Below are 228,324 nucleotides of genomic sequence, written 5' to 3'. Positions count from 1 at the left end.
CGACGCAGCCCTTCGAAGCGGCCGCGCTCGATGGCGTGCCGCGAAGCTTCGTCTTCTTCCGCATCACACTGCCGATGCTGACGCCCTACATCCTGACGGCGACTTTGTTCCGGCTGCTCGATTCCATCCAGCAGTTCGATATCATCTATGCGATGACACAAGGCGGGCCGGGCGACACGCTGACCGTCTTCCAGGTCGAGGCCTATCTCAACTTCTTCCAGTCGACCAATGTCGGCCGCTCTGCGGCGCTGATGATCATCCTGTGGGCGATCACCTATTTCCTCTCCAACATCTTCATCAAGAACTGGCTCAGGCTGCGCGAACGCGCCCGTGGCCAGGCATAGGAGGCCGGGATGGAACACACCTCGCTTCTCGAGCGCATCCTGCGCGGCATAGCCCTGACGCTGGTCGTGATCTTCTTCATGTTCCCGATCGTCTGGATCTTCATGATGTCGTTCCAGACCAACGAGACGATCCTGCGCATCCCGCCGCAGCTGATCTTCGAGCCGACGCTCGCCAACTACACCGCGCTGGTCACCGGCAAGCTGATGACCGCCGCCGGCACGCTCGACATCGCCTTCATGCGCAACCTCTGGAATTCGGTGTTCCTGTCGGTGACCTCGGTCGCGGTCTCGCTGCTTCTCGGCGTGCCGGCGGCCTATGCCTTCGCGCGCCACAAATTCCGAGGCTCGGAGGACATCGCCTTCACACTGCTGTCGTTCAAATTCGCGCCGGCGCTGCTGGTGCTGCTGCCGCTCACCCTCTATTTCCAGAAGCTCGGGCTCGCCAACACCTATGTCGGCCTGATCTGGGTCTACCAGCTGATCTGCCTGCCGCTAATCCTGTGGATCGTGCGCGGCTATTTCGAGGATATTCCGGCCGACATCGAATATGCCTACCGCATCGGCGGCCATTCCTGGTTCGCCACCTTCCGCAAGATCGCGCTGCCGCTCGCCGGTCCCGGCATCGCCGCCGCCGGCCTGCTCGCCTTCATCTTCGCCTGGAACAATTTCGTCTTCGCGCTGGTGCTGGCCTCGGCCGACAAGCAGCCGGTGACGGTCGGCGCGCTTGCCTTCATCACCTCCTCCGGCATCCAGTACGGCCAGATCTCGGCGGCCATCGTGCTCTCGATCACACCGACGCTGGCGCTCGCCCTCTATGCGCAGCGCTATCTCGTCGAAGGCCTCTCGCTTGGCGCGGTGAAAGGATAGACATGGCCAGCCTCGAACTCAAAAACATCGTCAAGCGCTACAAGAGCCAGACCGTCCTCGACAATCTGTCGCTGACGGTTGCCGACGGCGAGACCCTTGTCCTGTTCGGCCCGTCCGGCGCCGGCAAGACGGTGCTGCTGCGCCTGGTCGCCGGCGTCATCGATCCGGATGAGGGCAAGATCTTCATCGGCGGCGACGACATGACCGATGTCGACGCGGAATTCCGTGGCGTCGGCATGGCGTTCCAGAATTTCGCGCTGTTTCCGCATATGAGTGCGTTCGACAACATCGCAACGCCTCTGGAGGCCAAGCGGTCCTCGCCAGGCGCCATAAAGGCCGGCGTCGAAAGCGTCGCCAAGCTGTTGAAGATCGCCCATGTGCTCTCGCACAAGCCGCGCGCGCTCTCCAATGGCCAGAAGCAGCGCACGGCACTTGCCCGCGCTTTGGTCGGTTCGCCGCCGCTGCTGTTGCTCGACGACCCCTTGCGCAATGTCGACGCCAAGCTGCGTTTCGAGATGCGGCTCGAACTGCCGCGCCTGCTTGCCGATCGCGGCGCCACCGTCGTCTACGTCACCCAGGATTACAAGGAAGCCATGGCACTCGGCGATCGCATTGCCGTCATGTCACAGGGCGTCATCCGGCAGCTCGGCACGCCCGAGCAGATCTATCGCGAACCGGCCAATATCGAGATCGCGCGGCTGTTCGGCGACCCCACCATCAATCTGCTCGACGTGAAGCCCGCGCGGGATACCAGGGGGATCTATGTCGGCCTGTCCAACGTCCAGGTCCATCTGGCCGGCGCTTACGACGCGGCGGTCGGCCGCGATTGCGTCATCGGTTTGCGGCCGGAAGCGCTGAGCTTCGTCGAGGAGGGTATCCCGGGCGCCATCCCGGTGACGGTCGAGGCCGAGACGCCGCTCAACGAAAAGATCGTCACGCTTGTGCGCACCGTGCGCGGCCGCGAGATCCTGGTCTCGCGCCCGGCCGGAACGCCGGGCCGCAGCGAGGGCAAGGTCCATATCGCCGTCGACGGCAAGAGCGCCTTGCTGTTCGATCACGCCAGCGGCGACCGCCTCGGTTCGAAGAACGTCGTCACCTTGCGCAATGGAGAAGCCGCATGAGCCAGAGCGCGCTCACCATTTCAGGTGTCGACAAATTTTACGGCCCGATCGATCGCGGCGTGCATGCGGTCAAGAACCTGACGATGGAAATCGGCAAGGGCGAGATCGTCGCCCTGCTTGGCTCGTCCGGCTGCGGCAAGACGTCGACGCTGCGCATGATTGCCGGTTTCGAGGAGGTGTCGCGCGGCGCCATCTCGGTCGGTGGCCGTCGGGTGCACACCTTGCCGCCGGTCAGGCGCAATGTGGCGATGGCCTTCGAAGGCTATTCGCTCTATCCGCCGCTGACCGTGCGCGAGAATATGGCCTTTGCGCTCAAGGCTGCCCGGCTGCCGAAAAGCGAGGTCGACGCTAAGGTCGCCAGCATCGCCAAATTGCTCGAGATCGAGGACATATTGGAGCGCTATCCGAGTTCGATTTCCGGCGGCCAGCAGCAACGCGCCAGCCTTGGACGGGCACTGATCCGCGAGGCCGACCTGCATCTGCTGGACGAGCCGATGGGACAGCTCGAACCGCAGCTTCGCGCCGTGCTGCGCGGCCGTATCAAGCACTTCATCAAGGAGCGCGGCCTGACCGCGATCCTGGTCACTCACGATCAGACCGAAGCCAATGCGCTTGCCGACCGCATCGCGGTGATGGAAGGCGGCGTGCTGCAGCAGTTCGACACGCCGGACCAGATCAAGGAACGCCCGGCGAACCTGTTCACCGGCACCTTCGTCGGCGAGCCGCCGATGAACGTCTTCGAGGCCTATGTCGCAACCGCCGCCGGCCGCATCAATCTCAAGCTGCCCGACGGCCTGTCGCTCGACTACGACAAGGACGCCTTCAGCGCTCCGGTTCGCGATCAATTGCTCAGTCGCGAGCGGGTGGTTATCGGCATCAGGCCTTACGCGGTCCGACGCTCGAAGGAGGGTGTTCCCGCCAGGGTCTCGGCCAACCAATGGCTCGGCGACCAGACCCACATCGCCGCCGACTTCGCCGGCGGTTCGCTGGTCCTGGTCGAACACGACCGCACCCGCCTCGATCTGGGTGCGCCGATCAATGTCACCATCGATCCGAAAAACCTGCATGTCTTCGACCAGGCGAGCGGCAAGGCGATCTCGCACGGCATGGAGCTTGCCTGATGCGCGACATCCTGATCGGCATCGACGCCGGCACCTCCGTCATCAAATCCATCGCCTTCGACACGTCGGGCCGGCAGATTGCCGCCGCCGCGTTGCCCAACCACTATGAAACGCTGCCGGGCGGCGGCGCCGAACAGGATCTGGCGCGCACATGGAGCGATGCCGCCACGACCTTGCGCCAGCTCGCCGACAAAGTGCCCAATCTGGCCAACCGGACGGTGGCGATAGCAGTCACTGGACAGGGCGACGGCACCTGGCTGATCGACGACAAGGGCGAGCCGGTCGCCAAAGGCTGGCTCTGGCTCGACGCGCGCGCCGCGGCCATCGTCGAGGAAATCCGCGCGCGGCCCGAGGACCGGCTTCGCTTCGAGAAGACCGGCAGCGGGCTCGCCGCCTGCCAGCAGGGTTCGCAATTCGTCTTCATGAAGCGCGCCATGCCCGAAATGCTTGGTAAGGCGGCAACGGCATTCCATTGCAAGGACTGGCTCTATTTCAAGCTGACCGGTGAACGCGCCACCGATCCGTCCGAGGGCACCTTCACTTTCGGCGATTTCCACACCCGCGACTACAGCGACGATGTGCTCGACGTGCTCGGCGTCACCGATCTGAGACATCTGCTGCCGCCGATCGTCGATGGCACCAGGCACAGCACCGCTCTGTCGCAGGCAGCAGCCGATGCCACCGGCATGCTGGCTGGCACGCCGGTCGTGCTCGGCTATGTCGACGTCGTCTGCACCGCGCTCGGCGCCGGCCTGCTCGACCGCGAGCGCAAGCCCGGCTGCTCGATCATCGGTTCCACCGGCATGCATATGCGGCTGGCCGCAACCCCTGACGACGTGCAACTGAACGAAGCGGCGACCGGTTATACGATGGCGATGCCGGCGCCCGGCGTGTTCGCGCAGATGCAATCCAACATGGCGGCGACGCTCAACATCGATTGGGTGCTTGGGCTCGCCTCGGGCATTCTCGCCTCGCAAGGCATTTCGCGCAGCAATGGCGAGATGATCGCGCTGGTCGATGCCTGGATCGCGGCCGCGCAGCCGGCCTCGCTGCTCTATCAGCCCTATGTGTCGGAAGCCGGTGAGCGGGGGCCATTCGTCGATGCCAATGCCAGGGCCGGCTTCGTCGGCATTTCCTCGCGGCACGGCTATGCCGACCTTGTCCGCGCCGTCTTCGAGGGCTTGGCGTTCGCGGCACGCGACTGCTACGCGGCCATGGGGCCGCTGCCGCGCGAAGTCCGCCTCACCGGCGGCGCCGCCAGAAGCCCGGCGCTGCGCAAGATCCTGGGGGCGGCGGTGGGGGCCGATATCCGCACCAGCGCGCGCGAGGAGGCGGGCGCCGCGGGCGCGGCGATGATCGCCGCGGTCTGCGTCGGTCTCTACCCGTCCATGGACGCGTGCGTCGGCGAATGGGTGACGCCGCTGCTTGGCGAGGCCGAGCCGAGCGACCGGAACCTTGCCGCGATCTACGACAAGATGACCCCGTCCTACATGTTGGCGCATCAGGCGTTGCGGCCTGTCTGGCGCGCGATGGCTTCAGTGCAGGCAAATTGAGAAGTCGAGTATGCGTAAGAAAATAGCGATCATTGGCGACAACTTCATGCTTCCGCAGGTGTTTCGCGCCGAAATCGAGAAGGTCGCGCGTGGCGACCTGGATATCAGGACATTGCAGACGGCCTGGCCCGATGAACCGATGGAATTCGGCGATCCGACGCTCGGCCTCGACAAGGTCAAGGAGTATTTCGGCCATCCCGACGAGGTCGTTGATTTCATCGGCGATGCCGAGATCCTCGTCACCCAGCTGGCGCCCCTGTCGGAGGCCATGATGCGGCGCTTGCCGACGCTTAGACTGGTCGCGGTCTCGCGCGGCGGACCGATCAACATCGACATGGCGGCGGCCAAGGCGCAAGGCATCACCGTGGTCAATGTGCCCGGCCGCAACGCGAGTGCCGTGGCCGAGTTCACCCTTGGCGCCATCCTGGCCGAGACACGGCTGATCCGGGTCGGCCACGAGGCCTTGCGCAAGGGCGAATGGCGCGGCGACCTATACCGCGCCGACCGCACCGGCCGCGAGCTCAGTGAGATGACCGTCGGCGTCATCGGCTACGGCAACATCGGCACCAAGGTCGTTCGGCTGCTGCGCGCCTTCGGCTGCCGCGTCCTGGTTTGCGACCCCTATGTGCAGTTGAGCGCCGACGACCGCAATGCCGGTGTCGAACTCGTCGCTCTGGACAATCTGCTCGTCCGCTCCGACGTGGTCACGCTGCATCCCCGGGTGACCGAGGAGACGCGCGGCCTCATCGGCAAGGACACCATCGCGCTGATGAAACCGGGCGTGATTCTCATCAACACCGCGCGCGGGCCGCTGGTCGACTATGACGCGCTCTACGAGGCGCTGGTTTCAGGGCAGATCGCCAGCGCCATGCTGGAGACGTTCGCCGTCGAGCCGGTGCCGTCGGACTGGCCCTTGCTGCTGCTTCCCAACGTGACGCTGACGCCGCACATCGCCGGCGCTTCGGTGCGCACCGTCACCTATGCCGCCGAACAGGCCGCCGAAGAGGTGCGCCGCTACCTCGCCGGCCTGCCTCCGGTCAATCCGTGCTGAGGCAGTGGCCATGACGCATGAAACCGGCATCGAGGCTACGGCGACATGAACGGCGGCCTTGAAATCGTCGACCTCTTCGTTGTCGGCGGCGGCGTCAATGGCGCCGGCATCGCCCGCGACGCAGCGGGCCGCGGCCTTTCCGTCATCCTGTGCGAAAAGGACGATCTCGCCGAAGGCACCAGTTCGCGCTCGGGCAAGCTCGTCCATGGCGGCCTGCGCTATCTCGAATATTACGAGTTCCGCCTGGTGCGGGAGGCGCTGATCGAGCGTGAGGTGCTGCTGGAATCGGCGCCGCACATCATCTGGCCGATGCGCTTCGTGCTGCCGCACAGCCCCGACGACAGGCCGGCCTGGCTGGTGCGGCTCGGCCTGTTTCTCTACGACCATCTCGGCGGCCGCAAGCGGCTGCCGGCGACTCGAACGCTCAACCTGCGCACGGCACCCGAGGGCGCGCCGATCAAGGATGCCTTCCGGCGCGGCTTCGAATATTCTGACTGCTGGGTCGATGATGCCCGCCTCGTCGTCATCAATGCGCTCGACGCCGCGGAGCGGGGCGCCAGGGTTTTCACGCGCACCGCCTGCACCGCCGCCCGCCGCGAGAACGGCCTGTGGGTTGTCGAGATGCAGGAGGGCAGGACGGGTATCAGGACGGTGGTTCGGGCGCGCGCGCTGATCAATGCCGCCGGCCCCTGGGTCAACGACATCGTCAACCGCGTTGCCGGCCAGAACTCCAGGCGCAACGTACGCCTGGTCAAGGGCAGCCACATCGTCGTGCCGAAATTCTGGGAGGGGCGGCAAGCCTATCTCATCCAGAACAGCGACAAGCGCGTGATCTTCATCAACCCCTATCAGAACGATCTCGCTCTGATCGGCACCACCGACATTCCTTATGAGGGCCGGCCCGAGGACGTGGCGGCGGATGAGAGCGAGATCGATTACCTGATCAAGGTGGTCAACCGCTATTTCAAGCGCGGCCTTGGGCGCGGCGATGTCGTCTATTCGTTCTCCGGCGTCAGGCCGCTTTATGACGACAATGCCGACAACCCAAGTGCCGTGACCCGCGACTATATTTTCGAGCTCGACGCGCCGGACGCACAGGCGCCGCTGCTCTCCGTCTTCGGCGGCAAGATCACCACCTTCCGCAAACTGGCCGAGCATGCGCTGGACAGGATCGCGCCGTTCTTTCCCAAAATGGGCAAGCCCTGGACCGCGAAGGCGCATCTGCCCGGCGGCGATATCGCCAATGCCGATTTCGAACAGTTCCTCGGCGATCTCGGAGGCGAATATCCCTGGATGCCGGCATCTCTGCTGAAGCATTACGGCCGGCTCTACGGCACCAGGACACGGGCTTTGGTTGGCGCGGCGCGTTCGCTCGATGAGCTTGGGCGCTGCTTCGGCAAGGATTTCTTCGAGCGCGAGGCCGCCTATCTCTTCGACCGGGAATGGGCCGTGACGTCAGCCGATATTCTCGAGCGTCGCACCAAGCACGGCCTGCATCTGTCCGCCGAGGAAAGGGTGGCCTTCGAGCATTGGTGCGCGAACCGGCTGGCGAGGACAGGCTGATGGTCCATTCCGTCGATACTGGCACCACGGAATTCCGCATGCTGCGCTCCTTGTCGGCCAGCATCGGCGCCGACCCGTTGCTGGTTCAGGGTGCCGGCGGCAACACCTCCATCAAGCAGGCCGGTGTGCTGTGGATAAAGGCGTCGGGCACGTGGCTGAAGAACGCGCGCGACGACGAGATCATGGTGCCGGTCGCGCTGGCGCCGTTGCTCGATGCCGTGGCGCATCGCAGCCCGGCGGCGGAGACCGCGGGGCAGTTCACGCTGGCGGACCTCAACCCTCGTCAGCTGCGGCCCTCCATCGAGACGACGGTGCATGCGCTGCTGCCGCAGAAGATCGTGGTCCACGTCCATTGCGTCGAGACGATCTCGATCGCCGTGCAGGCCAATGCCGAAGCCTTGCTGGAGGGGCGCCTGCGCGGCCTCGACTGGGCCTTCGTGCCCTATCGCCGACCCGGCCTGCCGCTGGCGCAGGCGATCGCCGAGCGGCTGAAGCCCGCGGCCAACGTGCTCGTGCTTGGCAATCACGGCCTGGTGGTCGCTGCCGATACGGTCGCCGAGGCAGCCTTGCTGCTGCAACGGGTGACCGGGCTGCTCGCACGGCAGCCGCGCCCGGCTCCGCCCCCCGATCTCGATGCGCTGCTGAGGCTCGCCGCAGGCAGCGACTACCGGCTGCCGGCCTCGACCGCCGCGCATGCCGTTGCGACCGACCTCGCCAGTTGCCGCATCGCCGCCTCCGGCAGCCTCTACCCGGATCATGTGATCTTCCTTGGCGTCGGCTCGGTGATCGCCGGCCCTGGCGAGGACGCGGCGGCGGTCGTTGCCCGCACTGCAGCCGCGCCGACATCCATCCTCTTTCCCGGCAAGGGTGTGCTCATGCGCCGGGATGCCAATGCCGGCGCCGAAGCGATGGCGCGTTGCCTGGCCGACGTCGTCGCGCGCGTCGATGGCGCTGCGCGCGTCAACTATCTCAGTCCGAAGGAGAACGCCGAACTGCTGAACTGGGACGCCGAGAAATACCGCCAGCAACTCAACCGCGAAGGGGTGACGCTGCAATGACGGCATTCCGCTCCAATGTCTTGCTTTGCGTCGGGGAGGGATAGCGACCTTGGCCTTCACGCTCTCCCTCAACACCAATCCGCTGGTCAATCGCTTCGCCGATCCGGACGACCTGATCGACACCATCGCCTATGACATCGGCATAAGGGACGTGCAGCTCACGCATGAATTCATCAATCCCGGCTGGCCCGCCGCGACGATCGTCAAATTCGTCCGCCTGTTTCGCGGCGCACTCGCCCGCACCGGCGTGCGTGTCACGTCCGGCATGACCGGTCCTTACGGCAGGCTCAATCATTTCGGTCACCCCGACGCCGATGTGCGCCGCTACTATGTTGACTGGTTCAAGACCTTTGCCGACCTCTCGGCCGAGCTTGGCGCCGGTGGCATGGGCACGCAATTCGCCATCTTCACCCATCGCGACTTTGACGACCCCCAGCGCCGCGTGCGGTTGTTCGACATCGCGCTGGACTGCTGGCGCGAGGTCGCCGAGCACGCCCGTGCGGCCGGCCTGACCTATCTGTTCTGGGAACCGATGTCGGTTGGCCGCGAGTTCGGCCACACCATCGAGAATTGCCGGCTGCTGCAGCGTACGATCGACGCCGCAGGTATGGCGATCCCGCTGGAGATGATGGTCGACATCGACCATGGCGACGTCACCTCGAGCAATCCGGCTGACATCGATCCGTACGCCTGGGCCGAAGCCTTTCCCACGAAATCGCCGATCATCCACATCAAACAGTCGTCGATGAACAAGGGCGGCCATTGGCCGTTCACATCAGCCTACAACAGGGACGGCCGCATCACGCCTGAAAAACTGCTGCAGACGGTGCGGCGCGGCGGCGGCACCGACAACGAGATCTGCCTCGAACTGTCGTTTCGTGAGCGCGAGCCGGTCGACCATCAGGTGGTCGCCATGATCCGCGAGTCCGTCGACTACTGGGCGCCGTTCATCGAGACAGGCAGGTCCGATCTTCTGCCAAAGGCCGGTTAGAAAACGGGCAGGGGCCGATGCGGCTCCTGCCCGTTGAATTCAGCAGATAATCGCCCGGAACTCAGCCGAATTTGGGGTCGAGGCTGCCCGACTTGTAGCGCTTGGCCATTTCCGAGACCGGCAGCGGCTTGATCTTCGGTGCGTTGCCGGCGGTGCCGAACTGCTCGAAGCGCTCCTTGCAGAGCTTGCGCATCGCGGCCATTGCCGGCGTCAGATATTTGCGCGGATCGAACTCGCTGGGGTTTTCCGTCAGCACCTTGCGGATCGCTCCGGTCAGCGCCATGCGGTTGTCGGTGTCGATGTTGATCTTGCGCACGCCATGCTTGATGCCGCGCTGGATTTCCTCCACCGGCACGCCCCAGGTCGGCTTCATCTGGCCGCCATATTTGTTGATGATCTCCTGCAGGTCCTCCGGTACCGAAGACGAACCGTGCATGACCAGATGCATGTTCGGCAGGCGGCGATGGATCTCCTCGATGACGTTCATCGCCAGCACCGCGCCGTCCGGCTTGCGCGAGAATTTGTAGGCGCCGTGGCTGGTGCCCATGGCAACCGCCAGCGCGTCGACATGGGTGTCGCGCACGAACTGTTCGGCCTGCACCGGATCGGTGAGCAATTGGTCGTGGCTGATCGCGCCTTCGACGCCGTGGCCGTCTTCCTGCTCGCCGCCGCCGCTCTCCAGCGATCCCAGCACGCCGATCTCGCCTTCGACAGACACGCCACCCCAGTGCGCCATGTCGACGACGCGCTTGGTGATGCCGGAATTATAGGCGTAGTCGGCCGGCGACTTGCCGTCTTCCTTGAGCGAACCGTCCATCATCACCGAGGTGAAGCCGTACTGGATCGCGGTGACGCAGGTGGCTTCGTTGTTGCCGTGGTCGAGATGCATGCAGACCGGGATATCGGGATGGATCTCGACCAGCGCGTCGATCAGCTTGGCCAGCACCACGTCATTGGCATAGGCACGCGCACCGCGGCTTGCTTGCAGGATGACAGGCGATTTGGTCTCTTCCGCCGCCTCCATGATGGCGAGGCCCTGTTCCATGTTGTTCATGTTGAAGGCCGGCACGCCATAGCCGTATTCGGCGGCGTGATCGAGCAATTGTCTCAGTGTGATGCGAGCCAACGAATAGTCTCCCGTATCTGGTTTCAAACCTGGTGGTTGCGGACTGTCCGCGCATCGTCCAGCCCACCGATGCTTCTGGCCGGATTTCCGCGCAACCGCAACCGTCACCGGCCGTCCCGGCAGCAATTCTTGTTACAGCGCCGCGATTGGGGCAAGCGGAATATCCCAAGAATTTACCTCATTATCACAAAATATTTGGTACTTTTGCGACGATAGCCGTTATAGTTCTGAACTCCGATCAAGCAGCCGCGCTTCGGCGTTGGCGGTCAGCGGCAATGAAGAGCGACATCAGACGGCAAGGCATTATGGAGTTTCTGATGGACGCCGGTCAGGCCGGCGTTGACGATCTCGCCTTGCGCTTTGGCGTCTCGAGGATGACCGTGCACCGCGACCTCGACGAGCTCGAGGAAAGCGGTTTCCTGCGCAAGGTGCGCGGCGGCGCTTCGATCCAGCCGAGCAGCCTGTTCGAAAGCGACTTCCGCTACCGGCAGAAGCAGGCGACCGAGGAAAAGCAGCGTCTGGCCGCGGCTGCCGTGGCCATGATCGAACCTGGCCAGACGGTGATCATCGATGACGGCTCGACGGCGGGCGGCATTGCGCGCCATCTCACCGATCTGCGGCCTCTGACGGTGATCTCCAACAATCTGGCCGTTATCCAGGAACTGGCCGGCGCCGGGGGGATCAACCTGATCGCGCTCGGCGGCCAATACAGCAAGAAGTTCCACGGCTTCTTCGGCCTGCTGGCCGAGGCTTCGCTCAAATCGCTGCGCGCCGACGTCGCCTTCCTGTCGTCTTCGGCCATCCATGGCGCTTCCGCCTTCCACCAGGATCAGGAGGTGGTGCAGGCCAAGCGGCTGATGATGGCGGCGGCGACCCGCAAATATCTGCTGGTCGACCACGGCAAGTTCGGCCGCACGGCGCTGCATTTCCTGACTGATCTCAGCGCATTCGACGCGGTCTTCACCGGCCGCGCGCCGGAGCCGGGCGTGCGCGCGGTGCTGGATGCCGGCGGCGTCTCGCTGACGGTCATCGACAAGGGATCATGATCCCGGCATCGGGAGATCGTGATCAGCAAAATTAAGGAGCAGTACGCGTGGTCTACTGGGTCGGTACAAGCTGGAAGATGAACAAAACGCTCGCCGAGGCGCTGGATTTCGCGCAGCGCCTGGCCGGCTTCATTCCCGGTTTCGATGACCGCATCCAGCCCTTCGTCATACCGCCCTTCACGGCGGTGCGCGGGGTCAAGCAGGCGCTGTCGTCGACGCATATCAAGGTCGGTGCCCAGAATATGCATTGGGCCGACGCCGGCGCCTGGACCGGCGAGATCTCGCCGCTGATGCTGAGGGATTGCGGGCTCGATCTGGTCGAACTCGGCCATAGCGAACGGCGCGAGCATTTTGGCGAGACCGATCGCACGGTTGGCCTGAAAACGGCGGCGGCTGTGAAGCACGGGTTGATCCCGTTGATCTGTGTCGGCGAGACGCTGGCCGAGCGCGAAAGCGGGCAGGCCGATGCCGTGCTGGGCGCCCAGGTCGAGGGCGCGCTGCAATTCCTTGAAGGCGAGGCGAAGGGCGCGAAAATCCTCTTCGCCTACGAGCCGGTCTGGGCGATCGGCGACAAGGGCATTCCGGCCGGCGCGGACTATGCCGACAAGCAGCAGGCATTGATCAAGACAGTGGCCGGCGCCGTGCTGCCGTCGGTGCCGCCGGTGCTTTATGGCGGCAGCGTCAATCCCGGCAATGCCGCCGAGCTGGTCGGCCAGCCCAATATAGACGGCCTCTTCATCGGCCGCTCCGCCTGGCAGGCGGACGGTTACATCGACATTCTCGGCCGCGCCTCGGCGGCGATCTGAAACCATCCGAACCGCAAAGGGAAAACCATGAAAATAGCCATTGGAGCCGACAGCGCCGGCAAACCGCTGCTCGACGTCATCGCCGCCCACCTTGCCACCAAATCCGGCCTGACGGTCAGCGATCTCAGCCAGGCCGGCTACTATGCCGACCTGTCGCAAAAACTCGCCCAGACCATCGTCGACGGCGAGAACGATCGCGGCATCCTGTTCTGCGGCACCGGCATCGGCGTCTCCATCTCGGCCAACAAGGTGCCGGGCATCCGCGCCGCGCTCACCCACGACACCTATTCGGCCGAGCGCGCGGCGAAATCCAACAACGCGCAGATCATCACCATGGGCGCCCGCGTCATCGGCCCCGAACTGGCCAAGGCGATCGTCGATATGTGGCTCGCCTCCGAGTTCGACGAACAAGGTCCCTCGGCCGGCAATGTCCAGGCGATCGACAGGCTCGATGCGGCGAAGCGCTAGCTCAAGCTCTTGCGCATCGCGCCGATCACGGTGACGGCCGACGCCGCGCCGGGGTCGATATGCCCGAGCGATCGCTCGCCGAGCCGCGAGGAGCGGCCCTTGGCGGCAATCATGTCCTTGGTTGCTTCCGCCCCACGCGCGGCGGCGGCAAGGGCCGCCTCGAGACACTGAGCCAACGTCTTGCCGGCTACACTGGCCGCGGCGGCCGCTTCGGCCGCCGGTTGCCAGGCATCGACCATCGTCTTTTCGCCCGGTTCGGCCTTGCCGCGATCCTTGATGCCTTGTGCCATGGCCTGGAACAGGGCGGTGAAGTCCGCGTCCGCCAGCGCCGCGTTGCCCTTGACGGCAGCACCGGCGCGCATGAAGGCCGTCGCATAGAGCGGGCCAGAGGACGCGCCGACGGCGTTGAGGAACGATTTCGCCGCCGTGTTGAGCAACGCCGTCGGCTCGGTCGCCGCGAGGTCGAGCGAGGCCAGCGCATCGCGCACGGCATTGAAGCCGAGCGCCATGGCAATGCCGTGATCGGCGTCGCCAATGACGCCGTCGAGCTGGCAGAGCCGGTCCTTGTCGGCCTCGATCGCCACCGCGATCGTATCGAACATTCTTTTCAGATCAGCGGTGTCGATGGTCACGGGAACGCTCTTTCGTCAGCCGGCACGGAACATGGCGCAGTCGCAGGGGTGGTCGAGCATGGTCTGCAAATCCTCGTCGAGATGAAAAAGCGTCACCGAGGCGCCGGCCATTTCCAGTGACGTGCAGTAATTGCCGACCCAGGTCGCGTAGATGGAAACGCCGATGTCGTCGAGCCGCTGCTTGACCCGCCGGTTCATGATGTAGAGCTCCATCAGCGGCGTCGAGCCGAGCGAATTGACCAGCACCGCGACCTTGTCGCCGCGCTTCGGCGCCATCTCGGCGAAAATCTTGTCCAGCATCTCGTCGGTGATCGCGTCGGCGGTCCCGAGCTTGCCGCGGGCGATGCCGGGTTCGCCATGGATGCCCATGCCGATCTCCATTTCGTCCGCGCCGATCTCGAAATTCGGCCGCCTTGTCTGCGGCAGCGAGCAGGGCGACAGCGCCACGCCCATGGTGAAGGTGTGGTCGTTGGCCTTGCGGGCAATGCGCTCCACCTCGTCCAGGGAGAGCATCCGGTCGCAGGCCGCACCTGCCGCCTTGAAGATGAAGAAATTGCCGGCGACGCCGCGGCGCTTCTGCCGCTGGTCGCGCGGCGCCGAGGCGACGTCATCGGTAGTCAGCACGGTACGCACCTCGATGTCGTCCATCGCTGTCATCTCGGCCGCCATGTCGAAATTCATCACGTCGCCGGCATAGTTGCCATACATGAACAAGACGCCGGCGCCGCCGCTGACCGCCTTGGCGCATTCGAGGATCGGATCGGGCGGCGGCGAGGCAAAGACATTGCCGATGGCCGCCGCATCCGCCAGTCCCTTGCCGACAAAGCCGAGAAAGGTCGGCTCATGGCCGGAACCGCCGCCGATCACCAGCCCGACCTTGCCGGGCCGTGGCCCGTCGCGGGCGATGATCGAGCGCGGGCTGCCGTCCGCGCTCCTGAGGTGGCGAGGATGCGCGGCGAGGATTCCTTCGAGCATTTCGTCGACGGCGCGGTTGCCGTCATTGATGATCTTCTTGGTCTGCACCGGCATCCTCCCGAACTCGGTATTTCGCAAATACTACCGGGTGTTATCGCGATTTCCACCCGGCCGGGAAGATTTCATGCCGCGATCTTTTCCCGCGCGGCGAGAATTTCCACGCAGGCCCTGGCCGCTTCCTTGCCCTTGACGGTGAAGTGCTCGAAGAAGAAGCGATGGTGGTCGGCGCTGTCGTGATAATTGTGCGGCGTCAGCACCGCCGAAAGCACCGGAACGCCGGCTGACAGCTGCACGTTCATCATGCCGTCGATAACGGCGCTGGCGACGAACTCATGCCTGTAGATGCCGCCATTGACGACGAAAGCCGTGCCGAGGATCACGCCATAGCGGCCGGTCTCAGCCAAGGTCTTGGCGTGCAGCGGGATTTCGTAGGCGCCGGGCACATCGAAGACATCGACGGCGAACCGGTCGCCTCCGATGCCGGCCAGTTCCGCTACGAAGGCGTTGACGCACTGATCGACGATATCCGCATGCCAGCGCGCGCGGATGACGGCGATGCGAACAGTTTCATAGTCTTTGTGGGAATGCTGATTCATGGGTCCATCCTTCCGTTTCGAACCAGAATCAGGACGCACGATACGCAATCCGGCCCGCCGGAGCGGTCCGTTTTCCGTTTCGTTCTCTTTCATCCGGACTGTAACCGTCGGCTCCGGAATCACACCGGATCTGCTGACCTTTCCGATTTCGGAAAGCGCTCGCGGGCTTTGGCCGAAACCATTACCGCCGGTGGGGATTTTCACCCCGCCCTGAGAACATTAACGCCTCTGTATGGAAGGGCAGCGGTGCCGCTGTCAACCAGGCGACAGGCCGGTGGCCAATCACGTTCTGTCGACTGGCGCAATTCTGTGAAGAGCCGCTCTATCGCGTGCGCCACGCCGCAGCCGCTGCTGCAACCAGCATCAGCAGCGCCGCAACCATCGCGCAGACGGCAAAGCCGAAGCTGGAATAGATCGGCCCGAAGCCGGTGGTGCCGATAAAGACCGCGAGATAGGTCACGGCGCTGTTCAGGCCCATAATCGTACCGCGCTGTGAGGGATCGAGCGCCGCCAGCCGCATCACCAGAACATTCAATCCGAAATGATTGGCAAGCCCCCAGATAGCCACCAAGGCGAGCGTCAGGCCGAAACTGTTGCTCGTCGCGGCAATGGCGACATAGACGGCCGCGACAAGAAGATAGGCGAACGGCATGACGCGGCGGGCGCCCAGGCGATCGATCGCGCCATCGAGGAGGGCAGCCGTGCCGAAGCCAATGCCGTAAGCGAGCGCGGCCCAGCCATTGGCGCTCACCGGCTTGCCCAGTCCGCTGTGCAGGTGGTCGCCGAGATAGCCATAGACACCGTAGAAGGCGGTCATGAAGGCTGCGCAGGCGATGAGAAGCGGCACAATGCCGGGAATGCCGAGCGCCGCCAGCGGCGTTGGTGCCGGGCCGCTCTTCCTGATGTCGCTCAGCGACGTCATGCTGAGGCTGGTCAGCGCCAGCACTGCCAGCACCGCGACGGCGGCGAACACGGCGCGCCAATGCACGAGATCAGCAAGCACGGCCGAGAGCGAAACGCCGGCCACCATGCTGAGCGTCCATCCGGTCAGCACCACGCCGATGGTGCCGCTTTCGCGGCCGGGCGGCGCGATCGCCGCCGAACTCGCATAGATCGCCGGCATGGCGACGCCGGCGGCGATGCCGGCGATGAATTGCGCCGCGACAAGCATGATCAGTACCGGTGCGGCCGCGCTGGCGACGAGAGCAATGGCCAGCAACAGCAATGCCCCTTGCAGCATCCGGCGGGCGCCGAGCCGGTCGATGTAACGGGCGAGGAACAGGGCGCTCGCCGAGGTGCCGAGGCCAAAGGCGGCCGCCGCGATCATCACGGTCGGGACGCTGCTCGAGAAGGACGATGCCACGGCCGGGGCTATGGGCCCCAGGACCAGCGAATTCGAGCCGATCACGGCGATGCATCCGGTCAACAGATAGGCGAGGGCCGGGATCGCCGGCCTGGCGTCTGCTGCTAGGGCGGTGGCTTGATTGCTGTTCGACATATCATCATAATGGCCGTATTAAATTCCGTGGCAATCAGGATTATCGACATGGATGAAGAAACAGATGGCGTTCTGCAGAACAGGTCGGCGCCCCGCGATATCGATGCGATTGACCGAAAAATATTAGGTGTTCTCGTCGACGACGCCACGGTCAGCTACGCGGAACTCGGCGATCGGGTCGGGCTTTCGCCGCCAGCCGCGCATGAACGGGTCAAACGCCTTCGTCGCAGCGCAGCCATTCGCGGCACGGCTGTTATCATCGACCCCAAAGCGGTGAAGAAGCCGCTGCTCGCCTTCGTGCATATCGACACCAGGGGCTGGGGCAAGACCCCGGAGCTGATGGCGGTTTCGCAATATCCGGAAGTCGAGGAGATCCATACCGTCGCAGGCGATACCTGCATGCTGCTGAAGGTCCGCACGGAAGACACGAGGGCGCTGGAAGGGCTGCTTGCTCGCCTCTACGAAACGCCCGGCGTTACCTCGACGCGCAGCTATGTGGTGCTGTCGACCTATCTCGAGCGTCCGGTGCAGCCCGGCATCACCGACACGTGGCCGACGCCGGGGCACATGAGCAAGCCGTTGTACTAGCCGGCATCGGTGCTATGCCCGTTCGGGGAACATCGCCTTCAGGCCGTCGCGCGAGGCCTTGGCGATGCCGCGTTCGGTGATCAGCCCGGTCACAAGCCGTGCAGGCGTCACGTCGAAGGCCGGGTTCCTCGCCGGCGTCGCTTCGGGCGACACGCGCACCTGGGCGATCTCGCCCTTGGCGGTCTTGCCCCAGACCAGCGACACCTCGTCGCCGGAGCGTTCCTCGATCGGGATTTCGGCAAGGCCGTCACGCACCGTCCAGTCGATGGTCGGCGAGGGCAGCGCGACATAGAACGGTACGTCATTGTCGGCGGCGGCGAGCGCCTTCAGATAGGTGCCGATCTTGTTGCAGACATCGCCATCGGCGGTGGTGCGGTCGGTGCCGACGATGACCATGTCGATCGCGCCGCGCTGCATCAGATGGCCGCCGGCATTGTCGACGATCAGCGTGTGCGGCACGCCGTGGCCGGCCATCTCCCAGGCGGTGAGCTGGGCGCCCTGGTTGCGCGGTCGCGTTTCGTCGACATAGACATGGACCGAGATGCCGGCTTCGGTTGCCAGATAGATCGGCGCGGTGGCGGTGCCGTAGTCGACGGTCGCCAGCCAGCCGGCATTGCAATGGGTCAGGATATTGACCGTCTCGCCCGGCTGCTTGCGCGCCGCGATCGCCTGGATGACGGCAAGTCCGTTCTCGCCAATGGCGCGGTTCAGTCCGACATCCTCGTCGGCGATCTCGGCGGCGCGACGATAGGCGGCTGCGGCGCGTTGTTCCGTCGGCAGCGGCTTGAGGAAGCGCCGCATCTCGTCCAGCGCCCAGCGCAAATTGATCGCCGTCGGGCGCGTCTCGTGCAGCGTCTCCCACACGGCATCGAGCGCTGCGTCGGACGGATCATCCGCCATCTGCATGGCGACGCCGTAGGCCGCGGTGACGCCGATCAGCGGCGCGCCGCGCACCCACATGTCGCGGATGGCGGTGGCGATGCCGGCAACCGTGCCGATCGTTTCGATGCGGAAATCATGCGGCAGCCAGCGCTGGTCGATGATCTCGACCGAACGCCCGTCATCGCTCAGCCAGATGGTGCGGTAGTGGCGGTCGCCGACGTTCAAATGCTGCTCTCCTGTTCGATCAGCGCGGCCAGGGTGTTGACCTCGTCGATGCTGTGTATCTGGCGCCGGTTGACGGCGATGTGACGGCCGAATTTTAGCGCCTTTGCCTCACAACTGGCGCGAAGCTCTTCATCGGCAATGGTCTCGAAATCGGCATTGTGGGCGAGGCCGAGGATACGCCTGTGCACCTCGATGCCGGCAAAGCCGAGCAGGTCGGTCCAGATCTGGTGCAGCACATGGTCGAGCGCCTGTTCCGCACCCAGCCTGTCGCCCTGATCCTCGAACAGGCTTTTTTGATAGAGCATGCCGCTGCGTTCGCTGCGCCACAGATGCGAGAATTCGGCGCGGAACACCGCCCATGTCTCTGCGGTAACCCCGAGCAGATAGGCGCGCATGGCATCGCGCTTGCCCTTCTCCTCATGTCCACGCTGCGAGAAGAAAGACATCCAGAAATTGGCGAGCAGCATGCCGACATCGAAGGCCATTGGTCCGTAGAAGGCGAACTCCGGATCGATCATCCGGGTCTCCGTGTCGGTGACCATGATCGAGCCGGAATGCAGATCGCCATGCAGCAATGTCTCGGCATTGGCGGCGAAAATGTGCTTCAGCCGCTGCGCCTCGACCTTCAGGTCGCGATCGGCGCGCAGTTCGGCAACGACTCCGTCGAGCTGCGGCGTATGCCGATTCATCTTGGCGTCGAAATAGGGATCGGAGAACACCAAGTTCTCGGTGATGTCGCAGAGCTCGACATTGTCGGCGAACAGCGCCAGATCGGCCTTGCGATCCTTGGCCACCATCGACAGGTCGGAACCACGAAACAGCGTGCGGGCCATGAACAGGCCGATATCCCTGGCAATGTTGGGAAGCTGGCGCCCGTCGATCAGGGCACGCCTGAGAATGACGTGTGGCGGCGCCAGATACTCCATGATGATCAGCGCCTGGCCTTCATCGAAATGATAGATCGCCGGCACCGAGCCCGGCGCGCGCGCCTCTTGCCTTGTCAGCGCGTGATACTCGAAGAAGGAACGTTTCAGCGGCAGCGGCCAGCTATCGCCGACCAGGCGGACATAGGGCAGGGCCTGCTTGACCACGGCCGCGCCGCCGGCGCCCTCGACGATGAAGACGAGGTTGAGATTGCCGTCGCCGACCTCGCGTACCTTCCAGTGTATCGTGTCCCTGCCGATCTTGGCGCACAGCGCCGCGTTCGTGCCGAGGCGCGTTGCAAGCGTCTCCACCGACAGTGCTTCGAACGGCAATTTCCCGGTCATTCGCGTCCCTCCCGCATGTGCGCTCCGATCATAAGGGAGCCTTGACGGCGGGGCCAAGCTAGGAAGCGATCTGGCAATTGTCAATCGTGTTGACAATTGCCGATGTAGCCCATAGCGTCATGGTCAGGGAGGAACGCATGGTCGGCAATGCCGTGTTCCGTGTAGAGGGACTGAGGAAATCCTTTGGCCGCAACGAGGTGCTTGGCGGCATCTCGCTCGAGCTGCATTCCGGTGAAGTCACCGTGCTGATGGGCGCCAATGGCGCCGGCAAATCCACCCTCGTCAAGATCATAAGCGGCGTCTACGAGCGCGGCGGCGGCACGATGACCCTGGCGGACCAGGATTTTGCGCCGAACACGCCGGCGGAGGCGATCCGCGCCGGCGTCGTCACCGTGCACCAGAACATCAATGACGGTGTGGTCGCCGACCTCGACGTCGCCACAAACCTCACACTCGACAGGTTGAGCGGCAGGGGCGTGCCGACGCTGTTCAATCCGACCCGCGTGCGCCGCGAGGCCAAGGCCGTCGCTGACCGCATGGGGTTGGCCATCGATCTCAAGGCCCGCGTCAACGACCTTTCGCTGGCCGATCGCCAGATGGTGGCGATCGCGCGCGCCTTGGCACATCAGCCGAAGGTGCTGATCCTCGACGAGCCGACGTCCTCGCTCTCCAGCGCCGAGGCCGACCGGCTGTTCGCGCTGGTCGACAGGCTGCGCGAGCAAGGCGTGGCGATCCTCTATATCTCGCACCGCATGTCCGACATCAGGCGGCTTGCCGATCGCATCGTCTCGATGCGTGACGGCATTATTTCGGGTGTCTTTGACACCAAGCCGCTCGACTATGAAGGCGCGGTCAATGCCATGCTCGGCCGCAAGATCCATCTCGACCAGATCGTTGCCAGGAGTTCCGCCAAACCGGTCCTGACGGTCGAAGGCCTGCGCTTCGGGCATGGGGCCAGGCCGATTTCACTGACGCTTGGCGATGGCGAGGTCGTTGCCATCACCGGCCTCGTCGGCGTCGGCAAGACCGCGCTTGCCGAGACGCTGTTCGGCGTGCGCAAGCCGCTGGCCGGCACGATGACGATGAACGGCAAGCCCTATGCGCCGCGATCGGCCGGCGATGCGATCGCCGCCGGCGTCTTCCTCGTCGCCAAGGATCGCGCGACCAGCGGCATCGTCGGCGGCTTCAACATCGAGCGCAATGTCAGCCTGCCGTTCCTCAAGCGCATGTCGAATCTTGGTGTGCTCAAGCGCCGCCTCGAACGCGCCACCGCGCGCCGGCAGATCGAGGAACTCAGCATCGTCTGCCGCTCCGAGAAGGACGAGATGTCGGCATTGTCCGGCGGTAACCAGCAGAAGGTCATGGTCGCCCGCTGGATGGCGCAGAATGCAGCGCTGTTCATCCTCGACGAGCCCTTTCAGGGCGTCGACATCTCGGCCAGGCGCGACATCGCCGCCAAACTGAGGGCAAGCGCCAATGGCCGCGCGACGCTGTTGTTCGTCACCGAACTCGACGAGGCGCTGGAGACGGTCGACCGCATCCTGGTGATGTCGGAACACACGATCGTCGGTGAACACCGCAACGCCGAGGTCGATCTCGATCGCCTGCTGGCCGAGGTCGCCGGCGGGCCGCTGCATAGCGCCGCCTAAGCCGCGCGGCGGGTAGAATTGGAATGGAGAGACTATGGGTCCGAGTTGGATAAGAATGGCTGCGTCGCGCGGATGGGCTGAATGACGCTGCGCGACCACGCCATCCGCTATGGGTTCATCGTCCTCTTGTTCGGGCTGGTCGCCTATTTCGCGATCGCCGCCGACGGGTTCGTCTCGCCGCAAAGTGCCGTCTTCATCTTCCAGTCGGTGGCCATCACCGGCGTGCTGGCGCTCGGCGTCACCGCCACGCTGGTCGTCGGCGGCTTCGACCTGTCGATCGGTTCGGTCGCCACATCGGCCATGATGGCGGCTGCCTATGTCATGGTGGTGCTCGAGCAGAACGCTGTCGTGGCGGTCGTCGTCTGCCTGCTGATCGGCGCCATTGTCGGTCTGATCAATGGCTGGCTGATCGTCTATATGCGCGTGCCCGATCTCTTGGCGACGCTCGGCATGATGTTCCTGCTGGTCGGCCTACAGCGCATCCCGACCGAAGGCCGCTCGATCGCCACCGGCATGACCATGCCAGACGGTTCGGTAGCCAATGGCAAGTTCGGCGACGCCTTCCTGGCGCTCGGCCGCCACCGCTTCGATTTCTTTATCCCGAACCTCATTCCGGTGTCGGTGGTGGTGCTGCTGGTTCTGGCCGTGCTGATCTGGTTCTTCCTCGAATACACCCGCTTCGGCCGCATGATGTATGCGGTCGGCTCCAATGAGCGCGCGGCCGAACTCGCTGGTGCGCCTGTCAAGGCATACAAGATCTGGGCCTACGTTATTTCAGGAGTTTTTGCCTCGATCGGCGGCATTTTGCTCGCCGCACGGCTTGGACGCGGCGACATCGCCTCGGGTAATAATCTGCTGCTCGATGCGGTTGCCGCGGCGCTGATCGGCTACGCGGTGCTCGGTGCCGCCAAGCCGAACGCCTTCGGCACCGCCGTCGGTGCGCTGTTCGTCGGCATCTTGCTGCAAGGCCTGACGATGATGAACGCGCCTTACTACACGCAGGATTTCGTCAAGGGCGTGGTTCTGGTCGTCGCCCTTGTCTTCACCTTTGCCCTTTCGGGCAGGGGCAGGGGGTAGTCTCGACCGGACAGGATTTTTGGGTTCAACAAGAGTGGAGGAAAACAAGGTGAACATCACGAGAAGACTTCTGGGGAAGGTGGCGCTCGGGCTGGCAGGCGCAACCATGCTGATGCAGGTCCCGGCTTTTGCCGCGGACAAGCCGGCCCCGTTCGACAAGCCCGGCGTCAAGATCGCGCTGGTGCGCTATCTCTCGACCGGTGACTTCTTCCAGGCCTATCTCTCGGGCGTCGAGGCGCAGTCCAAGGCGCTCGGCATCGACCTGCGCGTGCTCGACAGTCGCCAGGATGCCGCCCTTCAGTCCGACATGGTCGACCAGGCCATCGCGCTCGGCGTGCAGGGCATCATCATCCAGCACGGCCTGACGGAATCGATGAAGGATGCGGCCCAGCGCGCGGTCGACGCCGGCATCAAGGTCGTGGCCTTCGACGTCAATGTCGAAAACCCCAAGATCCCGCAGATCGAGCAGTCGGACAGAGACCTTGCCCGCCTCGCGCTCGAACAGGCGGTGAAGGACAATGGTGAGGGCTGGAATGCCGGCTATGTCTACGTCGCCGGTATCGCGCCGCTCGACCGCCGCAACGAGACCTGGGTCGACGTCAAGAAGAAATATGCCGGCATCAAGGAAGTCGCGATGTTCGGCACGCTCGACAACCCGATCGCCAACTCGGTCGCCAACCAGGCGCGTTCGGTGCTGTCGGCCCATCCCGACATCAAGGTGATGTTCGCCCCCTATGACGAATTCGCGAAGGGCGTGAAGATCGCCGTCGACGAAGCCGGCCTGAACAAGGGCATCAAGATCTATTCGGCCGACATCTCGACATCGGACATATCAGCGATGCGCGAGCCCGACAGCGCCTGGGCGGCGACCGCCGCCACCAACCCAGCCGTCGTCGGCCAAGTCTCGGTGCGCGCTCTGGCGCAGCTGCTCGCCGGTGAAGACCCTGGCCACAACGTCATCGTGCCGCCGACGCTGATCACCCAGAAAGAGCTGATCGACAAGGACATCAAGAACATGGAAGACCTGTCGGCCAAGCTGCCGCAGTTCGCCCATGCAGATGTCGCTATGCCGGCCTGGATGCCGAACCCGAACGCGAAGTAGGGGTCGTCGTAGCACATATGAAAAGGGCGGCCTGCGAGCCGCCCTTTTTGTTATCTGCCGGAAACCCTACCGCAGCGCCGCCGCGATGTTGCCCCCATCCACCGTCGTCACGTCGGCGGTGGTGCGTTCGGCCAGCGCGTGATGCAGGAAGGCCTGCGCCACATCCTGCGCCGTCACTTCCTGGCCAAGCAGATTGCCGGACATGTATTCCTTTTCCGATACGCCGCGCGCGCCGGAGCGGCTGGCGATCATGGCGTCGGTCAAAAGGCCGGAGCGGATGCGGTCGGCGTTGACGGCGTTCGAGCGGATGCCATGGGCGCCGTAGTCGAGCGCATATTGCCTGGACAGGAACAAAGTCGCCGCCTTCGGCACGCCATAGGCGCCGAATTTCGGACCGGGATTGACCGCCTGCTTGGAGGTGTTGAACAACAGCACACCGCCGGTGCCCTGTTCCAGCATGATGCGCACGGCGTTCTGCGCCACCGACTGGTGGGCGAAGAAATTGAGCTCGAAGCTCTTGCGCAGCAGCGCATCGTCGAGCTCGCCGATCCGGCCTTCCCAGGCCGTGCCCGCGTTGGAGACAAGGATGTCGACGCCGCCGAACACGGCTAAAGCTTTGTCGAACGCCGCGCGCACCTGGGCCGGGTCGGTGATGTCGGCGGCGACGCCGATCGAATTGTTGCCGGCTTTCTTGGCGGCATCGGCGGCCTTCTCGGCATCGAGATCGACGACGACGGCATGGGCGCCATTGTCGGCGAACAGCTTTGCCGTTGCAGCCCCGATCGCGCCAGCGCCGCCGGTGATCAGCACCACCTGGCCGGTCAGCGGCTTCGGCTTGTTGGAGGCAAGCTTGGCCTGTTCGAGCGACCAGTATTCGAGCGGGAACAAATCGGCCTTGGACAGCGGATGGAAACGGCCGACGGCTTCGGCGCCGCGCACCGCCTCGATCCACATCTCGCCGACATCGGAGGCGATCCTGGCATCCTTCAGCGTGCGGCCGTGGCCGAACATGCCGAGCCCCGGCACCAGCGTCAGCCGCGGCATCGGGTCGAGCATGGTGCGCTTGACGTCGTCGAGTGCGTCATTGGTCTCGAAATAGGCCCGGTACTCCTTGGCGAAGGCGTCGACATGGTTCTTGATGACGGCCTTGTAGTCGCCGACCTTGTCGGCATCGGGCGCCGGCACCGCCATCGGCCCGGTCTTGATGCGGATCGACAGATCCGGTGTCGACACGCCGCGTCCGGCATAGTCGGCGATGGCGGCCGAATTGATGAAATCGACGATCGCGTCGGAGGTGCGGAAGTCAGAGATCATGCGGTCGAAGCGGCCTTCGCCGCGCGCCACCGCAACGGCGCCGCGCAGCATCGGCGCGATGGACGCCGGCGTCGCGAGCCTTGCCGGCAACGCCGCCTTGGCAGCCTTCGGCTTGGCGTTCCTGGCGACGTACTCCTCGGCGACGTTCACATAGTGGATCATCCGGTCATAGGCCTGTTTGGCATCGTTACCAAAGGTGAAGATGCCGTGCTTGTCGAGGATCAGTCCTTCCACCGTCGGGTCGGCATCGAAGACGTCGGCCGCCGCCTTGGCAAGGTCGAAGCCCGGCATGATGTAGGGCACGTAGCCCATCTTCTCGCCGAAGACCGTCTTTACCAGCGGCTTCGAGTCTTCCTGGTCGACGATGGCCAGGATAGCGGTCGAATGGGTGTGGTCGACGAATTTATGCGGCAGGAAGGCATGCAGCAGCGTCTCGACCGAGGGATTGGGCGAGGACGGATCGATGAGGTTTGCCCGCTGCAGCGCCACCATGTCCTCGTCCGCGAGCTTGTCCAGCGCGCGCGCCTTGAGCAGGGCGCCCATCTTGACCGCCGGCAGTCCCTGCGGCTCGATGACGGCCATGTCCCAGCCGCTGCCCTTGACGCACAGCACATCCCATTCATCGCCGACGAGGTCGGTCGCCTTGATCTTGCAGGACGTGTTGCCGCCGCCATGCAGGACCAGCTGCGGCACGCCGCCCAGCAGCCGCGTCGTGTAGACGCGCAGCGCGAGGTCGCGGCCGACGCCCTTCTTGGCATAGTCGGCGACGAGTTTCTCGGCCGTGTCGTCGTTCCACAAATTCTTCATGTTCGCTTCGTCCAGTTGCTGTCTTGGGTGGTGAAACAGGAATGCCGCGACGCCTTGATGACAATGCGCCGGCGAAGGGTGCCTTTTTCAGGATGCTTTATGTGGTGTCGCTCCGGCATGATCGAGCAGCCGTTGCGCCATATGCGCGCCGACCACGAGATGCGTGCAAAGCCCGCCCGCGAGCGCCGCGAGCAATGGCTCGAACTTGCTGTCCTCCTGCACCACCATCAAGCGTTTTTCGATGGCGCGCAGCGAGCCGAGTTCAGCCGAAATGACCCGGCGGTTGTAGCTGCAGTCGAGTGCCTCGCCCCTGGCGTCGATGATCTGTCCGGCAATCACCCCGGCGGCGCCGATGCCGCGCAGCGCGGCCATTTCGTCCGGGTTGAGCGCGCCGCATTTGACGACATGGCTGTCTGCATCGACGGTGCCGACGGAGAAAAGCGCGAGATTGCAATCGCTGATGCCGGCCAGCTGTTCGCGGATCACCGGCTCGGCGCGCAACGCACGCGCCAGCTCTTCCGTCGACAGCACCAGCGGCGCATAGAAATTAAGCCCCTTGGCGTTGAGCCGGCGCGCGATTTCCATGGTGCACTGGTCGGGCCGATAGGAGTAGGGCGCGCCGAGATTGCCGCAGAGCTGCACCACCGTGACATCCTGCAGGTCGGCATAGGACATGATGTCGGCGATTGTATAGACAGTGCGGCCCCAGGCGACGCCGATACGGTCGCCCTTCTTGACCAGTTCGAGAAAGACGCTCGCCGCCAGCACGGCGATATCCGTAGACGGGTCCGGGATATAGCCGTTCTCCGGTGCGATCCAGACCGCGTCGAGCTTCAAGGCATCCTCGAGCCTGCGCGCCATCACGTCATCGGTGAACAGCTGCGTCGAGGTCGAGATGTTGACGATGCCGGTCTCGCGCGCCTTGCGCAGATACATGGCCACCGAAGCACGCGAAATGTTAAGCTGGCTCGCAACCTGGTCCTGCCGCAGGCCATGCGCATAGTAGAGCCAGGCGGCTTTGTGAATGAGTTGTTCTGCCGGTCGGATCGCCATGCCGTCTCCTCGGCTGACATTAGTCACGGCTCTCGACAAAAGTCAAATTGGCATGCGTGAGTGCGATCGCCTCTAAACAAAACGCATCCGGGATGGTCGTTCTACAAAGTCCGGACAGCATAGCATTTTCGACCATTCAGGGGGATGGCCTGACGAGAGCCCTAAGGTTAGAAAGCTCGAAAAGGACTTGGGGAGGACGGGATGGGCAATTCCTACCAACAGGATCTGGACAGGAACGCGGCCAACCACCAGCCTCTGACGCCGCTCACCTATCTGGAGCGCGCGGCAAAGACCTATCCCGACCACATCGCCATCATCCACGGCCGCCAGCGCATCAGCTACCGCGATTTCTGGCACCGCTCGCTGAAGCTCGCATCGGCGCTGCAAAAGCGCGGCATCGGCAAGGGCGACACGGTCACCGTGATGCTGTCCAACACGCCGCCGATGCTGGAGGCGCATTTCGGCGTGCCGATGACCAAGGCGGTGCTGCATTCGCTCAACACCCGCCTCGACGCCGCGGTCATCGCCTTCCAGCTCGACCATGCCGAGACCAAGGTGCTCATCGTCGACCGCGAATTCTCCGGCGTCGTCCGGCAGGCGCTCGATCTGGCCAAGGTCAAGCCGCTGGTCATCGACTATGACGATCCCGACTACGCCGCCGACGCCCCCTATCCGAAGGGCGAACGGATTGGCGGGCTCGACTATGAGGATTTTGTCACCGGCGGCGACGAGGATTTCGCCTGGTCGATGCCCGACGATGAATGGGACGCCATCTCGCTCAACTACACCTCGGGCACGACAGGCAATCCGAAGGGCGTCGTCTATCACCATCGCGGTGCCGCCCTGATGGCCTACACCAACACCATCCATGCCGGCATGGCCAAGCACGCCGTCTATCTCTGGACGCTGCCGATGTTCCACTGCAATGGCTGGTGCTTTCCGTGGACTCTGGCCGTCCAGGCCGGCACCCATGTCTGCCTGCGCTGGGTGCGGCCGAAGCCGATCTACGACGCCATCGCCGATCACGGCGTCACCCATCTCTGCGGCGCGCCGGTCGTCATGTCGGTGCTGATCAACGCCCGGGATGAGGACAAGCGCACGTTCGCGCAGACGGTGACCTTCAACACCGCGGCCGCGCCGCCGCCGGAAGCCGTGCTGTCGGGGATGGCCGATGCCGGCTTTGCCGTCACCCATCTCTATGGCCTGACCGAGACCTATGGCCCGGCCGTGGTCAACGAATGGCACGGCGAATGGGACGATCTCGCAAAGGGCGAGCGCAGCGCCAAGAAGGCAAGGCAGGGCGTGCGCTACGCCGCGCTCGAAGGCCTGACCGTCATGGACCCCGAAACGATGCAGGCGACGCCGGCCGACGGCGAGACCATCGGCGAGGTCATGTTCCGTGGCAACATCGTCATGAAGGGCTATCTCAAGAACCGCAAGGCCAGCGACGAATCCTTCGCCGGCGGCTGGTTCCATTCCGGCGATCTCGGCGTCATGCATCCCGATGGCTACATCCAGCTCAAGGACCGCTCCAAGGACATCATCATCTCGGGCGGCGAGAACATTTCCTCGATCGAGGTCGAGGATGCGCTCTACAAACACCCGTCCGTCGCCTCCTGCGGCGTTGTGGCGCGCCATGACGACAAATGGGGCGAGGTGCCGGTCGCCTATGTCGAGCTGAAGCCCGGCAAGACGGCGAGCGAGGCCGAGATCATTGAGCACTGCCGTGCGCTGCTTGCCCGCTTCAAAGTGCCGAAAGCCGTGATTTTCGCCGAGATTCCAAAGACCTCGACCGGCAAGATCCAGAAATTCCGGCTCCGGGAAATGGCCAAACTCGCCTGAAAAGCGACTGCCTCTCAAAAAATATTTCGAGTTGCCCGCATCCTTGGGCCGCTTGGTGACGTCTGTTGGATGTCACCATCTGTCACGATCTTGAACGCGTACGTCGATTTCGCGTTGACATCCCACCTCCTTCAATTTACGACTGACGAAAATTGAAATTCGTCACTTGTCAAACGAAAGAACCATGTCCGAAGCCGCCAACATCATGGTCGATACCGCCAGACAGGAGAATGTGACCCGCATTCTCGACTGCGCCGAGCGCCTGTTCCGGCACTATGGCTACGGCAAGACCAATGTAGCCGACATTGCCCGCGAGCTCGGCATGTCGCCGGCCAACATCTACCGTTTCTTTGCCTCCAAGGTCGAAATCCACCAGGCGGTGTGCGGCCGGATGCTCGGCGCCAGCTACAAGATGGCTTACGAGATCATGCACCTGCCGATCGGCGCCGAGGAGCGGCTGCGGCGCTACATTCACGCCCAGTACAAGATGACGCTGGAGACCATGCTCGATGCGCAGAAGGTCCATGAGATGGTCATCGTCGCGCTTGAGCGCGATTGGGGCGTCATCGACAAGCACGTCGACAGCATCCACGATCTCTTCGCGGAAGTGATCCGCGAGGGTATCGAGGCCGGCGAGTTCGCCAAGCAGGACCCGGTGACCGCGTCACGCTGCTTCGGCGCCGCTACAATCATCCTTTGCCACCCGCAGATGGTGGCGCAGTGCCTTGCCAAGACCAACCGGGCAATGCCCGACGAACTTATCGACTACGCCATCAGAGCCTTGAAATAGCCGCCGGCGCCGGTGTCGGCAGTCCGCCTCCAGTCGGGAGTATTACTATGTCTTTGTCCAATTCCATCATCCGCGGGTTGCCGGTCGCGGGCCTGGTAGTCGCGGCGCTCGCGCTTGCCGGCTGCAGCCAGGAGAAGGCCGAGGTCAAGGAGATCATCCGCCCGGTCAAGGTCGTCGAGATCGCCCAGGCGCATGACTCCCGCACGCTCTCCTATTCGGGGTCGGTGCGGGCCCGCACCGAAAGCGCCCTGGCTTTCCGCGTCAACGGCAAGATCACCGAACGTCTGGTCGACATCGGCCAGCATGTGGTGCCGGGCGATGTGCTCGCCCGCATCGATCCCACCGACTACGATCTGTCGGTCAAGAGCGCGCAGGCAGCGCTCGATGCCGCCGAACGGCAGGTCGAGACGACAGAGCTTGCGCGCAAGCGCGCCGAGCAGCTTTTCGCCAAAAACTTCGCGCCGAAATCGCAGCTCGAACAGGCGACGCTGACCCATGACCAGGCGGTCGCCACGCGCGACTCCGCCCGTTCCTCGCTTGACCAGGCCAAGAACCAGGTCGGCTATACCGACCTCAAGGCCGACAGGGACGGCATCGTCACGGCTGTCAACGCCGATGTCGGCCAGGTGGTCGGCTCCGGCACGCCTGTGGTCACTGTCGCGGTCGACGGCGAAAAGGAAGTTCTGATCGCGGTGCCGGAAATGGAGATCGCCGAGTTCAAGCCCGGCAAGTCGGTCAAGGCCGGGTTCTGGTCCGACAGCGCGCTGGCGCTCGACGGCAAGGTCCGCGAGGTTGCCGGCAGCGCAGATCCACAGTCGCGCACTTTCGCCGTCCGTGTCAGCCTGCCCAATGATCCACGTGTGCTTCTCGGCATGACCGCCAATATCGAGGCCTCGGCCGCCAACGAAAAGCAGCTGGTTTCGATCCCCTTGAGCGCCTTGGCGGAGAAAGACAGCCAGTCGATCGTCTGGACCGTCGATCGTGACGCCGACACCGTTCATGCCCGTCCGGTGAAGGTTGCCAAGTTCGCCGCCGATGGCGTGCGTGTGGCCGAAGGATTGAAACCCGGCGATGTCGTGGTCGCCGCCGGCACCCAGTTCATGACCGAGAATCTGAAGGTCAAGCTCGCCGGCGGCGTGGCGCAGCAATCCGCGTCCGCCGAGGGCGACGACGCCAGCCGGCTGCGCTGAGGACAGATAGGTCGGCCGCGCGTTGCCGCGGCCGCAGGTTTCCGGGCGGCGTGCGCCCGAAGGTTGAGACGTCACGGCCGATGTACCCCCGCATCGACCTAGCGTCCCACCGCGATGAGTGTCTCTCCGCTCGGAAAGCCTCGCCGCCCGGAAGCCAGATCGAACACGGATGATTTCGTTTCGCGCGCCCTGCTTCTTCGAAGCGCCAGGCGCCGGCAAACAAGCAAAGTGGACCTGCAACGATGACGACCTCCACTGAAGAAAAGCGGCCCTTCAACCTGTCGCGCTGGGCCATCGGTCATCCCTCCATCGCGCGCTTCCTGTTCGGGCTGATCATCATCGCCGGTGCGCTCGGCCTGATGCGCATGGGCCAGAAGGAAGACCCCGATTTCACCTTCCGGGTGATGGTCGTCCAGGCGATCTGGCCGGGTTCCTCTATCCAGGAGATGGAGGACCAGGTCGTCAACAAGATCGAGCGCAAGCTGCAGGAAACGCCGCATCTCGACTTCGTGCGCTCCTTCACGCGCGCCGGCAGCGCCATCATCACCGTGCAGATCAAGGGCGACACCAACGCCGCCGAGGTGACGGACGCCTTCTATCAGGTGCGCAAGAAGGTCGGCGACATTTCCGGCGACCTGCCGCAAGGCCTGCTCGGCCCCTATTTCAACGACGAGTTCGGCGACACCTTCATCACCCTGCATTCGATCAGCGGTGACGGCTTCTCCTATCCAGAGTTGAAGAAGTTCGCCATCCAGGCGCGCGACATGCTGTTGACCACGCCAGGCGTCGAGAAGGCCGTCATCATCGGCGACCAGCCGGAAAAGCTCTATATCGATGTCTCGTCCAAGGCGCTGGCCGAGCGCGGCCTGACGCTGACCGACCTGCAGAACGCCATCAAGGGCCAGAACAATGTCGATCCGGCCGGTGCCGTCGACACCGGCGTCAATTCGGTGCGCATCTCCGTCGAAGGCGACGTCACCAAGGCCGCCGACATCAGGGAATTGCGCCTGCGTGCCGGTGGGCAGGTAACCCGTCTCGGCGACATCGCCACCGTGACCTCCGGGCTCGAGGATCCCTTCCAGCGCAAATACCGCTTCAACGGTCATGACAGCGTGCAGCTTGGTGTCGTCATGGCGAAGGGTTTCAAGGTCACCGATGTCGGCAAGGACGTCGAGGCGACCTACAAGCGCTTTGAAGAAGCGCTGCCTTATGGCGTGTCGGTCGACCAGATTTCCGACCAGCCGGGCGTCGTCACCGATGCAGTGGCCGAATTCATGCATGCGCTCGGCGAGGCGCTGCTGATCGTGCTTGTCGTCTCGTTCCTGTCGATCGGCTGGCGTTCAGGGCTGGTCGTCGCCATCGCCATCCCGCTGGTTCTGGCCGCTACCTTCGCCATCATGTACGAGCTCGGCATCGACCTGCAGCGCATTTCGCTGGGCGCCCTGATCATCGCGCTCGGCCTGCTCGTCGACGACGCCATGATCGTCGTCGAGATGATGGAGCGCAAGCTTGAGGAGGGGCTGGTCAAGATCGAGGCGGCTAGCTTCGCCTATACGTCGACCGCTTTCCCGATGCTGACCGGCACGCTCATCACCACCGCCGGCTTCATCCCGGTCGGCTTCGCCGCTTCCACGGCTGGCGAATATGTGCGCACGCTGTTTTATGTCGTCGGCATCGCGCTGATCGTCTCGTGGTTCGTCGCGGTCTATTTCACGCCGTGGCTCGGCAACATGATCCTCAAGCAGCGCAAGCATGCCGGCAGCCATCACGATGTCTTCGACACGCGCTTCTACCGCCGGCTGCGCTCTACCGTCGGCTGGGCCGTGCGCCACCGCATCATCGTTCTCGTCATGACGCTGGTGACTTTCGGCACCAGCCTGTGGGCGTTCCAGTTCATCCCGCAGAACTTCTTCCCGCAATCGTCGCGGCCGGAAATCCTCGTCGACCTCTGGCTGCCGGAAGGCACCAGCATCAAGGAGGTCGAGACGCAGGCCAAGGCGCTGGAAGCCAAGATGATGGACGACAAGGACAAGCGCTTCATCGCCACCTATATCGGCGAGGGCGCGCCGCGCTTCTTCCTGCCGCTCGACCAGCAGCTGCGCAACCCGAACTTCGCCCAGATGCTTGTCATGGCCAATGACGAGCCTGCGCGCGAGCGGCTGATCGTCAAGCTGCGCACGGTTCTGGCCGAGGATTTCCCCTCGATCCGCGCCAAGGTCGATCGCCTGTTCCTCGGACCGCCGACCGGCTGGCCGGTGCAGATGCGCGTCATGGGTCCCGATCGCCAGGAGGTGCGCCGCATCGCCGACCAGGTGAAGGCGAAATTCCGCGAGGATCCGCTGCTGGGCGCGGTGCATGACGATTGGCTCGAGCCGGTGCCGGCAATGAAGCTGGTCATCGACCAGGATCGTGCCCGGGCGCTCGGCGTTACCTCGCAGCGCATCCGCCAGATGCTGCAGGCGACCATGGCCGGTGCGCCGCTCGACGACTTCCGCGACGGCGAGGAGACGGTCTCCATCGTTGCCCGCGAGCCGGATGCCAGCCGCAGCCTGCTGTCCTCGGTCGATTCGGTCTACATCCCGACCGATTTCGGCGGTTTCGTGCCGCTGTCGCAGGTGGCCAAGGTGGTGCCGGTGCTGGAGCAAGGCATCGAGTGGCGCCGCGACCGCCTGCCGACGATCAGCGTGCGTGCAACGCTTCCCGATGGCGTGCAGTCCAACGACGTCGTCACCAAGATGTACAAGGACATGCAGGGCCTGCGCGACGGCCTGGCGCCCGGCTACAAGATCGAGATCCAGGGCGGTGCCGAGGATTCGGCCGAAAGCCAGGCGTCGATCGCCGCCAAGGCGCCGGTCATGCTGGCCATCATCGTCGTGCTCCTGATGATCCAGCTGCAGAACTTCGGCAAGGCGATGCTGGTGCTGGCCACCGGTCCGCTCGGCATCATCGGGGCTGCCGCCGCGCTTTTGATCAGCGGCGCGCCGTTCGGCTTCGTCGCCATTCTCGGCGTCATCGCGCTGCTCGGCATCATCATGCGCAACTCGATCATCCTGGTCGACCAGATCGACCAGGACATCGCCAGAGGCATGGAACGTTCGGAGGCCATCATCGGCTCGGCCGTGCGTCGTTTCCGGCCGATCGTGCTGACGGCGATGACGGCGGTGCTGGCGCTCATCCCGATCTCGCGCGCCGTGTTCTGGGGGCCGCTCGCCTACGCCATGATGGGCGGCATCGTGGTTGCCACCGTGCTGACCATCCTGGTGCTGCCGGCTGGCTACGCCCTGTTCTTTGGCCGCGAGCCGAAGAAGGTGGTGAACAATGAGCAGGCGCCCGAGCCAGAGTTGGCGACCGAGCGGCCGCAACTGGCCCTGGCCGCGGAATAAGGAGGTTTCATCGCATCATCCGCCGTCAGCTATGGCGGATGATGCGGTGTGACGGCTGGTCCGTCGCACCGATGAAAATGCTCCCCGCTGCCGATTTTGCAAAACAGAATTCCTTCCCAGGGCCGCAATGCGGTTCCATGTTGAGCGACACCGGAGCGGCAACGCTCGTCCTCATCAGGATGTCTTCCCATGGCAGAAAAACGGCAATTGCGGCTTGGCGCCTTCATGCGCCCGGTCAGCTTGCACACCGGCGCCTGGCGCTATCCCGGCGCCTATCCTGACGCCAATTTCAACTTCGCGCATCTGAAGCGCTTCGCCCAGACGCTGGAGGCGGCGAAGTTCGACGCCTTCTTCATGGCCGACCATCTGGCCGTGCTCAACATGCCGATCGAGGCGCTGCGCCGCAGCCACACCGTGACCTCGTTCGAGCCGTTCACGCTGTTGTCGGCGCTGGCCGCCGTCACCGATCACATCGGGCTGGTCGCCACTGCGTCGACGACCTTCGACACGCCCTATCACATTGCTAGGCGCTTCGCGTCGCTCGACCATATCAGCGGCGGACGCGCCGGCTGGAACATCGTCACCACGTCCAACCCCGATGCGGCGCTCAACTTCGGGCTGGACGAACATGTCGAGCATGACGAGCGCTATCACCGGGCGCGGGAATTCTACGATGTCGTGACCGGCCTGTGGGACAGTTTTGCCGACGACGCCTTCATCCGCGACGCCGAAAGCGGGCTCTATTTCGATCCCGCCAAATTGCACGTGCTGGACCATAAGAGCGAACACCTCTCCGTGCGTGGCCCGCTCAACATTGCGCGGCCGGTGCAGGGCTGGCCGGTCATCGTCCAGGCCGGCGCCTCGGAAGCCGGGCGGCAACTGGCCGCCGAGACGGCCGAGGTGATTTTCGCCGCCCATGGCGATCTTGCCGCCGGGCAGCGCTTTTTTGCCGACGTCAAGGGCAGGGCACAGAAGTTCGGCCGCTCCCGCGACGACATCAAGATCCTGCCTGGCGCATTCGTCATCGTCGGCGACAGCGTCGAGGATGCGCGGGCCAAGCGGGCGAAGCTCGACAGCCTGGTCTATTACGAGAGCGGCATTGCCTCACTGTCGATCGCGCTTGGGCATGACGCGTCGGCCTTTGATCCCGATGCAACGCTGCCGGACATACCCGAGACCAATGCCTCGAAGAGCAGCCGCGAGCGCGTCATCGAGCTTGCCCGGAACGAAAACCTGACCATTCGCCAGCTTGCCCAGCGGCTGGGCGGTTATTCCGGGCTCGCCTTCGTCGGCACGCCGCAAACCATTGCCGACGAGATGGAGGAATGGCTGATCACCGAGGGATCGGACGGCTTCAACATCATGTTTCCCTATCTGCCCGCCGGGCTCGACGATTTCGTCGAGAAGGTGGTGCCCGAGCTGCAGCGGCGCGGCATCTTCAGGCGGCAGTATGAGGGCTCCACGCTGCGCGAGAATCTCGGCCTGAAGCGGCCGCCCAACCGGTTCTTCGAGAAGACGACGATCCGCAAGGCCGGTTGACGAAAAGCATCGGGCGCGCCGAAGCGCGCCCGATGCTTCATAAGTCGGCCTGTCAGATGACGAATACCCAGTTTGCGATCAGCATCACCGCCACACCGGCGATCAGCGTCAGATAGGGCAGCATGCCCGCTTTCTTAACCGCGAGGTCAGCTCCCGTCATGCCGAGATCGGCCAGCATGTGGTCGGGGAATTTGCCCTTGTCCTGGATGTAGTGGCGGTAGCAGAACACCGGGATAATCAGTGCCGCGGTGATCAGCCCGGCCCACAGCGCCATCGGGTTCCATACCTTGGCGCCGGCGCCCATGAAGATCGCGTTGACATAGGCGAAGATCGCCCCGATCCCGAGAAGCCAGGTCGGCGCTTTCCACGGCCGCGCGATATGGCCGTTGTCGATGCGATGGATCCAGCCGGCATTGAGGTTGAGGAAGTTGAAGATGATGTAGCCGCAATTCGACACGGCGAGGATGAAGAAGAAGCTCGTCGCGTCGGCCGAGGCGATGGCCAGCACGATCAGGTTGAAGCAGAGGTCGGTCCACATCGCGCGCGTCGGCGCGCCATGTTCGTTGACGTGGCTGAGATAGCGCGGCAGCCAGCCGTCGACCGAGCCCTGGTAGAGTGTGCGCGAGGAGCCGGCCATCGCCGTCATGATGCACAGCACCAGCGCCAGGATCATCAGCATCACCAGCAGGCTGTGGATAATCTTGCCGCCGCCGACCATGCCGGCCAGCGCATCCGCCACACCCGAGCCGTCGACGATCGGTGTCGCCAGCATGCCGTTCAAGCCCAGCACACCCTGGAAGGTGAAGGGCACCAGGATGAACAGAAGCATGCAGAGCAGGCCGGAATAGAAGATGGCCTTGAACGTGTCGGTGCCGGGGTTCTTGAACTCGGAGGTGTAGCAGACGGCGGTTTCAAAACCGTAGGTCGACCAGGCGGCGATGAACATGCCACCGAGCACCAGCGTCCAGCCGGCGATGTTCCAGGCGCCCGGGTCCGGCGCATAGGCGGCCGCCAGCGGCACCAGCGGCGAGAAATTGGCCCAGTTGATCTGTCCGGTGAAGATCGGCACGACGCCGACGATCAGCATCGGGATGATGACCAGCAGGCCAATATATTTCTGCACATTGGCCGTGCCGAGGATGCCGCGATGCTGGATCGAGAAGATGATCAGCATCAGCACCGCGCCGATGAAGAAGGTGGCGTTGAGCGTGAAGGAGACCGGACCCAGCGTGTGGCTGTACAGCGTCCAGTTGCGGATCGCCGGTGTCGCGGCCGCGGTCACCGCCGTGATGGCGTCCGCGGGCGCCGTTCCGGCATGCGCCGCTATATAGGCGACGACATCAGGCGAGGTCTCGGTGAACAGCGGCACCGGCGCCAGCGCGTTGAGGATATAGGCGGCGGCGATCGAGCAGCCGAGAGACAGCACCGGCGACCAGGCGAACCAGTTGCACCACACCGACAGCGGCGCGATGAACTTGGAATAGCGCAGCCAGGCGGTGGCGCCGTAGATAGAAGCGCCGCCAGACTTGTTTGGGAACAGGCCGGCGATCTCGGCATAGGTGAAGGATTGCAGGAAGCCCATGATCATGGACACCGTCCAGATCAGGAAGGCCAGCGTCCCGGTCGTGCCGGCGATGCCGCCGATCGAAAACAGGACCAGTGCCGGAACGCCGCTCGCCACCCAGAAGGCGCCGCGCCAGTCGATATGCCTGAGCAGCTTGCTTTCGGCAGGCTGCTCGAGGGCCGTGCTTATGGTGCTCATGTCAGTGACTTCCCCTTTTTCTCGTGTTCCCCGCCAGCGATGCCTCGGCTTTGCGAAGCTTGCTCCCCGGCACATGACCTGACGACTCCGGTGTTTCCACTCAGTCGTATTTTTTTCTTAGGAGTGAAGATTGATCCAGCGCGCTTTCACGTCAAGCGTTTTGTGACTCCGTGCACATCACGCTTGCGCGCGCAGGCGGCGATACGTCTCGCGGCACCTCTGACGCGCGCGGTTTTGCCTGTCCGGAGGGCAGCAATCAGGAGCGCGGCCGGGTCTTCTGCGGATCGTAATGGGCGAAGGCGACGACACGCGCCGGCAGCCGTTTGGCGTGGCCGTCGAGCTTGCCGATCTCGACCTCGGTACCAACAGCCGCGTGGGTGACGTCGAGCTTGGCCAGCGCGATGTTCTTGCCAAGCACCGGCGACCGCATGCCCGAGGTGACGACGCCGATCTGGGCGCGGCCGACATGCACGCAATCGCCATGGCCGACCGCGACATTGCTGTCGATGTCGAGCCCGACCAGTTTGTTCTGCGGGTTCTCTTTGCGGCGGATCAGCGCCTCGCGGCCGATGAAATCGTCGGTCTTGCTTTTCAGCGGCACGGTGAAGCCGATGCCGGCCTCGAACGGATCGGTCTGGTCGGAGAATTCGTAGCCCGCGAAGATCAGCCCGGCCTCGATGCGCACCATGTCGAGCGCTTGCAGGCCCATCGGCTTCAGCCCATGCGGCTGGCCGGCTTCCCAGATGGCGTCGAACACTTTTTCGGCGTCGCGCGGATGGCACCAGATCTCATAGCCGAGCTCACCGGTATAGCCGGTGCGCGAGACGACGACCGGAATGCCGTTGCCGCCGCCGATGCGGGCGACCGCGAAGCGGAACCATTCGAGCTCGTCGAGCGAAGGCTGCAGCGGCGAAGTCCAGATCACTTCTCTGAGGATATCGCGGCTTTTTGGGCCCTGTACGGCGACATTGTGCATCTGGTCCGTGGAGGAGCGCACCAGGACATTAAGCCCAAGCTTCTTGGCGGTCTCTCGCAGCCATTCGCCGGACAGATCGTCGCCGCCGACCCAGCGGAAATTATCCTTGCCGAGCCGCAGCAGCGTGCCGTCGTCGATCATGCCGCCATGCTCGTAGCACATGGCGGAGTAGACGACCTGGCCGACGCCGAGTTTTTTCACGTCGCGGGTCAGCGTGTATTGCAGCAGCGCTTCGGAATCCGGGCCGGTGACCTCGAATTTTCTGAGCGGCGACAGGTCCATGATCACGGCGTCCTGCCGGCAGGCCCAGTACTCGGCGATAGGCCCCTCCTTGGCGAAGGAGTTGGCCAGCCAGTAGCCCCTGTATTCCGAGAAATTGCGGGTGTGCTTGGCAAAGGACGAATGGAAGGAGGTCTCGCGGGTCATTTTCGGTTCCGAATCGGGCGTCATGCGTCTGGCGATCGCTCGCGAGAATTTGTGCTGGCCGGAATAGGTCCGCACATGGATGTCGGTGAGATCCCAGCCATTGGCCGGCGTCGTGTCGTCGGGGCAGGCGGAGGAGACGCAGACGATGTCGGTCAGCGCCCTGAGCAGCACATAGTCGCCCGGCCGCGACCATGGTTCGTCGGACACCATCACGCCATGCGCGTCGATGGCGGTGTTGAAGAAGAAGTTGATCGCCATCCACCCGGTGCGGGGATTGATGCCCTTGCCGGCCAGGGCGCCATTGAAATTCTCCGAGCAGTTGGTGTGGCCGGGATAGCCGATGTCGTCGTAATATTTCGCAGCACAGGCCAGCGCGAAGGCATCATGCCGGCCGCATGTGTCCTGCACCACCTCGACCAGCGGCTCCATGTCCTGGTCGTAATATTTGGAATGCAGGCCAGGCATCGGATAACTCGACCCCATCAGCGTGCGCGTCGTCGTCACGTCGAGAGGATGGTCGAGGCCCTTGTCCAGCTTGCGCGCCGAAAAGCACTGGAAGTCGGTGCATTGCCGGCCGTCGACATCGATGATCTGCAGATAGTCGCCGGCCTTGACGAAATAGGATTCCGCCGTTGCTGAATGGACGCGCAGGTCAAGCACCGGATCGGCGAGGGGATCGGCCACCTGCGATTTTGTTTTCAGGCGGATCGTGGCGCGGCGCACGATGACGGTGAGCGGCGTCGCCGTGTCATGGCTGTCGACCAGCATCGGTCCGCCGGGCGCGGCGATGACCATCGAGCCGTCGCGCGTGACGGTGAAAGCCTGTTCGGTCCCGGCGGGCGTTGTGCTGCCGAACACGCGCAGCGCCTTTGCCTGATCGAGCACCACTTGCCGGCGCGCCAGCCCGCGGCGTAGGGACGCGAGACTGTCATCGCCCTCGGCGAGGAGCGCCTTGATGCCGGCGGCATTGCTGTTGGATTTTTCGCCGAAGATGCCGGGATCGGTGGTGCCTGTGGTGTCCCAGGCCAGAACTTCGCAGGCCTGGCCGCCTTCGACATTGCGTACGGTGATGATATCGCCGGCCTCGACCTCGATCAGCAAAGCCCCGTTGCCTTGGATCGTGTGGCGCTCCATGCCTGGCGGCAGCGCGATCTGACCGGGCCTCAGGATGAGGCTCGGGCGCGGCGGTCCGGCTGTGACTGTTGGGTAGGGCGACTGGCTCATCTCAGCCTTGCGGTTCGAGAAACAAGTTTGCCTGTGTGTGAAATTATTTTAGCAGCAAGAATAGCAGCGCGGTTGCGTTTGGCAAGGCAGACCACCCCTTCTTCCTTCTCCCCTTGTGGGAGAAGGTGGATCGGCGCGCAGCGCCGAGACGGTTGAGGGGTGGGTGACGGAGTGCCGCCGGTGCCAAGCTGGAGCACCCCTCATCCGACCTCGCTTCGCGAGGCCACCTTCTCCCGCAAGGGAAGAAGGGAAAAGCGCGCAAGGGCTACGCCAGTTGCTCTGAATGCGCGATCGCCAGGCCGTACTCCGCAGCCGAGTCCAGCATCGTGTGCCAAAGGCTCTCGGCGAAGGTCGCGAACACCAGAATGTTGAACACCGCCAGCCCATCCGCCAGGTCATTCCCACGCCAGAGCGTGACGCTGGTGTGATCCATCGACGTGGCCGCCGCCGCGCCGACGGCGAACACACCCGAATGCAGATCGATCGACGACAGCTTGGCCAACATCGCCCGCGCCTTGACGCCAGAAACGCTGATCAGCACACGGGCATGCGACTGGTCGGAGAGCGAAGCCGATTGCGCGAACGCTTGGCCAAGCGCCCCAATCGCGTGCTTGCCGCCCTTCGACAGGACAAAAAACTGATCAGGTCCCGACCAGATCAGCGTGGCATCCGAGCCTTGCACCGCCTGCGGTGTTTTCGGAGCCGCACTGCCGAAGCGTGCCTTCGCGGCCTTGGCCATCTCCGCCGCCTTGCCGCGCCGCGCCATCACCTGGACGAGGTCGAAATTGCGGATCTCGGTCAGCGTCACGCAGGCATCGCCACGCGCACCATACCGCCCCACCGCGAGCGCGCGATCGAGCGGACTGCGAACGTCCCAGGAAAACTCAGCCACGCTGGCGCCCTCCATCTGGATCATAGAAGACGGGATTGCAGAGCTCGACGTCATAGTCCTCGCCGCGTATCGGGTCATGCGCATGGACGATCTCGCCGATGCGCTCGCGTCCGCGCTCGACAAGCGCGAGCCCAATCCACTGGTCTGATGTCGGCGAGAAGCAGACCGAGGTGACATAGCCCTGGTCGTTGCCTGGCCCGGGCGTCTGCCCCTTCGGGATGATGTGCGCGCCCGAGCGCAGGCGGCGCGCTCTGTCCGTCGGCTTGATGCCGACGACGACCTGCCGGTCAGGCGCGACAAGCGCCTCGCGGCCGGCCATGACGCGGCCGATGAAATCTTTCTTGGTCGACGTCATCTTGCCGAGGCCAAGATCGGCCGCCGTCGTCGTACCGTTCAGTTCCGGTCCGGCTACGTGGCCCTTTTCGATGCGCATCACGCCGAGCGCCTCGGTGCCGTAAGGCGTGACGCCGAACGGCTCGCCGGCCAGCATCAGATTGCGCGCCATCGCCTCGCCGTAGCGTGCCGGCACGGAAATCTCGAACGCCATCTCACCGGAGAAGGAGATGCGGAACAGCCTTGCCTTGATGCCGCCGCGCAATGCGACTTCCCGCGCGCCCATGAAGGGAAAACCTTCATTGGAAAGGTCCTCCGCCGGGTCGACGATCTCCTTCAGCAGGCCGCGGGTTTTAGGGCCGGCGATCGAGAATTGCGCCCACTGGTCGGAGACGGAGGTCAGCTGCACGTCGAGTTCGGGAAACAGCACCTGCCGGCAGAATTCGAGGTGCTGCATCACCAAACCGGCCTTGGCGGTCGTGGTGGTCAGGAAATAGTGGTCCTCGGCCAGCCGCGACGTCGTGCCGTCATCATAGACGATGCCATCCTCGCGCAGCATCAGCCCGTAGCGCGCCTTGCCGACGGCGAGGTTGGAGAAGGTGTTGATGTAAACGCGGTCGAGGAAGGCGCCGGCATCGAGACCGTGCACGTCGATCTTGCCGAGCGTCGAGACATCGCAGAAGCCGACGCCGCTTCGCACGGCCTTGACCTCGCGGGTCACCGATTCCAGCCAGTCCTTCTCGCCAGCGCGCGGATACCATTGCGCGCGTTTCCATAGGCCGGTGTCGACGAAGACAGCACCCTGTTCGGCGGCCCAGTGATGCGACGGCGTCAGCCGCGTCGCGTGGAACGTCTCGTCGCGATGATGGCCGGCAAAGGCGCCGATGGCGACCGGCACGTAAGGCGGCCGGTAGATGGTCGTGCCAGTCTCTGGAATGGATTTTCCGGTCACCGCTGCCATGATGGCTAGGCCGGCGACATTGGACGTCTTGCCCTGGTCGGTCGCCATGCCGAGCGTCGTATAACGCTTCAGATGCTCGACCGATTCAAAACCCTCGCGCTGCGCCAGTTCGATGTCGGAGGCGGTGACATCGTGCTGGTAGTCGACGAAGGCCTTGCCCTTGCCGGCGACGTGCCAGAGCGGCGTCAGCGAGAATGCCTCGTCGTTGGCAACAGGCGCGGTGCCTGCCTTGCCACTATGTCCGGCACCATGTGCCGCTGCCACGCCGGCGGCAAACCCTTTGGCGAGGCAGGCGCCAAGTCCGAAGTCGCCGTTGGCCGCACCGGCTGCGACCATGCCGGGAGGCGCGCCGTCGGGCACGAAGGCAGCAATGTCGTCGCGCCATTTCGGTCGGCCGCGATGATAGGAGGTGAGCCCGACCGCCGGATTCCAGCCGCCGGAAACCGCGAGCCCGTCGGCCTCGACTTCGGCGCGCGCGCCGCCGGTGAGCGACACTGCGATTTTCCGAACACCGTCCTTGCCGCCGTCAACGCCGCTGACGGAGCCGTGCAGCACCGTGAAGCCATTCCTGGAGGCCAGCGATCGATGTGACGGCGAAACGTCCGGCCGCGCGTCGATCACCGCCGCGATCTGCAGCCCGGCACCAAGCGCGGTCTCGACCGTGCGCCAGCCATCCTCATTGTTGGTGAACAGCGCGGTGCGCTTTGCTGGAACAGCGGCATAGCGTCCGACATAGGTTCGCATCGCCGAAGCCATCATCACGCCGGGCGTGTCGTTGCCGGCGAAAACGATCGGCCGCTCAAGGGCGCCGGCCGCGACCACACAGCGCTTGGCCACGATGCGCCACATCCGCTGGCGCACCTGATGTTCGGGCGGCGAGGGCATATGGTCGTTGACCCGCTCCAGCGCGCCGTAGGTGCCGCCGTCATAGACGCCGAACAGCGTCGTGCGGGTCAGGATGCGGACATCGGGCATTGCCGCCAGTTCGGCCAGCGCCCGCGACAACCATTCGGCGGCCGGCAGGCCGTCGATCGTGCCGCCATCCGACAGCAACCGGCCGCCGAACGCAAAATCCTCTTCGCACAGGATGACGCGGGCGCCGCTGCGGCCGGCGGCCAATGCTGCCGCCAGACCGGCCGGACCGGAGCCGGCGATCAGCACATCGCAATGCGCCCAGGCCTTGTCGTAGTGGTCCGGGTCGGCAACACCGGCGGCACGGCCAAGACCGGCGGCGCGGCGGATCGCCGGCTCGTAGATGGCTTCCCAGAATTTCGCCGGCCACATGAAGGTCTTGTAGTAGAAGCCGGCGACGAAGATCGGCGAGAAGAGCTGGTTCACCGACATCACGTCGAAGCGCAGCGACGGCCAGCGATTCTGGCTGGCGGCCTCAAGGCCTTCGTAAAGCTCGGCCGTCGTCGCCTTGGTGTTCGGCTCGCGCCGGGCACCGGTGCGCAGTTCGACCAGCGCGTTGGGTTCTTCCGAGCCCGCGGTCAGGATGCCGCGCGGGCGATGATACTTGAACGAGCGCCCGACTAGCTTGACGCCATTGGCAACCAGCGCCGACGCCAGCGTGTCGCCCTCGAAGCCGGAAAAGCTCTTGCCGTCGAAGCGGAAGTTCAGCGGCGCCGAGCGGTCGATGAGGCCGCCATTGTTCAGCCGGTTTGTCTGCCCACCGGCCATCACGCGCCAACCTTCGCCCCACCGGCACCCGCTGCCGGTTCGATCGCCGAAATCTCATGCGTCAGCGTGTTGCGGGTGACCTTCAGCCACGCCCGGCAGCCGCCGCCGTGATACCAGTTCTCGCTCATCACGCCGGCGATGTTGTCGCGCAGATAAACATAATCGTAGACAGCATCTTCACCGGCACCCGCCGCCGGCCGCACCGGTTTGGCGTCGCCGAGATAGGTGAACTCGCCGAGTTCACGTTCGCCGCAGAAGGGACAGACAATGCGCATGATTTTCCGGCCGTCCTCAGTGCAGGTTCGGTTGGGCGCCCTGGCCCTTTTCGTCGATCATGGCGCCAGTCCGGAACCGGTCGAGGCGGAACCGTGCAGCTTCCTCGTGCGGCGTGTCGCGGGCCAGCAGGTGGGCGAAGACGAAGCCTGAGCCGGGCGTCGCCTTGAAGCCGCCATAGCACCAGCCCGCGTTGAGATAGAGGCCGTCGACCGGCGTCTTGTCGATGATCGGCGAGCCGTCCATCGACATGTCCATGATGCCGCCCCACTGGCGCAAAAGCCGCACGCGGCCGATCATCGGCATCAGCGCCATGCCGCCCTCGCAGACATCCTCCATCACAGGCAGATTGCCGCGCTGGGCGTAGGAATTGTAGCCGTCAATGTCGCCGCCGAAGACAAGGCCGCCCTTGTCCGACTGGCTGACATAGAAATGGCCGGCGCCGAAGGTCATGACATTGGGGATCAACGGCTTGATCGCCTCGGAGACGAAGGCCTGCAGCACATGGCTTTCGATCGGCAGGCGCAGGCCCGCCATTTCAGCGACGCGCGACGAGGAGCCGGCGACCGCCATGCCGACCTTGCCGGCGCCGATCCTGCCGCGCGAAGTTTCGACACCGGTCACCTTGCCGTTGGCGTCCCTGACAAAGCCGGTCACCTCGCAATTCTGGATGATGTCGACGCCAAGCCCGCTCGCCGCATGGGCATAACCCCAGACCACGGCATCGTGCCGCGCCGTGCCGCCGCGCCGCTGCAGCAATCCGCCTTGCACGGGAAAGCGCGCATTGTCGAAGTTCAGGAACGGCATCATCTTCTTGACCGCAGCGAGGTCGAGCAGTTCGGCGTCGATGCCGTTGATGCGCATGGTGTTGCCGCGCCGCGCATAGGCGTCGCGCTGCGCGTCGGAATGGTAGAGGTTGATGACGCCGCGCTGGCTGACCATCGCATTGTAGTTGAGGTCCTGCTCCATCCGCTCCCACAGCTTCATCGACAATTCGTAGAAGCCGGTGTTGCCGGGCAGGCCGTAATTGGAGCGGATGATGGTGGTGTTGCGGCCGGCATTGCCCGAACCGATCCAGCCTTTTTCCAGGACCGCGACGTTCTTGATGCCGTATTCGCTGGCGAGGAACCAGGCGGTGGCCAGGCCATGGCCGCCACCGCCGATGATCACCACGTCGTAGCGATCCTTCGGCGTGGCGTCGCGCCAGGTGCGCTGCCAGTTCTTGTGGTCGGAAAGGGCGGCACGGGCGAGCGAGAAGATCGAGTATTTCATACGTTCATTCCGAGGTCGCTCGCACCGGCAGGACGGCTATATGTCCAGCGTGTGGTCGCGCTCCCATTGCGTGAAGTGCGAAGCATAAGAATTCCATTCCTGGTGCTTCAGCTTTAGGTATGCCGACGAGAATTCCTCACCCAGCGCCGCCTTGAGTGATTTGTCCTTGTCGAACTCGCGCAGTGCGTCGAGCAGGTTCAGCGGCAGTTTCGGAGCGCCCTTCACCGTGTGGCCGTGCTGGTACATGTCGATGTCGTAGCGCTTGCCGGGATCGGCCTTCGAGCGGATGCCGTCGAGGCCAGCGGCAATGATCACAGCCTGCAAGAGATAGGGGTTTGCAGCACCGTCGGGCAGGCGCAGTTCGAAGCGGCCGGGGCCCGGCACGCGCACCATGTGGGTGCGATTGTTGCCGGTCCAGGTCACCGTGTTCGGCGCCCAGGTCGCGCCCGAAATCGTGCGCGGGGCGTTGATGCGCTTGTAGGAATTGACCGTCGGGTTGGTGATCGCGGCAAGCGCGGAGGCATGCTTCATGATGCCGCCGAGGAAGTTCTTGCCCTTGGCCGACAGGCCAAGCTCCATCGAATTGTCGGCGAAGACATTGGTCTTGCCCGCCTTGTCCCACACCGAGATGTGGGCATGGCAGCCATTGCCGGTCAGGCCCTGGAAGGGTTTCGGCATGAAGGTGGCCCGCAGGCCGTGCTTCTCGGCCACCGACCTGACCATGAACTTGAAGAAGGAGTGCTTGTCGGCGGTGGCGAGCACGTCGTCGAAGGCCCAGTTCATCTCGAACTGGCCGTTCGCGTCCTCATGGTCGTTCTGGTAGGGCCCCCAGCCGAGCGCCAGCATGTGATCGCAGATCTCCGCGATGACGTCGTAGCGGCGCATCACCGCCTGCTGGTCGTAGCAGGGCTTTGAGGCCGTGTCGTATTGGTCAGAGATGACGCCGCCGTCCGGCGAGATCAGGAAGAACTCGGCCTCGACGCCGGTCTTGACATGCATGCCGTCGCCGGCGGCCTCCGCGATCAGCCGCCTCAACGTATTGCGCGGCGTCTGGTCGACCTCCTTGTCGTCCATGACGCAATTGGCGGCGACCCAGGCCACCTCCTTTTTCCACGGCAACTGGATGACCGAGTCTGGATCCGGCACCGCCAGCATGTCGGGATGCGCCGGCGTCAGGTCCAGCCAGGTGGCGAAACCGGCAAAGCCGGCGCCATCCTTCTGCATGTCTGATATCGCCTGCGCCGGCACCAGCTTGGCGCGCTGGCCACCGAACAGGTCGGTGTAGGAAATCATGAAATATTTGACGTTTTTCGCCCTTGCGAATTCTGCAAGATCAGCTGTCACGGAAGTTCCCCATTTTTTTGTCGATCGTTGCCCCAGAGCGTGCGGGCTTCGGCCCTTCGTTGATCAGAAGCCGTTCTTCCCCGGTATCCAGTTGGTGCCGGCGAGCGGCACGCCGGCCATCGCGGCTGCCTCGATCGTCAATGCGACGAGGTCCTCGGGTTCGAGATTGTGCAGGCTGTTCTTGCCGCAGGCGCGGGCGATCGTCTGCGCCTCCAGCGTCATCACCTTCAGATAGTTGGCCAGCCGCCGTCCAGCAGCCACAGGATCGACCCGCTTCATCAGCTCCGGGTCCTGTGTGGTGATGCCGGCAGGGTCGCGGCCTTCATGCCAGTCATCATAGGCGCCTGATGTGGTGCCGAGCTCGTTATACTCCGCCTCCCAGCGGGGATCATTGTCGCCGAGCGCGACCAGCGCCGCCGTGCCGATGGAGACCGCGTCGACGCCGAGCGCCAGCGCCTTGGCGACATCGGCGCCATTGCGGATGCCGCCCGAGACGATCAGCTGCACCTTGCGGTGCATGCCGAGATCCTGCAATGCCTGCACTGCCGGCCGGATGCAGGCGAGCGTCGGCTGGCCGACATTTTCGATGAACACTTCCTGCGTGGCGGCCGTGCCGCCCTGCATGCCGTCGACGACGACGACATCGGCGCCGGCCTTCACAGCAAGCGCGGTATCGTAATAGGGGCGCGCGCCGCCGACCTTGACGTAGATCGGCTTTTCCCAGTCGGTGATCTCGCGCAGCTCGAGGATCTTGATCTCGAGATCGTCCGGGCCGGTCCAGTCGGGATGGCGCGAGGCGGAGCGCTGGTCGATGCCTTTCGGCAGGGTACGCATCTCGGCGACGCGGTCGGAAATCTTCTGGCCAAGCAGCATGCCGCCGCCACCCGGCTTGGCGCCCTGGCCGACGACGACTTCGATGGCATCGGCACGGCGCAGGTCGCGCAAATTCATGCCGTAGCGCGACGGCAGATATTGATAGACCAGTTGCTTGGAATGGCCGCGCTCTTCCTCGGTCATGCCGCCATCGCCCGTCGTGGTCGACGTGCCCGACAGCGTCGCGCCACGACCGAGCGCCTCCTTGGCCGGACCGGAGAGCGAACCGAAGCTCATGCCGGCAATGGTGATCGGGATCTTCAGCTCTATCGGCTTCTTGGCATGGCGCGAGCCGAGCACGACACTGGTGTCGCAGCGTTCGCGATAGCCTTCGAGCGGATAGCGCGAGATCGAGGCGCCGAGGAACAAAAGGTCGTCGAAATGCGGCAGCTTGCGCTTGGCGCCGGCGCCCCTGATGTCATAGATGCCGGTGGCCGCGGCACGGCGGATTTCGGAAAGCGTATAGTCGTCGAAGGTCGCGGATTTGCGCGGCGTCGTCGGCGGGTTGCGATAGGTCATGCTGCCTCAATACGCGTCGGCGTTGTCGATATTGAAATTGTAGAGGGTGCGCGCCGAGCCGTAGCGCTTGAACTCCGATGGCTTGACGCCGGTGACGCCGGCGCGGTCGAGCAGGCCCTGCAGCAGTTCCAGATGCTCGGGCCGCATCTCCTTGGCGATGCAGTCGGCGCCGAGGCTGTCGACCTTGCCGCGCACGAACAGCCGCGCCTCGTAGATGGAATCGCCCAGCGCATCGCCGGCATCGCCCAGCACCACCAGATTGCCGGACTGCGCCATGAAGGCCGACATGTGGCCGATATTGCCGTGCACGACGATGTCGATGCCTTTCATCGAGATGCCGCAGCGCGACGACGCATTGCCTTCGATGACCAGCAGGCCGCCCTTGCCGGTGGCGCCGGCATATTGGCTGGCATCGCCTTTCACGATGATCGAGCCCGACATCATATTCTCGCCGACGCCGGGACCGGCCGAGCCATGCACGGTGATGGTGCTGCCGGAATTCATGCCGCCGCAATAATAGCCGACGCTGCCGCGCACATCGATGGTCACGGGCTGGTCGACGCCGACGGCGACCGAATGACTGCCCTTCGGGTGCAGCACTTCCCACGCCGTTTCGTTCGAACCGGGCGTCAGATTGTGCAGCGCCTGGTTGAGCTCGCGCAGCGACGACATATCGAGATCGAAGATCCGCGAGGCGTGGTCGTGGGCCGCCGCCTTTGAAAGTTTGGTTGCCGTCATGAACTCAATGCTCCCAGAAATAGACGGTTGCGGGTTCCGGTTCCCAGACCCTCGCATTGTCTATGCCGGGCAGTTTGGTCAGCGCGCGATATTCCGAGCCGAAGGCGACATACTGGTCGGTTTCGGCCATGACGGCGGGCTTGCAGGCGATCGGGTCGCGCACCACGCCAAAACCGTTCTTGGTGCCGACGACGAAGGTGAAGAAGCCGTCGAGATCCGAGAGCGTGCCTTCCAGGGCTTCGCCGAGGTTCTTGCCATGCGCCATCTGGGACGAGAGATAGGCGGCGGCGACCTCGGTATCGTTCTCGGTCTCGAATTTCATGCCTTCGCGGATCAGCTCACGGCGGACATTGTTGTGGTTCGACAGCGAGCCGTTGTGCACCAGGCACTGGTCGGCGCCGGTCGAGAAGGGATGAGCGCCCATCGTCGTCACCGCCGATTCCGTTGCCATGCGGGTGTGCCCGATGCCATGCGTGCCGGCCATCTTGCGGACGTCGAAGCGATCGACCACCGCTTCCGGCAGGCCGACTTCCTTGTAGATCTCGACGACGTCGCCGGCGCCCATGATGCGGATGTCGGGGCGAAGTGCCTGGATGGCCTCGCGCGCTTCGTCAATCTTGGCCGGCGTCGTCCGCACGACGGCGTGCGTCGACTTGACCGAAATGCTCACCGGCGCACCGATGGCCTTGGCAAGCTCGGTATCGAGGTCGCGAAAATCGCGCGCGGGCTTCGCCGACTGGATGGTGATCTTGGCTTCATTCCTGGAAGGCGCGCCATAGATGGCAATGCCTGCGCTGTCGGGCCCGCGATCGCTGAGCGATACCAGCATCTCCGACAGCATCGCGCCGAGCTTCGGCTCCAGCGACTTGTCTTTCAAAAACAGTCCGACAATTCCACACATGTCAGCCTCCCGGCGTTTGTAGCTAGAAGATGATGTATCGAATGAGTCCCGCAAATTCAATCATATGAAAAAAATTTTCCTCTAGTTACGTATGGGGCGTAATGCCGCCATGCGAGTTATCGCTGCCCTGCGTAGCATTGTGAACCCACGTGGCATGGCGGATACGGGCGAGCTTGTAGGCGTCCAGGATGGATAGCGCATAGATCAGGAAGCCGCCGGCGTGACGGCCGATGAAGCTGGCGTCGGGCGGCGCGATCTTGGCGGTCACCCATGCCAGGATAACCATGAAGAAAAGGAACTGCAGCCCGCGCACCGGAACGCCCAGAATGACATGGCCGCTCGCCGGCAGCACGATTGACGCGCCGAGGACGAGATAAGGGCTCACCGGCGCCGGCTGCGTGTTCGAACCGGTCATGCGGCTTGCCGTTCGCTTCGGTTGATGGCGTCGCGCAGCGCCGAGAGCGAGGTGAGCAGCCGCTCGATCAGCGCCGGATCGATCTGTGCCCCACCGAACGCGGCCTGCCGGAAAACGCCGTAGCGCGCCCGTTCGGCCTCGGCCAGCAGCCACACGATGCGCACCCCGTTTGGCGTGATCAGCAGCTCCTTGGCGCGCCCTTCCGAAAAGGGTTGCAGATGATCGGCAATGATGCCTTGCGGGAACCGCGTGCCGCGGCGGTCGGTCCGCAGCACCGCCTCGAGGGGAAATCCCGGAGCCTTCGGCAGCGTATGCTGTAGATGGTCGAAATTGGAGAAGGTCGTCGGCGAGCCCGGCCGCATCATCATGTCGAAGGTCGCTGGGACGGCGACCTTTTCGGTGATCGAAACGCTGAGCCAGCGTGCCGGCAGTTTTCGTGTCGCCAGCGTGTCGACGATGGTGCGCAACTGAACGCGCCGGCCGTTCCACGACCCTTCCCAGGTGACAACACCGGCGGTGCCGTCCGAAACATCAGCGGCGTCGGCGACAATGGTGCGTATGCGTGCTTCGTCGGCGGCGAGCGCCGCCAATGCCCTGTTGCGGCTGCGCCGTGCCAGCCACGCAAGATGGAGAGCGAGAACCAGGACAATGGCCCCGGCGAACAGTGCTGATGTCACGTCGGACATTTTGTCATGTCCGGCCCGCCAAGGATCGGGGCGGGCCGTCTCCCATCAATAGCCCTGCGGTTTCGGCCACGGCATGGTGAACTGGTCGCCGCGCCGTACGAATTTGTAACGGTAGAAATGGAACCACAGCGAGATCAGGAAATAGAAGATGGTCATCGCGATCAGCTGTGAGCCGAACCCGAGGAAGATGGCGAAGAAGGTCACCACGCAAAGGCAGAACAACACGATCGCCGGCAGCGGATGGAAGGGATGCGTGTAGCCGCGGCGGATCGTGCCGAGCGGCCACTTCTTGCGGAACATCATGATGTTGATGCTCATGAAGGTGTATTGCAGCACGCCCGACAGGATCGAGAACGTGATCGCCTGGTTGAGGTCGGCAATGAAGGCGAAGGCGAGCGCGATCGGCAGCAGGAACAGGATCGAGCGGTAGGGCGTGCGATATTTCGGGTGCACGGCCGAGAACCAGCTCGGCAGATAACGGTCGCGGCCGAGCGAGAACCATGCGCGCGCCGCATCGTTGATGCAGCCATTGGCGGAAGCCAGCGCAGCCAGCAGCGTCGCGATGAACAAGAGGTTTTCCAGCAGCGGACTGCCGGTGAGCTTGCCGGCGTCCCACAGCGGATAATAGGTGATGCCGAGATATTCCCAAGGCATCAGCGAGGCGCAGACATACCAGGTCATGGCGGCGGCGATCAAAAGCGTGATCATGCCGGCCATCGTGCCGTAGGGCAGCGAGCGGGCCGGCGAACGCACTTCCTCGGCCGCCTGCGTGGTGCCTTCGATGCCGAGATAATACCAGATGCCAAACTGGAAGGCGGCGATGACGCCGATCCAGCCATAGGGCAGCGCATTGCCCGGCGTCACCAGCTCGTTGAGCTTCAGCACCGCGCCTTGCGTCCACGGGCTGACCGAGAAGAACAGGATGACGATCGAGATATAGGCAATTGCGGTGATGACGAAGTTGACGTTGAGCGTCATCAGCACGCCGCGATAGTTGAGCCAGGCCAGCACGACGATGGTGGCGGCGATGAATGAATTGTGGGTGAGCCCTTCGACGCCGGCCTTGGCGACGATGGTGTCGCCGAGCAGGATGGCGTCGGAGACCTCCAGCATCGTGTACGCGAAGACCAGGAACAGCGCGACGTTGAAGGCCATCAGCGGCCCGACAATATGCTTGGCCTGCGCATACTGGCCGCCGGCAGCCGCCACCGTCGACGTCACTTCGGAATCGATCATGGCGACCGAGGTATAGAGCAGCCCGACGATCCAGCAGACGATCAGCGCGGCGAGCGCGCCGCCCTTGTCGGCCGAAAAATTCCAGCCGGTGAATTCACCGACCAGAACGATGCCGACGCCGAGTGCCCAGACATGGGCCGGGCCGAGCACCCGCAGCAGTGAAACCCTGTCGCCGTGAATTGCCGGTTCAAGTACGGTCGTCGTCATTGTTCGTCCCCACTCAAATCCGGTGTTTCTCGGAAACGGCTTCAAGCTCGCCTTCGCGTGACGAGGTCAGAACGTCTTCGGAATAGGTCGTGTCGACCTTGAACCAGTCGTAGAGCATCCACAGGGCGAGCACGATCGAGATGCCCCAGCATGCGTAAGAGAGTGAAATCCACATGGTGCGTCCCCGATTGCTTGTCTTCGGAACTCTTACTTGTCGTTGAATTTTTCGTTGATGACGTCGCGATATTCGCGGTCGGAGGCTCGGAACAGGAAGACGAAATAACCGATCAGCACCGCCGCCATGATGATCAGCGTCGGCCAGTCGATGACATAGTGGAAGCGGTTCTGGATGATGTCATGCGCAGTCTCGGGTGTGTAGCCGAGCTTCTCCCAGATGGCTGCCATGGTCGGGTTCTGGCCAAGCGCTTCCCAGGTCTTGGCATCGAGCGCGTCGATGGATTTGGCGGCTCCGGCAAGGCCGAGCTTCAGCGGCAGCCACAACGCCACGAAGATGGCGACAACCACGACGACGATATCGAAAACCTGGCCGGCCTTGCTCTGCTCCGGCGGCGTATAGCGGGACATTTCTTGTACCCCTCAGGACTGGCGGTTGCGGGATGCGTCGGCGTTCTTGATGTCGAGGCCGTAGATGAAGTCCTTGTCTTCCTTGTAGTGTTTGACCATCGCCAGGATCGCGGCCGTGTTGAAGATCAGCACGGCGGCGGCGGCAATCGCGACGACGGCCTTGATGCCGGCGTGCGGGATGTACGGCCATGTCATGAACAGGACGAAGAGGATCGTCGCCCACAGGCAGACGATCAGCAACGCGGATCCGCGCAAATCGGAACGGTACAGCGCCTCGATGCGCTGCTGCAGGTCTGACATCGGTTTGTCCCCTTTTTTCGACGCCCCGGTTCCGAATCCACCTTGCGTCGCTCTCTTTCAAGAGAGTGAAATTTTTTTCATAAATTCAGACCGTTTACCGCAATTGTCAAGACGAATTTACGCTGAGTTAACTGTTTGCTTGGGGCGGTCAATTTTGCCTGACAATGAAATTATTTGCTTTCAGGGGATTGCGGCTCTCCCGCGTTTGCGGTCAATATTCGCTCCAAAGCTCCGGCCACCGCGCCAAGGAGCGGGGAACAGTGGATTTTTGAACGGAGGACGAGCGGATGACGGCATCCTGGAGATTTTCGACCCTGGCGGATCGCCATCGCGCGCTGGGTTCGAAGCTCGAAGACTGGAGCGGCATGGGCACCGCCTGGACCTACGACAAGGATGCCGACGAGGAGTACATCGCCATCCGCACCAAGGCCGGGCTGATGGATGTGTCGGGCCTGAAGAAGGTGCACATCACAGGGCCGCACGCCTCGCATCTCATCGATCTCGCGACCACCCGCGACGTGGAAAAGATCTACCCCGGCAAATCGGCCTATGCCTGCATGCTGAACGAGGCGGGAAAATTCACCGACGACTGCATCCTCTACCGCACTGGCCCGAACAGCTGGATGGTCGTGCATGGCTCGGGCACCGGCCATGAGGAATTGCAGCGCGCCGCGATGGGCCGCGATGTCTCGCTACGCTTCGACGACAATCTGCACGATCTGTCGCTGCAGGGACCGACCGCGGTCGACTATCTGGCCAAGCATGTGCCGGGGATTCGCGACCTGAACTATTTCCATCACATGCAGACGCAGCTGTTCGGCTTGCCCGTCATGATCTCGCGCACCGGCTACACCGGCGAGCGCGGCTACGAGATCTTCTGCCGTGGCCAGGATGCTGGCACGATCTGGGACAGGATCCTCGAAGAGGGCAAGAGCGCCGGCATCATTCCGTGCCGTTTCACCACGCTCGACATGCTGCGGGTCGAAAGTTATCTGCTGTTCTATCCCTACGACAATTCGCAAAAATATCCGTTCGAGAATGAAGGCCCCGGCGACACATTGTGGGAACTCGGCCTCGACTTTACCGTCAGTCCCGGCAAGACCGGCTTTCGCGGAGCCGAGGAACACTACCGTTTGAAGGGCAAGGAGCGCTTCAAGATTTTTGGCGTGCTGCTCGACGGCAAGGAGCCGGCCGACGAAGGCGCGCCGGTCTATCGCGACGGCAAGAAGGTCGGCGTGGTGACCTGCGCCATGTATTCGCCGCTGGTCAAGAAATCGATGGGTATCGCCCGCCTCGACGTCGACTGCGCGGTCAAGGACACCAAGCTCGAAATCCGCAACAAGAGCGGGTCGATCAAGGCGACGGCGCAGCCATTGCCGTTCGACGATCCCAAGAAGACCAAGCGCACGGCGAAAGGCTGAGGCATAATCAACAGCGAGGGGTTCGAGGCACGAAGATTTAAATGGCAGCAAAAAGCATCATCAGCCGGCCGGTCTACGGAACGCTCTCTCCGCAGCCCGGCAAACACCATCTTTTCATCGCCGATGCCGAAGGTGCGCTCGCTATTTCAGACATGGCCACAAAAGCGCCTGCCGGGTTCTTCGATGGCGCCGAAATCGACTTTATCCCAGGGCCGGACAACAAACACGTCGCCGCCCTCGAAGCGCTGAGGCCGGCGCAGTTTCATCAGGCGCCATCCTTCGCCAGCCTGCTGCCGAGGCTGAAGCAGACGCTGGGCAATGCCCATATGGGCTTGCGCCTCTACCTCGCCGGCACCGAGGGACTGATCGGCCAGGCCATGCAGGTGGCGCTCGAAGCCGGCATCGACCACACCTCCATGCAGACGGAGCATCGTGGCTCGCTGGCCAGGCGCATGCAGTGCGTTCACTGCAAGGGCATCACCGAGAACGTCACGACACAGCCATCGACCTGTTCGCATTGCGGCTTGCTGCTTCTGGTGCGCGATCACTATTCGCGGCGCCTCGCCGCTTTCCAGGGCGTCTGCATCAATGCCGAGGATCGCTCGGAGATTCCTCCAATGGAGGAGGCCTTCCCATGAGCACCGGCACCACAAAACTCGATGTCGTCGTCAGCGACGTCGTTCCGGTCAACGAACTGGTCACCCGCTTCCATTTCCGCAGGCGCGACGGCGAGCTGTTGCCGACCTTTTCCGGCGGCGCCCATGTCGTGGTCGAGATGCGCGACGGCGACCGCACCCGGCTCAATCCCTATTCGCTGATGGGTTCGCCGCTCGACACGCGCGAATACACGATCTCGGTGCGCCGCGACGATGTCGGGCGTGGCGGCTCGCTGTTCATGCACCGGTCCGTCAAGCCGGGCCTGGAGATGGTGATCAGCTATCCCGTCAATCTGTTCTCGCTCGACTTGCGTGCCAAGAAACACCTGATGCTGGCCGGCGGCATCGGCATCACGCCCTTCATGGCGCAGACAGCGCAACTGGCGGGCGAGGGCGGCAATTTCGAACTGCACTACACCTGCCGGACCGCCTCTCTGGGTACCTATGCCGACGTACTGCGAGAGCGCTACGACAGGCGCATCCGGCTCTACCATGACGACCGCGACGAGCGCATCGATCTCGACCGGCTGCTGTCGACGCAGCCGCTCGGCACGCATCTCTATGTCTGCGGCCCGGCCGGCATGATCAACTGGGTGCGCGACCGCGCGGCCGCCTTGGGCTGGCCGTCCGAGGCCGTGCATTTCGAGCATTTCGCGGCACCCCAGCCCGGCCTGCCTTTCGATGTGACGCTGGCCGTCAGCGGCAAGTCGATCCGCGTCGATGAACAGCAGAGCCTGCTGGAAGCGATCGAGGCGGCCGGGGTCGACCCGCCCTATCTCTGCCGCGGCGGCGTCTGTGGCCAGTGCGAGACCAACGTGATCTCCTACGATGGCAAGTTCATCCACAACGACCACTGGCTGAGCGAGGACGACCATCGCTCCGGCTGCAAGATCATGCCGTGCGTGTCGCGCTTCGAGGGCCGGTCGCTGGTGCTGGAAAGATAGGAGGCGAGCTTGGGCATCACCTTTCGCAAGGAAACCTTCCGCGACGACTTCACCTTCAGGAACAGCCCGGAGCACATCAGGCGGTTCCCGTTCCCGTTCCATGAAGACGCCTACATGTATGCGGTCAACATCGAGCCGCATGTCGTCGGGCCGAAGGGCAGCGTGCTGGAGAACCTGATCGATGTCGACGAGCACTACGTCGCCGAGATGCAGGACCGCGCTTTGGTGCTGGCCGAGGATCCGCTGCGCTGCCAGTCGCTGCCGCATATGACGCTGGCCGGCTGGGATCTGCTCGAACTGCTGATGGAACAGCAAGCCCTTGGCTATCCCGAACATTTCACGCTGACGCAGGACGGCGACCGCTGGCGCTGGATCAACCGGCCGCTCGGCATCGACGACACCTTCACCTTCGGCGACACCTCGACCCTGCCTTACGGTCCGATGGAATACATCACCCGCCAGAGCCAGGGCGATTTCTGCATCCTCGACCAGCGCGACGGCAATCTGTGGATGGATGCCGGCATGGTCACCACCCAGGCCGATTGGTCGCTCGATTTCGACATCGGCATGAATTTTTTCGAGTGGCACGCACCGGTGCCGCTGGCGCATGAGAAGGGCATTTTCACCAGGGCGCTGAAATTCCTCACCAACATCCAGCAGGGTAAGCCGGCGCGGCGCCTCAACTGGACTATGACCATCAATCCGCGCCTCGATACCAGCCCGGAAAATTACCACAAATGGGGTCCGGACCGGACAACCGTGACGCCCGAAAATGTCGGCGACAAGGTGCATCTGCGCGTCGAGCTGCAAAGCTTCTGGCGGCTGCCGCGCTCCAACGGCATCGTCTTCCCGATCCGCTGCTACCTGATCAAGATGGACGAACTCGTGACGCAGCCGAAATGGGCGCGACGCCTGCACCGCGTCATTCGCGATCTGCCCGAGGAACTCGCCACCTACAAGGGGCTCACACGCTATCGGCCAACCTTGGTGGAATGGCTGTCGAAGTTGGATGACGGGAGTGCGACGTCACTGGGGTTTGGACCTGATTGAAATCTGCCTGCTGCTATTCCAACGGGGACCTGATTTTCTTTCTCCGCTTGGATAATGTGACACGATGACCGAAAATCCCGAATATACCTTCCGATACATGCGGAAGGATCATACTGGCCAACTTCACAATGGCATTGTGTTGGTTGAGAGATACCTTGATGCGGCGGTGAGGCAACACGCTTTGATGATGGAAGCGTGGCAGGCAAAGCAGCCTAGGCGGGCCCTAGTGGAACTACACTTTTTTCTAATTTCCGTAGACAGAGTTAAGGATGGCATTGCCTTGGCAGCTAAAGTCCTAGGTAATAAAATGGCTAATCATTTGAGCGCGCTTGACCTAACCTTTTACAAGCAGGCCAGGGATCACTTTGAGCATATCGACGACCGGCTGTACCTATCTCGCAAGAATGCTCCAAAGCCGATTGAGGAAAATGGATTTGTGCGAACGATTCACTTTGGCTTGTCGTCTAAAGACATGACTTTCCGGTGGAGTGATCAAAGAATTGACATCTCGGGTCAGTTTTTAGACGTGTTTGTCGCGTGGGCCAAGGAAGCCTGCGCGATAGCCGATCAATCCCTCGTCGAACTTTAAAGTGTCGACAGAAAATCTCACCCCGCGCTGTTCTGCGGATAGCAGATGATCGACAAATACCGCATTGGCAGTTTCGTCAGCTGCTCCGGTCCGTGCGGCGCGTCGGCGTCGAAGAACAGGCTGTCGCCGGGCTTCATCGGGTAGAGGTTGCTGCCGTGCCGGTAAACCACTTCGCCCTCCAGCATATAGAGGAACTCCATGCCCTCATGCTGGAAAGTCGGGAACACGTCCGAATCTTCGGTCAGGGTGATCAGGTAGGGTTCGACGACGACGCCGCTGGTGTTCGACCCGATATGGCCGAGCAGATTGTACTGATGGCCGGCGCGCGTGCCGCGGCGCTCGACATCCAGCCCTTCGCCGGCTTTGACGAAGACGGCGCTGCGCTCCTCCTCGAAGCGGCGGAAGAAGGCGGTGACCGGAACGCCGAGCGCCCGCGACAGCGCCTGCAGCGTGGTCAGCGACGGCGAGGTGATGCCGTTCTCGATCTTCGACAGCATACCCAGTGAAATGTCGGTGGCGACGGCGAGATCGGCGACGGTGATGCCGAGCTTCTTGCGGAACGCCCGCACCTCGCGGCCGATGGCCACCTCCAGCACCTTCTCGCGTGTGTCGCGGATGGCGTGCGGGTTCTGCGTCAGTGGTGCGCGGATGGTCTTGCCGTCCGCCGAGACCTTTGGCTGGGGCTTCGGCTTGGCGCCGGCAAGCCCGGCCTTGGAACTGTCTTTCGCCATGTCGCCCCCGGACTTCGCGGATTTATTTCACTCAAGGTGAACATGTCAGGTGGCGATACAGCAGCGCGGCTGTGTCGGCAAGCTGTCTTAAGTCCATCGGACGATCCCATGGATTCTGTCCGCGAAGGTTTTTCGCCAGGAATCCTTTGCGGGCAAACGCCGTTCCCGCAGATGTCTGTTGACAGCACCGAAGGGCCAATTAGTGTCACTGTCAGTGAAATTTGTTTCGCTGGGGAAATCAAAAATGAGGAGGCCCTGGAAATGAAAACTCGTGTTGCCGTCATCGGCGCCGGACCGTCCGGCCTGGCACAGCTCAGGGCCTTCAAGTCGGCTGAAGACAAGGGCGCCGACATCCCCGAAATCGTCTGCTTCGAAAAGCAGTCGGACTGGGGTGGCCTGTGGAACTACACCTGGCGCACCGGCCTCGACGAGCATGGCGATCCCGTGCATGGCTCGATGTACCGCTACCTCTGGTCGAACGGCCCGAAGGAATGCCTGGAATTCGCCGACTACACTTTCGAGGAGCATTTCGGCCGGCCGATCGGCTCTTATCCGCCGCGCGCAGTGCTGTGGGATTACATCAAGGGCCGCGTCGAAAAATCGGGCCTGCGCAAATGGGTGCGCTTCAACAGCCCGGTGCGCATGGTGACCTTCTCGGACGAAACCAAGAAATTCACCGTCACCGCGCATGACCGCGCCAACGACGTCACCTATTCCGAAGAGTTCGACAACGTCGTCGTCGCCTCAGGGCATTTCTCGGTGCCCAACGTTCCCTATTTCGAGGGTTTCGCCACCTTCAACGGCCGCATCCTGCACAGCCATGATTTCCGCGACGCCATGGAATTCAAGGGCAAGGATATCCTGATCATTGGCCGCTCCTATTCGGCCGAGGACATCGGCTCGCAATGCTACAAATATGGCGCCAAGTCGATCACCTCCAGCTATCGCTCCAAGCCGATGGGCTTCAGATGGCCGGAGAATTGGAAGGAAGTGCCGCTCCTGCAGAAGGTCGTCGGCAAGACCGCCCACTTCAAGGACGGCACGTCAAAGGATGTCGACGCCATCATCCTGTGCACCGGCTATCTCCATTCCTTCCCTTTCCTCACCGACGACCTCAAGCTCAAGACCGCCAACCGCATGTGGCCGCTGGATCTCTATGAAGGCGTGGTGTGGGAAAAGAATCCGAAGCTGTTCTATATCGGCATGCAGGACCAGTTCTACACCTTCAACATGTTCGACGCGCAGGCCTGGTTCGCCCGCGACGTCATCATGGGCCGCATCAAATTGCCGTCGGCCGAGGCGATGGCAGCGCACGGCGCCAAGTGGCGCGCCCGCGAGGAAACGCTGGAAGACGCCGAGCAGATGATCTGGTTCCAGGGCGACTATACCAAGGAACTGATGGACCAGACCGACTATCCCGGCTTCGACGTCGAGGCGGTCAACAAGACCTTCATGGAGTGGGAACATCACAAGGCGGAAGACATTATGGGCTTCCGCGACCACGCCTACCGCTCGCTGATGACCGGCACCATGGCGCCGTTGCATCATACCCCCTGGCTGCAGGCGCTGGACGATTCGATGGAGAGTTATCTCGAGGTAAAGGGCGTGGCGGCGGAGTAGCCGCGGCGCATCTTCTGCCTATCCCAGCCTTGCCCGAGCCTTCGCCGTCCAGGCGTTGAACAGCCGGTCGGCGACGATGCCGATGAAGGCGATGGCGAGGCCCCCGACGATGCCGCGGCCGGAATCGGCCTTGGACAGCGCGATGAACACCTCCTGGCCGAGATCGCGCGTGCCGACCATGGCGCAGATGATGATCATCGCCAGCGCCATCAGGATGGTCTGGTTGACGCCGAGCATGATCTCCGGCAGCGCCAGCGGCAATTGCACGCGAAAGAAGGTCTGGCGCGGCGTGCAGCCCGACACCTTGGCCGCCTCGATCAGAGCCGGCGGCACCTGTCTTATGCCGTGATCGGTGTAGCGGATCGCCGGCACCACGGCGAAGGCTATCGTTGCAATCATGGCGGTCACGTCGCCAACTCTGAACAGCATCACCACCGGGATGATGAAGCAGAAGGACGGCAGTACCTGCAGCGTGTCGATGATGGGCGTGACGATCTTCTCGAAGCGGTCGCTGCGCGCCGCCATCAGCCCGATCGGGATGCCGATCAGGCAGGCGATGAAGGCCGAGATGCCGCAAAGATAGACCGTCGCCATGGTCTTTTCCCACAGCCCGGTGATCGCGCAGAAAGCGGTCAGCGCTGCGACCAGGGCCGCCAGGCGCAGGCCCGAGAGCTGATAGCCGGCAAGGCCGAGCAGGAACACCGCGCCCAGCCACGGAAAGCCTTCGCAGAAGGCGCGCACCGGGTTGAGCACGTTGAGGATCAGCGCAACGCGAAAGGCTTCGATGGCATCGAAGAAGTTGATCGTCACCCAGTTCACCGCCGCCTTCCACAGCGGCGCGGTGGTGAAGGTGATCGCCTTCGGCACCGCCGCGAAGGCCGGCACGAACAGGCCGAGCAGCGTGGTGACGGCAAGGATGGCGATGGCCAGCGACAGATTGGGATAGCGCCGCCAGAAGCTCGGGCTCACCGCCTGATGAACATAGCCCTTCGCCTGCTTGTGCGCGATGGCCTGGCTCAGCCGGTCGAGCGCGATCGCCAGCGCCACAATGGCGAGACCAGCTTCCATCGCCTCGCCAACCTTCAGCGCGCGCAGCGCCAGAAGCACGTCGTAGCCGAGGCCGCCGGCGCCGATCATCGAGGCGATGATGACCATGTTGAGCGCCAGCATGATCACCTGGTTGACGCCGACCATCAGCGTCGGCCGCGCCGAGGGCAGCAGCACCCGCCACAGTTTCTGCCGCGCCGTGCAGCCGGCCATGTCGCTGAATTCGCCGATCTCCAGCGGCACGCGGGTGAGGCCGAGCATCGTCGCCCGCACCATCGGCGGCGTGGCGAAGATGGCGGTGGCGATCATCGCCGACACCGGACTGTTGCCGAACAGGAGCAGCATCGGGATGAGATAGGCGAAGGTCGGGATCGTCTGCATCAGGTCGAGGGCAGGGGAGACGATAAGCCTCTCCGCCCAAGGCTTGCGCCAGGCCCAGATGCCGGCGAACAGGCCGGTGACGATGCAGAACGGCACGGCGATGGAGATCAGCGCCAGCGTCAGCATGGCGCTGGTCCATTGGCCGAACAGCGCGATGTAGAGGAAACAGCCGCCGACCAGCAGGCTGAGTTTCCGGCCGCCCACGGCATGCCCGGCGAGGAAGGCGACAGCGCAGACGCCAACCCAGGACAGGCGCGGCAGGACATAGGCATCCGTGCCGTGGCCGATCTTGAAGTTCTTGGCCAAGAGATTGAGCGCGAAATCGAGCGGCACCCCGAGGACCGCGGTAATCGAGCGGGTCAACCATGACAGGTTCGACTTGATCCAGCCCATCAGCGCGCTGACCCAGTCGGCGACGGGCACGACGGCGTTGGCCGGATAGTCGACAGCCCAAGGGACGCTGTCCTGCAACAGGAACACCAACAGCACAGCGGCAAGGGCCGCCGCCCAGACCAGCAGCCAGCGCTGAAGCGGCGGCCTCGGCTCGCTGGCGCTTGCCGTCACCGTCATGCGTCGGCTCTCGCGTGCTCGATGCCGGCCAGCAGATCGATGACCGCTTGCGGCGTCACTTCGCCGATCGGCTTGCCGGTGCCGTTGACCACGGCGAACGGCTTGCCGGCTGAAACGATGCTGGCCGAGAAACTGGCGATCTTGGCATCCGGCGAAACCGTGCCACCATGCTCCGAACCATCGCAGGCACGCATCAGGCTGTACGCGGAAATCACCTTGGCGCGGTCGACGTCGCGGGTGAATTCTGCGACATAGTCAGTCGCCGGATTGACCACCAGCTCCTCCGGCGTGCCGATCTGGATGACCTCGCCATCCTTCATGATGGCGATACGGTCGGCCAGCCGGATGGCCTCGTCGAAATCATGGGTGATGAAGACGATGGTCTTGTGCAGCATGGTCTGCAGCCGCATCAGCTCGTCCTGCATTTCGCGGCGGATCAGCGGATCGAGGGCGGAGAACGGCTCGTCGAGGAACCAGATCTCCGGTTTGGTCGCGAGGCTGCGGGCGATGCCGACGCGCTGCTGCTGGCCACCGGACAATTCGCGTGGGTAGAAATGCTCGCGGCCGCGCAAGCCGACCAGATCGATGACTTCGCGCGCGCGCGCCTCGCGCCTTGCCCGGTCCTGCCCCTGGATGCTGAGCGGAAAGGCGATGTTGTCCAGCACATTGAGATGCGGCAGCAGCGCGAAATTCTGGAACACCATGCCCATGCGGTGGCGGCGCAATTCGATGAGCGCCGCATCGGAAATCTTGAGCAGGTCCTTGCCCTCGAATTCAATCTTGCCATGGCTCGGCTCGACCAGTCGCGACATGCAGCGCACCAATGTCGATTTGCCGGAGCCCGACAGCCCCATGATGATGAAGATCTCGCCCTGGCGGATTTCGAGATCGACCGCGCGCACGGCTCCGACCAGTCCGGCAGCAGTGACATCGGCCATGCTGGCCCTGCCGTCGCGCTCGCGGATGAAGCTGGCTGCGTTCACTCCGAACAGCTTCCACACATTGCGGCAGGCAAGCTTTACCGGGCGATCGTTGGTGCCTGGTTGTGTCGATCCCTGTTCAGTCGTCATCCAATCATCCTTCTGGAACATCAAGACCTGAGACCCGGCCGATCAACGGCCAGGCCCCATTTTTCCAGTCGGAACGATCACTGCGCCCAGGCTTTCCAGTCTGCCTCATGCGCGGCGATCCAGGCGGCGGCGACATCTTCCGGCGTCTTGCCGCCGAGATCGATATCGCCGCTCATCTTGTTGAGCTCGTCGGTGTCGATCGTGAAGGCCTTGGCCACCTTATAGGCGACCGGCCATTTGTCCTTCATGCCGGACCAGGAGTATTTCCAGATCTCGCCGTGCGGCTTGCCGCAATCATATTTGGCGTCGGGGTTCACGCCCCACTTCGGATCATTATAGCATTCGGGCGTGTATTCCGGGAATTGCACCCACTCGCCCTTGTACTTGGCCGGCGCCCAGTGCGGCGAATAGATCCACAGCATGATCGGCGCCTTGCGCTGATAGGCGGAATCGAGTTCGGCGAACATTGCCGCATCGGTGCCGGCATGGATGACGGTGAAGGGCAGTTTCAGCGCCGCGACGCGCTCGTCGTCAAAGCCTTCCCAAGTCACCGGGCCGCCGAGATAGCGCCCCTTTGGAGCGGTCTCCGCTGTCGAGAATGACGCCGCGCATGCGGCGTCGAGCAAGGCATGCCAGTCCGGCAGTGTCGGGCATTTCTCCTTCATATATTCGGGAAACCACCACTCTTCCTTGGCCTTCGGGCCGAGCTTGCCGAGGCGCTCCGTCTGGCCGGTCGCATCGGAGGCCTTCATCGCCTCGCCGGCAGTCGTGTCCCAGAATTCCAGACCGACATCGAGGTCGCCATTGGTGAGGCCGGTGGTCAGGCTGGAGAGATAGTCGGCGGTCGGGTATTCAACGGTATAGCCGAGCTTTTCCAGGATGCCGCCGAGGATCTTGGCGTTGAGATTGACGCTGGTCCAGTCGAACAGCGCGATCTTTATCGGGTCATTGGATTCCGGTGCGGCGGCCCGGGCGGAAGGTGTGAGCAGGCTTAACGTTGCGAGCGCGACGGCGCCAATCGATAGTTTTGAAACTCGACTGCGAAATGACATGCTTGATCTCCTTCAAGCTGTGACGGTTATCGGTCGTTCCCTTCTTGCGGCTTTTCTTGATTGTGTTGGAAAGGCGGTTCGCTGCGCAAGGCCGTCGGCGCCAAAATTGTCGCCCTGGCTTTGGCCAGCGCAGGCAAGATGGTGCTCAATTCTCGTGACGATGGAATATGCCGTCCGCGTCATGGCTGCCGACAGACCGCTGGTGGAGCGATCATCCGCGGATCAATTGCCAGTCTTGCGGCGCCCTGCAAGGTGCAAGCCATCAAGGTCCCATGATCTCGGCTGTCGGCATGGCAAGCCCCATCTCGCCAAGCCCTTTCATAGGATGAAATTATATATACCAACGTTCATCTTGCGCAACGACTAACGCTTCGCAGATGCACAAATTCAGACCGCAGGCGAAGTTCGGCGAGATGCGGCCCTACCAGCAGACGTAGCCGCCATCGACGATCAGGTCGAGGCCGGTGACGAAGCTCGACGCGCGGCTGGCCAGGAACACCGTCGGCCCGACCATTTCCTCAGGCGCTGCCATGCGTCCCATCGGCGTGTCGCGTTTGAAGATCTTGATCTCCTCCGCCACTTCCGGCCGCTTGTTCATCGGTGTCAAAGTATAGCCTGGGCTGACGACATTGACGCGCAAGCCCCGGTCCGCCCACTCCATTGCAAGGCTCTTCGACATGTGGATGACGGCGGCTTTCGACGAATTGTAGTGCGCCTGCGTCAATCCCCGATTGACGATGGTGCCGGACATCGAGGCGATGTTGATGATCGAGCCTTTGCGGCGCGCCAGCATCTTGCGGGCTTCGGCCTGGCAGGACAGGAAAACGCCGGCGACGTTGACCTCGTGCACCTTCTGCCACTTATCGAGCGACAAGGTCTCGGCCGGTTCCGAACCGGCGATGCCGGCATTGTTGACGGCAACGGTCAATGCACCGAGTTCGACCTCGACGCGATCGATTGCCGCCGCCAGATCGCTCTCCGAAGTGACCGTGCCGGTCAGCACCAAAGCCTTGCGCCCGAGTGCCGTGATTTGGTGCGCGGTTTCTTCCAGCCCGCCTTTCGATGCATGACCGAAACACGCGACGTTGGCTCCTGCCTCGGCCAATCCAATTGCGATTGCCTGGCCAATGCCGCTGCCGGCACCGGTAACCAGCGCGACATCGCCGTCCAGCTTGAAAAGATCCATCGATAGCCCTCCCGTTTCAGGGAAGGTATGCGCTGCGCCATGTTTCGATCAAGCGCTCAATGCGCAAGCCGGCAGGGGCAGCGATGCCTAGAAATAGCCGTCCGACGCAGCGGTGGCTTCCTTCGGGATCTCGACGCCGTCGACCAGGATCTTGTCGACCAGTTCGTGGTGGAAGCAGACCAGTCCCTTGATGCGCTCGGCCTCATGCACCGGCTCGGGATAGTACCAGACGAGATTCTCGTGCCGCTTCTTGGGCGTCGTCACGTGATAGTAGTTGGAGATGCCCTTGTAGGGGCAGCGCGAAATGTAGCGACTGGGCGCGAACATATCGAGCCGCGTGTCCGAGATCGGCAGATAGTGGCGCACCGGATGGCCGGTTTCGAACAGGAACACGCCGCGGTGTGAATCGGCGACCTGTTCGCCGTCTAGGATGACCTGCACCCGTCGCGAGGAGGGCAGGCAGTCGACCCGGCGGAACGGATCGCGGGCGTGGACGAAGATCTCTTCGTCTTCCTCATACCAGTGCGTCATCTTGGGCCAATAGAAGGACATGTGGTCCGAAAGCAGCGGCGATCCCTTGACCGGATCCAGATAACGCCAGGCGGCATCCTCGACCAGCGTGATGCCGGTGTTCAGCGAATAATGCGTGGCGACGCCCTTGAACGGGCTCTCTGTCGTCGTCCTGCTCGGCAGCAGGAACTCCTCGCGCACGTCACTCATCGGAAAGTAGTAAACCGGCAGATGATCGGATTCGTAGAGCACAAGCGCCTTGGTCGTATCGGCGACGATCATCGATCCCACCTGCACACGCAGCCGCTTCTGCATCGGCATGGTGAAGGCGACATAGCCCGGCTCGAACTCATACTGCACGATATTGTCGAGCAAGGGGAAATGCGGTCCGCGACCGCGCAAATGAGGCTTGCGAATGGTAGTCTCCCGTTTCTTGTCTTTTGTCATCGAGCGTTGGCGCACAGCGAGATGAACCTGCATTGAGCCATGGTGCCGCTGAGGGTTTCCGGACGGCGGGTTTTCCGTGCATCGAGCCGCTCGAACAATGGCCCCCCATCGCTCTTCGCAGCCTTGCCAGCGGATAGCCTCGCCGCCCGAAAGCGGAATTGTCCAATCCAGTCTCTATCCCAGCGACACGCGATCGAGCAGCAGGCCGGCGGCGATCGGCGGCAGGCCGCTGACATTCTTGCGCACCGGCACCAGCAGATCCGGGAAATAGCTGAAAATGACCGGCGTCTCGTCGAGCAGCAGCTTCTGGATGTCGGAGGCCGCCGCGCGCTGTGCGCCGATATCGAGTGCCTTGAGGTAGGAGGCGACCATGCCGTCATAGGCAGTGTTTTTGAAATGCGCCGCGTTCCACGGGCCATCGCTGACCAGCGGGCTCTTGAGGAAGACGTTCGGCACACTGCGATGGGCGTAGTCGGTGATCCCCAACGGGCTGTCCAGCCAGTCCGACTGGCCGAACACCGCCTTGCCGTAATATTTGTCCTGGTCCTCGATGTTGAGCGCGATGCGGGCACCGATCTCCTTGGCGAAATTCTGGAACAGCTGCGCGTAGCCTGGAATGTCGGAATAGCGCAGCGTCGTCAGCGTGATGTCGAAGCCGCTGGCGAGACCGGCCGCCTCCATGAGTTGCTTGGCCTTGGCGATGTCCTGGACGCGCTGCGGCACGGACTTGTCGGTGGCGGGGAAGGCCGGCGCGAACGGGCTGTCATTGCCGGTGGCCGCCATGCCGCGGCACAGGCCATCGACAAGCTTGGAGCGGTCGATGCTGAGCGCCAGCGCCTGGCGCACGCGCTTGTCGGTGAAGGGACCGGTGTCGCAGCGCATGTGCAGTTGGCGATGCGCGGTCGAGGCGACACGCAGCACCGTGATGTCGGGGCTGTTCAGCACCACCTGGCTGACGTCGAGCGGCACGGCGTCGAGGACGTCGACCTCGCCGGCCTGCAGCGCCAGGATGCGCGGCTGCACGTCGCCGTAGAATTTGAACTCGAGCCGGTCAGGCAGCGCCTTGTCGCCCCAATAGTCGGGGTTGCGCACGAAGGTCGCGCCGACCTTCGGCGTATAGCTCTCCAGCCGGAACGGCCCGGTGCCCTCAAAGGTCTTTTCGTAATCGCCCTTGTAGCTCACCGGCAGGATGACGGCGTTGTAATTGTCGATCGACACCGAATAGGGAAAGCTGCCGTTCGGCGCGTCGAGATGGAAGGCGACGGTGTGGTCGTCAACTTTCTGCGTGCCGCCCTTCGACAGCAGGCCCTTGAATACCGAAAGCGCGTTCGAGGCGCCGTTGGGATCGGCGAGGCGGTCGAAGGTCGCCACCACGTCGTCGGCTTTGAAGTCCTCGCCATTGTGGAATTTCACGCCCTTGCGCAGCTTGAAGGTCCACACACTGCCGTCCGCGTTCGGCGACCAGCTTTCCGCCAGCACCGGCTTCAAGGTGAGATCCGGCTGCGTGATGCAAAGGAATTCGGCGGTCTGGAAAACCAGCTGGTAGCTGCCGCTGTCATAGTAGGTGACCGGGTCGATGGCGCCGCCCGGTGTCGCCACGCCCGCGCGCACCGTGCCGCCCGGCTTGCCCTCGGCGCGGACTTGTTGCGTGCCGAGGCCGGCGGCCGCGAGAAGGCTGCCCAGGAACGGCAGGGAAAGGCCGAGCACGCTGCCGTGGCGCAGGAAATCGCGGCGGTCGAGCCTACCGGCCAGCAAGTCGTCGACAGCGGAATTTTCGATTGCCGTCAGGTTCTTGCGAGCGGCGTCGATCGTCATGAAATGCCTTGGCATGGCTGCATTCCTCGCTTGCTCTTCGGGGTCGGCCATTTAGGTCATTCTTGACCGCGACCGGAAAGCGATATTTTTTGATAGGGTCCATCGAAATTCTCGATGCAAGGTGTAAGCCATGGATACCGAGAACCTGCGCAGTTTCCTGGAGGTCGCCGAACATGGCAGCTTCACCGTCGCCGCCAGCCGGCTCAACCTTGCGCAGTCCACTGTCAGCGCGCGGATCAGGGGGTTGGAGGAACAGTTGGGGCGCCGGCTTTTCGTGCGCGACCGCGACGGCGTCACGCTGACGCCGGCCGGCCGGCAGTTCCTGCCGCACGCCTCTTCCATCACCCGCACCTGGGAGCAATCGAGGCAGGACATCGCCGTTCCCGACGGCTATGACAGCCTGCTGCGGCTGACCGCTCCCGCCTATCTGTGGGAGCGCATCACCTCGCCATGGGTCGAGTGGATGCGGGCCAGGCGGCCGAACGTGGCGCTGCGGCTCGAAGGCAGTTTTCCGGATCTGGCCATCGACCAGCTGGCGGAAGGCCTGCTCGACATCTGCATCCTCTATCTGCCGCGCCCGCATCCCGGCATCGTTTATGAGACGCTGGCCGTGGATCAGGTCGTGCTCGTCCAGCATGCGGCGCAGACCAAGCCGTGGACTGAAAACTACATACTGATGGACTGGGGGCTCGAATTCCGCATCGAACACGACCGCGCCTTTGCCGGCATGGTCAAGCCGGCGATTTCCGCCGGCCTGGTCTTCATCGGCCTGCAGCATGTGCTGTCGCGTCAAGCGGCGGCCTATCTGCCGCTCAGCGCCGTCAGCGGCCATATCGAGCGCGGCGAGATGCGGCGTATCGACAACACACCGGTGTTTCAGCGGCCGATCTATCTCGCCTATCCATCGAATCCCGTCTCGTCGGATGTTCTGGATGTCGCGCTGACGGGCTTGCGCTCGCTGGCCAGGGACTGGACCAGCGAACAGGGTTTTTCGGAAGGCGACCGTTCCCTGGGCATGGCCGGCCTGAGCTAACCGGCCGGCGATGCCTTGCTATGCCGGTTCAGTCACGGCTGCCTTCTGCAGCCTGGCAAGTTCCGGGTTGGGGATGTGGCAGCGGATCGAGTGGCCGGGCTGTGCCTCGGCCAGCGGCGGCTCCTGCTGCTCGCAGATCGGACCGATCTTGCGCGGGCAGCGCGTGTGGAAGACGCAACCCGACGGCGGGTTGGTGGCGCTCGGGATCTCGCCGTCGAGCCGGATGCGCGCCGTCTCGGTCTGGTCGAGCTTGGGCACCGCCGACAGCAGCGCCTCGGTATAGGGATGATGCGGCCCGGAGAAGACTTCCTCCGATGGGCCGATCTCCATGATGCGGCCGAGATAGAGCACGGCGATCTTGTCGGAGAGGTAACGCACCACGCCAAGGTCGTGCGAAATGAAGATGTAGCTGACGTCTTCCTTGGATTGCAGGTCGGCGAGCAGGTTGAGGATCGCCGCCTGGACGGAGACGTCGAGCGCGGAGGTCGGCTCGTCGCAGACGACGATACGCGGATCACCGGCGAAGGCGCGCGCAATGGCGACGCGCTGCTTGAGGCCGCCTGACAGCTGGCGCGGCTTGACGGCGAGATGCCGGTCGGTGAGGCGCACCGAGCGGACGAGGTCGTCGAGGCGCGCCTCCTGTGCCTTGCCGGAGAGGCCGGCCAGCCGCTTCAAGGCGCGGCCGAGAATGTGGCGGATCGAATGCGAGCGGTTGAGCGCGGAGTCCGGGTTCTGGAAGACGATCTGCATCGCCTTGACCTGGTCGTCGCCACGGTTCTCCAGCTTCGGCGCCAGCGCCTTGCCCTCGAGTTCGATGGTGCCGCCGTCATCGGGCGGCACAAGCCCGAGCAGCAGCCTGGCGAAGGTGGTCTTGCCGCTGCCGGATTCGCCGACCAGCCCCAGCGTCTCGCCGGGCCTGAGATCGAGCGAGACATCCTTGACGGCGCGCAAGGGATGGCCGTGGCTGGCATAGGTCTTGTTCAGCCCGGCGACGCGCAGCACCGGTGCGGTTGTCGGCTTGGGCGCTGTCGCAACATCGCTCGGTGTGGCGCGCGGCAGGGCTTGCGCCTTGTCGTGGTGAAAGCAGCGCGACAGCCGCTTGCCGCGTTCGTCACTCAGATCATAGAGCGGCGGCAATTCGGTGCGGCAGCGATTGTCGGCGAGCGCACAGCGGTCGGCAAAGGCACAGCCCTTGATGTCGGCGCCTATGCCGGGCAGGAAGCCCGGAATGGTATCGAGCCGGCCCTGGTCCTTGCGCTGGCCGCCGCGTGGCAGGCAGCGCAGGAGCGCAACCGTATAGGGATGGCGCGGATCGTTGAAGACGACATCCGTCGGCCCTTCCTCGACCAGCATGCCGGCATAGAGCACGCCGACGCGGTTGCACATGTTGGAGACGACGGCGAGGTTGTGGCTGATGAACAGGATCGAGGCCGACAGCTCTTGCCTGAGCTGCGCGATGAGGTCGAGCACCTCGGCCTCGACCGTCGCGTCGAGGCCGGTGGTCGGTTCGTCGAGGATCAGCATCGAGGGATCGTTGGCCAGCGCCATGGCGATCGCCACCCGCTGCTGCATGCCGCCGGAGAGCTGGTGCGGATAGCGCTGCATGACGCTTGGCGGATCGGAGATGCGCACGCGGTTGAGCATGGCGATGGCGCGGTCAGTCGCTGCCTGTCCCGTGATCCCGCCAAGCTCGAAGATCTCGGTCAGTTGCCGGCCGATGCGGATCGACGGGTTCAGCGCCTTGCCGGGATCCTGATAGACCATCGAGACGCTTTCGGCGCGGGCGCGCCGCAAGGCCTCGGCATCGAGCTTCATGACGTCCTGACCGTCGAGCGAGATCGCGCCGCCCGATATCGAGCCGTTTCTTGGCAAATAGCGCACGACGGTGAGCGCCACGGTGGATTTGCCGCAGCCGGACTCGCCGACCAGCCCATAGGCCTCGCCTTGCCTGATGTTGAGGCTGAGATTGCGCAGCACGGCGCGGTTGCGCCCGGCCACCCGGTAGGCGACCGACAGATCGTGCAGCTCGAGGGCGTTTTCAGCCTTTGAGGAGTTAGTCATTGAGCGCTCCATGAACGCCGTCGGCCACAAGGTTGACACCGATCACCAGCGAGGCGATGGCGAGTGCGTCGAACAGCACCGTCCACCAGAAGCCGCCGCCGATCATGCCGTAATTGCTGGAGATCGACAGCCCCCAGTCGGGCGAGGGCGGCTGGATGCCAAAACCCATGAAGGAGAGCGTGGCGACCGCGAAAATGGCGTAGCCCAGCCGCACGGTGGTCTCGACCAGGATCGGCGGGATGACATTGGGCAGGATCTCGACGAACATCGTGTGGAAGGCGCTCTCGTGCCTCAACTGCGCGGCGGCGATATAATCGAGTTCGCGCTCGGCCAGCACCGCCGAGCGCACGGTGCGCGCAATGATCGGCGCGAAGCTCAAGCCGATGACGACGATGACGGTGGCCTTGGACGTGCCGAGCGCGACGATGGCGAGCAGCGCGACAATGACCACGGGGATGGCCATGAAGGCTTCCAGGATGCGGCTGACGACATCGTCGACGATGCCGCGGAAATAGCCGGTGAGCAGGCCGAGTGCCGTGCCGGCGATCGTCGCCAGCAAGGTCGCCAGCGGGGCGACGGTGAGGATGTCGCGCGAGCCGACGATGACGCGCGAGAAGACGTCGCGGCCGATCTGGTCGGTGCCGAACCAGTGTTCGGACGACGGCGGCGCCAGCGCGTTGATGATGTCGTCGGCAAGCGGGTCGTAGGGCGCGAAGTGCTCGCCGAACAGCGCGCAGGCGACCCAGAACAGCACGATGGCAAGACCGACAAGGAAGGTCCGTGAGCGCATGAGCGAGAAGAAGACTTCCGCCATGGGGCTGCGCCGGCGCGTGTCGTCTTGCGGGGAAGAGGTGGTCTGGACGGCGCTCATTGGTCTGACCCCAGCCGGATGCGTGGATTGAGCACGGAATAGAGGAAGTCGGCGATCAATGTCGCCACCGCATAGACGATGCCGATGGTGAGGATGCCGGATTCCAGCATCGGGAAATCCTTGCCGCGCGCGGCGGTGAAGATCAGCGAGCCGATGCCCTGGTAGCGGAACAGCGTCTCGATCACCACCAGGCCGCCGATGAGATAGCCGGTCTGGGTGGCGATGACGGTGATGGTCGGCAGCAGAGCATTGCGCAGCACATGCCGCCAGATCACCGTGCGCCAGGGCAGGCCCTTGAGCACGGCCGTCCGCGTATAGTCGGAATCGAGCGCCTCGATCATGCCGGAGCGCGCCATGCGCGCGATATAGCCGAACAGCACCAGGAACAGCGGCAGCGACGGCAGGATCAGATAGTGGAGCTGGGTGAAGAAGCCGGCGTTCTTCGGCCATGCCGCCGAGATCGGCAGCCAGCGCAGCCACACGCCGAAGATCAGGATCAGGATGATGCCGGTTACGAACTCCGGCAGCACCGTCACCGACAGACCGCCCAGGCTGATGATGCGGTCGAGCGGGCGGTTGAGGTTGAGTGCCGCCACCACCCCGCCCAGAATGCCGATCGGCACCACCAGGACGAAGGCGACCGCGGCCAGCTTCATCGAATTGCCCAAGGCATCGATGACGAACGGCGCCACCGGCGAGCGGAAGATGTAGGACGTGCCCATGTCGCCCCGGATAAAATTCCAGATCCAGGTCGCATATTGGGTGAGCAGCGGCCGATCGACGCCCAGCGTATGATTGAGCGCATCGACCGCGCGCTGGTCGGCAAACGGCCCCAGGATCGCGCGCCCGACATTGCCGGGCAGCACCTGGCCGCCCAGGAACACCATGATGCTGAGCAGGAACAATGTAACCAGCGACAGCGACACACGCCGTGCAAAGAAGGAGAGAATGGCTAAGACTCCCTGTGGAGCCAGCCCCCGCGCGGGAGCTGGCTGTTAGAGGATTGGCTTTCCCTTTTTCGTTTTAGGCCTTCGATGCCTTTTCGAGGAACAGCTGCGACATGGCGGTCGGCTGCACGCCGGCCACGCCTTTCGCCGTTGCCGTCAGGTAGTCGTAGAAATAGCCGAAGATGACGGGCGTTTCCTCGAGCAGCAGCTTCTGGATCTTGCCCGCCGTCGCCTTTTGCGCCTCGAGATCGAGCGCCGCGATATAGCTGGTCGCCAGCGTGTCATAGTCCTTGTTCTTGAAGTGCGCGGCGTTCCAGGTGCCGTCGCTCTTCAGCGGTGCGGCAAGGTACACGTTCGGCACGCCGCGGTGACCATAGTCGGTGATGCCCATCACCGAATCCAGCCAGTTCGATTTGCCGAATACGGCGTCGCCGTAATACGCGCCCTGGTCCAGGATGTTGAGCTCCAGCTCGATGCCGATTTCCTTGACCCAGTTCTGGATCAGCTGGGCGTATTCGGGAATTTCCAGGTAGCGCTCGGTGGTCAGCGTCACCTTGAAACCCTTGCCGGCGCCGGCCGCTTCCATCAGCTGCTTGGCCTGCGCGATATCCTGCTTGCGCTGCGGTATGCTCGTATCGGTCGAAGGGTAGACGGCCGCGAACGGGCTGTCATTGCCGAGCGCCGAGCGCCCCTTCATCAGGCCTGCGGCCAGCTTGTCGCGGTCGAGGCAGAGCGCGATGGCACGGCGCACGCGCGCGTCCTTCAGCGGGCCGTCGTCGCAGCGCATATGCAGTTGCTGGTGGGCCGACGACTTCAGGCTGATGATGTCGACGCTCGGATCATTGAGCAGGGCGACGCCGGCCAGCACCGGCATCTGGTTGATGATGTCGATTTGTCCGCCCTGCAGCGCCAGGATCTGCGGCTGCATGTCGGCGAAGAAGGTGAATTCGGTCCGCTCCGGCAGCGCCTTTTCGCCCCAATAGTCCTCGTTGCGGACGAAGGACGCACCGACCTTGGCCGTGTATTTCTCGACCTTGAACGGGCCCGTGCCGTCGAAGCTTTTCTCGTAGTCGCCCTTGTAGCTCGCCGGGATGATGACGGCGTTGTAGTTGTCCGACGACACCATGTAGGGAAAGTTGCCGTTCGGCGCGTCGAGATGGAATTCCACCGTGTAGTCGTCGACCTTCTTGGTGGCGCCCTTCTGCAGGATGCCGGTGAACACCGACAGGGCGTTGGACGAGTTTGCCGGGTCGGCGAGGCGGTCGATGCTGGCCACGACGTCGTCGGCCTTCATCTCGCCGCCGGAGTGGAATTTGACGCCCTTGCGCAGCTTGAAGGTCCACACCGTGCCGTTGTCGTTCGGCTTCCAGCTTTCGGCCAGCGCCGGCTTGAGCATCAGGTCGGGGCCGTCGACGCACAGGAATTCGGCAACCTGCTGCAGGATCAGCAGGCCGCCGGCATCGGCGATGGTGACCGGGTCGATGGTTGCCGCCGGCACGCTGCTGCCGACACGGATGGTCGCGCCAGGCGCGCCCTGCGCGCGGGCGAGCGACGGCATGCCACTGAAGCCGGCAGCGGTGGTGATGCCGCCCAGAAGCGGCAGCGACAGGCCGAGCAGGCTGCCGTGGCGAATGAAGTCGCGGCGGCTGACACGGCCGTCGACGAGACCGTCGATGAGATGGTTTTCGAGCGGCGAGCGATTGCGTCGGATCAGGTCGAGAATGCGGTGGTTCTTGCTCATGGGTTTAACCCTTTCCCCTTGTTTCTTATGGCTGAAGAAAGCACTTCCGGTTGACGAAATTCCGTGGAGTTCTCCTTGCCCCGGCCGTCAACGAAGTCGGTCGACCGGGACTGTAGCATGCGGCTTTATCCGGTCCATCCGATCGTTGCGGCGAAGCGGTCAGATTTTCTTGAGGATGTTTCCACCCATCCGGTCCTGCCGTCGCGACCCAATCGCGGCGGCGGCTTGTTTCTTGACGACGTCTCCTTTCCCTTCTCGTTCTCCTAGTTCAGCGGCAGGCGGCGATATGTGCCGGGCTTCGCCGGGTCGTGATATTTGTTGCACGGGCCGTTATCGGCGAAATCGCGATGGCAGGCCGCGAGGTTTTTCCGCGACAAGGTGATGCCGAGACCGGGACCTTCCGGGACGTGCACGACATTGTTCCTCGGCGAAAATGGCCCTTCCTCGGTGATGTCCATGGGCTGCATGCGAAACAGCGACTGGTTGGGCTCCCGGATCCAGCCGAGCGCCGCGCACAGGTGCAGGTAGGCGGCGCTGCCGATGCCGCTGTCGCCGCTGTAGCACCAGAAATCGACGCCGGCATGCTCGCAGGCGCCGACGAAACGCAGCAGGCGGCCGATGCCGCCATGCGCCGTCGGATTGCCGACGAAGGCATCCGGAACCTTGAGGTCCATGGCACGCGCAATGTCGATGTTGTGGGTGGAGAACGGGATCGAGCAATGTTGCCGCAGCTGCCGCATCTCCTCGAGCGTCGCCACCGGATCCTCCCAGTTGCGCACGCCGAGCTCTTCGAGCGGCCGCGCCAGCCGCCGCGCCGTCGCCAGCGAATAGGCCTGGTTGGAATCGATGCGGATCATCGCCTCGTCGCCGAGCTTTGCGCGGATCAGCTCGACCATTCTCAGCGAGACTTTCGGGTCTTCGGTCGAGAACTTGCCTTCGAAGAAGGTCGTACCATGCGTCTCGTGCAGTTCGACGCAATAATCGGCGACTTCTTCCGGCGTCGTCTCGCCTTTCACATCGGGCCCGTCGCCGCGCAGCGAGAAATAGTCGGTGAACGGGATGTCCTTGCGCACGGCGCCGCCGAGCAGCTGGTAGAGCGGCTGGTTCCACGCCTTGCCGCGCAGGTCCCACAGTGCCATCTCGATCGCGCCGAAACCCATGATGCGGGTGCGGTCGTTGATCGACTGCACACCGGTCCAGTAGGGCAGGCAGACATGCTCGGCGCCGGCGATGTCGAAGGCATCGCGGCCAACCAGGCGCTCGGCCAGAACATCATTGATGATTGCGGCCGCCGCCGGCGTCGGCGCCTCGCCGAGGCCGACCAGCCCATCCTCGGTCTCGACCTCGACAATGGTCTGCGAAAAACCGTCGAGCTCGCCGAACACCCAGCCATAGGGTGCTTCGAGACGAAGATTGATCGGTGTGGCCGTGATGCCTCGGATCTTCATCTCAGCCGACCTCGAAGAAAGGCTTGCCGAGCAGGCTCGGATCCACATCGATGCCGAGGCCGGGGCCGTCCGGAATGCCCATGTGGCTGCCGGTGACCGGCGGGGCGTTGAAGGCCGTGCGCACCGTCACCCATTCATGGAAGGCAATGGCATGCAGCCGGCGCTCCTCAGGCGTCGACAGCGACAGATGCGCCATCGCTGCCGTGTCGATCTCGGCGCCGCCTGTGTCCTCGACAGTGATCATGAAGCCGAGGTCGACGGCAACGTCGCGGATCTGGCGCGTCTTCGTCACGCCACCCAGCCGCGAGATCTTCAGCGTCAGCCCGTCGGCCGCGCCCAGGCGATGAATCTCCAGCATCTCCTCCAGCGAGGTGACGGATTCGTCGAGCACCATCGGCTTGTCGAGCATGCGGCGCACCGACATGTTCTCCTCGAGCGTCGTGCAGGGCTGCTCGAACGTGTAGTCGATGCCACGCGTGGCATCGGCGAACTGCCGGGCCTGGTAGGGTGTCCAGCCGGCATTGGCGTCGCAGAAAATCACCGTACCTTTCGGCACCGCCGAGGCGACTGTCGTCACTCGCTCGATGTCGTCGTGCACGTTGCCGCCAACCTTGACCTGCAGACGGCGACAGCCCTCGGCGATGATCCTCTTTGCCAGTGCCGCCATCTGATCGAGCGTGCCGTGGGTGACGACCCGGTAGGTCTCCGCCATATCGCTCTCCTTGCCACCGAGCAGCGTCACCAGCGGCACATCGGCGGCGCGCGCGGCGAGATCCCAGCACGCCATGTCGAGCGCCGATTTGATATAGGGATGGCCCTTGAACACCGTGTCCATCAGCCGGCCGATCCTGGCCAGCCCGCGCGGGTCGTGGCCGATGAGATGCGGCGCGATTTCCGGCACGCCCGCGCGTGTTCCCGCCGGAAACGCGGCCGAGTAGAAATTGCCGAGCGGCGCCATCTCGCCCCAGCCGGTCAGGCCGCTGTCGGCGGTGACGGCGACGATCACCGCGTCGAAGGCGTCGGCCTGGCGCCCCTTGGACATGCGGTAGGGGCCGTCCACGAAGGGCTGCACGACACGGTAGGCTTTGATGGATTTGATCTGCACTCTGTCTGTCCGCTGGCTGCGATGTCTGGGAATTGGTCAGGCGCCCTTCGACAGGCGCTGTTCGAGGCTGCGCGCATAAGAGAGCAACTGCTCGAAGTCGAGATTGATATGTTCTCGTGCGTGACGCTGGGCAGCGCGCATATCGGCGCCCTTCATCAGGTGCACGTAGGTTTCATGGACGTCTTCGGCCGGCACCGGCTCGTTGCGCGCATGCTGGTGCAGCGCGAAATACATTTGCAGCCGGCTGGTCAGCCGCTGCCAGGTTTCCAGAAGCACCGAATTGTCGGCCCACTCATAGATCAGGCCATGCAGTTGCAGCGCCGTTTCGATCTGCCTTGTGGTGTCGAGGTTGCGTGTCGCCTGTTTTACCGCTTCGTGGCGCCGGTCAAGTTCGTCGAAGAAACGCTGGTCGCGCTGTGGCCATGTCCGTTCGATGGCGAACTCGTCGAGCACCTGGTTGAGCGAATAGGCATCGTCGATGTCCTTGGCGGTGACGTCGATGACGAAGGTGCCGGCATAGGGGATGCTGGTCAGGATGCCTTCCTGCACCAGCTCGCGCATCGCCTCGCGCAATGGCGCGCGGCTGACCCGCATCTGTTCGGAGATTCTGAGCTCGTTGAGCTTCTGGCCGGGTTGCAGTTGCCCGGTCAGGATGGCGCGCCGCAGCAGCGCGACGATTTCGGCGCGACGCGTCGTATCTGCAATCGGGCTGAAATCCGTCTTCACCATCCGGCCCACTCCAGCGAGTACAGCGGCAAGACAATCAGATTGTCGACAATCTAACAAGAGCTATTTATGCATTCACGCTGCCAAGGCCGACCGCGCCGACGTGGCCGCTCTTGTCGGCCTGCTTGTAAATGCGGCGCCCACGACCCGTGGGAAGGTCGCGGGCGCCGCGCGGAAACCGGGCCTGCGGGGGAGTCAGGTAGCCGGTTTCTGTGGCAGTGGCGAGATCGGCATTCCGGGTCCGATCTTCTGCAGATTGCCTGTGATCACCTGGTCGCCTTCCGAGACGCCGCTCAAGATCGCTACAAGGTCACCGCTGGTCGGGCCGAGCGAGACCAGCCGCTGGTCGACCGTGTTGCCCTTGCCGACGACGTAGAGATATTTGCCGAGCTGGCTCGAGCCCAGCGCCGTCTGCGGCACCATCAGCGCGTCCGGCTGTTGCCTGATGTGCAGCCGCACGCGGACGTACTGGCCAGGCATGAGCGTGAACTTCGCATTGCCGATGGTGGCGCGCGCGGTGATGGTGCCGGTCGAGTGGTCGACCGTGTTGTCGACGAAGGTGAGTTCGCCCTTCTGGCTGGTCTCGGTCTGACCCGGCAGCAGGACTTCGACATCGACCGGGCCGGCCGCGCGGGCCTGCTCGATCTCGGCCAGATCCGTCTCGCTCGGATTGAAGGTGACATAGATCGGGTCGAGCTGCACCAGCGTGTTCAGCACCGTGCCGGCGACGCTGACCAGCGTTCCGACCGAAGCCTGGTTGCGGCCCAGGCGTCCGGTGAACGGCGCATGGATCTCGGCGTAGCTCAGATTGAGCTCCGCCGTGCGCACGGCCGCTTGGTTAAGCGCCAGCGACGCCTGCGCTTCGCGCAAGGTGCTGGTGCGCTGGTCGAAGCTGTCCTTGTCCAGATAACCGCTCTTGGCGAGCTCGGTGCCGCGGCCGAGATTGGACCGCGCATAGTCGAGGGTCGCCGTATCGCGCTGGACCTGGGCTTTCGCCTGGTCGAGCGCGGCCTGGAAGTCGTCGGGCGAGACCCTGTAGAGAAGGTCGCCTTGCCGCACATCCGCGCCGTCCTGCGCCGTCTGTTCCTGCAAATAGCCCGGCACGCGCGCCTGCAGCGTGATGCTGCGGATAGGCTCGATGCGGGCGGCATAGTCGAGATAGATCGGGATCGTCTTCTTGACCACGCTCGCCACCGGCACCGGCATGACGAATGCCGCCGGAGCGGGCGTTGCCGCACCGGCCGTGCCGGTGCTCAGCCTGAGATTGCCCATATCGAGCAGGTGGACGCTGGCCACGGAGATCGCGCCCACCGCGACGGCCGCTCCCAAAGCGATTTTCCATTTACGCATAATATTTCTCCAATCTTATTCGGCCGCTTCCGCCAGGGGAGGGAAGGCGGGTTCGGCAGTTGGTTCAGTATGCCTGGAGGCGGGTTCGCCGCTTTCGCGGCGCTCCCGCAACTGTTCGATGACCGCGTAGAAGACCGGCACGAACACCAGCGACAGGATGGTCGCAGCGACCATGCCGCCAAACACCGTGGTGCCGATCGACTGGCGGCTTGCGGCACCGGCGCCGGTGGCGAACATTAGCGGCAGCACGCCGAGGATGAAGGCGAAGGCCGTCATCAGGATCGGCCGCAGCCTGAGCCGGGCGGCTTCCATCGCCGCCTCTACGATGCTGAGGCCCTCCTCGCGTCGCCGCCTGGCGAACTCGACGATCAGGATCGCGTTCTTGGCCGCCAGGCCGATCAGCATGACGAAGCCGATCTGCGAGTAGACGTCGATCTGCATGCCGCGCACCGATAGCGCCGCGAAGGCACCGAACAAGGCCAATGGCACCGCCAGCAGCACCATGAACGGCATCGCCCAGCTCTCATATTGCGCCGCCAGGATCAGGAAGACGAAGACGATGGCGAGGCCGAAGACGACGGACGCGATGGATCCTGCCTTGAGCTCCTGGAAGGTGATGCCGGTCCATTCGAAACCGAAATCCCTGGGGAGCGCGGTGGCGGCCGCCCGTTCCATGGCAGCGACAGCCTGGCCCGAGGAGAAGCCCGGCGCGGCACCGCCATTGATCGAGGCCGAGGCGTTGTTGTTGTAGTGCGGCACGGTTTCCGGCCCGACGAACGGCACCAGCTTGCCCAGCGTGCTGAGCGGCACCATGCCGCCCGAGGCGTTGCGTACATAGAGCCGCGAAATGTCGGCGGCGCCCGCACGTGCATCCTTGTCGGCCTGGATGGTCACCCGGAAGGTGCGGCCGAACAGGTTGAAGTCATTCACGTAGAGCGAGCCGAGATAGATCTGCAGCGTGTTGAAGACATCGGGCAGGTTGAGGCCGAGAAGCTTGGCCTTGCTACGGTCGAGGTCGTAGTTGAACTGCGGCGTCGAGGTCGAGAATGGCGAGAACAACTGCTGCGGATTGATTTCCGGCTGCTTGCGCGCCTCGGCGATCACGGCTTGCGTCGCGTCATTGAGGGCCGTGCTGCCGCGACCGGTGAGATCCTCGACGACGAATTCGAAGCCGCCCGTGGTGCCGATGCCCGGGATCGAAGGCGGATCGAAGGAGAGCGCGAAAGCTTCCGGAATCTGCATCAGCTTGCCGCGCACGTCGGCGACGAGCTTCGATGCGCTCTGGTCGGGGCCACGCTCTTCCCATGGCTTGAGGATGGCGAACTCGACAGCCGAGTTCGACTGCGCCGCACTGGTCAGGAAGTTCAGGCCGCTGATCGAGCCGACAATGTCGACGCCGGGCGTTGCCTGCAGGATGTCACGCGCCTTCTGGGCCACCGCGTCGGTGCGCTCGAGCGAGGCACCGTCGGGCAACTGGATGACGACGAAGAAATAGCCCTGGTCCTCGACCGGAAGGAAGGTCGACGGCAGTTTCTGCCAGACGAAATAGGTGGCGACCAACCCGGCGGCGAACAGGCCGAGCATGATCCAGCGTAGGCGGATCAGAAAGCGCACACCGTGGGCGTAGGCATGCGACAGCCTGTCGAAGCCGGTGTTGAACCAGCGGAACAGGAAGAACTGCGGCCCATGGCGATGACGCAGGAAAGCGGCACTGAGCGCAGGGCTCAGCGTCAGCGAATTGAAGGCCGAGATGCCGACCGAAATCGCCACCGTCAGCGCGAACTGGTTGTACAGCCGCCCCGACACGCCCGGAATGAAGGCAACCGGCACGAAGACGGCCATCAGCACCGCGGTGGTGGCGATGATCGGACCGGTGACTTCGGCCATGGCGGCCTTGGTCGCCGCCAATGGTTTCAGCCCGGCCTCGAGTTGTCGTTCGACATTCTCGACCACCACGATGGCGTCGTCGACGACAAGGCCGATCGCCAGCACCATGCCGAGCAAGGAGAGCATGTTGAGCGAGAAGCCCAGCATCTCCATGACGACCAGCGTCGCCACCAGCGACACCGGAATGGCGATGGTCGGGATGATGGTCGTGCGCCAGCTCTGCAGGAAGATGAACACCACGGCGACGACCAGCACCAGCGCTTCGCCGAGCGTGATCAGCACGTCATGCATCGACGCCGAGACGAAGCGCGTCGTGTCGTAGTGCATGGCATAGGACACGCCCTTCGGGAAACGCGCCGACAGTTCCTGCATCTTGTCCTTGACGCGCTGCTGAAGGTCGAGCGCGTTGGAACCGGGCATCTGGTAGACGGCGAGGACCACGGTCGGGTCCTTGCCGAAGAAGGCCGAGGACGAATATTGCAGCGCGCCGAGCTCGATGCGCGCGACGTCGCGCAGCCGCACCAGCGAGCCGGAGTCGGTGTTGGCGCGCACGACGATGTCGCCGAATTCCTTCGGGTCGCTCAGGCGCCCGACGGCGTTGACCTGCATCTCGAAGGCGGTGCCGGCGGGCGCCGGCGACTGGCCGATCTTGCCGGCCGCCACCTGGACGTTCTGCTCGGCGATGGCATTCTGCACGTCGACGGCGGTAATGCCGAGATTGGCAAGCTTGTCCGGATCGAGCCAGACGCGCATCGAATAGCGCCGCTCGCCGAAGATCTGCACGTCGCCGACGCCTTGCAGCCGCTTCAGCGGATCGACGACCTGCAGATAGGCGAGGTTCGACAGCGCCACCGGATCGACCGACTTGTCGGGCGAGGTGAGGTTGACGATGAGCACGAAGTTCGGGTTCTGCTTCTTGATCGTCACGCCGCCCTGATTGACGATCGCCGGCAGCGAGGAGGCCGCCTGCGAGACGCGGTTCTGGACGTCGACGGCAGCGGTGCTCAGGGAGTAGCCGACATCGAAGGTGATGGTGATGGTCGAGGAGCCGTCATTGGAGCTCGTCGACGACATGTAGGTCATGCCCTGCACGCCGTTGATCTGCTGCTCCAGCGGCGTCGTCACCGTGTCGGCCACGACTTGCGCGCTGGCGCCCGGATAATGGGCGCTGACCACGACCTGGGGCGGCGTGATGTCTGGAAACTGCGAGACCGGCAGCAGGAAATAACAAATCGTCCCGGCGAGCACCATGATGATGGCGATCGCCGACGCGAAGATCGGACGGTGAATGAAGAAATTTACCACGACACACATGCCTCGCCGGCTGCTCTTGCCCGCCCGAAGGCGCTGGCAACTCTGGATAACTGGCCGTGCCCGTCACGGGAGGCTTCCCGTGAACGCAGCAACGGCACTTCGCGACGCTGCCCATCGGCAAGCGAGCGAAGCATCTTCTCGAGGGCGCGGGGGTCGACCCCATCTGCCTTCATGACCAGCCGGATCATCGGATCCCGGACGGCCTCATCTATGGTAAGATCGCGGCGCTGTGGCATTGGCCGGCTCCTTGTCTGTCGATTCGCAGCCCATGCTCGCGAACCGTTTTCCATTTCCTCACCGGCCGGAGCCGCATGATTGGCAGTTTCTCGTCCGTCTCATCTGGCAGGACCAGTTCACGGCCTTGTTATTGACGACGGACGACGTAGGTGTTACCAGTAAGTAACATTCTGGAAGTTACAGACCGGTAACACCCTAGTCAAGAGGTGGCCGAGGGTTTTTTGGAAACGAAAGGAGATCATGATGACAGACGGCGTCGTGGAGCGCTCTCGTCCCAGGGATCGGATTCTGGAGACGGCACGCGACATGTTCCACAAGCATGGCATCAAGGGCGTCGGCGTCGACGCCATCACCGAAGCTGCCGGCACGAACAAGATGACGCTCTATCGTCACTTTGAATCCAAGGACGAACTGATCGTCGAGTGCCTGCGCGCCAATGCGGCCAAGGCCGGCGCGATGTGGGATGCTTTCGAGGCCGAGTTCCCCGGCGACAAGCTCGCGCAGCTGCATGCCTGGGTTCGCAAGGCGGCTGCCATGCTCAATGCCGACGGCCGCGGCTGCGACATGGCCAATGCCGCCGCTGAGCTGACTGAGCCGGACCATCCGGCGAGACTGGTGATCAAGGAGCTCAAGGAAGCCCAGCGCGAACGCCTGGTGGCGCTCTGCCGGGGTGCGGGCATCGGTCAGGCCGAACTGCTTGCCGATACGCTGTCGCTGCTGTTCGAGGGCGCCCGTGTCAGCGTGCAGACCGTGGGCGCCGAAGGCCCGAGCACGCAGTTTGTGCGCATGGCCGAAGGGTTGATCGTTTCCTTCCGGGGCACCGCCGCCGGTTGAAATCCGCCGCGGCTGTTGGCGATTTGCCGGTCGTATGACCGAGGCGATGCTCGGCGCCCTTTGGCGCGGGCGGCACAGGAATTTCCGATGCTGAATGAAAAAAGCCCGCTGCCGGGAGGAGGTGGCAGCGGGCTCGATTTTCGAATGTGGCGCGGGAGGAGGTGCACCCCATTCAGCGTCGGCATCGCATCTGGGAGGAGTAGATGGCCGACGACCAGAAGCTACGAGTTGCCCAATGATTCGGCAACAATGAATTGTGCATAGCAGCTGTGCAGATTTGCCGTGTCAATTATCAGACAAATCCAGGAAGCCGGGCTTTGCCAGGCGGTCTCGTCTCACTGCACCGGCACGTTTTCCCTGAAAATCAGGCGCGGCTCGATGAATTTCCGGGTGAGATAGGGCGCCGATGAGGCGATGGAGCCGAGCAGGCGGATGACCGACTGTTCGGCGATCAGCCTGGCGTTCTGGTCGATGACGACGTCGGCGACGTCGTCGACGAGGTAGCCGCGCGTCTCCTTTGTAAGGTCGTGGCAGATGAACACCGGCTTGCGGTTGGGCCTGGCTTCCCGGATGGCTCTGGCAACGCCGGAGCGTCCGGCCCCGACGCAATAGATGCCGAGCAGTTCCGGTTCGTTGTGCAGCGCCTTCATGGTCTCGGCGTAGCTGGCATCCGGTTCGTCGTTGATCTCGACGGCGCTGGTCACGGCGAGGTTGGGAAACTCCTCGCCAAGGACGGAGCGAAAGCCCATTTCGCGCTCCTCATGACCGCGGTAGGAGCGTGAACCGACGACCATCGCCAGATGGCCTTCGCGGCCGCCGAGGAAGCGACCCATCAGAAGTGCCGCCGTTCGGCCCGCAACCCGGTTGTCGATGCCGACATAGGCCGAGCGGGGAGCGGCCGGAATATCGGACACCAGCGTCACCAGGCGGATGCCGGCTTCGACGATGTCGCGCAGGATGTTGCGGGTTCGCGGATGGTCGACGGCGATGACACCGACGCCATTGGCCTTCAGCGACAGATTTTCCACGGCGCTCTGCAGCGCGTTCGGCGAGATGCCGGCGAGTTTGTGGATCCGGCACGAAGCGACCAGCGGCAGGCGCGATGCATAGTCCTCGATGTGCCTTGCCAGATCCTGCATGAATGCGTTGCTGCCGATCGGCAGGAAGAACTCGAGGTTTGCCGGTCTGGAGGGAAGCGTCACCTGATCGGCGACCGGCAGATAGCCGAGCTGCTTGGCGGCTTCCATCACGCGTTGCCGGTTGGCGGCGCTGGCGCCAGGCCGGTTGTTGAGCACCCTGTCGACCGTCGCGGTCGACAGTCCGCAATTCCTGGCGATGTCGGAGACGGTGGCCTTCATGCCGCAACCCTACGCGCCGATGCGATGACGCGCCAGATAAGTGATTTCCCAGCCGATGCGATCCGACGGACGGGTGATTGACACCCATCGCCGCCATGCGCATTGAGCCGCTTCGGCAAGACGGATCCGCCCGTCCTCAGTGCGACGGCCTGCCGTCGGCGACGGCGTCGCGGATTTCCTTGTCCGACATGCCGGTGATGATCCGTTCGACCTCCGTCACGGTTGTCTTCTTCGGGTCGATGTCGTCGGCGACCACCTTGCCCCGGCGCATGACGACGATGCGGTCGACCACCTGGAAGACGTGATGGATGTTGTGCGCGATGAAAATGCAGGAATGGCCGGAATCGCGGGCGCTGCGCACGAAGCTAAGCACCCCTTGTGTTTCGGCGACGCCGAGATTGTTGGTCGGCTCGTCGAGGATGATGAGGTCGCTGTCGAAATGCATGGCGCGCGCGATCGCCACCGCCTGGCGCTCGCCGCCGGAGAGCGAGCCGATCGGCGTCGTCGGTGGAATGTTCTTCGAAATGCCGACCTGTTTGAGCAGGTCGCGGGCGACGTTGTTCATCGCCTCCTGGTCCATGCGGTTGAGGAAACGCGGCGGCTTGATCGGCTCGCGCCCGAGGAACAGATTGCGGGCGATCGACAGTTGCGTGACCAGCGCGGAATCCTGGTAGATCGTTTCGATGCCCTGCGCGATGGCATCGCTGGTGCTGCGCAAGGTGACCTTCTTGCCGCGGATGAAGATGTCGCCGCTGGTCAGCGGCACCGCGCCCGACAAGACCTTGATCAGCGTCGACTTGCCGGCGCCATTGTCGCCGAGCAGGCCGACGATCTCCCGCTCGTTGACATGGAAATTAGCGTCCACAAGCGCCTGCACGCGGCCGTAGGACTTGCGGATGTTCTGCATGCGGATCAATGGCTCGGCCATGGTTCAAGTCCCTGCCTGGTGCCGGCGTTCCAGCCATGAGTGGAGCGCCATCATGCCAAGGATGATCGCGCCGATGAAGATATTGTAGGCAAGACCGGGCACGCCGATCAGCACGATGCCGTTGCGCATCACGCGCAGGATTAGGATGCCGAGCACGGTGCCGATGATGGTCCCGCGTCCGCCGGTCAGCGCCGTGCCGCCGATCACCACCATGGCGATGACTTCGAGTTCGTAGCCGGTGCCGCTGTTGGGATTGGCGGCCGACGTGCGCAGCGAGGAGATGACGCCGGCCAGCGAGGCCATGAGCGACGACAGCACGAACAGGCCGATCTTGACGCGGTTGACATTGACGCCGCGGGCACGCGCCGCGTTGGGATTGCCGCCCGCCGCCTGGATCCAGTTGCCGGTCCGGCTTTGCGTCAGCACATAGCCGAGCGCGATCGCCGCGGCGATGAACCAGAACAGCGACATGTAGATGCGGAACGGCCCGATGAAGAAGTCGCCGACCAGCGCTTCCGCCAGCCAGCTGCCCTCGGCGCTCCAGGTGCGCTGCGGAAAACCGTCGGTGATGAAAAGCGCACTGCCGCGCACCACCAGCAGCATGCCGAGCGTCACCAGGAAGGACGGGATCTTGAGCTGCGTGACGAACCAGCCATTGACCAGACCGATCAAGGCGGCAACCACCAGCGCGACGACGAAGCCCATCTCCAGCGAGGTGACGCCGCCGTTGAACAGCGTCCACATCAGCACTGGCGAGAAGCCGAACAGGGATCCGACGGACAGGTCGAATTCGCCTGATGTCATCAGCAAGGTCATCGCCAGCGCGATCAGGCCGAGCTCGACCGTGAAGGCCAGGGTGTTGGAGATGTTCTGCGGCGACAGGAAGTCGTGGTTGAAGCCCCAGAAAACGCCGATCTCGACGATGAGCAGCACGAAGGGACCGAATTCGGGCCGCGCAATCAGGCGTTGGACAAGCGAATGATTTTCCACTGGGAACCCGCGACATGGTTGGAAGGGCCGCGATCTCCACCGCCTCGGATGGATGGTCGCGGCGCAAGCAGATATCTGGCGCCGCGTGCCAGATGGGTGCGGCGCCAGGGATCGCGGTTTATTTGCCGGACAGGATCTTGTCGTAGATGCCGGCGGTGTCCTTCTCGTAAAGCGCGCCGGTGATGACGTTGAAGCCCGGGGGAATGCCTGACGCCGCCATGTTGGCGAGCGACAGCGCGACATAGCTGGTCGCCTGCGGGTCCTGCCACTGGCCGGCATTGACGTAGCCGTTCAGAACCTCCTGGGTAGTGTCGAGCGAGTTGCCCCAGCCGACAACAGGGATTTCACCCGGCTTGACGCCGACCTGGTCGAACACCCGCTTGATCGAGCCGGTGACGAGGTCGCCCAGCCCGATAACGGCCTTAACCTTGCCCTTGTGGGCGGTGAGGTAGTCGACCATGCGATTGATCACCTCGGCCTGGTCGAGCGTCGCTTCGGTCACTTCATAGGTGATGCCGAGCGGTCCGAAGACGCTCTTGATGCCTTCCTCTTCCTGGACGCCATAGGTGGCGCCGGGGACCTCGACCGGCATCCAGACGAAGTCGCCCTTCTTCACCAGGCCCTTGTCGACCAGATACTGCGCCCAATGCTTTCCGAAGGTGACGTTGTCGCCGCCGACATAGGCATTGAAGTTGGCTTTTGGATCGGGCGTATTGAAGTTGATGATCGGGACGTTGGCGGCGCGGGCTTCCTTGACGATCTCGACGAGGCTGCCCGGATCGGGGCTGGTGGTGACGATGCCGTCGGCCTTGGCCGAGAGGGCGGCGCGAACCGCTTCCTGCTGGGAGGCAACATCGCCATTGTGGAACGAGGTGTTGACGGTGTTACCGGTGTCCTTGGCCCATTGCTTGGCCCCGGCCAGGAAGTAGGTCCAGACCGGGTCGGCGGGGCCGCCATGCGAAATCCAGTAGAAGGTCTTGGCCTGCGCGGCTGCCGGAATGACCGTCAGCGCGACCAAAAGGCCGTAGAGCACAAGTCTCAGTCTTGTCAGCATTTGATTTCCTCCCGGTTGAAGATGATCCGTCCCTGTTCCGGCGTCGGCCGGATTGCGTCTTTTGCCAGCGCCGCTCGGATGCCTCAGAGCATTCCCTTTTTCGACGGATGGCAAGCCTCCATCTGCAGATGTAGTTGGCGCCTGACGCGACGCCATCAACGGTCCCATCAGATTGCATCAGTCGGGGTGATTTTTCAGGAGCGGTCGGATGATTGGCGGCGAGGCTCAGCCGGGCGGATTGTCCGCGCTGTGTCCGGCGCGCCAGCGGCGTCGCAGCCGGTCGATCGCCAAGGCAAGCACGACAGGAGCACCGGTGGTGAAGGCGGCCCAGATGGCATCCACGCCAAGCAAGGTCATGGCGTTTTGGATAGAGTCTAGATCAGATCGGCCTTTGCCAGGTCACGCATGAGATGGCTGGCGCCGTAGGTCCAGTGCGGGCAGTCGGGCGACAGCCGCACCCGGTTGACCAGCGCGCCGAATTTTTCCGATGAGATGGTGACGATGTCGCCGACCTTGTGGGTAAACCCCTTGCCCTTCTCGCCGCGGTCCTTCGACGGCACGAACATGGTGCCGAGATAGAGCGCCAGCCCGTCCGGATACTGGTGGTGCGGACCCATCGCGGCGGCAACGAGCTCTTCGGGCGAACGGCTGATCTCGGCCATCGAGCTTGCGCCCTCCAGCGAAAAGCCATCCTCGCCCTCGACCTTGAGGCGCACGACCGCCTTCTTCACGTCGTCGATCGAGAAGGTGTCGTCGAACAGGCGGATGAAGGGTCCAAGCGAGGCCGAAGCATTGTTGTCCTTGGCCTTGCCGAGCAGCAAAGCGGAACGCCCTTCGACGTCGCGCAAATTGACATCGTTGCCGATGGTGGCGCCGACGATGCTGCCGCTCGAGGCGGCGACCATGGCGATCTCCGGCTCCGGATTGTTCCAGGTCGACACCGGGTGCAGGCCGACATCGGCGCCGAAGCCGACCGACGCCATTGGCTGGCACTTGGTGAAGATCTCAGCATCGGGGCCGATGCCGACTTCCAGATATTGCGACCAGGCGCCGCGCGCGATCAGCTTGGCCTTGATCTCCATGGCTTCCGGCGAACCGGGCTTGAGCTTCGACAAATCGTGGCCGATCAGCCCGGCAATGTCGGCGCGGATGGCGTCGGCCTTTTCCGCCGAGCCGCGCGCCTGTTCCTCGATCACCCGCTCTAGCAGGCTGACGACGAAGGTGACGCCCGACGCCTTGACCGCCTGCAGGTCGACCGGGGAGAGGAGATAGGGTTTGGCCTGATCGCGCCCGGCTGCAAAACTATTGGCCGCGATGTCGTCGAGCGAGCCGATCGGCTTGCCCTTGGCCGAGCGCACATGCCCTGCCGGATCGGCCATCTCGCAGATGTCCCGCACGGTCGGCGCCTCGCTCGACGTAATGTCGAAGACGGTGCCGTCACGCACCGTGACCACCAGGGGATGGGGCACAGCCGGTGATCGAGCGCGGCCGAGAAAGACGCCATCGTCAGGCAGAAACGTCATGTTTGTCATTGCACTCTCGTTATTGCGCAGGATGGTTCGATGTTATGAGGTGCGCATGGCCTCTTCAAGCCGACACGCCCTGAAGCAGCATGTGCCAAGCGACGGACGATCAACGGAAATGGCCTTTGCCACCATGCCACTGCACCGCTTCGCGACTTCCGATCTGGCGCTATAGCTCACCCCAGCGTAACCGCAAATGCGCGCTTGTCGATCCGCCTTTTTCCAGCGTCGTCAGGCCGCTGCCGTGATGGGCGTCCACCACATGTGAAACGGGTTCGAAGCAGAAGAAATCAGCGTCTCGTGCCGGTGAATAGAGGACGAAGACATTCAGCGAGGGCGATGCCTCGACCGTGAGGGCGATGGCGTCGTCCGGCTGGATGATCGAGGCGTGCCCGTTCCAGCCTTCGAAGGCATTGTTGACCCAGGCGTCGGGAAGCGGCGCGGCTTGCGAAAAGTCCCAGTCCGGCCGGGAGGCCAGCGGCACCACCCCCGTCGGCAGGTGTCGTTCGTCTTCCAACCAGACACTGTGCGCCGATGCTTGCAGCAGAGTGCGCGGGCGGCGCGGAAACCAGGGGTGGAAGCCCAGCCCGTAGGGCAGGCGGATGGCGGCTCGGTTTTCGACAGCCAGCACGGCGGACAGCGCGCCTTCCTCCAATGCATAGCGGACGCTTGCATGGTAGCGGTAGGGTCCGATCGCCCCATCCTCCAGAGCCAGCTCGATTTCAGTGCCGGTTCGCCTCGTCAACCGCCACGGTCTTTGAAATGCGTCGCCGTGGAGTGGGAACCGCTCGCCTTCGACATTGGGCTCTATCGCATGGAAGCGCCCGTCAAACTCGAAGCCTCCACCGGAAATGCGGTTTGACCAGGGAATCAGCAGTTGAGACCCGAACTTCAGCAGACCTCTCGATGGCTCAAGCAGAGGCGTAGGTGCTCGGCCGGGGCGGAGAGCGTCGTAGCGCAGGATGGCGGCGCCCTCGCGGGGACGCACCACAAGGCTTGCACGCCCGTCGGCAAGTTCGATCTCATCGCCATTTGTCATTGAAGGGCCGCTATGGCTACCATCCGCCATCGATGTTGATGTTCTGACCGCTGATCATGTCCGAGGCCGGGGAGACGAGGAACAGCACGAGATCGGCGATATGCTGCGGCTCGATGCGTCGCTTCAGGCATTGGTTGGTAAGGATCCAGTCGTTGTATTCCTCGAGCCGTTCTCCGAAGACGCGCTCCTCTGCCTCGGAAACGACGGCCCCTGGCGACACCGCGTTCACGGTGATGCCGTGTGGTCCCAATTCCCGCGCCAGCGACTTGGTGAGTCCCAGCATGGCTCCCTTCGAGGCCACATAGGGCACGTAGCCGTCCCAGCGGCCGTTCAGCGTCACCGAGCAGAAATTGACGATCCTGCCCTGGCCCTTCCTCTTCATGCCAGGCGCGCAGGCGCGCGCCAGCGCGAAGGCGGCTGACGAATTCACACGGATCTGGTCCTCGTACTCGCCAAGTGAGAATTCCTCGAACGGACGGTTGATGATGAGCGCCGCGTTGTTGATCAGAATATCGATCGTGCCTTCTTCGTCGGCGAGCGCCTTGACCGCTGCCTCGGCTTCGGCCAGCTGGTTCAAGTCGCAACCGACATAGACGATCGTACCTTTGTTTGTCGCCGCCAATTCCGCCGCGATCTTGGGCCCTTCCGCATTCTCCGGTCGGTCAAGCAGAAGCACGCGCGCGCCAGCGCGGGCAAGCGCGGCAGCCTGGGCGCGGCCGAGCGAACCCAGACCACCCGTCAGGAGCACGACTTTACCGGAAAGGTTCGTCATCACCGTTCCCGCTCCTCAAAGCACGTTGTGAACTTCATCGATGGAGGTTTCCTCGATGCGCTTGTCGAGAACGACCTCGCCGCGCGCCATCGCGACCACACGATCACAGCAATCAAAAACGTGATGCATGTTGTGGCTGATGAAAACGCCGGTCACCCCTTGCGCCTTCAATCCACGCACAAAGCCGATGACCTTGCTGGTCTCCTTGACCGAAAGGTGATTGGTCGGCTCGTCGAGGATCATCACCTTCGACTTGAAATGCATGGCCCGCGCGATGGCGACGCCCTGCCGCTGGCCGCCTGACAATTCACCGACCAGTGCGTCGGGCGAGCGCAAATGCAGGTCGACATTGGCGATCGCCTTGATGCTCTCGCTGGCCATCTGCTTTTGATCCAGGATGCCGACGCCGAATACGGAAAACAGCGTCGGTTCGCGGCCGATAAACAGGTTCCTGGCGATCGACATGGTGGGGACCATCGAATTGTACTGGTAGATGGTCTCGATACCGAGGTTCATCGCGTCGCGCGGCCTGGCGATTCGCACTGGTCTGCCTTCGACCAGGATCTCGCCCTCGTCGGCGGTGTGGACGCCTGACAGAATGTTGATGAGCGTCGATTTGCCGGCACCGTTGTCGCCGACCAGCCCAAGTGCCTCGCCTCGCTTCAGGTCGAGGCTCACGCCCTTCAACGCATGGACGCCGGAATACCATTTGTGAAGATTGCGGACGGAGATGATTGCGTCTTCCATGGCTCAGCCCTCCATCTTGATCGCCTTGGCGCGCTTGCGCATCCAGGCGTTGGCGACGACGGCGAAAATGGTCAGGAAGCCGATCGCGAATTTGAACCAGTTCGCGTCGACATTGGAGAGCACCAGCCCGTTGTCGATGATGCGGATGAGGATTGTGCCGATGATGCCGCCAGCGACCGTACCGATGCCGCCTGCGAGCGACGCGCCGCCGATGACCGCCGAGGCCACCGCCTGGAGCTCCAGGCCTTCGCCGATGGAAGGCAAGGGAGAGCCCAGCCTCAGCACTTGCAACATGCCGGCGAAGCCCGACAGCATCGAGCAAAGCACGAAGCATGCGAGTTTTACTCTCGCGGTCGGGATGCCCATGGAGGCGGCAGCCGGGTGGAAGCCGCCGGTGGCCTTTATCCAATTGCCGAAATTGGTTCTGGAAAGCATCAGTGACGTCAGCAGGGCAATTCCCGCAAACCACAGGAACGACATGCGGAACATGTTGCCGGGTCCGACGAACGAAGTGAACAGCCAGTTCGGAAGATCGGCGGGAAGCAAGGGTGGAAACCCGCCCGAGACGACGATCGTCAGCGACCGGGCGATGAAAAGCATGCCGAGCGTGGTGATGAAGCTCGGGATCTCGAACCAGATCGTCACATAGCCGTTGATAAATCCGATCACCGCGCAAACGACAAGCCCGGCCAGCAAGGCAAGCGGGAAAGGCACCCCTTCGACCATGAGGACCGCCATGCACATCGGCATCAGGGCAAACACCGATCCAACCGAAAGGTCGAACTCGCCGCTGATCATCAAGATGGTGACGCCGATGGCGACGAGGCCCGTTTCCGGCAGAATGCCGAGCATGCCGCGAAGGTTATCCTGGTTGAGGAACACGCCATTCGAGCGGATCTCGAAAATCACCACCAGAAGCACCAGCAGGATCAGTCCCGCCAGTTCCGGCTTTTCCAGATAGGTCTTGAAGAGGCGTTTCAAGGCAGGCTCCAGGAATTCGAGGCAAGGGACCACCCGGCGGTGCGAACACCGCCGGGTGAACACATGGCGCGCGTGGGCTTAACGCAGGCCTTGCGATGAAAGTGTCATGATCGCGTCGGCCTGATTCGGGCGCACGATGCCTTGACCCGTATCGATGTCGGAGGGCGCCAGACCTACCTTCTTGTTCAGGTAGGCTTCCATGACCGGCATGAAGCCCTGCATGTAGGGCTGTTGGTCCACCAAAGCCTGTACGTAGCCCTTCTGCATCTGCTGCAGGACTTCCGGCACCAGATCGAACCCGCCAAGGAGGACCTTGCCCGGCGCGACGCCGCGATCCTGCAGCGACCGCGCTACGCCCGCGCACCAGAAGCCGGTGTCGAAATAGGCTGTGGTGTCGGGATGCGCATTGAGATAGGCGCCGACACGATCGGACGTGATCGCGAGGTCCGTTCCGCTGTCGATCCGCTCCCATGAGACCTGGCGGTCGGGGTGGGCCGCCTTGTACTCTTCCAGGAACTGCATCACGCCTGCGCCGCGGCTTTCGGACCAGTTCTGGCCGGGTGCGGAAATGCCGACCAGAACCTTGATTGCCCCCTCTTTCGGGAAGCTCTCGGAAATCGCCTTGCCGAGCGAATAGCCCGCCGGCTTGAAACCCTGCCCTATGAAGGCCTGCCGCGCATTGCCCTTGGCGCCCTCGGTGTCATCCACATTGACGGCAATCACCAACACACCGGCATCTCGCGCTTCCTTGATGACGTCGTCGAACGCCTTGTTGTCGACAATCGAGGTCAGCAGGGCATCCGGCTTTGCCGCAAGCGCGGCGCGCATGTTGGCGAGTTGCTGCTCGACCGAGCCTTCGGTCTGGGTGAAAATCATGTTGCACTTGGCCTCGACCTTGCCGCAGGCATCGTCAAAGCCCTTTTTCACCGCCTGCCAGAAGATGTTCGAGGCCGACGAATGGTGCGTGAAGACGATGTTGAGCCCGTCGGCGCTGGCGACGGAAGGCCCGGCGAACAGTGTCGTCGCGAGCAAAAGCGTTGCAGTCAGTCGTTTCATTACTAATCCTCCCGTTGGTGTTCTTCAGATGTCCGCCTTGTCGGAGACGCGGCGATGGACGGTGTAGGCCCGACCGAGGTCGGGATTGAGTTCCAGCCCGAGGCCGGGGCCAGGCGGCACGGTGATCATGCCGTCCTTGACTTCCGGTAGCGCGGTCACGAGGTCGCGATACCAGGTCCTGTAAAATGCCCGCACACTCTCCTGTACGAGTGCGTTGGGCGCGTTGAGGGACAAATGCGTGGACGCCGCCAGAACCACCGGCCCGGTGCAGTCGTGCGGCGCGACCGGCAAATGCCAGGCCTCAGCCATCGCCGCGATCTTGCGTGCTTCGGAAAGCCCGCCGCACCAGGAAATGTCCAGCATGACGATGCCTGCGGCGCCGGTCTCCAGAAGGTCGCGGAATGCCCAGCGACTGCCCAAGGTTTCCGACGCCGAGATCGGTGCCGGGCTCGCGGCCTCATAGCGCTTGAGATCGGCGAGGCTGTCCATGCGGATGGGATCCTCATGCCAGTACGTGCCGTAAGGCCCGAGCGCCTTGGCAATCTTGATCGCGGGCAAGAGCTGCCACATGGAGTGGAACTCGACCATGATGTCGATCTTGTCACCGACAGCTTTGCGGATCTTCTCGAAGGGTTGCAGCGCGGCTTTCAGGTCGCCGGCGTTGATGTCTTGCCCTCGGCTTTTCTCGGCCGCATGGTCGAAAGGCCAGATCTTCATGGCCGTGATGCCGTCCTCGAGCAGCTCCGCTGCCAATTCGTCGGCGCGGTGGAGAAACCCGTTCAGGTCGTCGTAGCCTTGCCTTGTGCCGAGACCATAATTCGCGGTGGTCTGCCCCTTGCCGTCCTTGATGTATTCGGTGCCGGCGCAGGTGTTGTAGGTACGGATGGACTGCCGCGAAAAGCCTCCCAGGAGTTGCGCGATCGGCTGGTTCATGGCCTTGCCGAAAATATCCCAGAGCGCGATGTCGAAGGCGGAATTGCCGCGGACTTCGACCCCGCTTGAGCGGAAACCAAGATAGCCGACCAGGTCCGCGGAAAGCAGATCGATCTGCAGTGGATCGCGGCCGATCACGCGCGGCGCGACATATTCATGGACATATTCCTCGACCGTGCGGGCCAAGAAAAAGGTTTCGCCAAGGCCGGTGATGCCCTCGTCGGTATGCACCTCGATCCAGAGCAGATTGGGCCGCTCTTCGATACGAATGGTCTCAAGCGAGCGGATTTTCATGCGATCCCCGCGTCGATCAATGCCTTGACGCTTTTGTCGAAATGCGCGGCCATATGTTCGGCGGCGAGTTGCGGGTTCCCCGCGATGATCGCCCGAGCAATATCCGCGTGCCCCTCGATCATCTTGATCTGCTCTTCCTCGGTTGCACGCGTACGCCAGCCGATCACCCAGGTGCGTCGCGTGACGCCGCTGAAGGCGTTGATGATCAACGAAAACACCGGGTTGTGAGAGGCCCGCGCGATCGCTTCATGGAATGCGATGTCGTGTTCCATGACGATCTCCGGCGCACGGTAATTCTCGCGCATCAGCTGCGCGCATTTCTGAACGTCAGCCGCCTCCGCGTCGGTCCGCCGGAGCGCGGCCAGCGCCACCGTGCGCATTTCGATGGTGCGGCGCACATCATAGACCTGCTGGATGCTGATCTGTTCGGTCGTGACGCCGTGCTCGATCACCATCGACATCGCGCCAATGTCGAGCTTGGCAACGCTGGCGCGCCGCCCGGCGCTCATGTCGATCAGGCGCATCGCCGACAGCGACCGAAACGCCTCCCGCACCACCGTGCGCGAGACATTGAGCTTGCGGGTCATGTCGGCTTCACTGGGCAAGAGGTCGCCAGGGCCAAGGCCTTCAACGCGGATGTGTTGGGTGATGGCCTGAATGGCGGCGCTCACCAGCCCGGGATTTGTCTCGTCAGGCCCTATGCTGCGATCGCTTACCATTTGCCCAAAACCTGTATGACATGTTTTCTTGAAATGTGTATATCTTTGGGAAATCTTGTCTGTCAATAGCGGTTGACTACGCGACAGTTGGAGGGGAAGGGCAGTGGATAGCGGAGAAAAACGGCCAGGCTTGGCGTTCGATGCCCAGGATATCGTCGGTGAGAGCCTGCTCTGGGACGAGAACAGGAAGACACTGATCTGGGTGGATATAGTCGGGCGACGCATCCACCAGCTCGATCCGGTTACTCGCGATCATCAGAGTTGGCAGACACCGGACCTCGCAACCTCGATTGGCCTGCGCGGGGACGGTGGCGCGATCGTCGGGCTGCGAAAGGATGTGGCTCTGTGGGATTTCGGAGAAGCCTTCAGGACGATCGCGACGATCGAACCGGACAGCCCTGACACACGGTTGAATGAGGGCGTGGTCGCCCCGGACGGCTCGTTCTGGGTCGGCACCATGGAAAACAACATCGACGACGATGATCTTGCGCGCGATATTTCGCGAGATGCGGGGCGGATCTATCGCGTCGACACAGCCGGCATTGTCGAGGCGCTCAGTGCCGATCGCTTCGGCATCACCAACACGATGATCTGGACAGCGGATAATGCCTTCATCACGGCGGACACGACGAAGAACCAGGTCTTTCGTTATCGCTGGGACAGGGTGCGGTCGCGAATAACCGATAGGCGTCCTTTCTTCTCGGACTTTCCACGCGGTCTGCCGGACGGGTCGTGCATGGATGCGGAAGGCTATGTCTGGAACTGTCGCGTTGCGGGGGGCGGGTGCCTGGTTCGCATTTCACCTGACGGGGTCCTGGACAAGGTGGTGGACCTGCCGTGCAGCTGGCCCACGAGCTGCACCTTCGGCGGCGAGAATTTCGATACCCTCTTCGTCACTTCGGCGCGGTTTACCATGAGCGAGAGACATTTGCAGGCAAACCCGCAGGAGGGCGGGCTGTTCGCGGTGCGCGCAGGCGTTCGAGGCACACCGGCCAAACGGTTCGGATGAGATTAGCTGACGAACGCGGCCGAGAACGGCAGGCTTACCAGGTCGGCTACGGCTTTTTGACCATACCGGGCAAAGCCCCAAGCGTTCCGGCAGTCGCTGGAGCGTTGATGACGACCAATTCAGGAAAGCCGGATTCTGCTTGACAGTTTCACGAATATGAAAAATTGTTAGCCAATTTCAAATTTGGTGGGCAGGTCGATGTCGGCCTTAGTTGCAGCACAAGCGCCAGCGGCCCGGTCTTCATCGGGCTTCCGGCTCGCCATGCTTTTGCCAGGGGCGCTGGTCACTTTCCTGCTGATCCTGTTCGCGCTTGGCCTAGTGCTGTTCCTCGCCTTCCGCGGCAATGACGGCTCGCTCCTCGGCGTCGGGCTGACCATCGAGAACTTCGTCACCGTGGCCACCGATCCGCTCTACTGGACGGTGACGCTGCGCTCGCTGGTCATCGCCGGCCTGGTGACGCTGGCAACCGTCGCCACCGCCTATCCCGTCGCCTATTATCTTGCCTTCCATGCCGGGCGCCGGCGCGGCCTGCTCTTGTTCCTGGTGACGCTGCCATTCTGGACCAGCTATCTCCTGCGCGTCTTCGCCTGGAAGATCGTGCTCGCCTATAACGGCGTCCTGAACTCGGCGCTGATCGAAAGCGGCATCTGGTCGGAGCCGACACTGGCCTTTCTCAACACGCCGGCCGCTGTGGTCGTCACGCTGGCTCACGCCTATGCGCCCTTCGCCATCCTGCCGATCTATGTGGCGCTCGACACCATCCCGAAATCGCTGCTCGAGGCTGCCTCCGACCTCGGCGCGCGGCCGTTTACCGCGTTCCGCCGCGTCGTGCTGCCGAACTCCATGCCGGGCGTGCTGGCGGCCGCGCTCGTCGTCTTCGTGCCGACGGTCGGCGACTATGTCACGCCGGCCATGGTCGGCGGCCCGGCCAGCACCATGATCGGCACGCTGATCCAGTCGCAGTTCGGCAAGGCCAATGATTGGCCGTTCGGCGCCGCCCTTTCGGTCTGTGTCATGCTGGTCATCCTCGTCGTGGTGCTGGTCGCGCGCGGCGCCGACCGCAGATTTGGCAGCCGCACATGAAAGCCGAACGCGCCGGCACGAAACGGGATGGCCGCTGGCTCGGCCTCTACGTGCTTGCCTATCTGGTGTTTCTCTATCTGCCGGTCCTGCTGATTCCGCTGTTTTCCTTCAACGATTCCATCCAGGCGGCATTTCCGCTGCAGGGTTTTACGTCGCAATGGTATGCGACGCTCTACGGCAATCCGGCGCTGTCCGGCGCGCTCCTGAACAGCCTCGTCATCGGCGCCATCGCCGCTTCCGGCGCCACGCTGTGCGGCATCACCGTGTCCTATATGGACCTCTATGGCCGCTCGCCGCTTGCCGCCACCATAAGCGCCATAGCCCGGCTGCCGATCCTCATCCCTGGCGTCATCGTCGGCATATCGTTGCTGATCCTGATCAACCTCATCGGCCTTGGGCCGTCGCGAGTCGCCATCGTGCTCGGCCACATACTCGTGGCTTTGCCGACGACCGTGGTCGTCATGCGCAGCCGTTTCGCCGCCATCCCCAGGACGGTTCGTGAGGCGGCGCTCGACCTCGGCGCCTCCGACTGGACGACGTTCCGGCGCGTCATGCTGCCGCTCAGCCTGCCCGCCGTGCTGTCGGCCTTCATGCTGGCCTTCCTGATCTCCTTCGACGAGTTCATCGTCGTCTTCTTCCTTGCCGGAACCGAGCCGACCCTGCCGCTCTATATCTGGAGCCAACTGCGCTTTCCCCGCTCGCTGCCGACCGTCATGGCGCTGGGGACGGTGATCCTGGCCACATCCTTCATCATCGCCGGCACTGCCGAGATCCTGCGCCATCGCGGGCTCGGTGCCGCGCGCCGCGATCCAGCCTGACCATAACAATGAGAGGAGAACGAAAATGACATTCCACCTGACATCGATAACCGGATACAAGGCGCGCGCCGGCCTCGCCGCGCTGGCGCTAGCACTGTCTTCGACCGTAGCGCCGGCCGCCGAAAAGCTGCAATATTTCACCTGGTCGGGTTACGAACTGCCTGATTTCAACAAGAGCTTCCTCGCCGCCCATCCCGATGGCGTCGAGGCCTCGATCTTCGGCGACGACGACGATGCCTTCACCAAGGTCAAGGCCGGCTTCCGGCCCGACATCGCGCATCCCTGCTACGACAAGGTGGCGCGCTGGAACAAGGAAGGCCTGCTGCAGCCGATCGACACCAAGCGCATCAAGAACTGGGATTCGATCTTCCCGGTGTTCAAGAACCTGCCCGACCTGCAGGCCGGCGACGGCAAGGTGTGGATGGTGCCGTGGGACTGGGGCAACACCTCCATCCTCTACCGCACCGATCTGGTGAAGAACCCCGAGGCAAGCTGGAACCTGCTGTGGGACAAGCAATATGCCGGACGCATGGCGACGATCGACGCCGTGCATGACACGCCGATCGTCGCCGCGCTTCTGGCCGGCGTCAATCCGTTCGACATGACGCCCGCTGAGATGGACAAGGTCGCGGCAAAGCTGCGCGAACAACGCCCGCTGCTGTCGAGCTACACCACGGACATGACGTCGGTCGAGCAGGCGCTGGCCAGCGGCCAGCTTGTCGCCGCCATGACCTGGAACGCGTCGGCCACCTCGCTGAAGAAGCAGGGCGTGCCGGTCGAGTTCATGAAGCCGAAGGAAGGCATGCTGACCTGGGCCTGCGGCTTTGTGATGTTGAAGGACGCCAAGAATGTCGATCTCGCCTATGATTTCATCAACAGCCGGCTCGATGCCGATTCGGGCAAATATCTCATTCAGTCCTATGGCTATGGCAGTTCTCTGAGCACCGCCTTCGCCGGCGTGGCGAAGGAGGAACTGGAGAAACTGCAGCTGCCGTCCGATCCCGAGGTGATGCTGAAGAACACCATCTTCACCGGGCCGATGAAGCAGAATGACGATATGGCCAAGATGTTCGAGAAGGTGAAGGCTGGCGGGTGAGCACTCTTGCCTTCTCCCCTTGCGGGAGAAGGTGGCCGCGAAGCGGCCGGATGAGGGGTGTTCCGGGGAACGCCAGCGTCTCACTCCGCTGGAACACCCCTCATCCGTCTCGGCGCTGCGCGCCGATCCACCTTCTCCCACAAGGGGAGAAGGGAAAGACAACGAGGACGAATGCATGGACATGCTGGACGACGCCGCCGAAAAACCCAGGGACGATGCCGATGTTCGCGTCGGGCGCCGTGTGCGGGCGCTGCGGCTGGAGCGGCGCCTGTCACTGGCCGAACTGGCGGCCAGGGCAGGCGTGTCGATCGGCGCGCTGAGCCAGATCGAGCGCGGCATGTCCTCGCTGCGCGTCAAGGTGATCTGGCCGCTCGCCGCCGCCCTCGACATCGAGCCTTCGGCGCTGATCGCCGATGGCGACGAGGCCGTCAACGATCTCTATTGCGTGCGCGCCGACAAGCGGCGCTCCATTCCCGTCAAGTCGGAAGGCATTGCCAAGGCGCTGCTGTCGCCGCCCGGTGCGACGCTGACCGGCATGCTGGTGACGGTGGAGGCCGGTGGCGGCACGGCGGAAGCCTATGCCCATGCCGGTCATGAATTCGGCTACGTGCTTTCGGGCGAGGCCGAACTGGTGGTGGACTCGACAAAATACGGGCTGAAGACCGGCGACAGCTTTGCCTTCAAGAGCACGCTGTTGCATGCCTTCCGCAATCCCGGCGCCGAGCAATGCCAGATCCTGTGGGTCAACACCACGAAGCCTTCCGAGGTTCGCGATGGCGCCTGATCCACTCGTCCGGTTGCAGGCGGTCTCCAAGGTTTTCCCGGGCGGCATCGTTGGGCTCGATACCGTCGATCTCGACATTATCAGCGGCGAGTTCATCACGCTGCTCGGGCCGTCAGGCTGTGGCAAGACCACCAGCCTGCGCGTCATCGCCGGCTTCGAAAGCCCGTCGAGCGGCAAGGTCTTGCTTGACGGCCGCGACATCACGGCGCTTCGGCCTTTCGACCGGCCGGTCAATACGGTGTTCCAGGATTACGCGCTGTTTCCGCATATGGATGTCGCCGACAATGTCGGCTTCGGCCTGTCATTGCGCAGATTGTCGGGAATCGAGCAGGCAAAGCGGGTCGGCGAAGCGCTGGACATGGTCGGTCTCGCCGACAAGCTTCGCGCCCGTGTTTCCGAATTGTCGGGCGGCCAGCGCCAGCGCGTGGCACTTGCTCGCGCCATCGTCTGCGAGCCGCGCGTGCTCTTGCTCGACGAGCCGCTGTCGGCGCTGGACGCGCATCTGCGCGAACAGATGCAGGTCGAACTGAAGCGGCTGCAGTCGCGGCTCGGCACGACCTTCGTCATGGTCACCCATGACCAGACCGAGGCTCTGTCGATCTCCGATCGCATCGTCGTCATGAACAAGGGCCGCATCGAGCAGATCGCGCCGCCGGCGACGCTCTATGACCGGCCTGCGACGAAGTTCGTGGCGAGCTTCATCGGCACCATGAACCTGCTGCAGTCGCGCTTTGTCGGCCGCGACGGCGATCGTTTGCGCTTCACTGCCGGCGCTCTGCCGCTGGAGGCTACCTCCGAAACCGGCCAGGCACCCGGCGAAGGTGAGATGCGCACCATCGGCGTGCGTCCGGAGGACTTGCTGGCCGCCACCGAGGCGACCGAAGGAACCGCGCCGGCGCGGGTGAACAGCATCGTCTTCCACGGCCGTACCTTGCGGCTGCATGCTGAACTTGGGCAGGGGTTCCCGGTGGTGATCGATGCGCCGCGCCAGGCCGAGGGGTTTCAATTCAGCATTGGCGATGTGGCGCATGTCAGCCTGCGCCGTGGCGCCAACTGCCCCATGCTGCCGGGCTAGCCTCTTCCGCCTTCGCATGGTCGCCCGCAACCGCGGGTCTGATCGACATGTGAACAAACGACCATGGAATTAAGTAGGAATTGACTAATCTAGGAAGACATTCCTAAATTAGTTGATGCCGGAATTGAGCACCCGACCGCGCCGAAATGTACAAACCCTATGCCTCGCGCACGAAGTGGGGCAACTCATTCGTGTCCGATGCCGGCACTGCAACATCACCCGGCACTATCTGCCCGGCGATCTCGCGAAGCTTGTCGGTGACATTCCCTTTTGGGATGTCGAACGGCATATGCGGTGCGAGCGCTGCAAGCTTCGCGAGCTTGATGCCGACATAATTTTGCCGAGCGCTGCTGAGCGCTTGAAAATTCGCGTGAGACGCCTTGTCGAAATCCGCATGGTTCGCCGTGTGATATGGCGAGACGAGGAATGAGGAACGCGGCTATCCCTTCAGCCTAGAACAGAGACCCTTGGGCCGGTGCCTGCTGCGGAAACTTGATTTGTGTGGCTGGCTTCTCAACGATGACCAACGCGTTGTCTGGCGCTGTTCGCTGCAAATGCCGTGCTTCTGCCCAGGGTGCCGTCAGCCAGGCCTCGGTCTCCTCCGACGTGGTCAGGATTACTGGCATGGCCTTCTCATGGATCGGCGCGATGAGGGCGTTAGGCTTGGTTGTCATGAAGGCAAATAACTCGAAGTCGCCCGGTCCGTCCTTGACCTTTCGAACACCCTGCCAACGGGTCCAGAAGCCGGCGAAGAAGAACAGCGGCCGGCATTCGTCACGGGCAAACCAGTAATTGCGCTGGATGCCTGTTTCTGGGTCCTTGTCGCTCGGTGTCGGGCTGGGTTCGGCAAAACTGGTGACCGGTACGACGCATCTATGCTCGACCCCGACAAACTGTTGCCAGTGCGAATATTGTGGATTGCGAACGTTGGTCGTGCCGTAGTCGGCCTTACCCTTCATGCGCTCTGGTGGCGTCGGCAACCCCCAAAGCAGTTTCGCCAGCTCACGCTTCCCGTCTGCCGTGTTGCGGACGACCGGGCCGGGCTGATTGGGGTAGATGTCAACGGAAGGTTCAAGGTTGCCGCTGATATCGCGCAGCGCGCGCGTCCATTGGCGGACCGCCTCTTGCGTCGTGGTTATGTTGTAGAGGTTGCACATGCATCCAGCATTGCGGAATTGGCTTGCGTCCGCAACCGAGGCCGCTGCCCGCGCTCCTGCAATTCATCGTCACAGAGCCGCGCTATATCGATCGTCCTGACACACTTTGTCAGCTGTCATGTGGGCACAGGTGGCAGACGGGCAGGCTCTTCCCTAATTGCAGTGCGTCTGAACAGGAGGAACACACATGACCATCACGGACATTGCCAAGGATTTCACCGAACTCCTCAAGCAGGGTGATAACGCCGGTGCTGCTGAAAAATACAATGCCGACGACATCGCCAGCTACGAAGCCATGGAGGGCCCGATGGCCGTCAGCCATGGCAAGGAGGCCCTCAGGCAGAAAAGCCAATGGTGGCAGGAAAACCATGAAGTGCATGGCGGCTCGGTCGAAGGGCCCTATGTCAACGGCGACCAGTTCGCGGTGCGCTTCAAGTTTGACGTCACGCCCAAGGCCACCGGCGAGCGTGTCGCCATGGACGAGGTTGGCCTCTACACAGTCAAGAACGGCAAGATCACCGAAGAGCGCTTCTACTACTGAGGCTGGAAGCTCCGACTTCGGAGTCGGCTCTTCGCTACAGGATCGAGAAACAAGCATGGCGGCCGGGACGGTGTCCTGGCCTCCATGCGAGAGGTTCAAATCGTCTTCACATACTCGGCAAGCTGATCGGTCACAGTGCCCCAGCCATCGAAGAAACCCATCTCATCATGGTTGTTGCCCGAATATTCCGCAGTTACGGGCCTGGGTGCTGGCAAAGCGGGAAGGGCGGTTTTAGGCTGTGGGACGGATTCGACTGTCAGCTTGAGGGACGCGCTTTGACGATTACGATCTACGGCATCACCACCTGCGACACGGTCAAGAAGGCGCGCGTCTGGCTGGAGAGCCATGACGTGGCCTATCGCTTCCACGATTTTCGTACGGAGGGGCTGGACGCGAAGCGGCTCGATGGCTGGGTCGGCAAGGTCGGCTGGGAAAAGCTGCTCAACAAGGGCAGCACCACATTCCGAGAACTGGCGGACAAGGACAAGCAAGGCATCGATGAAAAGAAGGCCAAGGCGCTGATGCTGGCCACGCCGACGATGGTCAAGCGGCCGGTGCTGGAAATCGGCGATCGGGTTCTGGTTGGGTTCAAGCCGGATGTTTATGAGCAGGCGGTGAAGTAGGTAGCGAAGCCGTTGAAGCTGCCGATCTCCCCCCTTGTGGGGGAGATGTCCGGCAGGACAGAGGGGGGCGCTGTCCCGCCGGCCCCAGAAAGTTATGGCCGCCTCAGCCTCTCCCGCGCAAATACTCCGCCAGCGCCACCGCGTTGTTGTGCGCCTCGTCATGGGCGCCGTAGAGCAGCGTTACCTTGCCGTGGCGGAGCAGGTCGCGCAGTTGCGCAACCGCCTCACCATTCCCATCCAACTCGACGCGATAGCGTTTCTGGAACTCCGCCCAGCGTGCGGGCTCATGCCCGAACCACTTCCGCAACTCGTCGCTCGGCGCGATCTCCTTCAGCCACAGCGCCAGCGCGGCATGCTCCTTGCTGACGCCGCGCGGCCAGATGCGATCGACCAGCACCCGCTGCCCGTCATCGGCAGCGGCCGGCTCGTAGATCCGCTTGACCATCAGGCCGAACGCCATTCGACCTCCCTACGCCGAACCCCTCAGGCCCACTCGCCCTTGCGCATCACCGGCACGCGGCTGCCGTCCTTGTGGACGCCGTCAATGTCGATCTTGTCCGAGCCGATCATCCAGTCGATGTGAATGAAACTCTTGTTGCCGCCGCGCGCGGCGATCTCGTCCTGGCTGAGCGAGGCACCGTCGACAAAGCACTTGGAATAGCACTGGCCGAGCGCGATGTGGCAGGCGGCGTTTTCGTCGAAAAGCGTGTTGAAGAACAACAGGCCGCTGGCCGAGATCGGCGAGGAATGCGGCACCAGCGCCACCTCGCCGAGACGCCGGGCGCCCTCGTCGGTGTCGAGCACCTTCTTCAGCACATCCTCGCCCTTCGACGCCTTGGCCTCGACGATCCTGCCTTCCTCGAAACGCACCGAAATCTCGTCGATCAACGTTCCCTGGTAGGACAGCGGCTTGGTCGAGGAGACATGGCCCTCGACGCGCCTGGCATGCGGCGTGGTGAAGACCTCCTCGGTCGGGATGTTGGGATTGCAGGTGATGCCGTTCTTGGCGGTCGAGGCGCCGCCCATCCATTCATGGCCGTCCGCCAGCCCGACCGTCAGGTCGGTGCCTGGTCCGGTGAAGTGCAGCGCATGGAAATTATGGCCGTTCAGCCATTCGGTTCGGCCGCGCAGCGCGGCGTTGTGCGCCTTCCAATTGCCGATCGGGTCTTCCACATCGACCCGCGACGCCGCGAAGATCGCGTCGGCGAGCTTCGCCACCGCGACATCGTCGGCGTCATCGGGAAACACCTGCTTGGCCCAGGCGAGGTCCGGATAGGCGACGATGTTCCAGTTGATGTCGAAGCCGGTGATCTTTTCCAGCGCCGGCTGGTAGGCCATGGAATTGGCCTTGTTGGCGCGCGCCACTTTTGCCGGGTCCTGCGCCGACAGGAGCGACGGATCCTCGCCGCGCACGGCAAGCCTGGCGGCATTGTTGGAAAAAGCCTTCGCCATGCCTTCATAGAGCCAGCCGGCGGCGCGATCGAAGCTGGCGTCGGCGCCGAAGCGATAGCGCGCCAGCGTCATCTCGTCATCGTTGAAGATCGGTGTCACCAGACCGGCACCGGCCTTGTAGGCATGCTCGACGATGCGCCTGGTCAGCGGCAATGCCGCGATCGACGAGGTCAGTACGAGATCCTGGCCGGGCTGCAATTGCAGGCCGACCTTGATGGCGACTTCCGCCAGCCTGTCGAGCTTCACCGTGTCGATCGTTGCGGAAACGCCGCGCGAATGTGTAGTCATGATCCTGCCTGCCGTGATGTGAGGTCCGATACCTTACATAGACCGGCGCCACCCGCCTTTCCACCGCGATTGCGCTGGGCCAGTTCAGGCCATGGCCCCCAAAAGCGGGCACCGGTTTTCGAAAAAAGATCATGGTCGGCCAAAAGCGACAGAGCCTCATCCCGATTCCATCGGGATGGGACAGGCTTTATGCCGCGCTTTCGAGTGATCCGAACTGCGCCATCGTCGCCTCGATCTCTTCCTTGATCCAAGCCTTGAAATCCCGGACCTTGCGGCTCTCCGTCTTGGCCGACGCGGTCACCAGCCAATAGCCGAGTCCGCTCTGGGCGCGGATGCTGAACGGCGCCACCAGCCGCCCGTCGGCCAGCGCATCCGCCGTCAGCAACTGCCAGCCCAGCATCACGCCATGGCCGGCGATCGCCGATTCCAGGCACAGCATCGGGTCCGTGAAGCGCGCGCCTTTCTGGAAGGTGACGGGCGCAACACCGGCCGCCGCGAACCAACTCTCCCAGTTGATCATCGCCCGCTCGTCGGTGATGGCGCAGGTCTGCGCAAGGTCCTCGATCGATTTCAGTTTTCGGGCGATGTCGGGCGCGCAGACCGGGAACACTTCCTGCGCCAGGAGCAGTTCAGCCCGCCCGCCGGACCATTTGCCGTCGCCAAGCCGGATGGCGATGTCGACGTCGGAATGGTCGAGATTGGCCAGCCGCACCGAAGCGTCGATGCGCAACAGCACGTTGGGATGGCGGTCGAAGTGGCGCGACAGTCTGGGCAGCAGCCATTTCGAAGCGAAGGCTGGCGCTGCCGAGACGACCAATGTGCATTGGCTCGCTTCGTCGGCCAGCGCCACGGCCTGGGCAAGCTCGCGAAATCCAGCCCCGAGGCGGGTCGCGAAGACGGCGCCGAACTCGGTCAGCACCAGACCGCTCGCCGTGCGCTCGAACAGCGCCTGGCCGAGCTGCTTTTCGGTGCGGCTTATCTGCTGGCTGACGGCGCTGACGGAAACGTTGAGCTCACCGGCGGCCGCCGCTAGCGAGCCGAGACGGGCAACGGTTTCGACGGCACGAAGGCCGTTGAGATGAACGCGGTTAAGCATGGCCATTTGAGATTTTCTAAACTGGTCCGGCTGAAATCTCAATTGAAAGACGCGAGGGAACGGCAGACTTTGTCGATGGGAGCCAGATTTGAGGAGGCTCAAATGTTAAGGCTGTTGTCGTCACTGAAGGTTCTGTTTGCTGCGGGCACGCCGTCCGGGTCGCGCGCGCAAAGCGACACGCAGACCTGGCTGACCGATCCGCTGTCGCATCCTGTGCTGAACACCATGTCGGAGCGTGAATTGGGCGACGTGCCGTTCAGGCTGACGGCGCGGCGAACGGTGCACGAGACCGCTTCATTGCACGCCGGTTTGGGTGGGCGCTGCTGAGCCGACGACGCGCCTTCGGCTTGACTGGAAGTCGAACCCGTCGCGCCTCTGCGCGCGCACTGGCCCAACGGATGGCGGATTGTTTCAACGATCCCTGCATTTATTGTGCGCTGCAATGAGATCGGCCACCTCAACAGCACTGCGCTTCACCCTCGCCGGCATGATCGCGATGGCGGTGGCCATGGGCATCGGCCGCTTCGTCTACACGCCGATCCTGCCCGGCATGATGGAGGAGCTGCATCTGTCGCCGGCCAACGCCGGGTGGATCGCGTCCGCCAACTATCTCGGCTACCTCGTCGGCGCGTTTGTGGCGGCGGGCGGCTGGGCGCATGGGCGCGAGCGTGTGCTGATGCTGGGCGGTCTTGGCGCCAGCACCATCCTTGCCGCGTTGATGGGGCTGACCGACGCCATGGCCGCCTTTCTCCTCATCCGCTTTCTGGCCGGTCTGGCCAGCGCCTTCGTCATGGTCTTCATGGCCAGCATCGTTTTCAGCCATATCAATGCCGCCGGTCGCGGCGACCTGCAGGCCTGGCATTTTGGCGGCGTCGGCCTCGGCATCGCGATCTCCGCGGTGATGATGGCGGGGCTGGTGACCGAGCATGCCGGCTGGGCCGCGGGCTGGTTGTGGTCGGCGGCAATTTCGGCTTGTGGCTTCGTGGTCGTGGCGCTGCTGGCGAACGAAGGCCCGCTCACAAACGGCCAAGCCGTCCGTGAACCGGCGCTGCCGAAAGACCGGTCGCTGATGAAAATCATCATCGCCTACGGCCTGTTTGGCTTTGGCTATGTGGTGACGGCGACGTTCCTGGTCGCCATCGTCCGCCAGGGCGGCGGCGGCCGGGTCTTCGAGGCCATGGTCTGGCTGGTCGCCGGTCTTGCCGGTTTTCCCTCGGCCTGGCTGTGGCAGAAGATAGCCGGGCGGGTCGGGCTGAACGCCGCCTATGCGCTGGCATGTCTCATAGAAGTGATCGGCGTCACCGCCAGCGTGGCGCTTGGCGGATATTTAGGACCACTGCTTGGCGGTTTGCTGCTCGGCGGCACCTTCATCGCCATCACCGCGCTTGGCCTGCAGGCCGCGCGGCAGCAGGCGCCGCAGGCGCCCCGGCGCATCTTTGCCTTGATGACGGCGTCGTTCGGCCTTGGCCAGATCATCGGCCCGATCGCCGCCGGCCTGTTGGCGCAGATGTCAGGCGATTTCTTCCTCGCTTCGATCGTCGCCGCGGCCATGCTGGTGGTCTCCGGCGCCATCACATGGTCGGCCGTGCCAAAATCGCCATGATTTGTGGTCTTGCTCTGCGCCGGGCATCGGGGCAGGCATTTTCTTTCCCCCTAATGTGTGACCTTATGCCCGCCGAAGTCAGCTGATTTGCCCCCCAAGCAAGGAATTCGCCACAGTGTTCGTATCCTTCTTCCCGCAGCCGAAGCTCTTTTTCTCTTCGGCCGCCATTTGGAGCCTTGCGGCAATCCTGTTCTGGTTTTTCGGCGGTGAGCAATTGGGCGCCGTTTTCGGCCTGCCAGCCGCCGCCGCCGATGCGCCGCCCATCATCGGCATCGCTGTTCTCGTGTCGAAGCCGTTCCTCTGGTTCTACATCTATTTCGTGGCCTGCGTGGCCATCTTCTACGCATTCTGGAGTTGGTATTCGCCGCATCCGTGGCAGCGCTGGTCGATCCTGATGACGGCGGTCATCCTGTTCTTCATCTATTTCAATGTGCAGGTAAGTGTCGCCGTCAACGCCTGGTACGGGCCTTTCTTCGACTATGTGCAGGGGCTGATGTCAGGGACCGGAAAATCGACCAACGGTGAATTTTATACCGGGCTGGCCGACTTTTCCTGGCTCGCGCTGGTCGGCATGAATGTGCAGGTGGTCAATGCCTTTATCGTCAGCCATTGGATATTCCGCTGGCGCACGGCGATGAACAACTACTTCATCGAGAACTGGACCAGGCTGCGCCATATTGAGGGTGCTTCGCAGCGCATCCAGGAAGACACGATGCGGTTTTCGCAGATCATGGAAGATCTCGGCTCCAGCTTCGTCCAGTCGATCATGACCTTGATCGCTTTCCTGCCAGTGATGATCCAGCTGCAGGCCCATATCAGCGAATTGCCGATCGTCGGCGCGATCCCGCAGCCCCTGGTGGTCGCGGCGCTGGCCTGGTGTCTGTTCGGAACGATCTCCGTGATGATTGCCGGCCTGAAACTTCCGGGGTTGCAGTTCCGCAACCAGCGCGTCGAAGCCGCTTACCGTAAGGAACTGGTATACGGTGAGGATCATGCCGACCGTGCACAGCCTGCCACCACCGCCGAACTGTTCGCCAATGTCCGGCACAATTATTTCAGGCTCTATTTCCACTACATCTATTTCAACGTCGTCCGGTACACCTACCTGCAGGCCGACAACATCTTCTCGCTGCTGATCCTGGGTCCGTCGCTGGTCGCGCACAAGATAACGTTCGGCGCGCTGAACCAGATCTCGAACGCCTTCGGCAAGGTGACGGGTTCGCTGCAATTCCTGCTCACCTCGTGGTCGACCATTGTCGAGCTGCAATCGGTCCACAAGCGCCTGCGCGCTTTCGAGGCGACGCTGCTGGGCGAGCCTTTGCCCGATATCGATCGGCGCTATCTGGCAAGGCAGGGCGCCGAGGATCCGGCCTAGAAATCTGAGGGTTTGGAAATCGAACCGGGTTGGCGGCTCAGCCGCCAACCGAGGCCTGCTTCTGGCCGGCAGACTGCCGCGAAACGTAGTCGCGAAAGCTGATGCATTCGACATCGGCCTTGACGCAGACCTCGCCGGCAAAGCGCTCCAGGGCGTTCCAGTAGGCGCCGTCATTCATCAGCGTGAAGTGGAAGCCGAGTTCCAGCGGAATGCGCTTGCCCTGATACTGCGCGTCGAAGGCGGCGCGAAAGGCCTGATAGGTCCGGTTAGCGAACTCGTCCGCCATGCTCGGCCGCTCGAAACCGCCGGAATGCCTGACATAGAGATTGTAATCCATGGCGATTACCGGCCTGGATTTCGGTCCTTCCGGGATCTGCGGCAGTGAAAAGCGGGTGATGCCGCCGACGGTCGGCGGCTGGGCAGGACCTTGCGAGACGCCGCTGGCGTCGAACTCGTAGCCGGCGGCGGGCAAGGCCTCGTAAAGCGCCTTGCTGGCCGACAGATACGGCGCGCGGAAACCGATCACGGCATGCCGTGCGAAGTCGCGCCAGCCAGCGGGCTCAGGCGCGATGCCGTTGATTGCATAGGCATTCTCTAAAATGTGTTCGAACGAGGCGAATTCTTTCAGCCAGTCGGCCTTGCTCCAGTCCTTGCCGTCGAAATGGCCGCAGGCATGGCTGGCGATATCGTGGCCTTCATGCGTGGCAAGGCCGATCTGCTCGAGCCGCTCGGCCACTTCCTGCTTGGAAGCGGCAAAGCCGATGTTGGATTTGCCGGCCGTTTTGCCTGGTGCGGTGTATTCCTGGCGTGTCTCCTGCGACAGCAGGAAGACGCAGGAGAGAAAATAGGTGAAATGCGCGCCGGTGCGCTGCGCCAGCGCCCGGCTGCGCTTCCACTGCGAGATGTCGCGGGCGCTGTCGAAGGAGATGATCACCATCTGCTTCGGTTTTGCCGGCATTGGCGGCGCGGGCGGATCGGCCAGGGCCACGCCGGCGGTGGCGAGGGAGACAAGCGAAAACGCGGCAACGCGGGACAAACAAGGCATCGGCAAACTTACAGGCTCCGGGCGGTCAGCAAGCCGGCTATCCCCGAAATGTGGCATGGGTGCGATTGGGCTTTCTGCCGGTTTGCCTGGGCAAACATCCGTTTGCCCGGTGGGAATAGGCGATTTTCAGGCCGAACCCCTTCCATGCCGACAAAATTTCGCTAAAACGCGGGCTCATGAACCGCCCCGGCCCGGGGCAGGAATGGTTTTGATTGATGTCCGACGACAGTTTTATCCGTGAAGTCAACGACGAGATGCGTCGCGAGCAGGCGCAGAAGCTGTGGGACCGTTTCGGCCCGGCCTTGCTCGTCATCGCCATCCTCGTGGTGCTCGGCACCGCCGCCTTCGTCGGCTATCGCTATTGGGACGAGACGCGCGCCAACCGCTCCGGCGATGCCTTCTCGCAGGCCTTGAAACTGGCCAATGACGGCAAGAACGACGAGGCGCTGGCCGCGCTCGACCAGCTGGAAAAGGATGGCTACGGCGCCTATCCGCTGCTTGCCCGCATGCGTGCCGCCACCGTCAAGGCGAGCAAGGGCGACGCTGCTGGCGCCGTCAAGGATTTCGACGATGTCGCCGCCGACACCGCCATCCCCCAGGGCATTCGCGACATGGCGCGGCTCAGGGCAGCGCTGCTGCTCGTCGACCACGGCTCCTTCGCCGACGTGTCCAGCCGCGTCGAGGCGCTGACATCGGACACCAACACGCTGCGCCACACGGCGCGCGAGGCGCTCGGCCTTGCCGCCTGGAAGGAAGGCAAGACCCAGGACGCGTTGAAACTGTTCGACCAGATCGCCGCCGATGACGGCGCCCCGCGCAACATCCGCGAGCGGGCAACGCTGATGTCCGAGCTGATCCGCGGCTCGGGCAATGCCTCGTAAATGCATGTCGCCCAAAAGTGCGCAGCGGTTTTGGGACAACGACATGCATGATTGTAGGACCGTATGACCTTCAAAGTCGCCATCATCGGCAGACCTAACGTCGGCAAATCGACCCTTTTCAATCGGCTGGTGGGAAGGAAGCTCGCGCTTGTCGACGACACGCCGGGCGTCACCCGCGACCGTCGCGTCCATGCCGCCAAGCTTTACGATCTGCATTTCGACGTCATCGACACCGCCGGTTTCGAGGACGCCGGCGCATCGACCTTGCCCGGTCGCATGCGCGCGCAGACCGAGATCGCCATCCACGAAGCCGACCTGATCTTCTTCACCATCGACGCCAAGTCCGGCCTGCTGCCGGATGATAGGACCTTCGCCGAGATCGTGCGCAAGTCCGGCAAGCCGGTCGTACTGGTCGCCAACAAGGCCGAGGCCAAGGGCGCGCAGGGCGGCATGCTGGAAGCCTGGGAGCTTGGACTTGGCGAGCCGATCCCGGTTTCCGCCGAACATGGCCAGGGCATGCCCGATCTGCGCGATGCGGTGATCGCGGCACTCGGCGAGGGGCGCGCTTTCGGTGAGGACGAAGAGGGCGAAGACGACGAGATCGCCGCCACCGAGGTGCTGATCGGCGAGGATATTGCCGACCCCGACGCCGAGGATGTGCACGCTTACGACGAAACCAAGCCGATGCGCATCGCCGTCGTCGGCCGCCCGAACGCCGGCAAGTCGACGCTGATCAATGCGCTGATCGGCGAGGAGCGGCTGCTGACCGGACCAGAAGCCGGCATCACCCGCGATTCGATCTCGGTCGACTGGGATTGGCACGGCCGCCGGCTGAAGCTGTTCGACACGGCCGGCATGCGCCGCAAGGCGAGGATCCACGAAAAGCTGGAAGTGATGTCGGTGCAGGACGGCTTGCGCGCCATCCGCTTCGCCGAGATCGTCATCATCGTACTCGATGCCACCATTCCCTTCGAGAAGCAGGATCTGCAGATCGCCGACCTGATCATCCGCGAGGGAAGGGCGCCGGTAATCGCCTTCAACAAATGGGACCTCATCGATCATCCGCAGGAACTGCTGGCGGAACTGCGCGAGAAGACCGAGCGGCTGCTGCCGCAGGTGCGCGGCATCCAGGCGGTGCCGGTCTCGGCCGAAACCGGGCGCGGCCTCGACAAGCTGATGGATGCGGTTCTCAGAACCCACAAGGTCTGGAACAGCCGCGTCTCGACCGGCAAGCTCAACCGCTGGCTCGAAGCCATACTGGCGCATCATCCGCCGCCCGCCGTTGCCGGGCGCCGGCTCAAGGTCAAGTACGTCACCCAGGCCAAGACCCGGCCGCCGGGCTTCGTGGTCCAGTGCTCGCGTCCGGATGCGATGCCGCAATCCTATGTGCGCTATCTCTCCAACAGCCTGCGCGAAGCCTTCGACATGCCGGGCGTGCCGATCCGCATTGCGCTGCGCACCTCCGACAATCCGTTCGCCGGCCGGGCCAAGAAGCGCGGCTGAGCCTCAGTGCTCGTCCGATCAGGCGACCGCACGCAGGCCGGTAGTCCCCGCATTGCCCGGCAAGGCCTGCCGCGCCGCCTCCAGCAATATGGCGGCGAGGCGGGCCGCCACCGGCTCGGGTTCGGCATCCCGGCGGTGCAGAAAGAGCGCCATCTTGGGCAGTGCCGGCAGACCGGCAATCTCCGGCGTCATCGCGCTGACGCTGGCCGGCAGGCCGACATCGGTGCGGATCGTCAGCCCCAGGCCAGCCGCCACGGCCGCCCAGATGCCGCCGAGGCTCGGGCTGGAGAAGGCCATGCGCCAGGGCAGCCCGGCGCGATCGAGCGTCTCGGTCGCAACCGTGCGCAACAGGCATGGCGCCTCGAGCGCCACCAGCGGCAGCGGTTCGCCGTCGCGCAGGCTGGTCTCGATGCGCCTTGCCGGGCCGATCCAGCGCATGGGAACATCGGCGACATGCTCGCTGTAGGGCAGCGTCTGGCCGCTATGCCAGGCGAGCGCGATGTCGAGGCTGCCTGACATCACCCTTTCGGCAAGCTCGTGGCTGCGCGCGATCCTGGCCTCGATCTTGACCTTGGGGTGGGCACGGGCGAAGCGACCGAGCACATCCGGTAGCACCGCTTCGCCAAAATCCTCCTGCAGGCCGAGCCGCACCCAGCCTTCCAGTTCGACATCATGGATCGCCGCCGCCGCCTCGTCATTCAGCTCGAGCAGCCGGCGCGCATAGCCGAGCATGGTCTCGCCGGCCTCCGTCAAGGCCAGCCCACGCCCCGATTTGCGGAAGATCGGCGTCGCTGCCTGCTCCTCCAGTTTCTTCAATTGCGCGCTGACCGCCGAGGTCGACCGGCCAAGCCGGTCGGCGGCCTTGGCAAAGCTGCCCAGCTCCATGCCGGTGACGAAACTGCGGAGAACGTCGAGGTCGAAGGTCACGCGTCGCATGGAAACGTCCTGTTTTTCAGGATCAATAATCAAAAACTTCCTGATTTTAAGGATGAACTTATGGCGCTAGGGAAATGCCGTCAAGATCCACGCGACTGGACCACCACGGGAATGAAACCATGTCCTCCATTGTCGACTGCACCGACCAAGACACGCAAAAACCCCTGGGAGGCAGTGCTGCCGGCCCTGCCGGAAGGGTATTCAGCCCTGGCCACCGCTGGAAGGTCCTGGGCATCGGTGTCGCCGCGAACGCCAGCTTCTCGGCCACCTTCTCCGGCATACCGGCAACGGCGGTCGTGCTTCGTCAGGGCTATCACCTGAGCAATGCCGAACTTGGCCTGGCACTCGGCCTTCTCGGCCTGGGGGTTGCGCTGAGCGAATTGCCCTGGGGCTTGCTCACCGATCGCTGGGGCGACCGCCGCGTGCTGCTGATCGGGCTTGGCGCGACGGCGGCCTGGCTCCTTGCCATGGCCATGCTCGTCGTGCCGACAAGGTCAGGCGTTCCCGATGTCATGCTCCTGTCGGCAAGCCTGCTCCTCACCGGCCTGCTCGGCGGCAGCGTCAATGGCTCGAGCGGCCGAGCCATTATGGGCTGGTTCCGGGAAAGCGAGCGCGGTTTCGCCATGAGCATAAGGCAGACGGCGGTGCCACTTGGCGGCGGCCTAGGCGCGCTTGTCCTGCCTTCGCTCGCCTTAGCTTTCGGCTTTGCCGCGGTGTTCGCGCTGCTGGCCGGCGTCTCCGCTCTCTCGGCGCTGTTTGCCTGGCGCTGGCTGCATGAGCCGCCGACGGCGGGGCACGTCGTCGCGTCGGCTGTGGCCGGACCGGCGCCGCTACGCAACATCGAGGTCTGGCGCATCGCCACCGCCATCGGCCTGCTCTGCTTCCCGCAGGTGGCCGTGCTCACCTTCGCATCGGTCTTCCTGCACGACTTCGTCGGGCTGGGGACGGCGGCGATCAGCGCGAGCCTCGCCGCCGTGCAGATCGGCGCCATGGTCATGCGCGTCTGGAGCGGCCGCTTCACCGACCGCCATGGCAACCGCCGCCAGCTTCTGCGCGCATGCAGTGCGCTCAGCGGCTTGGCCTTCTCTGTGCTTTGGCTGATGGTCATGGCCAGCCCCACATTGCCGGGCGGCCAGTCCTTGCTGATTGCCGTCCTTCCCTTGGTGCTGATTGTCGCGGGTATCTCGGTTTCCGCCTGGCACGGCGTCGCCTATACCGAACTTGCCACGCTGGCCGGCGCCGGCCATGTCGGAACCGCGCTCAGCTTGGCCAACACCTTCGTCTTCGTCGGCTTCTTCCTGGTGCCGGTGGCCATCCCCGGACTGCTGCACCTCTGGTCATGGTCAGGCGTATGGTTGTCGGCCGCCATCTGCGCGCTGGTCGCCTGGCCCGTCTTCCTGCGGCCGGCCTGAACGTCCCGGCCGCAAAACCGCCCGACTTCCAAACCACGACCTTGAGCCGACTGAGAAAACCCGATCGATCCCGTTAACGTCCCATCAAGGTTAATGCATCATTTTGCTCTCCAGTGGGGTCAGTAGCGTTCCTGGAGAGAGTTCCGTGCATCGACGCGTCTTGAAGCGGCTTGCTGCCGCCGCCGGTGAGAAGAAACGCAATTTTGTGTCTCCTTTCATCATCGGCCTCGGCATCTGGATCGGCTTCCCGACCGTCGCCGCCTACCAGGACATGACGAGCCTCGTTTCCGGCCTCGAATCGCCGACCGCGCGCTGGAATTCATATGTCGAGAGATCCGTCGCCGGTTCGACCCATGCCGCCGAGATGCCCTTCGTCGATTCCGACGTCACCGGCTCGATCTCCGGATCGGGTATCCACCTGGCTGGCGTCGGCAACGTTTCGTTTCGCGGCAAGGGCGGCAAGGTCAGCGGCTCGCCCGACGAGGACCGCGTGGTGCGGGCCGACAAGAAGGATCGCATCGTCCAGGTGTCGCCCGTTGCGCCGCCGAAGAACTTCAACGCCGGTTCGATCTTCCAGCGGACCTCCTCCTTGATGCGGCCGAGCATGGACGGCGGCCTGAAAATGGCCTTTGCCAAGCCGCAGATCAAAGGCAAGGAAATCCAGATCGCCGCGGAATTCCATGCGCGTGAGGACAAGAAGCCGGATCCCGGCGTGCCGGCCATGCTTGCCGCCCTGGTCAACAACGAACATCCCGATGTTCTGGCGACGGCCTATGCGCAATCCGAGCCAGACTATGCCAAGGCCTCGCCCTTCGAAGCCCTGCTGCAGGATGAACAGCCCAACAGCGGCCGCTTCATTCCGCCGATGGCCAAGGGCGACCATTGGTGGATCCAGAACCCGCTGCCGGCCAGCGTCTTCTCCAAGCCTGAGCAAAAGTGCCTGGCCAACGGCATCTATTTCGAGGCGCGCAGCGAATCCGTTCGCGGCCAGGCCGCCGTTGCCCAGGTCATCCTCAACCGCGTGCGCAATCCGGCCTATCCCAATTCGATCTGCGGCGTCGTCTATCAGAACGACAGCTGGTTCAACCGCTGCCAGTTCTCCTTCGCCTGCGACGGCAGGAGGAAGCGCATCGACAGCCCGGCCGCCTACAAGACCGCGCAGGATATCGCCATGGCCGTCACCGCCGGCAAGATATTCATTCCCGAGGTCGGATCGTCGACGCATTACTATGCCCAATATGTCCATCCGGGCTGGGCGCGCACCATGCAGAAGATGACGAAGATCGGCCTGCACATCTTCTACCGCACCTATGGCGGCGGCTGGAGTTGAGAGCTCGCCGGCCGATGGTCTTTTCCATCGGCCGCAGGCTCGACCAGGCAGCCATTGCCGGGAGGATTCGCGCAGCGCATCCCCATCATCGCGGCGGGCACGATGTCGCACCTCGCTAATTAATTGATTTTATTGCTTAAAATACATGGCAATGATCTTCCGCCCGTGGCTTGACGGGCGCAAACCCTCTAACTATGTTGCCGGCGACTTTAGAAGCGGACGGACGGTGACGGTCTGACCGGGCAGGGGGGTTGCGATGGCCGATAAAAGCAGGCCAGACGGAACCGGAGAAACCGGCCGCGGCAAGCAGCATGAACCTGACATCCGCGACGACGATCTTGAGCGACGTCGGCGTGAACTTGAAGCATCGCTTGCGACAAGGCTGCCGAACCGGCTTGAGGGGAAAGACGACGCGAAAGCGGGCAGTGCGGCCGGATATGGCCAGGCGGTCAAACTCTCCAGTGAATTTATCGCTGGCGTGGTGGTGGGCGCCGGCATCGGCTGGATCATCGACCGTATGGCGGGGACATCGCCGTGGGGTCTGATCGTTTTCCTGCTGCTTGGTTTTGGCGCCGGCGTGCTCAATGTCATGCGTTCGGCAGGCGTTGTGGCAGAATTCGGACAGGGCGACAAATCACGCTCTGGCCGGGACGACAGCAAATGACCGCCTTTCAGGCGGCATTCGGAAATAGCCGCCCTCACGCGGCAATGGTAATTTGGCCGTACGCGGCATTGACGGGGTTAGAACGTGGCAGCTGACAAGGTCGATCCGATCCACCAGTTCCATATCATCAAGCTGGTTCCGATTAACATCGGCGGCTACGACCTGTCCTTTACGAATTCGGCACTGTTCATGGTCGCGACCGTGGTCGTCGCAGCCGCGTTCCTGTTCCTCACGACATCGAGCCGCAGCCTGGTTCCCGGCCGGCTGCAGTCGATCTCCGAGATGGCCTATGAATTCGTCGGCAACATGTTGCGCGATGCCGCCGGCACGCAGGGCATGAAGTTCTTCCCCTTCGTGTTCTCGCTGTTCATGTTCGTGCTGGTCGCAAATCTGCTGGGCCTGTTTCCTTATTTCTTCACCGTCACCAGCCACATCATCGTCACCTTCGGCCTCGCCGCCTTGGTGATCGGAACCGTGGTGGTCTACGGCTTCATGAAGCACGGCCTCGGCTTTCTGAAACTGTTCGTGCCGCATGGCGTGCCGGTGTTCCTGCTGCCGCTGGTGGTACTGATCGAAGTCATCTCCTTCGTCTCGCGCCCGGTCAGCCTCTCGGTTCGTCTGTTTGCCAACATGCTTGCCGGTCACATCACCCTGAAGGTGTTTTCAGGCTTCGTCGTCAGCCTCTCCGCGCTCGGCGCGGTCGGCGTCGCGGGCTCGGTCCTGCCGCTGGCCATGGCGGTGGCGCTGACGGCGCTTGAATTGCTGGTCGCCTTCCTGCAGGCCTACGTCTTCGCGGTGTTGACCTGCATGTATCTCAACGACGCCCTGCATCCCGGGCATTGAGGAAGAGTTTCCGGCCCAAGGACATTGGCGCCGGATGGAAACGCAACGGAATTTCAGATCCAAAGGAGTTGAACAAATGGACGCAGAAGCAGCAAAGTACATCGGCGCCGGCATCGCTTGCCTGGGCATGGGTGGCGCGGGCATTGGCCTGGGCAACATCTTCGGCAGCTACCTGTCGGGCGCGCTGCGCAACCCGTCGGCTGCTGATGGCCAGTTCGGCCGCCTGATCTTCGGCTTCGCCGTGACCGAAGCTCTGGGCATCTTCTCGCTTCTCATCGCGCTGCTGGCCCTGTTCGGCTGAGCCAGGCTTTGGGAAGATTGGACAGGCCGGCCGCGCAAGAGGCGGGCCTGATATCTGGGGATAGTCCATGTTCGTGACATCTGCCTTCGCGCAAGAGTCCGCGCCATCAGCCGATACCAGCCATGCCGCGACCGGAGCCGATACGAACTCCGGTACCAGCGTGCCTGCCGAAGCGCATGGCGCATTTCCGCCCTTCGATCCTGCGACCTTCCCGTCGCAGCTTCTATGGCTGGCAATCACTTTTGGGCTGTTCTACCTCTTCCTGAAGCAGGTCGTGGTGCCGCGCGTCGGCGGCATCATCGATGTCCGTAACGATCGCATCAGCCAGGACCTCGATCAGGCATCGAAGTTGAAGGGCGAGGCCGACGCCGCCGTTGCTGCCTACGAGCAGGAACTGGCCGAAGCCAAGAAGAACGCCAACTCGATCGGCCAGCAGGCCGCGGATGCGGCCAAGGCGGAAGCCGAGACCGCGCGCAAGAAGATCGAGGCCGCGCTCGACGAGAAGCTTGGCGAGGCCGAGGCGCGCATTTCATCCATCAAGGCCAACGCCATGAAGGAAGTCGGCAGCATCGCCGAGGACACTGCCTCGGCGATCGTCGAGGCCCTGGTCGGCGGCAAGGCCAGCAAGGCCGAGATCGCGGCCGCGGTCAAATCCGTGGCCCGGTGAGGAGCGCATCATGGACGCTACATCTCTCGCGACGCTTTGGGCCACGATTGCCCTGATCATCTTCCTGGGCGTCGCCATCTACATCAAGGTGCCCGGTCTTATCGCCAAGGCGCTCGACGCCCGCGCTGCCAGGATCAGCAGCGAACTCGACGAGGCACGCAAGCTGCGCGACGAGGCCCAGCAACTGCTCGGCCAGTACAAGAAGAAGCGCAAGGAAGCCGAGCAGGAGGCAGCCGACATTGTCGCGGCCGCCAAGCGCGAAGCCGAAATGCTCGCCACCGAAGCGCACAAGAAGACCGAAGACTATGTCGCCCGGCGCACGGCACTTGCCGAGCAGAAGATCGGTCAGGCCGAGCGTGACGCGGTCGCCGAGGTGCGCGCAAGCGCCGTCGACATCGCCGTCGAAGCCGCCCGCGCGCTGCTCGCCGCCAAGGTCGACGTCAAGGCCGGAGCCGACCTGTTCAAGGCTTCGCTCGCGGATGTGAAGGCCAAGCTGAACTGAGCTGACATTTCGATATCAAAAGGCCGCCCGGGCAACCTGGCGGCCTTTTTTGTTTCAGCGCCGAGGCCAACGCTGCCGATCTCCCCCCTTGTGGGGGAGATGCCCGGCAGGGCAGAGGGGGGCGCCAAAGAATGCCGGCCTTGGTTGCCTCTGGCCAACTTTGAATCCGCCTTAGGCTGGAGATGTTCAGGAAGCCGAGTAGGATCGATCGATATCCCGGCTGGACAGCGCCCCCCTCTGTCCTGCCGGACATCTCCCCCACAAGGGGGGAGATCAGCTATGTCGCTGTCGGCTCAATCCAGCCCGGCAAGGCTCTCTTCCTCAACCACCTCAGCCCCGCCCAGCCTGAACGGCGCGAACGAAACGCGGTGCAGCCGTGCCACCGGGCCATGCATCTCGATCGCCGTGCGGTGCCGGGCCGTGGCGTAGCCCATATGGACCTCGAAGCCGTAGCGGTCGTGGTGGCTGCCGCAGCCGCACATCATGCGGTCGCGCATCACCTTGGCGACGATGGAGGCAGCGGCGATCGACTGCGAGCGCTGGTCGCCCCTGATCAGCGCGCGTCCATCGCATGGCAGTCCGGGCGGCACGTCGCGGCCGTCTGCAAGCGCGAGCTTCGGGCGAACCGACAGCCCGACCAAAGCGCGGCGCATCGCCTCGAGGCTGGCCTTGAGGATGTTGCTGCCGTCGATGCCCTCGGCGCTGATCGACGCCATCGAAACCGCCTGCGCGGAGCCGAGAATGCGCAGGAACAGCGCCTCGCGCTGCAAATGGCTGAGACGTTTGGAATCGTCTAGGCCTTCGGGGATGTTGGCGGGATCGAGCACCACCGCTGCCGCGACCACCGGTCCGGCCAAAGGACCGCGGCCAGCCTCGTCCATCCCGGCGACCGGCCACAACCCGTCGGCCATCGCCTTCGTTTCGAAGGAGAAATCGGGTTTCTCGACGATTTCGAAGAGAAGCGGAGAATCGGAACGCGCGCGAGCCATGTTGCGGCGAGGTTCGCATCGGCTCCGATTCTCCGCAAGTCCCTCCGGGTCGGGTGGGGCGCCGGACCGGGAGGGCACCGTCTGCAGGCCGGGGCAGGCCGGACGGGATTTTGTGCGCCGTGGCAGCTCAAACCGCCGCCGCGAATTGCAGTCTCACAGCAGCATCAACTGCTCCTGGTCCTTTCCGGCGGCGATGAACTGGTCGGTGCGCAACGTGCGCCGTTCGGCATTGAGGCCGAGCCGCTTGGCGGTGATCTCGAATCGCCGGCCGATCTGCCAGGCGTAGGGTCCGGCGCCCTTCATGCGCTTGCCCCATTCCGAATCGTAATCCTTGCCGTCACGCATCGACCGGATCAGCGACATCACGTGGCGATAGCGGTCGGGATAGTGGCGCAGCAGCCAATCCTTGAAGATTGGGCTGACCTCCAGCGGCAGGCGCAGCACGACATAACCCGCCTCGCGCGCACCGGCGGCGTAGGCCGAATCGAGGATCCGCTCCATCTCCTGGTCGGTGAGGCCGGGGATGATCGGCGCCACCATGACCGAAGCCGGAATGCCGGCGTCAGAGAGTTGCCGGATCGCTTCGAGCCGCTTGGTCGGCGTCGACGCGCGGGGCTCCATCGTCCTGGCCAGCATGCGGTCCATGGTCGTCACCGACAGCGCCACCTTGGCCAGTCCGCGTTCGGCCATGCGCGACAATATGTCGATGTCGCGCGTCACCAGGGCGGATTTGGTGACGATGCCGACCGGATGGCCGCGCGCTTCCAGCACTTCGAGGATCTCGCGCATGATCCGGTACTGTTTCTCGATCGGCTGGTAGGGATCGGTGTTGGTGCCGATGGCGATGGTGCGCGGCTGGTAGCCGTCCTTGGATAGTTCCTTGTCGAGCAGCCGCGCCGCATCCGGCTTGGCGAACAGCTTGGATTCGAAATCCAGTCCCGGCGACAGGCCCATGAAGGCGTGCGTCGGCCGCGCGAAACAATAGACACAGCCATGTTCGCAGCCGCGATAGGGGTTGATCGACCGGTCGAAGGAGATGTCGGGCGATTCGTTGCGGGTGATGATGGTGCGCGGCTTTTCCACCTGCACTTCGGTCTTGAACGGCGGCAGTTCCTCCAGCGAACTCCAGCCATCGTCGAAGACATGCCGGCTGACCGGTTCGAAGCGGCCGGACGGATTGATGCCCGCCGACCGTCCGCGATTGCGGTCCGGACGGATGCGCATGCCACTCTGCTCGATCATCGCATTGGCCATTTCGGCTCGTCCTGCCCCGAAGGCTGCAATGTCGGCACGCACGATCGGTTCCATCTTGGCCCGCTCCCAGGGACTGTCCATGTTGTGTCGAATCGCTCTGTTCATGAAATTATTCCTATTTTGCCAACGAGAACAAAGCAAGAACTTTTTATGCTGCGCCGCAAAAACTGGCGCTGTGCGCGGCTTTCCGCTATTCGGCTAAATATGCTCAGTGTTCTCATCGAAACCCGCAATGACGAGGAGGCTCTCGCCCGCACGCTTGGCTCGCTGATTGGCGGCGCGGTCGAGGGCGTGGTGCGCGAAGTTGTCGTCTGCGACACCGGCTCCAACGACCAGACGCATCATGTCGCCGACCATGCCGGCTGCCACTATGTGGCAAGCGGCGGTATCGCCGCCGGGATAAGGCAGGCCAAGGGTGATTGGCTGTTGCTGCTGGAGCCGGGCGCGCGGTTGGTGGAGGGCTGGACCGACGCGGTCGTCGCCCACACGGCGAGGCAAACCATGGCGGCGCGGTTTTCGCGCGCGCGGGGCAGCCGCACGCCTTTCCTGGCCAGGGTCTTTTCGGGAAACCGTGCGCTCGCCGACGGGCTGGTGATCAGCAAGCGCCAGGCCGCATCGCTGTCAAAGAGTGCCAGCAGCGCCGAGGCGCTGGCGCGGGGCCTTGCGACGAAGAAGCTCGAGGCTGAGATCTGGGTGGCGCCGCCGAAGCAGCAACACCGCGCGCCGAAGTGATTTTTTGCACCTGCTCTGCTCATTGTGCATTGCACAAAATCTGACGCCCGGTTAGCCTTTCCCGAGGTGGGTGAATTGGGTTTGGGTCATGCGAGTGGTGGGCACCGATGCGGCATCGGTGTCACCCTCAAAGAAGAGGACCCGATGACGCTTTCAACCCCTGACAATTCCGGTGCTGACAGTCTCGAGGCCATTGCGCGCAACGGCAGCCTGCTGCGGCGTATTGCCGTGCGCATTCCGACCTATCTCACGGACCTGCGCGAAAACCCGGCCTGGTTGCCGATGTTCATGCTGGCGCGCACCATGCCCGGGCGTCGGATGCATTGGTTGGGCGCAAAACGCGCCCGTCCTGCCGACAATGTCGGCGATACGATGTTTTCCGGTGTCGAGCGGGCGGCGGCGGTCGATGCGCTGCGTTCCGACGGGCTGTTTTCAGGCCTCGTCCTGCCGCCGGAGATCCATGAAGAGATCGCGGATTTCGCGGGGCGCAAGCCTTGCTTCGGCAATTTCGACCGCCGTCTCGAATTCATGCCGGGCGACCATGCGCAGGCCGAGAAACGCCTGGGCCGCTCTCTGCTCAGCGGACACTATTTCGAGCGCATCCTCGACTGCCCGGCGGCACTCGCTATACAGCGCGATCCGCTGCTTCTCGACATTGCAGCGCACTATCTCGGCGCTCAGGCGAAACTGATCACGACGCGCGTCTGGTGGAGCTTTCCGACCGGCAAGGCCTCGGACGCCGACAAGAACCTTGCCTCGCTCGGCAAGTATCATTTCGACCTCGACGACTGGCGCATGCTGAAGTTCTTCTTCTACCTCAAGCCGGTCGATGCCGACACCGGTCCGCATGTCTATGTCAGGGGCAGCCACAGGCGCCGCGCCATCAAGCATCAGTTGACCCTGCTGGTCGGCCATCCCGCCCAGGAGGTGCTGGACGTCTATGGCGAGCACAGCCCGGTGACGCTGACCGGCGAAGCCGGCCTCGGCTTCGTCGAGGATCCGTTCGGCTTTCACATGGGCACCGTGCCGACGCGCACGCCGCGGCTGATGATGGAAGTCGGCTTCGGCGTCTCACGCCCCTCGCGCCGGCGCTTTCATGGCGAACCGGTTATTCGGTAAAGGCGAACCGGATCTCCACCTGCATCCACCGCACCTGTCGCCGGGCAATGCGGCTTTCCCTGCTCTCGGCATCATAGTCCACGGCGACTGGTTCGCGGCTGAACTTCAACCGGTCGTCCAGGGCATTGACGATGGCGATCGCCCTTGAATCACCGTCATCGGTGGTGATCGCCGCGACGTAGACACCGCAGTCCCGGCAGATCAAATAGTCGGCTGTACGCAGGCCGAACCGATATCTGTGCAATTGGGCTTCGTCCTTGATCAAGACGGTCAGCCTGCCGTCCGGATCGGCGACGGCGCGCGAGCCATGTTTGGTGCAGAAAGAACATTGGCAGGCGCGGACCTCGATTTGCGAGGGGTCGATATTGGTTGAAAATCGAAGTCGTATGTTGCCGCAATGGCACCCGCCGGCATGCTCGTTCATCGTATCTTCCTGGGTCGTGATCGGCCTTCCACGAGAAGGTACTTTCTCCGGCATCCGGTTTGGAATGGCTTTTGGAAGGCACTGACGCCGTTCTGCCTTCCAAGCGCGGCGTGAAACCCGGGCTTTGCCCTCAGCTCTTACGGAGCCGACTTCCCGCGCCGCAGATGTTCGTCCAGGCGCGGCATGATCTCGACGAAGTTGCAGGGCATGTGGCGGTAGTCGAGCTGCCCCTTGAGGATGCCATCCCAGGCATCCTTGCAGGCGCCGGGCGAGCCCGGCAGCACGAAGACGAAGGTGGCGTTGACGACGCCGCCGGTCGCCCGGCTCTGGATCGTCGAGGTGCCGATCTTGTCGTAGGAAATGCGGTGGAACACTTCCGAAAAGCCGTCCATCCGCTTTTCGAAGATTGGCTCCAGCGCCTCCGGTGTCACGTCGCGCCCGGTAAAGCCGGTGCCGCCGGTGGTGATGACGACATCGATGGCCTTGTCCCGCGACCATGCCAGCACCCTGTCGCGGATCTTGTCGCGGTCGTCGGTGACGATGTCGCGAGCGGCCAGGATGTGACCGGCCTCGGTGATGCGGTCGGCCAGCGTCTGTCCGGATTTGTCGTCTGCAAGGCCGCGCGTGTCCGAAACCGTCAGCACCGCGATACGCACCGGAATGAAGGAACGGCTCTCGTTGATACCAGCCATGTCACTCAGCCTCCGATGGCATGCTGCGCGTCGCCGCGACGAACCAGTCGGGCTGGCGGCCGCGGATCTCGGCAGCCGCGCGCTTGGCGACATTGCCGGTCTCGAACAGGCCGAAACATGTCGCGCCCGATCCCGACATGCGTGAAAACCCCGACCCGGCCTTGTTGAGCCATGACAGGGCCCTGCCTATGGCGGGCTGCAGTGCAAGGGCTGCCGGCTCCAGATCGTTGCGGGTAATCTCCAGCCAGTTGCGCAGGCTGTGAAAATCGATGCTGCGCGGCAGCGGCGGCAGGGGCTCGTTGTCGCGGCGAGACAGGGTCGCGAAGACATCCGCCGTCGACACCGGCGTGCCTGGATTGACCAGCACCAGTCCCAGCGCCGAAAAGTCCGGTACCATCGACAGCTCGTCACCGATGCCGCGCGCCACCAGTGGCTTTGCCGCCAGGCACATCGGTACGTCGGCGCCAAGCGAAAGGCCGATCCGCGCCAAGCCGGCGTCGTCCAGATCCAAGGCCCATGCCTGCGCCAGTCCGCGCAACACGGCCGCCGCATCGCTCGACCCGCCGCCGACGCCGGAGGCAACCGGCAGGTTCTTTTCGAGTTTTATGGAGATGGGCGGGGTCCGTGAGGGGCCAGCCTCCCGTCGCAAGGCATCGCGCGCCTTTAGCACAAGATTGCTGGCGTCGAGCGGAACCGCCGGCGCATAACGGCCCGACACGGTGAAATCATCGTTATCGGCGAGCGCGATCTCGACCCGGTCGCCAAAGCGTGTGAACACCGCCAGACTGTCGATCAGATGGTAGCCGTCAGCACGCCTGCCGGTGACGTGCAGCGCCAGATTGATCTTGGCATGCGCGTGCCAGATGCACGAACCGATCTCGGTGTCCACGGCGTCAGTCGTATAGGGGATGATGCTCAGTCCTTGGCCAGCCGGTATTCGCCGGTCTTCGGGTCCTTGACCAGCGTTCCCATCGCGCCATTGGCCGCCTGCTTTTCGGTGCGCCGCACCTTGGCCGTCACGCGCTCGGCTTCCCGGATGAAAGTGCGGTAGCCAAAATAGGCGGCGGCGCCAACGACGGCGAAGAAGATGATCTGCGGCATGTCACAACTCCTACCACGCTGGGCCGGCGAAGGCGGCCGGTCGGGTCGGTTGATGCATGTCGCCCAAAACTGTGTCCGGTTTTGGAAAAACGGCATGCATGGACTTCAAGCCTTCATGCTAGACGGTTTTGCGCGGTTTTCAAAGCCCGAAGCGGGCCCACAATGCGCGCTCTTCCGCCGCATCGATGACGCCGCTGGCGGCGGCGGCGGCAATATCGGGCGCTGAAAAGCCCTTGCTTGAGCCGAACAGGCCGAAACGACCGAGGAAACCGCGCGGCGCGGTGATCAGCCTGAGCTGGGTCTTCGCGCCAAACCGGGTCTTCAGCACCGTGCGCATGTCGCCGAGTGCATCGACGAGGCCGAGCTCCACGCCTTTCTTGCCGGTCCAGAACAGGCCGGTGAACAGATCCGGATCGTCCTTCAGCTTCGTGCCGCGCCGCTCCTTGACCAGATCGATGAAGGTTTCGTGCACCTCGAGCTGCAGCGCCTTCAGCCGTTCCACGTCTTCCTTTTTCTCGGGCTTGAACGGATCGAGCACCGCCTTGTTCTGGCCTGCGGTGTGGACGCGGCGCTCGACGCCGATCTTCTTCATCAGTTCGGGAAAGCCGAACGAGGCCGAGACCACACCGATGGAGCCGACGATGGAGGAGGGATCGGCAAAAATCTCGTCGCCGGCGACCGCGATCATGTAGCCGCCCGAGGCCGCGACATCTTCGACGAAGACCAGCACCTTCTTGTTCTTTTCAACCGCCAGGTCGCGGATGCGCCTGAAGATCAGGCGCGACTGCACCGGCGAGCCGCCAGGCGAATTGATCGAGATGGCAACCGCCGGCGCATCGAAGGAAAATGCCTTCTCGATAAGGCCGGCTGTCGAGGCCAGCGACAGATTCTGCCGGAACTGGCCGCCGGCCATGATCGTGCCGTGCAGCCGGATGACTGGAATGGTGACGACGGTGGAGCGCCAGGATTTCGGCAGCAGGCGGTTGAAAAAGCGTTTCACGAGGGCGCGGTCTCCGGTCGATAGGTTGCAGGCATGTAGGGATTTCCCGGCCAACGGCAATGCGGCGGCGAGGAATAGCTCAATCTCCAAACAGCGAGGCGAGACCGTTGGCAATCATTTCGCTGCGCTCGTCGGGGCCATTGCCCGATTGCGCGTGAAGCATCAAAGGCGGACGGATGGCAAGTTTTCCGCGCGCGCCGAGCGCTGCCCGCACAATGATACGGATCGCCGCTGCGTCGGGGCGAGGGTGCACGGCGAGCAGCTCGGCATCGCCGAAGCGACCTGACATCGCGTCGAGAATGGCGCCGAGCTGTTCGGGCCGCGCGATGACCGCAAGCCCGCCGCGCGGCCTGACCACCGCTGCCGCGCTGCGGATCCAGCTTTCGAACAGCCCGTCCTCCGTGACATGGGCTTCCTTTCGCAGCCGGTCAGGCGTGGCGCGGTCCCTGGCTGCGTTGAAGGGCGGGTTCATGATGACATAGTCGAAGTCGTTGTCGGCCAGACCTGCCGCCACCCGGGCCTGGCCTGAAACCGTGACGTCGGCGACGAGCACGGATGCGCGATCGCTGAGATGCGCATTGCCGGGGTGAGCAAGGGTAGCCGATGCGAAGGCGGCCATTTCCGGTGCGCGTTCGACCAGAACGGCCCGGGCAGCCGGGCAGCGCGACAGCACCGCCAGGCCGGCAGCGCCGGCGCCGGCGCCGAAATCGGCGAGACGTCCGCCAAAGACGGACGGCACGGACGCCGCCAGCATCATCGCATCCATGCCGGCGCGGTGGCCGCCATGCTTGGGCTGGACGAGCCAGAACCGGCCGCGATGGAAGGCATCGACCGTATGGGCCGGCGTGTCCGGGCCAAGGGTGTCAAGGGCAGGGGCGGCTGGCGCGGCCGACATTATTTTGTGCGGATCTCGTTGGCGATGCCGGCATCCCTGAGGATGCGACGAGCGGCATCGGCTTGGTCGGCGTCGACCATGACGCGCTTCTGCAAAAGCCCGATCGACCCTTCGAGAATGCTCATATTCTGATCGGCGACAAAGCAGGCGATACCGGCGTCGCGCATCAGCGATTCGACGAAGGAGATGATCACGGCATCGTTGGTGCGGACAAGCTCTATCATCCTATGAAACTCGCAGTTTGCGCCATTGATGTAAACGGGCAGGGGATTCGGCGGCAGAGCCTTGGCTCCATCCAGGATCGTTAACAGGCTGTCACCGCCGCCGCGCCAATTCGCCACTTGCCGTGGCCGTGTCCGCCGCCCTAGAGTCCGTATCGGGACTAAGGGTGCCGTCGCACGCGTTGTAACAAGACGGGAGTTATTGTCGTGGGTGTCGTTCTCAACATCGAAAACGGGAAGCGGGAGCCCGCCTCCATCAAGGATCTGATCGATCTGACGGCGGCCGACATGGGACGCGTCAACGAATTGATCCTGTCCAAGGCCGGCTCCGACGTCGAGATGATTCCGGAGGTCGCCAACCATCTGATCTCGTCGGGCGGCAAGCGGCTCAGGCCGATGCTGACGCTCGCCGCCGCGCAGATGTTCGGCTATGCCGGCGAAGGCCATGTCAAGCTAGCCACCTCAGTCGAGTTCATGCATACCGCGACTTTGCTGCACGACGACGTCGTCGACGAGAGCGGCATGCGCCGTGGCAAGAAGACCGCCCGCATGATCTGGGGCAACCAGGCAAGCGTGCTGGTCGGCGATTTCCTGCTTGGCCAGGCCTTCCGCATGATGGTCGATGTCGGCTCGCTCGAAGCGCTCGACATCCTGTCGAGCGCCGCCTCGATCATCGCCGAGGGCGAGGTCATGCAACTCGCAGCCGCCAAGAACCTTGAAACCACCGAGGACGAGCACTTCGCCGTCATCAAGGCCAAGACAGCCGCACTGTTTTCGGCTGCCGCCGAAGTTGGACCGGTCATCGCCCAGGCGACCCGCAATGATCGCGCGGCACTACGCTCCTACGGCATGAATCTCGGGCTTGCCTTCCAACTCATCGACGATGCGCTGGATTATGGCGGCACCAGCAAGGACCTGGGCAAGAATGTCGGCGACGATTTCCGCGAGGGCAAGGTGACCTTGCCGGTCATCCTGGCCTACCGGCGCGGCACCAAGGCCGAGCGCACCTTCTGGAAGCGCGCCATCGAGGACAATGTCGTCGACGACGCGGGCCTGGAAAAGGCGATCGGCCTGATGACCCGTCACGGCGCCATCGCCGACACGATCGGCCGCGCCCGCCATTTCGGCGAGATCGCCCGCGACGCGCTGGCACCGCTGGAAGAAACGCCACAGAAATCGGCGCTGATCGACGTCATCGATTTCTGCATCAGCCGGGTGAACTGAGAAGGCCGTCTTTTCTCCGAATTTCCCGTCGCTTTGTACTGGGGAGAATGATGGCGAACACGGCCTCGTCGTCTCGACAAGCGGCCTTACGGCAAATTATCTATAAAACATGGCAAAGGGCACGGACGACACCATCGCGGTGCGCATCAGCAAGGCGCTGGCGGACCGCATCATCTCGGGCGCGATCGAGCCTGGAGCGCGGCTGCGCCAGGATCATGTCGCCGAGGAATTCAACACAAGTCATGTTCCGGTGCGCGAGGCCTTCCGCCGTCTGGAGGCGCAAGGCCTGGCCGTCAGCGAACCGCGCCGTGGCGTGCGCGTCGCGGCTTTTGATCTCGGCGAGGTCAAGGAGGTCGCCGAAATGCGGGCCGCGCTCGAAGTGCTGGCGCTGCGCCACGCCGCGCCGCATCTGACGTCGGCCATTCTCGATCTTGCCGAGGAGGCGACCAAGGCCGGCGACAAATCCCGCGACGTCCGATCCTGGGAGGAAGCCAACCGCGCCTTCCACCGGCTGATCCTGGCGCCATGCGGCATGCCGCGCCTGCTCGCCACCATCGACGATCTGCATGCCGCCAGCGCCCGTTTCCTGTTTGCGGCATGGCGCTCGGAGTGGGAGGCGCGCACCGACCAGGACCATAGGGCGATCCTGACCGCCTTGCGGCAGGGGAACACCGAATCGGCCGCGGCGACGCTGGGGCGGCATGTCCAATGGATCGGCCGCAAGCCGGTCAGGACGGCGTCCGGCGCGACGCGCGAAGCCTTCGCGATCGTGGGTTGATGCCCCTCACCCAAAAGCGGCCCTCAATTTGGGGCGCCATCCATAAAGCAATGACCTGAAGCGCATCGCGACGCAGTTCAGACGCTCTTTGTCGTGGGAAGGCTTGCTATGTTGCGAGAAATGTGGATTCGATAATAGATCGAAAACAGAAATTATCTATAATTTCAAATCGACCGAAGGGACCCTCATGACAGACATCGCATTCACGTCCAGCAAGCCGTCCTTCAGCCCGCTCCGGCTTCAAGACCGCTCGCTCGCCTGGCAAGTCGGAGCCGTGGTGCTCGGCACGCTGTTCCTGGCGCTGTCCTCCTACATCGAAGTGCCGATGGTACCGGTTCCCGTGACCATGCAGACCTTCGCGGTGACGCTGATCGGCGCGCTCTATGGCTGGCGGCTTGGCGCGGTCACCATTGCGGCATGGCTGGTCGAGGGTGCTGCCGGCTTTCCGGTGCTGGCCGGGGGCGCTGCCGGCGTCGCGCATTTCGTCGGGCCGACCGGTGGCTATCTCTTCGCTTTCCCGATCACCGGCGCGCTTGTCGGCTGGCTGGCCGAACGCGGCTGGAACGGCAACAGGGTGGTGCTTGCCTTCGCCGCCATGCTGCTCGGCAATCTTGCCTGCCTGGTGCTCGGCACGGCATGGCTCGCCGTCATGATCGGCACTGAGAAGGCCATTACCTTCGGCTTCCTGCCGTTCATTGTCGGCGGCTTGCTGAAGTCGGCGCTTGGTGCCGCGACACTCATGGCGCTCCCCCGTGGCAAGGCGAAGCCGGCCAATCCGTGACGATCAGGCTGCGCGCCCATCATCTCCTTTGCCTGCTCACCTATGTGGGCAAGGGATACAGCCCCGCCTTCACCGTCAATTATGACGCGATCGCGGAGCGCCTGAGCCGGGGCGAGGACATCCTCCTTGTTTCCGGCCCGGATGATGTCTGCGCGCCTTTGCTCGAAGGGCCGGACCCGCATTGCCGCAACGAGAGCGTCATCGAGCGGGACCGGCTTGCCGCACGCGATGTCGGGGATCTTCTGGCCCGACCAATCGAGCCCGGCGTCCGCCTCGATCTCGACGCGGCAATCCTGGCGCGGCTGCGACAGGCGTTCTCGATTGGTGGCGTGCGCAAGGCTTGCGGCGGTTGCGAATGGAACGAGCTGTGCGGCGCGATTGCGGCCGGCGGCTTTCCCGAGACGAAAGTGCAGCGATCCGTCGTGCAGCGCTGACCTTGACGCCGGCTTTTCCACGGCCGAAAATCTCCTCCAGCCATGGTTTGTTAATCGGCTGACCCGATTGTGAATTTCAGGCGGATTGAAGCGCGACCCCAAAAAGGCCATGCTTTGCCCGGAAAGATCGAGTCTACGTCGATCCCGCTGAAGCGGAGATGGCGCCTGGCTGAAAGGGATACGATGCAGCAAGGACGTGCGCGCTGGCTGACAAGGCTGGCAATTGTGACGGGCATGGCGATTTCGGCTTTGCCGGCCTATGCCAAGCAATCCACCGAACCGGTCAAGATCTCGTCGTTCTCGGGCGCCTATCTGGCAGCGCGGATCGCCGAAGGCGACAACGACCTCGACAGCGCCATCGCCTACTACAAGCAGGCCCTGGCCTTCGATCCGAGCGACACCGGCCTGCAGCAGAGCCTGATGCTGTCGCTGATCGCGCAAGGTCGCTTCGACGAATCCCTGGTCTATGCCGACAAGCTCAAGGAAGTGCCCGATGTCGAGCGCTTCTCGCGCCTGGCGCTGGCCGTTGATTCGTTCCACAAGAAGGATTTCACCAAGGCCCAGTACTGGCTGAAGCTGTCACTGGAGTCCGACCTTGACCGGCTGATTTCCGGCGTGATGTCCGGCTGGGCCGAACAGGGTGCTGGCCAAGCCGGCGACGCGATGGCTTCGATCGACAAGCTTCAGGGCCCGGACTGGTTCGGCCTTTTCAAATCCTTCCACCGCGCCCTGGTCGCCGATGCCTCCAACATGCCCGAAAAGGCCGAGGCGATCTACGCCGCGACGATGCAGGATACCGCCGCCGGCGGAGCCGCGCCCGAAACCTGGATGCGCAACGCGCAGGCCTATGCCTCGTTTCTGGCCCGCAAGGGCGACAAGGCCAAGGCGATCTCGGTGCTCGACCAGGCCGAGGCGTTTTCGCCGGGTAAGCTCGAAATCGTCGCCTTGCGCGACAGGATCAGCAAGGGCGACAAGATCGCGCCCTTCGTGTCCGGTCCGTCCGACGGTGCTTCCGAAATCCTGCTCGACCTCGCCACCGCGCTCAACCGGGGCGGCGGCGAGCCGTTCGTTCGCCTTTACCTGCAATATGCGCTCGCCCTGCGGCCCGACAGCGACGCGGCTCTCGTGCAACTCGCCGCCGTCGCCGAGCAGCTGAAGGACGGCGAGGGCGCCATCGCGCTCTATCGGCGGATTCCCGATTCTTCGCCGCTGAAGGAGCTTTCTGACCTGCAGCTTGGCCTCAACCTTGCCGATCTCGACCGCCATGACGAGGCGATCACCCATCTGAAGGCCTTCGTCGAGGCTCATCCCAACGACATGCGCGCCTATCTGGCGCTTGGCGGGGTCTATTCCTCCAAGGACGATTTCCGCTCGGCCGCCAGCCTCTACGACAAGGCCGTCGAGGCGCTGAAGACGCCGACCGCTGCCAACTGGAACATCTTCTACCAGCGTGGCATCGCCTACGAGCGGCTGAAGGAATGGCCTAAGGCCGAACCGAATTTCCGCAAGGCGCTGGAACTGCAGCCGGACCAGCCGCAGGTGCTGAACTATCTCGGCTATTCCTGGGTCGACATGAACACCAACCTCAAGGAAGGCCTGGCGATGATCCAGAAGGCCGTCGACCTCAGGCCGAGCGACGGTTACATCGTGGATTCGCTGGGCTGGGCCTATTTCCGCCTCGGCCGCTTCGATGACGCGGTGCGCGAGATGGAACGCGCCGTATCGCTGAAGCCCGAAGATCCGGTTCTCAACGACCATCTCGGCGACGCCTACTGGCGCGTCGGCCGCAAGCTGGAAGCCACCTTCCAGTGGAATCAGGCGCGTGACCTGAAGCCCGATCCCGACGTGCTGGCCACCTTGCAGCAGAAGCTGATGAAGGGCCTGCCGCCGATCGAATCCAACACGGCGCAGGAAACGCCCAAGGTCAAGCCCGAGCCGGTGCCTGTCCCGAAGGGGTGAGATCGGCTACTTTTGAATGCGAACGGGGCTTCTTTGGGAGCCCCGTTTTCGTTTGGAGGCGCGCAGCCCTCAAAACAGCTTCCGGTAGACGACGAAACCGGAGCGTTCGCCGACCTTGTCATAGAGTCTCATCGCGGTCTGATTGGTTTCGTGCGTCAGCCAATACACCCGTCCGGAGCCGGCGGCCTGCGCGCGCTCATAGACGCCTTCGATCAGCGCCCGGGCGATGCCTTTGCCACGCGAAGCCTGCGTGGTGAAAAGATCCTGCAGATAGCAGTTCGGTGCGATCGCCGTCGTGCTGCGGTGGAACAGATAGTGCACGAGGCCGAGGAGCTGTCCCTGGCTTTCAGCCACCAGCGCATGGACCGGTTCATAGGCGTCGAAGAAGCGCGACCACGTCATCGCGGTGATCTCGCTTGCCAGCGCCGTCTCGCCGGCGCGGCCATAAAATGCGTTGTAGCCGTCCCAGAGAGGCAGCCATTGCTCGTAATCCTGTCGCGTGACCGGGCGGACGATGATGGAGCTGGGCATGGCTGGACCTGTGGTCGTTGATTTGGGCTGTAGGGACGAAACAGACCGCAGGCTCCCGAGCCCGGCAATGGGCCAGTCCCCGGCAAAGTCTTCAACACCGCCCGGCATACTCACGGCGGCTCGCATCCGGCGCGCCCCTTGCTTGACGCTTCGCCGCCGTGTCTCTAGGACGGGCCGGCAAGAGCACGATCCCGAAAAGTGGATACCGGTTTTCGGAAAAGATCATGCTCGAGGACAGGCTCCAGCCTTTGATGTCGAGGCCACCCGTGACGATTGAAATCCCTGCCCATATGCACCCCAGCCGCTCGTTCCAGGGGCTGATCCTGACCTTGCACAATTACTGGGCGGCTTATGGTTGCGTCATCCTGCAGCCCTACGACATGGAGGTCGGCGCCGGCACGTTTCATCCGGCAACGACACTGCGCGCGCTCGGGCCGAAGCGCTGGAACGCCGCCTATGTCCAGCCCTCGCGCCGCCCCAAGGATGGCCGCTATGGCGAGAACCCGAACCGGCTGCAGCATTATTACCAGTACCAGGTGATCCTGAAGCCGAATCCGCCGAACCTGCAGGAGCTCTATCTCGGCTCGCTGGCGGCGATCGGCGTCGATCCGCTGCTGCATGACATCCGCTTCGTCGAGGACGACTGGGAAAGCCCGACGCTCGGCGCCTGGGGGCTTGGCTGGGAATGCTGGTGCGACGGCATGGAAGTCTCGCAGTTCACCTATTTCCAGCAGGTCTGCGGCATCGAATGCGCGCCGGTGGCGGGCGAACTGACCTACGGGCTGGAGCGGCTCGCCATGTATGTGCAGGGCGTCGACAATGTCTACGACCTCAACTTCAACGGCCGCGAAGGCGCCGACAAGGTGACCTATGGCGATGTCTTCCTGCAGGCCGAGCAGGAATATTCGCGCCACAATTTCGAATACGCCAACACGGCGATGCTGCTCAGGCATTTCGAAGACGCCGAGGCCGAGTGCAAGGCGCTGCTCGAGGCCGGCGCGCCGGCGTCGAATGACAATCTGCCGATGCACAAGATGGTCTTTCCGGCCTACGACCAGTGCATCAAGGCCAGCCATGTCTTCAACCTGCTCGACGCGCGCGGCGTGATCTCGGTTACCGAGCGGCAGAGCTACATCCTGCGCGTGCGCAATCTGGCGAAGGCCTGCGGCGAGGCGTTTTTGAAGACACAGGCGGGTGGATTGGCGGCCTGAGCAATTCCAGGAAAAGCGCGTAGCTTTTTCCCGGGGGAGTTGCGCCAAACAAAGCTCTGCTTCAGGCAGACCTCATCGTCTCGAGGGTAGCGTTGATCGGTGACAGGATCTGGCCGCTCGAGCCAGCCATTGTCCGCAATGCCTGCCGAACACCCGGCATCGAGAAAGCGCCATGGACCTGCGCGGTGAAGCAGGCGCTGAGCGCGAGGATCTGCAGAAGTCTGGATGCCGTTTTCATGGTCGTTCAGCCAATAGTTCCCTGCCTGAGCGTGGGTCGCTTCAGCGCTGCGTTCGGTTCATGGAAATCTTTGATCCAAGGACGGACTGGGGCGCCGCGTCCCGACAGGGCAGCCAAAATTTCTGGAAAGGGTGACAGCGGCCAGCCGAGTTGCTATGCCCCGCCCGGACCACTCTCCCGCATGAGCTGACCCCAATGCCTGACCTGCTTCTAGAACTTCGCTCCGAGGAAATCCCTGCCCAGCCGCGCGACCGCAGCGCCGGAGGCGCGAGGACGCGCAAACAGGAAACTGGCATGCGGGTGGAGACACTCTGATGCCGGATCTTTTGCTGGAACTTCGCTCCGAGGAAATTCCCGCCCGCATGCAGCGCAAGGCGGCGGGTGATCTCAAGAAGATGCTGACCGACGGTCTGGTCGAAGCCGGTCTGACCTATGAGGCGGCGCGCGAATACTGGACGCCGCGGCGCCTGACGCTCGACATCAGGGGCCTGACGGCGCGCTCGAAGGATATCCGCGAAGAGATCAAGGGACCATCGACGACGGCACCCGAGCAGGCGGTCCAGGGGTTCCTGCGCAAGGCAGGGCTGTCCTCGGTCGCCGAGGCGCATGTCCATTCCGACCCGAAGAAGGGCGACTTCTACGTCGCCCACATTTCGAAGCCGGGCAGGGCGGCCGAAGAGATCATCGCGGAACTGGTGCCGGGCATTATCCGCAATTTCCCCTGGCCGAAATCGATGCGCTGGGGACCGGCCTCGGCCAAGCCAGGCTCGCTGCGCTGGGTGCGGCCGCTGCAATCGATCCTGTGCACCTTCGGCCCGGAAACCGAGGAGCCTGTCGTGGTCGATTTCGAGATCGACGGCATCCGCTCCGGCAACGTCACATATGGCCACCGTTTCCTCGCCCCGGGCGAAATCACCGTGCGCCGCTTCGAGGATTATGTGAGCAAGCTGGAAGCGGCAAAGGTCGTGCTCGACGCCGACCGGCGCAAGGAGATCATCCTTGCCGACGCCCGCAACCTCGCTTTCGCCAACGGGCTCGACCTGGTCGAGGACGAAGGGCTGCTGGAGGAAGTGTCCGGTCTCGTCGAATGGCCTGTCGTGCTGATGGGCGAGTTCGAGCAGGATTTCCTCGCCATTCCGGCCGAAGTGATCCGGCTGACCATCCGCGCCAACCAGAAGTGCTTCGTCACGCGACCGCAAGGTGAAGGCGAGGCGCTGTCCAGCCGCTTCATTCTCACCGCCAACATCGAGGCCAGGGACGGCGGCAAGGAGATCGCCCACGGCAACGGCAAGGTGGTGCGCGCCCGCCTCTCCGATGCGCTTTATTTCTGGACCACGGACCAGGGCGATCTGCCGGACCTCGGACAACTCGAAGCCTCGGCGAAAAAGTTTGGCCTCGATCTGAAAAGGCCGCTCGACCAACGCATGGCCCGCCTCGACCATCTCGGCGTCACCTTCCACGCCAAGCTCGGCACCCAGGGCGAGCGGGTGGAGCGGATTGCCCAGCTGGCTGAAGACCTGGCACCGACCGTCAGTGCTGACCCGGCGCTCGCCGCACGCGCGGCGGTTCTCGCCAAGGCCGATCTCACCACTGAAGTCGTCGGCGAGTTCCCCGAATTGCAGGGCGCCATGGGCCGCAAATATGCGTTGCTCCAGGGCGAGCACCCATCCGTTGCAGCAGCCATCGAGGAACATTACAAGCCGCAGGGCCCGTCCGACTATGTGCCGAGCGACCCGGTGTCGGTCGCCGTCGCGCTTGCCGACAAGCTCGATACGCTGGTCGGCTTCTGGGCGATTGACGAAAAGCCGACGGGGTCGAAGGACCCCTACGCGCTGCGAAGGGCCGCGCTGGGCGTGGTGAGGATTGTCCTCGAAAACAAGATCAAGCTCGCCTTCAGTACCGCGATTGCCGCGACGGTCGCGGCCGCACTTGATGCCTATGAGAGCATGGGCGAAAGCGCTGAGAGCCGGGGCGCCGTGGCAATGCTGGATGCCCGGATTAAAGACTACAGGGGCGAGAGCCGACTGTTGCCGGAAGCGGGACTTATTGCCGACCTGGTGAGGAACGGCCTCGACAAGGCCATATCCGAAACATTCGAGGCCACCGATCCGGAGAGCGAATTCTTCGATGGGCAGCGTATGATGGAAATGCAGGCCTCCTTGGCTCCGTTTACCGCCGACCTCCTCGCCTTCTTCCACGACCGCCTCAAGGTCTACCTCCGCGACCAGGGCGCCCGCCACGATCTGATCGACGCCGTCATCACCCCGCAGTCCGACGATCTCCTGCAGATCGTTCGTCGTGTCGAGGCACTCGGCACCTTCCTCGACACCGAGGACGGCAAGAACCTGCTCGCCGGCACCAAGCGCGCGGCCAACATCCTGGCCGCCGAGGAGAAGAAGAAAACAGCTGTTGCCGAAACCGTTGAGCCGGCCTTGTTCAAGGAAAATGCCGAAAAATTGCTGTTTGTGGCGGTGAATCAGGCCGAGAAGCAAGCCGGCGAAGCGATTCAAAACGGAGACTTTTCCGCCGCCATGCTGGCGCTTAGCGCGTTACGCGAACCGGTTGATTCATTCTTTGAAGGTGTTCTCGTGAATGATGAAGACCTGGCGGTGCGAGCCAACCGTCTGGCGCTGCTCACGCGCATCCGCGCGGCCACCGGTCAGGTCGCGGATTTCTCGAAAATCGCCGGCTGAACGCTCAGGAAAAATATCTGCGAGCCGGCCGTTCGAGCCGGCTTACAGTCATATGACGATGATCTCTGCGTGGCAAAAGGGACATGTTCCCCAACCCAACGGAGGCTTCCATGAATTCCGATCACGACATCGAAGTGACTGAAGAAACCTCGGCCGCCGCCGAGGCGCTTGAATCCGCTTCCGAAACCGCCCTCGATCATGCCGCTGCCACGGCGGTCGAAGCCGCCGATCACTCTGATGACGAGGATGGCGACGTAGAAGAAGGCGACGACGCCGAAGACGAAGAAGAATCCGAAGGCGGCGAGTCCGAAGAAGACGAGGACGACAAGGAAGAAGCGGCCTGAGATTTCAATCCGGCTCTGTCGAGAAGCGGGCGGCACATCGGCGCCGCCCTTTGTCATCTTCCCGGACGCTTGTCAGTTCTCCAGGATGCGGACGCGCACGCTGTCCTCGTAGACGTCGACCTGGATCAGCGGTTCTCCATTGACGATGGCGCGCTTGGTCGACGAACTCATCGCGCCGGGACGCTCCAGCATGCGCTGCAGGTCCGCGCGCTGGTCGTTGGTCCTGAACCAGGCATCACCCTCATCGTCGCTGTCGCGGCGATGGAATTTGTGCCAGTTGGCGCGGTCCTGCCGCACCATCTGCGCGGCGTTGTCCAGCGCATAGCCGTCGCTCGCCTGATGGTCCCGATCGGAAATACGCGCGACATAGGATCCCAGCATGTCATCGGCTTGCGCTGCACTGGCGCCCAGCAGCGATGCCAGCAGAAGTCCGGCCACGGTAACGATCTTGCATAGTCTCATGATCAACCCCCTTTGAAATAAAACCCGGCTGCCAGAGCCGCCCCTTTCCCTGAATCGCTCGACCAAATTCAGGCGGCGGCTTCGAGCGGCAAGATATGCCGGCACGAACTCGCGCGGCAATGGTGCGCAAGGCCCCATCAAGCTGTCAACGAGCTGGCCCAGTCCAGCAGTTTGCCGGCCGGCTACTTGACCTTGCCGACCTTGGAAGCGGGCGCCGATGCGGCTGCCGGTGCGGCCGGCTTCTTCTGCGTGCCCGACGCCGGAGCCGCCGAGGCGGTCGCCTGGGCCGGGGCAGGAGCCGCGGCGGTGGTGGCGGCCGGTGCCTTGGTTTGTGTCGGTGTCGAGAAATCGCCGCCGACGATGCCGCCGCGAATGATCATCGGGCTTGGCATGAAGCCGTGCTGTGCCTCGGGCGGGTTGGGGATCGCCGCCACCTTCTCATAGGTGACGTCGGGCTCGCCGAGTGCGACGACGGACACCACATCGCTTGCCTTGATATCGGCCGCCTTCAGGGTCAGGATGGAGGGCGTCGCGGCCGGCGGGCCGGGAAAGACCAGGGACGAGGCCTGAACTCCGCTGGCCATCGTGGCCAGAGTTATTCCCAGCAGTACGCGCACAGACACTGATATAGCTCCCCTTTGCCCCGAAGCTGTTCAATAGCAGGCCAGAATTGATGCCGGCTTTCGCACAAACATAGCATTTTAGGGATTGATAAATCGCCAAGACCCTCTCTTGCCCAACAGCCGCCATCGTACTACGCAGCCGGCATCTGCGAGGTGACGAGAGTGGCTGAGATACTTGCCGTCGGCGAGGCGCTGGAGCGGGCGCTGGCTTTGCTTCAGGGCGGCGACGTCGTCGCCATTCCGACGGAAACCGTCTACGGGCTTGCCGGCGATGCCACCAACGGCATCGGCGTGGCGCGCATCTTCGAGGCCAAGGGGCGGCCGCGCTTCAATCCGCTGATCGCCCATGTCGCCGACATGGCCATGGCCGAGCGCATCGCCGTGTTCGATCCGCTGTCGAAGAAACTCGCACAGGCCTTCTGGCCGGGTCCGCTGACGCTGGTGCTGTCGCAGCGGCCCGGCAACGGCATCCATCCACTGGTCACAGCCGGGCTCGACACGATCGCCTTGCGCATGCCGAGGGGCTTTGGCGGCGACCTCATCGCAAAGCTCGGCCGGCCGCTGGCCGCGCCCAGCGCCAATTCCTCCGGCAAGATCAGCGCGACGACGGCGCAAGCGGTGGCGGCCGATCTCGGCGCCCGCATCAAGCTGGTGGTCGATGGCGGCGCGACGCCGGTCGGACTGGAATCGACCATCGTCAAGGCCGAAGGGGCAGGAGTGCGCCTGCTCCGGCCTGGCGGCATCGCCGCCGGGGAGATCGAGGCGGCCATCGGCATGGAACTGTTGCGCGGCGGTGCAGTCGGCGTCGAGGCGCCAGGCATGCTTGCCTCGCACTATGCGCCGGGTGCTGAGATGCGGCTCAATGCCGGAATGGTCGTCGAGGGCGAGGCGCTGCTTGCCTTCGGCGATCAGCGAGCCGAAGGCTGGCGCAATGCTGCCGCGTTCCTCAACCTGTCCGCGTCTGGTGACCTGCGTGAAGCGGCGAGCAATCTTTTCGCCTATATGCAGGAACTCGATCGCAGCGGCGCGCGCACCATCGCGGTGGAGACGATTCCGTTCGACGGGCTCGGAGAGGCCATCAATGACCGGCTCGCTCGCGCGGCCGCCCCTCGTGACAATGCACAGCCCACAACATAGTTTTGCCGCATGACCGAAATCGCAAAGACACTCGATCCCGCCCTCATCGACCGCTTTGCGGCGATCGTGGGTGACAAATACGCGCTGCGCGACGAGCAGGACATTGCGCCTTATCTCGTCGAGCGGCGCGGGCTCTGGCATGGCGCGACGTCGCTGGTGCTGCGGCCGGGTGGCGTCGACGAGGTCAGCCGCATCATGCGGCTGGCGACCGAGACGGCAACGCCGATCGTGCCGCAAAGCGGCAACACCGGGCTGGTCGGCGCCCAGGTGCCGGACAAATCCGGTCGCGAGATCATCCTGTCCTTGTCGCGGCTGAACCGCATCCGCGAGATCGACGTCCTGTCCAACACGGTGACGGCGGAGGCCGGCGTCATCCTGCAGACGCTGCAGGAGGCGGCCGATGCCGCCGACCGGCTGTTTCCGCTGTCGCTCGCCGCGCAAGGCTCCTGCCAGATCGGCGGCAATCTTTCTTCCAATGCCGGTGGCACCGGCGTGCTGGCCTACGGCAATGCCCGCGAACTCTGTCTCGGTGTCGAAGTGGTACTGCCGACGGGCGAGGTCTTCGACGATCTGCGCAAGCTGAAGAAGGACAACACCGGCTACGATTTGAAGGATTTGTTCGTGGGTGCCGAAGGCACGCTCGGCGTCATCACCGCCGCCGTGCTGAAACTGTTCCCGAAGCCGAAGGGGCGTGAGGTCGCATTCGTCGGCCTGTCGTCTGCCGAAGCGGCGCTGTCGCTGTTCAGCCTGGCGATGGACCGCGCCGGCGCTTCGCTCACCGCCTTCGAATTGATCGGCAAGAGACCCTACGATTTCACGCTCAGGCATGGTCAAGGTGTCGTGCGGCCGCTGGCCGACGACTGGCCCTGGTATGTCTTGATGCAGGTTTCCTCCGGCCGCTCGGAAGCCGATGGCCGGGCGCTGATCGAGGAGGTGCTGGCGGATGGCCTCGAGCAAGGCATCGTTGGCGATGCGGTGGTCGCGGCCAGCCTTGCCCAGGGCGACGCTTTCTGGAATTTCCGCGAGACGCTGCCCGAATGCCAGAAGCCGGAGGGCGCCTCGATCAAGCACGATATTTCGGTGCCGATCGCATCGATCCCGCGCTTCATCGCAGAGGCCGCCGGCGCGGTGGCGTCGGTCAGTGCCGGCGCCCGCGTGGTCTGCTTCGGCCATATGGGCGACGGCAACCTCCACTATAACATCTCGCGGCCCGTCGATGGCGACGATGAGGCGTTTCTCGCCCTCTACCATCCCATGAACAAGGCCGTGCACGATGTCGTGCGCGCCTTCCACGGTTCGATCTCGGCCGAGCACGGCATCGGCCAGTTGAAGCGCGACGAACTGATCGCCACGGCACCGCCGATGGCCATCGATCTGATGCGCCGGGTGAAAGCCGCCTTCGATCCGGCCGGCATCATGAATCCCGGTAAGGTTATCTGATCCTTTCAACATCTAGTGGCCGGTGGCATTCCGATAACCATCCCTGAGATCAGCAAAATTTAACCGACTTTCTTAAGCGCGGCGGTAAGGAGCCCGCGCTACTGTTTCCCCATAACGAGGCCGGGAAAACTGGCCCGGAGAGAACCGGACACCGGCTCTCAGGAGACAGACAGGAAGGCACTCTATGAACACCGGACTGAAGCCAGTCTGGGCGGGACGCAACATGCGCCTCGACCCATTCCGACTGCCCCAGATGGTCAGCTACGCCACCCGCGACGATTATGGCGACGTGACGTTCACCATCGACCACCGTGGCGCCGTGATCCGCCGCATGCTCGAGATGAGCGGCGTGCCGGCGATCATCGCCCTGCCGGCCAATGCGTTCCGCGGCGTCGCCGCCCGCGCAATGGAGGATCCGGAAGGCAACGTCACGGTGACCCTGGAACTCCTGCACAATGATCCGATGCTGTCGGTGCCCCTGCTGGTCGCCGACGATCTCGACGATGTCGCCGCCGACTGGCGCGCCTGGGCCGATGCCTACCGCCTGCCGATGCTGTTGATCGAATCGGACGGCGTCGCCCGCACCCTGGAGGAATCGCTCGGCGCCGCCATCAAGACGCTGCCGCCGCAGGATCGCCGCAAGGGTCGCGTTTCCAACACGCGCCGCCCTCGCTTCCTTGCCCGCCGCAGAGCCGGCAACCTCGGTCTCAGGCTGGTCATCGGCGGCCAGGAGATCATTTCACGCGACTAAACCAGCGGCTTCAGCGCCACCCACAATGCGCCGCCGATCAGGCCGAGGAAGATCAGCCAGCCGACCTGGTTGTTCGACCGGAACAGCCGCAGGCATTGGTCCGGATCGTTGATGTCCAGAACCGCGATCTGCCGCGCCATATGGGCGCCGGCGGCGATCAGTCCGGCGAGCGCCACCACGGGCGCCTGCGCCGAGGCGAAGGCGATGGCGAAGCAGACCAGTGTGCCGCCGTAAAGTCCGGCCAGCCACGATTTGGTGTTGTCGCCGAACAGCCGCGCCGTCGAGCGCACGCCGACAATGGCGTCGTCTTCCTTGTCCTGGTGCGCATAGATCGTGTCGTAGCCGATCACCCACAGGATCGAGCCGATATAGAGCATGATGGCGGGGCCATCGAGATCGCCGAACTCGACCGCCCATCCCATCAGCGCGCCCCAGGAAAAGGCAAGGCCGAGAAACAATTGCGGCCAGTTGGTTATCCGCTTCATGAATGGATAGATGGCGACGATCACCAGCGAGCAGATGCCGAGCAGAATAGCGAAGCTGTTGAACTGCAGGAGCACGACAAGGCCGACCAGGGCCTGCAGGACAAGAAACAGCCAGGCCCGACGGCGCGTGGTCTGGCCCGATGGCAGCGGACGCGAGCGGGTGCGTTCGACCTGGTTGTCGATGTTCTCGTCGACGATGTCGTTATAGGTGCAGCCGGCGCCGCGCATGGCGATGGCGCCGACCAGGAACAGCACGAGATACAACGGCGCCGGCAGCAGTGAGAGCAGCGGGTCGCCGGGGCGCGGATAGGCGCTTGCCGCGAGCGCCGCCGACCACCAGCATGGCCACAAAAGCAATTGCCAGCCGATCGGCCTGTCCCATCGCGCGAGCTGCGCATAGGGCCAAACCGCGCGCGGCAGCACACGATAGACCCAATGGCCGTTCGGCGCATCGGCAACACGGCCCTGGGCCGCTTTCGACTGGATAGGTTCCATGTCCATGGAGTGGCAGCAGCCGCGGAAACCGTCAAGCGGCAAGCGGATAAGCAGCGACCGTCAGCCTGTCAGGAGGTGAAGATGTCGCGCGTGGAAAACCAGTCTTTCGCCGTCTCGACGAATGCCAGTGCCGCATGCGACACGCGTTGATGCGTGTCATAGGTGAGGATGATGCGTTGCATCGGCAGCGGATCCGACAGCGGCTTGCAGATCAGGGGCAGTCCATCATAGCTGCGGTCGCCATGCGGGCGGGTGTAGCTGACGGCGACGCCAAAACCGTTCGCCACCATGCTGCGCTGGAGTTCGAACGAGCTTGTCGCCCTGTCGGCCACCGGCGAGAGGCCACGGCCACGGAACAGGTCGAGAATATGCTGCCAGCTGTGCGGCTGGTCCGTCGTGATCAGTGGATAGGCCGCCAGATCCGCCAGGCTGACCTCGGAATAGCCCACCAGCGCATGACCTGCCGGCAGCAATGCGTGCGGCCGCAGCTCGTGCAGCAGGATGCGGGCGAAATGCGCGGGCAGGCCAAGATCGTAGCTGAGGCCGAGATCGATGGCGGCATCCGCCAGACGCCGCCCGAGCGTTTCGAACGTTTCGTCGCGAACGATCACCGTGACGTCTGGATGGCGTTCGGAAAAGGCGCGGATCAGACCTGACGCGAAATAGGGCGCCAGATCCTCGAAACATCCAAGCACCAACTCGCCGCCGATGGCGGAATTGCCCGAACCCAGGCTCATCAGTTCGTCGGTCTCGGCAAGAACCTGTTTTGCCTTGGCCACGACGACGCGGCCGAAGGAAGTCAGCGAAACGCCCCTGCCGCGCTGGCGCACGAACAGCTTCTGGCCAAAATCCTTCTCGACCGCGTCGATCGCCACCGAAATCGAGGGCTGGGAAATGTTCAGTGCTCTGGCCGCGCCGGTGACGCTGCCGAGGCGGGCGACAGCGACCAGATAACGCAATTGGGTGAGGCTGAGGCCCATAGTCCTGTTCTATGTGTCAGATGAGAAGTTATTATTTTACTGAATGAATCCGGGTTGCAATAGTCGTCCCGATCCTGAAAGGAGGACACCATGGCTTCCCAGACTGCTGCCCGCTCCATCGACACCGGCCTGATCGATGCGGAGACGATTGCCGACTACCAGCGTGACGGCGCGGTCTGCATCCGCGGCGCTTTCAAAGGCTGGGTCGACACGATTGCCGCCGGCATCGAGCGCAACATGCAGAACCGCAGCGCCACCGCGTCCGACATCGCCAATGGCCGAGGCAGTTTCTTCGACGATTACTGCAACTGGGAGCGCATTCCCGAATTCGTCGAGGTGGTGCGGAAATCGCCGGCCGCCGAACTGGCGGCGGCGGTGATGCAGTCGCGCACCGCGCAGTTCTTCCACGATCACGTTCTGGTCAAGGAACCCGGCACGCAGAAGCCGACACCCTGGCACCAGGACATCCCCTATTATTTCGTCGATGGCCGGCAGACGGTGAGCTTCTGGATCCCCATCGACCCGGTGAAGGAGGCGACGCTGCGCCTGATCGCCGGCTCGCACAAATGGGACAAGATGATCCTGCCGGTGCGCTGGCTCGACGACAGCAATTTCTATGCCGGCGAGGGCGACTACCTGCCGGTGCCCGATCCCGACAACGACCCGTCGATGAAGGTGCTCGAATGGGAGATGGAGCCAGGCGACGCCATTCTGTTCGACTTCCGCACCGCGCATGGCGCGCGAGGCAATTTGACTGCGGCGCGGCGCCGGGCGCTGTCGCTGCGCTGGGTCGGCGACGATGCCCACTATGTCGAGCGGCCGGGCCGTACCTCGCCGCCCTATTACGGCCATGGCATGCAGCCCGGCCAGAAATTGCGCGAGGACTGGTTCCCGGTGCTCTTTCCCGGCTGAAGCGGGCCAGAATAGGGGCGCCGGAATTCGCCGCCCATATTCGGCTGGGATAACGTTCCCGTGCGCAATTCGGATCAAAACACCCTGATGCCTTGACCCGTCGCCCGGAGAGCAATAGCGGGTGCTCTCCAGGGTTTGCATCGAGAGGTGGCCATGAACGTTCTTCTTCTGGGCTCCGGCGGCCGCGAACACGCGCTTGCCTGGAAGATTGCCGCCTCGCCGCTGCTGACCAAGCTCTACGCGGCCCCCGGCAATCCGGGCATCGGTGCTGAGGCTGAACTGGTGAAACTTGACATCACCGACCACGCCGCCGTGACCGCCTTCTGCCGGGAGAAGAAAATCGACCTCGTCGTCGTCGGACCGGAAGGGCCGCTTGTCGCCGGTATCGCTGACGATTTGCGCGCCGAAAACATCCGCGTCTTCGGGCCTTCGAAGGCCGCCGCGCGGTTGGAAGGCTCTAAGGGTTTCACCAAGGACCTCTGCGCCCGATACGATATCCCCACCGCCGCCTATGGCCGTTTCAACGATCTGGCCTCGGCCAAGGCCTATGTCGAAAAGACCGGTGCGCCGATCGTCATCAAGGCCGATGGGCTCGCCGCCGGCAAGGGTGTCACCGTCGCCATGACGCTGGACGAGGCACGGGCGGCGCTCGATGCCTGTTTCGAGGGCTCCTTCGGCGTTGCCGGAGCGGAGGTGGTGATAGAGGAATTCATGACCGGCGAGGAGGCGAGCTTCTTCTGCCTCTGCGACGGAACCACGGCACTTCCTTTCGGCACGGCACAGGACCACAAGCGTGTCGGCGACGGCGATGTCGGCCCCAACACCGGCGGCATGGGCGCCTATTCGCCGGCGCCGGTGATGACGCCTGAGATGGTCGAACGCACCATGCGCGAGATCATCGAGCCGACCATGCGCGGCATGGCCGAGCTTGGCGCGCCCTTCGCCGGCATTCTCTTTGCCGGGCTGATGATCACCGACAAGGGACCGAAGCTGATCGAATACAACACCCGCTTCGGCGATCCCGAGTGTCAGGTGCTGATGATGCGGCTGAAGGACGACCTGCTGGTGCTGCTCAATGCCGCCGTCGACGGTCAGCTGGCGCACACGTCCATACGCTGGCGCGATGAGACGGCACTCACCGTGGTGATGGCGGCGCGGGGTTATCCCGGCACGCCGGAAAAGGGGTCGGTCATCCGCGGCGTCGAGCAGGCGGCGGGCGAAGGAGTCCAGATCTTCCACGCCGGCACCGCCATCAATGGCGGCGCGCTGGTCGCCAATGGCGGCCGCGTCCTCAATGTCACCGCGACCGGCGCCACGGTCGGCGAGGCGCAGGCGCGGGCCTATGCCGCGCTCGGCCGGATCGACTGGCCGGACGGATTCTGCCGCCGCGACATCGGCTGGCAGGCCGTGGCGCGCGAGCGGGCGAGCTGAGATTTCGGAGCGGCGGCCTACGGCCGGCCGCGATCGATTTCGGTCGAACCGGTGCTGACCGGGTCGGCCGCGGCAAGGGCGGCGTCCAACTGCTCGGCTGGGCGTTGCCCGGTCCGCTTCCAGGCGACATATTGAACGATGCCGAAGCCCTGCCTTTGCGGCACCGTCTTCACCACCGGCATGCGGAACCCGTCGCGGAATTTGGACCAGCGCGAACCGAGCACCGCGACCATTTCCTCGAAGGTCGGCGGCGTTGCCACATCCGCATAGATGAGGGTGGTCTTGCCGGCGAGCGCTGCTTGGCGCGAGAGCGGCACCGGCACGCTGGCAAGGTAGTCGGATGGCACGTCGATGAGCCCGCCAAAGGGCCATTGCTGGCGCAGCGTGGCGGCATCCGCCGGCACGACGTTGACGTCGATATTATCGGGCGTGCCGGCCACCCTGTAGGGGCAGCGGAAGCGACCGCAATTGGCTTGCGCGGAAAATTGCCAGAGCGCGTAGCCTTGCCAGTTGCCCATCGGGAAATGCACGTCGATATCAGGCTTGTAGCGTGCGTACCAAAGCGGCAACCGCGACAAGAGCCGGTATTTGTAGCGGTTGTCGGCGATGTACTGCGCGGTCTTGCCGTTGGTGTAGAGCACCGGGAAGCGGCCGATGCGCCGATGCACCTGGCGCACGAACTCCTCGGCATCGTCGAGCGACATCCATTGCGAGGGATCGATGCCCTCGATGTCGAGCGCCATGAGATCGTCCGGCGCGGGATCGGCGAAATCGAGGAAATTATTGGCCTGCTCGACCGGGTTGCCAGGTCGGGCGAGGTGATAGGCGCCCCATTTCATGCCGAGTGCCTTGGCGACGACCCGTCGCGTCTGAAACAGTTCGCGCGTCACCGCATGGCGCTTCCACAGCGCCTTGCACAGCTTCACGTCGGCGTCGCTGCCGAAACAGAAATAGGGCGGCGGCATGCCGTCGGAGGCCTTGTTGATGAAGGCGACGATGCGCTTGTCGGTGGCGAGCTGCGCCCAGTCGATCGAATTGTACTCGTAGGCGTCGACGACCAGCGCGCGGTCGGCGTTCTTCCACGGCTCGGAGAAATCCGAGGCCTTTGCCGCCGATATCAGCGCCATCATCGCCGCAAGAGCGATCGCTGAGCGGCGAAGAAGGTGCGCCGGCGTTTTCAAACAGGGGATCCCCGTTGATCAAACACCGATGGTGAACCGCTATGGTTAAGGAATGCTTCTCGAAGCAGGGCCGTGGGGAGCTAGCGCCGGTTGAACGGTTGAAATTCAAACGGGTCGGGCGCGGGCTCTTGCCGCAGCGTGCCTTCGGCGGCGCGCTTGCGGTGGTGGGCAAGAGAACATTGCGGCGAGCACAATATGCCGCGATCCGACCAGTAGGCGGCGCCATGCTCCAACTGGCCGCCATGATGCCAGAACCCCGTTGCGCGATAGGGCAAGCCACATTCGATGCAGCGATAGGCGTCGGGTCTGGCGAGCATGGGCTTGTTCCGGTCGGCTGCTTCTGGTCTGTCGCCGGTCGGCTTGATGCGGCGCCTATTGAATTTAATACGGGCCGGCGCGATTGCAAAATCCGCGTGACAAAGTTTGACGTTTACGTAAAAAGAAATGGGGAGACCGCCCAAAGGCGGATGGTTTTGCGGCCGCGCCGGCTCTAGGGTTGGCGAGGCTGGTGCATCAGGAGGATCGAGCGGCATGTATCGGGCACCGGTCGAGGATATCGCGTTCACGCTGAAGCATGTTGCCGGCATGAAATCCGCCCTCGACGCCGGTAGGTTCGGCGATCTCGGCGAGGACCTGGTCGACGCCGTCCTTGGCGAGGCCGGCCGTTTCGCCACAGAGGAGGTGGCACCGCTCTACAAGATCGGAGACGAGCAGGGTGCGGTGCTCAAGGATGCCGCCGTCACCATGCCGCCCGGCTGGAAGGAGCTTTATCGCCGCTGGATCGATGGCGGCTGGAACGCGCTGTCGGGGCCTGAAGACCATGGCGGCCAGGCGCTGCCCACCATGCTGGGCGTCGCGGCGCTCGAAATGTGGAACTCCGCCGCCATGGCCTTCGGCATCGGCCCGACGCTGACCATGGGCGCGGTCGAAGCGCTCGACAAGCACGCTTCCGAAGCGCTCAAGGCGACGTATCTCGCCAAGCTCGTGTCGGGCGAATGGATGGGCACGATGAACCTGACCGAGCCGCAGGCCGGCTCCGATCTCGCCGCCTTGCGCTCCCGCGCCGAGCCCGCCGGCGACGGCACCTACCGCATCTTCGGCCAGAAGATCTTCATCACCTATGGCGAGCACGATTTCACCGACAACATCATCCATCTGGTGCTGGCACGGTTGCCGGACGCGCCCGCCGGCACGCGCGGCATCTCGCTGTTCCTGGTGCCGAAATTTTTCGTCAACGACGATGGCTCGCTCGGCGCCCGCAACGACGTCTTCTGTTCCGGCCTCGAGCACAAGCTCGGCATCCATGCTTCGCCGACCTGCACCATGATTTATGGCGACGGTTTCCAGGGCGCCAGACCCGGCGCCGTCGGCTGGCTGATCGGCGAGGAGAACAAGGGTCTCGCCTGCATGTTCACCATGATGAACAATGCCCGCCTGGCCGTCGGCATGCAGGGTGTCGCGGTCGCGGAAGCCGCCACCCAGAAGGCGATCGCCTACGCCAATGAGCGCCGCCAGGGCAAGGCGGCGGATTATGCCGGCGCCGGCATGGCGCCGATCGTCCATCACCCCGACGTGCAACGCAATCTCCTGACCATGAAGGCGCTGACGCAGACGGCGCGGGCGATCAGCTATTCCTGCGCCCACGCCATCGACATGGCGCGGGTCTCCGATGGCGATCAGGCGTCACACTGGCGCGACCGCGCCAATCTTTTGACACCGCTTGCCAAGGCGTTTTCGACCGATGTCGGCGTCGAAGTTGCTTCGCTCGGCGTGCAGGTGCATGGCGGCATCGGCTTCATCGAGGAAACCGGTGCTGCAGCCTTCTACCGCGACGCCCGCATCGCGCCGATCTACGAGGGTACCAACGGCATCCAGGCGATCGATCTGGTCACCCGCAAGCTGCCGCTCGGCGGCGGCGAACACGTGCATGGCTTCATCGGCGAACTGGCCGCCGTCGCCAATGCCGTGCGTACTTCCAACCTGCAGGGTTTCGGCCGAACAGCCGATGCGCTCGACGCAGCCCTTGGCGACCTGACGCAAGCGACGCGCTTCCTGCAGAAACTGTCGGCCGACGGCCGGTCAGACGAGGCGCTGGCGGGAGCGACGCCGTATCTCAGGTTGATCTCGCTTGCCGCTGGCGGCGCCTATCTGGCGCGCGGCGCGCTTGCCGATCAGGACCGCATCGCCCTGTGCCGCTTCTTCGCCGAAAACCTGCTCGGCGAGGCACACGCCTTGAAGGAACGCGTCATCGACGGCGCGGAGAGCCTCGCTGCCGCCGGCAAGGCGCTGATATCAGCTTGAATTCTCATAGCGCTCCATCAGGGAAGAAGACCGTGACAGACCATATCCTCGTCGAGCGCCAGGGCGCCATCCAGATCATCCGCATGAACCGTCCGGACAAGAAGAACGCGCTGACGCGTGCCATGTACGCAAAGATGTCGGCGACGCTTGCCGAAGGCGATGCCGATCCGGCGATCCGCGTCCATGTCTTCCTCGGCGTGCCCGGTGCCTTCTCCTCCGGCAACGATCTTGCCGATTTCATGGTTGTCGCCACCGGCGGTGACGGCGGCACGGAAGTCTGGGATTTCCTGATGGCGCTGGCCAGGGTCGAAAAACCCATCGTCTCCGGGGTCGACGGCATCGCGGTCGGCATCGGTACGACGATCAACCTGCATTGCGACCTGACCTTCGCCACGCCGCGCACCGTGTTCAGGACGCCTTTCGTCGATCTTGGCCTGGTGCCCGAGGCCGGCTCCAGTCTGCTGGCGCCGCGCATCCTGGGTCAACAAGGCGCCTTCGCGCTGCTCGGCCTTGGCGAAGGTTTTTCCGCCGAGCGCGCGAAGGCCTCCGGCCTGATCTACGACGTGGTCGAGGAGGGCGCGCTGGAGGCCTCGGTGCTGGCGGCCGCCGGCCAGATCGCCGCCAAGCCACCGCAGGCGCTGAAGATCGCGCGCGACCTCATGCGTGGCTCGCGCGACGATCTCGTCGCCCGCATCGGCGAGGAAAGCCAGCATTTTCGCGAGCGGCTGAAGTCGGACGAGGCCCGCGCCGCGCTCACCGCGTTCATGACCAGGAAGAAGAGCTGAGGCCTTGCCCTCTCAGGGATAAAGCCGCGTCTTGTCCCAATCGCCTTTGGCATTGCGGGTAAAGACCACCCGGTCATGCAGCCGGAACGGACGGTCGTGCCAGAACTCGATCGTCTTCGGCACGATGCGGAAACCCGACCAGTGCTTCGGGCGTGGAATCTCGCCGATGGCGTAGCGCGCCGTGTATTCGGCGACAGCTTTCTCCAGCGCGAAGCGGCTTTCCAGCGGCCGTGACTGCTTCGACGCCCAGGCGCCGATGCGGCTGCCGCGTGGGCGCGTCGCGTAATAGGCGTCGGCCTCGGCATCGCTGACGATCTCCACCGGGCCGCGAATGCGCACCTGCCGGCGCAGCGATTTCCAATGGAAACACATCGCCGCCTTCATGCTGCCTAGAATCTCCTGGCCCTTCGCGCTCTCGAAATTCGTGTAGAAAACAAAGCCGCCTTCATCGAACCCCTTTAGCAGCACCATCCGCACATCCGGCATGCCTTCGGAATCGACGGTCGCCAGCGCCACGCCGTTGGCATCGTTGATTTCGTTCTTGGTGGCGTCGTCCAGCCATGCGGCAAAGAGGCGAAATGGCTCGGCCGCTTCGGTAAAGTCACTGGTTGTTAACTCTGTGTCGCTCATAGTTTTTCTCAAATTGTCACGAAATCAGGGAGGTTGCCGATTGTCGCGTATCGCGCAAGCTTTTGACAGCAGGCAATGGGGCGTTATCGCTTCGGCCAGCGCGAAAGCGGCGATCGTGGCGGCGGCCTTGCCGCTTGCCGCCTGCGGCGCGGGTGGCTTCAGCCTGGAAAAGGCCGAAGTCGACCGCTCGATCCTGACCAGCAGCACGCAGGCTTCACCGGCGCCTGCCGATTCGGATCGCGACTCCGACCAGACGACGATCGGCAATGCGGTGTCCTCCGCCGACATCGAACAGCTCGGCGGCCAGGCCGTGCCGTGGGCCAATGCCGGCACCGGCTCGCGCGGCTCCATCACCGAACTGGCGGAATTGAAGGACAGGGGCCAGACCTGCCGCCGCTTCAAGGCCTCGCGCGAAAGCTTTGACGGCGTTGCCATGTTCGAAGGCGAACTCTGCCTGGCCAGTGCCGGCGGCTGGCGCATGCAGGGCTTCAAGGCGCTCTGATTTCCGCTTTCAATATGGCCATCAGCTACTGGAATTTCTTCCTATCCGAGCGCATATAGGAGGCAAGTATGGACTCAACTCATTTCCAGGGCAGGAAGCATGCGCGACCCGTATGAGGTCCTGGGCGTTGCAAAGAACGCATCGGCCAAGGACATAAAATCGGCGTACCGGAAACTCGCCAAGAAACATCATCCGGACCAGAATCCGAATGATCCCAAGGCGAAGGACCGTTTTGCCGCGGCCAATCAGGCCTATGAGATCGTCGGCGACGAGAAGAATCGTGCTGCTTTCGATCGCGGCGAGATCGACGCCGACGGCAAGCCGCGCTTCCAGGGCTTTGAGGGCGCCGCCGGTGGCGGCGATCCCTTTGCCGGGTTTCGCCGCCAGCAAGGCGCCGGCGGTTCGCGATTCGAATTCCGTTCGGGGCGCCCGGGCGGGGATCCGTTCGACGGCAACAGCGATATTTTCAGCCAGATCTTCGGCGACGCCTTTTCCGGCGCGCGCGGTGCCGGCATGGGCGACCGCCGCCAGCCCGCGACGGCGGCTGATTTGAACGTCACGCTCGACGTCACCATCGAGGAAGCGGCGACCGCCGAAAAGGTGACGGCGATGTTCCCGGATGGCCGCAAGGTGGCGGTCAAACTGCCGGCCTTTGTCGAGGATGGCCAGACCATCCGGCTGAAGGGACAGGGCGAGCAGGGGCCGGGCCAGCCCGGCGACGCGCTGGTCAAGATCCATATCCGCCGGCATCCGCGCTACCGCATCGAGGGCCGCGACCTGCATGCCGATCTGCCGGTGTCGCTGGCGGATGCGGTGCTGGGCGCCAAGGTGCCGGTCGAGACGCCGACAGGCAGGCTGGCGGTCAACGTTCCCGCCTGGTCGAGCTCGGACAAGGTCCTGCGGCTCAAGGGCAGGGGCCTGCCGGAAAAGGCCGGCGGCCATGGCGACCTCTACGCGCATGTCCGCATCATGCTGCCGGAAGGCGGCGACGGCGCGCTCGAAGCGTTGCTGCGTGGTCAAAAAGGCTGATCCATCGTTCTTGTCCCCCGAACTGTCCGGTTTGAGCGCTTGAAGGGGCTGTGTGCCTGTGCGATAGGCACTCCACAAAGAACAAACCTTGCGGAGAGCGCTCACATGGCGGGTGGACAGGGCCTGATGGCCGGCAAGCGCGGCCTTATTCTTGGCGTCGCGAACAACAGGTCGATTGCCTACGGCATCGCCAAGGCATGCGTCGACCATGGCGCAGAGATCGCGCTGACCTATCAGGGCGAGGCGTTCAAGAAGCGCGTCGAGCCGTTGGCGGCGGAACTGGGCGCCTTTGTCGCCGGCCATTGCGACGTCACCGATCCGGCTAGCCTCGATGAGGTTTTCGCCAATGTCGCCAGGCATTGGGGCAAAATCGACTTCCTCGTCCATGCCATCGCCTTCTCCGACAAGGATGAGCTGACCGGCCGCTATGTCGAGACCACGCGCGACAACTTCCTGCGCACCATGGACATTTCGGTGTTTTCCTTCACCACCATCGCCAAGCGCGCCGAGGCGCTGATGACCGAGGGCGGTTCACTGCTCACGCTAACCTACTACGGCGCCGAGAAGGTGATGCCGCACTACAACGTCATGGGTGTCGCCAAGGCCGCGCTCGAAGCCAGCGTGCGTTACCTCGCCGTCGATCTCGGCGGCAAGAAGATCCGCGTCAACGCGATCTCGGCCGGCCCGATCAAGACACTGGCCGCCTCGGGCATCGGCGATTTCCGGTACATACTGAAGTGGAACGAATACAATTCGCCGCTGAAGCAGACGGTCACGCAGGAGGAGGTCGGCGATTCCGGCGTCTATTTCCTGTCCGACCTGTCGCGTGGCGTCACCGGTGAGGTGCACCATGTCGATTCCGGCTATCACGTGGTCGGCATGAAGGCGGTCGACGCGCCTGATATTTCGACGGTCAAGGATTAATTCCGTCCCCTATCCTCAGTCCAGGCCCTGGCCCGACCTTCGGAAGACTTGATGTACCCGCTGGTTTATATCGTGCGCCACGGCGAGACCGCGTGGAACGCCGAGGCCCGGCTTCAGGGCCAGGCCGACACCGATCTCAATGAGCTCGGCCGCCAACAGGCAACCGGAAACGGGAATCGGCTGGCCGGCCTCGTCAACAAGCCGGAGGATTTCGATTTCATCGCCAGCCCGATGAAGCGGACGCGCGAAACGATGGAGCGCATCCGCGTCGCGATGAAGCTCGATCCGCTCGTCTATCGAACCGATCCCGATCTCGTTGAAGTCAATTTCGGCGATTGGCAGGGGTTCACGTTTGCCGAACTCGAGACACGCTATCCTCGTGCGAAGAGGACTCGCGCTTTGGATAAATGGAACTTCCGGCCGCCCGGCGAAGGTGCCGAGAGCTACCAGATACTGCTCGAACGGGTGAAGCCCCGGTTCGACGAGATTGACCGCAAGACGGTCTGCGTGACGCATGGCGGCGTCATGCGCACCCTGTTCCGTTTCGTGCTCGATATGGCGGAGGACGAGGCCGCGAACCTGGAAATACCGCACGATCGCGTGCTCAAACTTGAAGGCCGGAGCCTGGAGTGGGTTTAAGCCGCCTGACCTAGTTCGTGTCGCTGTCCGGCAACTGCATATCGGTCACGACATTCTCGCCATTGGTCACGTCGTAAGCGATGACGATGTCCATGCCCGGCTTCAGCGAGTCGAGATCGGTTTCGGCGTTCAGCTTGTAGGATTTGCCGTCATCCAGCGTCAGGGTCAGCGCGTCCTTGTCGATCTTCTTGATCAGGCCTTCGGTCTGTCCGGCGAAGGCGGCGGTGGAATAGAGCAGGGCGGCGGCAACAGCGCCAATCAGGGTACGCATGATCGTCCTCTTTGGTCATTGCGCCGGCACTGCGGCGGCGGGTCCTCAACGGCGGATGGAAGAAAGCAGAAACCAGCCGAATGTGTCAAAACTTAAACGGCAGGGATGACAGTTTGACCACCGCAAGAAACGCCAATAGAAGGCAGGCTTCAACCGGCTCCGCTGCCGGCAGGGCACTTTATCAATGTCTCATAACACGTTCGGCCACCTTTTCCGCGTCACCACCTGGGGCGAAAGCCATGGCGCAGCACTTGGCTGCGTGGTCGACGGCTGCCCGCCCGGCATCCGCTTCACGCGTGATGAAATCCAGGCCGAACTCGACAAGCGCCGGCCGGGCCAGTCGCGCTTCGTCACCCAGCGCCGCGAACCCGACGAGGTGAAGGTGCTGTCTGGTTTCGTCCTCGACGAGGACGGCCAGACGATGATCACCACCGGCACGCCGGTCTCCATGTTGATCGAGAATGTCGACCAGCGTTCCAAGGACTATGGCGAGATCGCCCGCCAATACCGGCCGGGCCATGCCGACTACACCTATGACGTCAAATACGGCATACGCGACCATCGCGGCGGCGGCCGCTCCTCGGCCCGCGAGACCGCGGCCAGGGTCGCCGCCGGCGCGCTCGCCCGCAAGGTGGTGCCCGGCATGGTGGTGCGCGGCGCCCTGGTTTCGATGGGTGAAAAATCGATCGACCGCGCCAACTGGAACTGGAATTTCATCGGCGACGCGCAGAATCCGTTCTTCACACCCGATCCCGCTTCGGTTCCCGTCTTCACGCAGTATCTCGACGGTATCCGCAAGGCCGGATCCTCGGTCGGCGCCGTGATCGAGATCGTCGCCGACGGCGTGCCGCCAGGGCTTGGCGCGCCGATCTATGCCAAGCTCGACCAGGACATTGCGTCGGGCCTGATGTCGATCAACGCCGTCAAGGGCGTCGAGATTGGCAACGGCTTCGAGGCCGCCCAGATCACCGGCGAGCAGAATGCCGACGAGATGCGCATCGGCAATGACGGCAAGCCGGTGTTCCTGTCCAACAATGCCGGCGGCATCCTTGGCGGCATCTCGACCGGCCAGGCGATCGTGGCCCGTTTCGCCGTCAAGCCGACCTCATCGATCCTGACGCCGCGAAAGTCGATCGACAAGGACGGCAACGACGTCGAGGTGATGACCAAGGGCCGGCACGACCCCTGCGTCGGCATCCGCGCCGTGCCGATCGGCGAGGCAATGGTTGCCTGCGCCATTGCCGATCACTATCTGCGGCACAGGGGACAGACGGGGAAGGGAATAGGCAGTAGGGAATAGGCATTTGGCCGCCCGACACAGCCTTTTCATTTCCCTACTGCCTATTCACTAATCCCTGCGAGCGAAGCGAGCACCCCATGCCTTACGATCAGAAGAAGATTGTCGAAGCCATTCGCGCTTTCGAACGCGGCGAGATCGTCGTCGTCATGGACGATGACGGGCGCGAGAACGAGGGCGACCTGATCGTCGCCGCCGTTCACTGCACGCCGGAAAAGATGGCCTTCATCGTGCGCAACACCTCGGGCATCGTCTGCACGCCGATGCCGCGCGAGGAAGCCAAGCGGCTCAACCTGCAGCCGATGGTCGCCGACAATGATTCCGCCCACACCACCGCCTTCACCGTCAGCGTCGATTTCAAGCATGGCACGACGACGGGCATTTCGGCTGACGACCGAACGCTGACCGTGCGCAACCTCGCCAACGGCAATGTCGGCGCCTCCGATTTCGTCCGCCCCGGCCACATCTTCCCGCTGATCGCCCGCGAAGGCGGCGTGCTGATGCGTTCGGGCCATACCGAAGCGGCGGTCGATCTCTGCAAGCTCGCCGGCCTGCCGCCGATCGGCGTCATTTCCGAACTGGTCAACGACGACGGCACCGTCAAGCGCGGTCCGCAGGTGCAGGCTTTCGCCGAAGAGCATGGCCTGAAGCAGGTGTCGGTCGCCGACCTCATCGCTTACCGCCAACGCAAGGAAACGCTGGTCGAGCGCGTCGCTTGCTCCGATATCGACACGCTTGGCGGCAAGGCGCAGGTCTTCACCTACACGCTGCCCTGGGACACGATGCATCACGTCGCAGTCGTGTTCGGCGATATACGCGATGGCGAGGAAGTGCCGGTGCGTCTGCATTCCGAGGATGTGGTGACCGACGTCTTCGGCACCAGCCATCGCCTGGACGGCATCATGAAGGCGATGGGCGAGCGCAAACGCGGCGTCATCGTCTATCTCAGAGAGGGCTCCGTCGGCGTCGCGCACCAGGAGCGCAAGCGCCCGCTGAGCGGTGACCGCGAGGATCACGAAGAGGCCCGCCGCCGTGAGAATGAATGGCGCGAAATCGGCCTCGGCGCACAGATCCTGAAGGATCTCGGCATTTCCTCGATCAACCTGATCGCCTCGCGCGAGCGTCATTATGTCGGCCTCGAAGGGTTTGGCATCCACATCGCCAAGACCGAGATCCTCTAAGATATGTTCGAGATTCAGGTCAGGCCGGCCTGACCTGAATCTCGACATATGCTGGCTGTCACTCGGCCGGAACGGCGGCTGCTTCGCATCCGTCCAACTCGCATTTATGCGTGGCCAGGATGCGCTGGCCGAGCAGCACGGTGGCGAGCGCAATCGTGCCCGATGCCACCGAGACCCAGAACCCGTTCTGGGCGCCGAACGCATCCACCACGGCGCCGGCGGCGAAGGAGCCAAGCGCCATGCCGATGCCGATCCCGGTGGTCACCCAGGTGATGCCTTCGGTCAGCATCGCTTCGGGGACATGCCGCTCAATCAGGCCAAAGGCCGTGATGAAGGTCGGCGAGATCGCCACGCCGCTGATGAAGACGGTCAGCGCCAGAAGCGGCACGCTGTTGGCGGTGAGCGGCAGCAAGGTGCCGAGCGCGACCAGGGCGACCGCGATGGCGAGCTGGCGTTGCAGTGGTGCCTTCAGGTTGAGCGCGCCGACAATGATGCCGAGCACGAACGACCCCAGCGCGTAGACGCCGATGACGAGGCTGGCGGCGCCGGGCTGGCCGAGCTCCTTGGTGATGGCCACCGTGCTCACTTCCGTCGTCGCGAAGGTCGCGCCGACGAAGATCAGGGCAAAGGTGATGACCTGTACCGGCCGCAGGCGGATCGCCGAGCCGCTCGAGCCATGGTCCACCGGGCGCACCTGTGGCTCGGTCGATCGCTGCAGGATGAACGCGGTCGAGCCCAAGGCGAGGAACAGAGTGCTCGCCAGCATGCCCGCTTCCGGAAACAGGGCGGCGCTGAGGCCGACCGACAGCGATGCGCCGGCGATATAGACCAGTTCATCCGCCGCCGATTCGAAGGCGAAGGCGGTGTTCATCTCGGGCCGACCCCGGAAAAGCTCGGTCCAGCGCGCGCGCACCATGGCCGGCATGCTGGGCATGGCCGCCGCCAGCAGCGCCGACACGAACAGCGTCCAGACCGGCCAGTCCTGATTGGCGGCCGCGACCAGCGTGATGAAGGCGACCACGGAGATGACTGTCGTGGGCACGACGATCCGCGTCTGGCCAAGGCGGTCGACCAGTCTTGATATTTGCGGCGCCAGGAATGCGTTGGCCAGCGCGAATGTCGCCGAGACAGCACCCGCCAGCCAGTATTCGCCACGCGTCTGCGACAGCATCGCCACGATGCCGATCGGCGCCATGGCGATCGGCAGGCGCGCCATGAAGCCGGCGGCCGCAAAGCCCCTCGCTCCAGGGGCGCGGAAGATTTCCGAATAGGGGTTTTGCATGGGGTTCCTCGACAAAGGGCGGTTCGACAATTACATACGAAGCGTATGATCATTAGATAGAGCATACGCGACGTATGTCAATTGGCATACGGAACGTATGGGAATAGGACCAGACGGAAATGCACAGACCCCGCAAGGAAATGATCGCCGAGACGCGCGCCAAGCTGATCGCCGCGGCCCGCCAGGCCTTTGGCACGATCGGATATGCCGAAGCGTCGATGGATGATTTCACGGCATCGGCCGGGCTGACGCGCGGCGCCCTCTACCACCATTTCGGCGACAAAAAGGGACTGCTGGAGGCGGTTATCGCCGAAATCGACGGCGAGATGGCTGCTCGGGTCAATGAGGTCGCGTCGAGAGCGCCGACCCGCTGGCAGCATTTCGTCGACGAGTGCACGACCTATATCGAAATGGCGCTGGAGCCGGAAATCCAGCGCATTATGTTCCGCGACGGTCCGGCCGTACTGGGCGATCCCGCGCAATGGTCGAATGCCAATGCCTGCGTCGGTTCAATGACCGATCATCTGACCGCGCTGCAGGGGGAAGGGGTGGTCGTCCCGGGCGTCGACCCCGAGACCGCCGCGCGGCTGATCAACGGGGCGAGCAGCCAGGCGGCGCAGCGGATCGCCAATTCGAACGACCCCGAAGCGACGTCGAAGATCGTGGTTGCGGCGTTCAAGCAATTGCTCGAAGGACTGCTCAGAAAACCAGCGTCGAAACAGAGCTAAATCCCCGTTGCGCACCGCTGTCCACCGCTCATGATTGACAATCCTCGGGGTGAGCGCATCCTTCCCAGCCATCTCTGAGGGGAGATTCGGGCATGTGGGATTTCGATATCGGCAGGTCGGTGTCCATCATGATGCGGACCTGGCCTTTCATTGTCTTTCGCATGATCGTCTATTTCGGCATCACGCTTGCCTATATCGTGGCGACCGGCACGGGAGCGTCGGTCGGCTATGGCGTCGGCCATATCTCCACGGATCCCGACGGGCCGATGTCCTTTGCCCTGTGGGGCGGCGTGGTCGGCTTCGGCGTGGTTTCGATCGCCGTCTATTGGATCCGCGAATATATCCTCTACGTCGTCAAGGCCGGCCATATCGCCGTGATGGTCCATCTGATCGACGGCCGGGATGTCCCCGACGGCCAGAACCAGATCGCCTATGCCAGGCAGGTCGTGACCGAGCGTTTCGCCGAGGCCAACATCCTTTTCGTCGTCGACCAGCTGGTCAAGGGCGCCATCCGCGCCATCACCGGCCTGCTCGGCGGCATCGCTGCTTTCCTGCCCATTCCGGGCCTGAGCGGTCTGGTCTCCTTCATCAACACGGTGATCCGCCTGTCGCTCACCTATGTCGACGAGATCATCCTCGGCTACAACATCCGCATCAACTCGTCCTCACCCTTCGAGACGGCGCGGCAAGGCGTCGTGCTCTACGCCCAGAACGGCAAGACCATGGTCAAGAACGCCGTCTGGCTGGCGGTCATCATGTGGGGCGTGTCTTTCGTCATCTTCCTGCTGATGCTGGCTCCGGCCAGCGCCGTTCTCTTCATCATGCCCGGACAACTCGCCGGCTGGGCCTTCGTGCTTGCCATCGTCTTTGCCTGGGCCTTCAAGGCGGCCTTCATCGAGCCCTTCGCCATCGCTTGCCTGATGCAGGTCTATTTCAAGACCATCGCCGGCCAGGTGCCCGATCCGGCCTGGGATATCAGGCTGGCCGAGGCGTCGTCGAAGTTCAGGGAGCTGAAGGACAAGGCGCTGGCCTCCTTTGGTGGCTCGCGCTGGGGCACGGCCGGCGCGACGAACTGATCGGCTGGGCAGGTCGTCGCCGGCGCGACATCGGAGGCGTTGAGGCGGGCCACGGTCGATTTCAGTGGCGCCTCGCCTTGCCCGCAAAAAGTCTCGCTCATGATCAGGTCGGGCAGCGGCAGCCGCCGGCCCCAGCCATGCGTTTCCAGGTCTGGTTTGGATGCGAACTCGGAAACACGGCCGACGCAGAGATAGGCGACGGGCGTCACATGCTCGGGAATGGCCAGCAGGCTCTTCAACGCTTGCGGCTCGATGATGCTGACCCAGCCGACGCCGACGCCTTCGGCACGCGCGGCCAGCCAGAAATTCTGCACCGCGCAGACCGTGCTGTAGAGATCCATTTCCGGATTGTGCCAGCGGCCCAGTGGCGAGCCTTGCGAGCGCCGACGGTCACAGGTGATGCAGATGTTGAGGGCGCTTTCGCAGATACCTTCGAGCTTCAGCTTGCGGTAGAGCGCCTGTCGTTCCTCCTCGATTTCAGGCAGTTCCTGTTCGCGCGCGGCCAGGAACAGGTCGCGCACCTCTGCCCGTCGCGCGGCGTCGCGGATGACGATGAAATTCCATGGCTGCATAAAGCCGACCGATGGCGCGTGATGGGCGGCAAGCAGAAGCCGCGCCAACACCTCGTCGTCGAGCGCGTCGGGCAGGAAATGGCTGCGCACGTCGCGCCGCGTGAACATGGCGCGATAGACCGCGTCGCGCGCCGTCTGGTCAAATCCGTCGCCCACAGGAGCGGTCATGTGTTCCGGCATCGCTCGTCCCCTTGCGATTGCAATAGTTCCACACCGTCAGAGCGCACTTTGTGCATCCAACTGGACGCAGTTTGCTCTGATGCCAGCCGCCTGACCATGCGGATGACGATGCCTGCCAGGCCGGTCTTCTGGCTCGGGATCAACCCGCGTCCGGTGCCTTCCCGTCATCGACAGTGGCAGTTACCGGCGCGGTCCCCCTCACAGCGTTGGGCACGCCACGGAATTCAACCGTGTTCCCGATTCTCCCGCTTGCGGCGAGCACCAGGCAGTGGCGCGACCTTACGCCGAAGCCTCGGCCGCGCCAATCCCCGCGGCGGCGCCAATGGACGCAGGCGCGATTTTCCCCAGCGATCGAGAGGCAATGCATGGCCATCGCGGCACCGGGGCACTAGATAGGGAGCATGACAACCCGTCTCTACACCCATCCGATCTTCCTCGAACACATCACGCCGCCCGGGCATCCCGAACGGCCGGACCGCTTGCGCGCCATCGAGCGCGTGCTCGACGACGAGGCTTTTGCCGCGCTCGATCGTGTCAAGGCGCCGGAGGGCGACGAGGCCACCATCCTCTACGCGCACCCCGCCGATTTCGTCGCCCGTGTGCGTGCCGCCATTCCCGAGGAGGGTATTGCCCGCATCGATGCCGACACCACCGCCAGCCCGAAGAGCTGGCAGGCGGTGATCGCCGCGATCGGCGCGGCCAACGCCGCCGTCGACGACGTCTTTGCAGGCCGCGCCGACAACGTCTTCGTCGCCGCAAGGCCGCCCGGCCACCATGCAGAGAAGACCACCGCGATGGGCTTCTGCTTCTTCAACACGGCGGCGATCGCCGCTCGCTATGCGCAGAAGAAGCATGGCGCCGAGCGTGTCGCCGTCGTCGACTGGGATGTGCATCACGGCAACGGCACGCAGGATATTTTCTGGGACGATCCCTCGGTTCTCTATTGCTCGACGCACCAGATGCCGCTTTATCCCGGCACTGGCGCGAAGACCGAGACCGGGGCCGGCAACATCGTCAACGCGCCCTTGGCGCCGCAGACCGGCAGCGAGGTGTTTCGCGATGCCTTCCTGTCGCGGGTGCTGCCGTCGCTCGACAATTTCGCGCCTGACCTGATCATCATCTCGGCCGGTTTCGACGCGCATCACCGCGATCCGCTGGCCGAGATCAACCTGACCGAGGACGATTTCGACTGGGCGACCGGCCAGCTGATGCAGCGCGCCGCGCGCCACAGCGGCAACCGGCTCGTCAGCCTGCTCGAGGGCGGCTACGATCTGCAAGGACTGGCATTTTCGGTCGCCGCCCATGTCGGGCGACTGATGAAAGGATGAATGATGGCTGGTGAAACCAACGAAGACATCAAGGCGATGAGCTTCGAGCAGGCGCTCGACGCGCTGGAGAAGATCGTCGATGATCTGGAGCGTGGCGACGTGCCGCTCGACCAGTCGATCAAGATCTACGAGCGCGGCGAGGCGCTGAAGGCGCATTGCGACCGGCTGCTGAAGGCCGCCGAGGACAAGGTCGAGAAGATCAGGCTGTCGCGCGACGGCAAGCCGGTCGGAACAGAACCGCTCGACGCGGACTGAGGCACGGAGCAGCCTTTCCGGTTTTTGGACACGATCATGGTTGAGAATTAAGCTCGTCCCGATTGAAACGGCTCCAGGACAAAAGGAGATACGGAAGCGATGTGCAGAAACATCAAGACCCTGTTCAATTTTGACCCGCCCGCAACCAATGACGAAGTGCGCGACGCAGCCCTTCAGTTCGTCCGCAAGCTGAGCGGAACGACACGACCGTCGAAACAGAACCAGCATGCGTTCGATCATGCGGTCGAAGCCATCGCGGCATCGGCGCGTGAACTCCTCGATTCGCTTGAAACCAACCAGCATCCGCGCAATCGCGAAGAGGTGGCGGCCAAACTGCGGGCAAAGGCGGCGATCCGCTTTGCCTGATGCCGCCAAGTGGCCCTCGACCGCTGACAAGGAGAGTCCATGAGCTTCTTTCCCGGGAAAGACCCTGAAGCCGGCGACGCCTTTGCCAGCGACCAGATCGAGTTGATGGTCATCCCGAACGCCAAGGACATTGGCGGCTTCGAGGTGCGTCGCGCGCTGCCGACCGCCAGGCGGCGGCTGGTCGGGCCGTTCATTTTCTTCGATCGCATGGGTCCGGCGATCCTGCGGGCAGGCCAGGCTCTCGATGTCCGTCCTCACCCGCATATCGGCCTGTCGACGGTGACGTATCTGTTCGACGGCAAGATCAGGCATCGGGATTCGCTGGGCACCGAAATGGTGATCCAGCCCGGCGACGTGAATTTGATGACCGCCGGCCGCGGCATCGTGCATTCCGAGCGCACGCCGGAGGAATTGCGCGGCGCGCCGATGTCGATCTCAGGCCTGCAGACATGGCTCGCCTTGCCCGATGGCAAGGAGGAGGTGGCCCCGGTGTTCGAGAACACCGCTGCCTTGCGGCTGCCCGAGATCGATGCCGAAGGCGTCCGCGGCCGCATCGTCATCGGCGATTTCCAGGGGCAGCGCTCCCCGGTTAGGGCCGATTCCGAGACACTTTACGCCGACCTTAGGCTGGCGCCGGGCGCCAGCATAAAGATTCCGGCCGACGCGGAAGAGCGCGCCATCTACACGCTGGAAGGTGAGGTCGCGATTTCGGGCGACGTCTTTCCGGCAGAGCGGCTCCTGGTGTTCCGGCCCGGTGACGAGATCATCATATCGTCGCAAACCGGTGCGCATTTCATGCTTTTCGGCGGCGCCTCGCTTGGCTCGCAGCGCTACATCTGGTGGAATTTCGTCTCCTCGTCGAAGGAGCGCATCGAACAGGCCAAGCAGGAATGGAAGACGGGACGCTTCGATATCGTTCCTGGAGATGAGAAAGAGTTCATCCCGCTGCCGGAAAGCTGAGGAAATCGGCGAGGGGACCTGATAGATCCGCGTCACCGACACGCATTTACTTTCGCCGGCCGGCGGCTTATCCCGCCGTTGAACAGAAAGCCTGAGCTCCCGTGAACGCAACGCCGCATACGCCGCTTCTCGACAAGGTCCGCATCCCGGCGGATCTGCGCGCGCTTGACGAGAGCGAGCTGCCGCAACTGGCATCCGAGCTTCGCCTCGAACTGGTCGACGCCGTGTCGCGCACCGGCGGCCATCTCGGCGCCGGCCTCGGCGTGGTCGAACTGACGGTGGCGCTGCATTATGTCTTCAACACCCCGGACGATCGCCTGATCTGGGATGTCGGCCACCAGGCCTATCCGCACAAGATCCTGACCGGCCGCCGCGACCGCATCCGCACGCTGCGCCAGGAAGGCGGCCTGTCCGGCTTCACCCGCCGCGCAGAGAGCGAATACGATCCCTTCGGCGCCGCGCATTCCTCGACATCGATATCGGCCGGCCTCGGCATGGCAGCCGCCCGCGACCTCTCCGGCGGCCGCAACAACGTCATCGCCGTCATCGGCGACGGCGCCATGTCGGCCGGCATGGCCTATGAGGCGATGAACAATGCCGGCGCGCTCGATGCCCGGCTCATCGTCATCCTCAACGACAATGACATGTCGATCGCGCCGCCCACCGGCGCCATGAGCGCCTATCTGGCGCGTCTCGCCTCGGGCAAGGCTTATGCCGGCCTTCGCGACTTCGGCAAGAAGCTGACATCCTATCTCGGCAAGCGCGCCGATCGTGCGATCACGAGGGCTGTCGAGCATGCGCGCGGATACGTCACCGGCGGCACGCTGTTCGAGGAGCTCGGCTTCTACCATATCGGCCCGATCGACGGCCACAATCTCGAACATCTGATCCCGGTGCTCAAAAACGTCCGCGACAATGGCGAAGGCCCGGTGCTGATCCATATCGTCACCCAGAAGGGCAAGGGCTACGCGCCGGCGGAGGCCGCCGCCGACAAGTACCACGGCGTCAACAAGTTCGACGTCATCACCGGCGCGCAGGCCAAGGCGCCGGCCAACGCACCGGCCTACACCAAGGTGTTCGCCGAAAGCCTGATTGGGGAAGCCCGCGAGGACGACCGCATCGTCGCCGTCACCGCCGCCATGCCGAGCGGCACGGGGCTTGATCTGTTCGGCGAAGTGTTCCCGTCACGGACCTTCGATGTCGGCATTGCCGAACAGCATGCGGTGACCTTTGCCGCCGGTCTCGCGACCGAAGGCTACAAGCCGTTCGCGGCGATCTATTCGACCTTCCTGCAGCGCGCCTACGACCAGGTCGTCCATGACGTCGCCATCCAGAAGCTGCCGGTGCGTTTCCCGATCGACCGCGCCGGCTTCGTTGGCGCCGATGGCGCCACCCATTGCGGCGCGTTCGACACCACCTTCCTGGCAAGCCTGCCGGGCTTTGTCGTGATGGCGGCCGCCGACGAGGCGGAGCTGCGCCACATGGTGCGCACCGCCGCGAGTTACGATGATGGCCCGATCGCCTTCCGCTATCCGCGCGGCAACGGCGTCGGCGTCGACATGCCGGAGCGCGGCTCGGTGCTCGAACTCGGCAAGGGCCGCATCGTCAGGGAAGGCACAAAGGTGGCGCTGCTGTCGTTCGGGACGCGCCTCCAGGATTGCCTGATCGCTGCCGAGGAACTCGGTGCGGCCGGGCTTTCAACCACAGTTGCCGATGCCCGCTTCGCCAAGCCGCTCGACGAGGATCTGATCCGCCGGCTCGCCCGCTCGCACGAGGTTCTGGTCACGGTGGAGGAGGGCGCCATCGGCGGCTTTGCCAGCCATGTGCTGCAGTTCCTTGCCCATGAAGGACTGCTGGAAGGCGGCCTGAAGGTGCGCCCGCTGGTGCTGCCCGACATTTTCACCGACCACGCCAAGCCGGAGAAGATGTATGCCGATGCCGGTCTCGATGCGGCCGGCATCGTGCGCACAGTATTTGTCGCCCTCGGCCATACAGCCCGCGCCCAGCGCGCCTGAATCAAAGTCTCAGCGGCTTCAATCAGTTTGCCGGCTTGACGTCTTAACGCATTGTTAACGCTGCCGTTTGGCATTCTGCTTACCGTGTCCCTTGGCCGTTTTTCAACGGCGCCCTGCTAGATCGGTGATCAGGCAGGGAGACAAACAACAATGAGAACGCTTCTGTGCGGCGTGGCGCTTTCAGCGGTCATCGTCGCGCCGGCCGTCGCCGAAACGCGCTATGATCGCAGCCTTGAAAAGGCGGCGATGGGCATCATCGCCGGCAAGATGGGCGATATCCGCGGCGGCTTTTCCTACAAGCAGGTGCCGCAACTGGTCGTCCTGCCGGATCCTGTTCCGCCGCCCGCCACCGCCACCGAGCATCCTGCCGTGCAAGCCTCAGGGGATCGCGACGAGGGTTTGTCCCCGGCCATCGAGCGCCAGGTTCCGCGCACCATCTTCTAGAACCACATATCGCGCACGCAACGGCCGTCGCGGGGCAGGTCGTCATATGTGTCGAGGCCATCGAAATGGTCGATCGGCAGATCGGCGACCGCCTCGGGTGGCGCCAGCCTTACATTGACGGCGATGCGCGTTTGGCCAGACGCCTCTGCGCGCAAACCACGCCAGGCGAGCACGCAGGCGCAGGTCGGGCAGAACAGGATTTCGAGCGACGGGCTGTCCTTTCCGGCGCGCGTGTAGCTGCCCATCGGTCCCGCAACGCGGATGCGTTCGTCGACATAGTCATAAGCCCAGAGCACGCCATAGCGACGGCAAAGCGTGCAGCTGCAGGCGGTGATCGGCCCGGGATCGCCCTCCAGGGTCCAGTGGGCTGCACCACAGTGGCAGGTTCCTGTTAGCATCCGTGCCCTCGCATTCGGATAAACGGCGCCCCTCCTCAACATTGTGCCGGGTTGATGCGATACCCGCAAGCGGTGCGGCGGCTTGGTGCGTTCGCTCGCTTTTCGACGATGTTCCTGATCCCGCCCCAATGTCCTTGCCTTCGCTGCCGGCTTTCGCCATGAAGGCCGATGAACTCGCCTCCCCCAGCCAGCACCCGCCAGCGGCTCGACGACTTGCTCGTCCAGCGCGGGCTGTTTGCCAGCCGCTCGCGTGCCCGCGACGCGGTCGAGCGTGGCACGGTGATGGTTGACGGCGTCCTTGCCCGCAAACCCGGCCAGAACGTTTCGCCGCAATGCCTTGTTGCCATCGATGATCCGGCGCAAGGCTATGTCTCGCGCGCGGCGCTGAAGCTCCTCGGCGGGCTCGATCACTTCAGCCTCGATCCGGCCGGCCGCGAGGCCCTCGACATCGGCGCCTCGACCGGCGGCTTCACCCAGGTGCTGCTGGAGCGTGGTGCCTCCCACGTCACCGCCATCGACGTCGGGCACGGCCAGATGCATCCCGATGTCGGCAAGGACCCGCGCGTGACGGTCATCGAGGGACTGAATGCCCGTGACCTCACCGCCGCGGATCTTGCCGGCCGCATTCCGGATTTCATCGTCTCCGACGTCAGCTTCATCTCGCTGAGATTGGCGCTGCCGCCGGCGCTCGCCGTCGCGAAGCCTAGTGCTGCCGCGCTCTTTCTGGTCAAGCCGCAATTCGAGGCGGGTCGCGAGGCGATCGGCAAGGGCGGCCTGTTGAAAGACCCCTTCGATGCCGCCCGTGTCGCCGGCCTGTTGCAGGATTGGCTGGACGCCGTTCCGGGCTGGCGTTCGCTCGGCCTGCATCTGTCGCCGATCGAAGGCGGCGACGGCAATCGCGAATTCCTGCTTGGTGGGATCAAGGATCGATGAGCGCGCGCTTCACCATAAAAAAGCTTGGCGCCCAGGGCGACGGCATTGCCGAAACCGAAAGCGGCGACCTGTTCATCCCCTTCACGCTGCCCGGCGAGACCGTCACCGCCGCGCGCGAACGGGATCGTGCCGCGCTGATGGCGGTGCTGGAGGCCTCGCCGCTGCGCATCGAACCCGCCTGCCGCCATTTCACCGAATGCGGCGGCTGTGCCCTCCAGCATTTCGAGGCCGAAGCCTATCGCCAGTGGAAACGCGACAAGGTGGTGCACGCCCTGAAGGGCATCGATTGCAGCATCGACGAATTGGTCGCCTGTGCGCCGCACACGCGCCGCCGTGTCGTGCTCGCCGCCCGGCGCGCCGAGACGGGCATGCTGCTCGGCTTCAACCGTCACCTCTCGCCGGAAATCATTGCCATATCGGAATGCCCGATCTCGCTGCCCGAGATCGTCGCAGCACTCGACCGGTTGAGGGCGCTCGCCGACTTGATATGCGCGACCACCAAATCGTTCCGGATGGCGGTCACCGTGACGGGTTCGGGCCTCGACGTCGCTGTGCATGAGTCCGGCAAGCTTGGCGAGCACCAGCGCCGCATCGCTTCCAACTTTGTCCTGGCGCAAGGCTTTGCCAGGCTGTCCATCGATGACGAGATCATCATCGAACCGAGGAAGCCCGTGGTCATGTTCGGCAGCGTCGCTGTCGCCGTGCCGCCCGGCGCCTTCCTGCAGGCGACCGAGGCCGCCGAGCAGGCCATGGCCGAGATCGTCGGCTCACATCTGAAGCGCGCCAAGAAGGTCGTCGATCTTTTCGCCGGTTGCGGCAGCTTTGCCTTGCGGTTGGCCGCGAAGTCGGAAGTTCATGCGGTGGAGGGCGATGCGGCGGCCCTTTCGGCGCTCGACCGGGGGGCACGATTCGCGACCGGCCTGAAGCGGGTGACGGCCGAGCGCCGCGACCTGTTCCGCCGGCCGCTGACGTTCAAGGAGTTGAACGCCTTCGACGGCCTTGTCTTCGATCCGCCGCGTGCCGGCGCCGAGGACCAGTCGAAGCAGATCGCCCGCTCGGATGTTCCCTACGTTGCCGCGGTGTCCTGCAATCCCGTGACGCTGGCTCGCGACCTGCGCATCCTCATCGACGGCGGCTACACCCTGAAAAGCGTGACGCCGATCGACCAGTTCCTGTGGTCGTCCCATGTCGAGGCTGTCGCCCTGCTGGAAAAGCCCAGGAAAAGGCGCGGCTGACGTCGGCCCGTGATCACGTTTCGTTGAGACCAGCCACTTCAGCCGCTCCCGGCCCAAAGCGGACGGATTGACGCCGCAAAGCCGCCTTCTTGTACCAGCCTAGTCTGGCTGGGGCGGAAGCATAGGCACACTCACCTGACGGATGATCGTAATGCGGACGGTCTCGAAACTTCTCGCTTTCTTCCTTGCCCTCTCCATTTTCGCGTTCGGGTCGACGGCAGCGGCGCTGGCGCAAAGCCAAAAGCGCCTTGCCTTCGTCATCGGCAACGCCGCCTATCCGGCGGGCGCGCTGACGACGCCGGCCAACGATGCCGGCCTGATTGCCCAGACTTTGCAAGCGGCGGGGTTCGACGTGGTCGGCGCGCGCGACGTCGACCAGGAATCGCTGCGCGGCGCCTATCGCGATTTCCTCGCCAAGGTGACGGCAGCCGGTCCCGACGCGGTGGTGTTTGTCTATCTGGCCGGCCAGGGCCTGCAGTTCGAGGGCGAGAACTACTTCGCGCCCGTCGATGCTCAGATCGCCAATGCCGCTGATGTGCCGATGGCCGCGGTGCGGATCTCCGACCTCACCAAGCCGCTTGCAGCGCTGCCGAACAAAGTCAACATCGTCGTGCTCGACGCGGCGCGGCCAAACTCCTTCGCCAAGTCGAACCAGCCGCTGGCCGGCGGCCTTGCACTGGTCGATCCCGACCCGAACATGCTGATCGCCTTCAACGCCGCCCCGGGCACGATCGCGCCGGAAGGCGAAGGGCCTTACGGCGCCTATGCGCAGGCGCTTGCCGAGATGATCAGGGATGGCGGCCTGCAGCTCGGTGATGTCTTCGACCGCGCGCGGCTGCGCGTGAACGAGGTGACGCAGGGTGCGGAATTGCCCTGGAACGCCTCCAAGATCACGGAGCCTTTCGTCTTCTTCGACCGCGGGCCGGATGCCCCGCCGCAGCAGATGTCGTTAGCCGAGGTGGGCGCCATGCGGACCAAGGAAATCCGCGACTTCGATGCGCATGATGCCTATATCGCGGCTCTCGATCGCGACACGATGCGCGGCTACGAGGATTTTCTGGTCGCCTATCCCCACGATCCGATGGCCAGGCGGGTGCGCGCGATCCTGGCGGCGCGGCGCGAGGCGATCACCTGGCGCCAGACCTGGCTGAGGGACACGCCCGAAGCCTATTGGTCCTATCTCGATCGCTATCCGCACGGTCCGCACGCCTGGGACGCAAGGCGCAGGCTTGAGCATTTCGATGCCGCGCTCGAACCGCCGCAGGGTTTTGCCGTCTACGCCTACGACGTGCCGCCGCCACCGCCCGATGAGATCGTCTATGTCGACCGGCCCGTGCTCTACTTCGACGACCCGGAATTCGATTTCGCGCCACCGCCACGCGTGGCGGTCATCTTCCTGCCGCCGCGGCCGCGCGACTTCATTGAACTGGCACCACCGCCGCCGCCGGTCGGAATCTTCCTTCTGCCGACGCCTGTTTTCGTGCCGGTGCCCGCCTGGGTGAACCCGCCGCGTGACATCTCCCCGCCGCCGAACGACGTCATCTTCAACAACATCCACAACACCACCATCATCAACAACACGACGATCAACGAGAACAACAACCAGGGTGGTGGCCTCACCACCGGCCAGAAACTGACTGCTGGCGCTGTGGGCCTGGGTGCGGCGGCGCTGGCAACGAAGGTGGCGTTGCCGGCTTTCCTGCAGAAAAAGGAAACCGTGCTGTCCAAGCAGAACCCGGGCGGCCTCCCGCTGAAGCCGCGGCAGGGTGGCCAGCAGCCGGGCGGTGTCACGCCGCTGTCGAAGACATTGCCCGCCAACAAGCTGACGGGTCATGCCTTGCCCGGCGCCGACGGCAAGACGCTGCCGCTCGTCAATGGCAAGCCGGTGCTGAATGGACAGAACCTGCCCAACAAGCCGAATCTGCCTAAGCAGAACCCGGGCGGCATCCCGCTGAAGCCGGGGCAGGGCGGCCAGCAGCCGGGCGGTGTCACGCCGCTGTCGAAGACATTGCCTGCCAAGAAGCTGACGGGTCATGCCTTGCCCAGCGCCGACGGCAAGATGCTGCCACTCGTCAATGGCAAGCCGGTGCTCAATGGACAGAACCTGCCCAAGAACAAGTCCGGCAAGCTCCTGAACAAGCAGGCCACGGCCGGTGGAAGCGCCGTGACCGGCAACCCGGTGGCGAATGGGCAAAACGGCGCCAACGGCCAGGGCAACGGGCAAGGCCAGAACGGTACCGGCAAGAATGCCAAGTTGCGCAAGATTCCGGGCGCCAACGGCACGTCTGCGGCGAATGGGATGAACAGCCCATCGGCGTTCAATGGCCAGAATTCAGGCCAGAACCCACCCAACGGCAAGTTCAAGAAGCTTCACAATCAAGGCGGCGGCCAGCTGAACGGCCAGGCCAATGGGCAAGGCAATGGTGGGGCCCAGGTCAATGGCAATGGGCCGAAATTCCACAGTTTGCCTGCCAACGGAAACAGTGGTGGCAGTGTCCAGCAGAAATTCAAGGTCAACAACGGCAACACGCAGCTGAAGGTGCAGGCTCAGCCTAAGGCGCAGAGACCGGAGTTCCACGCCCAGCCTAAGCAGCAAATGCAGCAGCAGCGGCCGGCACAGCCAAGGCCGCCCCAGCCGCCGGCCGGCAAGCAGCCGTCTTGCGGGCACCCCAATGAGCCCGCTTGCAAGAAATAGCACATGTCGGCCGGAGGTGGTTCGGCTTGGGTCGGGACATGCATGAGACAAAGGCTTGAAACGCGTCGCTGGTCGCGGCGTCTGCCATCACGCCGGAGAAGACCGCGATCTCCAAGCAATGTTCCGCACTCGCGCACGCCAAGAAGCTGCACGGCAAGACGCGCGAGCCCGGACGGTCGCGGAATCCACCATCCCGAGCGCTGAAAACGCGTCGACAGTCCGTGGCGCTTGGACCGCTGCGGTGAAAGGTTGCTCAGTCTACGAGCTTGGCAACGTTCGTGAGGGTCTGCGGCGTGCCGCCTCGCCGGTTGATCGACACCCAGATATTCGGGTTCTGCTGCGACTGGCGTTTCACGAAGTAGTAGCCGGTCACGTTCCAGGGCCTGATTTCGTCGATCAGATTGTCGAGGACCAGATCGCCCTTGTCGGTTTTCACCGTCAGGATGGTGTGGCCTTCATTGTCGAGGTCGTGCACCACGGTCATCAGCAGCGCCTGCCGGGGAAATCCCGCCTCCATGAGAAGCTTGCGCTTGTAGAGCGCGTAGATCTTGCAGTCGCCCTTGCCGTCCACCGGATAGTCCCAGTGGTCCATCATCGTGCCCCAGTGATCGAAATTGCTGACCGGTTTGATGGAACTGTTCGCCTTCTGATTTATCCGCTTGAGGATGCGCAGGGTCTGCGCGGTCAGCTTGACGTTCGTGGCCGGCAGTGCGGGCACCTTGCACTCTTTTGGTCGGCGATGGCAGAAATCGACCCACCCGTAGGGGACGCTGGTGGGGCCGCCAACCGCGGCGGAGAGTGAGGCGCCCGAGGATGATTGCGTCTTCCCGAACAATGTCGACTGCTTGGGCACGGTGGATTGCGCTGACGCCGAACCGACATTCAGCGACGTTGCGCCAAACAGCGAAACACAGCCAAGCAGGAAGGAGGAAGTCAGGACGTCGAGGGAACGCAGCACTGGCAACACCACCGCACGAGAGCACCGATCAAAAGTAGTGTGGCGATCGTGCGCGATCAATTAAACATTTAAGAAGGTGTTAACATGTTCGTGTTCGCGGCCCGCAACGCAGCGCGGCGCCACTCCGCCATGCATCGCGCTATGCTTCTTGCACGTCCCCGAGCCCCGCTGCCTGCGCGGCCCTGATCAATTTGCGGTCGAAGGTCGCAAATCCCGTGCAATGCGCGGACTTGCGGAGGTGCAGCGCATCTGCGAAATCCACACCGGTCTCGACCAGATCGAGCGCGGAAGAGACAATTGCCGCGTCTTCGATTTCAACCGTGGGAAGGCCGCCGAACGCCCGCAAAGCTCCGACGATAGCGGCCTGATCATAGCCGTAAGCGCTTCGCAGCACCCATTCGGCTTCCAGCATGACCGTCACGGCGACAAATACGGGTCGGTCATCGATCACGCGGCGGGCGCGCGGGGATTGCTCGGGATGGTCGTTCGTCAGGTACCGAACGACGACATTGGTATCAATCGCGAGCATGCCGCCGCCGTGCTTCGGCGAGAACGCCCGCATCCATGTCTTCAAGCGTCCTCGGCCTGCCGTTATGAGGCAGCAAACCAAAGACGTCTTGAGGCCGGGTAGCGGCGAAGGCAGGTGCCGACTTCAAGAGAACGCCTTCAGGCGTGTCTTCGACCACCAGCCGAGTGCCGGCGCCCCACTCCTTGCGTTTGCGGATGGCGCTCGGCAGGATCACTTGCCCCTTGGTTGAGACGGTGGTGGTGAGCTTTTCGGAGCCGGCCATTGTCGCTTGCCTCAATGTAAGACAAACGTAAGATAGTCGGAGGTGACGCTGATTTCAAGGCTATAAGGTCCCCATCAAACCCTGGTGCCGCCCACCGTCATCTGGTTCATCCTCAGATGCGGCTGGCCGACGCCAACCGGCACGCCCTGTCCGGCCTTGCCGCACATGCCGATGCCATTGTCGAGCTTCATGTCGTTGCCGACCATCGAGACGCGGTGCATGGCGTCCGGCCCATTGCCGATCAGCATCGCGCCCTTGATCGGCTGCGTCACCTTGCCGTTCTCGATCATGTAGGCCTCGGTGCAGCCGAACACGAATTTGCCCGACGTGATGTCGACCTGGCCGCCGCCGAAGGAAACGGCGTAGATGCCGTTCTTGACCGAGGCGATGATCTCGTCCGGCTCCATGTCGCCCGACGTCATGTAGGTGTTGGTCATGCGCGGCATCGGCTGGTGCGCATAGCCTTCGCGCCGGCCGTTGCCGGTGGCCTTCATGCCCATCAGCCGGGCGTTCTGCCGGTCCTGCATGTAGCCGACCAGTTTGCCGTCCTCGATCAGCACATTGCGGGCCGTAGGCGTGCCCTCATCGTCGACGGTGAGCGAGCCGCGCCGCTCCGGGATGGTGCCCTCGTCGACGACGGTGACGCCCTTGGCAGCGACCTGCTGGCCCAGCAGCCCGGCGAAGGCCGACGTCTTCTTGCGGTTGAAATCGCCTTCCAGCCCGTGCCCGACGGCCTCGTGCAGCATGACGCCCGGCCAGCCACTGGACAGCACGATGTCGAAGGTGCCGGCCGGGGCGGGGATGGCCTCGAGATTGACCAGCGCCTGCCTCAGCGCTTCCTTGGCGGCATGCCTCCAACTGTCCTCGATCAGGAAGTCGTCGAATGCCTTGCGTCCGCCCATGCCGTAGGAGCCGCTTTCCTGGCGGTCGCCGTCGCCGACCACGACCGAGACGTTGATACGGACCAGCGGCCTGATATCGCGCACCACCTGGCCGTCGGCGCGCACGATCTCGACATGCTGCCAGGATGCGGCGAGCGAGGCCGTCACCTGGCGCACGCGTGGGTCCTCGGCGCGCAGCCAGGCGTCGATTTCCTGCAGCAGCTTTGCCTTGGCCTCGAAGGAGGGCAAGGGGATCGGGTTCTCGTCGCCGTAGAGATGGCGGTTGGTGCGGGCGGGCGCGGCGGCAAGCGTACCGGAGTAACCACCCTTGACCGTCGAGACGGCAGCGGCCGCGCGCAGCAGCGAGGCTTCGGAGAGGTCGCTCGAATGTGCGTAGCCGCTTGCTTCACCCGCGACCGCACGCAGGCCAAAACCCTGGTCGGTGTTGAAATTGGCGGTCTTCAGCCGGCCATTGTCGAACATCAGCGCCTCGCTCTCGCTGTATTCAAGAAACAGTTCGCCGTCATCGGCGCCCTTGATGGTGTCGGCGACGATCTGCTTGATGCGATCGTCGGAAATATCGAATTGGCCGATCAGGCTGTTCATGGCGCGTCCGTCCGTGGGAAGATTGCTTTCCCCCGATGTAGGCGCGAAGCCGCGCCCGCACAATCGGCAATGAGGATCAGGGTCGACGAATGGCAACGGCCGGCCCATGCGGCATTCACGAAAGCTGAGTCAGAACCCGGTTCCGCGCAAAGCAAGGGATCAGGGGAGGGCGGCGAAGCCGTCGGCAAAACCCTTGAGGTCGACAGGGATGCCGATGCCTTCTTCAGGCGTCTGGAAGACGATGAACGTCGCCGACGTACCGGTCTTCAACGTGTCGAGCAGCGGCTTTTCGAGGATGACCTCGGCATAGCAGCCGTCCTGGAAGCAGCGCACGAAATAGGCGCGGCCGATGTCCTTGCCGTCGACATTGAGGCCGAGCCCGTTCGGCAAAAGCACGCCGAGCGGCGCCAGCACGCGCAGGATCTCGGCCTTGTTGTCGGCGGTGCGCAGCACGACCACCGACAGCCCCATCTCCGGACGGTCCTCGGCGACGACATTCTGCATCATCACGCATTGTTCGGAGGTGGCGCCGGCAGGCGTGTCGCAGATGATCGACCATGCGCCATGCGTCGAGCGCACCGTGCCGCTCGGCTGGGCGGCATTGGTCTGACCGGCGACGAACAGGCTGGCCGCGGACAGGGCGGCAAGAAACATGGCCTTGACCAAGATGCTCGAAAGCCCCGGTCTCGTATGCCCCAGTCTCGAAAGCCAAGAGTTCATGACGGCTCCATTGCGAATCACGGCACTTTAAGCCGCGCCAATGCCAAGTAAAGGACGAGACCGCTGCGGAACTGTCCCGAAACAGGCAATCCAGCGCTTTTCCCTGCCAAATTCGCCTGAATTACGACGCATCGCGCACCTTGCCAACATGAGCCGGGCAACCGGCCGAACATACGCGATTCGCCGCCTTCGCCGCTGCCCCGGAAGAGCCGTCTCGGCTTGCGCGCAAAAATGCCGCACAGTTTCCTCCGCTCCTTTCTTGCGGAGGGAAAAAGAGTATGGTTTGAACCAGCTTGAGACTGTCGGGATTCCCGTCCCGGCATTGTTCGTTATTCTCGTTGGCGCCGCCGCGAGGGACTGGGAGACGAAGAGGGCGATGAGAAATTTCCTAGCAGACGCCAAGTTTCTAGCCAGTGCTGGGGCTGCCACCGCGCTTTTCGCCGGTACGTCCGCCCATGCCGATCAGCCCGTGGCGTGGGAGACGACCTTCCAGGCGCCGGCGACCGACATGATGCGGCAGATCGAATGGTTCGGAAATTATACGATGTGGTTCATCGTCCCGATCACCATTCTGGTGCTGCTTCTCCTCGCCTACTGCATCGTCAGGTTCCGCGCGAGCGCAAACCCGGTTCCCTCCAAGACCAGCCACAACACGCTGATCGAGGTGATCTGGACCGTCGGCCCGGTCGTGGTCCTGCTCTGCCTCGCCATTCCCTCGTTCCAGCTCCTGACCGCGCAGTACACTCCGCCGGAAGAAGCCAAGCTCACCGTCAAGGCGACCGGCAACCAGTGGAACTGGGATTACGAATACCAGACCGACAACACGCTCTCCTTCAATTCGGCCATCCTCCAGGATGGCGATCGCGTCAAGGCCGGCAAGGAGGATCGCAAGGTCTACCCGCGCCTGCTCGCCGTCGACAATGAGCTGGTGGTGCCGGTCAACACGATGACGCGCGTTCTCGTCACCGCGACTGACGTGATCCACTCCTTCGCCATGCCGTCCTTCGGCATCAAGATCGACGCCATTCCGGGGCGCACCAACGAGACCTGGTTCAAGGCGGAGAAGGAAGGTCTTTATTACGGCCAGTGCTCGCAGCTTTGCGGCAAGGACCACGCCTTCATGCCGATCGCCATCCGCGTCGTCTCCGACGCGCAGTTCAAGACCTGGCTGGCTGCGGCCAAGACCGATCTGCCCGGCGCCAACAAGACGCTGATGGCCGAGGTCGATGGCCAGAACAAGGTAGCGGCCGCCGGCAATTGATGCCGCGGGTTAGCAAGATTTAGGGAACGGAGCGGAACATGGCAGACGCTGCAGCTCACGACAGCCACGACCACAAGCCTTATCATGGCTGGGTGCGCTGGGTCTATTCGACCAACCACAAGGACATCGGCACGCTCTACCTGATCTTCGCGATCATGGCCGGCATCATCGGCGGCGCGCTATCGGTCGCCATCCGCATGGAGCTGCAGGAGCCTGGCATCCAGATCTTCAGCGGTCTGGCCCAGATGGTCTACGGCATGAACGGCGACGCCGCGATCGACGGCGGCAAGAGCATGTACAATGCCTTTGCCACCGCGCATGCGCTGATCATGATCTTCTTCATGGTCATGCCGGCGCTGATCGGCGGCTTCGCCAACTGGATGGTGCCGATCATGATCGGCGCGCCCGACATGGCGTTCCCGCGCATGAACAACATCTCCTTCTGGCTGCTGCCGCCGGCCTTCATCCTGCTGCTCACCTCGATGTTCGTGCCGAGCGCGCCGGGCGCCTTCGGCGTCGGCGGCGGCTGGACGCTCTATCCGCCGTTGTCGACCTCGGGTCAGCCCGGACCGGCCATGGATCTGGCGATCCTGTCGATCCACATCGCCGGTGCCTCGTCGATCCTCGGCGCCATCAACTTCATCACAACCATCTTCAACATGCGCGCTCCGGGCATGACGCTGCACAAGATGCCGCTGTTCGCCTGGTCGGTACTGGTCACCGCCTTCCTGCTGCTGTTGTCCCTGCCGGTCCTGGCCGGCGGCATCACCATGCTGCTCACCGACCGCAATTTCGGCACCACCTTCTTTGCGCCCGATGGCGGCGGCGATCCGCTGCTGTTCCAGCACCTGTTCTGGTTCTTCGGTCACCCGGAAGTGTACATCCTGATCCTGCCGGGCTTCGGCATCATCAGCCACATCGTCTCGACTTTCTCGAAGAAGCCGGTGTTCGGTTATCTCGGCATGGCCTACGCCATGGTCGCGATCGGCGCCGTCGGCTTCATCGTCTGGGCGCACCACATGTATACGACCGGCCTGTCGCTGGACACGCAGCGCTATTTCGTCTTCGCCACCATGGTCATCGCGGTGCCGACGGGCGTTAAGATCTTCTCCTGGATCGCCACGATGTGGGGCGGGTCGATCTCGTTCAAGACGCCGATGCTGTGGGCGCTGGGCTTCATCTTCCTGTTCACCATCGGTGGCGTCACCGGCGTTCAGCTGGCCAATGCCGGCCTCGACCGCTCGCTGCACGACACCTATTTCGTCATCGCCCACTTCCACTACGTGCTGTCGCTGGGCGCGGTGTTCGCCATTTTCGCCGGCTGGTACTACTGGTTCCCCAAGATGACCGGCTACATGTATTCGCCCGTCATCGCCAACACCCACTTCTGGGTCACCTTCGTCGGCGTCAACCTGATCTTCTTCCCGCAGCATTTCCTTGGCCTGGCCGGCATGCCGCGCCGCACCATCGACTATCCGGACGCGTTTGCCGGCTGGAACTATGTCTCGTCGATCGGCTCCTACATCTCGGCCGTCGGTGTGGTGATCTTCCTCTACTGCGTGTTCGAAGCCTTCCAGAAGAAGCGGATCGCCGGTGCCAACCCATGGGGCGAGGGCGCCACCACGCTGGAATGGCAGCTGCCTTCGCCGCCGCCGTTCCACCAGTGGGAGCAGTTGCCGAAGATCAAGTAAGGCGGCTCCCGCCCGAATACGAAACCGCCGGCACGCCGGCGGTTTCGGCCAACGGAATGATGGACTGAGTACGCATGGCCCTAGTCGACGAAACCAGCATTGACGAAGCGGGCTTCCGCATGTCGGAAGCGACGGCGGGCGATTTCTTCGCCCTGCTGAAGCCGCGCGTCATGTCGCTGGTGGTGTTCACCGCCTTTGTCGGACTGGTCGCCGCCCCGGTGACCATCAACCCGCTGCTGGCGGTGATCGCCATCCTGTCCATCGCCATTGGCGCCGGCGCCTCGGGCGCGCTCAACATGTGGTACGACGCCGACATCGACGCGGTGATGACCAGGACCGCAAGCCGTCCGGTGCCGTCCGGCCGCATCCAGCCGCACGAGGCGCTCAGCTTCGGCCTGGTGCTGTCGGTGCTGTCGGTGATGACGCTCGGCGTGCTGGTCAACTGGCTGTCTGCGACGCTGCTGGCCTTCACCATCTTCTTCTATGCCGTCGTCTATACGATGTGGCTGAAGCGCTGGACGCCGCAGAACATCGTCATCGGCGGCGCGGCCGGCGCCATTCCGCCGGTCATCGGCTGGGCGGCGGTGACCGGATCGGTCAGCGTGGAGAGCATCGTCCTGTTCCTGATCATCTTCCTTTGGACGCCGCCGCATTTCTGGGCGCTCGCGCTGTTCAAGTCCGGGGATTATGAGCGTGCCGGCGTCCCGATGATGCCCAATGTCGCCGGCCACGCTTCGACCCGCCGTCAGATCTTCGCCTATGCGCTGGTGCTGGCCCCGGTCGGCGTGGCGCCGTGGCTGCTCGGCTATACGACGCCTTTCTATGGCATAGCCGCCATCCTGCTTGGTATTGGCTTCGTCTGGTACGCCTGGAAAGTGCTCGGCATGACCGATGGCGACCGCATCATGAAGCCGGCCAAGGCGCTGTTTGCCTATTCGCTCCTTTATCTCTTCGCCATCTTCGCTGCCTATCTGGCCGACAGCGTTGTCGAACGCGCGCTTGCCATGGGTGGGGCATGATCATGGTCGAGGAAAAGCTCGAGACGGTCACCTTGACCGAGCGTCAGAGGAAGGCCCAGCGCAGCCGGTCCATCGCCATAGGCGTGGCGCTGGCGGTGCTGGTCGTCATTTTCTACATCGCCACGATCGTCAAGTTCGGCCACAATCTGGGCACGATGTGATGAGCGTCGAGACGTCCAAAAAGCCGGCCGGCAAGAACAGCAACCGCATCGTCGCGGCTGTCTGCCTTGCCTTCTTCACCGGCATGATCGGCATGGCCTATGCCGCCGTGCCGCTCTACAAGATGTTCTGCCAGGCGACCGGCTATGGCGGCACGACGCAACGTGTCGAGAAGCAATATGCCGGCCGTGTGCTCGATCGTGAGATCACCGTGCGCTTCGATGCCAACATTGCCGGCGTGCCGTGGGAATTCCAGCCGGTCCAGCGCTCGATGACGATGAAGATCGGCGAGACCGTGCAGGCGCATTATCAGGCGACCAACAAGTTCGATCGCGCCGTAACCGGCCGCGCCACCTTCAACGTGCAGCCGGAACTGGCGGGCCCGTATTTCAACAAGGTCGAGTGTTTCTGCTTCACCGATACGTCGCTGAAGCCGGGCGAGACGCTGGACATGCCGGTCCTGTTCTACGTGGACCCCGATATCGTGAATGTGCCGGAACTGAAGGACGTGAAGACGATCACGCTGTCCTATACGATGTTCCCGGTCGAGAAGAACAAGCCGGTTGCCTCTTCGGAGCCGGTCCAAGGCACCAGCAAGACAATTTCAGATACCGAAGCAAATCTCGGGGGTTGATATGGCAGACGCGCACGCAAAACCACAGCATGACTATCATCTCGTCAACCCGAGCCCATGGCCTTTCCTGGGCTCGATCGGGGCGCTCGTCATGGCCTTCGGCGGCGTCTGCCTCATGGAGTATTTGAAGGGTGGCTCCTTCCCGATCTTCGGCCACAACATCGCCAATCCGTGGCTGTTCTTCATCGGCCTGGTGATCGTGCTCTACACCATGTTCGCCTGGTGGTCGGACACGATCAAGGAAGCGCATGAGGGTCATCACACGCGCGTCGTGTCGCTGCATCTGCGCTACGGCATGATCATGTTCATCGCCTCGGAGGTGATGTTCTTCGTTGCCTGGTTCTGGGCCTATTTCGATGCCAGCCTTTTTGCAGGCGAGGTGCAGAACTATGCGCGCCACACATTTACCGGTGGTGTCTGGCCGCCGAAGGGCATGGAGGTTCTCGATCCCTTCCACCTGCCGCTCTACAACACCATCATCCTGCTCCTGTCGGGCACCACGGTCACCTGGGCGCACCATTCGCTCATCCATGGCGATCGCAAGGGCCTTGTCAACGGCCTGGTGCTGACCGTCGGCCTCGGCATGCTGTTCACCATGGTGCAGGCCTATGAGTACATACACGCTCCGTTCGGCTTCAAGGATTCCATCTACGGCGCTACCTTCTTCATGGCGACCGGCTTCCACGGCTTCCATGTCATCATCGGCACCATCTTCCTGCTGGTTTGCCTGATCCGCGCGATGAAGGGCGATTTCACCCCCAAGCAGCATTTCGGCTTCGAGGCGGCAGCCTGGTACTGGCACTTCGTCGACGTGGTCTGGCTGTTCCTGTTCTCGGCGATCTATGTCTGGGGATCGGCTGGTGCGGTGATCGAAGGCCACTGATCCGGCCTTTGCGATTGGATTTCAGGGAGGGCGGCCGCGGCGACGTGGCCGCCTTCTTCTTTTCGGCGCAATGATTGCCGAATGGTTTAGGCTGGTGGGGCTGGCTGCTTCAATTGGTCGACTGGACTGATGGCTGCATTGCCGTTACGGACTCCGACATGGACGAAATCTGGGCATTGGTGGCCGATGGGACACCGATAGAGATCGAGCGGTAGCGATGAGTGAAGACAAGGCGATCTGGCCTCCGATCGAACCGATTTCGGCCGGCTTGCACGGTCGCTGCCCGCGCTGCGGCGAAGGGCGCCTGTTTTCCGGCTTCCTCACCGTCGGCAAACGCTGCGTCAATTGCGGCCTCGATTATTCCTTCGCCGATGCGGGCGATGGACCGGCGGTCTTCGTCATCCTGATCATCGGGTTCATCATCGTCGGCCTTGCGCTCTGGGTCGAGGTGACGCTGAGCCCGCCGCTGTGGCTGCATCTGCTGGTCTGGATCCCGCTGGCCCTGGTGCTGTGCCTGACGGCGCTGCGACTGATCAAGGGTGTGCTGCTCACTCTCCAATATGCCAACAAGGCGGCCGAAGGCAGGCTGGACCGCGGCGAATGAGCGAAGCAACCATCAAAGGTGCCGGCCGTTCGCGGCCACGATCGGCATTGCTGCTCGGCCTTGGTCTGGTGCTGCTTTTGATCTTGCTGGCGCTCGGCACATGGCAAGTCCAGCGCCTGCACTGGAAGGAAGGTCTCCTGCAGACCATCGACCAGCGCACGCATTCGGCGCCGCTGCCGCTGGCCGAAGTCGAGAAGGAATTCACCTCGACCGGCGACGTCGACTACACGCCGGTCACGGTCTCCGGCACGTTCCTGCATTCGGGCGAACGGCATTTCTACGCGACCTGGGAAGGTGACGCCGGCTTCAATGTCTACACGCCGCTTGCCCTCGACGATGGCCGCTTCGTGCTGATCAATCGTGGTTTCATACCCTATGATCTGAAAGACCCGGCCAAGCGTGCCGAGGGGCAGATCCCAGGCAAGGTGACTATCACCGGGCTTGCCCGCAATCCGCTGCCGGCAAAGCCGTCGATGATGCTTCCCGACAATGACGTGGCGAAGAACATCTTCTATTGGAAGGACCGCGATGCCATGGCGGCGAGCGCCGGCCTGCCGGCCGGGTTCACGCTGGTGCCGATCTTCATCGATGCCGACAAGACGCCGAATCCCGGCGGTCTGCCGATCGGCGGCGTCACCATCATCGATCTGCCGAACAGCCATCTGCAATATGCCGTCACCTGGTATGGGCTTGCCGTGGCACTCGCCGCAGTGCTCATCCTGCGGCTTCGCCGTCCCGCGAAAGAAGAATGACCGCGCGCGATGCCCCCTTTCTACCGACGCCCCCTTTCTACCGACGCCCTTGACAGGGCAGGGCTAGGCACCTCATTTCGGCGATGACGAACCGGCCAGGATTTAATGCATAAGACAACCAACAAGCCTCCGCTGACGATCCGGCTCTGCCAGCCGCGCGGTTTCTGCGCCGGCGTTGACCGTGCCATCCAGATCGTTGTGCTGGCGCTGAAGAAATACGGCGCACCGGTCTATGTCCGCCACGAGATCGTGCACAACCGTTACGTTGTCGAAGGGCTGCAGAGCCTTGGCGCCGTCTTCATCGAAGAACTCTCCGAGATCCCGGCCGAACACCGGCAGTCGCCGGTCGTCTTCTCGGCGCATGGTGTGCCGAAATCGGTGCCGGCGGACGCGCAGGCGCGCAATCTGTTCTATCTCGACGCTACCTGCCCGCTGGTCTCCAAGGTCCACAAACAGGCGATGCGCCATCAGCGGCTTGGCCGCCATGTGCTGTTGATCGGTCACGCCGGGCACCCCGAGGTGATCGGCACGATGGGGCAATTGCCGGAGGGCGCTGTCACGCTGGTCGAGACCGAGGCCGATGCCGCCAGGCTCGTGCCCGCCGATCCGAAGGCGCTTGGCTTCGTCACCCAGACCACGCTGTCGGTCGAGGACACCGCCGGCATCATCCGTGCGTTGCGGGAGCGCTTTCCCGATCTACAGGCGCCGGCGGCGGAATCGATCTGCTACGCCACCACCAACCGCCAGGAGGCGGTCAAGGACACCGCCCCGGGCGCTGATCTCTATCTGATCGTCGGCGCTCCCAATTCCTCCAATTCGCGGCGCCTTGTCGAAGTGGCCGAGCGTGCCGGCGCCACAATGTCGCTTCTCGTGCAGCGCGCCGCCGAAATTCCGTGGAATGACATCGGCACCATTTCAACGCTTGGCCTGTCGGCCGGGGCATCGGCGCCGGAGATCATCGTCGACGAGATCGTCGACGCGTTCCGCCAGCGTTTCGATGTCACCATCGACCTGGCCATCACGGCCACCGAAACAGAGGATTTTCCGGTCATGCGGGTACTGCGCGATGTCGAACTGACGCCGGCCGACATGGCCTTCGTCAATGGGGCCGCGTAAGGCAGATGGCGGTCTATACCGACGTTGCGGAGGGCGAACTCGGCGCTTTCCTTAAGCAGTATCCGGTCGGCGATCTGCTGTCCTACAAGGGCATCGCCGAAGGCACTGAAAACTCCAACTTCCTGCTGCACACCTCCAGCGGCTCCTACATACTGACGCTCTATGAGAAGCGGGTCGACAAGGCGGATCTGCCGTTTTTCCTCGGGCTTATGGGCCATCTCGCCCACAAGGGCGTGTCCTGCCCGCTGCCGGTGACCGCGCATGACGGCAGCGTCATCGGCACGCTGGCCGGCCGGCCGGCGGTCATCATCACCTTTCTCGAAGGCCTCTCACTGCGGCGGCCGACGGCGACGCACTGCGCCGAGGTCGGCAAGGCGCTGGCCGCCTTGCACCTGGCCGGTGCCGATTTTCCGATGACCCGCCCGAATGCGCTCGCCATCGACGGTTGGCGCAAGCTGTGGAACGCGGCCCGCGACCGGGCCGACGAGGTCGAGCCAGGCCTGGCGGCCGAGGTCGACGCCGACTTCGCCGACTTCGCGCGCAACTGGCCCAAAGGCCTTCCGGCAGGCATCATCCATGCCGATCTTTTTCCGGACAACGTCTTCTTCCTGGGCGAAAAACTGTCCGGCCTGATCGACTTCTATTTCGCCTGTGACGACCTCTACGCCTACGACGTCGCCACCTGCCTCAACGCCTGGTGTTTCGAGAAGGATTTCTCCTTCAATCTCACCAAGGGCAAGGCACTGCTCGCCGGCTATCAGAGCGTGCGACCGCTGAGCGAAGAGGAAAAGGCGGCACTGCCCATGCTGGCTCGCGGTTCGGCGCTGCGTTTCATGCTGACCCGGCTCTACGACTGGCTGACCGTTCCCGATGGCGGCCTGGTCATGAAACGCGACCCGACCGAATATATCAGGCGGATGCGGTTCCATCGGGCGATCAAATCTGCTTCGGAATATGGATTGGCCTGATATGGGTGTCATGAGCAAACAGGTTGAAATCTTCACCGACGGCGCCTGTTCGGGCAATCCCGGCCCTGGTGGCTGGGGTGCCATCCTGCGCTTCAACGGCACCACCAAGGAGCTTTCCGGTGGCGAGGCCGAAACGACTAACAACCGCATGGAGTTGTTGGCGGCCATATCGGCGCTGAATGCGCTGAAGGAACCCTGCACGGTCGAGCTTCACACCGACAGCAAATATGTCATGGACGGCATTTCCAAATGGATCCATGGCTGGAAGAAGAACGGCTGGAAGACCGCCGACAAGAAGCCGGTCAAGAACGGTGAGCTGTGGCAGGCGCTGGATGAAGCGAACCGACGCCACAAGGTCACCTGGAACTGGGTGAAGGGCCATGCCGGCCACACCGAGAACGAGCGCGCCGACGAGCTCGCGCGGGAAGGCATGGCGCCGTTCAAGAGGGGCTCCTTCAAGCCGGCGGTATCAGCGCCGAAGCCGGATGCCCAGCCGAAGCAGCCGATGGCCGCGAGGGCGCGTCGGTCGACCCAGAGCTATTGAGTTCCGGCAGCCGGTCCACTTTCAGGCAGGAACCTCGATCGTGCCGATCCTCTACTATGTCACGCATCCCCAGGTTCAGATTGATGCCGCCATTCCCGTGCCGGAATGGGGGCTGTCCGACGTCGGGCGGGCGAGAGCCGTTGCCATGCTCGATCAGCCATGGGTCGGTGCAGTCCGGCGCATCGTGTCGTCGGGCGAACGCAAGGCAATAGAAACGGCCGAAATCCTGGCAAGCCATCGCCGCCTTGCGGTCGAGGTCAGGGAGCGGACGCATGAGAATGACCGGTCCGCGACCGGCTTCCTGCCGCCGCCGGAGTTCGAAGCGGTCGCCGACCAGTTCTTCGCCCACCCGCGCGAAAGCATTCGCGGGTGGGAGCGGGCCATCGATGCTCAGAACCGTATCGTGAGCGAGGTCGCGGTCGTGCTCGACGGCAATGACGCCGATGACATTGCGTTTGTGGGCCATGGAGGCGTTGGAACGCTCCTGCTGCTGTCTCTTAGCGGGCGGGAGATCAGCCGCGAGGCGGACCAACCGGCCGGCGGCGGCAACTATTTTGCCTACGATATCGGCGCCCGCCGCGTCATCCATGGATGGCGGCCGATCGACAGGCTGGAACAGCCCTAGACTCTCAGCGTATCAGCAGCGCCGTTCCCCAAAGTCCGAGCGCGAAGACCGTGTGCGCCACCAGGTTCAGCGCCCGGATCCGCATCGGATTGGGCCGCCTCGAGGCTGCCCATCCGGCACCCACGCCGGGCGCCAGCAGGAACCAGCCGGCGCCGACGGTGACGATCCCAAGGATAAAGGCCGGCAGGAAGGTCGGCGCGGCAAGCCAGTCCGTTCCAGCCAGCACTACCAGGATGATGGCGTAGACGATGCCGACGAAATAGTGAAACGCCCAGCCCAGCGCCACTTCGTGCGCGTAGGCTGCCGCGTCGCCGATATCATCGTGAAAGACCTTGTCGGTGAGATGCCAGACCCAGCGACCGACCGGTCCCCAGTTCGGCCGTGGCTGGCCAAACGCCTTGTGGAGCAGGATGGCCCAGAGATCCATCAGCACCGTGGCGCCGATGCCGATCACGACGGCGCGCCAGAAGACGTCAAACATCCTTGGGATCCCCCCGAAAGCCGGCAGTTCTGGGGTGCAAGCGGTCCTCGGGCGAGGTCAGCCTTGCGGCCCGCCCGACGCGACCGTTGAAGCCTAGAGCTGTCCGAGAATATGAGCCGCGCCCGACTCGTCGACGCCGGGCTTGGTCTCGACATTGATCGCGGTGACCTTGCCGTCGTCGACGATCATCGAAAACCGCTTCGAGCGCAGGCCCATGCCGGCGGCGGAAAGGTCGTTGTCGAGGCCGACCGCCTTGGCGAAATCGCCGCTGCCGTCGGCGAGGAACAGGATCTTGCCCTCACCGCCAGTGAAGCGCGCCCAGGCGCCCATGACATGGACGTCGTTGACCGACACGACGGCGATGGTGTCGACGCCGCGGGCCAGGATGGCGTCATGGTTTTCGAGATAGCCGGGCAGATGGTTGTTGCTGCAGGTCGGCGTGAAGGCGCCGGGAACACCGAACAGGACCACTTTCTTGCCCGGAAAAATCTCGGCTGAGGTGATCGTCTTGGCGCCGTCATCGGTCATCGTCTTGAACGTTACCTCGGGCAGCTTGTCGCCGACGGAAATGGTCATGAGTTCCTCGCTTGGAGAATGGGAAGGATGCATGCTTGCGTAGCGAACTCGGCGGCGTCCTGCAACCGTTCGGGCAAGCTGGATCAAGGGAAAGGCAGCAGCCCTTCGACGGCACCGGCCGAGCTCGTCAGCGTGTAGTGAAGTCCGCCATCCGTTGGCGTTGCCGAGGGGCGGTCGAGGATCGGCACGGTGAAGATCAGCTTGCCGTCCTTTTCGCTGCGGGAAGGAGCGCCGAACATGTAATCCTGCTCGCCGGCGACGAAGAAATCCGCCGCGTCGGGGTCACCGGGAAAACTCGCCTCGACAACCAGCGTCTCATGATCGCCCGGCAGGACATTGATGCCGAAATCCGATCTCGCGGGCGCCGGCAACGCCGCGAAACTGGCCTTCACCAGCGCTGCATCGTCCGCATTGTCGGGGTCGGAACCAGGGTCGACCGTCAGCCGCGTCTGCACCGGTATGCAGATCGTTTCGCAAATGCCGAGGAAGACGTCGGCGTCGATGACGGCCGAATCCTTCGCTGCCGACAATTTGAACACCACCGGCAGCGAAACCGGATAGTTGTAGCCTGCCCATTTGCCATAACCATCGTCGTGGCGTTGCGGTGCCGGAAACGAGAGTGTGGCATCGGCAATATTGGTGCTGGCCGAAACATTGAGCTGCGGCGGCACGCCGGCGTCGCCCGGATCACGCCAATAGGTCTTCCAGCCCGGCTTGAGCGCGATGTCGAGAACGCCCTGGATGCGGCCGGCCTCGTCGGGTTTGCCTGATGTCACCAGCCGCACCTTGCCGCCCTCGCTGTTGTACCAGGCGGACGAGGAGGCGGTGGCGGGGAGAACGCTCGCCGAACCGATGGCGGTGCCGAGCAGCAGGATTTTCAAGCTTTGCATGGCGGTGATTTGATCGTCCGTTCGTGGCGGTGCAATGATTTCGTGGCCCTGCCGCCATCATATTTGCGTGACCCATGGTGGCAAGCCGTGGCGGCCTGGCACCATGGGCTTTGGTCGAATCCGGCGCGGCGCATCTTTTCGGCGCCCGGGAAACACGGTACCCTCCTGCCATGGATTTGTTGCGCCACAAAAAGACGGCTGCTGGACGCGGCTTTCTCGACGATCAGTTCCTGATTGCCATGCCTGGCATGAAGGACGACCGTTTCACGCGCTCGGTCATCTACATCTGCGCGCACAGCGACGAAGGCGCGATGGGCCTGATCATCAACCAGACACAGCAGATGCTGTTTCCGGATCTGTTGGTGCAGCTCGGCATCATGAACGAGCAGGAGGCGATCCGCCTGCCGGCGCAGGCGCGCGATTTCGTCGTGCGCAATGGCGGACCTGTCGATCGCAGCCGGGGGTTCGTCCTGCATTCTGGCGACTACCGCGTGGAATCGTCGCTGACCGTTTCCGACGACATCTGCCTGACCGCGACGGTCGATATATTGCGCGCCATATCCTCGGGCCGCGGCCCGCGTCACGCGCTGATGGCGCTCGGCTATTCCGGATGGGGCGCCGGCCAACTGGAAACCGAGATCGCCGAGAATGGCTGGCTGACCTGTCCGGCCAGTCCCGAACTTCTCTTCGACGCCGACATCGAGCGCAAATACGATCGCATCCTCGCCTCGATCGGCATCGACCTCGCCCATCTCAGCCTGGCCGCCGGACACGCCTGAGCGCTTTTGCTGCCCGGGTCCTGTGGCTAGAAGCGGCGTAGCAGGACCAATGCATCGTAAACGCAGCAGTGCCATACGACGGCGCGCGGGAACTGTTCAGCCTGGAAGCGCGTAGACAGGCGAACCGGGTGTCCAGCTTGTCTATCCCCTATGCCGGCTCATAGCCGTATGCTTCGCCTTTACGCACGACGAGCCCGATACCTGGCCAACCAAGATGCGCTCCGGCAATCCACGTTCCAGCCTCGGCCGCGTCGTGGAAAACCTTCTGGCGTGTTGCACGTGCGGTCGATTGATCGTCGTCATAACCCCAACTCAATGCCGGATTGCCAAATTGCAAGACCGGCACATGAACGATGTCCCCGAAGAACAGGAAGCTGTCCTCGTTCGTGTCGAACGCGTAGCCCGTGTGACCGGGAGCATGGCCTGGCAGCGCAACTGCTCTCAACCGCTCAACCACCTGGTCGCCATCCCGCACAGGCTTCAGCAAGGATCGGAACCGCGCAAGACGTGTCTCGGCGAGAAAGCTTTTCATAGCTTCCTCGGCAATTGCGATCGCCTTCAAATTCGGGAAGAGCATCCGGTTGTCGCGGGTCAAAAGCCCGTACACATGATCCTGATGGGCATGGGTGAGCGCCAAGACCGTGATCGAGGCGGGATCGATGCCGGATTCGGTCAACGTCTGCTCGAGACGTCCTGTTGTTGGGGCCCAGCCTCCTCCGCCGCTGTCGATCAGAATGCCGTCAACGCCGGGACCTGCGAGGGCAAAGCAATTGACAGAGAGGCGTAGCGTCCCTGCCTGCGCGACTTGCGGTACCGGCTTGTTCTGCGAATCCCGCAGAAGGTCCGGCGGCATCTCAATATAGCCGTCCGAGAGCGACCAGACGCGCCAGGCGCCAGCCGTGCAGGCGAGGACGTTGTCGCCGCGGAATGTCACGATCATAAGGTACCTCAATCCACCATTTCAGATCGAACCTAGGACAGAGCGGCTTATGAGGATAGGGCAGTTGCGTGACAAGGCCTCATGAGGGATATTCATAAATCATGAGAAATGAACTGAACGAACTCGCTACGTTCGCGATGGTCGCCCGGGAACGAAGCTTCACAAGAGCCGCGGCAAAATTAGGCGTATCTCAATCTGCGCTGAGCCACACTATCCGCGGGCTTGAACAGCGGCTCGAGTTACGGCTTCTCGCTCGAACAACGAAGAGTGTCGCGCCAACCGCTGCAGGGGCCGCGCTTTTGAAAGATCTGTCTCCGGCGCTTGAGCAAATCGCTGCTGCCCTTGACGGGGCGCGAAGCCTCCGAAGCCGCCCCGCAGGCCGCCTTCGAATTATGATGTCACGCTCGGCTGCGGTAATGGTGTTGCTGCCGCGGTTCGCGGCATTCGCTGAGGCATACCCCGACATCGTTCTCGATGTGGTCACCGAAACAGGCCCTGTGGACCTCGTTGCCGACGAGTTCGATGCCGGAATCCAGCTTGGCGAATACATTCAGAAGGACATGATCGCGGTGCGCGTCACGCCGGAGTTGCGGCTGGCTGTGGTGGGGTCGCCTGACTATTTCTCGTCGCGAAGCATTCCGCAAAAGCCTAAGGATCTCAATGATCATCGATGCATAGCCCTGCGTCTTCCGGGCGGTCCACATCGGTGGGAGTTCGAGCGTGCACGAAAGTCAGTCACGATCAGCGTCAGCGGCCCGCTGATAATCGACGACACTCACTTGGTGATTCAGGCAGCGCTCGCTGGCGTTGGTCTCGGTCTCGCCTATGAAGAGCAGGTCGCGGAGCATATCGCAGAGGGGCGGCTTATCCGTGTCCTGGAGGAATGGACGCCACCAATTCCCGGCTTTTTCCTGTATTATCCCAGTCGTCAGCTCCAGCCGGCGGCGTTGTCCGCATTGGTCGACGCGTTGCGGCTCTCGCAGCAACAGTCGGTGCGCGACGGTCGAACCTCTCCATAACTTGCCTGAAAGCGGCCGGTCGTCACGAAGCGATGGACCTCTAAGCTTGAGTCAGCGGATACTGTTCCTTCAACGTCTTCAGCACCTGGTCGCCCGGCATCGGCGCGCCGAACATGAAGCTCTGCACATATTCGCAGCCCATCTGGCGCAGTTCCAGCGCATCGCGTTCGTCCGAGATGCCCTCCGCGACCACCGACAGGCCGAGCTCATGCGCCATGTTGACCATGGATTTGAGCAGCACGGCGCGCTTCGGCGTGCTGTCGTCGACAAAGCTCTTGTCGATCTTGATCGTGTCGAACGGGAACCGTGTCAGATAGGCGAGCGATGAATACCCCGTGCCGAAATCGTCCAGCGACAGGCCGATGCCGAGCTGTTTCAGCTTGGTCAGCACATGGGCGGTCTGCTCGGGATTGTCCATCACCAGCGACTCGGTGAGCTCGAGCCGGAAGCAACGCGGCTTCAGATTGGCCCGTGCGATGACCGAGCGGACATCGCTGACAAGGTCGCGGCGGATCAGCTGGCGGCTGGACAAATTGACCGAGACCGACAGTGGTGCGTCGCCGATCTGCTTCTGCCATCCGGCGAGGTCTTCCGCCGCCTGCTGCATGGCGAACAGGCCGAGCTGCACGATCAGCCCGCAGCTTTCGGCGACCGGAATGAAATCCGCCGGCGGGATCATGCCGCGGCGCGGATGGTCCCAGCGCAGCAAGGCCTCGAAGCCGGCGACGCTGCCGTCCTCCAGCCGCACGATCGGCTGGTAAGCCAGCGTGAATTCGCGCCGCTCGATGGCGCGCCGCAGGTCGGATTCGAACTGCAGCCGGTCGGTGCCGACGGTACGGAAGGCCGGGCGGAACGGCTCGATCCTGTCGCCACCAAAACGCTTGGCCTGGTGCATGGCAAGCTCGGCGTCCTTGACCATGTCCTCGGCCGAAGTCTGCGCCGAGGTCCATGTGATCAGGCCGATCGAGGCGGTCAGCACGATCTCGCGCTTGGCGAAGGTGATCGGGTTGTTGATCGCATGCTTGATGGCGTCCGCCACGCCGGCAATGCGGGCAGGGTCCTGTTCGGACAAAAGCATCAGCGCGAACTGGTCGCCGGCAAAGCGCGACAGCGAATCCTTCGGCTTCAACAGCCGGTGCAGGCGGCGCGCTATGGTGAGCAGGATGGTGTCGCCCGCCGAGATGCCGAGCCCGTCATTAACCTGCTTGAAGCGGTCGATGTCGATGACGAAGACGGTCGGACGCACCTTCTCTTCGGTGCGGGCGATCGAGATGATCGCTTCCAGCCGGTTCATGAACAGTTCGCGGTTCGGCAGGCCGGTCAGATTGTCGTGCACGGCGTCGTGCAGCAGCCGCTCCTCTGACTTCTTCTGCTCGGTGACGTCGACCATGGTGCCGACGCAGCGGATGACCTCGCCGTCCGATCCGATGACCGGGCGTGCCCGCAAGGCGAACCAGTGATAATGCCCGTCGGCGCCGCGCAGGCGGAAATTCTGCGCCACCCGGCCGCGTCGGTGCTCGAGCACCACATCGAGCGTCGTGCGGAACGTGTCGCGGTCGTCGGCATGCAGCACCGGCAGCCAGTTGCGCGCCGCACCACCAAGGCTGTTGGGCGCCAGGCCGAGCTGGATGCTCACGTCGGGTTTGGTGACGACGCGGTCGCGCAGCACGTCCCAGTCCCAAACCGTGTCGCCCGACCCGGCAACGGCCAGCGCCTGGCGTTCGAGGTCGGAGAACAGCCCCTGATGCAGTGCACCGCCGGCAAAGGCGTGCTGCATGACGGTGAAGCCGATCAGCAGGATGATCAGGATCAGGCCGCCGCCGAGCGCCGGCTGGGCGATGTCGTTGTCGAGCATGCCGGTGATCGCCATCCACGACCCGCATAGCCACAACAGCACCATGACCCAACTGGGCACCAGCATGATGGCGCGGTCATAACCACGAATGCCGAGGAAGATGATCAGGCCGAGCCCGGTCAACGCGGTGGCGGCAAAGGAGATGCGGGCGATGCCGGCGGCGACCGCCGGATCGACGATGGCCACGCCTGCAATCAGCACCAGCCCGAGGATCCAGACCAGCGCGCCGTAGCTGAAATGGCCGTGCCAGCGGTTGAGGTTGAGATAGGCGAACAGGAAGACCACGAAGGTCGCCGCAAGCGCCACCTCCGTTCCCGCCCGCCACATCTGCTCGTTGCCGGGCGAGATCTCGATGACCTTGTTGAGGAATCCGAAATCGACGCAGATATAGGCAAGCACCGCCCAGGCGAGGGCCGCGGTCGCCGGGAACATCGAGGTTCCCTTGACCACGAACAGGATGGTCAGGAACAGTGCCAGAAGGCCTGCAATGCCGATGACGATGCCGCGAAACAGCGTGTAGGAGTTGACCGAGTCCTTGTAGGCCTCGGGCTCCCACAGATAGACCTGCGGCAGCTTGGGCGAGGCGAGTTCGGCGATGAAGGTGATCACCGTTCCCGGGTTCAGCGTCACCCGGAACACATCGGCGTCGGGGCTGGTCTGGCGGTCGAGCGCGAAGCCCTCGCTGGGCGTGATCGCCGCAATGCGGGTGGCGCCGAGATCGGGCCAGAAGATGCCGGAATTGACCAGCCGGAAATGCGGCGCCACGATCAGCCTGTCGAGCTGCTGGTCCGTGGTGTTTGCCAGCGCGAACACCGCCCAGTCGCCGGTCGAGCGCGCGTCATTGGCCTCGACCTCGATGCGCCGCACGATGCCGTCAGGCCCGGGCGCGGTCGATACCTGGAAGTTCTCACCCTGGTTGCGGTAGATCTCGAAGGCGCGCGACAGGTCGAGCGCGACGTCGTCGCGGGCAATCTTGATCGGTTCGACGGCAAGGGCCGACGAAGCCGCGCACAGCGTCAGGATTGCCGCGAGGACAAAGGCGAACAGCGGCCCGTTTCGCAGGAAATTCGTCAAAAATCAGTCCTTCGTTCCTGCGTCCAGCGGATCGTCCGCGATCCGGGCGTAGAGGTAATGGTCCTGCCAGATGCCGTTGATCCTGAGATAGGATCTTAACAGTCCTTCGCGCCGGAATCCGGCTTTTTCAAGCACGCGGATCGACCGGATGTTGTCGGGAATACAGGCCGCCTCGATCCGGTGCAACCTCAGCGTATCGAAGGCGAAGCGGGCCACGACCTTGACCGCGTCGGTCATCAGGCCACGCCCGCCGAAGCGCTCGCCGATCCAGTAGCCGACATGGCCGCTTTGCGAGACACCGTGGCGTATGTTGCCGAGCGTGATGCCGCCGGCCAGCTTGCCGCTCGACTTCTCGAAGATGAAGAAGGCGATCGCGGTTCCCTGCGCATAGTCTTCGCGATAGCGGCTGATGCGCAGCCGCCATGCCGTGCGGTCGAGCTCGTCAGGGGTCCAGCGCGGCTCCCACGGCTCCAGGAAGGCCCGGCTTTCGCCGCGCAATGTCGACCATTCCCGATAGTCGTTGGTGTATGGCACGCGCAGCGTGACGAGATTGCCCTTCAGCGCCGGCAGATCACGGCGAAAGAAAGCGAGCGCGAACACGGCGCTTTGGGGACTTAGACGGCGAGTCTGCGGGCCGTGGTCTGCGTGCCCGGAAGCGAATCGAGGATCGCCTCATATGGTGCCAGCGTACCCACGGGCCCGACAGCGGTAAGCGTCGGCTTGGTCGAGAACATCCGCGACGACAGGTCGGTCAGCCGCTCCACCGTCAGCGCCGACAGGCGCTCCATCAATTCCTCCTTGGCGATCGGCCTGCCGAACAAAAGCAGTTGCCTCGCGATCTGCGAGGCGCGGCTGGCCGGGCTTTCGGCGGACATGATCAGCCCGGCGCGATACTGGGCGCGAGCGCGGTCGAGTTCTTCCTGCAGGATGTTCTCGCCCGCCTTCTGCAACTCGTCGATGATGACAGGCACGAGTTCGGCGATGTCGCTCTGGCCGGTCGCGGCATGGACGCCGAAGACGCCGGTGTCGGAAAAGCCCCAGTGGAAGGCATAGACCGAATAACACAGGCCGCGTTTCTCGCGGACTTCCTGGAACAGGCGCGACGACATGCCGCCGCCGAGGATCATCGACAGCACCTGCGAAGCGTAGAAGTCGCGCACATGGTAGGCGCGGCCTTCGAAGCCCAGCACGATCTGTGCATCCATCAGGTCGCGGTCCTCGCGAAAATCGCCGCCGACATATTGTGCATATTGCGGGATGGTGCTGTCGGCCTTGCTGCGGAAGCCGCCAAGCTGCTTCTCCACCTCGCGCACGAAATTGTCGTGCTTGATGTCGCCGGCGGCCACGATCACCATCCGCTCGGCGCCATATTGGCGTTCGATGAAATCGTGCAACTGCTTGGAAGTAAAGGATTTGACGGTTTCCGGCGTGCCCAGGATCGAGCGGCCGATGGTCTGGTGGCGAAAGGCCGTCTCGGTGAAACGGTCGAAGACGATATCGTCTGGCGTATCGTGCGCGGCGCCGATCTCCTGCAGGATGACGTGCTGCTCGCGCTCGAGCTCCTGCGGGTCGAATTCGGACTCCTGCAGGATGTCGGCGAGGATGTCGACGGCCAGCGGCACGTCGTCGGACAGCACCCTGGCGTAGTAGGAGGTGGTCTCGACACTGGTGGCGGCGTTGATCTCACCGCCGACATCCTCGATTTCCGAGGCGATTTCGAAGGCCGTCCGCCGCTTCGTGCCCTTGAACGCCATGTGCTCGAGCAGATGGGCCATGCCATGCTCTTCATCACGCTCATTGCGGGCACCGGACTTGACCCAGGCACCCAAGGCAACCGATTCGATACTTGGAAGGGTTTCGGTGGCGACTGTCAGGCCGTTCGACAGACGGCTTACCTCAACACCCATATGGCTCGTACTCCCTAACGCGCCGCTCGCGCACGGCGGCTGACGTAATCTTCCACCATTTTCAGGTCGGATGGAAGTACCGTGTATTTTTCCTCAAATGTCATCAATCCACCTAGCCATGCGGGCAGGGCCGGCGAGACACCGCTGGCGGCCTCGACGGCGGCCGGAAATTTTGCCGGATGGGCGGTGCCCAGCACCACCATCGGCACGGCGCCCGATGCCTTGCCGGCCGCGACATGCATGGCCGCCGCGGTATGCGGATCCAGAAGATAATTGCTGGCCGCGAGCGTCGAACGGATGGTGGCGGCGACATCGTCCATGGTGGCGCGGCCGGCGTCGAATTCGGACCGCATCCCATTGATTTCGCTGGCTTCTATGGTGAAGGCCCCGGACTGTTTCAGGCCGTCCATGTAGCGTCGCACGGTCGCCGCGTCGCGGTTGGAGGCTTCGAACAGCAGGCGTTCGAAATTCGACGAAACCTGGATGTCCATCGACGGTGAGGTGGTCGCAAAGACACCCTTGGTGCGGTACTCGCCGGTGGCGAAGGTGCGCGCCAATATGTCGTTGTCGTTGGTGGCGATGACCAGCCGTTCGATCGGCAGGCCCATCTTCTTGGCGGCATAGCCGGCGAAGATATCGCCGAAATTGCCCGTCGGCACGGTGAACGACACCGGCCTGTCCGGCGCGCCGAGCGACAGGGCCGAGGAGAAATAGTAGACGATCTGGGCCATGATGCGCGCCCAGTTGATCGAATTGACCCCCGACAGCGCCACCCGGTCGCGGAAAGCGTGGTCGTTGAACATGTCCTTGAGCAGGCCCTGGCAGTCGTCGAAATTGCCTTCGATCGCCAGCGCGTGGACGTTTTTGGCCTTCGACGTCGTCATCTGGCGCTGCTGCACCGGTGAAACGCGGCCATGCGGGAACAGGATGAAGATGTCGGTGCGGCTGCGCCCGGCAAAGGCGTCGATCGCCGCGCCGCCGGTGTCGCCCGACGTGGCGCCGACGATGGTGGCATGCTGGTCGCGTTCGGCAAGCACATGGTCCATCAGCCGGGCGAGCAGCTGCATCGCCACATCCTTGAATGCCAGCGTCGGCCCATGGAAGAGTTCGAGGACAAACGTGTTGGGGCCGGTCTGGACAAGCGGGCAGACCGCCTCGTGGCGGAACGTGGCATAGGCTTCGCGCACCAGGCGCTCGAAAACCGGCGCCGGAATTTCGCCGTCAAGGAACGGCGACAGCACGCGGATCGCGAGATCGGGATAGGCAAGGCCACGCATGGCGCGGATCTCGGAAGCTGAAAACTGCGGCCACTCGCGCGGCACGTAAAGCCCGCCATCGCGCGCCAGCCCCGCCAGCACGGCATCGGAAAATCCAAGCGCGGGTGCTTCCCCGCGCGTACTCACATATTGCATGTCTCAGTCCCGTTGCCGCTTGGCTTTTGCGTTCACCACAAGGTGGTTAATTTCTGTGCCGGCTCCAGTCGCATTTTTGCCGCGCCGTTGATATACGTCACCAGCTTTACGAGAGGGAAGTGCAGTTTCATGGCGTTTCGTACATCACGTGGCCGCTTTTTGGCGGGTCTTGCGCTCACCGGCTTTATGCTCGCCGCCGCCGGCTGCCAATCGGGCGACAATGGCATCCTCAACCTCGGTTTCGGCAAGAAGGACCCGACGGCGCCTCCGCCTCCGCAGGATCCCAAGATTCTGGCCAGCCAGCTGAACGCCTATTGCCCGCGGGTGACGGTGCGCGACGGCACGGCCTTTTTCAACACCTATGCCAACGAGGTCAAGAAGGCCAAGCCGAAGCTCAAGAAGACCGGCGATGCCGCTGCGGATGCCGCGGCCCAGGCTGCGGCTGACGCCGCCGCTGCCACGCCGCCCGATGATTCCGCGAGGATCATTTACCAGGCGTCGATTTCCGACGTGACCCGCGATTGCAGCCGCGCCGACGGACAGCTGACGATGAAGATCGCGGTTGCCGGCAAGATCGTGCCGGGAGCGAAGTTTACGCCCGGCACCATCACCATGCCGATCCGCACCGCGGTGATGCACGGCACCGACGTGCTTTACTCGCAGATTCACCAGTACCAGGTCCAGGTCACCGATCCGTCGGTCGCCACCCAGTTCGTCTTCACCGATTCCAATGTCGTCGTGCCAGCACCGACGGCGCAGGATTATCAGGTCTACGCCGGCTATGACGAAACCGCGCCGAAGGCGACGACGGACAAGCCGAAGAAGACTCGCAGGAAGAAGGCCGCTGCGACGAACTGAGCGGTCATCGATACAGCGTGCGCCCGGCCGGGCGCGCGTCTCAGGCGTCGGCCGACCATTCCGACAGCGCCGCGATCACGCTTTTCAGCTCTGCCCAGCGGCGGATCACCGTTTCGGCGCCGGCCTCGGTCAGCGCGTCGGCATGGCCGGGATAGGTGTGACTGGCGCCGGTGAAGCCGATCACCCGCATGCCGGCTGCCCTGGCGCCGGCGACGCCGTGCACGGAATCCTCGATGACGAAAGTGTTGGCCGGGTTCGCGCCGAGTCTTTCCGCCGCGAACAGGAACACGTCCGGCGCAGGTTTGGTCTTTTTGCTCGGTATTTCCAGTGCCGAGAAGATGCGGCCGGCGAAGAACGGCAGCAGATGCACTTTCTCCAGCATGAATTCTATCCGCTCCGAGCGTGAGTTGGAGCAAATACAGCGTTGCGCAGTGACCGATACGACCGCTTCGCGCACGCCCTCGATGGCACGCACGTCGCTGCGCAGTTTGCGGTCGACGAGTTCTTCGGCGCGGTCGATCAGCGACGCCTGGAACGGAATCTTGGACTTCTCCTCGATCCGCATCAGTATGTCCTTGAACGTCAGGCCCGCATAACTTTCGGCAATCTCCTCGGCCGAGATTTCATATCCGGCGAGCGTTATCAGCTCGGCCTCGACCCGCGCGGCGATGATTTCGGAATCGACGAGCACGCCGTCGCAATCGAAGATGACAAGGTCTGGCTGGGGCATGGTGATCCGGACAAGGAAAGGATGAAGCGGCCGTGAGGGCCTCGGGCGGCGCGGCATACACCAATGGCCCGGCCTTCGCAAACCTGGCAGGCCTATCCGCGAGCCTTCACCGAATATTTACGCTGATCGGTAACCATAACGGGGAGTAAACAGTAACGCGTGCCTTGGGTGTAAAAATGTCTGCCGTGCGTCTTCTCCACGAGTTGTCCCACGCTCCCCAGCAATCCGAATGGCTGGACACGATCCTCAAGGGCGACTGCGTGGCGGCCCTCGACCGGCTGCCGGAAAAGTCGGTCGACGTCATCTTCGCCGATCCCCCCTACAATCTGCAACTCGACGGCGATCTGCACCGGCCCGACCAGTCCAAGGTCGACGCGGTCGACGATCACTGGGACCAGTTCGAGAATTTCGAGGCCTACGATGCCTTCACCCGCGCCTGGCTTTTGGCGGCGCGCCGCGTGCTGAAGCCCAACGGCACGATCTGGGTCATCGGCTCCTATCACAACATCTTCCGGGTCGGCGCCAAGATGCAGGATCTGGGCTTCTGGATCCTCAACGACGTGGTCTGGCGCAAGACCAACCCGATGCCGAATTTCCGTGGCCGCCGTTTCCAGAACGCGCATGAGACGATGATCTGGGCGTCACGCGACCAGAAGGGCAAGGGCTACACCTTCAACTACGAGGCGCTGAAGGCGTCCAACGACGATATCCAGATGCGTTCGGACTGGCTGTTCCCGATCTGCACCGGCGGCGAGCGGCTGAAGAACGACAATGGCGACAAATTGCACCCGACGCAGAAGCCGGAGGCGCTGCTCGCCCGCATCATGATGGCCTCGACCAAGCCGGGCGACATCGTGCTCGACCCTTTCTTCGGCTCCGGCACGACGGGTGCGGTCGCCAAACGCCTCGGTCGCCATTTCGTCGGCATCGAACGCGAGCAGGCCTATATCGATGCCGCCAACGAACGCATCGATGCGGTGCGGCCGCTGGAGGATGCCGATTTGACGGTATTGACCGGCAAGCGCGCCGAGCCGCGCGTTGCCTTCGTCAGCCTCATCGATACCGGGCTGATGACGCCGGGCGCCACGCTTTACGACGCCAAGAAGCGCTGGGCGGCCAAGGTGCGCGCCGACGGCACGGTGGCGATCGGCGACAGCGCCGGCTCGATCCACAAGATCGGCGCCGAAGTGCAAGGCCTGGACGCCTGCAATGGCTGGACCTTCTGGCATTATGAGCGCAGCGGCGGACTGACCCCGATCGACGAACTGCGCCGCATCGCCCGTCTCGGCATGGAGCGGGCAGGGGGCTGACCCCCTGCCGAATTATCGCGTATCGCGTTGAATCAAAATCTCAGCGGATCGCCGCAAGCGATTCAGATCGCGCCTTGATTCCCAAGCGTTCAAGATCTGCTTGAAGTGTCCTGGCATCGGTGAACAGCACGGCTTGCCAGCCCGCGGCCTTGGCGCCGTCGACATTCTTCTGGCTGTCGTCGATGAACAGCGTCGCGGAGGGCTCGAGCCCGAACGCGGCCACGTGATGTTCGTAAATGTCACGATCCGGCTTGATCTTGCCGATCTCGCCGGAGATGGTCACGCCGCGCGGACGATTGAGGAAATCGAAGCGTTCGCGGGCTTCCGCCAAAGTGTCGGAGGCAAAATTGGTCAGCATGGTCACGTCGTGGCCGCTTTCGATCAGGCCAAGCATGATGGCGACGCTGTCGTCATAGGCGTGCGGCACCATGTCGTGCCAGTGGCGGCGGAAATTGCGGATGTTTTCCGTGTGATCGGGATGCTCAGCGATCAAAAGCGCCTCGGCCTCTTCCCAGGTCCGCCCGCGATCCTGCTCGATGTTCCAGTCATGCGTGCAGACATTGTCGAAGAACCACTTTCTCTCTTCGGCATCGGGGATGAGGCGGCTGAACGGAATGTTCGGATCGTAGTGGATCAGCACGCGGCCGATGTCGAACACGATGTGGCGGATCTCGGTCATGAAGCCTCTTTCAATGCGGGCGTTGCTTTTTCGTCGCGCCGGGTATCGCAGCCTCGATTGCCTTTTTCATGACAGTGGGCAGTGCCTCGCCGGAAATCTCGTGGGCGTGCGACCAGAAATGCCCTGCCGGCGCATCACCTTTGATGTGGGCGTGAAAGACTTCGAGCTCGAGCGCGAAATGGGTGAAGACATGCGTGATTTTTCCGGCGCGCAGCCAGTCGCCGGGAAAGGGCGCCGCCGCCTGCGTGGTGGCTCCGTCCACCCGCGCGGTCCAGCCCGTTGTCGGCACCTCGGTCATGCCGCCAAGCAAACCTTTCTCCGGCCGTTTGCGCAGAAGAATGGCACCATCCTCGCGCATGGCGACGAAAGCAGCGCCGCGTCGCTGCGGTTTGTCGGCTTTGGGCAGCCGCACCGGGAAGTTTTCAGGGTCGCCCGAAACGACGGCACTACAGCTCTCGCGCAGCGGGCACAGCATGCAGCGCGGCCGGCGCGGGGTGCAGATCGTGGCGCCGAGATCCATCATCGCCTGGGCGAAATCGCCCGGCCTCGCCGTCGGCACCATGGCCTCGACATGGGCGCGTATCTCGGTCTTGGCTTCGCTGAGCAGCGTGGTGATCGAAAACAGCCTCGATATGACGCGTTCGACATTGCCGTCGACTACGGCGGCGGGGCAGTCGAAAGCGATCGCCATGATCGCCGCCGAGGTGTAGGCGCCGATGCCGGGCAGGTCTCTCAAACCGGCCTCGGTGTCGGGAAACTGGCCGCCACGCGCCGCCACCAGATCGGCGCAGGACTTGAGGTTGCGGGCGCGGGAGTAATAGCCGAGCCCCGCCCAGGCCTTCATGACGTCCTCGGTCGGTGCCGCTGCCAGCGCCTCGACATCGGGCCATTTCTCGACGAAGACGCGGAAATAGGATTTCACCGCCTCGACCGTGGTCTGCTGCAGCATGACTTCGGACAGCCAGATGCGGTAGGGGTCTGGCCGCACGCCGCGTGCATGCTCGCGCGGGCTCACCCGCCACGGCAATTCACGATGATGCACGTCGTACCAGGCAAGCAGGCGCGACGCGGTGTCGTCCGGCATTGGCTTGCGTGTCTGGGCCTTGCGGGTCTGGTCTGCTGGTGCCATTGATCGTGTATTGGCCTGGCCGGTAATCTGCTGGGGTCGTGGCTGGAGAACGTACATGGCAGGGAGAACGCCCTACGGCAATCCCGTCCCGGTGAGCGATCTTGCCACCAAAATCCTCGACCCGGTGCTGCGCAAGCGGGCAGGCATCTCGATTGGTCTCGTTCAGTCCTGGGAAGAGATCGCCGGGCCACGCCTCGCCAGCCGCTCGCGGCCGGAGAAAATTCAATGGCCACGCCGCCTGCATGAGGACGATCCGTTCGAGCCGGCGGTATTGGTCATTGCCTGCGAAGGCATGGCGGCACTTCATCTGCAGCACGAGACCGGCGAGATCATCAACCGGGTCAACGCCTTCCTCGGCTTTACGGCGATAGGCCGCATCAGGATCGTGCAAAAACCGGTGACGACGGACAAGGGACGGCCTAAACCGACCTTCAGGCCGTTGACGGCGGCGGAGCAGACCAGATTGTCCAATACGGTCGAGCTGATCGAGGATGACGGGCTGCGTGCCTCGCTGGAAAGGCTTGGCGCAACCATTTTGGGTGAAAGGAAGTCAAAAACCCCTTGAAGACAGTCATGGATTTGTCGTCAACATCTCGCATTCGTGATCACCTTTGTCAGGTTTCGCGATTGGATTGGGGATGGAGATGCCTTAATTCGCGCCAACTCTCGCCTTTTCGTGCCTTTGCGTTGCAAAATCCAACCCTTGTCAGGTGATTCGTATGAACCGTCCTCCGTTCGGCAAAAGTCTGTCTCGCAGAAACGTCCTGTCTTCGCTGGCCGCCATTCCGGCGGTGGCCCTGCTCGCCGCCTGCAGCGACTCCGGCGAACAGGCCAAGGCGGCGGATGTGAAGCCCGCGGATCCGGCCGCCCCCGCGAAGCCGGCCACGCCGGCTGCCGCTCAGGTTCCCGAGTCCCAGGGCACTGTCGACATGGCGGAACTGCTGAAGCCCGGCGCACTGCCCGACAAGCAGCTTGGCAAGGATGACGCCAAGGTCACCATCGTCGAATACGCCTCGATGACCTGCCCGCATTGCGCGCATTTCGCCGAAACCACCTTCCCGGACCTGAAGACGAAGTACATCGACACCGGCAAGGCGCGCTATATCCTGCGCGAATTCCCGTTCGATCCGAGCGCGGAAGCCGGGTTCATGCTGGCGCGCTGCGCCAAGGATAACTATTTCCCGATGGTGGACGTGCTGTTCAGGCAGCAGGCGAACTGGGTTGGCGTGTCGAACACCAAGGATGCGCTGCTGCAAATCTCGAAGCTCGCCGGTTTTACACAGGAGTCCTTCGAGGCCTGCTTGACGGACCAGAAACTTCTGGACGATGTGAGATCGGTCCAGAAGCGCGGCGCCAATGAATTCAAGGTCGACTCGACACCGACCTTCTTCATCAACGGTAAGACCTACAAAGGGGCGATGTCGATTGAGGAAATGTCGGCCATCATCGACCCTCTGCTCTGACATCAGTTCAGCGCTGAAGCGGCAGTGCTCCGGCGCTGCCCTGCCTTTTGTCTTGCCGCGCGTTCTCTCCGCAAAGCCGCGGAGCACTTTTGCCGAACACGCCTATGAGGCGCGCGAATGAGGTTTTCGCGCCTTCGCCTCCTCGGTTTCAAGTCCTTCGTCGAGCCCGGCGAGTTCGTCATCGAACGCGGCCTGACGGGTATTGTCGGGCCAAACGGCTGCGGCAAGTCGAACCTTGTCGAGGCGCTGCGCTGGGTGATGGGCGAAAGCTCCTACAAGAACATGCGCGCGTCCGGCATGGACGATGTCATCTTTTCCGGTTCAGGCACACGGCCCGCCCGCAACACCGCCGAAGTCACGCTTTTCCTCGACAACAGTGATCGTTCGGCGCCCGCTGCCTTCAACGACGCCGACGAGTTGCAGGTGTCGCGCCGCATCGAGCGCGAGGCGGGCTCGCTCTACCGTATCAACGGCAAGGAAGCGCGCGCCAAGGATGTGCAGCTTCTGTTCGCCGACCAGTCGACCGGCGCGCGCTCGCCCTCGATGGTCGGGCAGGGCCGTATCGGCGAACTGATCCAGGCCAAGCCGCAGGCGCGCCGCGCCCTGCTCGAAGAGGCGGCCGGCATTTCCGGCCTGCACACCCGCCGCCACGAGGCGGAACTTCGGCTGAAGGCGGCCGAACAGAATCTGGAACGCCTGGACGACGTCGTCGGTGAACTGGAAAGCCAGATCGAAAGCCTGAAGCGCCAGGCGCGCCAGGCCTCGCGCTTCAAGAACCTGTCGGCCGATATCCGCAAGGCCGAAGCGACGTTGCTGCATCTGCGCTGGACGCTGGCCAAGACGCAGGAAGGCGAGGCACGTTCTGCGCTGGCTGTTGCCACGGCACTGGTCGGCGACCGCGCCGCCGCGCAGATGAACGCGGCCAAGGAACAGGGCATCAGCGCTCATCGCCTGCCCGATCTGCGCGATGCGGAAGCCGCCGCCGCCGCCGCCTTCCAGCGCCTGTCGATCGCCAGGTCGCAGATCGAGGAGGAGGCCGGCCGCATTCGCAACCGCCAGGCTGAAATCGAGCGCCGCCTGCAGCAGCTCGACGGAGACATCGCCCGCGAAGAGCGGATGGTGCGCGACAATGCCGATGTCCTCGAACGGTTGCGCACCGAGGAAGCCACGCTGAATTCCGAAAACGCTGGTGCGGCCGAGCGCGAGGCCACCACCCGCGCGGTGTTCGAACAGGCGGCGTCGACGCTGGCGCAAAGCGAAGCCAGGCTCGCCACGCTGACCGCCGAACGCGCCGAGGCCGCCGCTTCGCGCCATCAGATCGAGCGCACGCTGCGCGAGACCGCCGAGCGCCGCGACCGCTTCGCCCGCCAGCTCGCCGAGGTCGACCGCGAATTGTCGGATATCCTCTCCAAGGTCGCCGGCCTGCCGGATCCGGCTGAAAAGCGCGCTCTGGTCGAACACGCCGTGGCGCTGCTGGAAGAATCCGAGGCCGCCGTGGCGCAGGCCGAACAATCGGTCATCGATGCCCGCGCCGCCGAAAGTGCTGCCCGCCCGCCGCTTCAGGATGCCAGGGCCGAACTGGCGCGGATCGAGACCGAAGCACGCACGCTGGCCAAGATCCTCAATGCCGCCAGTGGCGATCTCTTCCCTTCGGTGCTGGAGCAGATCAGCGTCGAGCGCGGCTTCGAGACGGCGCTGGGTGCAGCCCTTGGCGAAGACCTTGACGTGCCGCTCGACCGCAGCGCGCCGGCGCATTGGGGCGAAAGCCAGATCCAACCCGGCGACGCGGCCCTACCGGAAGGCATCAAGAGCCTGGCCAGCGTGGTTCGTGCCCCGGCACAGCTTGCCCGCCGCCTGGCGCAGATCGGCATTGTCGAGGCCGCGGACGGCCGCCGGCTGCAGGCGCTGCTTGCGCCTGGCCAGAGGCTGGTCAGCCGCGAAGGCGCGCTGTGGCGCTGGGATGGCCTGACCGCCAGCGCCGATGCGCCGACGGCCGCCGCACAAAGGCTGGCGCAGAAGAACCGGCTTGCCGAACTTGACGCCGAAGCGGTGCAGGCGACGCTTGTCCTGCGCCAGGCCGAGGAAGCGCTGGCACGGGCCGAGCAGGCGCTTCGCCAGGCGAGCGAGGCCGAACGCAACACGCGCCAGGCCGGACGCGATGCCCAGCACCGGCTGGACGCGGCCCGCAATGCGCTGGCCGAGGCCGAAAAGGCCGGTGGCGAGCTGGCGAGCCGGCGCGCGGCGCTGGATGAGGGGCGCGCGCGCATCGTCGACAGCCATGAGGAAACCTCGGCGGCTTTCGTCGAGGCCGAAATGCTGCTGCAGGACGCGCCGGATCTGGGCGACCTGCAATTGCAGCTCGAACAGTCCTCGGCCAATGTCTCCCGCGACCGCGCCACGCTTGCCGATGCGCGGGCCGTCCATGAAGGGCTGCGGCGCGAGGCCGAGGCGCGGACGCGCCGGCTCGATGCCATCGGCGCCGAGCGCAGCAACTGGCTGGTACGCGCCGAAAACGCCTCGACCCAGATCACCTCGCTCGGTGAACGCAAGGCCGAGGCCGAGGCCGAGCGCGAACGGCTGGCCGACGCGCCCGATGAGATCGATGCCAAGCGGCGCGCGCTGCTGTCGCAATTGACCGAGGCCGAGACCTTGCGCAAGGCGGCCGCCGACCGGCTGCAGGAAGCGGAAAACAGGCAGGCCGATCTGGACAAGCTGGCCACATCAGCCATCCAGTCACTGGCCGAGGCGCGCGAGACCCGTGCCCGTGCCGAGGAAAGGCTGACGGCGGCCGACGAGCGCCGGCTGGAGGTCGAGGCGCGTATCCATGAAACGCTGAACACGCCGCCGCATCTGGTCATCCGCCACACCGGCCTGGAAGCCGATGACCCAATACCCGAAATGGCAGAGATTGAGCGCCAGCTCGACCGGCTGAAGATCGAGCGCGAACGGCTCGGCGCCGTCAATCTGCGCGCCGAGGAAGAGCAGAAGGAGCTCTCCGACCGGCTCGAAGCGATCGTTACCGAGCGCGAGGACATCATCGAGGCGATCCGCAAGCTTCGGCAGGCGATCCAGAGCCTCAATCGCGAAGGCCGCGAGCGGCTTCTGGCCGCCTTCGATGTGGTCAACAGCCACTTCCAGCGTCTGTTCTCGCATCTGTTCGGCGGCGGCACGGCGGAATTGCAACTGATCGAATCCGACGATCCGCTCGAGGCAGGCCTCGAAATCCTTGCCCGCCCGCCCGGCAAGAAGCCGCAGACCATGACGCTGCTGTCCGGCGGCGAGCAAGCGCTGACGGCGATGTCGCTGATCTTCGCCGTCTTCCTGACCAACCCGGCGCCGATCTGCGTGCTCGACGAAGTCGACGCGCCGCTGGACGATCACAATGTCGAGCGCTTCTGCAATCTCATGGACGAGATGGCCAAGACCACCGAGACGCGATTCGTCATCATCACCCACAACCCGATCACCATGGCGCGCATGGACCGGCTGTTCGGCGTGACCATGGCCGAGCAGGGCGTCAGCCAGCTCGTTTCGGTCGACCTCCAGGCCGCCGAGGCGATGCGCGAGGCGAGCTGATCCATCCGGGCTGCCGGATCGCCGCTGGCAGGATTCGTCCGGCGACAAAAAAATCTCATCCTGCCCCAACGACAATCTGGAACCGCCGCACACGCGGCGTGCCGGGCCGCCTAGAAATAGGTTCTCGGCGCGACAAGGTTGTTCTGCTGGCGCAGATAGAAACAATAGAAGCCGAATGCGGCAGCAAACCACATGAAGGCCTCGCCCATCGCCAGCCGGTTGTTCGAATTGCTGAGGATGGTGAGGGCAAAGAAGACCAGCGTCGAGATATAGCAGGGCCAGGCGACCGGCGCGATGAGCCTGGCCCGCGCGGCCAGCAGGACCTGCCTGGCCGACCAGATGTAGAGAAAGGCAAAGAAGGCCAGCCCGACCACGCCATAGCGCACGGCTATCTCCAGATAACCGTTGTGGAAGACGTTAAAGATCATCGGATGATAGGTTCTGTTCTGCCATTCGGTGAGCCAGCTGGAACTGGCTCCGAAGATCGGGTGGCGTTTCCAGACCTCGATCGCGTCGTACCACAGCATGAGCCTTTCCCTGGCCGCGAGCGGGACCGTACTGCTTGCGATGGCGCGGTCGAAGGCCGGCAAGACGCCATGGCTCAAAACATCCGAAACCAGCCCCCTGACGAAGATCATGGTGTCGCCGGCCGTGGACCAGAAGATGTCGTGTGCGGCGACAACGCCGGCTGCCACGATTGCCAGCACACCGCCCCCGACCATCAGCTCGCGGCGATGGCCTCTCGCCAGCGTCATGACTGCCAACACGAACAGGGCGAGCGCCAACGCGAGCCAGACCCCCTTTGATCGCAGCGCAATGATGTTGACGAGAGCAAACACAAGGACGGCTGTCGACAGCGCCCAGTGCAGGCTCCTGGTCACTTTGTCCAGGTCGGTTCTTTGGGCCGTGTAAGCCATGAACTGCAGCGTGCACAAGAAGATGAAACCAGCCGACACCGACGCATGGATGGGATTGTTGAAAAGCCACGGCCCCGGTCTGGTGCCGTGAAGCATGTCCGAATAGCCGGTGTCAGCCGCCAGGAAGACAAGGCTGAGGATCATGAACCAGAGGACGAGCCGCGCCGGCCGCCTGACAAACAGCAGGAGGGCGAAGCCGGTCGTCGCATAAAACAGCGGAAACAGATAGATGCCTTCGGCGCTGCCCAACTGGTGGGTGCCTAAATAGACGATCGCCAGTCGGATGAAGGCATAGAGCGACCAACCCATGCACAGACCGCCGACCCAACCGATCAGTGGCTTGCTGTAGGTCCACAAATCCACCCTGAACCAGCGGATGAGCGCGACCAAGGCCAGGGCCAGGCCCGCATAGCGATAGGTGTGGGCTTCGCGCCAGACCGCCGAGACCAAAGCCAGAATGGCGAGTGCCGCAAGCAACAGAAGCAGGGTGTTGCGCGGCGTGTCCTCCCTGGCGTAGTCCACGGTTTCCCGCGGCAAGGGCGGCCGCAGCAGCACGTGGTGCAGGCGGCGCAGCTCGTCGATGGCTCGCAATGCCCCGGCACTTAGGCGACTCGGCCCGCGAAGCCTTGCGGATTTATAGCTGCCCGAAGGACCGGCTATGTCGGAAATCGCGCTGCTCCTGGCAAAGCCAAGCACGTTTTGGCGAACCGAATAGACTTTCAGGCCGGTATCCCAAAATCGTTCGAGTGCGACGTCCCACGGCATTTTCATCCCCGCGAGCGCCGACAACAGCCCCTGTGCCCCCTCCCGTGTCACCAGATAGGCGGCGGCCGAGCCTTGTGGGCCATGCAGCGCTCGACCGATCTCGTCGCCTTGCGTCGTCGCCACGGCACGCATGAAGAAGCTCATGCGATGGTTGGTCAGCTTTATGACGTCGAAATCCGGCACCGCGGCAATGATGGCCTCGATGCGCCGTATGGTGTTTTCGCCGAAGAAGACGTCGTCCTCGACAATCAGGCCATGGGCGCCGCCGCCGGCCAGGAACGTTTCCAGCGCTTGGATATGGCTGCGATAACAGGCATATTCGCCGGGCAGGATGTCGCGCCCGCTCAGCTTGCGCGCCGTTGGAAGATCGATCTCCGTCCAGTCCTCCTTGGCGAGCGCCCGGCCGTCGATGGCGGCAACGCGCTGCAAGGTCAGCCCGGCCGCCTCGGCGCTGGCGCACAATTCGCTCCAGCGACCGGTTTGGCGATCGAGGTTGATGGCGAAGATAGGAAGGTTCATTGAAATTCCACGTTGGACCGCCACCCCTTCGATGACCTTGTATGGAAAGGGGGAGATGTTCAAGGCGATACTGTTCAGGCCATGTGCAACATGGCGGCCCCGATTTGCCGGCCCTCATCTGTCCAGAACGGACCTTGTGCGCTTGGCTGGGGTTCCTGGAAGCTTTTCGAACTTTCTGTGTCGCTCCTCGGCCCGAATTGCGGGCGCTTATGGATAAAGCCGGGTACTAGATTCGGTTTTTGGACAGCTTTGGCGGCATCGACCTCTGGCATGTACATCCGACGGCCGTTTCAGCAGAACGGACGAAACTGAAAGCCGGCTGCATCACCGGAATTGGAAGTCATGCCCCCCATATACAAATGAGGGCGCACACCCATAGTGGCGATCACCCGGTAAGCATAAAAAGTCAAGACATTCGGTACTGCTTGCGCACCCCATAGGATTCGTGAATATGGCTTCTGGGGTTGTGTAGGGGATTACCATGCGTCGCGTGTGCAGTGTGGGCGTTGCTGCTTTGTTGGCGGCGGCATCTTTGCCGGCTATAAGCTCGGCGTCATCGCTTTCCGATTTTATCCAGATCATCCAGAACGGCCAGCAAATGACGCGGCCGATGGGTTTCAGGCCTCCGCAGTCGAATGCATTTTGGCTCGTTGTATCGAGCCGGCCTAGTGAAGGAGAGGCCATCGCCCTTGCACAGTCCTACGCGCCGACACTGGGGCCAACGCTGGTCGTACATAGCAGAAACGGGGTTTTTGCTGTTGTCGCGGGGACACTTTACCAAGACAAGGCGAAGGCGAACCTGGCAGCGCTCAAGGAATTGCATATTATCCCTCAGGATTCATTTCTCTCGCGGGGGGACGGCTTGGACGGGTTAGTCTGGATGTCCTACCAGAGGGGAGCCTCGTTCGATTTCGCGACGCAATCCAACTATTTGAGGGTCGTCCAGAGGCTCCAGGCCGCGATGTCCAAGCTTGGCCTGTACTCTGGCCCCGTTGACGGCCTGATTGGCCCAACGACGGTCAAAGCCTTCAGGGTCTACCTTTCCCGTTTCGATCTGCAGCCGGGTGAGTTGCTGACAGAGTACAGCCTTGCGGAAATCGAACGTAACGCCGGCGACGGCTTCCAAAGCGACCAGGAGCGAAACGCCGCCCGAGCTCTCGGCTACACGGATGCTCAGAGCTTCAGTGACGCGAGGTCTGGCGGCTTCACCTCGGCGAGCGCGTTCGCCCAGGCAAAAAGCATGGGCTTCGCCACACAACGCGACTACGATGACGCCGTCTCGGGCGGCTTCCGCAGCAACGATGAATACCAACAGGCCCAGACAGGCGGATTCTCCGCAGCCGATGAGTATCGAGCGGCAGTCCAGCTTGGCATTCAGACCCGAGCGGAGTTGGTCGCTTATCGCGCGTCGGGTTTTTCCGATCCCGCCGCGTACCGCACTGCCAGGCAGAAGGGCTTTGCCGACAAAGCCTCCTACGACAAGTCGGAGGCCCGAAAGTTGAAGACCGCGAGAGCCACCGCAACGGCGCTGCTGTCGGACGCCGAAACCTTCCTGAAGTTGAACCCCCAGACTTCGAACCTCGTCGAGATCGCCGGCCAGGCCGCTGCGCTGAACGCGCAGGTCCAGACAGATTCCACCGATGCCCTGAACAGTTCTGCGCTTCGGTTGACCACCCTGCTCATGGCCGTACCCGGCTACTCAGATTTTTCGTCATCGCGGGACAAGGAACGTGCCCAGGCAATTGAAAAGCAGAAGGCTGAGATCTTCGCCGAGCTGCAGGCCGACCAGCAGGCCCTCAAGCACTGGATGAGTAGCCATCTGACATCACCCAAGCTTCCCGAGGTCGTCCAGGAAGTGAAGGCGCTCGACGAAGTTTCCAACACCAACGACCTGGACACGCTCGCCGATGCACGAGAGGGCGTGCGGGCAATGATCGCCCGGCAGGCCCTGGCGGAAGAACTGGATACAGGCAACATTGCCGACGGCCGGTCCGGAAATGATACCGGCCAAGGGAGCAACGGCGCGACTTATGCGGTCACCGACCTGAACAAGGCGCTCCTCCGCGGCCCGTTGGAGGACGTGGTGGTGCTGTACAACTCAGGTCCGAGGGCGCCTTCAATGCTGCGCACGATATCCGGCCAGTTCTCCCTGACGAAGAACCAGGCGTGGATCTGCCTGCTCGGCCTACCGAGGACGTCTGCCTTGGACAAGGCACTCCTCGAAGCCATCGATCCGATGGGCGGCAAGGCAATAAACGTCAGTTTGGACTGTGGGGCGAACGACCTCGAAAGCGCCGATCTCTTCCTTGTCCAGCGGAAGGCCTTCCTCGAGGCCCCGCCAACGCTTCAGGCGGCTTACCTCGAGGCGATGGAGGCCAAGACGATCCGCGTGTTCGATTCTATCCGCTTCGAAGACATCAAGGCCCGGATGGAGTCAGACCAGACGCTGGCCTTGAAGATCGCAGAAGAAGTGTCGTCCGGAACGCGTGAGGGACATGGCGGCATCCTGCTGACGAGTTCCTCGGATCGGATCTGCACCGTCATTGACGGCAACGCAACCGTGCACGAGGCGACCATCACCAAGATAGCTGATTACGCAGGCATGTCGGGAAGCACCGTCTCGTATCCATCGATCGACAAGGCCTACGAGGACGTGCGGCACGAACAATGCCGCGTACTCTATGCGTCGGCCGCCGACCTTAAGGCGACCTCCGAAGCGCTCGCGCGCGACGGGGTACAGTTTGCCTTCGCCCCGGTTTGGCTCGATAAGAACGAAGCCGCCAGCATCGCGGCCAGGCTGGATGCAGCCAAGCAGGAAGCTACCAAAACCGCGGAGGCCAAGCGCGTGGCGGCCGATGAGGAAAAGAAGATCGCGGCCCAGCACGAGGCAGACGAAAGAAACGCGAAGGCATCCCGCCAGGCTGATCTGCGCCAGAAAAACGGGCCGGCCGCGACCGCACTGCTCAACCTCTTCTCGGATGGTCTAAAGCGAACCGTCCTAGGTGCCGGGGCTAAGGCCAGCACGTCTTCCGGGATCGACATGGAGACATTGTTTCCTGATTTTGCAAAATGGAATGCCGGCCTTTCGCGAGACAACTGGAAGCCCACGGATGTGACCTCTGAAATCCAGGACTACGGCACCGTCAACTGGAAGGGCCGGAACCTTGACGGTATCGTCGTGAAGGCAACCGTCAAGATGGCGAGTGCAGAGCGCGGACAGTACAAGGACGAGTGCTTCCTATTTGGCGCAGTTATGGACGGCGAATTCCAGATGGTTCGCGACCCCTACGAGACCAGGTGCAACGACACCGACGCATCCGCCCATTGGGCCGTCGGACACGAGCTCAAAAGTCTTTGGGTTGCCAATTAGTTCGACATGCTTTCAGCGTCTACGTCGGTAGTGGTGGGCTTCGTCTCGAGGTTCGTGTGTGACGAGGGCTTGCTTTTGAAGATTGGCTATGGGCGCTATGGCGCAGCGGTTTCCAAAGCAGCTTGAAGCGGGGCGGGGGTTCAAGTCGCGAGAGCGCTACCGCCTTTCCCCCCACTCGGAGAGCATGCGATATTTTCTACGGTGTTGTGCATGATGACCTGTCTCGGTGCTGCAAGGCTAAGCCATCGCGCAAGCTGCGCTTGCCCCTACGCAGACGCTGGACCAAGCGATCCGTTTAGCATCGCTTGACCAAAGACATCGTTGTTGACGCAACTTTCGCTCGGATCACGATGTCGTTGGAAGGTCGACTTGAATGTGTCTACTAACCGACCAGCATCCCCGAAGTCGGCGACCACGGCCGAATTGTGCGGTCGAGCCGGTGTCTGTTTCTTAGCGCCGTCATTAATCGTGCCGACTTGTCCGTCCGTGCGCTTCGCCGCGCTCGACATTGCCCGATCGACCAGCGTGCCGACCCAAGTCATGCAAGACCGCTCTGTCGAGGGCGCGCGTGCAGTCGACTGCATGGACGCAGTGGACGGCTGATACCGCAGCATATGATTTGTCCTGATCACCCGACACCCAGCACGTCTGCCATGGACCTTCGCATTGCCCGATCAATACCTCCGTTCGATAGTCGCGCGGACAACCGCGGCGCAATCTCGTCTGCACGCCGGGCGGCCGTCCATGGAGGCAAGTGCCAACCCACGGGAGACACGGCGGAGGCGGCCGATGCGGCCGTGGGAAAGGCGATCAACAGGAGACAAACATGAGCCTGCAGGAAATTTCACGCCCCGGTCGACCGGCAGCCGACGAGCTTGTTCCGTCGCGCTACGCACTGAAGGTCGGCGAGATTGACGTACTGATTGTCAGCGATGGAATCTTACCAATTCCATCCCAGACCATCGCATACAACGTCGACCCGTCTGTCCGGACAGCCTGGCTGGAGGACGAGTTCCTCTCGCCGGAGACGCTCGAGTGGCCGCTGAACGTGGTCGTGGTGCGCAGCGGCAACCAGACCATACTCGTCGACGCTGGGCTAGGGGCGGATCCGGACTTGCACCTGCCGCGGGCCGGGCAGTTGATCCATCGACTGGAGGCAGCCGGTATCGATCTCGCATCGGTGACCGACGTGGTGCTGACCCACATGCATATGGACCACATTGGCGGCCTGCTCATCAATGGAGTGAAGGAGCGGCTGCGTCCGGATTTGCGGATTCACGTAGCGGCCGCTGAGCTCAAATTCTGGGAGTCGCCCGATTTCTCGCGCGTCTCCATGCCGGAGGGGTTTCCGGATGCGCTTCGGCGGGCGGCCAAGCGGTTCGCGAACGAATACCGCAGCCAGTTGCGTCCGTTCGATCAGGAGTACGAAGTGGCGCCGGGTGTAGTCGTTCGTCGCACTGGCGGCCACACCCCCGGGCACAGCGTGGTCCGCCTGGCGTCCGGAGGCGACCGGCTGACGTTCGCGGGGGATCTCGTGTTCCAGGTCGGATTCGATCATCCCGACTGGCACAATGGCTTCGAACACGACCCCGAGGAGGCGGCGCGCGTGCGCGTTAGTCTTATGCGGGAGCTTGCGGCGAACCGCGAGCCTCTAGTGGCCACTCACCTGCCGTTTCCGTCAGTCTGTCATGTGGCGGTTGACGGCGACGTCTTTCGTTGCGTACCGGCCGTCTGGGACTACTAGCCGCCTGCCGGGTGAGGGCCAAACCACCCTAGATCAGGTCGCCTTCGAGAAGCATCGCCATGGTCATCTGTTCATGCAATGTGTTGAGCGATCTGGATGTCCGCTCCGTCGTCGAGGCGGAGCGGACACGTTCGATCAGTCATGTCTATGGCTGTCTTGGTTGCAGCCCCAAGTGCGGCCGTTGCGCGCGCACTGTCCGCCGCCTCATCGATGAGGCGCTCGGTTGCGCGCGTGCGCAGTCCTGCGACGGCTGTGCGCTGTCCTCGCCATCCTGACTTGGCCGCCGCAGGCTTTCGTTGACAAATAGGTAGACAGGTGCCGCCGCTCTGCAAAGAGCGCGAGGATTCGGCTCGCTGCAGCACAACCGTGCCCGCACGCGGAACCCCGCAATATTCTCTACAGTGTTGAGCATCCGAGCTGTATCCGTGCTGCCAAGAGCAGTGGGGGGCGGGAAAGTTTGACCCGAAGCCGACCCAGGTTTTGCCACGGCGCGCAAGGCAGCATCGCATTGCGCCTCGGTCGAAGAGTTCAATTTTTCCGCTGACGAAAGCCCCACTGCCGTCCTGGCTTCCTGAATGCGGCCCCGTACTGCTCGCTGCCAGCATGCCGGCTTGGCTAGAACGCAACTCACTGTCTCCTTGCTGACTAAAGACCCCAATCCAGGGAAGCATCTATCCTAGACCTTCGCATCGCATGGTCGATGCCTCCGTTCGATAGCCCCGACATGCAGCCCTGATGCATTGTCTGGAACGAAGACAGCTGACGCGACGGGCCCTTGGCCGCCCGATCAGACAGTCCTGAAACACGAACGAGGAGGTTTCGTCATGAAGATCGTGGTTATTGGTGGCACTGGGCTGATCGGCTCGAAGACAGTCGAGAGGCTGCGTAGGAAGGGCCATGAAGTAGTCGCCGCGTCACCAAAAGGCGGCGTCAACACGATCACCGGCGAGGGCCTCGCCGAAACGCTCGCCGGAGCGCAGACCGTCATCGACCTGGCGAATTCGCCGTCCTTTGAAGACAAGGCTGTTCTGGAGTTCTTCGAGACTTCGGGCCGCAACTTGCTCGCAGCCGAGAAGGAAGCGGGTGTGAAGCACCACATCGCCCTTTCGATCGTCGGCGCCGAGCGTTTGCCCGAGAGCGGCTATATGCGCGCGAAGATGGCTCAGGAAAAGCTCATCCGAGGTTCCGGCATCCCCTACACCATCGTCCACTCCACGCAGTTTTTCGAGTTTCTGGGCGGCATCGCCCAGTCAGGAACGGTCGGGGACATCACAACAGTTTCGAGTGCCTATTTTCAGCCAATCGCGTCTGGCGACGTCGCGGAAATCATGACCGATGTCGCGCTCTCGCCGCCGGTCGACGGTGTGATCGAGATCGCAGGCCCGGAACCGATCCGCATGAGCGAGTTGGTCGCGCGGTTTCTGAAAGCGACGAACGATCCGCGCAAAGTAAACGCGGATCCGAACGCGCAATATTTTGGCACGCGGCTGGACGACCGCTCGCTCGTGCCAGGCGACCATCCGCGCCTCGGTACAACGCGTTTCGAAGATTGGTTCAAGAACGCCCCGCTGCAGCGGCATTGATGTGCTGGGCGCGCGTCCTCGATATCGCGTCCTTCGAGCTAAAATTAGCAGCAGTACAACATTCCGGTAAACAAGAAAGAAGACAATCGGATGGCATACCACGTCAAAGAGCAAGCGATGGCAAACGGCCTCACGGGCTTTTACGTCTACAACGACGAAAAGGACGTCGCCGGACCTTGGATCGAAGGTTGGGAGGCTGAGCATTACATCGAAAATCTGAATGAAGGCCGCTACATGGCCAAAGCAGACCGTACGACCGTCATGCACGGCCGCAGGAGTAACGGCAAACTGGTACTGCGCGATCAGAATGAACATCGCCCCAGCGATGTAGGCGACATCGAAGACGATTTGGTTCGCCCGGCGTCCCGTCGCGATGTCGCGTTGCGCGTTTTTGCCGCCACGGTCGCGGCCGGCCCGTCACGAACCGTGCGCGCCCAGGCGCCGGACCACCAAGTCTTTCATCTTCCAAAGCAAATAAGGGAACAACGATAATGGGCGTGATCAACTCAAGTGACGGCACGGAAATCTACTTCAAGGATTGGGGCGCCAAGGATGCCCAGCCGATCGTATTCCACCACGGGTGGCCCTTGAGCGGCGACGATTGGGATGCGCAAATGCTCTATTTTCTTGGCAAGGGTTACCGCGTCATCGCCCATGACCGGCGCGGTCATGGCCGCTCGGCACAGGTGAGCGAAGGTCATGACATGGATCACTACGCCGCCGATGCCGCCGCCGTGATCGAGCATCTCGACTTGCGAAATGCGATCCATATCGGTCACTCCACCGGCGGTGGCGAAGCTACCCACTACGTCGCGCAGCACGGTCAGCGTCAGGGCCGTGTCGCGAAGCTCGTGCTTATCGGCGCCGTGCCGCCAATCGTGGTGAAGACCCGTGCCAATCCAGGTGGCCTGCCAATCGAAGTTTTCGACGGCTTGCGCAAGGCGCTCGCCGGCAATCGGGCGCAGTTCTTTCTCGATTTCGCTAGCGGTCCTTTTTACGGGTTCAACCGGCCGGGCGCGAAGCCAATTCCTGGTGTCATCGAAAACTGGTGGCGGCAGGCGATGATGGGCGGCGCCAAAGCGCAGTATGACGGTATCAAGGCCTTTTCGGAGACCGACTTCACCGAAGATCTCAGGGCCATCGGTGTGCCGACGCTCGTGATGCACGGCGATGACGATCAGATCGTTCCGATCGCAGACTCGGCACTGTTGTCGGCGAAGCTCCTGAAGAGCGGGACACTCAAGGTCTACGAGAAATTCCCACACGGGATGTGCACGACCCATGCCGACACCGTGAATCCCGACCTGCTCGCTTTCATCAGGTCGTAGGCTCGCGCCGCGTCCCCCCAGCGAGAGCCTGATCGCCGGCCGGCCCTCCCATCGGCCGGCGATCCCCCTTCACAAACAGGAGCTAAGACAATGATCAGAACGACCCTTTTCATCGCTGCCGTCGCAGGCATCTCCGTCACCGCCGCCCTGGCTGACGATTCGCACGGTCCCAAGGCCACGCTGGTCTACGACCAGCCTCTGCCCAATGTACCAGGCAAGAGCATCAAGGGCGTGCTCGTCGAATATGGGCCTGGCGGAAGTTCCCAGGCGCATACCCACGCAAAGTCGGCTTTCATCTATGCCACGGTCCTGGAGGGAGTAATCAACACCCAGGTCAACCACGGTCCGGTGAAGACATATCGCGCCGGCGAAAATTTTTCTGAGTTTCCAGGTGATCACCACACCTTCGAGGAGAATGCCAGCAAGACGGAACCCGCGCGCATGCTTGCCGTATTCGTTGTCGATACGAACGACACCAACCTGACCACAGTCGAAAAGTGAGCTCGACATAACAAGGCGATCTTTCGGAGGCCTTTTGATGCAGATCGAACAACTCAACGCGATGACGAAAGCTCGCCTGATGGTGATCGACGGCAATGCGGCGGTGCAAGCCGCCGCCTTGTCACTTTCGAAGCCCGGCATTGGCCTTGTCGTTGTGTGCGACGACAATGGAGCGGCGGCGGGAGTTCTAAGCAAATCCGACCTCATCCGCCACCTCAGCAGCCGGGAATCGCCAGCGCCGCCGGCATCGGCCCTCATGACCAGCCCAATCGTGTCATGCGGTCCGCAGGATGATCTCCACACCGTCTACCAGACCATGGCTTCGCGAAGCCTGCAAAACCTCCCCGTGCTCGACGTCGGCGCAAAGCCTATCGGCGTATTGGACATACGCGATGCGATGAGAGCTCTTTTCCGCGAGGAAGAGGTGGAGGAGCAAATGCTCTTCAACTACGTCACCGGGGTTGGATATCGCTAGCTATCGCCGTGCAGTGTTCAACGCTTAGCGTCCGGGAGATCGGCCGAGCGCGCGTGTTGGCGCAACTGCGCGGTTCGCTATGCGTCGGCGCGCCGAACCGAATGCGCGGCATGCATCTAGACGTGCGCCGCCTAGACCGGCATCAGGAACACATGCCGATTTGGCAGACTGTCTGCCGCGCCAGGAGGAAATCCCCTTCGACAGAACGACATCGCGCTCAACGACGCTTTGACGGGCCTGACGTATCTGTTGCGGGCGCCGCGCCTTCGCCAAAGTAATGGATCGGCTACCAAGCCTTTGGCCGGAACAATTATTCGTAACGAGAAGCATTTTTTCCAGAGACTTCCAATAGTATCAATCTATACAAATAAAATAGCGTCGCTGTCGGTTTTGATTGCAAATCCTGTACGTTGGAACAGATGCTTTTTTCATCGGATTTTTTCAAAATATATTTCGAGCCGTGTCAACCGGACGAGACAGGGATAACGAGTGCAGGGGTTTTTCCGGTTTCTCTCTGCAGCCGACGAAGAGGCAGGCGAGCGTCTTACCTGTCCGGCTTCCTATTTTCCAGCGAGGGGCACTCTGTTCCCCACTGGCTACACAGCTTTGACGGAGGAAAGCAATGCGCAGTCTCATTGGAATGCCGTCGCACCGCGCCTATCTGGCCGCGCCAGCAATCGTCCAGCGGTCGTTGCAGTGTCACGATCCATGCCGCTGGCATGCGCGGCCCGCGAATTCATTTTCGCCATTCTTCAAACCCGATCTCCACTGCATTCGAGGCGAAGGACCGGCATATTCGCGCCGCGCCAACATTGTCGCGAGGCAGGCGTCATGACTCTGAAGGATAGGCGTATCAGACCCTCTTGGGCAGTATCGCCGCTCCAACCCCAACCCTTGTGAAAAGCACCATGAACGCCAGGGACGAATGAGATGTCCGAGATGCCTGCAACCACCAGCTTCCCCAACGCACCCGAGGCGGTGCTTCAGCAGCAGCCGGCGGCCTTCGTCGAGCAACCGGCTCGGCCCTCTGCGGAACAGCCAGGCGGCTTGCCGGTTTCCACGAAGGCTACTCCCGACGACGCCGTCGCGTCTGTGTCCAGGCGCCGTCGCTTCAAGCGGATCGCAATCGCGACAGTGCTTCTGGCCACCGCAACTGCGGCAGGTTATTGGGGCTACGGTTACTGGACCGAGGGCCAGTACCTGGTGTCGACCGACGACGCCTATCTGAAGGCCGACTACACAACTGTGGCGCCGAAGATATCGGGGTACATCGCCGCCGTGCTGGTGCATGATAATCAGGCGGTCGAGGCCGGGCAGATTCTTGCCCGCATTGACGATCGCGACTTCCGTGCCGCGCTTGCCCAGGCGGATGCTGAGGTCAAGGCCGCCGAGGCGGCCGTGCGTAACCTCGACGCACAGATTGCGCTCCAGCATTCGCTGATCGAGCAGGCAAAGGCGACCGTCGCCGCAACGCAGGCCTCGCTGACGTTCGCTAGCGCCGATGCCGACCGCTATACGACGCTGGCAAAAAGCGGCACCGGCACTGCCCAGAAGGCGCAAGCAAGCCGCGCCCAAGCTGACCAGCTCGTCGCCAGCCTGCAGCGCGACGAGGCTTCGGTGGCAGCCGCGCAGGCCAAGATCAACGTGCTCGCCACCGAGCGCGACAGTGCCGTGGCCCAAAAGGACCGTGCCGAGGCAGCCGCGGAGCAGGCCCGGCTTAACCTTTCTTACGCTACGATCACGGCACCGGTTGACGGCACCGTCGGCGCGCGCACGCTTAGGATCGGGCAATATGTGGGATCAGGTACGCAACTGATGGCCGTCGTGCCTATGGATGCCGTCTACATCGTCGCCAACTTCAAGGAGACGCAGCTCGCTCATGTGCGCGACGGTCAGCCGGTGCACGTTACCGTCGACGGCCTCCCGGACGTCCAACTGAAGGGGCACGTCGACAGTCTGTCACCGGCGAGCGGCCTGGAGTTCGCGCTACTGCCGCCCGACAACGCAACAGGTAACTTCACCAAGATCGTACAACGCATCCCGGTGAGAATCGCTGTCGACAATCACGAGTTCGGTGGGCTGCTCAGAGCTGGCATGTCTGTCGAGCCGACGATTGACACCAAGGCGACCGTGCTGGCTGAAAAAAGAGAGTTCGCCCAGACCAATATACTCGCCCGGAACCAAGAGGCTGCCGCTGTCGGCACTCGGTAGAAAAGGTCCGAGTGCTCCGAGCCCGGCCGAGCTTACCAGAAACGCCAACCGACTCCGCGGGCTGACACCCTCTGCACCGTTCGCGTGATGATCGACACGGCCTATCGGACCCATTGATCCATCCGCTCAAGGAGCCGCAACCATGACCGCCGTTGTTTCGTCACCCCCAACCGCGGCCCGCGCCCAAAACGCCGCGGCGACTGCTGGTGCCGCCAGTTCGGCGAAGGTCTGGGTGGCGGTGGTCGGTTCTGCCCTTGGCGCATTCATGGCCGTACTCAACATCCAGATCGTCAATGCTTCGCTTGCGGACATCCAGGGGGCGATTGGGGCCGGCATCGACGACGGCGGCTGGATCTCGACGTCCTACCTCATCGCCGAAATTGTGGTGATCCCGTTGACCGGCTGGCTGTCCCAGGTCTTTTCGCTGCGCACCTATCTGATCACCAATGCGGTGCTGTTCCTCACGTTCTCGGTCACCTGCGCCTTCGCCGCGAACCTCGGTCAAATGATCGTTTTGAGAGCGATCCAGGGTTTTACCGGCGGCGTGCTCATCCCGCTCGCCTTCACCATCGTCATCACACTGCTACCGAAAGCCAAGCAGCCGATCGGCTTGGCGCTGTTCGCACTGTCGGCAACATTCGCGCCGGCGATTGGCCCAACTATCGGCGGCTATCTCACCGAAAACTGGGGCTGGCAGTACATCTTCTACGTCAACCTGGTGCCCGGTGCGGTCATGGTCGGCATGCTGTGGTTCTCGCTCGACCGCCAGCCGATGCAGCTTGGCCTTCTCGGCAAAGGCGACTGGTCGGGCATCGCCACAATGGCCCTAGGGCTCGCCGCGCTGCAGACGGTGCTGGAGGAAGGCAACAAGGACGACTGGTTCGGCTCGCCCTTTATCGCACGCCTGGCGATCATCGCGGCCGTGTCGTTGGCGGTCTTCGTCTGGATTGAGCTCACTTCGAGCCACCCGCTGTTGAACCTCAGGCTGCTGGTCCGCCGCAACTTCGGGTTCGGCATCCTCGCCAACTTCCTGCTCGGCGTCGCGCTCTACGGTTCGGTCTTCATCGTGCCAGTCTACCTCGCCCGTATTCAGGGGTACAATTCCGAACAGATCGGCATGGTGCTTGCCTGGACCGGCCTGCCTCAGCTCGTGCTGATCCCGCTGGTGCCTAGTCTCATGAAGCGCTTCGACATCCGCCTCGTCATCGCGTTCGGCTTTGCCCTGTTTGCCGCGTCCAACTTCATGAACATCCATATGAGCGGAGCATATGCCAGCGACCAGCTGTTCTGGCCGAACATCGTGCGCGCTATCGGCCAGGCCCTTATATTGGCACCGCTTTCGGCGATCGCCACAGCAGGCATCGAGAATGAGAATGCCGGCTCGGCCTCGGCCCTTTTCAACATGACCCGCAATCTCGGCGGCGCCGTCGGCATCGCACTGCTGCAGACCTTCCTGACCAAACGCGAGCAGTACCATTCGAACGTGCTGGTCCAATCGGTATCGGTGTTTCAGGAGGCAACCCGCGTCCGCATCGCGCGGCTCACGGCTTACTTCCTCTCGCATGGTGTCGACGACCACGCACTCGCCGCACAAAAAGCAGTTCTTGCGATCGCGCTTAGAGTCCGCCAGCAGGCCTACGTCATGGCCTTCAACGACACGTTCTTCCTGCTTGGCGTTAGCTTGACGATCGCGTTGGCGGCGGTCCTGCTGCTGAAGAAGCCCGGCCACATTGCAGCCGGCGGCGCCCACTGAGTTGCCCCAATCGACGAGATTGATGAGCCCGGGGGCCGCTGAGCGGACGGGAAAGTGTCCGTTCAAATCTTGGCTCAAGTCTGCGATTGTCGCGATAAAGGTATAGGAATTCGCGCTCCTATCAGCAGGGAACCCCGAACGCTACCAGAGAGCAATTCGCTGATGTGTGTCCCTAGCGTGCAATGCATGGATTTCCATAGGATGCAGCTTTGGCACGGGGGTACTAGGATGAGGTGTGAATTCGCGAGCCCAGATTTGGTGGTATACCAGCGCTGACGGTCCTTACGCCGTCGATGCCAGGCAGGAGAAGCCGATGATGCGCGTCTGGTCGCACCGTCCCAAATTATTGTATTTGGGACTTTTTTTCGCGGCTTATGTCCTAGGCTGCGGATTTGCTCAGTTGCTCGCAATCGTACCTGGAACAGGTATTTCCATTTGGCCGCCCAGCGGGCTTTTTATTGCTACGCTTGTCCTCACCTCCAGATACAGCTGGCCGTGGTGGGTGATGGTAGGCTGTCTGGCTGAACTGTTCAGCAATTTCGTGTGGTTCCACAGTCCTTTGCCAGCGGCCTTGCTGATCTATAGCGGCAACGCTTTTGAGGCGATGGTCGGGGCTTGGCTCGTGAGCGGGACAAGCAAGCGGCTAGGGGAACTGGAAAGCCTGCGGGATGTTCTCGCATTCGTCGTGCTTGCTGCTGGAATTGCGCCAGTAATAAGCGCGACGGTAGGAAGCGCCACACTTGCCTGGTTTGACATGCAATCACAAACCTTCACGGGGGCTTGGCCTCTATGGTGGATTGGGGACGCCACCGGGGCTCTGATCGTAGCGCCCCTTGCGTTGGTTGTGTTCCAAAACTGGCGAGCCGGGGGGCACCTTTCGGCGGCTCGATGGATGGAAGTTTGCGTTCTAGGGCTAATCTTTCTGGGTGTCGCCGCACTTTCCCTGAGCGGTTACTTGCCCTTCGCGTACATTATGATGCCGCCGCTTCTTTGGGCCGCGGTGCGCTTCGAATTCAAGGGCGCCGCTGTCGCCTTGACTGTCCTTGCCCTGATCACAGCGGTATTCACAGTCTTCGGCGCGGGCGAATTTGCCGGTGATCCGGCCACCTTGAAGCACAACCAGATCATGCTGCAGCTTTTCCTAGGGATCTCGGCATTTTCAGCGCTCATCGTGGCCGCCATATCGCGACAGCACCAGCTGACGCTGCTCACATTACGTGAAAGCGTGGAGGCGCTGCGCGACCGGGAGCGCGAACTCTCGCTGCTCGTGGACATGATCCCGAGTCATGTTTGGCGACTGACGCCCGAAGGCGAGCCGACTTTCTTCAATAAGCGAATGGTCGATTTCCTCGGCCTGAATGTCGCTGACTTGGACAAGCCTGAGATGAGCAGGCTCGAAGCGGTTATGGAGACAGTCCATCCAGACGACACAGCAGCGTTCGGCGGTTCGCTCCGTCGCTGCCTTGACACCGGGGAGAACTTCGCGATGCGATATCGCCTGCGTCGCGCCGACGGCGTCTACCATTGGATGTCGAGCCGCGCGGACCCGCTGCGGGACCAGCAAGGACGCATCGTCCAGTGGTACGGTTTGTGCCATGATATAGACGATCAAGTGCAGGCCGAAGAGGCGCTGCGACGGAGCGAGCGGCAGCTCCAAGAGATGGTCGACGCCGTGCCTATCCGTATCTGGAGTGCGACGCCCTCGGGTGGGCCGGTCTACTTCAATAAGCGATACCAGGACCATTTCCGCTCGGTCATCGCGAACTTCGAAGCTCGCGAGGCGCCCCGCATCGAAGAATTGCTGCAAGAGCTGATCCACCCCGGGGATGCTCCCGAGGTGCAACGTACGTTGCGGAATTGTTTCGACACTGGCGGCGGCTCCGCGATGAGGTTTCGTTGGCGTGAGAAGGATGGCACCTATCGCTGGGCGGAGTGTAGGTTGGAGCCTCGGCGTGATGAAAACGGAGCGGTTGTGCAATGGTACGGAGTTTCTCTCGACATTGACGACGAAGTGCGCGCGCAAGAGGCGTTGCGCGATCGGGAGCGCGAGCTCTCGCAGCTCGTCGACATGGTGCCGGTCCAGATCAGGCGTATGAATCCCGACGGCGAGCCGACCTTCTTCAACAAGCGCTTGCTAGACTTTTTCGGCCTGGACGACGTGGCGGCTTTGGACAAGCCGGGCATGAGCCGGCTAGCTGCAATCATATGGACCCTCGTCCATCCCGATGATGCGGCCAGCCTGCTGGAGACGGCCCGCCACGCCTTCGCCACCGGAGAGCCGTTCTCCGCGAAATATCGTATGCGCCGTGCGGACGGCGTATATCGCTGGGTTGATGGCCGCGGGGAACCGCTGCGAGATCAAAGCGAAGCGATCGTGCAATGGTACGTAGTTTCCATCGACATCGACGATGAGATGCGCGCACAGGAAGCGCTGCGCGAGCGGGAGCGGGAACTCTCGCAACTCGTGGATATGGTTCCGAGCCTGCTCTGGCGGTTGAGTCCGGAGGGGGAACCGACGTTCTTCAACAAGCGCCTGATAAATTATCTCGGCCTGGACACAGCAGATGCTGACAAGCCGGGCATGAGCCGGCTGGCGGCCTTCATGGAAGCTGCGGTCCATCCCGATGATGCAACCAGCCTTAAGGAAGCGCTCAACCATTCTTTCGTCACCGGCGAACGCTTCACCAAGAAGTATCGCCTGCGGCGTGCGGACGGCGTCTTTCGCTGGGTGGAAGGCACCGCGGAGCCGTTGCGGGATGAGAGGGGGCGCATCGCCCAGTGGTACGGGCTCTCGCATGACATCGACGATCAGCTGCGCATTGAGGAGGCGTTACACGAAAGAGAACGCTCTCTCTGGCAGCTCGTTGAAACGCTACCGGCAATGATCGATTGCGCCGCGCCAGATGGCGAGCCAAGATATCGCAGCCAGCAGCTCCGCGAATTCCTCGGCTATCCCCTTGAAGAACTGGACGGAAGTGGAAAGTCCCGGTTGGCCGGTACACTCGATGCGGGTGTTCATCCCGACGACCTAGCGGGTGTCAAAGACAGATATGCCCATTCGTTGTCCACTGGCGAGCCGTACGCGCGCAAGCACCGCCTGAGGCGTTTCGACGGCGAATATCGTTGGGTCGAGACGCGTGCCGCGCCGATGCGCAACGCCGAAGGTGCCATTGTGCAGTGGAACGTGATCTGCCTGGACATCGATAGCGAGGTTCGCGCGCAAGAAGAGTTGCGTTTGGCGCGAGAGAGCCTCGCCCGCGCGAGCCAGGCGGCGAGCCTCGCCGAGCTCTCAGCCTCGATCGCGCATGAGGTCAATCAACCCTTGGCGGCTGTGGTGGCTAACTCGTACGCGTGCCAGCGATGGCTTATGGCGGAACCGCCAAACATCGAGCGGGCGCAGAAAACGGTCGAGCGGATCATCCGCGATGCAAATGCCGCCGCCGACGTTGTTAGCCGCATCCGAGCCTTGTTCAAGTCATCCGCCGAGACGCGGAGTTCCATGGCGCTCAACGGTGTGATAGCCGAAGCGCTGGATCTTATGGCCGAGGAGGCGGCGCGGCATCGTGTCCGCCTCGATACAGATATCGAGCGGGATCTTCCGCTCGTGGCGCTCGATCGTATCCAGATTCAGCAGGTGCTGATTAATCTGATGCGCAACGCCACCGAAGCAATGGATTCCACTGGGCACGCCAGGGTTCTCGGTGTGCGCGTGCGCCGGATTGGGAATGCGATCCAAACCGAGATTAGTGATCGCGGCTGGGGCATCGAGTTCCCGGACAAGATCTTCGAGCCGTTTTTTACGACGAAACAACATGGGATGGGTATGGGCTTGGCGATCTGCCGATCGATCGTCGAGTCGCACGGCGGGCGCTTGTGGGTCGAGAAGAACGAGCCGCACGGCGCTAAGTTCATCTTTACCTTGCCGGTTGAAGCGAAAGTGGCGGCATGACGACGGATGACCAAATCGTGTTCATCGTGGACGACGATGCGCGCATTCGGGAAGCTCTCGTAGAGTTGCTGGCCTCACACGACATGCGCTCCGTCGCGTTCGGATCGGCCAGGGATTATGTGATCGCCGACAAGCCGAACGTCCCAGCCTGCCTCATCCTTGATGTTGAGTTGCCGGATATCAATGGCCTCGATCTGCAAGGGCAGATCGCGGAAGCGGATCATGCACCGATCGTTTTCATAACTGGACATGGCGACATCCCGTCCTCGGTGCGTGCCATCAAGCACGGCGCCGTGGACTTCCTGACGAAGCCTTTCAGTGATGCGGACCTGATGGCTGCAATCCATGCGGCGATCAACCTCGATCGCGGCAAGAGATCAGAGCGCGCCGAATTCGGCATGCTGAGGCAACGCTATCTCGACCTGACGCCGCGCGAACGTGAGGTGTTGCCGCTCGTGGTGAGCGGTCTTCTTAACAAGCAGGCAGCAGCTGAGCTGGGAATCAGCGAGGTCACGCTACAAATCCACAGAAGGAATGTGATGCAGAAAATGGTGGCGGCGTCGCTGGCCGATCTCGTGCGTATAGCGGAACGATTGGAAATACCGATCACTCACTCGCGCCGAGCGGGAGGGAGCTGAGTGTGAACAAGTGTGGACCTGTCGTGGCGATAGTCGATGACGATCCAAGGCTGCTTGAGTCGCTTGAGGATCTCCTGGAGTCCGCGGGCTATGTGGCCCGCAGCTTCTCGTCGGCAAGATCGCTGCTCATCGCCGGGCTGTCGGGCTTAGATCTGCTCATTACGGACATCGGAATGCCTGGTACGGATGGCTTTGAACTACGTGACTTGGCTAAGCAGGCGCGCCCGGAGCTACCGGTCTTCCTGATCACCGGACGCCACGAGATAGCGGATCAGATTCGCGCCAGGGGCATCAACGAGTTTTTCCGCAAGCCTTTTGACGGCCAGGCCCTGCTTGCGGCCGTCGGCGCCGCATTACGCGACAAAAAAAACGGAGGATAGACATGAGAGTTGACCAGCCGTTCTTAGGGAAATCGGCGCCGTTATCGCGCCAGCAGGGAAATGAAGGCGAGCAGCCGCTCGTCATGATTGTCGATGATGACGCGGCCGTTCGAGAGGCGCTATACGAATTGGTCCTGTCGGCGGGTCTTCGGCCGGTCTGCTTTGCCTCGACTCACGAATTGCTCGACGCCGAGATACTGGACAACCCCGGCTGCCTGATCCTTGATGTGCGTATGCCGGGGACGAGCGGTCTCGATCTGCAGCGTCATCTTGCGAAAAGCGGAAACCCTAAGCCCATCATCTTTCTGACCGGGCATGGCGACATTCCGATGACTGTCCAAGCAATGAAGGCCGGCGCCGTGGATTTTCTCACCAAGCCAGTGCGGGATCAAACGCTGCTTGATGCCGTGATCGCCGGCATCGCGATGGACGCTTCGCGGCGGGCGCAAGCCGTTGTCGTCAAGCGCAACATCGAGCACGTCGAGGCGCTGACGCCACGCGAGCGCGAG

215 protein-coding genes, 2 pseudogenes and 2 riboswitches (2 of these 219 running past the window's edge) are annotated in these 228,324 nt (G+C 63.3%); of the genes and pseudogenes, 118 read left to right on the top strand and 99 right to left on the bottom strand.

Translation table 11 applies throughout. The annotated features are described in order from the left end of the window. The 9 genes in view from CK227_RS01350 to CK227_RS01310 are tightly spaced (at most 49 nt apart) and all read left to right on the top strand, a layout consistent with a single transcriptional unit that may run on beyond the window. Positions 1–344, top strand: the 3' portion of a protein-coding gene (locus CK227_RS01350) for a sugar ABC transporter permease (protein WP_095771172.1). Its footprint begins 580 nt before the window's first position; 344 of the gene's 924 nt are visible here — the last part of the coding sequence; the start codon falls outside the window, past its left edge; the stop codon is at positions 342–344. Positions 345–353: 9 nt separating this feature from the next. Then, the gene (locus CK227_RS01345; protein ID WP_095771171.1) at positions 354–1,211 is read left to right on the top strand and encodes a carbohydrate ABC transporter permease; all 858 of its coding nucleotides are present in this window, start codon (positions 354–356) and stop codon (positions 1,209–1,211) included. A 2-nt stretch (positions 1,212–1,213) separates the two neighbouring features. Then, a complete protein-coding gene (locus CK227_RS01340; RefSeq protein WP_095771170.1) occupies positions 1,214–2,332 on the top strand; it encodes an ABC transporter ATP-binding protein in 1,119 nt (372 codons plus the stop codon). Continuing rightward, on the top strand, positions 2,329–3,453 hold the full coding sequence (locus CK227_RS01335) for an ABC transporter ATP-binding protein (RefSeq protein WP_095771169.1): 1,125 nt from the start codon (positions 2,329–2,331) through the stop codon (positions 3,451–3,453). Before CK227_RS01340 ends, CK227_RS01335 begins: the two co-directional genes overlap by 4 nt. Next, positions 3,453–5,006 carry an FGGY-family carbohydrate kinase gene (locus CK227_RS01330; protein WP_095771168.1) on the top strand — a complete coding sequence of 518 codons (1,554 nt, stop codon included), beginning with the start codon at positions 3,453–3,455 and terminating at the stop codon, positions 5,004–5,006. The genes CK227_RS01335 and CK227_RS01330 overlap by 1 nt, the downstream gene beginning before the upstream one ends. 10 nt (positions 5,007–5,016) lie before the next feature. Continuing rightward, entirely contained in the window at positions 5,017–6,057 is a 1,041-nt protein-coding gene (locus CK227_RS01325; protein ID WP_095771167.1) for a 2-hydroxyacid dehydrogenase, read from the top strand. 45 nt (positions 6,058–6,102) lie between these two features. Next, positions 6,103–7,620 carry a glycerol-3-phosphate dehydrogenase gene (locus CK227_RS01320; RefSeq protein WP_095771166.1) on the top strand — a complete coding sequence of 506 codons (1,518 nt, stop codon included), beginning with the start codon at positions 6,103–6,105 and terminating at the stop codon, positions 7,618–7,620. Next, positions 7,620–8,678 (top strand): class II aldolase, encoded by a 1,059-nt coding sequence (locus CK227_RS01315; RefSeq protein ID WP_179296355.1) that lies wholly within the window; start codon positions 7,620–7,622, stop codon positions 8,676–8,678. The genes CK227_RS01320 and CK227_RS01315 overlap by 1 nt, the downstream gene beginning before the upstream one ends. 49 nt (positions 8,679–8,727) lie before the next feature. Next, complete coding sequence (locus tag CK227_RS01310; RefSeq protein ID WP_095771164.1) at positions 8,728–9,669, top strand: TIM barrel protein; 942 nt, start codon at positions 8,728–8,730, stop codon at positions 9,667–9,669. Between the two features lie 61 nt (positions 9,670–9,730). Here the strand turns inward: CK227_RS01310 and fba are convergent, their stop codons facing one another. After that, positions 9,731–10,795, bottom strand: a complete 1,065-nt coding sequence (fba, locus tag CK227_RS01305) for a class II fructose-bisphosphate aldolase (RefSeq protein WP_095771163.1) — start codon at positions 10,793–10,795, stop codon at positions 9,731–9,733. A 275-nt stretch (positions 10,796–11,070) separates the two neighbouring features. Between fba and CK227_RS01300 the strand changes: the two genes are divergently transcribed. The 3 genes from CK227_RS01300 to CK227_RS01290 are packed head-to-tail and all read left to right on the top strand — an operon-like array spanning position 11,071 to position 13,115. Further along, positions 11,071–11,841: a DeoR/GlpR family DNA-binding transcription regulator gene (locus tag CK227_RS01300; protein WP_095771162.1), complete on the top strand. Its 771-nt coding sequence runs from the start codon at positions 11,071–11,073 to the stop codon at positions 11,839–11,841. 47 nt (positions 11,842–11,888) lie between these two features. Then, positions 11,889–12,647: a triose-phosphate isomerase gene (locus CK227_RS01295; protein ID WP_095771161.1), complete on the top strand. Its 759-nt coding sequence runs from the start codon at positions 11,889–11,891 to the stop codon at positions 12,645–12,647. Positions 12,648–12,674: 27 nt separating this feature from the next. Then, positions 12,675–13,115: an RpiB/LacA/LacB family sugar-phosphate isomerase gene (locus CK227_RS01290; protein WP_095771160.1), complete on the top strand. Its 441-nt coding sequence runs from the start codon at positions 12,675–12,677 to the stop codon at positions 13,113–13,115. On the opposite strand, the gene dhaL is transcribed toward CK227_RS01290, so the two are convergent. The 4 genes from dhaL to CK227_RS01270 form a co-directional block, all read right to left on the bottom strand. After that, complete coding sequence (gene dhaL, locus CK227_RS01285; RefSeq protein WP_095771159.1) at positions 13,112–13,747, bottom strand: dihydroxyacetone kinase subunit DhaL; 636 nt, start codon at positions 13,745–13,747, stop codon at positions 13,112–13,114. The two genes, CK227_RS01290 and dhaL, sit on opposite strands and share 4 nt — an antisense overlap. A gap of 15 nt (positions 13,748–13,762) precedes the next feature. Then, positions 13,763–14,776 carry a dihydroxyacetone kinase subunit DhaK gene (locus CK227_RS01280; protein ID WP_179296354.1) on the bottom strand — a complete coding sequence of 338 codons (1,014 nt, stop codon included), beginning with the start codon at positions 14,774–14,776 and terminating at the stop codon, positions 13,763–13,765. A 68-nt stretch (positions 14,777–14,844) separates the two neighbouring features. After that, a complete protein-coding gene (locus CK227_RS01275; RefSeq protein WP_095771158.1) occupies positions 14,845–15,318 on the bottom strand; it encodes a 6,7-dimethyl-8-ribityllumazine synthase in 474 nt (157 codons plus the stop codon). Positions 15,319–15,395: 77 nt separating this feature from the next. After that, positions 15,396–15,540: riboswitch (FMN riboswitch) on the bottom strand. Positions 15,541–15,640: 100 nt separating this feature from the next. Continuing rightward, positions 15,641–16,816 (bottom strand): MFS transporter, encoded by a 1,176-nt coding sequence (locus tag CK227_RS01270; protein WP_095771157.1) that lies wholly within the window; start codon positions 16,814–16,816, stop codon positions 15,641–15,643. Positions 16,817–16,864: 48 nt separating this feature from the next. Between CK227_RS01270 and CK227_RS01265 the strand changes: the two genes are divergently transcribed. Continuing rightward, complete coding sequence (locus tag CK227_RS01265) at positions 16,865–17,404, top strand: Lrp/AsnC family transcriptional regulator (RefSeq protein ID WP_095771156.1); 540 nt, start codon at positions 16,865–16,867, stop codon at positions 17,402–17,404. 12 nt (positions 17,405–17,416) lie between these two features. On the opposite strand, the gene mtnA is transcribed toward CK227_RS01265, so the two are convergent. Both mtnA and mtnK read right to left on the bottom strand, forming a co-directional pair. Next, on the bottom strand, positions 17,417–18,511 hold the full coding sequence (mtnA, locus tag CK227_RS01260; RefSeq protein ID WP_095771155.1) for an S-methyl-5-thioribose-1-phosphate isomerase: 1,095 nt from the start codon (positions 18,509–18,511) through the stop codon (positions 17,417–17,419). Further along, a complete protein-coding gene (gene mtnK / locus CK227_RS01255) occupies positions 18,508–19,779 on the bottom strand; it encodes an S-methyl-5-thioribose kinase (RefSeq protein WP_095771154.1) in 1,272 nt (423 codons plus the stop codon). The genes mtnA and mtnK overlap by 4 nt, the downstream gene beginning before the upstream one ends. A gap of 137 nt (positions 19,780–19,916) precedes the next feature. Here mtnK and CK227_RS01250 point away from each other — a divergent pair, with 137 nt between their 5' ends. The 3 genes from CK227_RS01250 to CK227_RS01240 all read left to right on the top strand — a co-directional run bounded on the left by CK227_RS01250 (position 19,917) and on the right by CK227_RS01240 (position 23,607). Continuing rightward, positions 19,917–21,428: a sugar ABC transporter ATP-binding protein gene (locus CK227_RS01250; RefSeq protein ID WP_095771440.1), complete on the top strand. Its 1,512-nt coding sequence runs from the start codon at positions 19,917–19,919 to the stop codon at positions 21,426–21,428. 81 nt (positions 21,429–21,509) lie between these two features. Next, on the top strand, positions 21,510–22,505 hold the full coding sequence (locus CK227_RS01245; protein ID WP_091576572.1) for an ABC transporter permease: 996 nt from the start codon (positions 21,510–21,512) through the stop codon (positions 22,503–22,505). Positions 22,506–22,554: 49 nt separating this feature from the next. Next, positions 22,555–23,607 (top strand): substrate-binding domain-containing protein, encoded by a 1,053-nt coding sequence (locus tag CK227_RS01240; RefSeq protein WP_095771439.1) that lies wholly within the window; start codon positions 22,555–22,557, stop codon positions 23,605–23,607. A 66-nt stretch (positions 23,608–23,673) separates the two neighbouring features. Here the strand turns inward: CK227_RS01240 and CK227_RS01235 are convergent, their stop codons facing one another. Beyond that, entirely contained in the window at positions 23,674–25,728 is a 2,055-nt protein-coding gene (locus CK227_RS01235) for a bifunctional aldolase/short-chain dehydrogenase (protein ID WP_095771153.1), read from the bottom strand. 87 nt (positions 25,729–25,815) lie between these two features. After that, positions 25,816–26,781 carry a sugar-binding transcriptional regulator gene (locus CK227_RS01230; RefSeq protein ID WP_095771152.1) on the bottom strand — a complete coding sequence of 322 codons (966 nt, stop codon included), beginning with the start codon at positions 26,779–26,781 and terminating at the stop codon, positions 25,816–25,818. Positions 26,782–26,982: 201 nt separating this feature from the next. Between CK227_RS01230 and CK227_RS01225 the strand changes: the two genes are divergently transcribed. From CK227_RS01225 to CK227_RS01205, 5 genes are all read left to right on the top strand, one after another. Then, positions 26,983–28,623, top strand: coding sequence for an acyl-CoA synthetase (locus tag CK227_RS01225; protein WP_095771151.1), 1,641 nt, complete (start codon positions 26,983–26,985; stop codon positions 28,621–28,623). Between the two features lie 184 nt (positions 28,624–28,807). After that, positions 28,808–29,413 (top strand): TetR family transcriptional regulator, encoded by a 606-nt coding sequence (locus CK227_RS01220; RefSeq protein WP_095771150.1) that lies wholly within the window; start codon positions 28,808–28,810, stop codon positions 29,411–29,413. A gap of 47 nt (positions 29,414–29,460) precedes the next feature. Next, positions 29,461–30,603: an efflux RND transporter periplasmic adaptor subunit gene (locus CK227_RS01215; RefSeq protein ID WP_095771149.1), complete on the top strand. Its 1,143-nt coding sequence runs from the start codon at positions 29,461–29,463 to the stop codon at positions 30,601–30,603. Between the two features lie 242 nt (positions 30,604–30,845). Continuing rightward, complete coding sequence (locus CK227_RS01210) at positions 30,846–33,986, top strand: efflux RND transporter permease subunit (protein ID WP_095771148.1); 3,141 nt, start codon at positions 30,846–30,848, stop codon at positions 33,984–33,986. Positions 33,987–34,175: 189 nt separating this feature from the next. After that, on the top strand, positions 34,176–35,525 hold the full coding sequence (locus CK227_RS01205) for an LLM class flavin-dependent oxidoreductase (protein WP_095771147.1): 1,350 nt from the start codon (positions 34,176–34,178) through the stop codon (positions 35,523–35,525). A 52-nt stretch (positions 35,526–35,577) separates the two neighbouring features. Here the strand turns inward: CK227_RS01205 and CK227_RS01200 are convergent, their stop codons facing one another. The 16 genes from CK227_RS01200 to CK227_RS01120 form a co-directional block, all read right to left on the bottom strand. After that, entirely contained in the window at positions 35,578–37,287 is a 1,710-nt protein-coding gene (locus tag CK227_RS01200) for an APC family permease (RefSeq protein ID WP_095771146.1), read from the bottom strand. A gap of 256 nt (positions 37,288–37,543) precedes the next feature. Continuing rightward, complete coding sequence (locus tag CK227_RS01195; protein ID WP_095771145.1) at positions 37,544–39,913, bottom strand: aminomethyltransferase family protein; 2,370 nt, start codon at positions 39,911–39,913, stop codon at positions 37,544–37,546. Positions 39,914–40,178: 265 nt separating this feature from the next. Then, on the bottom strand, positions 40,179–40,805 hold the full coding sequence (locus CK227_RS01185; RefSeq protein ID WP_245318039.1) for a sarcosine oxidase subunit gamma family protein: 627 nt from the start codon (positions 40,803–40,805) through the stop codon (positions 40,179–40,181). Beyond that, entirely contained in the window at positions 40,798–43,779 is a 2,982-nt protein-coding gene (locus CK227_RS01180) for a sarcosine oxidase subunit alpha (RefSeq protein WP_095771144.1), read from the bottom strand. The genes CK227_RS01185 and CK227_RS01180 overlap by 8 nt, the downstream gene beginning before the upstream one ends. Next, positions 43,779–44,054: a sarcosine oxidase subunit delta gene (locus CK227_RS01175; RefSeq protein ID WP_095771143.1), complete on the bottom strand. Its 276-nt coding sequence runs from the start codon at positions 44,052–44,054 to the stop codon at positions 43,779–43,781. Before CK227_RS01175 ends, CK227_RS01180 begins: the two co-directional genes overlap by 1 nt. Before the next feature lie 16 nt (positions 44,055–44,070). After that, positions 44,071–45,324, bottom strand: a complete 1,254-nt coding sequence (locus CK227_RS01170; RefSeq protein WP_095771142.1) for a sarcosine oxidase subunit beta family protein — start codon at positions 45,322–45,324, stop codon at positions 44,071–44,073. Positions 45,325–45,360: 36 nt separating this feature from the next. Further along, positions 45,361–46,668: a type III glutamate--ammonia ligase gene (gene glnT, locus CK227_RS01165; protein ID WP_095771141.1), complete on the bottom strand. Its 1,308-nt coding sequence runs from the start codon at positions 46,666–46,668 to the stop codon at positions 45,361–45,363. 63 nt (positions 46,669–46,731) lie between these two features. Continuing rightward, a complete protein-coding gene (locus tag CK227_RS01160) occupies positions 46,732–48,060 on the bottom strand; it encodes an FMN-binding glutamate synthase family protein (protein ID WP_095771140.1) in 1,329 nt (442 codons plus the stop codon). Between the two features lie 6 nt (positions 48,061–48,066). After that, positions 48,067–48,798 (bottom strand): GXGXG domain-containing protein, encoded by a 732-nt coding sequence (locus CK227_RS01155; RefSeq protein WP_095771139.1) that lies wholly within the window; start codon positions 48,796–48,798, stop codon positions 48,067–48,069. Between the two features lie 4 nt (positions 48,799–48,802). After that, on the bottom strand, positions 48,803–49,699 hold the full coding sequence (locus tag CK227_RS01150) for a glutamine amidotransferase family protein (RefSeq protein WP_095771138.1): 897 nt from the start codon (positions 49,697–49,699) through the stop codon (positions 48,803–48,805). Between the two features lie 85 nt (positions 49,700–49,784). Then, positions 49,785–50,114, bottom strand: coding sequence for a hypothetical protein (locus tag CK227_RS01145; RefSeq protein ID WP_095771137.1), 330 nt, complete (start codon positions 50,112–50,114; stop codon positions 49,785–49,787). Beyond that, positions 50,111–50,800 carry a hypothetical protein gene (locus CK227_RS01140; protein ID WP_179296353.1) on the bottom strand — a complete coding sequence of 230 codons (690 nt, stop codon included), beginning with the start codon at positions 50,798–50,800 and terminating at the stop codon, positions 50,111–50,113. Before CK227_RS01140 ends, CK227_RS01145 begins: the two co-directional genes overlap by 4 nt. A 45-nt stretch (positions 50,801–50,845) precedes the next feature. Continuing rightward, positions 50,846–52,243: an amino acid permease gene (locus CK227_RS01135; protein ID WP_095771136.1), complete on the bottom strand. Its 1,398-nt coding sequence runs from the start codon at positions 52,241–52,243 to the stop codon at positions 50,846–50,848. A 13-nt stretch (positions 52,244–52,256) separates the two neighbouring features. Then, the gene (locus CK227_RS01130; protein WP_019856863.1) at positions 52,257–52,418 is read right to left on the bottom strand and encodes a hypothetical protein; all 162 of its coding nucleotides are present in this window, start codon (positions 52,416–52,418) and stop codon (positions 52,257–52,259) included. A gap of 32 nt (positions 52,419–52,450) precedes the next feature. Further along, positions 52,451–52,828 carry a hypothetical protein gene (locus CK227_RS01125; protein WP_095771135.1) on the bottom strand — a complete coding sequence of 126 codons (378 nt, stop codon included), beginning with the start codon at positions 52,826–52,828 and terminating at the stop codon, positions 52,451–52,453. Positions 52,829–52,840: 12 nt separating this feature from the next. Then, positions 52,841–53,128, bottom strand: a complete 288-nt coding sequence (locus CK227_RS01120) for a hypothetical protein (RefSeq protein WP_095771134.1) — start codon at positions 53,126–53,128, stop codon at positions 52,841–52,843. A 287-nt stretch (positions 53,129–53,415) separates the two neighbouring features. Between CK227_RS01120 and CK227_RS01115 the strand changes: the two genes are divergently transcribed. From CK227_RS01115 to CK227_RS01095, 5 genes are all read left to right on the top strand, one after another. Continuing rightward, the gene (locus tag CK227_RS01115; protein WP_095771133.1) at positions 53,416–54,549 is read left to right on the top strand and encodes an aminomethyltransferase family protein; all 1,134 of its coding nucleotides are present in this window, start codon (positions 53,416–53,418) and stop codon (positions 54,547–54,549) included. Positions 54,550–54,590: 41 nt separating this feature from the next. Next, positions 54,591–55,187 (top strand): dimethylamine monooxygenase subunit DmmA family protein, encoded by a 597-nt coding sequence (locus CK227_RS01110; protein ID WP_095771132.1) that lies wholly within the window; start codon positions 54,591–54,593, stop codon positions 55,185–55,187. Next, positions 55,184–56,149, top strand: coding sequence for a PDR/VanB family oxidoreductase (locus tag CK227_RS01105; RefSeq protein ID WP_095771131.1), 966 nt, complete (start codon positions 55,184–55,186; stop codon positions 56,147–56,149). The genes CK227_RS01110 and CK227_RS01105 overlap by 4 nt, the downstream gene beginning before the upstream one ends. A 9-nt stretch (positions 56,150–56,158) precedes the next feature. Continuing rightward, the gene (locus CK227_RS01100) at positions 56,159–57,199 is read left to right on the top strand and encodes a DUF3445 domain-containing protein (RefSeq protein WP_095771130.1); all 1,041 of its coding nucleotides are present in this window, start codon (positions 56,159–56,161) and stop codon (positions 57,197–57,199) included. A 64-nt stretch (positions 57,200–57,263) separates the two neighbouring features. Further along, on the top strand, positions 57,264–57,788 hold the full coding sequence (locus CK227_RS01095; RefSeq protein WP_095771129.1) for a hypothetical protein: 525 nt from the start codon (positions 57,264–57,266) through the stop codon (positions 57,786–57,788). Between the two features lie 17 nt (positions 57,789–57,805). Here CK227_RS01095 and CK227_RS01090 read toward each other — a convergent pair whose 3' ends face one another. Next, entirely contained in the window at positions 57,806–58,519 is a 714-nt protein-coding gene (locus tag CK227_RS01090) for an XRE family transcriptional regulator (RefSeq protein WP_064983208.1), read from the bottom strand. A 261-nt stretch (positions 58,520–58,780) separates the two neighbouring features. Between CK227_RS01090 and CK227_RS01085 the strand changes: the two genes are divergently transcribed. After that, entirely contained in the window at positions 58,781–60,139 is a 1,359-nt protein-coding gene (locus CK227_RS01085) for an NAD(P)/FAD-dependent oxidoreductase (RefSeq protein WP_095771128.1), read from the top strand. Positions 60,140–60,157: 18 nt separating this feature from the next. On the opposite strand, the gene CK227_RS01080 is transcribed toward CK227_RS01085, so the two are convergent. From CK227_RS01080 to CK227_RS01055, 6 genes are all read right to left on the bottom strand, one after another. Continuing rightward, complete coding sequence (locus CK227_RS01080) at positions 60,158–62,137, bottom strand: ABC transporter permease subunit (RefSeq protein WP_095771127.1); 1,980 nt, start codon at positions 62,135–62,137, stop codon at positions 60,158–60,160. Continuing rightward, entirely contained in the window at positions 62,134–63,207 is a 1,074-nt protein-coding gene (locus CK227_RS01075; protein WP_095771436.1) for a glycine betaine/L-proline ABC transporter ATP-binding protein, read from the bottom strand. The genes CK227_RS01080 and CK227_RS01075 overlap by 4 nt, the downstream gene beginning before the upstream one ends. 77 nt (positions 63,208–63,284) lie before the next feature. Further along, the gene (locus tag CK227_RS01070) at positions 63,285–64,259 is read right to left on the bottom strand and encodes an ABC transporter substrate-binding protein (RefSeq protein WP_095771126.1); all 975 of its coding nucleotides are present in this window, start codon (positions 64,257–64,259) and stop codon (positions 63,285–63,287) included. Between the two features lie 421 nt (positions 64,260–64,680). Next, positions 64,681–65,445: an SDR family oxidoreductase gene (locus CK227_RS01065; protein ID WP_095771125.1), complete on the bottom strand. Its 765-nt coding sequence runs from the start codon at positions 65,443–65,445 to the stop codon at positions 64,681–64,683. Positions 65,446–65,532: 87 nt separating this feature from the next. Next, a complete protein-coding gene (locus CK227_RS01060) occupies positions 65,533–66,330 on the bottom strand; it encodes a DUF427 domain-containing protein (protein ID WP_245318038.1) in 798 nt (265 codons plus the stop codon). A 246-nt stretch (positions 66,331–66,576) separates the two neighbouring features. Then, positions 66,577–68,232, bottom strand: a complete 1,656-nt coding sequence (locus CK227_RS01055; protein ID WP_095771434.1) for an ABC transporter substrate-binding protein — start codon at positions 68,230–68,232, stop codon at positions 66,577–66,579. Between the two features lie 115 nt (positions 68,233–68,347). On the opposite strand from CK227_RS01055, the gene CK227_RS01050 reads away from it, so the two are divergent. Continuing rightward, a complete protein-coding gene (locus CK227_RS01050) occupies positions 68,348–69,250 on the top strand; it encodes a LysR family transcriptional regulator (RefSeq protein WP_095771124.1) in 903 nt (300 codons plus the stop codon). Between the two features lie 18 nt (positions 69,251–69,268). On the opposite strand, the gene CK227_RS01045 is transcribed toward CK227_RS01050, so the two are convergent. The 4 genes from CK227_RS01045 to CK227_RS01030 form a co-directional block, all read right to left on the bottom strand. Then, positions 69,269–71,311, bottom strand: coding sequence for an ABC transporter ATP-binding protein (locus CK227_RS01045; RefSeq protein WP_095771123.1), 2,043 nt, complete (start codon positions 71,309–71,311; stop codon positions 69,269–69,271). Continuing rightward, positions 71,304–72,182 (bottom strand): ABC transporter permease, encoded by an 879-nt coding sequence (locus tag CK227_RS01040; protein WP_095771122.1) that lies wholly within the window; start codon positions 72,180–72,182, stop codon positions 71,304–71,306. Before CK227_RS01040 ends, CK227_RS01045 begins: the two co-directional genes overlap by 8 nt. Further along, positions 72,179–73,132 (bottom strand): ABC transporter permease, encoded by a 954-nt coding sequence (locus tag CK227_RS01035; RefSeq protein WP_095771121.1) that lies wholly within the window; start codon positions 73,130–73,132, stop codon positions 72,179–72,181. The genes CK227_RS01040 and CK227_RS01035 overlap by 4 nt, the downstream gene beginning before the upstream one ends. A 73-nt stretch (positions 73,133–73,205) precedes the next feature. Beyond that, positions 73,206–74,870 carry an ABC transporter substrate-binding protein gene (locus CK227_RS01030; RefSeq protein WP_095771120.1) on the bottom strand — a complete coding sequence of 555 codons (1,665 nt, stop codon included), beginning with the start codon at positions 74,868–74,870 and terminating at the stop codon, positions 73,206–73,208. 117 nt (positions 74,871–74,987) lie between these two features. On the opposite strand from CK227_RS01030, the gene CK227_RS36600 reads away from it, so the two are divergent. Continuing rightward, positions 74,988–75,137 carry a hypothetical protein gene (locus CK227_RS36600; RefSeq protein ID WP_179295772.1) on the top strand — a complete coding sequence of 50 codons (150 nt, stop codon included), beginning with the start codon at positions 74,988–74,990 and terminating at the stop codon, positions 75,135–75,137. Here CK227_RS36600 and CK227_RS01025 read toward each other — a convergent pair. From CK227_RS01025 to CK227_RS01005, 5 genes are all read right to left on the bottom strand, one after another. Continuing rightward, positions 75,134–76,318: a mandelate racemase/muconate lactonizing enzyme family protein gene (locus tag CK227_RS01025; RefSeq protein WP_095771119.1), complete on the bottom strand. Its 1,185-nt coding sequence runs from the start codon at positions 76,316–76,318 to the stop codon at positions 75,134–75,136. The genes CK227_RS36600 and CK227_RS01025 overlap by 4 nt on opposite strands. A gap of 1 nt (position 76,319) precedes the next feature. Further along, positions 76,320–77,423, bottom strand: a complete 1,104-nt coding sequence (locus CK227_RS01020) for a mandelate racemase/muconate lactonizing enzyme family protein (RefSeq protein WP_095771118.1) — start codon at positions 77,421–77,423, stop codon at positions 76,320–76,322. Positions 77,424–77,459: 36 nt separating this feature from the next. Further along, complete coding sequence (locus CK227_RS01015; protein WP_095771117.1) at positions 77,460–78,152, bottom strand: GntR family transcriptional regulator; 693 nt, start codon at positions 78,150–78,152, stop codon at positions 77,460–77,462. A 192-nt stretch (positions 78,153–78,344) separates the two neighbouring features. Then, a complete protein-coding gene (locus tag CK227_RS01010; RefSeq protein WP_095771116.1) occupies positions 78,345–79,499 on the bottom strand; it encodes an efflux RND transporter periplasmic adaptor subunit in 1,155 nt (384 codons plus the stop codon). A 15-nt stretch (positions 79,500–79,514) separates the two neighbouring features. After that, on the bottom strand, positions 79,515–82,700 hold the full coding sequence (locus CK227_RS01005) for a multidrug efflux RND transporter permease subunit (RefSeq protein ID WP_179295771.1): 3,186 nt from the start codon (positions 82,698–82,700) through the stop codon (positions 79,515–79,517). 480 nt (positions 82,701–83,180) lie between these two features. Here CK227_RS01005 and CK227_RS00995 point away from each other — a divergent pair, with 480 nt between their 5' ends. Next, positions 83,181–83,771, top strand: coding sequence for a TetR/AcrR family transcriptional regulator (locus tag CK227_RS00995; RefSeq protein ID WP_095771432.1), 591 nt, complete (start codon positions 83,181–83,183; stop codon positions 83,769–83,771). A 335-nt stretch (positions 83,772–84,106) separates the two neighbouring features. On the opposite strand, the gene CK227_RS00990 is transcribed toward CK227_RS00995, so the two are convergent. The 13 genes from CK227_RS00990 to CK227_RS00935 form a co-directional block, all read right to left on the bottom strand. After that, on the bottom strand, positions 84,107–85,129 hold the full coding sequence (locus CK227_RS00990; protein WP_095771114.1) for a LacI family DNA-binding transcriptional regulator: 1,023 nt from the start codon (positions 85,127–85,129) through the stop codon (positions 84,107–84,109). 136 nt (positions 85,130–85,265) lie between these two features. Then, positions 85,266–86,057, bottom strand: coding sequence for an ATP-binding cassette domain-containing protein (locus CK227_RS00985; protein WP_095771113.1), 792 nt, complete (start codon positions 86,055–86,057; stop codon positions 85,266–85,268). A gap of 3 nt (positions 86,058–86,060) precedes the next feature. Next, positions 86,061–87,047 carry an ABC transporter permease gene (locus CK227_RS00980; RefSeq protein ID WP_095771112.1) on the bottom strand — a complete coding sequence of 329 codons (987 nt, stop codon included), beginning with the start codon at positions 87,045–87,047 and terminating at the stop codon, positions 86,061–86,063. Positions 87,048–87,165: 118 nt separating this feature from the next. Beyond that, positions 87,166–88,101 carry a substrate-binding domain-containing protein gene (locus tag CK227_RS00975; protein WP_095771111.1) on the bottom strand — a complete coding sequence of 312 codons (936 nt, stop codon included), beginning with the start codon at positions 88,099–88,101 and terminating at the stop codon, positions 87,166–87,168. Between the two features lie 225 nt (positions 88,102–88,326). Then, positions 88,327–88,458 (bottom strand): hypothetical protein, encoded by a 132-nt coding sequence (locus CK227_RS37765; protein WP_280951219.1) that lies wholly within the window; start codon positions 88,456–88,458, stop codon positions 88,327–88,329. A gap of 17 nt (positions 88,459–88,475) precedes the next feature. Then, complete coding sequence (locus CK227_RS00970; RefSeq protein WP_095771110.1) at positions 88,476–89,633, bottom strand: fumarylacetoacetate hydrolase family protein; 1,158 nt, start codon at positions 89,631–89,633, stop codon at positions 88,476–88,478. Positions 89,634–89,793: 160 nt separating this feature from the next. Continuing rightward, a complete protein-coding gene (locus tag CK227_RS00965) occupies positions 89,794–90,663 on the bottom strand; it encodes an aldose 1-epimerase (protein WP_245318037.1) in 870 nt (289 codons plus the stop codon). A gap of 16 nt (positions 90,664–90,679) precedes the next feature. Beyond that, the gene (locus CK227_RS00960) at positions 90,680–91,435 is read right to left on the bottom strand and encodes an SDR family oxidoreductase (protein WP_095771108.1); all 756 of its coding nucleotides are present in this window, start codon (positions 91,433–91,435) and stop codon (positions 90,680–90,682) included. A gap of 15 nt (positions 91,436–91,450) precedes the next feature. Then, a complete protein-coding gene (locus CK227_RS00955; RefSeq protein ID WP_095771107.1) occupies positions 91,451–92,182 on the bottom strand; it encodes an ATP-binding cassette domain-containing protein in 732 nt (243 codons plus the stop codon). 3 nt (positions 92,183–92,185) lie between these two features. After that, entirely contained in the window at positions 92,186–93,163 is a 978-nt protein-coding gene (locus CK227_RS00950) for an ABC transporter permease (RefSeq protein ID WP_095771106.1), read from the bottom strand. Positions 93,164–93,241: 78 nt separating this feature from the next. Beyond that, a complete protein-coding gene (locus CK227_RS00945; protein ID WP_095771105.1) occupies positions 93,242–94,219 on the bottom strand; it encodes a sugar ABC transporter substrate-binding protein in 978 nt (325 codons plus the stop codon). A 24-nt stretch (positions 94,220–94,243) separates the two neighbouring features. Continuing rightward, positions 94,244–95,446, bottom strand: a complete 1,203-nt coding sequence (locus CK227_RS00940; protein WP_095771104.1) for a mandelate racemase/muconate lactonizing enzyme family protein — start codon at positions 95,444–95,446, stop codon at positions 94,244–94,246. Then, positions 95,443–96,165: a FadR/GntR family transcriptional regulator gene (locus CK227_RS00935; RefSeq protein WP_095771103.1), complete on the bottom strand. Its 723-nt coding sequence runs from the start codon at positions 96,163–96,165 to the stop codon at positions 95,443–95,445. Before CK227_RS00935 ends, CK227_RS00940 begins: the two co-directional genes overlap by 4 nt. Positions 96,166–96,295: 130 nt before the next feature. Here CK227_RS00935 and CK227_RS00930 point away from each other — a divergent pair, with 130 nt between their 5' ends. From CK227_RS00930 to CK227_RS00905, 6 genes are all read left to right on the top strand, one after another. Then, positions 96,296–97,174: an SMP-30/gluconolactonase/LRE family protein gene (locus tag CK227_RS00930; RefSeq protein ID WP_245318036.1), complete on the top strand. Its 879-nt coding sequence runs from the start codon at positions 96,296–96,298 to the stop codon at positions 97,172–97,174. A gap of 198 nt (positions 97,175–97,372) precedes the next feature. Beyond that, the gene (locus tag CK227_RS00925) at positions 97,373–98,257 is read left to right on the top strand and encodes an ABC transporter permease (RefSeq protein WP_095771101.1); all 885 of its coding nucleotides are present in this window, start codon (positions 97,373–97,375) and stop codon (positions 98,255–98,257) included. Beyond that, on the top strand, positions 98,254–99,075 hold the full coding sequence (locus CK227_RS00920) for an ABC transporter permease (protein ID WP_095771100.1): 822 nt from the start codon (positions 98,254–98,256) through the stop codon (positions 99,073–99,075). Before CK227_RS00925 ends, CK227_RS00920 begins: the two co-directional genes overlap by 4 nt. A gap of 25 nt (positions 99,076–99,100) precedes the next feature. Continuing rightward, positions 99,101–100,171 (top strand): ABC transporter substrate-binding protein, encoded by a 1,071-nt coding sequence (locus tag CK227_RS00915; RefSeq protein ID WP_095771099.1) that lies wholly within the window; start codon positions 99,101–99,103, stop codon positions 100,169–100,171. A gap of 175 nt (positions 100,172–100,346) precedes the next feature. Beyond that, positions 100,347–100,955: a cupin domain-containing protein gene (locus tag CK227_RS00910; RefSeq protein WP_095771098.1), complete on the top strand. Its 609-nt coding sequence runs from the start codon at positions 100,347–100,349 to the stop codon at positions 100,953–100,955. Then, complete coding sequence (locus CK227_RS00905) at positions 100,945–102,030, top strand: ABC transporter ATP-binding protein (protein WP_095771097.1); 1,086 nt, start codon at positions 100,945–100,947, stop codon at positions 102,028–102,030. Before CK227_RS00910 ends, CK227_RS00905 begins: the two co-directional genes overlap by 11 nt. Positions 102,031–102,482: 452 nt before the next feature. Here CK227_RS00905 and CK227_RS00895 read toward each other — a convergent pair whose 3' ends face one another. Beyond that, positions 102,483–103,187 carry an SOS response-associated peptidase gene (locus tag CK227_RS00895; RefSeq protein WP_095771096.1) on the bottom strand — a complete coding sequence of 235 codons (705 nt, stop codon included), beginning with the start codon at positions 103,185–103,187 and terminating at the stop codon, positions 102,483–102,485. 187 nt (positions 103,188–103,374) lie between these two features. Between CK227_RS00895 and CK227_RS00890 the strand changes: the two genes are divergently transcribed. Next, the gene (locus tag CK227_RS00890; RefSeq protein ID WP_095771095.1) at positions 103,375–103,728 is read left to right on the top strand and encodes a SnoaL-like domain-containing protein; all 354 of its coding nucleotides are present in this window, start codon (positions 103,375–103,377) and stop codon (positions 103,726–103,728) included. Positions 103,729–104,003: 275 nt separating this feature from the next. Further along, positions 104,004–104,351: an ArsC family reductase gene (locus CK227_RS00880; RefSeq protein ID WP_095771094.1), complete on the top strand. Its 348-nt coding sequence runs from the start codon at positions 104,004–104,006 to the stop codon at positions 104,349–104,351. Positions 104,352–104,454: 103 nt separating this feature from the next. Here the strand turns inward: CK227_RS00880 and CK227_RS00875 are convergent, their stop codons facing one another. From CK227_RS00875 to CK227_RS00865, 3 genes are all read right to left on the bottom strand, one after another. Further along, entirely contained in the window at positions 104,455–104,811 is a 357-nt protein-coding gene (locus CK227_RS00875) for a DUF488 domain-containing protein (RefSeq protein ID WP_095771093.1), read from the bottom strand. Between the two features lie 23 nt (positions 104,812–104,834). Then, on the bottom strand, positions 104,835–106,091 hold the full coding sequence (locus tag CK227_RS00870) for an aminopeptidase (protein ID WP_095771092.1): 1,257 nt from the start codon (positions 106,089–106,091) through the stop codon (positions 104,835–104,837). Positions 106,092–106,278: 187 nt separating this feature from the next. Then, on the bottom strand, positions 106,279–107,193 hold the full coding sequence (locus CK227_RS00865) for a LysR substrate-binding domain-containing protein (protein WP_095771091.1): 915 nt from the start codon (positions 107,191–107,193) through the stop codon (positions 106,279–106,281). A gap of 96 nt (positions 107,194–107,289) precedes the next feature. Between CK227_RS00865 and CK227_RS00860 the strand changes: the two genes are divergently transcribed. The 3 genes from CK227_RS00860 (at position 107,290) to sbmA (ending at position 110,165) form a co-directional block, all read left to right on the top strand. Beyond that, positions 107,290–107,514, top strand: a complete 225-nt coding sequence (locus tag CK227_RS00860) for a hypothetical protein (protein WP_095771090.1) — start codon at positions 107,290–107,292, stop codon at positions 107,512–107,514. Between the two features lie 115 nt (positions 107,515–107,629). Continuing rightward, entirely contained in the window at positions 107,630–108,790 is a 1,161-nt protein-coding gene (locus tag CK227_RS00855) for a YbfB/YjiJ family MFS transporter (protein WP_095771089.1), read from the top strand. A gap of 115 nt (positions 108,791–108,905) precedes the next feature. Next, on the top strand, positions 108,906–110,165 hold the full coding sequence (sbmA, locus tag CK227_RS00850) for a peptide antibiotic transporter SbmA (RefSeq protein ID WP_095771088.1): 1,260 nt from the start codon (positions 108,906–108,908) through the stop codon (positions 110,163–110,165). Between the two features lie 37 nt (positions 110,166–110,202). Here the strand turns inward: sbmA and CK227_RS00845 are convergent, their stop codons facing one another. Further along, positions 110,203–111,210, bottom strand: coding sequence for a polysaccharide deacetylase (locus CK227_RS00845; RefSeq protein ID WP_095771087.1), 1,008 nt, complete (start codon positions 111,208–111,210; stop codon positions 110,203–110,205). 215 nt (positions 111,211–111,425) lie between these two features. Here CK227_RS00845 and CK227_RS00840 point away from each other — a divergent pair, with 215 nt between their 5' ends. Next, positions 111,426–112,091: a tetratricopeptide repeat protein gene (locus CK227_RS00840; RefSeq protein WP_095771086.1), complete on the top strand. Its 666-nt coding sequence runs from the start codon at positions 111,426–111,428 to the stop codon at positions 112,089–112,091. Positions 112,092–112,154: 63 nt separating this feature from the next. Next, the gene (gene der / locus CK227_RS00835) at positions 112,155–113,594 is read left to right on the top strand and encodes a ribosome biogenesis GTPase Der (protein WP_095771085.1); all 1,440 of its coding nucleotides are present in this window, start codon (positions 112,155–112,157) and stop codon (positions 113,592–113,594) included. A gap of 18 nt (positions 113,595–113,612) precedes the next feature. On the opposite strand, the gene CK227_RS00830 is transcribed toward der, so the two are convergent. Next, the gene (locus tag CK227_RS00830) at positions 113,613–114,530 is read right to left on the bottom strand and encodes a LysR substrate-binding domain-containing protein (RefSeq protein WP_095771084.1); all 918 of its coding nucleotides are present in this window, start codon (positions 114,528–114,530) and stop codon (positions 113,613–113,615) included. Between the two features lie 119 nt (positions 114,531–114,649). On the opposite strand from CK227_RS00830, the gene CK227_RS00825 reads away from it, so the two are divergent. The 7 genes from CK227_RS00825 to CK227_RS00795 all read left to right on the top strand — a co-directional run bounded on the left by CK227_RS00825 (position 114,650) and on the right by CK227_RS00795 (position 120,249). Continuing rightward, on the top strand, positions 114,650–115,942 hold the full coding sequence (locus tag CK227_RS00825) for an MFS transporter (RefSeq protein ID WP_095771083.1): 1,293 nt from the start codon (positions 114,650–114,652) through the stop codon (positions 115,940–115,942). 145 nt (positions 115,943–116,087) lie between these two features. Further along, entirely contained in the window at positions 116,088–117,272 is a 1,185-nt protein-coding gene (locus CK227_RS00820) for a cell wall hydrolase (RefSeq protein ID WP_095771082.1), read from the top strand. A gap of 256 nt (positions 117,273–117,528) precedes the next feature. Continuing rightward, the gene (locus tag CK227_RS00815) at positions 117,529–117,936 is read left to right on the top strand and encodes an AtpZ/AtpI family protein (RefSeq protein WP_010914825.1); all 408 of its coding nucleotides are present in this window, start codon (positions 117,529–117,531) and stop codon (positions 117,934–117,936) included. An 84-nt stretch (positions 117,937–118,020) separates the two neighbouring features. Next, positions 118,021–118,779, top strand: coding sequence for a F0F1 ATP synthase subunit A (locus CK227_RS00810; protein WP_019856924.1), 759 nt, complete (start codon positions 118,021–118,023; stop codon positions 118,777–118,779). A 76-nt stretch (positions 118,780–118,855) separates the two neighbouring features. Beyond that, positions 118,856–119,080, top strand: coding sequence for a F0F1 ATP synthase subunit C (locus CK227_RS00805; protein WP_013896722.1), 225 nt, complete (start codon positions 118,856–118,858; stop codon positions 119,078–119,080). Between the two features lie 67 nt (positions 119,081–119,147). After that, complete coding sequence (locus tag CK227_RS00800) at positions 119,148–119,747, top strand: F0F1 ATP synthase subunit B (protein WP_095771081.1); 600 nt, start codon at positions 119,148–119,150, stop codon at positions 119,745–119,747. Between the two features lie 10 nt (positions 119,748–119,757). Continuing rightward, positions 119,758–120,249, top strand: a complete 492-nt coding sequence (locus tag CK227_RS00795; RefSeq protein ID WP_019856926.1) for a F0F1 ATP synthase subunit B — start codon at positions 119,758–119,760, stop codon at positions 120,247–120,249. Between the two features lie 293 nt (positions 120,250–120,542). Here CK227_RS00795 and CK227_RS00790 read toward each other — a convergent pair whose 3' ends face one another. Both CK227_RS00790 and CK227_RS00785 read right to left on the bottom strand, forming a co-directional pair. Then, entirely contained in the window at positions 120,543–121,238 is a 696-nt protein-coding gene (locus CK227_RS00790) for a ribonuclease HII (RefSeq protein ID WP_095771080.1), read from the bottom strand. Between the two features lie 153 nt (positions 121,239–121,391). Next, the gene (locus tag CK227_RS00785) at positions 121,392–122,546 is read right to left on the bottom strand and encodes a PA0069 family radical SAM protein (protein ID WP_143750479.1); all 1,155 of its coding nucleotides are present in this window, start codon (positions 122,544–122,546) and stop codon (positions 121,392–121,394) included. A gap of 150 nt (positions 122,547–122,696) precedes the next feature. On the opposite strand from CK227_RS00785, the gene CK227_RS00780 reads away from it, so the two are divergent. Together CK227_RS00780 and CK227_RS00775 are read left to right on the top strand one after the other, a co-directional pair. Further along, a complete protein-coding gene (locus tag CK227_RS00780) occupies positions 122,697–123,224 on the top strand; it encodes a glycosyltransferase (protein ID WP_095771078.1) in 528 nt (175 codons plus the stop codon). Positions 123,225–123,368: 144 nt separating this feature from the next. After that, a complete protein-coding gene (locus CK227_RS00775) occupies positions 123,369–124,343 on the top strand; it encodes a hypothetical protein (protein WP_095771077.1) in 975 nt (324 codons plus the stop codon). Here CK227_RS00775 and CK227_RS37020 read toward each other — a convergent pair. The 7 genes from CK227_RS37020 to CK227_RS00740 all read right to left on the bottom strand — a co-directional run bounded on the left by CK227_RS37020 (position 124,333) and on the right by CK227_RS00740 (position 128,679). Then, positions 124,333–124,767 (bottom strand): aldehyde-activating protein, encoded by a 435-nt coding sequence (locus CK227_RS37020; protein ID WP_095771076.1) that lies wholly within the window; start codon positions 124,765–124,767, stop codon positions 124,333–124,335. The two genes, CK227_RS00775 and CK227_RS37020, sit on opposite strands and share 11 nt — an antisense overlap. Positions 124,768–124,904: 137 nt before the next feature. Continuing rightward, positions 124,905–125,459 (bottom strand): molybdenum cofactor biosynthesis protein B, encoded by a 555-nt coding sequence (gene moaB / locus CK227_RS00765; protein ID WP_095771075.1) that lies wholly within the window; start codon positions 125,457–125,459, stop codon positions 124,905–124,907. Between the two features lies 1 nt (position 125,460). Next, a complete protein-coding gene (locus CK227_RS00760; RefSeq protein ID WP_095771074.1) occupies positions 125,461–126,348 on the bottom strand; it encodes a 4-(cytidine 5'-diphospho)-2-C-methyl-D-erythritol kinase in 888 nt (295 codons plus the stop codon). Between the two features lie 26 nt (positions 126,349–126,374). Beyond that, positions 126,375–126,560 (bottom strand): membrane protein, encoded by a 186-nt coding sequence (locus tag CK227_RS00755; RefSeq protein ID WP_019856933.1) that lies wholly within the window; start codon positions 126,558–126,560, stop codon positions 126,375–126,377. A 139-nt stretch (positions 126,561–126,699) separates the two neighbouring features. Next, positions 126,700–127,560 (bottom strand): S49 family peptidase, encoded by an 861-nt coding sequence (locus CK227_RS00750; protein WP_095771073.1) that lies wholly within the window; start codon positions 127,558–127,560, stop codon positions 126,700–126,702. 79 nt (positions 127,561–127,639) lie between these two features. After that, positions 127,640–128,455, bottom strand: coding sequence for a tRNA1(Val) (adenine(37)-N6)-methyltransferase (locus tag CK227_RS00745; RefSeq protein ID WP_095771072.1), 816 nt, complete (start codon positions 128,453–128,455; stop codon positions 127,640–127,642). Next, positions 128,455–128,679, bottom strand: coding sequence for a DUF2007 domain-containing protein (locus CK227_RS00740; RefSeq protein ID WP_027041409.1), 225 nt, complete (start codon positions 128,677–128,679; stop codon positions 128,455–128,457). The genes CK227_RS00745 and CK227_RS00740 overlap by 1 nt, the downstream gene beginning before the upstream one ends. A gap of 204 nt (positions 128,680–128,883) precedes the next feature. On the opposite strand from CK227_RS00740, the gene CK227_RS00735 reads away from it, so the two are divergent. The 5 genes from CK227_RS00735 to CK227_RS00715 all read left to right on the top strand — a co-directional run bounded on the left by CK227_RS00735 (position 128,884) and on the right by CK227_RS00715 (position 133,852). After that, positions 128,884–129,900, top strand: a complete 1,017-nt coding sequence (locus tag CK227_RS00735) for a polyprenyl synthetase family protein (RefSeq protein WP_019856937.1) — start codon at positions 128,884–128,886, stop codon at positions 129,898–129,900. Positions 129,901–130,009: 109 nt separating this feature from the next. Further along, complete coding sequence (locus CK227_RS00730; protein ID WP_095771071.1) at positions 130,010–130,678, top strand: GntR family transcriptional regulator; 669 nt, start codon at positions 130,010–130,012, stop codon at positions 130,676–130,678. Positions 130,679–130,865: 187 nt separating this feature from the next. Then, positions 130,866–131,459: a biotin transporter BioY gene (locus CK227_RS00725; protein ID WP_095771070.1), complete on the top strand. Its 594-nt coding sequence runs from the start codon at positions 130,866–130,868 to the stop codon at positions 131,457–131,459. Next, a complete protein-coding gene (locus tag CK227_RS00720; RefSeq protein ID WP_095771069.1) occupies positions 131,456–131,893 on the top strand; it encodes a DUF1284 domain-containing protein in 438 nt (145 codons plus the stop codon). Before CK227_RS00725 ends, CK227_RS00720 begins: the two co-directional genes overlap by 4 nt. Positions 131,894–132,076: 183 nt before the next feature. Beyond that, positions 132,077–133,852 carry a tetratricopeptide repeat protein gene (locus tag CK227_RS00715; protein ID WP_095771068.1) on the top strand — a complete coding sequence of 592 codons (1,776 nt, stop codon included), beginning with the start codon at positions 132,077–132,079 and terminating at the stop codon, positions 133,850–133,852. 69 nt (positions 133,853–133,921) lie between these two features. Here the strand turns inward: CK227_RS00715 and CK227_RS00710 are convergent, their stop codons facing one another. After that, on the bottom strand, positions 133,922–134,383 hold the full coding sequence (locus CK227_RS00710) for a GNAT family N-acetyltransferase (RefSeq protein ID WP_095771067.1): 462 nt from the start codon (positions 134,381–134,383) through the stop codon (positions 133,922–133,924). A gap of 266 nt (positions 134,384–134,649) precedes the next feature. On the opposite strand from CK227_RS00710, the gene CK227_RS00705 reads away from it, so the two are divergent. Next, complete coding sequence (locus CK227_RS00705; protein WP_038645360.1) at positions 134,650–135,594, top strand: glycine--tRNA ligase subunit alpha; 945 nt, start codon at positions 134,650–134,652, stop codon at positions 135,592–135,594. A gap of 61 nt (positions 135,595–135,655) precedes the next feature. On the opposite strand, the gene CK227_RS36590 is transcribed toward CK227_RS00705, so the two are convergent. After that, complete coding sequence (locus CK227_RS36590) at positions 135,656–135,832, bottom strand: hypothetical protein (RefSeq protein WP_179295769.1); 177 nt, start codon at positions 135,830–135,832, stop codon at positions 135,656–135,658. A 314-nt stretch (positions 135,833–136,146) separates the two neighbouring features. Between CK227_RS36590 and glyS the strand changes: the two genes are divergently transcribed. Beyond that, positions 136,147–138,525, top strand: a complete 2,379-nt coding sequence (glyS, locus tag CK227_RS00700) for a glycine--tRNA ligase subunit beta (RefSeq protein WP_095771066.1) — start codon at positions 136,147–136,149, stop codon at positions 138,523–138,525. Positions 138,526–138,635: 110 nt separating this feature from the next. Then, positions 138,636–138,869, top strand: coding sequence for an ATPase (locus tag CK227_RS00695; RefSeq protein WP_095771065.1), 234 nt, complete (start codon positions 138,636–138,638; stop codon positions 138,867–138,869). A 72-nt stretch (positions 138,870–138,941) separates the two neighbouring features. Here CK227_RS00695 and CK227_RS00690 read toward each other — a convergent pair whose 3' ends face one another. After that, positions 138,942–139,331 (bottom strand): hypothetical protein, encoded by a 390-nt coding sequence (locus tag CK227_RS00690; RefSeq protein ID WP_095771064.1) that lies wholly within the window; start codon positions 139,329–139,331, stop codon positions 138,942–138,944. A 182-nt stretch (positions 139,332–139,513) separates the two neighbouring features. Then, a complete protein-coding gene (locus CK227_RS00685) occupies positions 139,514–139,954 on the bottom strand; it encodes a hypothetical protein (protein ID WP_245318035.1) in 441 nt (146 codons plus the stop codon). Positions 139,955–140,116: 162 nt separating this feature from the next. Between CK227_RS00685 and CK227_RS00680 the strand changes: the two genes are divergently transcribed. The 3 genes from CK227_RS00680 to CK227_RS00670 all read left to right on the top strand — a co-directional run bounded on the left by CK227_RS00680 (position 140,117) and on the right by CK227_RS00670 (position 143,282). Beyond that, a complete protein-coding gene (locus tag CK227_RS00680) occupies positions 140,117–141,091 on the top strand; it encodes an L-threonylcarbamoyladenylate synthase (RefSeq protein WP_179296352.1) in 975 nt (324 codons plus the stop codon). Positions 141,092–141,100: 9 nt separating this feature from the next. Next, on the top strand, positions 141,101–142,531 hold the full coding sequence (locus tag CK227_RS00675; protein WP_095771061.1) for an FAD-binding oxidoreductase: 1,431 nt from the start codon (positions 141,101–141,103) through the stop codon (positions 142,529–142,531). Positions 142,532–142,715: 184 nt separating this feature from the next. Continuing rightward, positions 142,716–143,282: a DUF6101 family protein gene (locus CK227_RS00670; RefSeq protein WP_095771060.1), complete on the top strand. Its 567-nt coding sequence runs from the start codon at positions 142,716–142,718 to the stop codon at positions 143,280–143,282. Here CK227_RS00670 and ubiA read toward each other — a convergent pair. Then, the gene (ubiA, locus tag CK227_RS00665) at positions 143,279–144,262 is read right to left on the bottom strand and encodes a 4-hydroxybenzoate octaprenyltransferase (RefSeq protein ID WP_179295794.1); all 984 of its coding nucleotides are present in this window, start codon (positions 144,260–144,262) and stop codon (positions 143,279–143,281) included. The two genes, CK227_RS00670 and ubiA, sit on opposite strands and share 4 nt — an antisense overlap. A gap of 68 nt (positions 144,263–144,330) precedes the next feature. Further along, entirely contained in the window at positions 144,331–145,242 is a 912-nt protein-coding gene (locus CK227_RS00660) for a LysR family transcriptional regulator (RefSeq protein ID WP_095771058.1), read from the bottom strand. A gap of 90 nt (positions 145,243–145,332) precedes the next feature. Here CK227_RS00660 and CK227_RS00655 point away from each other — a divergent pair, with 90 nt between their 5' ends. Further along, entirely contained in the window at positions 145,333–146,154 is an 822-nt protein-coding gene (locus CK227_RS00655; RefSeq protein ID WP_095771057.1) for a phytanoyl-CoA dioxygenase family protein, read from the top strand. A gap of 153 nt (positions 146,155–146,307) precedes the next feature. After that, complete coding sequence (gene purD / locus CK227_RS00650; protein ID WP_095771056.1) at positions 146,308–147,585, top strand: phosphoribosylamine--glycine ligase; 1,278 nt, start codon at positions 146,308–146,310, stop codon at positions 147,583–147,585. A 17-nt stretch (positions 147,586–147,602) separates the two neighbouring features. Here purD and CK227_RS00645 read toward each other — a convergent pair whose 3' ends face one another. Together CK227_RS00645 and CK227_RS00640 are read right to left on the bottom strand one after the other, a co-directional pair. Next, positions 147,603–148,715, bottom strand: a complete 1,113-nt coding sequence (locus CK227_RS00645) for a glycoside hydrolase family 25 protein (RefSeq protein ID WP_095771055.1) — start codon at positions 148,713–148,715, stop codon at positions 147,603–147,605. A gap of 131 nt (positions 148,716–148,846) precedes the next feature. After that, positions 148,847–149,083: a hypothetical protein gene (locus CK227_RS00640; RefSeq protein WP_095771431.1), complete on the bottom strand. Its 237-nt coding sequence runs from the start codon at positions 149,081–149,083 to the stop codon at positions 148,847–148,849. 214 nt (positions 149,084–149,297) lie between these two features. Here CK227_RS00640 and CK227_RS00635 point away from each other — a divergent pair, with 214 nt between their 5' ends. Together CK227_RS00635 and CK227_RS00630 are read left to right on the top strand one after the other, a co-directional pair. Further along, complete coding sequence (locus CK227_RS00635; RefSeq protein WP_095771054.1) at positions 149,298–151,067, top strand: acyl-CoA dehydrogenase; 1,770 nt, start codon at positions 149,298–149,300, stop codon at positions 151,065–151,067. A 32-nt stretch (positions 151,068–151,099) separates the two neighbouring features. After that, positions 151,100–151,852, top strand: a complete 753-nt coding sequence (locus CK227_RS00630) for a crotonase/enoyl-CoA hydratase family protein (RefSeq protein ID WP_095771053.1) — start codon at positions 151,100–151,102, stop codon at positions 151,850–151,852. A 12-nt stretch (positions 151,853–151,864) separates the two neighbouring features. Here the strand turns inward: CK227_RS00630 and pdxH are convergent, their stop codons facing one another. Next, on the bottom strand, positions 151,865–152,482 hold the full coding sequence (pdxH, locus tag CK227_RS00625) for a pyridoxamine 5'-phosphate oxidase (protein ID WP_095771052.1): 618 nt from the start codon (positions 152,480–152,482) through the stop codon (positions 151,865–151,867). A gap of 40 nt (positions 152,483–152,522) precedes the next feature. Here pdxH and CK227_RS00620 point away from each other — a divergent pair, with 40 nt between their 5' ends. The 4 genes from CK227_RS00620 to CK227_RS00605 all read left to right on the top strand — a co-directional run bounded on the left by CK227_RS00620 (position 152,523) and on the right by CK227_RS00605 (position 155,576). Beyond that, positions 152,523–152,984, top strand: coding sequence for an RT0821/Lpp0805 family surface protein (locus tag CK227_RS00620; RefSeq protein WP_095771051.1), 462 nt, complete (start codon positions 152,523–152,525; stop codon positions 152,982–152,984). 99 nt (positions 152,985–153,083) lie between these two features. Then, a complete protein-coding gene (locus tag CK227_RS00615) occupies positions 153,084–154,013 on the top strand; it encodes a DnaJ C-terminal domain-containing protein (RefSeq protein ID WP_095771050.1) in 930 nt (309 codons plus the stop codon). A 105-nt stretch (positions 154,014–154,118) separates the two neighbouring features. Next, positions 154,119–154,937, top strand: a complete 819-nt coding sequence (gene fabI / locus CK227_RS00610) for an enoyl-ACP reductase FabI (RefSeq protein ID WP_095771049.1) — start codon at positions 154,119–154,121, stop codon at positions 154,935–154,937. A 51-nt stretch (positions 154,938–154,988) separates the two neighbouring features. Continuing rightward, positions 154,989–155,576: a histidine phosphatase family protein gene (locus CK227_RS00605; RefSeq protein WP_095771048.1), complete on the top strand. Its 588-nt coding sequence runs from the start codon at positions 154,989–154,991 to the stop codon at positions 155,574–155,576. 10 nt (positions 155,577–155,586) lie between these two features. Here CK227_RS00605 and CK227_RS00600 read toward each other — a convergent pair whose 3' ends face one another. After that, positions 155,587–155,847, bottom strand: a complete 261-nt coding sequence (locus tag CK227_RS00600; RefSeq protein WP_095771047.1) for a DUF1344 domain-containing protein — start codon at positions 155,845–155,847, stop codon at positions 155,587–155,589. A 184-nt stretch (positions 155,848–156,031) separates the two neighbouring features. On the opposite strand from CK227_RS00600, the gene aroC reads away from it, so the two are divergent. Together aroC and ribB are read left to right on the top strand one after the other, a co-directional pair. Beyond that, positions 156,032–157,147 carry a chorismate synthase gene (gene aroC, locus CK227_RS00595; RefSeq protein ID WP_095771046.1) on the top strand — a complete coding sequence of 372 codons (1,116 nt, stop codon included), beginning with the start codon at positions 156,032–156,034 and terminating at the stop codon, positions 157,145–157,147. A 77-nt stretch (positions 157,148–157,224) separates the two neighbouring features. Further along, positions 157,225–158,325, top strand: coding sequence for a 3,4-dihydroxy-2-butanone-4-phosphate synthase (gene ribB / locus CK227_RS00590; RefSeq protein WP_010914867.1), 1,101 nt, complete (start codon positions 157,225–157,227; stop codon positions 158,323–158,325). Positions 158,326–158,383: 58 nt separating this feature from the next. On the opposite strand, the gene CK227_RS00585 is transcribed toward ribB, so the two are convergent. Further along, a complete protein-coding gene (locus CK227_RS00585) occupies positions 158,384–159,607 on the bottom strand; it encodes an MFS transporter (protein ID WP_095771045.1) in 1,224 nt (407 codons plus the stop codon). Positions 159,608–159,726: 119 nt separating this feature from the next. Between CK227_RS00585 and CK227_RS00580 the strand changes: the two genes are divergently transcribed. Further along, a complete protein-coding gene (locus CK227_RS00580; RefSeq protein ID WP_095771044.1) occupies positions 159,727–160,335 on the top strand; it encodes a TetR/AcrR family transcriptional regulator in 609 nt (202 codons plus the stop codon). Between the two features lie 92 nt (positions 160,336–160,427). Then, the gene (locus CK227_RS00575) at positions 160,428–161,411 is read left to right on the top strand and encodes a hypothetical protein (protein ID WP_245318034.1); all 984 of its coding nucleotides are present in this window, start codon (positions 160,428–160,430) and stop codon (positions 161,409–161,411) included. A gap of 173 nt (positions 161,412–161,584) precedes the next feature. Here the strand turns inward: CK227_RS00575 and bluB are convergent. Then, a pseudogene (bluB, locus tag CK227_RS37125) lies at positions 161,585–162,091 on the bottom strand (5,6-dimethylbenzimidazole synthase); the annotation flags it as partial. A gap of 172 nt (positions 162,092–162,263) precedes the next feature. Continuing rightward, positions 162,264–162,444, bottom strand: a riboswitch (cobalamin riboswitch). A 120-nt stretch (positions 162,445–162,564) separates the two neighbouring features. Here bluB and CK227_RS00565 point away from each other — a divergent pair. The 6 genes from CK227_RS00565 (at position 162,565) to CK227_RS00540 (ending at position 167,531) form a co-directional block, all read left to right on the top strand. Further along, a complete protein-coding gene (locus CK227_RS00565; protein WP_019856973.1) occupies positions 162,565–163,491 on the top strand; it encodes a histone deacetylase family protein in 927 nt (308 codons plus the stop codon). A gap of 3 nt (positions 163,492–163,494) precedes the next feature. Then, a complete protein-coding gene (locus tag CK227_RS00560) occupies positions 163,495–163,746 on the top strand; it encodes an exodeoxyribonuclease VII small subunit (protein WP_095771430.1) in 252 nt (83 codons plus the stop codon). A 99-nt stretch (positions 163,747–163,845) separates the two neighbouring features. After that, a complete protein-coding gene (locus CK227_RS00555; protein WP_010914875.1) occupies positions 163,846–164,112 on the top strand; it encodes a DUF2277 domain-containing protein in 267 nt (88 codons plus the stop codon). Positions 164,113–164,151: 39 nt separating this feature from the next. Next, entirely contained in the window at positions 164,152–165,072 is a 921-nt protein-coding gene (locus tag CK227_RS00550; RefSeq protein WP_095771042.1) for a pirin family protein, read from the top strand. A 101-nt stretch (positions 165,073–165,173) separates the two neighbouring features. Further along, entirely contained in the window at positions 165,174–167,087 is a 1,914-nt protein-coding gene (gene dxs, locus CK227_RS00545; protein WP_095771041.1) for a 1-deoxy-D-xylulose-5-phosphate synthase, read from the top strand. Positions 167,088–167,237: 150 nt separating this feature from the next. Next, positions 167,238–167,531 (top strand): hypothetical protein, encoded by a 294-nt coding sequence (locus CK227_RS00540; RefSeq protein ID WP_095771040.1) that lies wholly within the window; start codon positions 167,238–167,240, stop codon positions 167,529–167,531. Here the strand turns inward: CK227_RS00540 and CK227_RS00535 are convergent. Next, positions 167,528–167,929 carry a GFA family protein gene (locus tag CK227_RS00535; protein ID WP_095771039.1) on the bottom strand — a complete coding sequence of 134 codons (402 nt, stop codon included), beginning with the start codon at positions 167,927–167,929 and terminating at the stop codon, positions 167,528–167,530. The genes CK227_RS00540 and CK227_RS00535 overlap by 4 nt on opposite strands. A gap of 168 nt (positions 167,930–168,097) precedes the next feature. Here CK227_RS00535 and CK227_RS00530 point away from each other — a divergent pair, with 168 nt between their 5' ends. From CK227_RS00530 to CK227_RS00520, 3 genes are all read left to right on the top strand, one after another. After that, positions 168,098–168,862: a TlyA family RNA methyltransferase gene (locus CK227_RS00530; protein WP_095771038.1), complete on the top strand. Its 765-nt coding sequence runs from the start codon at positions 168,098–168,100 to the stop codon at positions 168,860–168,862. Next, the gene (locus CK227_RS00525; protein ID WP_095771037.1) at positions 168,859–170,097 is read left to right on the top strand and encodes a class I SAM-dependent RNA methyltransferase; all 1,239 of its coding nucleotides are present in this window, start codon (positions 168,859–168,861) and stop codon (positions 170,095–170,097) included. The genes CK227_RS00530 and CK227_RS00525 overlap by 4 nt, the downstream gene beginning before the upstream one ends. 142 nt (positions 170,098–170,239) lie before the next feature. Then, on the top strand, positions 170,240–172,792 hold the full coding sequence (locus CK227_RS00520) for a caspase domain-containing protein (protein ID WP_095771036.1): 2,553 nt from the start codon (positions 170,240–170,242) through the stop codon (positions 172,790–172,792). A 253-nt stretch (positions 172,793–173,045) separates the two neighbouring features. Here the strand turns inward: CK227_RS00520 and CK227_RS00515 are convergent, their stop codons facing one another. The 5 genes from CK227_RS00515 to CK227_RS00495 form a co-directional block, all read right to left on the bottom strand. Further along, positions 173,046–173,807: a transglutaminase-like cysteine peptidase gene (locus tag CK227_RS00515; protein ID WP_245318057.1), complete on the bottom strand. Its 762-nt coding sequence runs from the start codon at positions 173,805–173,807 to the stop codon at positions 173,046–173,048. An 82-nt stretch (positions 173,808–173,889) separates the two neighbouring features. Then, positions 173,890–174,279 (bottom strand): type II toxin-antitoxin system VapC family toxin, encoded by a 390-nt coding sequence (locus tag CK227_RS00510; RefSeq protein ID WP_095771035.1) that lies wholly within the window; start codon positions 174,277–174,279, stop codon positions 173,890–173,892. Then, positions 174,266–174,541, bottom strand: coding sequence for an AbrB/MazE/SpoVT family DNA-binding domain-containing protein (locus CK227_RS00505; protein ID WP_095771034.1), 276 nt, complete (start codon positions 174,539–174,541; stop codon positions 174,266–174,268). The genes CK227_RS00510 and CK227_RS00505 overlap by 14 nt, the downstream gene beginning before the upstream one ends. 74 nt (positions 174,542–174,615) lie before the next feature. Continuing rightward, on the bottom strand, positions 174,616–176,028 hold the full coding sequence (gene tldD / locus CK227_RS00500; RefSeq protein ID WP_095771033.1) for a metalloprotease TldD: 1,413 nt from the start codon (positions 176,026–176,028) through the stop codon (positions 174,616–174,618). A gap of 159 nt (positions 176,029–176,187) precedes the next feature. Continuing rightward, positions 176,188–176,748: an invasion associated locus B family protein gene (locus CK227_RS00495; protein ID WP_095771032.1), complete on the bottom strand. Its 561-nt coding sequence runs from the start codon at positions 176,746–176,748 to the stop codon at positions 176,188–176,190. Positions 176,749–177,124: 376 nt separating this feature from the next. Here CK227_RS00495 and coxB point away from each other — a divergent pair, with 376 nt between their 5' ends. The 13 genes and pseudogenes from coxB to CK227_RS00430 all read left to right on the top strand — a co-directional run bounded on the left by coxB (position 177,125) and on the right by CK227_RS00430 (position 187,004). Next, positions 177,125–178,009 (top strand): cytochrome c oxidase subunit II, encoded by an 885-nt coding sequence (gene coxB / locus CK227_RS00490; protein ID WP_095771031.1) that lies wholly within the window; start codon positions 177,125–177,127, stop codon positions 178,007–178,009. A gap of 38 nt (positions 178,010–178,047) precedes the next feature. Next, positions 178,048–179,700 (top strand): cytochrome c oxidase subunit I, encoded by a 1,653-nt coding sequence (gene ctaD / locus CK227_RS00485; protein WP_095771030.1) that lies wholly within the window; start codon positions 178,048–178,050, stop codon positions 179,698–179,700. Positions 179,701–179,774: 74 nt separating this feature from the next. Continuing rightward, complete coding sequence (locus CK227_RS00480) at positions 179,775–180,719, top strand: heme o synthase (protein ID WP_095771029.1); 945 nt, start codon at positions 179,775–179,777, stop codon at positions 180,717–180,719. After that, positions 180,716–180,880 carry a hypothetical protein gene (locus tag CK227_RS00475; RefSeq protein ID WP_179296350.1) on the top strand — a complete coding sequence of 55 codons (165 nt, stop codon included), beginning with the start codon at positions 180,716–180,718 and terminating at the stop codon, positions 180,878–180,880. Before CK227_RS00480 ends, CK227_RS00475 begins: the two co-directional genes overlap by 4 nt. Then, positions 180,880–181,512, top strand: coding sequence for a cytochrome c oxidase assembly protein (locus CK227_RS00470; protein WP_095771028.1), 633 nt, complete (start codon positions 180,880–180,882; stop codon positions 181,510–181,512). The genes CK227_RS00475 and CK227_RS00470 overlap by 1 nt, the downstream gene beginning before the upstream one ends. Position 181,513: 1 nt before the next feature. Further along, complete coding sequence (locus CK227_RS00465; protein ID WP_095771027.1) at positions 181,514–182,395, top strand: cytochrome c oxidase subunit 3; 882 nt, start codon at positions 181,514–181,516, stop codon at positions 182,393–182,395. A gap of 77 nt (positions 182,396–182,472) precedes the next feature. Then, a pseudogene (locus CK227_RS00460) lies at positions 182,473–182,610 on the top strand (L,D-transpeptidase family protein); the annotation flags it as partial. Between the two features lie 2 nt (positions 182,611–182,612). After that, positions 182,613–182,999 (top strand): DUF983 domain-containing protein, encoded by a 387-nt coding sequence (locus CK227_RS00455; RefSeq protein WP_095771026.1) that lies wholly within the window; start codon positions 182,613–182,615, stop codon positions 182,997–182,999. Next, a complete protein-coding gene (locus CK227_RS00450) occupies positions 182,996–183,751 on the top strand; it encodes an SURF1 family protein (protein WP_179296349.1) in 756 nt (251 codons plus the stop codon). Before CK227_RS00455 ends, CK227_RS00450 begins: the two co-directional genes overlap by 4 nt. 105 nt (positions 183,752–183,856) lie before the next feature. Further along, on the top strand, positions 183,857–184,867 hold the full coding sequence (ispH, locus tag CK227_RS00445; protein ID WP_095771025.1) for a 4-hydroxy-3-methylbut-2-enyl diphosphate reductase: 1,011 nt from the start codon (positions 183,857–183,859) through the stop codon (positions 184,865–184,867). A gap of 5 nt (positions 184,868–184,872) precedes the next feature. After that, the gene (locus tag CK227_RS00440) at positions 184,873–185,835 is read left to right on the top strand and encodes a homoserine kinase (RefSeq protein WP_095771024.1); all 963 of its coding nucleotides are present in this window, start codon (positions 184,873–184,875) and stop codon (positions 185,833–185,835) included. Positions 185,836–185,845: 10 nt separating this feature from the next. Next, entirely contained in the window at positions 185,846–186,379 is a 534-nt protein-coding gene (gene rnhA / locus CK227_RS00435; protein ID WP_095771426.1) for a ribonuclease HI, read from the top strand. A 40-nt stretch (positions 186,380–186,419) separates the two neighbouring features. Beyond that, positions 186,420–187,004, top strand: coding sequence for a histidine phosphatase family protein (locus CK227_RS00430; RefSeq protein WP_095771023.1), 585 nt, complete (start codon positions 186,420–186,422; stop codon positions 187,002–187,004). Positions 187,005–187,008: 4 nt separating this feature from the next. On the opposite strand, the gene CK227_RS00425 is transcribed toward CK227_RS00430, so the two are convergent. The 3 genes from CK227_RS00425 to CK227_RS00415 form a co-directional block, all read right to left on the bottom strand. Next, the gene (locus CK227_RS00425) at positions 187,009–187,485 is read right to left on the bottom strand and encodes a DUF2938 domain-containing protein (protein ID WP_095771022.1); all 477 of its coding nucleotides are present in this window, start codon (positions 187,483–187,485) and stop codon (positions 187,009–187,011) included. Positions 187,486–187,578: 93 nt separating this feature from the next. Next, positions 187,579–188,061: a peroxiredoxin gene (locus tag CK227_RS00420; RefSeq protein WP_038645430.1), complete on the bottom strand. Its 483-nt coding sequence runs from the start codon at positions 188,059–188,061 to the stop codon at positions 187,579–187,581. Between the two features lie 83 nt (positions 188,062–188,144). Next, a complete protein-coding gene (locus tag CK227_RS00415; RefSeq protein ID WP_095771021.1) occupies positions 188,145–188,951 on the bottom strand; it encodes a protein-disulfide reductase DsbD domain-containing protein in 807 nt (268 codons plus the stop codon). Between the two features lie 170 nt (positions 188,952–189,121). Between CK227_RS00415 and CK227_RS00410 the strand changes: the two genes are divergently transcribed. Further along, entirely contained in the window at positions 189,122–189,730 is a 609-nt protein-coding gene (locus tag CK227_RS00410; RefSeq protein WP_027046619.1) for a YqgE/AlgH family protein, read from the top strand. 148 nt (positions 189,731–189,878) lie between these two features. Here CK227_RS00410 and CK227_RS00405 read toward each other — a convergent pair whose 3' ends face one another. Continuing rightward, positions 189,879–190,670, bottom strand: a complete 792-nt coding sequence (locus CK227_RS00405) for an MBL fold metallo-hydrolase (protein ID WP_095771020.1) — start codon at positions 190,668–190,670, stop codon at positions 189,879–189,881. A gap of 98 nt (positions 190,671–190,768) precedes the next feature. Between CK227_RS00405 and CK227_RS00400 the strand changes: the two genes are divergently transcribed. Next, complete coding sequence (locus tag CK227_RS00400) at positions 190,769–191,689, top strand: LysR family transcriptional regulator (RefSeq protein WP_210421425.1); 921 nt, start codon at positions 190,769–190,771, stop codon at positions 191,687–191,689. Between the two features lie 40 nt (positions 191,690–191,729). Here the strand turns inward: CK227_RS00400 and CK227_RS00395 are convergent, their stop codons facing one another. The 4 genes from CK227_RS00395 to thrC are packed head-to-tail and all read right to left on the bottom strand — an operon-like array spanning position 191,730 to position 197,937. Continuing rightward, the gene (locus CK227_RS00395) at positions 191,730–194,618 is read right to left on the bottom strand and encodes an EAL domain-containing protein (protein WP_095771018.1); all 2,889 of its coding nucleotides are present in this window, start codon (positions 194,616–194,618) and stop codon (positions 191,730–191,732) included. 3 nt (positions 194,619–194,621) lie between these two features. Beyond that, entirely contained in the window at positions 194,622–195,218 is a 597-nt protein-coding gene (locus tag CK227_RS00390) for a GNAT family protein (protein ID WP_095771017.1), read from the bottom strand. A gap of 14 nt (positions 195,219–195,232) precedes the next feature. Further along, positions 195,233–196,525 (bottom strand): pitrilysin family protein, encoded by a 1,293-nt coding sequence (locus CK227_RS00385; protein WP_095771016.1) that lies wholly within the window; start codon positions 196,523–196,525, stop codon positions 195,233–195,235. 14 nt (positions 196,526–196,539) lie between these two features. After that, positions 196,540–197,937, bottom strand: a complete 1,398-nt coding sequence (gene thrC / locus CK227_RS00380; RefSeq protein WP_095771015.1) for a threonine synthase — start codon at positions 197,935–197,937, stop codon at positions 196,540–196,542. A 129-nt stretch (positions 197,938–198,066) separates the two neighbouring features. Here thrC and CK227_RS00375 point away from each other — a divergent pair, with 129 nt between their 5' ends. After that, positions 198,067–198,795, top strand: a complete 729-nt coding sequence (locus tag CK227_RS00375; protein WP_095771014.1) for a hypothetical protein — start codon at positions 198,067–198,069, stop codon at positions 198,793–198,795. 40 nt (positions 198,796–198,835) lie between these two features. Here the strand turns inward: CK227_RS00375 and CK227_RS00370 are convergent, their stop codons facing one another. Next, positions 198,836–199,525, bottom strand: a complete 690-nt coding sequence (locus CK227_RS00370; RefSeq protein ID WP_095771425.1) for an HAD family phosphatase — start codon at positions 199,523–199,525, stop codon at positions 198,836–198,838. 176 nt (positions 199,526–199,701) lie between these two features. Between CK227_RS00370 and CK227_RS00365 the strand changes: the two genes are divergently transcribed. After that, the gene (locus tag CK227_RS00365) at positions 199,702–200,835 is read left to right on the top strand and encodes a site-specific DNA-methyltransferase (protein ID WP_095771013.1); all 1,134 of its coding nucleotides are present in this window, start codon (positions 199,702–199,704) and stop codon (positions 200,833–200,835) included. Positions 200,836–200,875: 40 nt separating this feature from the next. Here the strand turns inward: CK227_RS00365 and CK227_RS00360 are convergent, their stop codons facing one another. Further along, positions 200,876–201,514 (bottom strand): HAD family phosphatase, encoded by a 639-nt coding sequence (locus CK227_RS00360; RefSeq protein ID WP_095771012.1) that lies wholly within the window; start codon positions 201,512–201,514, stop codon positions 200,876–200,878. A 10-nt stretch (positions 201,515–201,524) separates the two neighbouring features. Next, complete coding sequence (mutY, locus tag CK227_RS00355) at positions 201,525–202,643, bottom strand: A/G-specific adenine glycosylase (RefSeq protein ID WP_179296348.1); 1,119 nt, start codon at positions 202,641–202,643, stop codon at positions 201,525–201,527. A gap of 55 nt (positions 202,644–202,698) precedes the next feature. On the opposite strand from mutY, the gene CK227_RS00350 reads away from it, so the two are divergent. The 3 genes from CK227_RS00350 (at position 202,699) to smc (ending at position 207,682) form a co-directional block, all read left to right on the top strand. Beyond that, positions 202,699–203,208: a DUF721 domain-containing protein gene (locus CK227_RS00350; RefSeq protein WP_095771010.1), complete on the top strand. Its 510-nt coding sequence runs from the start codon at positions 202,699–202,701 to the stop codon at positions 203,206–203,208. A 154-nt stretch (positions 203,209–203,362) separates the two neighbouring features. After that, positions 203,363–204,106, top strand: a complete 744-nt coding sequence (locus CK227_RS00345; RefSeq protein WP_095771009.1) for a DsbA family protein — start codon at positions 203,363–203,365, stop codon at positions 204,104–204,106. A gap of 117 nt (positions 204,107–204,223) precedes the next feature. Beyond that, the gene (gene smc, locus CK227_RS00340) at positions 204,224–207,682 is read left to right on the top strand and encodes a chromosome segregation protein SMC (RefSeq protein WP_095771008.1); all 3,459 of its coding nucleotides are present in this window, start codon (positions 204,224–204,226) and stop codon (positions 207,680–207,682) included. 110 nt (positions 207,683–207,792) lie between these two features. Here smc and CK227_RS00335 read toward each other — a convergent pair whose 3' ends face one another. After that, positions 207,793–209,883 (bottom strand): O-antigen ligase family protein, encoded by a 2,091-nt coding sequence (locus CK227_RS00335; protein WP_095771007.1) that lies wholly within the window; start codon positions 209,881–209,883, stop codon positions 207,793–207,795. Positions 209,884–210,364: 481 nt separating this feature from the next. Here CK227_RS00335 and CK227_RS00325 point away from each other — a divergent pair, with 481 nt between their 5' ends. From CK227_RS00325 to CK227_RS00260, 14 genes are all read left to right on the top strand, one after another. Continuing rightward, positions 210,365–213,253 (top strand): peptidoglycan-binding domain-containing protein, encoded by a 2,889-nt coding sequence (locus tag CK227_RS00325; RefSeq protein ID WP_095771005.1) that lies wholly within the window; start codon positions 210,365–210,367, stop codon positions 213,251–213,253. An 826-nt stretch (positions 213,254–214,079) separates the two neighbouring features. Further along, positions 214,080–214,997, top strand: a complete 918-nt coding sequence (locus CK227_RS00320) for an MBL fold metallo-hydrolase (protein WP_095771004.1) — start codon at positions 214,080–214,082, stop codon at positions 214,995–214,997. 59 nt (positions 214,998–215,056) lie between these two features. After that, complete coding sequence (locus CK227_RS00315; RefSeq protein WP_095771003.1) at positions 215,057–215,272, top strand: (2Fe-2S)-binding protein; 216 nt, start codon at positions 215,057–215,059, stop codon at positions 215,270–215,272. Between the two features lie 549 nt (positions 215,273–215,821). Further along, complete coding sequence (locus tag CK227_RS00310; RefSeq protein WP_095771002.1) at positions 215,822–216,580, top strand: SDR family oxidoreductase; 759 nt, start codon at positions 215,822–215,824, stop codon at positions 216,578–216,580. 90 nt (positions 216,581–216,670) lie between these two features. Next, positions 216,671–217,072: a hypothetical protein gene (locus CK227_RS00305; protein ID WP_095771001.1), complete on the top strand. Its 402-nt coding sequence runs from the start codon at positions 216,671–216,673 to the stop codon at positions 217,070–217,072. Next, positions 217,072–217,908 carry an alpha/beta hydrolase gene (locus CK227_RS00300; protein ID WP_095771000.1) on the top strand — a complete coding sequence of 279 codons (837 nt, stop codon included), beginning with the start codon at positions 217,072–217,074 and terminating at the stop codon, positions 217,906–217,908. The genes CK227_RS00305 and CK227_RS00300 overlap by 1 nt, the downstream gene beginning before the upstream one ends. A 90-nt stretch (positions 217,909–217,998) precedes the next feature. Continuing rightward, on the top strand, positions 217,999–218,409 hold the full coding sequence (locus CK227_RS00295; protein WP_095770999.1) for a cupin domain-containing protein: 411 nt from the start codon (positions 217,999–218,001) through the stop codon (positions 218,407–218,409). A gap of 37 nt (positions 218,410–218,446) precedes the next feature. Continuing rightward, on the top strand, positions 218,447–218,884 hold the full coding sequence (locus tag CK227_RS00290) for a CBS domain-containing protein (protein ID WP_095770998.1): 438 nt from the start codon (positions 218,447–218,449) through the stop codon (positions 218,882–218,884). A 930-nt stretch (positions 218,885–219,814) separates the two neighbouring features. Next, on the top strand, positions 219,815–221,095 hold the full coding sequence (locus CK227_RS00285; protein WP_095770997.1) for an HlyD family secretion protein: 1,281 nt from the start codon (positions 219,815–219,817) through the stop codon (positions 221,093–221,095). A gap of 142 nt (positions 221,096–221,237) precedes the next feature. Further along, positions 221,238–222,848: an MDR family MFS transporter gene (locus tag CK227_RS00280; protein WP_095770996.1), complete on the top strand. Its 1,611-nt coding sequence runs from the start codon at positions 221,238–221,240 to the stop codon at positions 222,846–222,848. Between the two features lie 313 nt (positions 222,849–223,161). Continuing rightward, entirely contained in the window at positions 223,162–226,797 is a 3,636-nt protein-coding gene (locus tag CK227_RS00275; protein ID WP_095771424.1) for a PAS domain-containing protein, read from the top strand. Next, the gene (locus CK227_RS00270) at positions 226,794–227,435 is read left to right on the top strand and encodes a response regulator (protein WP_095770995.1); all 642 of its coding nucleotides are present in this window, start codon (positions 226,794–226,796) and stop codon (positions 227,433–227,435) included. Before CK227_RS00275 ends, CK227_RS00270 begins: the two co-directional genes overlap by 4 nt. A gap of 2 nt (positions 227,436–227,437) precedes the next feature. Further along, entirely contained in the window at positions 227,438–227,815 is a 378-nt protein-coding gene (locus tag CK227_RS00265) for a response regulator (protein WP_095770994.1), read from the top strand. A 2-nt stretch (positions 227,816–227,817) separates the two neighbouring features. Beyond that, positions 227,818–228,324: the 5' portion of a response regulator transcription factor gene (locus CK227_RS00260; protein WP_095770993.1), read on the top strand. The gene runs 186 nt beyond the window's last position; the window shows 507 of its 693 coding nt (coding positions 1–507); it begins with the start codon at positions 227,818–227,820; its stop codon lies beyond the right edge, outside the window.

This window comes from Mesorhizobium sp. WSM4308 (assembly GCF_002294905.1).
Taxonomy (GTDB): Bacteria; Pseudomonadota; Alphaproteobacteria; order Rhizobiales; family Rhizobiaceae; genus Mesorhizobium.
This window is presented reverse-complemented; position numbering and strand designations above follow the sequence as displayed.

Excerpts from the sequence above, each read along its gene's own strand:
- CK227_RS01175 (WP_095771143.1), bottom strand. The coding sequence starts at position 44,054 with ATGCGCATTGTCTGTCCCTTCTGCGGCGAACGTGAACTCGGCGAGTTC.
- pdxH (WP_095771052.1), bottom strand. The coding sequence starts at position 152,482 with ATGAGCGACACAGAGTTAACAACCAGTGACTTTACCGAAGCGGCCGAG.
- CK227_RS00510 (WP_095771035.1), bottom strand. The coding sequence starts at position 174,279 with ATGCTCGCGATTGATACCAATGTCGTCGTTCGGTACCTGACGAACGAC.
- CK227_RS00470 (WP_095771028.1), top strand. The coding sequence starts at position 180,880 with ATGAGCGTCGAGACGTCCAAAAAGCCGGCCGGCAAGAACAGCAACCGC.
- CK227_RS00840 (WP_095771086.1), top strand. The coding sequence starts at position 111,426 with ATGTCCGACGACAGTTTTATCCGTGAAGTCAACGACGAGATGCGTCGC.
- CK227_RS01200 (WP_095771146.1), bottom strand. The coding sequence starts at position 37,287 with ATGAGCACCATAAGCACGGCCCTCGAGCAGCCTGCCGAAAGCAAGCTG.
- purD (WP_095771056.1), top strand. The coding sequence starts at position 146,308 with ATGAACGTTCTTCTTCTGGGCTCCGGCGGCCGCGAACACGCGCTTGCC.
- CK227_RS01110 (WP_095771132.1), top strand. The coding sequence starts at position 54,591 with ATGGCAGCAAAAAGCATCATCAGCCGGCCGGTCTACGGAACGCTCTCT.
- CK227_RS01120 (WP_095771134.1), bottom strand. The coding sequence starts at position 53,128 with ATGTCAGACCTGCAGCAGCGCATCGAGGCGCTGTACCGTTCCGATTTG.
- CK227_RS01320 (WP_095771166.1), top strand. The coding sequence starts at position 6,103 with ATGAACGGCGGCCTTGAAATCGTCGACCTCTTCGTTGTCGGCGGCGGC.
- CK227_RS01125 (WP_095771135.1), bottom strand. The coding sequence starts at position 52,828 with ATGTCCCGCTATACGCCGCCGGAGCAGAGCAAGGCCGGCCAGGTTTTC.
- CK227_RS00655 (WP_095771057.1), top strand. The coding sequence starts at position 145,333 with ATGGCTTCCCAGACTGCTGCCCGCTCCATCGACACCGGCCTGATCGAT.
- CK227_RS00365 (WP_095771013.1), top strand. The coding sequence starts at position 199,702 with ATGTCTGCCGTGCGTCTTCTCCACGAGTTGTCCCACGCTCCCCAGCAA.
- CK227_RS00985 (WP_095771113.1), bottom strand. The coding sequence starts at position 86,057 with ATGGCCGAGCCATTGATCCGCATGCAGAACATCCGCAAGTCCTACGGC.
- glyS (WP_095771066.1), top strand. The coding sequence starts at position 136,147 with ATGCCGGATCTTTTGCTGGAACTTCGCTCCGAGGAAATTCCCGCCCGC.
- CK227_RS00565 (WP_019856973.1), top strand. The coding sequence starts at position 162,565 with ATGACAACCCGTCTCTACACCCATCCGATCTTCCTCGAACACATCACG.
- CK227_RS00290 (WP_095770998.1), top strand. The coding sequence starts at position 218,447 with ATGCAGATCGAACAACTCAACGCGATGACGAAAGCTCGCCTGATGGTG.
- CK227_RS00800 (WP_095771081.1), top strand. The coding sequence starts at position 119,148 with ATGTTCGTGACATCTGCCTTCGCGCAAGAGTCCGCGCCATCAGCCGAT.
- CK227_RS01030 (WP_095771120.1), bottom strand. The coding sequence starts at position 74,870 with ATGAGCAAGAACCACCGCATTCTCGACCTGATCCGACGCAATCGCTCG.
- CK227_RS00775 (WP_095771077.1), top strand. The coding sequence starts at position 123,369 with ATGACGCTTTCAACCCCTGACAATTCCGGTGCTGACAGTCTCGAGGCC.
- CK227_RS01205 (WP_095771147.1), top strand. The coding sequence starts at position 34,176 with ATGGCAGAAAAACGGCAATTGCGGCTTGGCGCCTTCATGCGCCCGGTC.
- CK227_RS01235 (WP_095771153.1), bottom strand. The coding sequence starts at position 25,728 with ATGAAGAATTTGTGGAACGACGACACGGCCGAGAAACTCGTCGCCGAC.
- CK227_RS01280 (WP_179296354.1), bottom strand. The coding sequence starts at position 14,776 with ATGCCGGTGCAGACCAAGAAGATCATCAATGACGGCAACCGCGCCGTC.
- CK227_RS01180 (WP_095771144.1), bottom strand. The coding sequence starts at position 43,779 with ATGGCCGGTGGGCAGACAAACCGGCTGAACAATGGCGGCCTCATCGAC.
- CK227_RS01085 (WP_095771128.1), top strand. The coding sequence starts at position 58,781 with ATGAAAACTCGTGTTGCCGTCATCGGCGCCGGACCGTCCGGCCTGGCA.
- CK227_RS01015 (WP_095771117.1), bottom strand. The coding sequence starts at position 78,152 with ATGGTGAAGACGGATTTCAGCCCGATTGCAGATACGACGCGTCGCGCC.
- CK227_RS01250 (WP_095771440.1), top strand. The coding sequence starts at position 19,917 with ATGGTCGGCAATGCCGTGTTCCGTGTAGAGGGACTGAGGAAATCCTTT.
- ctaD (WP_095771030.1), top strand. The coding sequence starts at position 178,048 with ATGGCAGACGCTGCAGCTCACGACAGCCACGACCACAAGCCTTATCAT.
- CK227_RS00605 (WP_095771048.1), top strand. The coding sequence starts at position 154,989 with ATGTACCCGCTGGTTTATATCGTGCGCCACGGCGAGACCGCGTGGAAC.
- CK227_RS00580 (WP_095771044.1), top strand. The coding sequence starts at position 159,727 with ATGCACAGACCCCGCAAGGAAATGATCGCCGAGACGCGCGCCAAGCTG.
- CK227_RS00555 (WP_010914875.1), top strand. The coding sequence starts at position 163,846 with ATGTGCAGAAACATCAAGACCCTGTTCAATTTTGACCCGCCCGCAACC.
- ribB (WP_010914867.1), top strand. The coding sequence starts at position 157,225 with ATGCCTTACGATCAGAAGAAGATTGTCGAAGCCATTCGCGCTTTCGAA.
- CK227_RS01140 (WP_179296353.1), bottom strand. The coding sequence starts at position 50,800 with ATGTCCGACGTGACATCAGCACTGTTCGCCGGGGCCATTGTCCTGGTT.
- CK227_RS00465 (WP_095771027.1), top strand. The coding sequence starts at position 181,514 with ATGGCAGACGCGCACGCAAAACCACAGCATGACTATCATCTCGTCAAC.
- CK227_RS00945 (WP_095771105.1), bottom strand. The coding sequence starts at position 94,219 with ATGAAACGACTGACTGCAACGCTTTTGCTCGCGACGACACTGTTCGCC.
- CK227_RS00955 (WP_095771107.1), bottom strand. The coding sequence starts at position 92,182 with ATGGAAGACGCAATCATCTCCGTCCGCAATCTTCACAAATGGTATTCC.
- CK227_RS01145 (WP_095771137.1), bottom strand. The coding sequence starts at position 50,114 with ATGACCGGTTCGAACACGCAGCCGGCGCCGGTGAGCCCTTATCTCGTC.
- CK227_RS00375 (WP_095771014.1), top strand. The coding sequence starts at position 198,067 with ATGGCGTTTCGTACATCACGTGGCCGCTTTTTGGCGGGTCTTGCGCTC.
- CK227_RS00405 (WP_095771020.1), bottom strand. The coding sequence starts at position 190,670 with ATGATCGTGACATTCCGCGGCGACAACGTCCTCGCCTGCACGGCTGGC.
- CK227_RS01245 (WP_091576572.1), top strand. The coding sequence starts at position 21,510 with ATGACGCTGCGCGACCACGCCATCCGCTATGGGTTCATCGTCCTCTTG.
- CK227_RS00415 (WP_095771021.1), bottom strand. The coding sequence starts at position 188,951 with ATGCAAAGCTTGAAAATCCTGCTGCTCGGCACCGCCATCGGTTCGGCG.
- CK227_RS00300 (WP_095771000.1), top strand. The coding sequence starts at position 217,072 with ATGGGCGTGATCAACTCAAGTGACGGCACGGAAATCTACTTCAAGGAT.
- CK227_RS00575 (WP_245318034.1), top strand. The coding sequence starts at position 160,428 with ATGTGGGATTTCGATATCGGCAGGTCGGTGTCCATCATGATGCGGACC.
- CK227_RS00755 (WP_019856933.1), bottom strand. The coding sequence starts at position 126,560 with ATGCCGCAGATCATCTTCTTCGCCGTCGTTGGCGCCGCCGCCTATTTT.
- CK227_RS36590 (WP_179295769.1), bottom strand. The coding sequence starts at position 135,832 with ATGAAAACGGCATCCAGACTTCTGCAGATCCTCGCGCTCAGCGCCTGC.
- aroC (WP_095771046.1), top strand. The coding sequence starts at position 156,032 with ATGTCTCATAACACGTTCGGCCACCTTTTCCGCGTCACCACCTGGGGC.
- CK227_RS01290 (WP_095771160.1), top strand. The coding sequence starts at position 12,675 with ATGAAAATAGCCATTGGAGCCGACAGCGCCGGCAAACCGCTGCTCGAC.
- CK227_RS00870 (WP_095771092.1), bottom strand. The coding sequence starts at position 106,091 with ATGACTACACATTCGCGCGGCGTTTCCGCAACGATCGACACGGTGAAG.
- smc (WP_095771008.1), top strand. The coding sequence starts at position 204,224 with ATGAGGTTTTCGCGCCTTCGCCTCCTCGGTTTCAAGTCCTTCGTCGAG.
- CK227_RS00710 (WP_095771067.1), bottom strand. The coding sequence starts at position 134,383 with ATGCCCAGCTCCATCATCGTCCGCCCGGTCACGCGACAGGATTACGAG.
- CK227_RS00795 (WP_019856926.1), top strand. The coding sequence starts at position 119,758 with ATGGACGCTACATCTCTCGCGACGCTTTGGGCCACGATTGCCCTGATC.
- CK227_RS01150 (WP_095771138.1), bottom strand. The coding sequence starts at position 49,699 with ATGTGTGGAATTGTCGGACTGTTTTTGAAAGACAAGTCGCTGGAGCCG.
- CK227_RS00600 (WP_095771047.1), bottom strand. The coding sequence starts at position 155,847 with ATGCGTACCCTGATTGGCGCTGTTGCCGCCGCCCTGCTCTATTCCACC.
- CK227_RS01155 (WP_095771139.1), bottom strand. The coding sequence starts at position 48,798 with ATGACGGCAACCAAACTTTCAAAGGCGGCGGCCCACGACCACGCCTCG.
- CK227_RS01075 (WP_095771436.1), bottom strand. The coding sequence starts at position 63,207 with ATGACGACTGAACAGGGATCGACACAACCAGGCACCAACGATCGCCCG.
- CK227_RS00425 (WP_095771022.1), bottom strand. The coding sequence starts at position 187,485 with ATGTTTGACGTCTTCTGGCGCGCCGTCGTGATCGGCATCGGCGCCACG.
- CK227_RS00360 (WP_095771012.1), bottom strand. The coding sequence starts at position 201,514 with ATGACCGAGATCCGCCACATCGTGTTCGACATCGGCCGCGTGCTGATC.
- CK227_RS01325 (WP_095771167.1), top strand. The coding sequence starts at position 5,017 with ATGCGTAAGAAAATAGCGATCATTGGCGACAACTTCATGCTTCCGCAG.
- CK227_RS01045 (WP_095771123.1), bottom strand. The coding sequence starts at position 71,311 with ATGACTAACTCCTCAAAGGCTGAAAACGCCCTCGAGCTGCACGATCTG.
- CK227_RS00410 (WP_027046619.1), top strand. The coding sequence starts at position 189,122 with ATGGATTTGTTGCGCCACAAAAAGACGGCTGCTGGACGCGGCTTTCTC.
- CK227_RS01265 (WP_095771156.1), top strand. The coding sequence starts at position 16,865 with ATGGATGAAGAAACAGATGGCGTTCTGCAGAACAGGTCGGCGCCCCGC.
- CK227_RS00935 (WP_095771103.1), bottom strand. The coding sequence starts at position 96,165 with ATGGTAAGCGATCGCAGCATAGGGCCTGACGAGACAAATCCCGGGCTG.
- CK227_RS01070 (WP_095771126.1), bottom strand. The coding sequence starts at position 64,259 with ATGTCATTTCGCAGTCGAGTTTCAAAACTATCGATTGGCGCCGTCGCG.
- CK227_RS00975 (WP_095771111.1), bottom strand. The coding sequence starts at position 88,101 with ATGCTGACAAGACTGAGACTTGTGCTCTACGGCCTTTTGGTCGCGCTG.
- CK227_RS00925 (WP_095771101.1), top strand. The coding sequence starts at position 97,373 with ATGTCGGCCTTAGTTGCAGCACAAGCGCCAGCGGCCCGGTCTTCATCG.
- CK227_RS01005 (WP_179295771.1), bottom strand. The coding sequence starts at position 82,700 with ATGTGTGTCGTGGTAAATTTCTTCATTCACCGTCCGATCTTCGCGTCG.
- CK227_RS00780 (WP_095771078.1), top strand. The coding sequence starts at position 122,697 with ATGCTCAGTGTTCTCATCGAAACCCGCAATGACGAGGAGGCTCTCGCC.
- CK227_RS01340 (WP_095771170.1), top strand. The coding sequence starts at position 1,214 with ATGGCCAGCCTCGAACTCAAAAACATCGTCAAGCGCTACAAGAGCCAG.
- CK227_RS01170 (WP_095771142.1), bottom strand. The coding sequence starts at position 45,324 with ATGAAATACTCGATCTTCTCGCTCGCCCGTGCCGCCCTTTCCGACCAC.
- CK227_RS00860 (WP_095771090.1), top strand. The coding sequence starts at position 107,290 with ATGTTAAGGCTGTTGTCGTCACTGAAGGTTCTGTTTGCTGCGGGCACG.
- CK227_RS00695 (WP_095771065.1), top strand. The coding sequence starts at position 138,636 with ATGAATTCCGATCACGACATCGAAGTGACTGAAGAAACCTCGGCCGCC.
- CK227_RS00740 (WP_027041409.1), bottom strand. The coding sequence starts at position 128,679 with ATGATAGAGCTTGTCCGCACCAACGATGCCGTGATCATCTCCTTCGTC.
- CK227_RS00830 (WP_095771084.1), bottom strand. The coding sequence starts at position 114,530 with ATGCGACGCGTGACCTTCGACCTCGACGTTCTCCGCAGTTTCGTCACC.
- CK227_RS01105 (WP_095771131.1), top strand. The coding sequence starts at position 55,184 with ATGAGCACCGGCACCACAAAACTCGATGTCGTCGTCAGCGACGTCGTT.
- CK227_RS01230 (WP_095771152.1), bottom strand. The coding sequence starts at position 26,781 with ATGGCGATCCGACCGGCAGAACAACTCATTCACAAAGCCGCCTGGCTC.
- ispH (WP_095771025.1), top strand. The coding sequence starts at position 183,857 with ATGCATAAGACAACCAACAAGCCTCCGCTGACGATCCGGCTCTGCCAG.
- CK227_RS00525 (WP_095771037.1), top strand. The coding sequence starts at position 168,859 with ATGAGCGCGCGCTTCACCATAAAAAAGCTTGGCGCCCAGGGCGACGGC.
- CK227_RS00745 (WP_095771072.1), bottom strand. The coding sequence starts at position 128,455 with ATGTCGGCCGCGCCAGCCGCCCCTGCCCTTGACACCCTTGGCCCGGAC.
- CK227_RS00865 (WP_095771091.1), bottom strand. The coding sequence starts at position 107,193 with ATGGCCATGCTTAACCGCGTTCATCTCAACGGCCTTCGTGCCGTCGAA.
- CK227_RS01040 (WP_095771122.1), bottom strand. The coding sequence starts at position 72,182 with ATGAGCGCCGTCCAGACCACCTCTTCCCCGCAAGACGACACGCGCCGG.
- CK227_RS00815 (WP_010914825.1), top strand. The coding sequence starts at position 117,529 with ATGGCCGATAAAAGCAGGCCAGACGGAACCGGAGAAACCGGCCGCGGC.
- tldD (WP_095771033.1), bottom strand. The coding sequence starts at position 176,028 with ATGAACAGCCTGATCGGCCAATTCGATATTTCCGACGATCGCATCAAG.
- CK227_RS00325 (WP_095771005.1), top strand. The coding sequence starts at position 210,365 with ATGCGTCGCGTGTGCAGTGTGGGCGTTGCTGCTTTGTTGGCGGCGGCA.
- CK227_RS00825 (WP_095771083.1), top strand. The coding sequence starts at position 114,650 with ATGTCCTCCATTGTCGACTGCACCGACCAAGACACGCAAAAACCCCTG.
- CK227_RS00505 (WP_095771034.1), bottom strand. The coding sequence starts at position 174,541 with ATGGCCGGCTCCGAAAAGCTCACCACCACCGTCTCAACCAAGGGGCAA.
- CK227_RS00310 (WP_095771002.1), top strand. The coding sequence starts at position 215,822 with ATGAAGATCGTGGTTATTGGTGGCACTGGGCTGATCGGCTCGAAGACA.
- CK227_RS37020 (WP_095771076.1), bottom strand. The coding sequence starts at position 124,767 with ATGAACGAGCATGCCGGCGGGTGCCATTGCGGCAACATACGACTTCGA.
- CK227_RS00295 (WP_095770999.1), top strand. The coding sequence starts at position 217,999 with ATGATCAGAACGACCCTTTTCATCGCTGCCGTCGCAGGCATCTCCGTC.
- CK227_RS01195 (WP_095771145.1), bottom strand. The coding sequence starts at position 39,913 with ATGAGCCAGTCGCCCTACCCAACAGTCACAGCCGGACCGCCGCGCCCG.
- CK227_RS00725 (WP_095771070.1), top strand. The coding sequence starts at position 130,866 with ATGACAGACATCGCATTCACGTCCAGCAAGCCGTCCTTCAGCCCGCTC.
- CK227_RS00280 (WP_095770996.1), top strand. The coding sequence starts at position 221,238 with ATGACCGCCGTTGTTTCGTCACCCCCAACCGCGGCCCGCGCCCAAAAC.
- CK227_RS00385 (WP_095771016.1), bottom strand. The coding sequence starts at position 196,525 with ATGGGTGTTGAGGTAAGCCGTCTGTCGAACGGCCTGACAGTCGCCACC.
- mtnK (WP_095771154.1), bottom strand. The coding sequence starts at position 19,779 with ATGACCGGGAAATTGCCGTTCGAAGCACTGTCGGTGGAGACGCTTGCA.
- CK227_RS01220 (WP_095771150.1), top strand. The coding sequence starts at position 28,808 with ATGTCCGAAGCCGCCAACATCATGGTCGATACCGCCAGACAGGAGAAT.
- moaB (WP_095771075.1), bottom strand. The coding sequence starts at position 125,459 with ATGGCTGGTATCAACGAGAGCCGTTCCTTCATTCCGGTGCGTATCGCG.
- CK227_RS00915 (WP_095771099.1), top strand. The coding sequence starts at position 99,101 with ATGACATTCCACCTGACATCGATAACCGGATACAAGGCGCGCGCCGGC.
- CK227_RS00520 (WP_095771036.1), top strand. The coding sequence starts at position 170,240 with ATGATCGTAATGCGGACGGTCTCGAAACTTCTCGCTTTCTTCCTTGCC.
- CK227_RS01080 (WP_095771127.1), bottom strand. The coding sequence starts at position 62,137 with ATGACGGTGACGGCAAGCGCCAGCGAGCCGAGGCCGCCGCTTCAGCGC.
- CK227_RS00805 (WP_013896722.1), top strand. The coding sequence starts at position 118,856 with ATGGACGCAGAAGCAGCAAAGTACATCGGCGCCGGCATCGCTTGCCTG.
- CK227_RS01010 (WP_095771116.1), bottom strand. The coding sequence starts at position 79,499 with ATGCGTAAATGGAAAATCGCTTTGGGAGCGGCCGTCGCGGTGGGCGCG.
- CK227_RS00550 (WP_095771042.1), top strand. The coding sequence starts at position 164,152 with ATGAGCTTCTTTCCCGGGAAAGACCCTGAAGCCGGCGACGCCTTTGCC.
- CK227_RS00845 (WP_095771087.1), bottom strand. The coding sequence starts at position 111,210 with ATGCCTTGTTTGTCCCGCGTTGCCGCGTTTTCGCTTGTCTCCCTCGCC.
- CK227_RS00440 (WP_095771024.1), top strand. The coding sequence starts at position 184,873 with ATGGCGGTCTATACCGACGTTGCGGAGGGCGAACTCGGCGCTTTCCTT.
- CK227_RS00670 (WP_095771060.1), top strand. The coding sequence starts at position 142,716 with ATGAACACCGGACTGAAGCCAGTCTGGGCGGGACGCAACATGCGCCTC.
- CK227_RS00320 (WP_095771004.1), top strand. The coding sequence starts at position 214,080 with ATGAGCCTGCAGGAAATTTCACGCCCCGGTCGACCGGCAGCCGACGAG.
- CK227_RS01130 (WP_019856863.1), bottom strand. The coding sequence starts at position 52,418 with ATGTGGATTTCACTCTCTTACGCATGCTGGGGCATCTCGATCGTGCTC.
- CK227_RS00335 (WP_095771007.1), bottom strand. The coding sequence starts at position 209,883 with ATGAACCTTCCTATCTTCGCCATCAACCTCGATCGCCAAACCGGTCGC.
- CK227_RS00480 (WP_095771029.1), top strand. The coding sequence starts at position 179,775 with ATGGCCCTAGTCGACGAAACCAGCATTGACGAAGCGGGCTTCCGCATG.
- CK227_RS01095 (WP_095771129.1), top strand. The coding sequence starts at position 57,264 with ATGACCGAAAATCCCGAATATACCTTCCGATACATGCGGAAGGATCAT.
- CK227_RS00675 (WP_095771061.1), top strand. The coding sequence starts at position 141,101 with ATGACCGAAATCGCAAAGACACTCGATCCCGCCCTCATCGACCGCTTT.
- CK227_RS00905 (WP_095771097.1), top strand. The coding sequence starts at position 100,945 with ATGGCGCCTGATCCACTCGTCCGGTTGCAGGCGGTCTCCAAGGTTTTC.
- CK227_RS00635 (WP_095771054.1), top strand. The coding sequence starts at position 149,298 with ATGTATCGGGCACCGGTCGAGGATATCGCGTTCACGCTGAAGCATGTT.
- CK227_RS00530 (WP_095771038.1), top strand. The coding sequence starts at position 168,098 with ATGAACTCGCCTCCCCCAGCCAGCACCCGCCAGCGGCTCGACGACTTG.
- CK227_RS00910 (WP_095771098.1), top strand. The coding sequence starts at position 100,347 with ATGGACATGCTGGACGACGCCGCCGAAAAACCCAGGGACGATGCCGAT.
- CK227_RS00475 (WP_179296350.1), top strand. The coding sequence starts at position 180,716 with ATGATCATGGTCGAGGAAAAGCTCGAGACGGTCACCTTGACCGAGCGT.
- CK227_RS00450 (WP_179296349.1), top strand. The coding sequence starts at position 182,996 with ATGAGCGAAGCAACCATCAAAGGTGCCGGCCGTTCGCGGCCACGATCG.
- CK227_RS00640 (WP_095771431.1), bottom strand. The coding sequence starts at position 149,083 with ATGCTCGCCAGACCCGACGCCTATCGCTGCATCGAATGTGGCTTGCCC.
- CK227_RS00970 (WP_095771110.1), bottom strand. The coding sequence starts at position 89,633 with ATGACAAACATGACGTTTCTGCCTGACGATGGCGTCTTTCTCGGCCGC.
- CK227_RS00285 (WP_095770997.1), top strand. The coding sequence starts at position 219,815 with ATGTCCGAGATGCCTGCAACCACCAGCTTCCCCAACGCACCCGAGGCG.
- CK227_RS00420 (WP_038645430.1), bottom strand. The coding sequence starts at position 188,061 with ATGACCATTTCCGTCGGCGACAAGCTGCCCGAGGTAACGTTCAAGACG.
- CK227_RS37765 (WP_280951219.1), bottom strand. The coding sequence starts at position 88,458 with ATGACCTTGCTTGGCGTGGATGCCATCTGGGCCGCCTTCACCACCGGT.
- CK227_RS00890 (WP_095771095.1), top strand. The coding sequence starts at position 103,375 with ATGACCATCACGGACATTGCCAAGGATTTCACCGAACTCCTCAAGCAG.
- CK227_RS00715 (WP_095771068.1), top strand. The coding sequence starts at position 132,077 with ATGCAGCAAGGACGTGCGCGCTGGCTGACAAGGCTGGCAATTGTGACG.
- CK227_RS01225 (WP_095771151.1), top strand. The coding sequence starts at position 26,983 with ATGGGCAATTCCTACCAACAGGATCTGGACAGGAACGCGGCCAACCAC.
- CK227_RS00645 (WP_095771055.1), bottom strand. The coding sequence starts at position 148,715 with ATGATGGCGCTGATATCGGCGGCAAAGGCCTCGGATTTCTCCGAGCCG.
- CK227_RS01275 (WP_095771158.1), bottom strand. The coding sequence starts at position 15,318 with ATGAATCAGCATTCCCACAAAGACTATGAAACTGTTCGCATCGCCGTC.
- CK227_RS00350 (WP_095771010.1), top strand. The coding sequence starts at position 202,699 with ATGGCAGGGAGAACGCCCTACGGCAATCCCGTCCCGGTGAGCGATCTT.
- CK227_RS01065 (WP_095771125.1), bottom strand. The coding sequence starts at position 65,445 with ATGGATCTTTTCAAGCTGGACGGCGATGTCGCGCTGGTTACCGGTGCC.
- coxB (WP_095771031.1), top strand. The coding sequence starts at position 177,125 with ATGAGAAATTTCCTAGCAGACGCCAAGTTTCTAGCCAGTGCTGGGGCT.
- CK227_RS00730 (WP_095771071.1), top strand. The coding sequence starts at position 130,010 with ATGGCAAAGGGCACGGACGACACCATCGCGGTGCGCATCAGCAAGGCG.
- CK227_RS00495 (WP_095771032.1), bottom strand. The coding sequence starts at position 176,748 with ATGAACTCTTGGCTTTCGAGACTGGGGCATACGAGACCGGGGCTTTCG.
- rnhA (WP_095771426.1), top strand. The coding sequence starts at position 185,846 with ATGAGCAAACAGGTTGAAATCTTCACCGACGGCGCCTGTTCGGGCAAT.
- CK227_RS00990 (WP_095771114.1), bottom strand. The coding sequence starts at position 85,129 with ATGAAGGCCACCGTCTCCGACATCGCCAGGAATTGCGGACTGTCGACC.
- CK227_RS01270 (WP_095771157.1), bottom strand. The coding sequence starts at position 16,816 with ATGTCGAACAGCAATCAAGCCACCGCCCTAGCAGCAGACGCCAGGCCG.
- CK227_RS00920 (WP_095771100.1), top strand. The coding sequence starts at position 98,254 with ATGAAAGCCGAACGCGCCGGCACGAAACGGGATGGCCGCTGGCTCGGC.
- CK227_RS00535 (WP_095771039.1), bottom strand. The coding sequence starts at position 167,929 with ATGCTAACAGGAACCTGCCACTGTGGTGCAGCCCACTGGACCCTGGAG.
- CK227_RS01090 (WP_064983208.1), bottom strand. The coding sequence starts at position 58,519 with ATGGCGAAAGACAGTTCCAAGGCCGGGCTTGCCGGCGCCAAGCCGAAG.
- CK227_RS00455 (WP_095771026.1), top strand. The coding sequence starts at position 182,613 with ATGAGTGAAGACAAGGCGATCTGGCCTCCGATCGAACCGATTTCGGCC.
- CK227_RS00345 (WP_095771009.1), top strand. The coding sequence starts at position 203,363 with ATGAACCGTCCTCCGTTCGGCAAAAGTCTGTCTCGCAGAAACGTCCTG.
- CK227_RS00895 (WP_095771096.1), bottom strand. The coding sequence starts at position 103,187 with ATGTGCAACCTCTACAACATAACCACGACGCAAGAGGCGGTCCGCCAA.
- CK227_RS00270 (WP_095770995.1), top strand. The coding sequence starts at position 226,794 with ATGACGACGGATGACCAAATCGTGTTCATCGTGGACGACGATGCGCGC.
- CK227_RS00965 (WP_245318037.1), bottom strand. The coding sequence starts at position 90,663 with ATGACAAATGGCGATGAGATCGAACTTGCCGACGGGCGTGCAAGCCTT.
- CK227_RS00855 (WP_095771089.1), top strand. The coding sequence starts at position 107,630 with ATGAGATCGGCCACCTCAACAGCACTGCGCTTCACCCTCGCCGGCATG.
- CK227_RS01050 (WP_095771124.1), top strand. The coding sequence starts at position 68,348 with ATGGATACCGAGAACCTGCGCAGTTTCCTGGAGGTCGCCGAACATGGC.
- CK227_RS00615 (WP_095771050.1), top strand. The coding sequence starts at position 153,084 with ATGCGCGACCCGTATGAGGTCCTGGGCGTTGCAAAGAACGCATCGGCC.
- CK227_RS01300 (WP_095771162.1), top strand. The coding sequence starts at position 11,071 with ATGAAGAGCGACATCAGACGGCAAGGCATTATGGAGTTTCTGATGGAC.
- thrC (WP_095771015.1), bottom strand. The coding sequence starts at position 197,937 with ATGCAATATGTGAGTACGCGCGGGGAAGCACCCGCGCTTGGATTTTCC.
- CK227_RS01055 (WP_095771434.1), bottom strand. The coding sequence starts at position 68,232 with ATGCCAAGGCATTTCATGACGATCGACGCCGCTCGCAAGAACCTGACG.
- CK227_RS36600 (WP_179295772.1), top strand. The coding sequence starts at position 74,988 with ATGCGGCTTTATCCGGTCCATCCGATCGTTGCGGCGAAGCGGTCAGAT.
- CK227_RS01025 (WP_095771119.1), bottom strand. The coding sequence starts at position 76,318 with ATGAAGATCCGAGGCATCACGGCCACACCGATCAATCTTCGTCTCGAA.
- ubiA (WP_179295794.1), bottom strand. The coding sequence starts at position 144,262 with ATGGAACCTATCCAGTCGAAAGCGGCCCAGGGCCGTGTTGCCGATGCG.
- CK227_RS00875 (WP_095771093.1), bottom strand. The coding sequence starts at position 104,811 with ATGGCGTTCGGCCTGATGGTCAAGCGGATCTACGAGCCGGCCGCTGCC.
- CK227_RS00690 (WP_095771064.1), bottom strand. The coding sequence starts at position 139,331 with ATGAGACTATGCAAGATCGTTACCGTGGCCGGACTTCTGCTGGCATCG.
- CK227_RS00940 (WP_095771104.1), bottom strand. The coding sequence starts at position 95,446 with ATGAAAATCCGCTCGCTTGAGACCATTCGTATCGAAGAGCGGCCCAAT.
- CK227_RS01335 (WP_095771169.1), top strand. The coding sequence starts at position 2,329 with ATGAGCCAGAGCGCGCTCACCATTTCAGGTGTCGACAAATTTTACGGC.
- CK227_RS00785 (WP_143750479.1), bottom strand. The coding sequence starts at position 122,546 with ATGGAACCGATCGTGCGTGCCGACATTGCAGCCTTCGGGGCAGGACGA.
- CK227_RS01135 (WP_095771136.1), bottom strand. The coding sequence starts at position 52,243 with ATGACGACGACCGTACTTGAACCGGCAATTCACGGCGACAGGGTTTCA.
- fabI (WP_095771049.1), top strand. The coding sequence starts at position 154,119 with ATGGCGGGTGGACAGGGCCTGATGGCCGGCAAGCGCGGCCTTATTCTT.
- CK227_RS00585 (WP_095771045.1), bottom strand. The coding sequence starts at position 159,607 with ATGCAAAACCCCTATTCGGAAATCTTCCGCGCCCCTGGAGCGAGGGGC.
- CK227_RS00370 (WP_095771425.1), bottom strand. The coding sequence starts at position 199,525 with ATGCCCCAGCCAGACCTTGTCATCTTCGATTGCGACGGCGTGCTCGTC.
- CK227_RS00790 (WP_095771080.1), bottom strand. The coding sequence starts at position 121,238 with ATGGCTCGCGCGCGTTCCGATTCTCCGCTTCTCTTCGAAATCGTCGAG.
- CK227_RS00315 (WP_095771003.1), top strand. The coding sequence starts at position 215,057 with ATGGTCATCTGTTCATGCAATGTGTTGAGCGATCTGGATGTCCGCTCC.
- CK227_RS01330 (WP_095771168.1), top strand. The coding sequence starts at position 3,453 with ATGCGCGACATCCTGATCGGCATCGACGCCGGCACCTCCGTCATCAAA.
- CK227_RS01315 (WP_179296355.1), top strand. The coding sequence starts at position 7,620 with ATGGTCCATTCCGTCGATACTGGCACCACGGAATTCCGCATGCTGCGC.
- CK227_RS00275 (WP_095771424.1), top strand. The coding sequence starts at position 223,162 with ATGATGCGCGTCTGGTCGCACCGTCCCAAATTATTGTATTTGGGACTT.
- CK227_RS00540 (WP_095771040.1), top strand. The coding sequence starts at position 167,238 with ATGAGAACGCTTCTGTGCGGCGTGGCGCTTTCAGCGGTCATCGTCGCG.
- CK227_RS01160 (WP_095771140.1), bottom strand. The coding sequence starts at position 48,060 with ATGACCTATCGCAACCCGCCGACGACGCCGCGCAAATCCGCGACCTTC.
- CK227_RS00995 (WP_095771432.1), top strand. The coding sequence starts at position 83,181 with ATGACAGACGGCGTCGTGGAGCGCTCTCGTCCCAGGGATCGGATTCTG.
- CK227_RS00305 (WP_095771001.1), top strand. The coding sequence starts at position 216,671 with ATGGCATACCACGTCAAAGAGCAAGCGATGGCAAACGGCCTCACGGGC.
- der (WP_095771085.1), top strand. The coding sequence starts at position 112,155 with ATGACCTTCAAAGTCGCCATCATCGGCAGACCTAACGTCGGCAAATCG.
- CK227_RS01215 (WP_095771149.1), top strand. The coding sequence starts at position 29,461 with ATGTCTTTGTCCAATTCCATCATCCGCGGGTTGCCGGTCGCGGGCCTG.
- CK227_RS00960 (WP_095771108.1), bottom strand. The coding sequence starts at position 91,435 with ATGACGAACCTTTCCGGTAAAGTCGTGCTCCTGACGGGTGGTCTGGGT.
- CK227_RS01115 (WP_095771133.1), top strand. The coding sequence starts at position 53,416 with ATGACGGCATCCTGGAGATTTTCGACCCTGGCGGATCGCCATCGCGCG.
- CK227_RS00660 (WP_095771058.1), bottom strand. The coding sequence starts at position 145,242 with ATGGGCCTCAGCCTCACCCAATTGCGTTATCTGGTCGCTGTCGCCCGC.
- CK227_RS01210 (WP_095771148.1), top strand. The coding sequence starts at position 30,846 with ATGACGACCTCCACTGAAGAAAAGCGGCCCTTCAACCTGTCGCGCTGG.
- mutY (WP_179296348.1), bottom strand. The coding sequence starts at position 202,643 with ATGGCACCAGCAGACCAGACCCGCAAGGCCCAGACACGCAAGCCAATG.
- CK227_RS00560 (WP_095771430.1), top strand. The coding sequence starts at position 163,495 with ATGGCTGGTGAAACCAACGAAGACATCAAGGCGATGAGCTTCGAGCAG.
- CK227_RS01345 (WP_095771171.1), top strand. The coding sequence starts at position 354 with ATGGAACACACCTCGCTTCTCGAGCGCATCCTGCGCGGCATAGCCCTG.